This window comes from Deinococcus peraridilitoris DSM 19664, assembly GCF_000317835.1.
In the GTDB taxonomy this organism is placed as follows: Bacteria; Deinococcota; Deinococci; order Deinococcales; family Deinococcaceae; genus Deinococcus_A; species Deinococcus_A peraridilitoris.
In genome coordinates this window covers 2,788,590-3,015,123 of record NC_019793.1, presented here as the reverse complement: position 1 = coordinate 3,015,123, position 226,534 = coordinate 2,788,590, and the positions used below count along the sequence as shown (strand labels likewise).

Sequence of the window (226,534 nt, the reverse complement as noted above, 5' to 3'; positions counted from 1 at the left end):
GTGTCCCCGGCACAGCCGAAGCTTGCCCTGCTGCAATCCCGATGGTCTGTCGATCCACCTGCTCTTGAGGTGGAAGGTGCGCGAAGCTGGTCTTTTCAGGTAATTGAGTCACTCGGTCAGGAAATCGGTCAGGAAATTACGGCGGCCGGCCGCCCACCCGGCTGACCGCCCCACACGAAGCTGACCGTGCCGAATCCGTCCGGGACGCGCTGAGTGGGTTCGGTGTGCGGGCTGCTGCGCCTGACGCCCTGTGGTGGGTTTATCAATCCCCCCAGCCCAGCCGGTATGACGGCACTTCGTTCTAGACTGTTTCGCAATGAGCCTCCATGACATGCCCGGACTGACGGTGCTGGCCGAACAGGGCCGCCTGGCGTGGGCGCTCGTGCAGGACATCGTTCCTCTCTGGGGAGCGCGGCTGCTGTCCACGGTTGTGCTCGCCCTTGCGTTCAGCCTGCTTTACCGGCTGCTGAGAGCCGGCCTGCGCTCCCTCTCGAAACGTGTCCGAGCTGGTCCAGCCTGGCTGCACGCCCTCGACACGGCGCTGCGGCTGACCTGCCTCACGCTGTTTCTGATCACGGCCAGCAGCCTGTATCCCCTGCCGTCCGAGATCAGCGTGACGCTGCTGCGGGTCTACCTGATCATCCTGCTGCTGTACTTCGGCTGGGCCCTGCTGCGCAGCCTGCTGGCCCGCGCCTCGGGGCACTTCGCCCTCGACGCCAGCCTGGCCCTGCTGACCCTGAACGTCGCGCGGGCAGTCTGGATTGCCGTGGGGCTTTATCTGGTCTTTCAGCAGTTCGGCATCAATCTGCTGCCGATTCTGGGCGGTCTGGGGATCGCCGGAGTCGCCCTGGGCTTCGCGGCCCAGGACCTGCTGTCAAATCTGATTTCGGGGATCACGCTGCTGCTCGACCGTCCCTTCACCATCGGCGACTGGATTCGGGTGGGCTCGTGGGAAGGGCAGGTACAGCGCCTTACCCTGAGAACCACACGCCTGCGAACCCGCGACAACGAATACATCAGCATTCCCAACAGCAAGGTTGCCGGGAACGACGTGGTCAACTTATCGGCCGGCGGACCACTGCGCGTTCGTTCCTCTCTGGGGGTCAGTTACCGCGCCGACCTCGACCGGGGACGCGAGGTGATCATGCAGGTGCTCCAAAAAGAAGAACTGGTGCTGTCCGATCCGGCGCCTCGCGTCGCGGTCGTCGAACTGGGCGAGTCCAGTGTGCAGCTGGATCTGATCTACTGGATTGCCCAGGACAGCATCGCACGGCGCCCGCTGATTCAGCAGCGGGTGCTCGAGGCCACCAAGCGGACGCTGGACGCTGCCGGCATCGAGATTCCCTTTCCGCAGCGCGTTCTGCACCTTGAAAACGCCAGGGTACTCCAGCGGTCCTCGCCGCCGGATGGCGAGGGTGAACAGCCGGGGCGCTGAATTCTTCCGGACGCCTGGCCTGAGGCGTCCTGTCCGGAGTGGCAACTTTGCCGTCTGGTCTCCTGCTCTGCAGTCATGCCAACTTTGCGCCGCCCGGATAAATGCCAACTTGTAGGCTTTTTTCATGAAAAGGCTTTTTGTGTTGGCGCTCCTGAGCGCCGGGTTGTCCTTGGCCGGCGCCGAGTCGACCCAACCCCTGCTGTATACCGTGAACAGCGTACAGTACGTCAATCCCTTCAATTTTGCGCAGGCGTATGGCGGCAAGATCAGCGGAAAGAGCGGAGACAAGCAATGGATCATTACCCTGCGGGGCAGATCGCTCAAGCTGCTCAACAATTCGGCCACCGCGTATCTCGACGGACGCCGGGTCACGCTGAGCAAGGTCGTGGGATACGCCAAGGGCACACTGCTCGCTCCGCACACCGATCTGGCGCGCCTGCTCGGCGTGTCAGGCCATCTGGCCCAGACCGTCAACGTTCAGCCTGTCAAATCGCAGGTCACCGTACGCCCGCTGCGCCCTGCGGTCAGCAGCCCCGCCCCGGCCACACCTGAAGTTCAGCCAGTGCCCGCACCGGCGGTCACCGCGACGGCCGCGCCCGTGGTCAGTGCGCCGGCTCCGGCAACCACGGGTCCGGCGCGCTCTGCGGGTGCCTACGTCATCCAGAGCGATGTGCCTTCCCGCACCGACGCCCTGGAGCGCTCGAACTTTCAGGAGGACGTCGATCCGCAGAGCCTCAGCGTCGAGACGGTCGTGCGGGCCTGCCAGTCCGGCGTGGCCAAGCAACTGGGAAGCGGCGCCCCGACCTTTGCCGCGCGTCCATTCGTCTTCGTGCATCCCGAAAACGTCTACAGCGTGCGCAGCAGCGCTGATCTGGAGGTACAGGGACAGTCCTCACGCGCCAGCTTTACCTGTCTGTCCCAGGTTCAGGGAGCCCGGCTGGTGATGTTCATCGAGCTGTCGGGCAGTCGCTGAGCAGCCCGGGCCACCCGTCCAACGCTGCCCAATCGACCTGATTCGGGTGCTGTCCTGTGCCAGTCAGTCGCGTACAGCCCCGGAAGCCTCATTCCTCGATGAGGATGAGATAGTGCGTCTCGCCGTTCTGGTTCTTGACCTCGATGCGGTTCTCGTTCTCGACAAGGTAGCGGGTCATGCCGTGGGGCATCGCGCAGGCTTCTAGCGCCTCCCGGTAACTTTGGTGTTCGGCATCCGGAGCGAAGGTGTCGCCTGCTTTGACATAGACCTTGTACACACCGCCAGACTAGCGAGGGTGACCTTTCGATGGTGAAGGTCCACTTCATCGTTTACCCGGAGTCGTCTCCCGAGGCGGCGCGTACTGCACTCGACAGGCCACCGGACGCTTCAGGAAAATTCCAGGTAAATGGCTTTGAGGTAGTGCGCTTCCCGAAAAGTCGCCGGGTGATCCGGAGCGTGCCCGGTCGTGCGCAGCTCGGTGTACCTTCGCCCGGAGCGAGCGGCAGAGCGGCGTACGGCATCGAAAAATTCCTCTGGGGAGACATGCGCGGAGCACGACGCCGCCAGCAGCACGCCCCCCCTGTTCAAGCGGCGCAGCGCACCCTCGACCAGCCGTTCATAAGCCCGAATGGCCTGTAGACGTTCGTCCTCGCGTTTGGCCAGGGAAGGCGGGTCCAGAACGATCAGGTCGAAAGGGTCATTCGCATTTGCGTCTTGCAACCACTCGAACACGTCGGCCTGCACCGTCTGGTGATGACAGGCTGCAATCCGCGCGTCGCTCGCGTTGAGGGCGAAGTTGCGCCTGGCACTCGCGAGGGCGTGCGCGCTGATATCCAGGCTCACCACCGAGGACGCGCCGCCGCGCGCGGCGTACAGCGAGAACCCGCCGGAAAAGCTGAAGGCATTCAGGACGCGCCGACCGGCGGACAGCTCTTCCACCAGACGGCGATTGTGACGCTGGTCCAGAAAAAAGCCGGTCTTTTGACCGCGCAGCACCTCGGCTTCGAAGAGAATGCCCGATTCGCGAAAAAGCAGCGGCCCCTCCGGGACGTTGCCTTGCAGCAGCATGCCATCGTGCAGGCCGAACTGCTCGCGGGCCAGGTCCTGAATGTTACGGCTGAGCCGCAACACCAGCCGCGCCGCCGGAAAGCGCGCCCCCAGCAGCGCGCGCACGGTCGGCCAATGGGCAAACCACGCGGCCGTGTAGACCTTGAGCACCAGCGTGTCCGCATAGCGGTCAAGCACCAGGCCCGGCCAGCCGTCACTTTCACCGTTCAGCAGCCGGTAGCCGTCGGTGGCTTCGTCGAACAGACTTTCACGCCGCTGCAGGGCCGCTTCCAGGTGCCTCGACCACCACTCGGCGTCGATGGTCTGCGGCCTGCCCGCGTGCAGCACCCGCAGGCGCAGCGGTGAGGTGGGGTCGAACAGGCCGATGGCCAGAAAGCGGTCCTGACGGTCGAACACCACGCCCAATTCGCCCAGTTCGCCGGGCCGATTCTGTTCACGGATACTGTCGGAGTAAAGCCAGGGATGTCCGGCGCGCAAACGCGCCTGCGCCGGGGCCGAGACACGCAGGCGCAGGCGTGGTTGCGGCGGGTGCCCGGTGGTGCCTTGAGAAGTGTTCATCGTCATGTCCAGCATGCCAGACAGAAACCGCCTGAAGCCGGGTGGAAATGGGCAAGCACACCAGGCAACACCACAACGTGTCGCAGTCTCGGGAGCTTGCCCGTTGGCAGGTCACCGGACAAACCCAGGGGTGAAAGATTTATGACAGAAAGTCAAACATAGACTAAAGAGGTCGTGGAAACTGCTGCCTTATTAGAGCAAGCCGAACCGCTGGTTCTCAGCGATCCACGCCGTGCACGTGAGCTGCTGCACGGCGTGCGCGGCGCTGCTGAGATCAATGGCGACCAACATTCGCTGGTAACGGCCACCTGCCTGCTGGCCGGCTGTGACTTTTTCATGGCCGATTACCCGGCGGCGCGCTCCGGCTTCACCGAAGCGCTCGCGCAGGCACGCAGCATCGGTGCCCACGCCCTGGAAGCACGCTGTCTGAACGGCATGGGCCTGGCCCATCAAAAAACTGGTGATTACGGCGAGGCAATGGAGTTTTTTCTGGAGAGCCTGCGTCTCGCGCAGGAGCTCGGCGACGAGTGGGGCCGGATTCGTGCCGTTTCCAATATTGCCGCCATTCACGCCGAACTCGACGAACCCGAACAGGCCCTGACACTGCACCTTGACGCCATGACCAGCGCGCGCTCGTCAGGCCACCCGATCTATGAGGCCGCCACCATGAGCAGCGCCGTCATGGACTACTTCAAACTGGGCCGCTTTGCCGAGTCATTCGCACTGAGCCAGGAAGCCCTCGAACGGGTCCGCGAGCTTGGCCTCAGACAGTACGAGGGAGTGATTCGAACCTACCGGGCGCGTAACCTGCTGGAGCTTGGACGTGCGGGCGAGGCCCTGCAGGAATGCCAGGACGTGCTGCCACACATGCATGACATCGGCGACCGTGACTATATCTGTCAGGTGATGATGGTTCGCGGCGCGGCGCGCTTCGCACTGAACGACGTTTCAGGCGCGACCACCGAACTGGCAGACGCCCTGAAGCTGGCCCAGGAAATCGGCACCAAAACCCAGGCGGCCCAGATTCACGAGTGGCTGTCGCGGGTCCTTGAAGCGCAAGGCGACCTGGTGGGCGCGCTCGAACACGCCCGCGCCCACCATCAGCTGGAACGTATTGTGCACGCCCGCGATGCCGACCATAAAACCCGCGCACTTTCCGCACAAGTCCGCGTCGAGCTGCTCAAACGGGAAGCCGAGGTCGAGCGTCTGCGCAATGTCGAGCTCGCGCAGATGAACCTGGCCCTGCAGGAAGCACAGCGTCACCTGTCGCATCAGGCAATGCATGATCCGCTGACCGGACTGGCCAACCGTGCGTATTTTCAGCAGGAACTGCGGCGTCTGCTTCTTGGTCAGAACGGCCAGCAAGCCGTTCTGTTCGTGGACCTTGACCGTTTCAAACAGATCAACGACAGCCTGGGGCACGCGGTAGGAGACGAGTTGCTGCAGCAGGTCGCCATGAGGCTGTGCGCCAGCGTGCGCGGCGCCGACCTAGTGGCCCGCATGGGCGGTGACGAGTTCACCGTGCTGCTGCACCAGGTCCGCAATGCGGAAAACGCCGAGCGGGTGGCCCGCAAGCTGCTGACGTCACTCGCGGCACCGTTCGAACTACAGGGACGTGAGCTGCACGTCACCGCCTCGGTAGGCATCGCGCTGGCACCCGGCGACGGCCACGACGTCGAAACCTTGCAACGTCACGCCGACATTGCGATGTACCGCGCCAAGCGTGAAGGTCGAGGCGTCGTTCGCCGATTCGAGCGCACCATGGCCGAAGGGGAACTCGAACGCCTCGAACTGGAGCGCGAGCTGCGCGGCGCGCTGCGAGAAAGGCAGCTGGTCCTGCACTACCAGGGACAGTTCGACGTGCAAAGTGGCGCCCTGGTCGGCTTCGAGGCACTGGTGCGCTGGCAACACCCTGTGCGGGGCCTGGTGCCTCCTGGTGCGTTCATTCCACTGGCCGAGGATTCGGGTCTGATCGTGCCCATCGGCGAATGGGTGCTGCGCGAAGCCTGCCTGCAGGCCGCCGCCTGGAGCGGGTGTCAACTTGCCCCCGGAATTTCGGTGAACGTCTCACCGCTCCAGTTCGAGCAACCCAATTTCGTGGGCAGCGTCCGGCAGGCGCTGCATCTGAGCGGCCTGGCGCCCTCACGGCTCACGCTGGAACTCACCGAAAGTCTGGTCATGGGCAACGTGGAGCGGGCCATGACCCAGTTGAAACAGCTCCGCGCGCTCGGTGTTCGCCTGGCCATGGACGACTTCGGCACCGGCCACTCCAGCCTAAGCCTGCTGCAACGCCTGCCCTTCGACGACCTGAAAATCGACCGCTCGTTCGTGCAGACTCAACTGAGCGCCGAAGGCGGCGCAAGGCGTTCGCACCTGCTGATCGAAGCGGCCGTCAAGCTCGCTCAGGGCCTGGGACTGCAGGTGATCGCCGAAGGCGTCGAAACCCAGGCCCAGTGGGACATGCTGCAGTCACTGGAATGTAATTTTGCCCAGGGCTACTACCTGATGCGCCCCCTGCCCGCCGCGCAGGCGCAAGAGGTGCTCGGCTTGTCCGGGGGAGGCCGAGCGGCCGACTGAGCCCTCAGCTTGCCTTCCGAACACGCCTGCACTGCTGCCGGGCAGTCACAGAGTCAGGGTTTCTGTCGCAAAAAGAAACTGTTTCCGGTAGGACTGCGCCTGACCGCCAGGGTGGCCTGACCCTCGATGGTCAGCTGGCCATCGACACGCGTGACCTTTCCATCGCTGTCCGTGCCGTCCAGCCAGGTGGTGTACCCCTGCGTGCAGTCCGGATCGCTACCACCACCGGGACCGCAGATTTCCACGTTGGCCCGGAGATCCACTCGCAAGGTCTTGCTGGCACTGTCGTAATGCACCGTCACTTCGCCGCCACAGGGCTGCACCGTATTGGCAAAACAGTCGGGGCCGTGGGTGCCGCTCACCGTGGTGACGGTGCCTTGTTGAGCGCTCCCTGTCCAGGTAACGTTGCCGCCGAAGTCGTTCCTCTCGTGACTGACTCCCCATTCCCAATCTTTCTGGAACATGGCGACGTCGAAGTCCGGTGAAGTCACCTCGCCGGGAAGTTCGACGGCAATGGTCGTCTTGACCTCGGCTGCGTTCCCCTGGGTGTCCATCACCCAGGCGCGGTAGGTGTGCTCACCGTTCTGCGAGGCGTCCCGGATTTGGATGGTCGTCTCGTAGGGTTCGTCGGTCGTTTCGTACAGCAACCTCTCCTCTTCGTAGAACTGTACGCTCGCAATGCCGCTGGCATCACTGGCCGTGACTTGCAGCTTCAGCTCACCCGGGCTGGTGAATTTCAGCTGATTCACGATCATCGTGGCCTGAGGCGGAATGGTATCGTTCCCCGGCCCAGTCCCTGCACCTACGGTCACCACAACGCTGTTGTTCGCCTTGTTTCCGGCGGTGTCGACCGCCTCTGCGCGAAAAGTGTAAGCGCCGTTCCGTGAGACGTCCTGAATATCCACCGACGTTTCGTAAGGCCGGACCTGGTCCGTGTGAATCAGGGTGGTTCCCTGATAAAAGTTCACCTGCCGAATACCGCTGGGATCGCTGGCCGCTGCGGTCAGGATCAACGTTCCAGGAGCTGTGAAGACGGCGCTGCTGGCACTGAGGCTCACTTGTGGAGGAGAAGTATCGGCGGGAGGTGGCGATTGGCTGGAGCCAGGCAAGCCGGTTCCGCAGGCGGCCAGGACTCCGACAAGAAGCACAGGCGAAATTCTCTTCATGGCACTCCTTCAGCTGTCGTCAGGGCACCGCACTGTTCGGGTGCTCAAGGTTCGGGGCCCGCAGCGGAAGGGGTTCGAAAGCTTCCCGGTTCGGCTTCAGGTCACGGCTGTCCTCGCGGCAACTGATTGTAGGTGGACGTCCCCTCTGGAGCGTGCAGGTCACCTTCAGGCTTGCTTGATGATCCCAGAAGCCTGGAACGTATCCGGGCAACTGACCGTGCAGCGGCAGGTGACGCCGAACGATCGGGGTTCGCTTGCGGCCCTGTCTTCCGCGGGTTCCTGGGGATCCTAAGGAAAGAACCTCGCCTTCAGGCGAGCAGCGTGCAGGAGCCTGAACGCGAAGCGCTCCGGGTGTTGAAGGCATCGTTTCCGGAAGTGGAACAGCTGGCGGCATTGGGGAAAACGTTTCGCTCAGCCTTACTTCGCCACGACGTAGACGCACTTCAGCCTGGCGCGAAGCAGTGCAGGCCAGTGATTTGACGCACCTCAAAGCGTTTGCTGGGGGCTTGGACTGGGAGTGGGAGGCGCTGGAAGCGGCGTGCCGTCTGGACTGGTCGAATGGCCCGACCGAGGGCGCAGTGAACCGCATCAAGCTGATCAAGCGGCAGATGTACGGACGGGGGTCTACGGACGGGGGTCTTTCGACTCGCTCCGCAAACGCGTCCTGCTGGTTGCCTGAATCCTTCCCGTAAAGCGCGGGAGACCCAAACTTCTGGTCACCCTCCTCCCTGCTGATGCCGAACTCCCGTACCAGGACGGCTTTCTTTTCCCCGGTCTGCACTCGCTGGCGAAGCTGCTCAGCCTGAGCAGGCGTGAGGGCTTTCTTGCGGCCCTTGTACACGCCCTTCTTCTTGGCCGCCTCGATGCCTTCTCGCTGACGCTCGCGGATGAGTTCCCGCTTGAACTCCGCGAACGCACTCATGACCGACAGCAGCCTCGACATCGCCGAGTCCTCCCCGGTGAAGGTCAGGCCCTCCTTGACGAACTCGACGCGAACGCCGCGCCGGGTGAGAGCCGTGAAGAGTTGGCGGAGGTCATCCAGGTTCCTCGCCAGGCGGTCCATGCTGTGAACGAGGACGCTGTCTCCTTCGCGTGCTAAGTCGAGCAGTGCCTGGAGTTGGGGCCGGGCGGTGTCCTTGCCGCTTATCTTGTCCACAAAGGTCTTGTCCACCTGGACACCTTCGAGCTGGCGAGCGGTGTTCTGGTCGAGGGTGCTGACGCGGATGTACCCAATGCGTTTGCCGTGGCTCATGCTGCCTCCGAGTGTCAGGTTAAGTTCTATGACCCTCGCAGCCTGCTGTCAGGAAACTCTGAAAACAACCTTATCCTGACGCAGTTCTGCCCCACATCTGACAGTCAGATGTGGGCATACCCCAAATGGACAAATAGGTCGCGCCCGCGGCCCGGAAGAACACCGCGTCGTGCGTTGCCGCACCGAGTAGCGATACCGCGTTCGGCAGTGATGACCCGCTTACAAAGCCAATCCGCTGAAGCAAGCCTTGAAGGGTGGACGGTAGGCTTACGAGCGTGGGTCATTCGTGCTCGTTGTGTCACCGTTGTGTCATTTTTCCCCTAGAGGTCTTCTAGCCTTTCAGGTACAAAAAGAAGAATCCCGTCCAAGACGGGATTCTTTTGGAGCCAGAGGTCGGATTCGAACCGACGACCTACTGATTACGAATCAGTTGCTCTACCCCTGAGCTACACTGGCCGAGATCGAAGCAAATCTGCGTCCTGATCGGCGTTTCCGGCAAGGCGACGCGTTCGGGCGGACCACGCGACCGAACGCAGTTATAGCGTGATGAGCGCTGTCAAGTCAACGGCCTGAACAGTTCAGGCGTACTCGTAACCGCGCACTCGCGGAGCAGTGGCAGGCAGCTCTGCCAGCCTCGTCACCTTGAGACCGCGATAATGCTTATTTTGCTCCACTGTTCCTTCGACGATCAGTACGCGGGCATCGCGCAGCAACTGCCGGTGAGCTTCCCAGAGGGCCGGGCTGATCATGGCCTGCAGGCGAGCCACGCCGTCTTCCAGCACAAAAAAAGCGAAGCCCTTGGCAGTGGGTGGTTTCTGTCGGGCGATCACCAAACCGGCAGTCCGCACGAACTCGCCGTGCTGGAGGGAAGCGAGCGGTCGGCAGCCGTAGGCGCGCAGTTCGCCGCGCACGAGGTCCATGAAGTGCTGCCCGATGGGGCTGACGCCTTTGGTGAGGTGATCGAGGTACAGCAGCTCAGCAGGCAACAACTCGAAAAGGGGCGGAGTGTCGGGCGTGAGGGTGAGCAGACCCGGAGTACCACCCGGAGCAGCGCTCACAAGCTCGCGGATGCGGTAGAAAGCCCGGCGCCGCTGCGCTTCGAAGGTGGCAAATGCACCGGCCTTGGCAAGCGCTTCGAGGGCGTCCCTTTTCAAGTTCACACGCCCGTAAAAGTCCTCGATGCTCCCGAATGGGCCACCGGACAGGCGCTCCATCATCACTTCGCGGGCAAGCTCCTCACTGACGTTTTCCACGGCGCACAGCGGTAAGCGGACACTTCTGCGGTCCTCGGCGCGAAAATACACGCCCGAGCGGTTGACGTCCACATCAAGCAACCGCACGCCCCAACGCCGCGCTTCGTGGGCGATGCTGTGCAGCGGCCACATACCGGGGTGCTCGCTCAGCACGCCTGCCAGGAAGGCGGCAGGATGATGGTGGCGGACCCAGGCGCTGAGGTAGGCGTGCGTGGCAAAAGCGTGCGCGTGACTCTCGGCAAAACCGAAGCCGCGAAAGGCGGCACATTCATCAAAGACGGCCTGCGCTTCGTCGGGCGTGACACCCTGCGACCTGACCGCGCCCAGAATGAACCGCTCGCGCAGTGCACTTACCTCAGCTTCCTCTTCGGCTTCGCCGAGACGCTTGCGGAAACGGTCGGCGTCCGTCCAATTCATGCCGGCGTAGTGCACGGCAAGCCGCAGAATCTGCTCCTGAAACAGGATCACGCCGTGTGTGGTACCCAGAATGGACTGCAGCGGCCCCGACAGTTGCGGCGTGGCCTCCAGGCCGCGCGCCCGGCGGGTATAGGGGTGCACGGTGCGGCTCTGAATCGGGCCGGGGCGAAAGAGCGCCACCTGATGGGCGAGTTCCAGCATGTTGCGCGGCTTGAGCTGCACTGAGAGCCGCTGTTGACCGGGGCTCTCGATCTGGAAGAGACCCAGGGTGTCACCCTGACCGATGCGTGCCCAGACCGCCGGATCGTCGGGCAGGTTGCCAAAGTCCAGCCATTCACCCGTGAGGCGCAGCACCTCCTCGCGGGCGCGCTCCAGCGCCGCGAGCATGCGCAGCCCCAGCAGATCCACCTTGATCAGGCCCAGGGTTTCCACGTCGTCCTTGTCGAAGGTCAGCATCCGGATGCCCCCCGAGGAGCGGGCGAGCGGCGAGTAGCGCGTGAGGGGTTCGCGGCTGAGCACCACGCCCCCGCTGTGCGGCGCGAGGTGCCGTACGAAGCCGGCTTCCATACCTTCCAGCAATTTGAGGAGTTCTTCCTTGACGGGCGCGCTTCCCAGCACTTCATCGAACACCTCCTGCGCTTCACGGGCGCGGTGCGGACGCAGAGAACGGTAATCGCGCCCCAGCGCGCGGGTCAGCCTGTCACGCACTTCTGGCGGCAACCCCAGCGCGCGTCCGAGATCCTGGAGGGCACTCGACAGCCGGTACGTGATGCGGTTGGCAGTCATCGCCTCGGTGGTAGCCCCGAAGCGCTCCTCGACCCAGGCAATCACGTCGGCACGCCGTGCCGAACCGATGTCGATGTCCACATCAGGCATCTGCACGCGCCCGGTGTGCAAAAAACGCTCGAACAGCAGACCGTGTTGCAACGGATCGATCAGCGTGATGCCCAGCAGGTAACACAGCACGCTGGCGGCCGCGCTGCCGCGCCCGGCAGCCAGAATGCCATGGTCACGGCACCAGTCGGTGATTTCGGCGGCCACCAGAAAAAAGTCTTCCAGTTCCAGGTGCCTGACGACACGTAATTCCTCCTCGAGGCGCTCGTGGGCTTCGCGGCGCTGCTCGCCCGGGTACTTCTCGACAAATCCCTCGTACACCCGGCCTTGCAGGTACTCAAAGGCGCTCAGACCGTCTGGAAGGTGCGCCCTGGGTGGCGTCAGCGCTTTGGGAAGCAACTCGAAACTGCATTCGCGCACGAGGCGCTCGGCGTTGGCGTGCGCTTCCGGAAAGGGAATGCGCCGTCCCCAGTCACGGGGTGTCCAAAGGTGCTGTGCGGCGTTCAGAGGACGCTCGGTGTGCTCCTGCGTGACGGTGATGCCCAGGCGCGCACAGGTCAGGGCGTCCAGCAACGGGTAATCGTCTGCGGTCAGCAGCCGCACTTCGGGCGCCGCCACCACGGGCAGGCTGAGGTCATGCGCGAGGGCACGCAGGTACTGCGCAAGGAGCCGGTCACGCGGCGCACGGTCGAAGAACAGCTGCACGAACAGGCGGTCACGAAATACGCTCTTCAGGCACCGCAGCTGCGCCTGCGCCTCTTGCAGCTGGCGCCGCCGCAACAGTTGCGTCACGAAGCCCGCGCGCGGCCCGCTCAGGCAGAAGAGGTCCTCGCCATGCTGCAGAACGGTGTCAAGATCGACAGCGTCCTGCCCGCTGCCCAACAGGGTCAGCAGTTCATTTAAACGGGCGTATCCGGAGCGGGACGCTGCGATCAGTCCCAGCGGAAAAACCTGCCGTTCCCGACCGACCTTGAAGGCGACCGGCAGGGTGGTGCCGAACACCGGCTGGATTCCTGCTTCACGGGCACTGCCGGCGAGTTCCACGGCGCCTGCCACCGAGGCGTCATCCATCAGGCCCAGCGCCGTGAAACCCAGTTCGGCGGCGCGGCGGACCAGACGCCGTGGGCTCGCCACGCCTCGGCCGAACGAGAAGTAGGAGTGAACACACAGCAGCGAGGTGAGTTGCCGGGACGCCCTTCCTTCACTTTCGCGACGCACCGACGTTCTGGGCGTCATACGAGCTTGATTTCTCTGCGGCCCACCCTGGAACAGCGCCGGGATGAACCTCCATGACGGGCAGACCGTATTTTTTCCCACTCGCTTCGCTCGGCATTCAGGAATTCCTTTAAGAATTCCTGAATGCGAAATGGCATCAGTCCGCGCAGCGGGACAGTACCCACCGTCCCTCACCTCCCAGCTCGTGGAACACCTCGATTTCGTTGCGGCCCGTCACCAGCCACCAGTACTCACGGTTAGGCTGACCCTGCCACCACAAACCGCCCGCTTCCCATACATCACGCACCTCCAGCACCCGCAGCGTGCGGCCCTGCCAGTTCAGGCGCAGCGGAACGCCACTCGGGGAAAGCTCTACCGTGACCGGTTCGAGAAAGGCGCGCATCAGTCACCCCCGGCACCCTGCCACTCGGAAAACAGGCTGGTCTGCGAAGCGGGAGGACGAACTTTGGATTGTCCGGCGAAAGTCTTGCGGTCAAGCGGCCTCTTCACGCTGCACGTCCTCGGTTCACCCGTCACGAAATCCACCCAGCGAAAGCACTGATCGAAGGCATAGCGCCTCGCCGAGAACCACTCCGCGCGCACCAAAGCGTGCGGAAAGCGGGAAAGCACCCGCGAGGTCGCGTCCAGTTCCCGAATTCCCGGCCATAATCCAGGCTGCCGGGCTGCCCGCCCAACACCCACCAGACGCAGTTCCAACTGATCGATGCCCAACGCGAACGGTTCCGATCCCAAGTCCTGCAAGGCGAGCCGGGCGAGCCTCACCAGTCGCCTGGCATCACTCAGGGGTTCCTTGACTTCTCGCACCGCGCTGAGTTGACCACCCATCGTCAAGGCGCTCAGCACGAGTCGTCCTGCCTGACGGCCGTTCAGCTGGGGCAGCAGGCGTTCGGCCAGGGTCATCAGGGCCGCGCCCAGCTCGCCTGGCTCATGAATGGAAAACTCGAAATTCAACCCGACCATCAGTTCGGCTCGGGGCTGAAACAGGGGCACCCGGTCGTCGCGTGGGCCGTGCAGATAAGGTTTCAGGGCGGCATATTCGGCGCCGAGGAAACCGGCCTGCTGGGACTTGCTCCACTTCAGCAGGTCTTCCACACGGCGCAATCCCAGAAAGTGCAGATCGGCCAGTTTGCGGGCGCTTAGTCCGATGCCGCCCAGTACTTCCAGCGGCAGGGCCTGGAGAGCCGTCTCAAACGCCGGGGCAATAACCCTCGCTTCACCGGCGCGCGCGCTCAAGGCGGCCAGCAACGCCAGCTCCCGACTTTCGGCGAGGCCGACGCGCGCGTGGTACTGCGCCGCCAGCTCCCGGCCTGCTGCTTCGGTAAGGGTCAGCAATACCCTTCCCTGCCCCACTGCCTCGATGCGGGGGCTGTACGCGAAGAGGCCCTCGACGAGGGCCTCCCAGCCGGCGGCCAGATGCGGTTGACTGAGCGGCTGGGTCGCCAGCTCCGGCAGCCGCGAGAGGGCGCCGTGAACTGTCATGCCCACTTCCACACCTCCCTGGCGTGCAAGGGCGCAGACATGCCGGACCTTCCCGGCCTGCGTGACGATGACCGGCGCGCCAGGGTGCGCGCGCTCAGCGTGCCAGAGGGCGAAGGGTTCCAGCAGCAGGGCGGCAATCATGTCTTCAGTCCTGCCCCAGCGAACGTCGCGGACGCGACAGGGCGATGTGCCCGGCGTAACGGCCCTGTACCTGTACGTCCTCGGCCGGAAACTCCATCGGTTCGTAGTGGTCATTCTCGCTTCTCAACAGCACCCGCTCGCCCTGACGGTAGAAGCGCTTGAGGGTGCCGGTGTTCTCGCCGGGCAGGATCACGGCGGCGATCTCACCGTCGAGCACTTCGGCGCTGGCGCAGATGGCCACGAGGTCGCCATCGTGAATGCCCGCACCTGTCATGCTGTCGCCCTGCACGCGCAAAAAGAAGTCCTGGTCACCCAGGCGCAGCAGGTCGCGCACCCGGTCGATCTCGCGTTCGATGTTCTGCTCGGCCAGAATCGGCTGACCGGCGGCAACGCGGCCCACGACCGGCACACCCGAAAGCATGCCCGCCACGCGCGCACCCTGGCGGGTCAGCTGCAGCAGGCCGTAACGGCCCCGGTGGCGCGTGACGAGACCCAGCGCTTCAAAAGCGGTCAGGTGGTCGGCCAGGGCCTGCTTGGTCATGCGCAGCGCCTCGCTCAGTTCGGAAGCGCTGATCGAGCGGCCAAGCTCGCGTTCCATGCGGGCGATCAGACGCAGGATGTCTTTGCGGCGTTCGGTGATTCTGGGGGGCATAAGGTTCTCCTGAACAGGATCATGAAACACTTGTGACTTTTCCACTTGACTACCTGACTCACGACAGGTACTTATAAGATAGATGGTGCGGGGCGGGAAGCCGGCTGTCAAGCACCCCACCTCTTGCCCAGGTCTTCAGGCTTCCCCGAAAGAAGGTCTTGTGTGGAGCACAGCAGCGTTGCCCGAGTCTTGCCCGCATCTGTCATCATGCCGCAGCCCAGCGCGCGCTCCTCCGCCAAGCCCAGCGGTACAGAAGGCGCCTGAGGCCAGCAAGTCCTCAGGCTGCACAGACCTCCTTATGCTGCACAGTGCACCGGCAACCCGCATCGTTTTCGGCCCCTTCGGAAAGGAAGTCCCTTATGTTCGAGCCCGCCGCTCAGGCACTGCAGGTCGTTGCCGTCATGGCGGTGCTGCTGCTGTCCCTGGCCCTCACGCGACTCTGGATACGGATGTCACTCGTTCAGGGGCCGCGTGAAGCGTCCCGACAACGGGACCGACTCCTCAACATCCAGCCTCTGAACATCCAGACCATGGCGCTGAAACAGGACCACGCGCCCGACATGACCAACAATTCAATTTCTCCACGGGCCAGGCTCACGGGCAAGGACGACACTGGGCTCAGATGAAGCGCCCACCTTCAGGCTCTCCCCCACCCTCCGAGGTGACTCCTGAGCAGGTGTACCTGCGCCGCAGGGAGTTCCTGAAGCAGGCCGCCTATTTCACCGGCACGGTCGCGGGCGTCGGAGGAGCGCTGCAATTTCTCAGCGGGCGCCCGATTGGCAAACTCAGGGGTGACGCTCCGCCAGAGCCGCTCGCCAATGGCCCGAAGGAAACCGCCGATACCGGCGAAGCCCTCACGCCTTACTCAGCCGTCACGACCTACAACAACTTTTACGAATTCGGCCTGGACAAGGGTGACCCGGCCCGCCTGGCCGCAAGCCTCGTGCTGGAGCCCTGGACAGTCCTCATCGACGGAGAGGTCCGGCAGGCTCGGCGCGTGGACATCAGCACCCTCCAGTCCTGGTTTCCGCCTGAGGAGCGCATTTACCGCATGCGCTGCGTCGAGGCCTGGTCAATGGTCATTCCCTGGCTGGGTTTCCCGCTCGGCGAGCTGATCCGGCGCGTGGAACCGACGAGCAAGGCGAAATTCGTGGCCTTCACCACGCTGCTCGATCCGGAGCAGCTGCCCGGCCAGCGCTCCGATGTGCTCGACTGGCCTTACGTGGAAGGCCTGCGGCTCGATGAAGCGCTGCATCCCCTCACGCTGCTCGCCACCGGGCTTTACGGCCGCCCGCTGCCCAACCAGAACGGCGCGCCCTTGCGCCTCGTGGTGCCGTGGAAGTACGGCTTCAAGAACATCAAGTCCATCGTCCGTATTACGCTCACGGAGCGTCAGCCTCCCTCGACCTGGAATCTGGCCGCTCCCGGCGAGTACGGGTTTTACGCCAACGTGAATCCACAGGTGAACCATCCGCGCTGGAGTCAGGCCACCGAGCGGCGCATCGGGCAGTTCAATCGGAGGGCGACCCTTCCCTTCAACGGGTACGCTGAGGAGGTGGCGCACCTGTACGACGGCCTGGACCTGCGCCGCTTCTTTTGAAGCGCACTGGCTTAAGGGGCACAGGCTTGAAAAACACGATCTTGAAAAACACGGCGCCCCACCACCTCGCCTGGCTCGGTCCTGCTGTGCTGGTGGGCAGTCTGCTGCCCCTGGTGCTGATGGCCCACGGCGCCCTGACGGGCAACCTGGGCGCCAATCCGATCGAGCGAATCCTCAACCAGACGGGGCTGCTCGCCCTGATCCTGCTCCTTGCTTCCCTGGCGCTCACGCCACTGCGGCTGCTCAGCAGCTGGACCTGGCCCGCCCGGCTGCGCCGACTGCTGGGGCTGCTGGCTTTCACGTATGCGCTGCTGCACTTCCTGACCTACGCCGTGCTCGACCGTGGCCTGCAGCTGGGCGCGCTGGCAGAGGACATCGCCAAGCGGCCCTTCATCACGGTGGGCTTTGTGGCGCTGGTGCTGCTGATCCCGCTGGCCGTGACCAGCACCAAGGGCTCGGTGCGCCGCCTGGGCTACCAGAAGTGGCAGCGTCTGCACCAGTTGGTCTACCTCGCGGCCGCGCTGGGCATCCTTCACTTCATCTGGCGCGTGAAGCGCGACGCGACCGAGCCCTTCATCTACGCGGCGCTGCTCGTGTGTCTCTTTGCCGTCCGGATCATCTGGGCTGCGCGCAAGCGCCGCGAGACGCCCCGACTATCAGTTCCCGTCAGAAACCGTGATGACTGACGCTTATGGCCGGGAGGTGCCCACGGTGTTTCAGCCTTGGGTAACGCCGAGATTAGTGCTGGGACACTTCACATCGTAAAAATGTCCCAGTGCGTGACATTCCACGCCTCAGGGCTTGAGGGTCAATCGCCGAAAGATTCCCGTCTCGAAGGCCACGAGGATGCTGGAGTCCTGCGGTGCCCAGCGAAAGCCTGTCACGCTAGACTGATCGCGCGTTTGAGGGCCGTAACGTAGCATTTGCGCTCCGGAAGTGGCGGACCAGAAGACAACTGCCTTCTTGGCCGGGCTGTCGCCGTTGATATCCTGGCGCGCCGCCAGAAAGCGCCCGTCCGTGCTCCATCCTAGGTCTTTGCTCATGGTGAGGCCGTCCTGAAGCCAAAGCTGCTCAAAGCTGTCGGTACGCCACACACCGAGCCACCCATTGTTGTAGGGATAGTCAGTCGTGAACGCCACGGCAAGCTGCGTTCCGTCGGGACCCCAGGCGAATTGAGGCGCACTAGACACCAGGCCGGGCACTTCCGCATGAGCGCCCAGTTTGGGCTGCACCTCACCAGAACCGACGTCAATGATATCCATGCTGTGGGAAAAAGAGGAGGAGTAGACCTCGTAGCCAAGCGCCAGCTTTGTTCCATCTGGGCTGAAACTCATCGACCGAATTTCCCTACTTCCCGTACTTAAGGTTCTACTGAACAGATACGCGCCGTCATCGATGTTCCAGACTGTAAGGGTGGGGCCACTCGCTGCAGCCAGCCTGGAGCCGTCAGTGCTCAGGGCGACAGCAGTGACCTGTTCAGTGCCGTAACTGGAGGTCGGCGTGGAAAACGTGCGGAGGGTGGTGCCACTTGTCACATCCAACAAGGTCAGGTCGCTGCCATACGCGCTGCTCACGACCAGTTGCTGGTACTGGGGTCGCCAAGACAGCTGCCCGCAATTGCGCATGGACAGCTGTTGCGAGCCGACCACGCTCCCATTTGCTGTATTCACGACGTTGTACCGACAGTCATAAGCTTCCGGAGCCAGGACGGCCCGGCTTCCATCGGATGCATAAGAAATGACCGCGTTCTGATGATAGTTACTGTACCCAAGGTTCTGTGACGTCCAGTTTTCCGTTAACGTGGGGGACGCCGTGCAGTCCAGGGTGACCTTGTACGTGGCCTGCGGCTCGAACGGGTCGTTGGTGCGCACGGTGACGTGCCCGTGATAGACCTGGCCTGGCGCGGGACAGCTGGCGTTGACGCCGATGTTGGTCTTATCCCAGGGTTTGAGCGTTCCCGAGGCAGCCGTTGTTACGCGCAGCCAACTGGCATCGGAAGTGGCACTGTAGGTCAGGTCGAGCTGGCCCCGGTTCTGAAACTGTATGAGCGTGTTGCTCTTGCTCGGACCAAACAGCAGTGAGGGGGCACTGAGCGACGTGTAGTCCGCTTTCAGGAGGGGCGTGATCAGCAAGGACGAGTTCATCTGCGCGGAGGCGTTCGTTAGCGCCTGGGTAGGGTCGGCGTCGGCTGGCCAGCCGTAAGCGACCTGCAGCAGATAGTAGTTTTCCAGGTGCTTGAAGTCGATTCCGTCCGACGAGGAAATGAACAGTGTCGGTGCAAAGTGCTCACTGGTACTCGCCCCCTCCTTCAGGAAATTGCCCTGCGCATCCAGGATGGCGGCAAAGTAGGCCTTTCCTCCCATGACGGCCTGCGTACTGACGTGGGCAGCGTCCGTAAATATGGAGACAGAGGGGGACTCGGGAACGGGCAGACGCTGATTCAGATCGACGGTCGCTCTGGCATCGGCCTGCGCTTTTGCAGGGTTCAGCCGGACCGTATAGTCTCCCGCACCCTGGCTGTCATACGAATAATAATCCCAAGCCGCGCGTCCATCATAGGTGGCAGTCTTCTCGTACTGGCCTTTTGGGCCTGAGAACGCCAGTTTGATATCCTGCTTGCCGACTGGACGGGCGTTGGTCCCCAGGATGCTGACATAGAAGTTCACCCCATCAACCTCTCCCTGGTGGCTGGATAAGGGGGACAAGCCAAGTGCTTGAAGCTGTGACGAGACCTGCGTGACGGCCTGCATTGTCAACAGTTGGCCGCTCTGTGCGCCAAACATCGCCGCACTCGTACTGGGCAGAAGAGAAGTATGCGTGCCGACACGCAGTTGGATGGTCGTATCTGGAGAGAGACCACCTAGCCCTCCTCCTCCACAGGCGCTGACGAGGAAAGGCAATAGCGGGCCGATAATTACGAAAATCCCACGCACTGTGTGAGAAAAGTTAGAATTATGCACTCCAACAACCTACCACGTCATTACCCTCATCTTGACCGCATTTGACAACTGACATGCCGTGAAGTGGGCATTGAAGTTTTGTCTTGTAGGGCTTATCAACTCCGGGAGCCGATGCCGGATCGCACTGCCATCATGCTACCCGAGGATAAAATCCTCCGCGAAGAAAGTCCTGCAGATACTGCATGACCTGGCGGCCTGACAGAATTTATGAGGAAGGGTCAGTGTCGGGGGCGTAGAGCTGGGAGCGAACGAAGTTCAAATAACCCTGCTTGCCGCTGCGCTTGCTCCAGAAGCCAACCGACTTGCGGATACGTTGCAAGCATGAGACCACTTCTTCCAAGCTGATCGTGTCCATGACCTGCTCAGGGCGGCCCAACATCAACTCCGCCGTGTCCCGTACCGAATTGAACACCAGCATAGAAGGCTCCGGTAACTGAGGCGAGCCCGCCTCCCGACCCAGCGCCTCCGCTTTATAACGGGAGATCAACGCGCCCAGCGCGGTATCCACCTGCGCATCGTGCAACTGGGGATGGTCCAGGTACACATCCATGACGGCCAGTTCGATGTTCATCAGCACCGACTCGTATTGCTCTTCGAACTCCACAGCCTGATCCTACCCGCTCAGCGCTGCCTCACCTCGCCACCTGGGCACGCTTGCAGACTCGTGAGATGAAGGTCGCGAACACCACCTCGGACGCCGAAAAGCTGTGTCAGGCGGTCCTCCACCATCTCCATCCCTGTCTCTGGAATGACCGCCGGAATGCACAGACGCTGGCCTGGATGGTGACCGGCCTGCTGCAGACCGCCTCGGTGAACCTCCCGGAGTGGACGAGTTTCGTGATCTCGAAAGCGAAGTTCGCGCAAAGTACCGAGCGTCGCTTCATCCGCTGGCTGGAGAACAACGCTATTCATCCCACCACGCTGTATGGCCCATTGATCCTACAAGCCTTACGGCACTGGGGAACACAGCGCCTGGTCCTGGCGCTGGATACCAGCTTGCTGTTCTTGCGCAAAACAGGCCCCAAAACGGTTTGGGGCCTTGCGCGCTTCGAGCAGTTCTGCCTGATCCGTGTGGCTGTGCTGTATCGGGGCCGGGCGGTGCCGTTGTGCTGGAAGGTCATCGAGCACCGCAGTGCGCAGGTGGGCATGGAACAACTTCAGCCGGTGTTGGCCGAAGTCAAAGGCGTGTTGGATTATCTGGGCCAGCAGGATGTGCTGGTGCTGGCCGACCGTGGCTTTGTCGACGTGGACTTGCTGCGCTGCTTTCGTGCGTGTGGCTGGCAGTACCGCATCCGCCTGAAAGCACACCTGAGCGTGTTTTCCCCGCTCGGCGCCAAGCTTGGCAAGGTCAGCGACGTGCAACTGACGCATGGAACGGCAAAGTTCTATCACCACGTCCACCTGACCAACGAGCAGTTCGGCCCTGTTCACCTCGCCTGCGCCCACTTGAACGGCGCCAGGGAGAGCTGGCTGGTGGTCAGCAGCGAGAAGACCAATCTCGATACCTTGGAGGAGTATCAGCGCAGGTTCGAGATTGAACAGGGCTTCCTTGACGATAAAATAAAAGCGGTGGCTTCAATCTGGAGGATTCGAGGTTACGGGATGCCGCGATGCTGGACCGTTTGATGTTGGTGCTGGCCGTGTCGACCTTGCTGCTGGTCTCCGAAGGGACCTTCACTGTCGACACGGGAGAGCGGAGAAGTGTGGATTCTCACTGGCAGCGGGGACTGTCGTACTTCAAGCTGGGCTGGAGAACTGTGCAGCGTACCTTGTCCCAGGGCAAACCCTTCTTTGCCGTGTTGCGTCTGGTCGGGGGAGCTGATCCTGACCCGTCCCGGCCGCCGTCCCACGAACGTCGAAGACCTTCGCTTACAGACGCCCTCAATACCGTCTGGACGCTCGCTTTTCGGCCAGCCTCATAAATTCTCTCAGGCCGTCAGACTGCATGACACACTCTGCCTTGGGATCTTTCTCAACCTGATTTCTTGAGTACGCTGCACGACAACCAAAGCGTCGTTGTTCCTGGCTCTGGGTGAACTCCTTACTGTTCCAACAGCAGCGGAAATCAAGACGGCACGCCAGCCTGTCCATATCCGCAGTATGGGCGTGAAGTACTGTCAGGCCGTCCGCACTGAGCAGCATGAGGCCAACGAAACAACTTCTGCTCAGGGTTGATCTGGACGCTGAACAGCAAAAAATGGGCGTTTACCATCACGCCTGCATGAGCCACTCGGATTGATGCTGCCCATAACCCCTTGACAAAACAGCGCTCAGGTTTTATATGGTTGAATTGTAGGGTCAAAACCGGTTTTGCACGTCCTACACACAATTCAACTCTTGGAGGTGACTTATGGCACTTGTCCCATCCCGCAATGACCGCTGGGGGCTGGACGCGATGAGCAGCCCAGCCACCCTCGGAGGCAATCTGACCCGCCTGTTTGACGACTTGACCAGTTCGTTGCTGCAATCCACGGGCAGTCATCGCTTTCCGCTGGACATGTACGAAACCGATGACCGCGTTGCAATCGACATGGCCATCCCCGGCGTGCGCGCCGAAGACCTCGATTTACAGGTCGAAGGTATGATCCTCTACATCCGCGGGCAGTACGCCAAGCTCAGCGAGGACAAACGCTACTGGGTGAAGACCATGCCGCACGGCGAATTCCAGTACACCTTGTCGCTCCCCGTCAAAGTGGAAGCGGACGCCGTGGAAGCCAGCGTGAAAGACGGCATCCTGCACCTCGAACTGCCCAAGGTGCCCGAAGCCCGCACGCGCAAGATCGAAATCAAACGGCTGGCCTGAACTCCATCTCACCGTGCCTGGACGCTTTCCAGGCACGGGTTTTACCCTGCAACTCATTCTGAGAACAAAGGTGATCAGCATGTCCCGCCTGACCCTTCCTTTTCTGCTGGCGGCCCTCTTGTTCGGGCAGGTGACCGCGCAGCCCTCTGTCGTATTCGCACAAGCCCAGACCCAGACGCCCAGCAGAACTCCCGCACTTGCCAGCATCGACCGTGCCCTCGAAGGTCTGGTGAGCGTCTCCACCACCCAGGCGCGCGGCACCCAGCAAGGTTCACGCGGCTGGAGCCCCTTTCCCAATACCCTGCTTCCCTGGCTGGGTACTGGCACGGGCATTGTCATCAGCGACGATGAAATCCTCACCAGCTACCGCCTCGTGCAGGGCCATGACCGCGTCACCGTAAAACTGCGCGGTGGCCAATCCCATCCGGCGAACGTCGTCGGAACGCAGCCCCAGCACGACCTGGCCCTGCTGAAAGTCGAGAACCTGCCCAAAAGCCTCGTGCGGCCCGTTACACTCGGCAACAGCGACAGCCTGCGCTCCGGTCAGAAGCTTATCGCGCTCGGCCTGACTCCTGAGGGTGGCTTCAGCGCCCAGGAGGTCACGTTCAGTCGCGCCCCCGCCGGGAACAATGAACTGTCCCTCGACACGTCCCTCAATGCCCAGGCACGGGGTGGCCCACTCGTAAACGCGCAGGGTGAAGTGGTGGCACTCAGTACGGGACGTTTCGGGGTGCGCCTGAACGAACCCTTCGCCCTGGGTACGAGCGGCGCGGCGATGCCCGTGAACACCGTCAAATCGCTGCTGGCCGACCTGCGCGCCGGGAAACAGGGCCAGGCAGAGCAACGCCCGCGGCTTGGCGTGCGCTTCGTGGACTTACGCAACTTCAGCGCCTCGGACCTGCGTAACCTGAGCCTGCCCACCGAGGGGCTGCTGGTGCAGGACGTGGAAGCAGGCAGCCCCGCCGCAAAAGCAGGCCTGCGAGGCGGCAGTCAGGTGAGGCGTCTCGAGAACACCGAACTGCGCCTGGGTGGTGACGTGATCGTCGCGGTGGACGGCCAGAAAGTTCAGGATGCCCAGACCCTGCAGCGCGCCGTGCAAGACAAGGCAACCGGAGCAACCTTGAAGCTGGAAATCTGGCGTGAAGGCAAGACGCAGCAGGTGTCGGTCACGCTCGATGGTCAGTCGAGCTGAGCATGATCAATCTATCCCATCAGACCCAAAGCTCGCACAAACAGAAAAACCCCGCCTGGAACGGGGTTTTCTTCTTCTGGTGGCAACGGGCGGACTCGAACCGCCGACCCAACGATTTTCAGTCGTTTGCTCTACCAACTGAGCTACATTGCCGATGTGCCCTGATCAATTGACTTCGGGCAGGTTGTGGCGGTCCGGACGGGATTTGAACCCGCGACCTTCTGCGTGACAGGCAGATATGCTAACCGCTACACTACCGGACCACAACTGCTGCAAAAACTCCTCTGCAAAAGGGCTTTCTCTCAGCGCGTTCAAGTCTAGCGAGGGTCCTTTGTCTTGTCAACTGCAATCTGAGGCCTGAGAACCGACCTCGATCGTCAGAACGGCGCGACCCGGTAGGTCGTCACGGGCTGCTCCAGTTCCGGTCGGACGATGATCTCCAGGTATTCACGCGCCGAGAGCGCGTCGATCATCGCGAAAGTGCCACTCGCGTGCACATAGATGCCTCCCTGCATCTGGGTATGCCCGTACACGCCAAAGCGCAGGCCGCTGAGCTGCACCAGTTCAGGCTGCTCGCGCCACCAGGTCTTGTGGGTGTGATCGCCGTAAAAAAGGTCGTCGTAAAACGCCATGCTGGGCAGCGGGCCGACGTGCGCGAACTGCAGGTTGCCAATACGCACTTCCCGCGCGAAACCCAAAAACCACTCACGCAGGTGGTCGGGCAGGGCGACCCCACCACGGTTCGGGTCGAACTCGGTGTGCACGATGCCACCGCCGGTGCCGAGCAGCAGGTTGGTGTGCAATACGGCGTCGTCGTGGTTGCCCAGCAGGATGTGCACGTGACCGCAGGCAGCGTCCGCAAATGCCTTGAGGCGTTCGAGCTGCTGAATCTGCGCGCTGGCGGCCAGGGTCAGGTGGTCGGGGTTGGAGAAGTCAAAATCTCCTTTGCCGGACAGACGCGAATAATCCGAGCGGTTTTTGGGGTGCACCAGGTCGCCGATCAGGACCACCTGAAAATGTCCGGCCACCAGGGGGCCGGTGGGGGCGCCATAGGCGTCCATGGCGTAGGCGGCGCGCAGGGCGGCCCACAGGGTCGCCCAGTCCGCGTGCACGTCGCCGATCGCAATGAACTTGTGCACGTCAGCCTTTTTGCAGCGCCTTCAGTTCGGCGTAGACCCGGCGGCTCTCCTCGACCGACTGGCCGTACCCGCCGTGCCGCACCAGCACCAGGCTGGCCTGCTTGCCCAGGCCCTGCTCGCGCAGCTGGTCCATCAGGTCATCGATGTGCTTCTTGGCCTTCTCCATCTGGGGGTCACGGGGAGGCTCGCTCTGGTGAACGGGCCGGGCCGCTGGGCCTTCATCCGTGTCGGGCGCGCCCAGTTCGCTGGTGTTGGGTCCGTCTTCGGGATCGTACTCGACCCAGGCGTCCTCGGTGCCATAGGTGGCAGGGAGCAGCTGCCACGCCCGCGCCGCCTCTGTGAGCGCCACGCCGCGCGCCCCGGCAAGGTCGTGCGCCACGCCCAGCCCCTCACGGGCGTGGCCCAGGAACTCCAGGCGGCAGCGCACGATAGGCGGCGAGACGCTCTCGACGGACCAGCTGAGGCTCCAGGACTCGCGGAAGCGTTCGTTGAGCTGCGCGTAGAGCAGCTCTGCGGCCACCGTCGGCGTGACGCGGGCCTGGTCGCCGCGAAGCTCCAGAACCGCAAACTGTGCCTCCTGCCCTGTCAGCGCGCCCTGCACGGCGATGAAGTCCGAATGCATATGGCGTTCAGTATACGGGTGAGGCGCACCGGCCTTGAGGCTTTGTTCTCATTCACTCCAGAAAGTGAGCACAAGGCAGCCGAAAAACGAGAAGGCGCCGGGTCGTCATCCCGGCGCTGCGGAGAAAGACGGCGTTCAGAGCGCGAACAGCTCTTCGGGCATGGCGGTCAGGCTGGCGCTGCCCGCCTTGATGGTCGCCACCAGGCTGCGGGTTTCGGGCAGCAGTTTCTGGAAGTAGAAGCGCGCAGTGTGCAGCTTGGCCGTGTAGAAGTCGCCCTCTTTGTCCAGCGAGGCGCTCGCCATGCGCGCCCACAGGTAGGCGTAGGTGAGGTGACCCAGCAGGCGCAAATAGTCCACGGCGGCGCCGTTGGCCTCGTCGGGGTTCTGCATGGCGCGCCCGCCGACCAGCATGGTGGTGTCACGGACCTGCTGCAGGGTCGCGCCGAGCGGTTCGGTAAATTCCTTCAGGCGCCCGTTGCCCTCGTGTTCCTGCAAGAAGGCCTGAATGAGCGCGCCGAACTTCTGCAGTTTCTGGCCGCCGTCTCCCAGCACCTTGCGGCCCAGCAGGTCCAGGGCCTGAATGCCGTTGGTGCCTTCGTAGATCTGGGCGATACGGGCGTCACGAACAAATTGCTCCATACCCCACTCGCGGATATACCCGTGCCCGCCCAGCACCTGCATGCCCAGGTTGGCCGCCAGGGTGCCGTTGTCGGTCATGAAAGCCTTGGCAACCGGGGTGAGCAGCGCCACCAGATCGGCGGCGTCGGCCCGCACGCCCGCGTCAGGGTGGGCGTGTTCCACATCGAGCTGCAAGGCCAGCCAGCGCGACAGGGCGCGCGCCCCCTCGTTGTAGGCCTTCATGGTGAGCAGCATGCGGCGCACGTCGGGGTGCACGATGATCGGATCGGCACTCTCATCGGGCCTGGCGCGCACGGGAGCGCGCATCTGCAGGCGGTCACGCGCGTAGGCGAGGGCGTTCTGGTAGGAGGCCTCCGCGACCCCCAGTCCCTGCAGGGCGGTACCCAGACGCGCGCCGTTCATCATGGTGAACATGTGCGCGAGCCCCTTGCCCGGCTGCCCGACAAGGTAGCCGCGCGCATCGTCGAAGTTCAGCACGGCGGTGGCGCTGCCCTTGATGCCCATCTTGTGCTCGATGGAGCCGCACATCACCGTGTTGCGCTCACCGAGGCTGCCGTCTTCTTTGACCAGAAACTTCGGTACGATGAAAAGCGAGATGCCCTTCACGCCCTGCGGCGCGCCTTCGATCCGCGCCAGCACCAGGTGCACGATGTTCTCGGCGAAGTCGTGCTCGCCGGCCGAAATGAAGATCTTGGTGCCCGTGACCGCGTAGCTGCCGTCATCGAGTTCACGTGCCCTGGTGCGCAGCAGGCCCAGGTCGGTGCCCGCGTGCGGTTCGGTGAGGCACATGGTGCCGGTCCACTCGCCGGACAGAAGCTTTGGCAGGTAGGTCTGCTTGAGGTCCTCGGAAGCGTGCGAGTGAATCGAGCGGTACGCGCCCTGCGACAGTCCGGGGTACATCGCCCAGGCCATGTTGGCGCTGTCGAGCATCTCGCTGACGTTGTTGCCCAGCACGTAGGGCAGGCCCTGACCGCCGTACTGCGGATCGCCGCCCAGCGAGGGCCAGCCGGCCTGCACGTACTTGCGGTAAGCCTCCTTGAATCCGGTGGGGGTGCGCACCTCGCCCTCTTCCCAGCTGCAGCCTTCCTCGTCCCCTACCCGGTTGAGGGGGTGCAGTTCGTTTTCGCAGAAGCGCGCCGCTTCCTCGAGCACCTGATCGAGCAGCTCTCCCGAGGCGTCCTCATAGCCCGGCAGCTGGGCCAGCAGGTCGGGAGCATGTAAAAGTTCGTGCAGGACAAAGCGCATGTCGCGCAGCGGGGCCTTGTAGCTGGTCATGGTGGTTCTCCTTATCAGGGTGCTCAGGACGTGGAGCTGGGGGCCGTCATGGTCTGGCGGACCTGCTCCTGCAGGGCGCGCCAGTTGATCTTGCCGGTACCCGCGACGGGCAGGCCATCCACGATCTGCCAGTCGCGCGGAATCTTGTAGGCTGCCAAATGTTCGCGGGCCCACTCGGCGATCTGCTCGCCCGTAGCGCTCTGGCCCTCACGCAGCACGATCAGCGCACGGGCGCGCTCTCCGGTACGTTCGTCGGGTACGCTGATCACGCAGGCCTGCAGCACCGCCGGGTGCTTGTAGAGCACGTTCTCGACCTCGGCAGGCCAGACTTTCAGACCGGCTGCGTTGATCATGCGCTTGAGGCGGTCTACCATGAAAAAGTAGCCTTCATCGTCCACGTACCCCAGGTCGCCGCTGCGCAGGAAACGCGTGCCGCCGAGCTCCACGAAGGCCTCCGCGTTCGCTTCGGGACGCTGCCAGTAGCCCTGCATGACCTGCGGGCCGCTCACGACGATCTCGCCGGTTTCGCCCGGGCCGAGCTCCGTGAGGGTCTCGGGGTCGATGATGCGCGCCTGGGTGGAGGGAATCGGTACGCCCAGGCACTGCAGCTTGGGGGCCTGCGGCGGGTTGGTGTGGGTCTGCGCCATGGTCTCGCTCAGGCCGTAGCCTTCCAGGAAACGGAAACCGGCCAGTTCCTCGAAGCGCCGCCCGACCGCTTCGGGCAGGGGCGCTCCTCCTCCACTGACTCGCCGCAGGCTTCTGAAATCCTCCTGAGTCAGGCCGGGCTGGGCGAGCAGGTCGACGATCATGGTGGCGGTGTTGGTCCACAACGTGCACCCCTGCTCACGAATCAGCGTGATGGCCGTCACGCGGTCCCAGCGGGCCATCATCACCAGTTTCGAGCCGCCCGCGACGACCGAGAGCATGGAATTGACCAGTCCCGTCACGTGAAAGAAGGGCAGGGTGCCCAGCGAGATGTCCTCGCAGCTGGAGCGCACCCACACGCCCGCCGCATGCACGTTGGCCTGCACGTTGCCGTGGGTGTGCATACAGCCCTTGGGGCGTCCGGTGGTCCCCGAGGTGTAAGGCATCACCGCGAGGTCGTCGAAGCCGACTGGCACGACCTCGCCCTCGGCGCCCGAAAGGGCCTGCGCCCAGGTGACGTCGCCGCCTTCGGCGTGTTCGTCTGCCTGCAAGGTCTCGGGCACGGGCACTGGCGAATTTTCGGTGCCCACGCAGCAGTTCGCCACGACCGCGTGCCCCAGTCCGGCGGCCCTGGCCTTGGTATACAGTTCGGCGCCCACCACGCCCACCCGGATGCCCGCGTCCGCGAGAAAGAAGCTCAGCTCCTGCGCGGTGAGCATCGGGCTGAGCGGCACGACCACACCACCCGCGCGCCAGACCGCATGGCAGGCGGTCACGAACTGCGGGCTGTTCTGCAGCCATACCAGCACCCGGTCACCCTTACCGACACCCTGGCGTTGCAGATGACCCGACAGTCGGGCGGCGTCCCTCAGCAGTTCGGCAAAGGTCAGTTCCCGCCCGTAGAACCACAGACCCACCTTGTCCGGAAAGCGCGCGGCGGTTGTTTCCAGGTTGTGGTACAGGCTGCTGCGCGGGGTGGTGAGAAAGCGCGGAACGCCCTCGGGCCAGTAGGACGGAAGCGGCGCTGAACGTGAAGTCATGAATCCTCCAAAAAGCAGGGACAGGGCAAGAGGGAAGCGAGGGCACGGAAACGCCCGGTCAGGGCTCCGACAAGAAAGGCGCGATCGGCCTGGGCTTTCAGTTTGTCTGTCGCTTCAGGCTATCGCTATTGTGCTGTGAATGAAACCGGCTTCTGACAGTAGGGACACGGCAGGCGGCCCGGAACCCCTGCGAATCGAGGATCCTGCGCAGGTCGCGCTGCTGCTGAGCGCCAAGGCCCGGCGTTTCCTGGCTCCTTTCACGCGCACAGAGCGCCCCGCCGCCGAGGCCGCACGGTCGCTCGGGGTGCCGCTCGAAACCCTGATGTACTGGCTGCGGCGCTTTCAGCAGGCCGGACTGCTCACGGTCGTGCGCGAGGGGCGCCGTCAGGGGCGGGCCGTGAAGTACTACCGCGCCAGTGGCGGGGCTTTTTTCATTCCTTACCACGCGGCCCTGCAGGAAACGCCTGAAGCGCTGGTGCTCTACAACCGCGAGCCCCTGGAGCGGCAGCTGGTGAGCAGCCTCGTGCGGGCCGGCCTGGAAAACCTGGCCGCGCAGGGAGAGCGGGAGTGGGGCGTGCAGGTCCGACCCGACCGGCAGGGAGAGCTGGTGTTGCAGCACGCCCGCCAACGCGAGACCCGCGCCGACCTGCTGACCGGGCAGACGCCGGTGTACCTGAGTCTCTGGGCAGCCGACCTGGAACTCAACACGCCCGACGCGCTGGCTTTGCAGCAGGAGCTGGTGGAGGTCTTCCGGCGCTACCGTGGCCGCGCAGGAGCCCGCCCTTACCTGCTGCGCCTGGCGCTGGCACCCCGAGTGAACGCGGACGCGACCTGAAGTGACCGGCCTGAGCCCACAAACCAGGACTACCCGCCCCGCTGTGCACTGGTACGGGCGGAAACATCGTTCACGAAACTGACGACCTCCTCAAAACGGTCCTGGTCCGCAGCGGGCACGCTGCCTTCGTACCGCAGGCGCAGCGCCCAGTCGATCAGACCCGCCCAGCGGTGAAGCAGTGGCCGAACCCAGCGTGCCGCCTGCTTCTTGGAGACCTGCTCTCCGTGCGTCACCGAATACAGCGCCCGGCAGAGCGTCAGCACGGTGTACGCCTGACCGCCCGCGTGCTGCATCTCCAGCACCCAGCCTGGCCAGGCACCGGAGTGCTCGCGCACCACCTCGACAAACTCTGCCGGACTGATGTCCGGGAGCAGCTTCCGGGGCGGCGGTCCGAGCAAGGCGACGCCTTCACTCCGCACCATGTACCAGTTCAGCAGGTAATGTCTTGTCGCCGCGATCTGGTGCAATGCCTCACCGGGGCTGATGCGCACCATTGTTCCAGGCCGGGTCCGGAATGACGCCAGCGCTTCCCGGGAGATGTAGTCCACCTCGATGCGGTCACGCCAGGCCGGAAAGTCGGCGGCCAGCCGGTCGTGCATTTCCCCCAGCGCCGCGAATCCGGTCTCATCCACGTCACGTGTCAGGACGGCCAGCAGGTCGAGGTCACTGCGCTCGGGGTCGAAGTCGCCCGCGACAAGCGAACCATAGAGGTACAGGCCAGCCAGCGTACTTCCAAACTCACGTTCGATGTCACGCCGCAGGCGCTGAAGCAGCGAATCGACCTCGGGCGCGGCAGAACGGAACATGCAGCGGAGTGTACACGGGCATCGGCCAGCGGGCATCAGCCATTGCCCTTAAGTCACTCCCGCTTGCATTTCAATCTTATGCCGCCAGGCCAGGCTAAACCCCAACAGGTCGCGTACAGCGGCGCCCTCGACCGGCCCTCGGCTTCACTCCAGATCTCCAACTTCAGCGAGAGTTACGCGCCCCTGCTCCCTCCGGTCGGGTCAAGCTTTACTGAGATGTTTGTGTATTGAGCCGAGCCATGGGAAGCTTGGTGTGTCACATCCCCTCAAGCCCACGAGCCGATTGAGATCTTTGACCATCCAGGTCGTACTGCAAATACCGGCCGGGCTTGAGGCACTTCAATCAGGTGCAACAGTGTTCAAGGCGAACGAGCCTGCACACAAGCATCTCATCCAACGTCACCACGAGCATTGACGCAACCAAATCGGATTTGTTGTATTGTCTCAATAGGATGCGACAAACTTTGGAGACGCTCGACACGCTCATCAAAATCGACCTTCACAGCGGCGTCCCCCTATACCTCCAGCTCGCCGAAGCACTCAAAAGAGCCATCGACCTTGGGCAACTCCAGCCGGGCGACACGCTCCCGCCCGTACGAAACTTCGCTTCACGACTCCGCATCGCACCCAACACCATCGTCCGCGCCTACGCCGCACTTCAAGACGCCGGCATGATCGAGAGCCGCGCGGGCGCCGGCACCACCATCACCGCCCGCTCTCACGCGCCACCACACCAGCACGACGAGTTACTCCGGGAATTCCGGCTTGCCGCCACCCGGCTCCTCCACGCCGGAGTCTCCACCACCGCCATGCACCAGGAACTGCACGAATTGGAATCCGCATTCAAGGAGGTTTCATCATGATGCCCACTCTTCTCGAAGCGCAAGCGGTCCACCTCCGCAAACAGGGCACCGCGATCCTGAAGAACTGCTCGATGCGAGTGACGCAGGGCAGCATCTACGCGCTGCTGGGCCCGAACGGCACCGGAAAGACCACCCTACTGCGGGCCCTCATCGGGAACGAGCCACTGCAGGGCGGGCAAATCAACATTCTCGGGCTCAACCCTTCCAAACACCAGCGTCAAGTGAAGCAGCAAGTGACCCTGGTTCCCACCGGCGGCGCCCTCCTTCCCGCGCTTGACGCGGAAGCGCACTTCCGGGTCGGTGCGCGATTTCACCGGCAGTGGGACGCCAGCATCGCCCGCACGACGGTCGAACTCTTTGAGGTGCCATTCGGTCGGTCGGCCCGTCACCTGTCCACCGGCCAGCGCATCGGTCTGGCGCTCGCGTACGCGTTCGCCTGCCAGCCGCGCGTCCTGATTCTGGACGAGCCAACCAACGGCCTGGATCCCAGTCACCGTCAAGTGCTGCTGTCCCGCCTCGCGGAGTTCGCCGCGGACGGCGGGACCGTCCTGTTGACGTCTCATGTGCTCGCTGAAGTCGAAGGCATTGCCGACCACGTCGGATTCATGCAGGGTGGGCGGGTCGTGCTCGAGGACGCCATGGACACCCTGAGGGACCGGCACAAGACGATTCAGGCGGTGTACCAGGACATGATCCCGTCCACCATCACCGCGTGGCTGGCAGCGCACCGTGCGCCCCGCGACGTGCACATGAGCGGTACGGTGCTCGAGGTTCACGCGGCCGGAAACGTGGATGAGGTCGTTGAGGTGCTGATGGCCGCCCGCCCGCTCGATTTGAGGGTGCACCCAAGGCCGCTGGAACGCCTGTACGCCGACGTGATGGGAGCGTCCGCGTGATCTGGTTCGAATGGTCAATGCGACGCACCATCTGGGCGGGCGTTCTCCTGCTGACCCTGCTGTCCGCCGTGCTCTACGCGCTTTACGCCTCGCCGTTCAGTGGCATGTACGGGCTGGCTGATCGCGAGCGTGACCTCCGCGGTGCCCGCGTCCCGTTCTTCTCGGCGTTGCACTGGGGCATGCTGGAATTCGCCTTGATCATGTTCGCCGCGTGGCTTGGCGCGACGGCGCGTGAGAACGCCGCATTCCTGAATCTTCAGCCGCTGTCGAGAACCGGCGTTGTGCTTGGCCGCTTGGGGTTCGGGGTCGCGCTCCTGGGTGGCCTGGTCCTCGTCGCGATGGTCGCGCAGGGCGTGGTCATGCCGACGCCGGCGAGTTGGATGGAGCGAAGCGAGGTGTGGTGGTACCTGGGGCTGGACAGCGTGATGGTGTTCCTTGAAGCGTGCTTTGTGTTCGGCCTCGCGACCCTGCTTTCCAGCCGCCTCCCGATGGCGAGTGCGAGTCTGGTGGCGCTCACGCCCGTGCTGGCGGATTACCTGCTGCGCCCGTCAGGTGAAGGCGCGGGTGGATTCTGGGCGACCACGCACTTCTACACGTATTTGAGTGTTGACTTGGTGCGCAAGGGCGCGACTTCGTGGCTGGCGTTCATCACCGCGAACGAGCCGCAGCGCATCCTGCTCACGGCCGAGATGCCCATGAAACTGAGCGTTTCAGCGTTGCTGGCGGTGATCGTGTTGGTCGGCGCGTTCCTGATCTGGAGCAAGCGGACGCACGAGGCATGGAACACACCAACAACCAGTTAAAAGGACTTTATTCAGTGTGGGGCGTCTTGAGGCTGCCCCACACTTTTTTCGCACAACCTCAAACGCCTATACCCACCTTTAAAACATCACCGGGAGAGACTTAGATTGGCATTCCCGGCACCCTTTCCGCGCCTGCCCTGTTCGCGGGCTCTTCATCCCTGTACCTTGTCCTTCGTGAGGATCATCATCGGCGTCACGGGGGGCAGCGGCATTCCTTATGCCCAGGACCTGCTGAGGGCCCTGCAGGAGCTGAACATCGAAACACACCTGATCGTGACGGCGGGAGCGGCCCGCGTGATCAGCGCCGAACGGAGCACCCTGGAAGAGCAGCCCGGCAAGGTCACGGACCTGGAGCGTTTTGCGCAGGTGGTGCATTCCGACCGTGACCTGGGCGCGAGCGTCGCGAGCGGAAGCTTCCGCACCGACGGCATGGTGATCGTGCCGTGCAGCGCCAGCACCCTCGCCAAGGTCGCGCTGGGTCTGGGCGACAATCTGGTATCACGCGCCGCGCACGTCACGCTCAAGGAGAGACGCCGACTGGTGCTGGTGCTGCGCGAGGATCCCCTGCCCCGGCCCATGCTGGAGAACATGCTGCGCGCCTTCGACGCCGGGGCGACCATCATGACGGCCAGTCCGGGCTTTTACCACGCGCCCGAGAGCGTGGCGGACATGCTGGGCTTCGTAACTGCGCGCGTGCTCGACCAGTTCGGCCTGGACACAGGACGCATGCAGCGCTGGGGTGAAGCGTGAGCGGCGCCTGCCTGCAATCGGGCCAATCGGGCCGCCGCGCCGCGCTCATTCCGGCGGCGGGCTCGGGTGAGCGGCTGGGCCTGGGTCCCAAGGCGCTGGTGGAGGTAGGCGGCCTGACCCTGCTGGAGCGGGCGGTGCGGGCACTCTCTCCTCACGTGGACGAGGTGCTCGTCGCGCTGGCGCCTGGAATGGAGCGGGCGCTGCCTCCCCTGAACGCGCGCACGGTCCTGGGCGGGTCTTCGCGGCAGGAGAGCGTGCTGAATTTGCTGCGCGCGACGGAGGCCGAGGTGGTGCTGGTGCACGACGCCGCCAGACCCTTTCTGGGGGCCGCGCTAGTCGAGGGGCTGCTGGAGGCCGTGCACGAAACCGGCGCGGCCACGGCGGCCCTGCCCTGCGCCGACACGCTGGTGCGCGCCCACGGGGGCCGCTGGGCCGCCCTGGTGGACCGCGAAAACACCTGGGCGGTGCAGACCCCGCAGGTGTTTTCGCGCGAACTGCTGCTGGCTGCCCACGAGCGCGCCCTCCGGGAAGGCTGGAGCGCCACCGACGACGCGGGCCTGATCGTGCGCGCGGGCGGCGAGGTGCGGCTCGTGCCGGGAGACGCGCGCCTCTTCAAGGTGACCACGCCAGGTGACCTGGCGCTCGCACGCGCCTTCGCAGGCACCTGGGACGGGGAGGCACGCACGTGATCCTCTTCGCGCCTGCCAAGGTAAACTTCGGCCTCAGCGTCCTGTCGGTCCGCCCGGACGGGTATCACGAGTTGCACTCCGTGATGGTGCCCCTCTCGGTGGGCGACGAGCTGGAGATTGCTCCGGCCGGACACCTGTCGCTGGTGGTGCAGGGCGCGCAGCTACCCGAGGGCAACGGCAACCTGGTGTACCGCGCCGCCCGCGCGTACCTTGACGCCGCCGGAGTGTGGGAAGGCGCGCGTATCGTGCTCAAAAAGCTGCTGCCGGTCGCCTCCGGTCTGGGCGGGGGATCGTCGGACGCGGCGAGTACCCTGCTGGGGCTTGCCCGGCTGTATCCGTCGGAGGTGTCGCGGACACCGGGCGGTCTGGCGCGGCTGGCCCTCTCTCTTGGCGCCGACGTGCCGTTTTTCTTGCGTGAGGGCGCGGCAATCGCGCAAGGTGTCGGGGAACGGCTCTCCCCCATTCGGTTCCAACCGGTGCACCTTGTGCTGGCCAATCCCGGGGTGGCGGTCAGCGCCGCCGACGCCTACCGCTGGCTGGACGAAACGCACGGCTTTACGCCCGCGCTGGACCTGCCAGCCGTCCTCGCGGCCCTGCACGAGGAGCGTGAGGTGCCGTGGCTCAATGCGCTGCAGCCTGCCGTCATCGCGCGTCACCCCGAAATCGCGCGCGCGCTCGCGGCCCTGTCGGAAGTCGGGCTGCACAGTCCGCTGATGAGCGGCTCGGGGGCGACCTGCTTCGCGCTGGCCAGTTCACCCGAACAGGCGGCAGACGCGGCCCGGCGTCTGAGCGAAGCAAACCCGGCCTGGTGGGTCCGCCCGGCCCGCACGCTCAGCGAGTAACGAAGGAGGCAGCCCCGGAGGCCACCTCTTTGGGGCACACTTCAAGGACGGTAGGTTTTGCGCGCCTCAATTACGCCAGGAACGCCGGTGCGGTAGAACACGAAGGAGATTGGCAGGTTCGAGCCGCTCGACGGTATGAAATTGATATCGATCTTGTCGGTCGTCGCCCGCCACAGCAGCGCCGGCTGGTCCGGCTTGGTCAGCACGCCGCTACGTGGCAGCTTGATGGCCTGCTGCAGTGCGCCGTCCACGAGCTGCATTGCGCCCCGGTAAAGCCCGCCACGGGGCGAGAGCGCGACGGCGACGCCGGTGGTACCCAGCACCTCCAGATCGTACAGCACGCCATAGTTGCCCGCCAGTCGCTGCGGGGTGCCGGTCAGGGCGTCCACTCCCACCAGCACCGGATCGAAGTTGCCGTCACCGATCACCAGCCGTGCGGGCAGGGCGTCCAGCGTCACGCGCAGCTTGCGCACCGCCCCTGGGAACGTGCCCCGCTGGTGCTTGCCGTCACTTGGCAGGGTGGGCAACTGCTGGATCGCCTCGGCTGTGGGAGGCAGGCCATCTTCGATCATCAGAAAGCTCACCTCGACGCGTCCACTCGTATCGATGTCCTGCAGCAGGTTCACGCCACTCCCCGGATGAAGCACCGGCGAGACGTACAGGGCGGTGTACTGCCCATTCTGCAGTGTCAGTTGCCCGCCTCCGGTGGAGGCGAAGTACTCCATCAGCGTTACCTGGCCAAGGGTGCCTTCGATGCGGGTCGGCGCGGTTTCGCCCAGTCGCAGGGAACGCACGTCGACCGGAGTGGCTTCCAGGTTGCGGGCCATCACGTACAGGCGGGCCGGGCCGCGCAGGGCGTTGAGGTGGTATGCGAGCAGGCGTGCGCGTCCGACCACGGTGTCCTGATACAGCAGCCCGCTCTGGGTCGGCGCTTCGGGAGAGTCACTGAACAGCAGCGGGAAGTTCTGCGAAGGCACCCCGTACGGTGCCAGGGCCGGGTAACTCAGGATGCCCGAGTCGGCAAACGTGTCACCGGGTTCGCCATACTTCAGTGCAAAGCTCAGCGGGTTGTCCTGTGGTGCTCCGACGACCTGGATGGTGCGCGAAAACGGCGCACTCTGCACGCCACGACTGTTCTGCACTTGCAGGGACACGGTGTAGGTCCCTGCCTGGAAGAACGCTTCCTGCCGCCCGGTCCACTTGCGGGCAGTGATGTCGGCGCCGTCCGGGTCAAAGGCGTACTCGGTGTACACCACCCGCTCGCCGGGCGCGTACACGTTCTTGTCCGTCGAGAAGCGCGCTTGCGGTGCCAGGGGATTGTCGTTGCGGCCTCTCAGCGCCGTGAGGGTCAGCGTGCGGCCATCTTCAGAAAAGCTGATGTTGGCACCCAACGCGTCGGCGAGCAGGCGCGCACTGACGTACGTCTGGGCGTTGAGTGTGGCGACGCTGTCCGCTGCCTGCGGCGTGCCGTTCAGCCACGCTTGACCCGACCGGGTATCGATAGCAGCACGACCGAAACGCACGTGGCTGCCCTGCGCGTCCACCGGCACCTCAAGCAGGGCAGCACTTTCACGCAGTGCCAGCATGGTGCGGCCCTTCACGATCCGGGGGGGCATCTGCAGCGACGTGGCGCTGCCGTTCAGGTAAGCGGCACTCTGATCGACGGCGGCGACCAGTTGCACCGAACCCACCAGGGCGAGGGCGTTGCCCAGGGCGAGCAGCAACGCGGTCAGCAATGTCGGGGCAGCGGCACGGACATGAAGAAAAGATAGGGGAAAACGAAAGGGAAGATGCACCGGCACAGTATATCGGCGCTCTTCTGACGGGGGACTTACACAAAAACCTCTATCAGGCGAACCGCGCCGAGGTGTTCAGCTTGGCCGAGCCACGCCCGCAGTCGATTTCGCCCGGCGGCGCTCGCCTGCCAGCCGCAGTTCGTCGAGCAACAGCAGCGCCACATTGATGGCGTAGCACAGGGCGAGCGTCACACCAATGACGGTGGACGCTCCACCGACACTTAGATCCAGCAGGTACGGAAAACGCCAGCCGCCCAGCACTGCCACGCCCCCGACCACGGCCGCTCCCCAGATCAGCTGCAGCACCAGTCCCCAGGCGACGTCCAGAAACGCCACCCCCGGAAACACCACGCACAGCAGACGGAAGCGCCACGGGCGTGGCGCGGCGCGTACACCCGGCGGCCGGGGTACGAACAGCCACAGTATCGCGAGGCCCAGCGTGAACAGCAGCGCGCTCACCCACAGCCACTGCAGGGGTCGTGGCAGACCGCTGGGAAAGCGCACCAGGTAAACCCAGGGATTCTGGACGATCTGCCTGAGTTCGCCGCTCAGCGCGCCGTCAACCGCGCGGTATACGTGCCGGTCTGTGGGGTAGCACAGGCGTGGGGTGCTGCGGTAGACCCGCTGAAAGTTCGCTTCGAAGGTATTGGGGCCAAGCTGCAGGTTGTAGGCCGGGGCGCTCAGGTTGGGATTGCGGGCCAGCGCCGCACGGTAACGTTCACGGGCACCAATCTCGTCTCCACCGGCTTCCAGCAGTACCCCCAGGTTGTTGAGCACACAGGGATCGCTGCTCACGCCGTACTGCCCGCGGGCTGTGGCGTTGTCACCGTCGAGTTGTGCACCCAGACCACGGACCAGCCGGGCGTCCGGCGCGCCGACTTCCAGCCCCAGCTGCTCCAGGCCGTCATAAAACCACGCACCACCGTAAGTGCCAAAATTCAGGGCCGGAGCGTTGGCGCGGGTGTAGGTACGCGCCGACCAGGCCCAGGCACACAGCGACACCAGCAAAGCACCCAGCAGCGCCACAAAGGCGAGTTTCTCCCCAAATCCCCAGTAGGACAGCAGAATGCGCCGCAGCCGCGAAAGGGGGTGGCGCCGCCAGGCGTGCAGTCGTCCACCCAGCGGCGCCAGGTCACGGCCCTGCAGGGGCCAGGCGCGCGCTCCCAGCGCCAGGGCCGTGGCCGCCAGAACAAGCAGCAGCATGAAGGTGGCCCAGCGGGACACGTCACGCACGGCCAGCAGAGCGTCAGGCCCCAGGCCGTACAGGCTGCCGCGCGACAGTTCACGGGTGAAGGCGCGCCATTCGTACGCTTCGCCCAGCCGATTCTGCGATTCGAGCAGTCCGACGTAACGGCCGTACACATCGCGGTATCCCTCGAACCGAGGTGAAATATCACGCATGAAGCGCAGCCAGGCTTCAGCACGCAAAAGCTTGCCACTGCCGAGCAGCAATTCGAGGTAACCCAGCGGGTTACCGTAAGCTTTCAGGGCGGATCGTGACACGGGCAAGGCCGGATCGTAACCCAGGGCGGCCCAACTTTGCCGGGCATTTTGCAAGGCGCGGTCGGCTGCGTCCGGCAGACCGGCCGAGTCGAAGTACTGGGCCAGACGCACGCTCACAAAAAACGGGACGTTTTGCATCAGGGCACTTTCGGTCGCGCGCGCGGCCACATCGCCCTGGCGGGTCTTCAGGGCGGCCGTGGCCAGAAACGCCTGTGCGAACGGATTCGTCGGGTCACGCTGCACTTGCGCCTGCAAAGCCTCCAGGGCGGCGCGCGCATCCGCAGGGCTGACGTGGTCGAAACCCACTTGCCGACGGGCGGTGCGTTCCAGCCAACGGGTGGTGCTTTCCAGAGGTGGAAACACCACCCGTTCACGCAAAACGTCTCCCTCAACCGAAAAAGCTTCCAGCACCGCACCGTAGCGCACGGTGACTCGCAGCTCACCGCCGCTTTCGTCGAGAGCGGCAGCGTCGCTGGGCAAGTCGATGCGTGCTTCGACCTGCCCTTGTTCGCCATACGCATACAGTTGCGGTCCCACGGCCAGCCAGGTGCGGGCACCCACGGTCACCGGCCCGACCAGAGAACCGGCCGAAGCCTCGAAGGTGCGCGACCAGCGCAGTCTGCCGTTATCCTGGGCACTCAGGGTTCGTGCACTTTCTTCCAGGGTGACCTGGGCGCTGGCCGGACCACCCATACCAGCCCAGCCGAGGAGACAGGCGAGCGCAAAACGCAAAAGCACCGGCCTGCTCATTGCCGAAGCAACTGCACGGAACGCACGGCCATCGCGACAGCACCGGCCAGCAGTTCGGGCAGCTCTCCCGTGCGCGCCGCAAAGAGCAAACCGAGCGGTACGGCCAGCAGGGACGCGGCCGGGACGGCAGCCAGCTTCAGGCGCGTCTGCCACAGTCGCCGGTAAAGCGGAATGAACAGCAGACCCACGCCCAGCACCACCAACAGCACCACCGGGCTGCTGACGGCCAGCGCGCCGATCAGGGGCGCAATGCCCGCACCACCATTGAAACCGAAGAACACAGGGTAATTATGCCCGATGATGACCGCTCCCACGGCCAGCCAGGTCCAGTCGGGCGCCAACAGCTGAGCGGCCAGCACGGCCAGACTGCCCTTGAGAATGTCAAGCACGAACACCAGCAGTGCGGCGAAAATACCGTACTGCCGGTAAATACCGCTGGCTCCGGGCGCGTCGTGTGCCCGGACATCATGGCCACGCGCGCGAGAATAGATCACCCCGAATATCAGTGAACCGAGCAGATAGGCGATCAGGGCCACGAGAACGGGCATGCAGGCATTCTATCGGCCTTCGCGCCGGGCCGCAGGCCCGTTTCTGCGGGTACGCTTCCGCACTTGTCGGTCACCAGCAGCTTCCGGCGTGTTTGAAAAGCTCATCCCAACCACTCCACAGACGTAGGAAAGGCGCGGATGACCGTTCGGTCATCCGCGCCTTGATCCGGGAAAGTCACTGTATTTGGGGGTAGCGTCCCGTCGGCGCTGTTGTGGCTTCCCGGTCAATCATCCGTCACTGCAGGGAGACAGGCATGACGTTGCTGGGCACCTGAACATTGACGGTCGTGTTCGCCTTCACTTCAACGTTCACCTGCGCAGTGATGTTCGTCTGGATGTTCTTGAAGATCACGACGTACGTTCCGATCGGCAGGTTGTTGTAATTCTCCTTCGCGATCTCGGTGCCGGTGTTGACATTCTTGACGGTCACGTTGATGAACTTCTGCAGTTCGGCGCTGAGGTCGATCTTCAGACTGCCCGTGTTGGTCTGCTGTCCATCACCCTTGACTTTTTCGGGCACCTGCACGGTCACCGTCTTGTTGATCTGGACGTCCACGCGGACTTCCACGGTCACGTTGGTCTTGATGTTCGTGAAGACCAGCACGTAGGTGCCGGCGGGCAGCTTGGAGACATCCTGGTACATCTGACCGGTGGTGGCGTTCCTGGCCGTGACCTTGATGTCCGCCATTGCTTCGGCGTTCAGGTCGAGGCTCACGCTGCCGGTGTTGTTATTGCCGGGGTTCTGGCCAGGAGCGGTGCCGCCCTGACCAGGAGGGTTGTTGGAGGGAAGTTGAGTATCGGCCATCTGCCCACAGGCTGCGAGGGTGAGGGCACCGCTGATCAAAAGTGCAGAAAATCGCTTCATTTTATTTTCTCCTGTCGAGAGTGATTCGAGATTGGCCCGTTACGGTCTTACTACTCAAAGTACGATGTCTCTGTACATTTGACGCTATTTTCAACATTTACGCAGCGCGGAGCGCCTGTATACTGGTATTGAATATCCGCCCACCTCCTGTAATGCTTCGGTTGTACGGGAATCGCGACCATCTCAAGATAGATTGTAATAATACGCTTTTAAGTGCTTTTGCGCCAACTTCTACTTTAACCGAAACTCAGAAGTTCATCTCACCTATCAGGAAATAAAGTGACTTGAATTGTATTTGACCGATGCCATGAGCATAAATCAATCATTGCATAAGAAGAATGGGTACCTTATGAGACCAGTGGCGTGTGAAGCGCGAGGCTTCGATCAACGACCAGGACCCGCAAACTCCAAGCCTTATTGTTTACCTCAAGTTCGGCTCTCAGAAACGCGGATGATTGTTCCCATATCTGAATTCAAGTTGAAAAAACTCACTTCATCCATTCCCGTCGTTACACACGATTCAGGTGGTGAGAACGCGCACTGAAGGACCAAAGTTTAGGACGGCGCGGCCAGCCACGAAGCGTCATTATCTGCCATCTGCCCAGCAGGCCATTCAGAAGGGACAGTAGCTGATCACGGGCTTTGGGGAGCGCTTCATCACCACACCTGTTGGTGGGCAGGGCCTGGAGCGGGCAAGAAGCAGCAGGTCCTCCTTTCCTTCTCCTTTGCAATCACGCTGTAGGCTGAAGGCATGACCCTGGCCCGTGAGGACATCGAGCGCTATTCGCGCCAGCTGATGCTGCCCGGCTTCGCGGACAGTATGACCACCCTGCGCTCGGCACGGGTGCTGATGGTGGGTGTAGGGGGTCTGGGTTCGCCGCTCTCGACCTATCTGGTCGGTGCAGGCGTGGGGCAACTGACCCTCTGTGACGGCGACCGGGTCAGCCTCTCCAATCTGCAGCGCCAACCGCTCTTTACGGCGCCTGACGTGGGCCGCCTGAAGACGGAGGTGGCCGCCGCACGCCTGCAGGCGCTCAATCCGTCGGTGCAGTTGCGCACGCTCGGCGCATTGAATGCCACAAACGCTCCCGGTCTGGTGCGCGCGCACGATGTGGTCGTGGATGCCAGCGACAACTTCACGACCCGCTACCTCGTTTCAGATGCCTGCGCCGCCGCCGGCGTGCCCAGCGTCTGGGGCGCGGCAGGCGGCTTCGAAGGCATGCTCAGCGTCTTTTCGGGCGATCTGACCTTGCGCTCGGTCTTTCCCGAACCAGGAGGAGACGACTGCGATACCGTCGGGGTCCTGGGGCCCCTGCTCGGGGTGGTGGCGTCCGCAATGGCCGTCGAGGTCATCAAGCTGCTGTCCGGACAGGGCGAGGTCCTGCTCGGTAAATTGTGGACGTACGATGCCTTGACGGGGCGGGTCCGCACCATCGCCTTGCGCTGAATCCTCTGGGGTACACCGCAGCCGAGCCGGACCACGCCAACCCATACAGCTGTCATTGAACGCGCCACTAAAACTCACGGACCTCACCGTTTTTTGCCTGAAGATCGTAATTTGTCGTTTGGCACGCAAAGTTATGTTACCATTCACATGAGCAACCAACACGCTCAAAATGAATGCTTCAGAGGAGTTGTCATGACACAGAAGCGTGGAGCAAAGAAAGCCGCCAGCAGCAAAGCACCGGCCAAGCCCGTTCGTCGAGGCAGCGAGAAAATCGCCAAGACGCAACTGGTCGAGACAGTTTCGGGACAGACCAGCCTGAACAAAAAACAGGCCGGTGAAGCCGTTGCCGTGATGCTGGACGTAGTCGTGGACGCCCTCCGAAGCGGCAAGAGCGTTGGCCTGCCTGGTCTGGGCACCTTCAGCGTCACCAGCACCGCCGAACGTCAGGGCGTGCGCCCGGGGACCAGCGAGCGCATCACCATTCCTGCCGGCAAGAAAATCCGCTTCAAGGCAGCGAGTACCCTGAAGTCGTCACTTGGCGTCAGCGAATAAGGAGCATTTCCCAGGGGCGCCCTCGGTTCAGGGCGCCCTTTTCAATTTTCAGCTCATGACCTGATCTACGAGAGATCTGCGAGATTGCAGGGGCGGAGAGCGACGGACGGGCAGGGCTGGGGCCGGGTGGCTCATGAAACGACCGGCGACCCAGAGCCACCCGCCCTCACGGCAGGATTCGGTCGACGACGCCTTCGCATTCGAAGTGCACCGCACCGGAGGACACCCGGGCACTTCGGACCTGCCTGCATTTATCCTTTGTGAAGACTCTGCCTCACTGTACCGTACGGCACAAGCGCGTGTGCGTGCAGCCATTAGGTTGACAGCATCCTGATTCTGGAGGACATATGAAGAAATGGCTGATTCTCAGCGGTCTCGTGCTGATGACCACGACCCTCGCCAAGCCGATTGTCGTCGGTTCGAAACTTGACCCGGAAGCGCAGTTGCTGGGGCAGATGATCTTGCTCACCTTGCAGAACGCCGGACTTGAGGTGACCGACAAAACCACCCTAGGAGACACGGGCGTGAATCGCAAGGCCATTCTGGCCGGGGAGATCGACGTATACCCGGAGTATACCGGCAACGCCGTGTACCTCTTTCCGGACGCCAAGATCGACGCGGCCTCCGCAGGTAACCCCAGCAAGATTCACGCCCTGGCCAAACAGCTCGACGCCAAGAACGGCATCACCTGGCTGAAGTCTGCCAACGCCAACAACACCTGGGTTGTCGCGCTGCCGGAGGCCTTCGCCAAGACCAACAAGCTCACTTCACTGACCGACCTCGCCAAATACCTCAACCAGGGCGGCAGTTTCAAAATTGCCGGTTCACCCGAATTCTTCGACCGCCCGGATACCATGCCCGCCTTTGAAAAGGCCTACGGCTTCAAGCTCAAGCCCGCGCAGAAGCTGGTACTGGCAGGCGCCACTCCGCCGCAGACACAGCAGGCGGCGGCCCGCGGCACCAGCGGTGTCAACGCTGCAATGGCCTACGGCACCGACGGGACGCTGAGCGCCCTCAAGCTGGTGTCGCTGAGCGACCCCAAAGGCGCGCAGCCCGTGTACCAGCCTGCACCCATCATCCGTTCAGACATCCTGAAAGCCAATCCGAAAATCGAAGGGCTGCTCAATAAGGTCTTTGCCTCGCTGGATCAAAAGACCCTGCAGAACCTCAACGGACAGATCGCCGTCGAGGGCAAGAACGCCCGCGACGTGGCTCAGGCCTATCTGAAAAGCAAAAACCTCATCAAGTAAGAATCGGCAAAAGCCGTCGGGTGCCCCGGAAACACCGGGGCACTTTTTCGTGCCATCCAGGGCGCTTTATGGTCTGAGCGCTGCCCGTGAGGCTCAAGGTCAGTAAAGGATGCGCCAAGAGCCCTCAGAGAGGTCAAGGCTAGACTGACCCCAAGGAGGCGATCATGTCGAATGACATCCGCGAGCAGATGCCCGTGAAGAACTCTCTCAACCAGGAGATCGGCACGGTGATCAAATCAGGTGACGAGTACCTGAAAATCGTGCTGTCCGGTAATGAAAAGACCTACTGGGTCCCCAATTCCCTGATTGAACGGGTTGACAACCATGTTCACCTGACCGCGTCCGGCGACGACCTCGCGCACCGCTGGATGACCAAAGACCCCGAGGCTTTTCGCGATCAACTGGTTGATGAATCCTCGAAGGAGAGCTTTCCGGCAAGTGACCCGCCCTCGTTCAATCCGGGCAAGACCTGAGAGTTGACCGCATCACGAAAGAAGCGCAGCAGCCCGGTGAAGCTGCTGCGCTTCTTTACCAAAAAGTGGTCTGATTCTCAGTTTACTCACTGAAACGCGTCCAGCACACAAAGTTGGCAGCCTTTCAGGTGGATGCTACACTTCGGAAGTGATTCCTGAATCCTTACTCCACGGCGTTCAGGAAAATCAAGAACAGCTCGAAAACCAATTTGGCTAACCAAACGGCCCAGCACTGCTGGGCCGTTTTTGGTGGTCTGCCGTTTCGAGAGCGCCCGTGGGCGTTTTTCGAGGAAAGGGTGGAAGAGGTGAAGAAAAACGCGTACAACCCCGGTGATCGCGTGGTCCTGCCGCCATACGGAATTGGCGTGGTGTGTGGCATCTCCAAACGCCGCATCAACGAAGCGACCTTTTCGTACTACCAGGTGGAATTCCCCAACTCCACCTCGCGGGCTTATGTTCCCGTGGACGCACCTGGTGGAGTGGGCATGCGCCCAGCGCTCACCGGCGCCGACATGCCCGAACTGCTCAACCACCTGCGTGACGGCCACATGAACTTGCCCCGGCAGTGGGCCGCCCGGCACCGCAAAGTCACCGAAATCCTGGTCAGCGGCGATCCTTACGAACTTGCCTCCCTGGCCTCCGAACTGCGCCGCTGGAACGTCGCTCGCGGTCTGCCCGACCTTGACCGCCAGGCTTATCGCCGGGCCCTCAAGCTGCTGGAACAAGAAGTACGTGAACTTGCCGACGTGAATGCCGGCGACGTACGCGCCATCCTCGACAGCGCCTGGGGCGAATCGCCAAACTGAGCCAGCAACGGTCAAAGGCGCAGGGTGAAAGTCACCCTGCGCCTTGTGCGAGAACTTTTGATCAAACGGGCCTTGCCGGAAGGTCGACCGCAGTTTTCAGCAGTGCCAGCACGTCAGTCGGAACACTTGCCACGCGGTACGACCGGTCGGTCATGATGTGCTCGGTCCGGCCCGTCGCGAGCACTTCTGTCGCTCCCGGCTGAAGTTCACGCAACAAGCGGTAAGCGAACACCAGCTTGCGGCTGCGTGCTTCCTGCATCCAGGTTTCCAGCGTCAAGTCGTCGTCGTAACGCGCAGCACGCCGGTAGTGCACCTGCAAGCCCGACAGCATGAGGTAAAACCCGCGCGCTTCAATGTCACGGTAACGCAGGCCCAACAGTTGCAGCACTTCACTGCGCCCGATTTCAAACCACACCGGGTAATTCGCGTGGTGCGCCACACCCATCTGGTCGGTTTCGGCATAACGCACGCGAATCGGCGAGCGGGCAATCAAAGCGGCGCTTCTCCTGCAGGGTAAAACTCCAGCGTGGGCGTACGGCGCAGCTTCACCTGACGCGCCACCTCACGCTGCAAATGCCCACGCGCGTGCGTCACGGCGTCGAGCATCGCGGGCACGTCACCCAACGCGGACAGATACACGCGCGCAATGCCAAAGTCCGACGTGACACTCACACGTTCCACGGTCACAATCAACGGAATACGAGGGTCACGCAACTCAGCGATGGCATTTGACAGCACCCGCTGCAACTGCGACTCGATCTGCTGCGGCTTCATGCGTTCGCCACTCCGGCACGCTGCGCGATGACGTCCGCTATGCCGCGCGCCACCTCATGAATCTCGGCTTCCTCTGGTCCCTCCACCATCACCCGCACGAGCGACTCTGTACCACTCGGGCGCAAGTTGACCCGCCCACGGCCCGCCAGACGCTCCTCGGCCGCCGCCAGGGCCGCCGCGACCTGCGGATCACGCGAGACGCCCAGCTTGTCGGCCACGCGCACATTCACCAACGTCTGCGGAAACATCACCAGCTCGTCGTGCACATCATCAAGCGACACGCCCAGCTGCCGCGCCGCACGCAAAGTCTGCAACGCCGTCAGCACGCCATCACCCGTCGGACTGAGATCCAGAAACAACACGTGCCCACTCTGCTCGCCTCCCAAGTGCAAATTCCCGTGCAGCAGACGCTCATGCACGTACCGGTCACCCACCTGCGCGCGCTCCAGCCTGACACCGGCCTCAGCCAGCTTCACTTCGAGGGCCATGTTCGACATGATCGTCGCCACCACCGCCTGCTCTCCCCGCGCCCGCGCGTTCAGCAGCAGCATATGATCCCCGTGCACCACGTTGCCACGCGAATCCACGAACAACGCACGGTCGGCGTCACCATCGAAGGCCACGCCCAGATCGTAACTGCCTTCCCGCACGAGACGCTGAAGATGCTCCATGTGCGTACTGCCACACCCCCGGTTGATGTTGCGTCCATCAGGCGTGGTGTAGATCGCAAACACGTCGGCACCCGCGCCCTGAAAGACCTTCGGAGCAACCCGGTAGGCCGCGCCGTTCGCACAATCCATCGCGATGCGCAGCCCGGTCAGGTCAGGCGCCAGCGCACGCAGATAATTCACGTACAACCGCTCCGCCTCACTGTAGTTGGTCACGCTGCCCAGGCTCACCCCGGTGACCAGCGTCAATTCCGACACACGCCCGATCTCCGCTTCGATTTCCAGCTCCAGCACGTCACCCAGCTTCTCACCACCAGGACCAAAAAACTTGATTCCGTTGTCCTCGTACGGATTGTGCGAAGCGCTGATGACCACGCCCGCACTCGCCTTCAAATGGCGCGTCAGGTAACTTACGCCCGGCGTGGGCAGCACGCCCAGGTGCACCACATTCACCCCGCGCGATGTCAAACCGGCCGCCAGGGCCGCTTCCAGCATGTCGCCACTTTGACGCGTATCCTTGCCGATCACGACCGTCGGCTTGTCCGCCGAGCGCTTGAGCACCTCGGCCGCCGCACACCCCAGCTGCATCACCCACGACGCCGTGAGCGGATATTCACCGGCCACCGAACGGATCCCATCGGTGCCGAAGTATTTGCGTTCTGTCATGGCGGATATGATACCGCCGCAGGATGGGAGGCGCGGTGAATACGAGAAGGCGGCCGGACTGCAGGGTGAGCAGCAGGAATGCCTGACAGCGCACATCGACCTTGACAATACGGGCGGCTACTCCTCCTGTACCCTCCGCGTCGCCTCTTCCAGAATCTCCCGCATCGCTTCCTCACTCGTTCCCTCGGCGTACACGCGCACCACCGGCTCGGTTCCCGAGGCCCGCAGCATCACCCAGGCGTTGCCTTCCAGGAGCAGCTTTACCCCGTCCTTGGTGACGACCTCTCGCACCGTGTGCCCTGCCACCTCCTGCCAGCTTTTGGCCCGCTGCAGCGCCGCGAATTTGTCGAAGGCGGGGTCGAGGTGCAGGTCGTTGCGGTCGTAGAAGTGCCGGAAGCCGGTGAGTTCTTCGATGTCCGCAAAGAGTTCTGGCAGGCTCTTGCCGCTTTTGGCGACCGCTTCGAGCATCAGCAGGCTGTTGAGAATACCGTCGCGCTCGGGGATGTGCATGCCCATGCCGATGCCGCCGGATTCCTCACCGCCGATCAGTACTTGTTTGGCAGGGTCGGAGAGCCCTTCGAGGAAGGCGTCGGTGATGTACTTGAAACCAACCGGAGTTTCGACGACTTCCAGACCGAGTTTCTGGCACAGCAGATCGATGATGGAGCTGCCCGACACGGTCTTGATGACGCGTCCACGCAGGCCACGGTCGTAGAGGTGTTTGATGAGCACGGCAAAGATCTGGTGACTGTTGAAGTAAATCCCGCCTGCCACCACGGCGCCCACACGGTCGGCGTCACCGTCGGTGACCGTGCCGAAGGTGAGGCCTTCTTCCTGCCGGAGCAACGCGCTGAGCACGCCGAGATTCTGTGGGATGGGTTCGGGATTGACGTCGTAGAAGAGCGGATGTGGCACGCCATGCACCGGGTGCAGATCGAGTTTCAGCTTGGCGTGTTTGACGTAGCCCTCGATCCAGCCGCTGCCCGCGCCACCCATGGCGTCGTGGTACAGGGTGCCGCGGTAGGCGCGCAGGGTATCGAGGTCGAGGATGGCGTCGAGGGCCATGTAGTAGTCGCGGCGCACGTCGAGATTCTGGATGGTTCCGGTGGGGCCCTCGCTGTCGTCGCCCTCATCGATCATCTGCTCGACGCCGCTGACCATGCTGGGCGTGGCGCTGCCGCCGTACGCACCTTTGAGCTTGTAACCGCTGTATTCGGGTGGATTGTGTGAGGCGGTGATCATGACGCCGCCCGCCGCGCCGAGGTGCCGCGCGGCAAACGATAGGGCGGGTGTGGGCAGGTAGGTACCGGCGAGGTGCACATTCAGGCCGTGCTGCGCGAAGGTATTCGCAGCCACGCGCGCGAACTGCGGCCCGCCGAAACGTGGATCGAAGCCGATCACGACGCTCTGTCCGCCTTGTGAGGCGAGGTACCGGGCATGGGCCGCCGCCACGATGGCGACATTGGCATGGGTAAAGTCTTCGGCAATAATGTCGCGCCAGCCGTCCGTTCCGAATTTGATGGGCATGAGGTCCTCCAATAAGGTGTAATGGTTGCTTCCGGGGAAACAATGGCTCAAGCATAGCGAAGCTCGGCCATCACGCGTACGCAGCGCCTCGCATCCACAAGCTAACGTGAAGCTCATGTTGCCAGATGACTTGTCTGCCGTTGCCCGGCGAGCGCTGGGCGGCTTTCAGGTGATGGCCGATCACTCCTGGCCGCACGGCGAGTCGTGGGTATGGGAGCTGCGCTCGGCGGACGGCCGATTTTTTCTGAAGCAGCAGCGCCGCACCGAGGTGTACCTGCGCGAAAAGCACGCCTTGCAACGGTGGGCGACCGCGCTCGGTTCGCGTGGACCCGAGTTGCTCGCCTGCGCCGATGACGAGCGGGCCTTGCTGATGAGCGCCCTGCCCGGAACGCGTGCCGAGGGTGTGAACCTCAGCGTGTCCGAGCAGCGTGAACTTCACCGCCAGGCGGGGGAACTGCTGGCCCGCTTGATGCAGGCACGGCCGAAGTGATTCAGCTTGAAGGCTCGGGTGAAGTATGCAGTTCCCGCAGCTTCTGCCAGCGTTCCTTCACGCGCGCTTCCCAGCCTTCTCCGGACGCGGCGTAAATCTGCAGGCCGTTCAGCGCGTCCGGCAGGTAGGTCTGCGCGAAACTGCCTTCGGGGTCGTCGAAGTAGTAGGCGTATCCTTTGCCGTACCCCTGGGCCCGCATGAGCTGCGTGGGTGCGTTGCGCAGGTGCACCGGTACGGGGTGCTGCTGCTCCGCGGCGAGGTCCAGGGCGTGTTTCCAGGCAACGTACACGCTATTGCTTTTGGGGGCCAGCGCGAGGTACACCACCAGTTGAGCGAGGGCGAGGTCGCCTTCCGGGCTGCCCAGGAATTCGGCAGTCTGCTGCGCCGCGACTGCCAGACGCAGGGCCTGGGGATCGGCGAGGCCGATGTCCTCGGCGGCCATCCGGACGATGCGCCGCGCGACGTACAGGGGATCGGCGCCCCCGGCGATCATGCGCGCAAGCCAGTAGAGGGCTGCGTCGGGGTGTGAGCCACGCACGCTTTTGTGCAGCGCCGAGATCAGGTTGTAAAAGTCCTCGCCGCCTTTGTCCATGGCGGGCAGATGTTTGCCGTACGCGTCGGTGACGAGTTCCGGGGTAACGGGGTTTCCAAGCGAGGCAGCGACCTCCAGGGTGCCGAGGGCACGCCGGGCGTCCCCGTCGGAGAGGCGTGCGAGCAGGTCGAGCGCTTCGTCCGAGGCGTCCACGCCGGGCAAGCCCCGCTCGTCACGAAGGGCGCGCGAAAGCAGGTCGCGCACGTCCTCGAAGCTGAGGGGTTCGAGCACCAGGGTGCGGGCACGGGAGCGCAATGCCGGGTTCACCTCGAAAGAGGGATTTTCGGTGGTGGCGCCGATCAATGTCAGCAGGCCGCGCTCCACGTGTGGCAGCAGGGCGTCCTGTTGGGCCTTGTTGAACCGGTGGATTTCGTCGAGAAACAGGATGGTCCGCTCTCCACGCGCCACGCGGCGCTCCGCTTCGTCGACGGCGGCACGGACGTCCTTTACTCCGGCCGTGACGGCGCTGAGCGAAATGAAGTGCGCCTTGACGTACTGCGCCACCAGGCGCGCCAGGGTGGTCTTTCCCACGCCCGGTGGTCCCCACAGGATCAGGGAGTTCAGCCGTCCGCTTTCCAGCAGCCTGCGCAGGGGTTTGCCGGGCCCGAGCAGCTGGCGTTGACCGACCACTTCGTCGAGGGTTCGGGGCCGCAGCCGCTCGGCGAGCGGGGCGGGCGCTTCGAACAGGGTCATGTATTCAGAATAATGGGCGTCCGGTGGCCACCGCAGAAAGCCCAACGTCGGCTGAACCTCGCTGCAGGCTTCAGCGCCCGTGTCGTGGCGCCGCCGTTCGAGCCATTTTGTAGGATGAACCGACATGCCAGACCTCGCACAACGCTACATCCGCCTTGCCCACGCGATGGGGGCTCATGCGCCCGGACACATCGAAGGTGATTTCGGTCCGTCTTCCTGGGCCGTGAAAGAAGCGCTCCTGACAAAAGTCCTGCAGCGCGAAATCGATGAGCTCGCCGAGGCCGTGACAGATGAACGCCACGAAAGTCGGCGTCTGCTCACCGAACGCGTGACTCCCAGCGAACCGCGCAGCCGGGCTCAGGGCCGGTCAGCCTGAATGAAGGAACCCGTGCGCTCCTGGGAAACCTGGGCAGCCTGCTTCGCCACGGGTTGCGCCTGGGCCGGGCTGGCGGCTTTTCTGGGCGAAGTTCGCGCGCCGCTTGCCCTGCTGGCGGGCATCATGCTGCTTTGCCTCATCTGTGCGGTCTGGTCTGGCACACGCCGGGCGCTGCTGGTCATCAGTGTCCTGGGAGGCGCGCTGCTGCTGACCGTGCTGCTGTTTCCCGTTTTACGCCCGGCCTTGCGGCAGCTCGAACGGCGTGAGGCTCCTCAAGCGGCAGACGCCATCGTGGTGCTGGGAGGCGGCCTGTCGTGTGGCAGCGCTCAACTGGAGGCCAGTTCGGCGGCGCGCCTGACGCGCGGCCTGGAATTGTGGCGCGCCGGGTACGCGCCCGTGCTGACGCTCTCCGAGCAAGCACAAATCTACGGAAATTCGGCGTGCCCCAAGGTGTCGGCCCTGTCACGCGGCCAGATCGAGCGCCTGTACGGTCAGGACGGTCCACGTACGCTGATTTTGCGCCAAGTGACCGACACGCACGACGAGGCGGTTCGGGTGCGCGAGCTGGCTCGTCTGCACGGATGGCAGCGCGTTCTGCTGGTCACGTCGCCCTCGCATTCACGACGGGCCGCCGCGCTGTTTGACCGCGAAGGCCTGCAGGTGGTGTCGGTACCCGCAGAGGAACCGCGCTTCGATGGCACCTTGCCCTTGGCCAGCGACCGGCTGTATGCGCTGCGGGTGGTCACCTACGAAGTCCTCAGCCGCGTGAAGGCGGTCTTGTCCGGCAGCGAGCGAATGTAGGGCCCGTCCGGGGCAAGCGCCGCGCCAGGTTCTAGGCTGCCTGCATGACCGGCGCCGCCGACACCTTGCCCCTCGGATACTCCTTTTGCCCGAATGACACTTTTATTTTCTACGCGCTCACCTTTGGCCGTGTGCCCTCTCCCCTGCCCGTGCAGGAGGTGCTCGAGGACGTCGAGACCCTCAATGCCTGGGCACGCGAGGGGCGGTTGCCTATGACCAAGATCAGTTACCGCGCCTACTTCGAGGTGATGGATCGCTACGTCGCCCTGCGCGCGGGCGGCGCGCTGGGTCGGGGCGTGGGACCTTTGATCGTCACGAAAGAGGCGCTGCCCTCCCTCAGGGGCCGCTTGGTCGCTTCACCCGGTGCACTCACGACCGCGGAGATGCTGCTGCGTCTGGTGGAGCCGGGCCTGCAGGTGGTGCGCATGCGCTACGACGAGGTAATGCCGGCGGTGCAGGCCGGGCGTGTGGACGCCGGGCTGATCATTCACGAGTCGCGCTTCACTTTTCACGAGTACGGCCTGCAGAAATTCATCGACCTGGGCGCCTGGTGGGAAGGCGAGACGGGCCTGCCGCTGCCGCTCGGCGCGATTCTGGTGCGGCGCGATCTTGCGGCTTCCACGCAGTGGGCACTGAACGAAGCGGTTGGCGCCAGCCTGGAGTACGCCTGGGCACATCCACAGGAACCTCGCGGCTACATTCGCGCTCACGCTCTGGAGATGAGCGACGACGTGATGCAGGCCCACATCGACCTGTACGTCAATCCGTTCAGCCGTGACGTGGGCGAGGAAGGCGAGCGCGCCGTGCAGGAATTGCGCCGCCGCGCCGAAGTGGCCGGGCTGATTTCGCCAAGTCCACTTCCCCTGTTCGTACAGGCACCTTGAGCGCCAAAGACCCCACGAACGGGCTGACAGGCTCAGAGGGCGGCGTGCGCTTCGAGCAACAGTGCTTCGGTTTCCTCCCAACCGATGCAGGCGTCCGTAACGCTGACGCCGTACTGCAACGGCGCGTCTGGCTTGAGCAGCTGCTTCCCGGCGTGCAGGTGGCTTTCGAGCATCACACCGGCCACGCCGGGTTCGCCTCGCACGCGCTGGGCCAACGCCTCACGCAGCACGGCCGCCTGTCGGGTGTGGTCGTAGCCGCTGTTGCCGTGACTGCAGTCCACCATCACCGTTCGTGACACGCCCGCGCTTTCCAGGGCGCCGAGGGTAGCCCGGACGTGGTCGGCAGTGTGGTTCGGCGCGGCGCGGCCTCCGCGCAGGATGACGTGTCCGTCTGGATTGCCGGGTGTACGGCAGGCCACCGGTCTTCCCTGCGCGTCGAAGGTCACCAGCGGCTGGGGCGCCCGCGCTGAGATCACGGCGTCCAGCGCCACCTGGACGTTGCCGTCCGTGCCGTTCTTGAAACCCACCGGCAGCGGCATCCCGCTCACGAGGGCGCGGTGCGTCTGCGACTCCGTGGTGCGCGCACCCACGGCGGCCCAGGCCAGCAGGTCTTCCAGGTACGGCGCCAGGAACGGATCGAGCACCTCGGTGGCGACCGGCAGACCCAGACCGAGTACCCCCCCATCAGCTCGCGTGAGGCGCGCAGGCCAGACGGTAAATCGAAGCTGCCGTTCAGGTCGGGATCGAGCAGGTAACCACGCCAGCCGACCGTCGTGCGGGGTTTGTCGATGTATACGCGCATCATGATGCACAGCCGGTCCTGCAGCCGAGCGCGCAGCTCGGCCAGACGCGCGGCGTACTCCAGCGCTTGGCCGGGCTCGTGGATACTGCAGGGCCCGACGATCACCAGCAACCGGTCGTCACGGCCCTGCACGATGGCGCGCGCTTCTTCACGGGCTGAGTGCACGTCGCGCTGCGCCAGTACGCTCAGCGGCAGGTCGTGACGCAGCGCGGCCGGGCTGGGCAGCGGCTGGACCACGCCCGCGAATTCGGTCGTCGGGGAAACTGGAAGGTGAGGCAGGGAAAGTGCGGTCATGGCAGGGTCTCCTTAAAATGTCGGGACAAAAAAAACTTCGCCCGAGCTCTGTGCGGGCGAAGTCGGAAATACACGACGCGAACTCACCCGGTGGGGGTAAACCACCAGGCATAAAAGAACGCGAAGCTTGCAGTCATCTTGAATGAGGGTGTATCACAAGGCGGCGGGAAGCCGCGGCAAGCTGCCTAGATTGCCGCTATTCACGACCAAGACGCGACCGGGATCAGTTCGCCACCTTCGATGTCCGAGCCGGTGACGTTGTAGCGCGAATCGAACTGCACGGTGACCTCGCCTCGGTCGAAATGCCGGTCGGACACGAACTGCTTGCGGAACACGTACCCGCCGTCGTCCGAGACGCCGATGTGCGCGCTCTTGGTGAAGCGCAGTTCAACGGTGTCGCCGTGCAGTCTGGTCTTGATGCGAACCCGGTAGGTGTTCGCGTCGTCCTGTTTGACATAGGGATTCGCGGGGGGTTTGCGGCGAAAGAACATGCCTACAGGGTAAACGCAAAGCGGGCACCGGGACTGAGGCACGCCCTGCGCTCACCCCGAGCGCCTCACACGCCAGGATCGCGGATCAGTTCGGCGAGCAGTTGCACGTGACGCGGCCAGGCACTCAGGTCGATGTGTTCGTACTCGGCGTGCGCGCCGTCACCCGGCGCACCGAGCCCGTCGAGGGTCGGGCACAGCGGAGCGGTGAAGTTGCCGTCGCTGCCGCCGCCCACAAACGCCTCACCGACTTCGAAGCCGAGTTCACGGGCCGCCTGCTGAGCGCGGGTGTACAAAGCCGCGGTGCCCTCGGTCCGCTCGAAAGGTGGGCGGTTGAGTCCACCCTCGACCTCGAGGCGGGTGCGTTCGTCGTGGGCCCGCAGACCGCGCATGGCCGTCTCGATGCGCTCCGCTTCACCCAGTTCGGCAATGCGGGTATCGACCCAGAACTCCGCAAAGGCCGGAACGACGTTGATGGCTCCCCCACCCGCGATGCGGCCAACGCTGAGCGTGGTGCCTTTGGCCGAATCGGCGAATCCCTCGACGGCCAGCAGCGTCCGGGCCGCTTCGGCAATGGCGCTCGCGCCCCGCTCGGGAGCATTGCCAGCGTGAGACGCGACGCCGTGCAGCTTCACGTGATACATGCCCGTGCCCTTGCGTCCGGTCTTGAGGGCATTCGTGCCCGCCACCGGGGGCTCGACGACCAGAATGGCTCGGGCACGGCGCGCCGCCGTTTCGATTTGAGCTCGGGAATCATAGGAGCCGACTTCCTCGTCGGGCGTGAGGAGCAGCTCGACCCGGTGCGGCAAGGTGCCGGCGAGCGCCCGCAGGGCGTGAATGGCGCCCACGATGCCACCTTTCATGTCGTAGGTGCCGGGGCCGTAGACACGCTCTCCTTCGACCCGGAAGGGCATGGTGTTCAGGGTGCCGTGCGGCCAGACGGTGTCGGCATGCGCCAGGATAACCACACTCCGGTCATCGATCTCCGGACTGTCGCTGCGGCCATCCAGGATGAAGCGGCGCGTGTCGCCGTCCAGGCGCAGCACGGTGGCGCCCAGATCACGCATCCACCCTTCGACCGTCTCCATGACCCGCTTGACGCTTTCGCGGTCGTCAGAGGGTGACTCGGTATGAACGAGGGCGCTGAGGTCCTCCAGCAATGCTTGGGTGCTGACCGGGATAGGCATGGTTGTTATGGTACGACGAGTTCCCGCGCCAAGTTTCGCAGAAGCGTCAACTCCGGTCATGCCAAGAAAGATGAGGCAGCGCACGCTGCCTCATCTGGACGTTCACAACTCGGACCGAGACTGCTCAGGCACTCAGGCGTTGCAGGACATCTTCATTGACGGTGAGGGTCACGCGGCCCTTCAGATACAGGTCATGCAGACTGCCCCGTCCGAGAATGCGCTCGGCGCGCTCGATGGTGATTTCGATCAGATCGTGGATGCTGTTCATGCGAACGCGGTTGAAGGTCCCCGGGACCCAGCTGCACTGAAGTTGGCTCATGGTCGTGCTCCTGTAAGGCGAAGAAGGTTGGCGGCGATTGCCTTACAAGGTTAGCAATTCATAACTTTTGAACGTGGCAAAAAAATAAAGACTTACTTTAACTTCTCATCATTGGGAGCGGTTCCAGCAACCAGCTATCTCATGTAGTTCTTGAAATGAGAACCACATGTGTAATTCGAGTCGTAGTGCTGCCAATACTCATGAGGTCGGCCTGCAATCCCTTAGAAGCATGAGGCACCGCCTCACATCAGACTGAAGAGGGCGTCACCACCGCAACAGACGAACGCGCCTCGGAGAGCAGCTCGGATAAACGGGACAGGCAGCGGCTGTACTTCTTGGCATAAGCACCGTGCCGGTACGTTTCCGGAAACAGCGAGCCCAATGGCACCCCCGACAGCGCGAGCCCAACACCCAGGTCATAGACCTTGTCGATAAAATGAACGAAACGCAGCGCCACGTTCTGATCGGGCATTCCTGACGCGTCCAGCACGCCGACAGCGTCGACGCCGGAAAGCAGCTTGCGAAAACGGGCCGGATGCACTTCGAGCAGATGGCGATTGAGCGCCCGATGCTCCAGCGGCGCGAAACGTGCCTGACCTTGCATCCCACTCCACGCCCGGTACTCGGCTTCGCCCAGCGGAGCCACCACCTGCGCGCCGCGCGCCCGGAAATCCGGGCCGTCCACCCGCAATGAGCGAAACCGGCCGGCAATCGCCGCAATCTGGCGCTCGAAGTCATGGGTATTGAATCGCCCCTGCCCCAGAGCACCAGGCTCGGTGTTGCTGGTCGTCACTACAGATGTTCCGCCTGGCATCAGCTGTGACAGAAAGGTGTTCACCATGTGGGTGTTGCCCGGATCGTCGAGTTCGAACTCGTCGATCGCCAGAAACCGGAAGGGGGTGAACGCTTTCACCGCCTCGGTCATGCCCAGCGCACCGATCACGTAGAGCAGCTCCTGAAAGCTCAGAAAAGCCTTCTGTTCACTCCTCACGGTGAAAAAAGTGGCGGCCAGCAGGTGGGTCTTGCCGACCCCAAAGCCACCGTCGAGATAAATACCTTCCCCGGGCGAAGGAGCCCGGCGCAACAGGCGAAAACCGCCGCGCGTACGTCCTACGGCCTCGGCAAAATTCTGCAGCTCCTCGCGTGCTCGTGCCTGCGACTCGAAGGCGGGATTGGGCAGGTAATTGTCAAACCGCGCCTCCTCGAAGCGGCGTGACGGCACGAATCCGGCCAGCATCTCGTGCGGGGTCAGGGTGGGGAAACGCTGGGTCAGGTCAACGGTGGTCACGGCGTCATGGCCTCAGCGGTGAACGTCCAGCTCGACTTTGAAGTTGCCCCGGCGGGTCTCGTTCACCACCCGCTTGAAATCCACCCGCCCGAGGCCCTCGGCACTGAGACTGTCACCCTCGCGGACCTCGCTGCTGGCACGGGCCTGCGCGCCGTTGATGCGCACCTTCCCGCCGTCGATGCCCTGCTGAAAGTAAGCGCGCGAAACACCAAAGCCCTTGGCGCCAACGACGTCGACACGCAGGCTCGGCACGACCACCTCACGGGTCTTGGCACCCCGTCCCGCGACCTCGCCAATGTCCTCGACCTCGATTTTCGTGTTCGCGAGCGTGCCCAGAGAGAGCAGGGTGCTTTTGGCCTTGCCGGTCACGGCCAGCAAAAAGGCGCCGCGCTCCTCGCGCAGATCACCGAGCTGTTCTTCGGGCAGCGCCAGCTGCTTCAGGGCCACCGCGAAGTCCTGCACTTCGAAGTCAGGGCGGAATTCACCGATGACGCGCAGCACGCTCACGCCACTGTCGACGCTCGGAATGTGCGCCGGGTAAAGCGTCAGCAGCACCCGGCGGGCGTCGGGAAAACCTCCGGCGATCAGGGAGCGGATTTCCTCGTCCTGCAGGATGCGTCGGTCGATGCTGTCCGCATCGAGAAAGCCCGTACGTACGACACGCCCACCGCGCGCCTGCGCCACGAGTTGGGCCACTTTGGGAGAGCCGGGCGACTTGGTCATGCGCGAAGAATAGCACCGCGCAGGTGCGGCCAAAGTGGCCCTATGGCTCACGAAATCTCGTGAGTTGCCCACCCACACAGATTCGAACGGCATAAGATAGGCCATGCTGATTGCCGAACCGCTGGGCGTCGTGGGCGCTCCAAACGAAACCCTCCGTATCCTTGAACGTACTTTCGCCGACATTGACCTGACCGGTGGCGCCATCACTTTCGTGACCGAGAGCCAGGGCCAGCGCGCTAACGCCCGCTACGGTGCGGTGATCGAGGCTGCCGGGAAGACCTACGTCATCGTCGAGGCGTTCGGAGGACAGTTTGGCCCGGGCGGCGTCGAGGGCCTGCAGGCGTTGGCGCGCTGGGCACAGTCAAGCGGCATCCAGACCTACCGGGAAAGCATCCTGAGCACCTACGACTTCAACCGGGTGCTGCGCGAACCCGACGAAGGTGAAATCCAGCAACTGATCGTCTCTGCCAATCCCAGTGACGTGAACATCTACCTCGGCTGAACCTGCAGCGGCAGAAAAAAGGTCTTTCCCGGGCACTCGCCTCGTGCGCGCAAGCAGACGCCCCGCCTTGTCGGCGGGGCGTCTCGACTTGTTTCGAGCTGTTCTTTCAAACGCCGAACTTGCCCGGCAGGGCCTTTTCCACGGGCGTCCCCGTCGCGCCGTCGAAGTAATCGATCTCCTCGATGAAGCGGTTGAAGAGGTAGCGCGAGTCGTGCGGCCCGGGGCTCGCCTCGGGGTGGTACTGCACGCTGAACACCGGGTAGCGCACGTGCGCCATGCCCTCCAGGCTGTTGTCGTTCAGGTTGACGTGAGTCGCGACGAACTGCCCCTCCGGAATGCTGTCGATGTCAACCGCGTAGCCGTGGTTCTGCGAGGTGATCTCGATCTCGCCGGTCAGCAGGTTCTTCACGGGCTGGTTGCCGCCCCGATGACCGAACTTCATCTTGAAGGTGCGCCCGCCCACCGCCAGGCCCAGAATCTGGTGTCCCAGGCAGATGCCGAAGGTGGGCAAGAGGCCCAGCAGCTTCCAGGCGGTCTCGTGGGCGTACTTGGGCGCCGCCGGGTCACCCGGGCCGTTGGACAGGAACAGACCGTGTGGCTGCAAGGCCATGATCTGCGCCGGGCTGGTGTGTGCGGGCACCACGATGGGCTCGATGCCCACCTCCGCCAGGCGCTTGATGATGGTGTGCTTGATGCCAAAATCCAGCAGCACCACCCGCTTGCCTTCGCGCAGGGTCGGGTAGGCGTAGGGCAGCGAGGTGGTGACCTCGGGGGTCATGTCGCGCCCGTCGATGTTTTCGTGCTCGCGGGCGCGGCGCACGAAGTCCTGCTCTTCTTCCAGACTGAATTCGCCGTAGGGGTCTTCCGGGTGGGTGAACGAGCGGTGCGCCACGACCCCCTTCACGACGCCGCCTTCACGCAGGCGACGCACCAGGGCGCGGGTGTCGATGCCGCTGATGCTCACGATGCCGTACTCCGCCATGAATTCCTGCAAGGACTGGTTGGCGCGGTGATTGCTGTATTCCTCGGAGAATTCCCGGCCAATAAAGCCGCGCACGAAGGGCCTGTTACTCTCCATGTCGTAGATGGCCACGCCGTAGTTGCCAATGTGCGGGTAGGTCATGCACACGATCTGCCCGTTGTAACTGGGATCGGTCATGATTTCCTGATAGCCCGTCATGGAGGTGTTGAAAACGACCTCGCCGACCGTCTCACCACGGTGACCAAAAGCGTAGCCCCGGTAGACCGTCCCATCTTCGAGGGCCAGAATTGCGCGTTCTTTCCGAATCATGACTTGCCTCCATACGCGGCTCGCGGGCCGCATTTCATGGGTGTACCGGGGTGCTTCCCGGCGAACTCCAAGAAGTGTAGCAACTCCCCAAAACCCAATTGTTCAGGCGGTACGAGAAGCGCCTGGCCCTTGAAGCGTTTTGAGCATCGCGATCTCGTTGCAGTTTTCAAAAAAGGCGCAGCGCTGGCATTCACTCCAGACCTTGGGGTGCAGGTGCGTCTTGTCGATGCGCATAAAGCCGCAGTTCTCGAAGAACTTCTGCTGGTAGGTCCAGGCAAACAGGGCCGGCAGGCCCAGCTCGCGCGCCTCACGTTCGCAGGCCAAGACGAGCTCGCGGCCCAAGCCGCGACCCTGAAAACTCGGGTGGACGGCCAGGCCGCGCACCTCGGCCAGGTCGGGCGCGAGCATGTGCAGGCCGCACACGCCCGCGAGGCCGCCCGGGTGATCCCCCTCGGGTTCCGCTTCCATCACCACGAAGTCCCGAATGGTTTCGGCGAGCAGCTGCCGGCTGCGCACCAGCATCTGTCCGCGCGCCGCCCAGTAGCCGATCAGTTCATGAATGGCCTCGAGGTCACTCAGGCGGGCCTTGCGCGCACTGACGCGCGCCTGCGGGCTCAGGTCGGGAATGGCGATGGAGTCGAGGGCGAGGTAGGTCACGCCTGAGCCTCCAGGTCCTTGCGCCACGCGAGCTCCTCGTGCAGCCAGCCCTTGCACTGGCCGCTCTCGACTTGCGGGACGCCCGGCAGGGCGCGGGCGAGCTCACTCACCGGGACGGCCTGAAAGCCGTAGCGCTGCCAGAACGGCCCGGCGTCGCTGCTGAACAGGTACACGGCGCGGTCGCCGCGCAGGGTGGCGAGCGTCAGGGCGCTCTGCACAAGGGCGCGCCCGACGCCCGTCCCGCGTGCCTGCGGCAACACCGCCGTGGAGCGCAGCAGCGAGGCGCCCTCACCGTGCTCCAGGCCGATCACGCCGACGCTTTCACCGTCACGCCGGGCAATCCAGAAGGTGGCGCCCTGCATGGTGACGCTGCCGCTGTGCAGACCGACGGCCTCCAGCAGGCGCTTGACGAGGTCGAGTTCGTGATGGGCAGCCGGGCGGATCTTGGTGACGGTGTCGCGTTCCAGGGTGAGGGTCATGCGTGCTCCTTGAGGCGCTCCAGGGCGGCTTGAATTTGCTTTCCCACCTGATCGGGGGCGGTGCCGCCAAAGCTCTGCCGCGATGAGACGCTGGCTTCCACGGTCAGGCGGCTGGCAACCTCGGCGCTCAGCAGCGGGTGGACGGCGCGCAGCTCCTCGTCGCTCAGCTCCCACAACTGCCGCCCCGTGCGTGACGCCAGACCGACCAGGCCGCCCACCACCTCGTGCGCTTCACGGAAGGGCAGGCCCCCCATCGCCAGGAAATCCGCCAGGTCGGTGGCGGTGCTGTACCCACGCGAGGCGGCCTGGCGCATGGTCGTGGCGTGCCACTCTGCCTTGGGCAGCATGTCGGCGTAGAGCCGCAGCACGATGGAGAGGGTGTCATACGCGTCAAAGACACTTTCCTTGTCTTCCTGCAGGTCCTTGTTGTACGCGAGCGGCGTGCCTTTCACGACCGTGAGCAGGCCCATCAGGGCGCCGAACACCCGGCCCGCCTTGCCGCGCGCCAGCTCGGAGACGTCGGGGTTTTTCTTCTGCGGCATGATGGAACTGCCGGTGGTATGGCTGTCGGGCAGCGTCACGAAGCCGAACTCGAAGGTGCTGAACAAAATCAGCTCCTCGCTGAGGCGCGAAAGGTGCGCGATCAGGATGGCGCAGGCCGACAGGAATTCCAGCGCGAAGTCGCGGCTGGCGACCGCGTCGAGGCTGTTGCGCATTGGGCGGGCGAAACCGAGCGCGCGGGCGGTGGCCTCGCGGTCGATGGGCCAGGGCGTACCTGCCAGGGCGCCCGCACCGAGAGGGCTTTCATTCATGCGCTCGGCCGCATCGAGCAAACGCCCCTCGTCACGTTCCAGCATCTCGGCGTAGGCCAGAAACCAGTGCGACAGCGCGATGGGCTGGGCGACCTGCAGGTGGGTGTAGCCCGGCATCAGCACGGGGGGATCGAGGTGACGCTCGGCCTCGGCGACAAAGGTCGCCCGCAGGGCGCGCGTGAGCTGCGCGAGGTTCTGCGCGGCTTCCCTCACGAACAGCCGGAAGTCGGTGGCCACCTGATCGTTGCGGCTGCGTGCGGTGTGCAGCTTGCCCGCCACGCCGCCGATCCGGTCGCGCAGGTCGGCTTCGACGTTCATGTGCACGTCCTCACGGTCGAGGCGCCACTCGAAGTTGCCGGCCAGGATGGCGGTCAGGATCTCCTGCAGCCCGCCGGTGATGCGCGCGACCTCGGCGCCCTCGAGAATGCCCTGCTGGCCCAGCATCGCGACGTGCGCGAGCGAGGCGCGAATGTCCTGTTCGGCCAGACGCTGATCGAAACCCACCGAGGCATTGAAGCGCTCGACGAGCCCGTCTGTCGCCTCGGCAAAGCGTCCTCCCCAGAGTTTCTTGTCTGACGTGTTCGTGGTCATGTCCTGACTCCTGATCTGCTCAACTGCCCTGCACGGAAGTGAGAAAGCGCATTTCGTTGGTGGCCTGAAAGCCCAGCTTCGTATAAAGGGGTCGGCCCGCTTCACTGGCATGCAGGGCCAGCACGGCAATGCCTCGGGCCCGTGTTTCGTGGATGGCGGCCTGCGTGAGCGCCCGCGCGAGGCCACACCCGCGGTGCTTCGGCTCGGTATAGACGTTGAGCAGGTATGCGCGCCGGCTGCCAGGGTCCAGATGGCTGGGCGGCCAGTCCAGAAACATCAGGCCAGCTCCCGCAACCACCTGTCCGGCATGCTCGATCAGCAGGCCCAGGTAGGTGCCGCCCGACAGGCGGTCCCGAATCCAGGGCGCGAACTGCGTGGTGTGCTCCTCACTGTACGAGGTGCCCATTTCGGCAAACATCGCGGCCCGCTGGAAAGCAATGGTGTCCGCATCGGCGACGGCGGCAAGCCGGAGTACGTACCCGGCGTGAAGCACCTGTGATTTGGCGATGCAGCTCGCGGTGCCCATCGTCAAGCGCTCACTCCCATGGCGTGCAGCAGCTCCTTGCGCATCACAATGGGCGTGGGGTTCTGGGGGTTGGCGTGGCTGTAGACCAGCGCCGGGTCGATGGTATAGCCGAGGCGCTGGTAGAACTGCACGAGCTTCACGCTGGCGTCGCGGCGCACGGCGAGGCGCACTTCCGGGACGCCGCCGCTCGCCGCGAGCGCTTCGACTTCACGCATCAGGCGCTCGCCGTGACCGTGCTGGCGGTGGTGCGGCAGCACGCCCAGGCGGCACACTTCCCACAGGCGCGGCGTGGCCCGGCCCGGTCCGCTGGCCCCTGGAGGCAGGTCACGCCAGCGCAGCGAGGCCACGGCAATCACCCCGTGCTCCAGGATCAGGCCGCCGCCACTGGCCAGGTCGCTCAGCACGCGCGTTTCGTCTTCGAAGTGCGCGCTGGAGTCGCCCGGCACGCTGCCCGCCCAGCACTGACGGGTCAGCGCGGCCATCAGGCCCGCGTCCTCGCTGCCGGCACGCCGCACCCGCGCCATCAGTCACCGGCCTTAACGGGCGTTTTGCCCTCCGCCTTCTGTTCGGCACGGGTGCGCACGCGCAGGCGCAGGGCATTCAGCTTGATAAAGGCCGCGGCGTCGGCCTGGTTGTAATCGCCGCCCGCTTCGAAGGTGACGAGGTCCTTGTCGTACAGGCTCTTCGGGGCTTTGCGGCCCGCAACGATCACGTTGCCCTTGTAGAGCTTCAGACGGGCGGTGCCGGTGACGCTTCGCGCCACGAAGTCGAAGTAGGCCTGCAGCGCTTCGCGTTCGGGCGCGTACCAAAAGCCGTTGTAGATCAGCTCGGCGTACTTGGGGCCCAGGGCGTCGCGCTGGTGCAGCACCTCACGGTCGAGGGTGAGGCTCTCGACGGCGCGGCGGGCGTGGTAGAGCAGCGTGCCGCCGGGCGTCTCGTAGACGCCGCGCGACTTCATGCCGACAAAGCGGTTCTCGACCAGGTCAAGGCGCCCCACACCGTGACGACCGGCGACCGCGTTGGCCTGCGCGAGCAGGTCGGCGGGCGAGAGGCGCTCGCCGTTGATGGCGACGGGGTCTCCGTTCTCGAACTCCACCTCGACGTACTCGGCCTCGTCGGGGGCCTCTTCGGGGCCGACGGTGAGCTTGAACATGTGGGCAGGTGGTTCCATCCAGGGATCTTCCAGGATGCCGCCCTCGAAGCTGATGTGCAGCAGGTTGGCGTCGGTGCTCCAGGGGTCTTTTTTGGTGGTGGGCACCGGAATGTCGTTCTCGCGCGCGAAGTCTTCGAGGTCGGCGCGGCCCTGGAAGCTCCACTCACGCCAGGGAGCGACGGTCTTGATTTCGGGTTCGAGCGCCAGGGCGGTCAGCTCAAAGCGCACCTGGTCGTTGCCCTTGCCAGTGGCGCCGTGGCTGATGGCCTCCGCGCCTTCTTTTTTGGCGATCTCCACGAGGTGCTTGGCGATCAATGGGCGCGCGATGCTGGTCCCGAGCAGGTAATAGCCCTCGTACACCGCGGCCGAGCGCATCATGGGAAACACGAAGTCCGAAACGAATTCCTCGCGCAGATCAAGGGCGTAGGCGTTCACGGCGCCGGTGTTCAGGGCCTTGACACGCGCTTCCTCGACCTCGTCGCCCTGACCGATGTCGGCGGTGAAGGTCACGACCTCGTAACCGCGCTCGGTCTGGAGCCACTTCAGGATGATGGAGGTGTCGAGGCCACCGCTGTACGCCAGCACGATTTTTTTGGTCATGGGAATTCTCCTTGGGTGGGCTTCTGCCCAGTTCTTGAATCGTTCTTAGCGCACAACAAAGCCCCCGACATGAAACGCCGCCTCAAGTTCATGACTGAGGCGAAGGTTCAACGTCGGAGGGCAAGGTTCAGCATCTGTTTGGTTATACGCAGTTTGCGTATTTCTATGCAAAGCCTATCAGCTCGCCGCAGGAGGGTCAAGCACCGAACCGCTCGAAGCGGACCGCGAGCCGAAACAGCACATATACGCTCAGAAACGCCCTGGGGCCGGAAATTCACGTGGCAAGACCGGACCACTTAGAGCACCGAATGGGGCCAATTCATACTGAATAAACTTTCTGGCCTTGCCCTCGTGTTATTCTCTTTTTCTGGAATGCCCAAGCGCACTGACATCCAGACCATTTTGATCCTCGGCAGCGGGCCCATTCAGATCGGGCAAGCCGCCGAGTTCGACTATTCGGGCACGCAGGCCCTCAAGGCCCTGCGGCGTGAAGGCTACCGCCTGGTGCTGGTCAACAGCAACCCGGCCACCATCATGACCGACCCCGACCTCGCCGACGCCACCTACCTCGAACCGCTTACCCCAGCCTTTGTGCGGCGTGTCATCGAAAAAGAGCGCCCGGACGCCCTGCTGCCCACCCTGGGCGGACAGACGGCCCTCAACCTCGCCATGGACCTCTTCGAGAACGGCACCCTGGCCGAATTCGGCGTGGAACTGATCGGCGCGGGCGTCGAGGCCATCCGCAAAGGTGAGGACCGCGAACTCTTCCAGGCTGCCATGAAGAAGATCGGCGTGGAAACCGCGCGCGGCAAGATGGTCCACACCCTCGAAGAAGCGCGTGAGTTCCAGAAGGAACTCGGCCTGCCCGTCGTCATCCGCCCCAGCTTCACGCTCGGCGGTACCGGGGGCGGCATCGCCTTCACCTACGAGGAATTCGAGCAGATCACCGCGCAGGGCCTGCACGACTCGCCGGTTACGAGCGTGCTGCTCGAGGAAAGCATCCTGGGCTGGAAGGAATACGAGCTCGAGGTCATGCGCGACACCGCCGACACGGTCGTGATCATCACCGGCATCGAGAACTTCGATCCAATGGGCGTGCACACCGGTGACAGCATCACCGTGGCGCCCGCGCAGACCCTCAGCGACGTCGAGTACCAGCGCCTGCGAGACTATAGCATCGCCATCATCCGCGAGATCGGCGTCGAGACGGGCGGCAGCAACATCCAGTTCGCCGTGAATCCTGACAACGGGCGCGTGATCGTAATCGAGATGAATCCGCGTGTCTCGCGCTCCAGCGCGCTGGCGAGCAAGGCGACGGGCTTCCCCATCGCCAAGATCGCCGCGCTGCTCGCCGTGGGCTACCGCCTGGAAGAACTGCCCAACGACATTACCCGCGTCACCCCGGCAGCATTTGAGCCCACCATCGATTACGTGGTCACCAAGATTCCGCGTTTCGCCTTTGAGAAGTTTCCCGGCACGCCTGACATGCTGGGCACCCAGATGCGCAGCGTGGGCGAGGTCATGGCGATTGGCCGCACTTTCAAGGAGTCGCTGCAAAAAGCCCTGCGCAGCGTGGAGGCCGACGTACGCGGCGCCTACGCCGACATGGGAGTGCAGGAACTGCGCGCGCTGCTCTACCCCAATCCGCACCGCCTGGAAGCCGTGCTGGAACTCTTGCGGCGTGGTGAGAGCGTCGAGTCGCTGTTTGAAACCACCAAAATCGACCACTGGTTCTTGTGCCAGCTCAAGGAGATCATCGACGCTGAAAGCGAAATCATCCAGCTCGGCTCCATCGAGGACTGGAAGTACGAGTACTGGCGCGAAGTCAAGCGCCTGGGCTTCTCCGACGCGCGCATCGGCGAAATTACCGGCAAGAGCGAGCTGGAGGTGCGCGCCATCCGCAAGGCCCGCCGCGCCACCCCGGTGTACAAGACCGTCGATACCTGCGCCGCCGAGTTCGAGGCCTACACGCCCTACCACTACAGCACCTTTGAATGGGAAGACGAGGTCAGCCACACCGACAAGCCCAAGGTGGTCATTCTGGGCAGCGGCCCCAACCGCATCGGACAGGGCGTCGAGTTCGACTACGCCACCGTGCACGCCGTGTGGGCGCTGCAGGAAGCCGGCTACGAGACCATCATGGTGAACTCGAACCCCGAGACGGTCAGCACGGATTACGACACTGCCGACCGGCTCTACTTCGAGCCACTTACCTTCGAGGACGTCATGAACATCGTCGATCACGAGAAACCCGTCGGGGTGATCGTGCAGCTCGGCGGACAGACGCCCCTCAAGCTGGCCCGCCGTCTGGAGGAAGCCGGCGCCCCCATCATCGGCACCAGCCCGGCGGCCATTCACGAGGCCGAGGACCGCGCCAGCTTCAACGCGCTGTGCGAGCGCCTGGGCATTGCGCAGCCCAAAGGGAAGGTGGCCGCGAACGCCAGCGAGGCCCTGCAACTCGCGCGTGAGCTGGGCTTTCCCCTGATGGCCCGTCCCAGCTACGTGCTGGGCGGACGCGCCATGCGCACCGTGCGCAGCATGGAAGAACTCGACGCCTACCTGCGCGAGGTGTACGCCGCCGTCGAGGGGCAGCCCAGCATCCTGCTTGACCAGTTTCTCGAAGGCGCCCTGGAACTCGACGTGGATACCCTCTGCGACGGCCAGCAGGCGGTCGTGGCGGGCATCATGGAGCACATCGAGGCCGCAGGAGTGCACTCGGGTGACTCGGCATGCATCCTCCCTCCGGTGCACCTGAGCGAAGAGCTCATCAAAACGGTCAAGTCCACCACCGAGCGCCTGGCGCTCGAACTCGGCGTGCGTGGCCTGATGAACGTGCAGTACGCGGTCAAGGACGGCGTCGCGTACATCCTGGAGGCCAATCCGCGCGCCAGCCGCACGGTGCCCTTCGTCAGCAAGGCCGTGGACCACGCCCTGGCCAAATCTGCCGCCCTGATCGCGGTCGGCAGGACCCTCGCGGAAATCGGCCTGACCGAGACGCCCACGCCCGGCATGTACAGCGTCAAGGAAGTGCACCTGCCCTTCCTGAAGTTCCGCGGCGTGCAGCCCATCCTGGGTCCCGAAATGAAATCCACCGGGGAAAGCATGGGCATCGACCGCGACCCTTACCTGGCCTTTTACCGCGCGCAGCTGGGCGTCAAGACCATGCTGCCGACCAGCGGCCGCGCGCTCCTGATCGGCGAGGGGCTTTCGGAAGCGGCCGGACTGCTGGCTCAGGCGGGCCTAGACGTCGAGAGCGTGTCGCAGCCTCCCGCGGAGGGAGCTGAGCTGCCCGCGCTGCTGATCGACGTGACGCACTCTCCCCTGCTGCGCCGGGCGCTGGAGCACGGCACGCCCATCGTGACGACGCGTGAAGCGGCCCTCTGGACGGCGCGCGCCATTCTGGCAGCGAGCCGCGCCAGCCTGGGCGTGACCAGCCTGCAGGAATGGCAGGCCCGCGAGATCCAGTTGACCGCGTAAGCGTATGAATACGAAAGAGGCCGCCGGGAGCGGCCTCTTTCGTATTCACGCAAGCCGCTTCAGGATTGGCCGTGGTCAGGACGGCGCGAGTTGCCCACCGCATCCTCGACGCGATTGGTGACGTTCTTGAGGGCACCCGAGAGGCCGCCCGTCATCTGCTCGGTCTGCGCGTGTCCCTGCGGAATGGGCGGGGCGAGCTTGGGCTCCTGGCCCATCGGTTTGAGCGCGCGGGTGGTGAACACGCCCTTGCCGTCCAGGCTCGGGCCGCTCGACCAGCGCCCGGTCGGAGGCTCGACGCCCTCGACACTGGTCGAGAAGAAGGTGTAGCTGACCTCCTGGAGTTCCTGGTTCTGCGGAAAGCTGTTGGGAATCGGCAGACCCTGGGTGCCCCCGAGTTCCTCGATCACCGCCAGCCACTGCTGCTGGTGCATGGTGTCGCGGGCGATCAGGAAGCGCAGCATGTCCTTCATGCCGGGATCGTCGGTCATTTCGTAAAGCCGGGTGGCGAGCACGCGTCCGGTCGCCTCGGCCGTGACGTTGGCGTACATATCGGCCATGATGTTGCCGCTGGCGTACACGTGTGAAGCGTCAAAGGGCGTGCCGTTGGCGTCTTCGGGGGTGGCGGCCATACCCGTTGAAAGGAAATGCCGGGGATTCATGCCCCCCAGCACTGCGGCGATCATCGGGTTGGCTTTGGCCGCTTCTTCCTGCACGCTCGCCGGAGAGCCTTCCAGGTTCATGGCGACGGCAGTGGCGAGCATCTCGATGTGCCCGATTTCCTCGGTGCCGGTTTCCATCAGCAGGTCGCGGTACTTGGTGGGTCCACGGCTGCCCCAGGCCTGAAACAGGTACTGCATCATCACACGAATCTCGCCCTCGACACCGCCGATGGCCTGCTGCAGCATTTTGGCAAAAAGTGGGCTGGGGGTATCGACGCGGACGGTGTACTGCAGCTGCTTGTCATGGTAGAACACGCTCTCACCTCGCTTGGAAATCACTGCACCGGGTGATCCACTCCTTCTTTGCGGGCCAGGAAGCACCAGGGCAGCCGTTTCCATTTGAAGTGGCGAAGTTTCTGATCGTGTGACATTGGGCTTAAGTCTCTCCGGACACGGTCTTGAGACAGCGGGGTTTGTGCTGTGGGTTACAGAAACGGTGTCTCTTACTTTCCGGCACTCTTCTCATAGTCGCGGGCATTTTTAGCGTGGGAATGTGGCGAAGGCGTTACACTGTGCATGAGTCACGCATGACGATCACGTCCCCCGACGTTTCCACCAACCGAGCCGCACTGCCCGATCCGTGGGTCTCCTCACGGCGCTCGCTGCTGCTCGGCCAGTTCTCGGTGGGTGTGATCGCTTGCCTGCTCGCGTTGGCCGTGCAATGGCCCAACCCCGACGCACTCGATGGAATCGCACTTCCAGTGCTGGCGCTGGTTCTCGCCAGCCTGTTCACCGGCCTGTGGACCCGCCGCCTCAGTGACCAGGCGGCGGGCCGGCTGGCGTTCATCAGCCTCGCGGTGTACTTTCTGTTGTCGCTCAATTACCAGCTGCTGGCCTACGTCCCAGAGCGTCTGCACCTGAGCGAATCGACATACTGGTTCACGGTGGTGTACTGCACAGCTTTCATCGTCTGGCGGAGGCGCGCGGCGATGGCCTGGGCGACCGTCACCTTCGCGCTCGCCGGGTTCTCCACCGTGACACACCTGCCGGACATCCTGCGCACCAGCGGTTTCGATCCGGACCTGCTCGGCTTCGTCGCGCAGTTTTTCGCGGCCGGTCTGGCCGCCATTTTGCTGCTCTATCACATCACGCTGCTTCAGGAGCGCTACAGCGAAGCGCGCATGCTCGCCTACGCTGACTTTCTGACCGGGCTGCCCAACCGGCGCTGCGGTGAAATTCTGCTTGAGAACGAGCTGCGAAATTCAGGGCCGCTCACGGTGGTGCTGTTCGACCTCGACCACTTCAAGAGCGTGAATGACACCTACGGGCACGACATCGGCGATCTGGTGCTGCGTGAAGCGGCCCGGCTCACGGCCCTGCGGGTGCGCGGTGAGCATCTGGTGGTCCGCTGGGGCGGCGAGGAGTTTCTGCTGATCATGCCCCGCACCGACGCCCGCGTCGCCGAGCACCTCGCAGAGCGCATTCGCGCCGACATCGCTCACCACCGCTTCGAGGGTGCCGGTCCGCTCACCGCCAGCTTCGGCATGGCAGTGCAGCGCGCCGGCGACACTTCTGAGCGCCTGGTCAAACGCGCTGACGCGGCGCTCTACCGGGCCAAACAGCTCGGACGCAACCGCGTCAAGCTGCCGACGATGTTCTGAACTCCTTGTAAGACCAGGTCGGGACACGAGGTGGCAGCCGAGCGCTCCCACCCGCACAACCACGACCTTGACTGCCTCGAGCAGGAAAGGAAACCACACCCAGCGCGGGAATTATCGATAGCCAGACGGTCAAGACCACCGAGGCTGGCGGGCCCAGAGGCAATGACGATCCGGCGGGTGGCCCGGTCCTTCGCCAACCAAGTTCAGAGGTTCCGGGAACGCCAACCAACGAAAGTTCTCACCCGCCGCACTCGTGTGCCGCTCACTTCGCGTGCTGCGCCTCGGTGGCTCATAGAGCGTTTGTCCATTCCACCCTTGGAGGAAAGCACTCCATCAATTCCATTGTCTTGGGCAGAACGGACGCCCTTAAGGACGCCTGCCCGCTTCCAAACGCTCCTGGTCAAGGTCACTCGCTCCCCGCGCTGACAGCGTGCCCAAAAGCGGTTTCGGGCACTGCGCGCTCTCCGCTCGGTCAAAAACATTGATCAAAAACCGATCCATGTCTTTGACAACCGCTTTAGGGTGCGACGAACACTTGAGGGTCACTTCCTTCCAAGGTCTTCAGGTTGGGGAGTGGTCAGCCTCGGCGCCGATCCCCGCAGGAAGCCTCGGGGTGAGCCTGGCAGCGATGGGCCAGGCGGTCAGCATGCCGAGCAGCATGCCTATTTGCATCTGAGCGGTGAATACGACGTCGGTGATCGGCCGCATGAGACCGTTGGTGTGCAGGTAGAGCATCCAGCCGACCATGCCGACATCAAAAGCCAACACCGTGACCAAGGCGCCAAAGAACAGTGCGGCGGGTCGCGCCGCACGATGTCTGGACGTAGTCGCAGATTCATACATGAACAGCAGCAGGGTGGCCAGGACCAGGATAAACAGCGCTACAGCCCAGAGTGCCTGACCGGCGATGGTCCAGCCGGCACTGAACACCACGGGCACGCCGATCAGGTGAGCCATCGTGGAGGCGGCGGCCCCAGGGAGAAGGGTAAGGATGACGGCAACCCACCGGGGATGTTGAATAGCGCCAGGAGCCTGACCCTCTGGGTGGCCCCAGCGGGCATACATCAGCAGGGCCACCGGGCCTAAGAAGAGTGCACTGACAATCCACATCAATTCGATCATGCGCAGTGGCTGGCGAAGCCCGCGTCGATAAATGCCAGCTGCGAGAACGCCGGCCGAGATCAAGCAAGCAATCAGGTAAGTCCATGCTGCTGGCGTCCACCAGGCCGGGATCATATTGGCCATATCCATATCCATACTTGCTCCTCATCTCTTCGGTTTTCAGAAGATTTTGCTGCTCCCGACCTGCTTGATGCGTCTGCTGCGCTCCTTTTGAAGGTACGACGTTCACTGTCATACAGGTGAAGCTCACCTTGCAGGAAACTGTAGCCTGCTGGAATTCAGCGTTGATCAAAGCTCTCAAGCCGCTGGAGTCGGGCCAAATGCCAATCTTGGAGCGTGAGCGCCTCTGCCGGGCAGCACTGGCCCGGCTGCCAGACTGCCACCTGTCCTGTAATCCTCTGGGCTGCTTCCGTCACGCAGGTGCCACCGACCTGGGCTTTTTCGATCAGCGTGACGCGTCGAGCACTTCTGGCAAGCACCCCAGCAAGCGGACCGCCGGCCTGTCCGGCGCCGATCACAGTTTCATCGCGCTAGCGCACGGCCCGTCACAGGAGGATCGGCATGATGGCCAGCTGGACCATGCCGAGGAAACCGCGTTTGGTCTTGCCGATGCCATCTCCTCCTCTTCGCGCTGGTACGAACGTGCCGTCGATAAACGCTTCTTCCGGCGCGATTTCCCCTACTTCCTGCAGCAGTTCGTGGAGGGTTGGGAGTACCCGGTCGAGTACGCCTGCCTTCACCCACTGCCAGAAGCGGTCGAAGCAGGTGGATTTGGGGGCTGAGTGTACCGGAACTGCATCAGCGTGCCGGGCTCGTACAGGCGGTACCCGTTTTCTGCCCTGGGAGGTTCGGGCACCAGGCCCAGGGCGTGGCAGTGACGAATCGTCTTGGTCGTCACACCAAGCCTCGAGGCGACCTCACCGATGCGAAGTTGAGCGGGCACACTTGATGCTGTCTTGATTCGGCAAGCCTGTCAACGCCGCCGAACGTCATACTGAGAAGGCATGCTGAAGCTCAAATTCAGGCGCCCGCTGGGCCGCTCCCTTCTGCTCTCGCTTTTGGCCGGCAACGTTTTCGCGCAGACTGCTCTTCCTGACCTCGGCCCTGTTCCCCCTGGCGCGGCCCGCCCTGGCTGGGAACTCACATGGCACGACGAGTTCAGTGCGCCCTACGGTTCGCCAGTGGACACCAGCAAATGGAATTTTGAGACGGGCGGCTGGGGCTGGGGCAACGGCGAGCGGCAGTACTACACCGACACCAAGCGCAACGCCATCATGGATGGCTCCGGGCGGCTGGTGATCACCGCCCGCGCGGAAAATGAAAACACCCCACTGATCTGCGGAGCCGGACTGCGATGCCAGTACTCCTCTGCCCGCCTCAACACCAAAGGCAAATTCGAGCAGCAGTACGGTCGCATCGAAGCGCGCATCAAGGTTGCGGCCGGGCAGGGCCTTTGGTCGGCGTTCTGGATGCTGGGCGCGCGCTTCCCGGAAGTCCGCTGGCCGAACTCCGGCGAGATTGACATCGTGGAGCAGATCGGGCGCGAGCCGAACAAAGTGCACGGCACCATACACGGTCCCTTCCACAGCGCGGCCGAAGGCATCACGGGCAGTACCACCCTGCCACGCCCGCTGGCCGAGGACTTCCACGTGTACGCGGTGGAATGGTCCGAAAACGAAATCCGCTGGTTCGTGGATGACGTGCTGTTCCAGACCCTCACCCCTGCCAACCTGCCCGAGGGCGCGCAGTGGGTCTATAACCAGCCGTTCTTCGTGATCCTGAACCTGGCAGTGGGCGGAGGCTTCTCGGGCTACCCGAATGCCAGCACGAAGTTCCCACAGCAGATGCTGGTGGATTACGTACGGGCATACCGCAGAAGCGCACCATAAATTGGGCAATGTGGCGAGGTGGCTCGCGCCCAGCGGCTTTGCCTACGTGGATGTTTATACGCCTGGTTCTGGGCATTTTATGCGGGCTTTCAGCGCAACAACGAGACGTACACCCGGACCTACGGCTTCGATGCCGAGGAGTGCCGGATGCTGGATACGTATGTGCCACCGGGCGAGGAAGCCTTTACTCAGTCGCTGCGCTGGTACAGTCCTGCCGATCTGCGGCTGTTGCTGTCCGGAACGGGGCTTGGCCTGGCAGAAGTGTGGCCGGGTGGGTCCTATGATCCAGAGGCTGGTGTCTATCGCGCGGAGGCACCTCTGCACGAATGCATGAGCTACGTGGCGGTGCTGCACCCGGCGAAATAGGGATTACCTCGACTCTGCCAATTTTCCCGCAGTGTTTCACCTCAGCTTCTCTTGTTTTGGTAAATTCTGTCAGGCTGTCAGGAGAGCGGAAACTGAACCGGAAATCTTCGACGAACATCTTCTCAAGCACTTCAGCGCTCATCTCGGTATTCCTGTATGAGGGTCCATCGAGGTGGTACCGGGAGGTCATTCAGCAATTGGTCACGGCGCCGGGAAAGTGAGGGTGGCGGCCTGAAGGGATTCGACTGAGCGTTCGGGAAGAGATCACCTGACGATACAAGTGCCACCCACATCGGCTACCACCTCACACCGCCAAGCCACACTTCCTCGAAGTTCCTGAGCTTGACGCTCAAGACAGCGACGCAAAACTCGCGCCCGGGCGTGACCGGCGCTCAGGCGAACGGGCGGCTGCGCTGCAGGGCACGCGCGTACCCCCGCACCGCGTGGTCCACCTCGAGCTCGGTCGTGAATCGGCCCAAACTGAAGCGCACCGACGCCCGCGCGGCGGCCTCTTCCAGCCCCAGGGCCGTCAGGACGTGGCTTGGCTGCATGGTCCCAGCCGAGCAGGCGCTGCCCGCGCTGGCGTAGACGCCCTCCAGATCGAGGTTCATCAGGAGCGCTTCTCCGTCGGCGCCGTGGGCCGTGACGCTGACGATCTTGGGGCTGCCGCCTGCCAGGTGGTTGAGGGTCACGTCCGGCAAGGACCGCAGACCGGCTTCCAGCAAGGCGCGCAGACGGCGCAGGTGCGCGTGTGTCTGCGGCTGTGCGCTCGCCGCGTCCTGCGCCGCCACCCCGGCGGCGTACACGCCCGCGACGTTGTGGGTTCCGGCCCGCAAGCCCTGTTCCTGGCCACCGCCCAGCAGCAATGGGGGCAACTCCAGGCCACGGCGTACGTACAGCAGGCCCACCCCTTTCGGTCCACCCCACTTGTGAGCGCTGAACGTCGCAAAATCGACGTTCCAGGCCTGCACGTCCACGGGCAGCACGCCCAGGCTCTGCACCGCGTCGGTGTGGAAGAGCGCGCCCGCCTCGTGCGCGACCTTCGCCAGGGCGGCCACGTCCTGTACCACGCCGATTTCGTTGTTGACGTGGTGAATGCTCACCAGAAAGGTGTCGGGGCGAAGGGCGTCGCGCAATTGCGCGCCGGTGATTCGTCCCTGCGCGTCCGGCGCCAGAAAGGTCACCTCGAAACCGCGGGCCGCGAGCGTTCGGGCCGGCGCGAGCACAGCACTGTGCTCGATCTGGGTCGTGATGATATGGCCCGAAGACCGCAGTGCACTCAGTCCGAGCACCACATGATTATCTCCCTCGGTGCCACCCGCGTTTAAGGTCACTTCCAGCGGACGCGCACCAATCGACGCGGCCAGCAGGCTGCGACCCTCCTCCAGCACCTCGCGGGCCCGCTGACCGGCGCGGTGCACGCTCGCGGCGTTGCCGGCCAGTTCGGCTGCGCGCGCGTATGCGGCCAGCGCGGCAGGGGTCATGGGGGTCGTCGCGGCGTGGTCCAGGTAAGCTTCGGTCACGCGCTTCAGCCTAAAGCTCCCCTGTGGGCGCGTGTGTGCACTGGCAGCGTTTTGCGCCCGGACTCAACGAATGAACGAGTCGATCTCCTGCCCGTCCACCCGAACGCTGAATCGCGCTTCGCCGCGCACTTCCACGGGCCCTTCCGCACGGTTTCCTGCCACGGTCGCGGTGGGCTGGGCGCCCAGTACTACCCGCTCTCCGTCGGCATCACGCACGAAGATTTCCACGTTGCCTGAGGGCAGGTCTGCCGGAAAGGTATAGCTGATCTGCACCGTTCGTTTCGCCGCAGTCTCCGCCGCACTCCCCTCCCCCGGCGCGTTGACCGGGGGCGGGGGCGACGCCTGCGCGGGAGGCGTCTGCTCGGCAGGGCTGGGTTCTGGACTGGGCTGGGGCAAGGCCGGTTCGTCGGGCAACGCGGCCGGTGGTTCCGGCGCGGGAGGCTCGGGCTGCACTGGTTCCGGCTGCGCGGGCGCGGGCGCGAGCGGCAGGCTTGGCACGGCCTCGACAGGGTTGGCGACGGGCGCACGCGCGATGGTCAGCACCACTGCCGTGCCCACGCCGACTTTCTGATATGGGGCGGGAGATTGCGCCAGCACGCTGTTTTCTGGTGCGCCGGACGTCTGCGTCTCGAACTTTGTGACCACCAGACCAGCCTTGCGTACCAGGTCACGGGCATCCTCGGCAGACAGGCCGCGCAGATCGGGCAGCCAGGTCTGCTGCGGTGTCACTCCGCCCGAGACCAGCAACCGGACCTGCTGTCCGCGGGCAATGGTGGCTCCAGCTTCCGGAACCTGCGCGATGACCCGCCCCTTGGGTGTGTCCGTAGCGCCCCCGTCCACCGTGAGCACGGCACCGACGCGGAGACGGACTTCATTGAGCGCTGCCCTGGCCTGCGCCAGCGTCAGCTCCTCGACTTTCGGGACGGTCAGGGGAGGTGGATTGTTGACAGTCAGGGTAACCAGGCGTCCCGCGTTGAGTGAGCTGCCCTGCTTGGGCGACTGACCGATGACGCTACCGAGTTTCTCGCTGTCACTCTCGCCATCGGCAAACGCGACCCGGTAGCCCTGTTCGACCAGCGTCTTCGCCGCACTTTGAGGCTCCTGCCCCATCACGTCCGGCACACTGTGGACCGGTGGATTGAGATAGATTTGCGCGGCGCGTGGCGCAAGGTAGGCGGCGCCTGCAAGACAGAGCAGACCGGGCAAAATTCCCAGAATGGTCAGACGCCGCCGCGCCTTGGGGCGGGAACGCCGGCGCAGCCGTCCACCGGCCAGGGTCTGCAGGGTCTGTGCGTTGAGGGCGGCGGCTTCTTCGGGCGTACGGTTGACGGGCGCAAGCCGGGCGATGTGCGGCTTCCCTTCCCGCACGACGATCTCGGCGTCGCTGAGGGCATATCCCTGTTCACTCAGTGCCGCGGCCAGTTCCCGTACAGCATCCACCGTGTCGGGATCGCGTGACGGCGCCTGCAGGAGGTCGCCGAGGGGTGTGCCTTCGAGGGGACGCCACAGGGAGTAATACGCGCCGGGACGCGCGACCACGTCGATCAGCCCGAGGGGGGCGAGCACTTTGAGGGCAGAACGGTAGCGGTGAAAATCGGCGCGTGCACTGGGCGTCGAGACGTCGAACCAGCCGAGACGCAGCAGTTCACCCTGGGTCGTGCCGGGCTCCGCAGCCGTGGGCACCGTCGTGACTTCCAGCAGCGTTTCCGCGCCGGACCGCTCCAGTTCTCGCAGCTCTTCGTATTTGCCATCGATGCGCGCCATGCGGGATCAGTATAGCGGCGCACCGGAAAAAGAAGCTGACCCCACACGGAGGAGCGCAGCGGTACCATCCGCGTTACCAGACACTGGTCAGAGGCTTTACCCCGCTGGCGTCGAGGCGACCCAGCGCAACCCGCACGGACGTTCCCAGCAGCGGGTGGCTCCAGCTGGGCGCAATTTCGGCCAGCGGCGCCAGCACAAAGGCCCGCTCCATCAGGCGGGGGTGGGGCAGCGTCAGTTCCGGCGTCCGCAGCACCATACCATTCACCGCGAGCAAATCGAGGTCGAGGACCCGTGGTCCCCAGCGCTCACGGCGCTCTCTCCCGGCGGCCTGCTCCAAGTTCAGCAGGGCCCGCAGCAGGTCGGCGGGGGACAGCGCCGTGCGCAAACTCACGGCGGCGTTCAGGTAATCCGGCTGCCCGTCCGGGCCACCGACGGGCGCGGTGCGGTACACGCGAGAGGCGGCGATCACCTCTCCCACCTGCTGCAGCTGCTCTTTGGCCCACGACAGCGTGGCCAGCGGGTCGCCCAGGTTGGCACCCAGCGCCACGAGCGCGGTCTGCCGGGCAATGTCTGAGGGCACCGTCAGCTTCCTTCAGCCGGCACGCGATTCCTGCGCCGCGTCTTGCCCTGGTGTGCCGACCTGCTCACGGATCACTTCAGCGTAGACGTCCCGGAAAATCCCGGGAATGGGCGCGTGCGGCTTGTGAACCCGCACGGTCACGCGGGCCAGTCGGGAATGTTCCTGCAGAATGCGCGCCGCGATGCGCTCGGCCAGCATCTCGATCAGCTTGAAGTGTTTTTCGGTGACCTCGTGCCGCACGCTTTCATAGACGAGCGCGTAATTCACCGTGGCGTCGATGTGATCGCTCAGGTGCGTGAAGTCCCATTCGAGGTCGAGGTCCACCACGAAACGCGCCCCAAACCGCAACTCTTCTTCGTATACCCCATGGCGGGCGTGAAACTCCAGACCCGCCAGCACCACTTTCCCCGGCCTTGACGTCATGCCCCGAACATAGCCCAAGGAACCCGATACCGGCGACACGTCACCACCGCGGCTTTTCAAGGGCCCACCGGAAGCGCCGGGCACGAATGAACGTCCTCCACACGCCTGGTCGCTTCATCTCGGGTCCCCTTCACGGTGCCTGACAGCCCGTATCACGGGATTTATCAGAAACAAGTGCAGCTGAAGTTCTTACCATGAGAATTTTTTTCCAAAGTCATCTGCCTTCTGATGGAAATGAAATGTGAAAAATTCGGCTTGCTTTCACCGAACGCAAATCCTACGCTCATATTGTTCCAGACGAAAAACCTCTGACGGACAGATGCGACGACCCTCGCTCCGCGAAACCGGGCACCTGGCGCGAGGAAAGCAAGTGGTGCGACCGACTATTCGTTCGACCGACGGGTCATTCATACCCTTGAGCGCCCCTCGAGTGAGGTTTGTCATGTTTAAAAAACCGGTACAGTCAAGCAAGCGATCAAAACCGTATTGGAGCCTGCTCGGCACAGCACTCCTTCTCTCCGGCTGTGGCAGCACGCCCAACAACGTCCACACGTCTTCGCCAGCCGCCCTTCAGAGTATGGCCACCTCAAGCAGTTTCACGGTCAGCGCCATCACCGCCAGCGCCTTCAACACCGGTTTTCCACCCGAATACAGCGCCGATGGCAAGCTGGACAGCTGGTGGAGTGTCAACGGCGTCGGACAGTGGATCCGCTACGATCTTGGGGAAGCGCACACCCTGCAGGGCGTCCAGCTGGCCTTTTACCGAGGAGATCTCCGCAAGGCGAGCTTTGATGTGGAAGTCTCACAGGACGGCACCAGCTGGACGAAAGTGCTCAGCAACATTCAAACAAGCGGTACAACCCTCGACCTCGAAACCTACGCGTTCCCGCTTACCAGCGGCCGCTATGTGCGCGTCACCAATCTCGGGAACACCGAGAACATTGCCATTGGACTGACCGAAGCGCGCTTCGTGGCCGCACAAGCTGCCAGCATTACCGGCGTCGCGGCGAGCGCTTCCTTGAAAAACCGCACCCCCCAACACAGCTTTGACCGTGACCTGAGCAGCTACTGGGCCGCAAAAGGTAAGGGCGCCTGGATTCAATACGACGCCGGAGCCCTGCTGAACCTCGACAACATCAGCCTGGCGTTTTACCGTGGCAACCTGCGCACCGCGACCTTCGATGTCGATGTCAGCCCTGACGGCTCAAACTGGATCAAGGTCCTTTCCAGTGCCCGGTCATCCGGCAATTCCCTCGCCGAACAACGTTTCGCCTTCAAGACTGTGAACGCCCGCTACCTGCGCGTCACCAACCTCGGCAACAGCGAGGACAATCACGCTGCGTACACCGAGGCAAGCTTCACCACCCCCCTGGTCAGCACTGTGACGGTGCTGGCGCCCGCCGAGCCCACTGCGACGTCCAGCAGTCCGTACAGCAAGGCGTACTACGTCGATTGCGTAAAGGGCAGCGACAGCAACAGCGGCAGCAGCGAAACCAGCGCCTGGCAGAGCCTCGGCAAAGCCAACGCCGCCAGTCTGAACCCGGGAGAAGCCTTGCTGTTCAAGAGAGGCTGCAGCTGGGACGGCCAGCTCACCGCTCAGTGGCAGGGCACTGCCGCCGCGCCCGTCACCATCGGGTCTTACGGCAGCGGTGAACTTCCACGCGTGCGCACAACTGGCACCCAGGAAGTCGCGATTGCGGTCACGGGCACCTACCAGGTGCTCGAATACCTCGAACCGGTCGTCGGGAACCGCCCCAGCTCATGGATCGCCAAGAACTCCTGGTACACCGGTACCGTGAAATGCCCGACCCAGTCGCAAGGCTGGCGAATCGGGTTCTCACTGCGCAACAGCAACAACGTCGTGCGGTATGTCAAAGGCAGCGGTTTCACGGCCGCCATTCACTTCAGTGCCGGGACGAACAACAAAGCACTGCACAACACCCTCACCAACAATGACATCGTCAGCACCAACACCCCACCGGACGTGAAGTACGACGATGACTCCGGCGCCTGGGGCGTACTGCTCAACGCGAGCGGCAACGAGGTCGCTCATAACACCTTTGGCGGCAACCTCGGCTGCAGTGAGGACTACGGTACTGAAGGCGCCAGCGTGGAGATCTACAAGGGCAGTGACAACTACGTTCACCACAACATCAGCGTCAACGACGGCACCTTCACCGAACTGGGTGGTACCAGCACCGCACGTGCCGAGCGCAACACATTCGCTTATAACCTCTTTGCACCCATGGACGCCTTGTCGCAAGACGCAGGCGAGTTTCTGGTCGTGCGTGGCTGGAACAGCAGCTGGGGAGCGAACCCAGGCACGAAGGCGTACAACAACACGGCTTACAACGTACAGGTCGGCGTGGCCTGCTTCGACGGCTGCGGGAGCGATATCCTCGATTTTCGCAACAACATCGTCATCGGCGCCCAAAATCCCCGAAAAAGCGAGTACTGGACGGATTCTTACAACGGCACCAGTGCGACGGAAAGCAACAACCGCATCGGACGCATCGGCGGTTCCCCAAGCTTCAGCACTCCTGCAGGCCGCTCCAGCACAACCCGCCTCCTGACGTCGGGCGAAACGAACGCCTTGTTCGTCTCTCCACAGAATCACGATTTCGCGTTGAGTTCGACCAGCCTCGCCGTGAACGCCGGCCTCCTCTGGCCCCTCACGAACCTCGCCATCGCCACCGACCTCGCGGGAAAGATGACACCTGTCAGTACTGAACCGGACGCTGGTGCCTACGAGCGCCAGTACTGAGACGATTGCTCAGCAAAAATTCAGTTCCCGGCAACTTCTCCGGATCTGGCAGAACGCCCAGCGCACTTTATTCGCTGGGCGTTCTGCTGGTCGCTTTCGGCGGGCAGGCGCACGGAACCACGCCAAATCACAGCTGGAGTTTCCGCTCTTGGTCGCTGTCGTCGCTGGCTTCGACCGTCGGCACCGCACCTGACGATCTTCCAAACGGGCACCGGACAGCCTACTGGTCAATACTGGGTGAGCCGTTCAAAACCTCCCAGACTTTGAGGCCCTGCACGTGCGCGGCGACGTCGTGTACCCGCACCAGGGCCGCGCCCGTGCTCGCCGCATGCAGGTGCAGGGCCAGCGAACCTGGGTCACGGTCCCGGGGGTGCGGCACACCCGCCAGAAAGTCGATCAGGCGCTTGCGCGAAGCGCCCACCAGCACCGGATGCCCTGAAACCGTCAGACGTCGTAATTCGCGCAGCAAGGTCAGGTTGTGCTCCAGGGTCTTGCCAAAACCGATTCCCGGATCGAGGATTACGGAGGGCACCCCGGCGGCGAGGGCTTCTTCGGCCCGGTGCTGCAAAAACCCAAAGACCTCCCGCGCGACATCGCCGTAGTGCGGTTGATGCTGCATGGTGCGCGGCTCACCCTGCATGTGCATGATCACGGCAGGCGCACTGGCCTGCGCGCACACGCCCAGCATGGCCGGGTCACGCAGACCGGACACATCGTTGACCAGGTGCGCACCGGCAGCAAGGGCTTCGCGCGCCACGCTGCTTTTCATGGTATCCACGCTGATGACCGCACTGCCGACCTCACGCAGGGCGGCGATCACCGGCAAAATCCGCGCGAGCTCCTCACGCGCTGAAACGGCCTGTGCGCCGGGCCGGGTGGATTCGCCACCGACGTCGAGCATCAGGGCCCCCGCTGCCTGCAACTCGTGTGCGCGCGCCAGCACTGCCGGCAGGTCGCGGTAGGCTCCGCCGTCACTGAACGAATCCGGCGTGACGTTCAGAATGCCCATCACCCCCACACCCGACCACGACAGCTGCCACAGGCCGTCCTCGTACCGGGCACCCGGCACGGACGAACCGAAGCGCAAGGTATGGGTCTTCACCCGGCCTCTCCGGCCAGAACCCTGCCTCGTTGCAGATGCGCCTGCAGCGCACGAACGTCTTGCACATCCTTCTCGCGCGGTGGCACACCATAAAATTCAGCGACGACCGTTTTCATCTGCAGGTGCATGCGCGGGCTGAGCGTCGGGAACTGTTCTCCCCCGTGTGTTGCCAGGTATGGGGTCAGAAATCCGGCAGGGAAACAGAGGCCACTCAGGGCGCCCAGCATTCGGGGTGGGTCGGTCTCGGCGCAAACCGGGACCAGATCGACGAGCAGCGCTCCACGCCGGTAAAACACGTCCCCGTCGTCCAGGCTGCCGTGCGCATGCTCGAAACCGAGCGCCTGCAGGATCTGCACCGCCCGCAGCGCGTCCTGGTGCGCCACCATGAAGTCGATGTCGTCGTGATCGCGCACGTCGTGGTCGACCACCAGTTCGATGGCGTTTCCGCCGATCAGCCAGTACTCAAGCGGTTCATTCCTAAAACGCCGCGCGAGGTCAAAGGTTTCAGGCAGAATCAAAGTTGTCCCTACCCACGCTCTTCAAACGCGCACAGTACCCGCCCACGCTGCGGAAAAGCGCTCACGATAGCGGGCATGCGTTTCCCGCTGCGAAACGGAAAAAAGCTGACTTCGTCGATGGGCAGGCCGGTGCGGAAGGCCGTGTCCACGGTGTGACCCTCGGGAATGGGCGTCCCGGGCGACAGGCTGTAGCGCATCGAGGCAGTCGAGGCACTGTGCTGCACCACCACCCCACGCCCGGGCGAAAAGCGGGCGTGACCGCGAAGCGCGCTGTCGGGCGCACATACCACGAACATCGCGGGGGTGCGTACGAAGTCCGCCAGCGCGTAGAGCGCGACGGGCGCGGACACGTCCGCGCGGCGGGCGACCTCCGCGATGGTCTGGCCCGAGGTCCCGAAGCGCTCCAGCGCGCTGCGCAGATCGTCGTCGGAAATCAGGATGGTGGCGGCCCCGACGTTGCACAGCGTCTCGATGGCGTTTTCCAGCGCCTCGCCGTCGAAGGTGTCGTGCAAGTCGGAGAGCAGGTCCTCGTCGGCAAGCAGCAGCGCATGGCTGACTTCGTGCGCCAGCGTGAAACGCTGGCGCTCGCGCGAGTGGCTGCCATTCACGAGGATCACGCCGTGCTCGGGGTCGTACGCACCGTCGCGTTCTCCCAGGTCCATGTAGGCCAGCCGGGCACCCAGACCTTCGGCCAGCGCGTGCGGGTCCTTGGACGCATGAGCCCGCCCGAACTCGCGCGCCAGCGCGCGCATACGCGCCTTGTGAGCCTCGAAGCTGTGCGTCTGGGTCTCGTTCGCGGTCACCAGGACTCCCAAAACGTTTGTTCCGGCGCTCCCGCATACGAGATCTGCGCGTACACCGGAACCAGAACGTCAGGCCACGGTCCGTGGATGGCGCACCTCAAGGGGTCACACTCGGCGCCCGGCACCTCGCTCAGCCTTTCAGCCGCTCGACCAGTGCGATGTACTGGCGCTCGGCGTCGTCCTGACTGCTTCCGCGCAAGGCCGCCCAGGCATCGAACTTCGCCGCACCTATGAAGTCGAAGCCACCCGGCCGCTCCCCTTTCACGTCACCCTCGGTCGCCTGCTTGTACAGCGCGTACAACTGCAGCAACGTGGTGTTGTCCGGACGTGCGGGCAGCGCCTGTGCGTCCCGCGCGGCTTGATCGAAGGCCTCGGTCATACTGGCATGTTATACCTTCGCACCTGCAGGTGCCTCGAAAATGCCCACCTGCGCTCAGCACACAGGTGGCCGATCGCATTGGTCGAGCATAAAACTGGCGGACCAAAAACATCAGAAGGCCCATCAGCCAAGACGCTTTGTGAGAATCAAGCCCATTTCTCATGTATGCAGGGTTCAACTCACACGGCGTCAGCGTCGATTCCCTAGCCTGAAGCATGCTCCGACCTCTGCTGATCGGCCTGGTGGCGACCCTGCTGGCCGTGGCCGGATTTGGCCCGGGAGCCCTCGACATGCTCGCCCTGGACGCGCCGGTACAGCAGGCCCGTTCTGAAAGCAGCACCCAGACGTCACCACTTTCTTGGCCACAACCGCCCGCCCAGGGAACACCCGCCCTGCCGGGCACGACCGATCATCCCCTGCCGCCGGCCACCACCGGAGCGCCCCAAGTACCGGCGCTGCTGCCTGCCAACGCACGCTCGGGCATCCAGGGTGCCTGGCTGCGACCTGACCGGCGGCCTGCCGCCGAAGTCCTGACCCCCCTCAAAGAAGCCGGCTACACCGATATCTTCGTCGAGAGCTTCTACCACGGCATGACCATTTACCCCAGCAAGGTGGCGCCGCAGCGTCCCGAATTCAGCGGCACCGACAAACTCAACGAGTACCGCGAGGCCGCCGCGAGCCTGGGGCTGCGCCTGCATGCCTGGATCGAGGTGCTGTACTGGGCGCCGCCTGTGCGCTACCGCTCGGACTCAGGGCTGCTCGCCCTGCACCCCGAGTGGGAAACCCGCGACGCGTCCGGAGCCGACTCCACCTGGGGCAAACTCGGAATGGGGTTCGTCGATCCCAGCATCTATGGGGTCCGGCAGACCGTATACGCCCTGTCACGGGAACTGGCGCAAAATTACTCGCGGCTGGGCCTGCACCTCGACTATCTGCGCTATCCGGCCGGAGGCGAGTACGGCTACCATCCAGCCGCCGCACGCGCCTTCTCGCAACTGACCGGGCGCCTGCCGTCACGGCTGGATCCGCGCTGGTACGCCTACCGTCAGGACCTGCTGACCCAGGTGGCCAACGGCATGAGCAAGGCCTACCGCGAAGCAGGCGGCGAGGGACTGGTCACCGCCGCCGTGAATCCCAACTACCCCTTCTACAAAGTCGAAACACTGCAGATCTGGCCGCGCTGGACCGGGGTGGACGTCTTTGTTCCCATGGCCTACTCGCAGAGCACAACCTACCTGCACGTGCTCTCGCGCTACGTGCGGGCGCGCTCACCCCGACCCGTCTGGATGGGGCTGCTGGTCGGTGAAGGCTATCCCAGCCTGCAAACCCAGGTGGCCGCCCTGAAGCGCGAAGGTTACAGCAACTTCGTGGTGTTCGGGCTGCGCTGATGCAAAGCGGCGCGACCGCCCCGCGTACACGCCCTGATGACGTACCCATGGACGTTCGAAACCGCAACGCCGAAGCACACTCTCTTCAGCGTTGAGTCAGAACCGGCATTACCCGCGCGACCTGGTGTTTGCGGTGGGCAACAAAACGGGCCCGGGCCTTTCCCGGTTCGGTTGCCACCGGATCGGAAAGCCGCAAACACCGTTGGGCGACGCAAAAGGGGCAGAATCCATTTGACTCAGACGGCGCGCGCCGTCTGAGTCAGGTTTTCGGTTTCCCACGCCAGGTCGCGCAAGACCCAGCCCGCGCCAGGAAAGCGCAAACCCTCGCGGAGTTCGTGCAACAGAAACTCGCGCAACTCCTGCTCGGAGTATCCCTGCGCGATCAATTCTCCCAGATTGTGCTGTCCGTCCAGCACGTGTTCCAGCGAAGATCCCACCAGCAACTCCGACCCTGACGAACGTGGATGACGAATGCGCAGCACGTGCCAGGCGTACCGGTCAGTCAGGCTGAGCTTCCCACTGGCCACCGCGTCCGCCGCCCGCTGCGCAACGGTGAACAGTTTCTCGCCGCCCTGGCGCGCCACCGCTCGCACGCTGCGACCTTCCTCGTAGCCGCTCAGGTTGCCGCGCAGCACCCGGCTGGGACTGCCGATCAGGCCACAGACCCGGCTCCACTCGTCGACCAGGTGGGCCCAGTCGCCCATCAGACGCGCGAAGGGTTTGATGGGCTGACCGGCAATTTCGCGGCTGTGAAAGTGAAAGCGGCCGGCTTCGGGCGACAGGGGCAGCGCATTGATGGCGTCCAGGCCCAGCCAGTCGAGAATCCCGCCCTCGACAATCTCGCCCTGCACAAAGGTGAAGTTGAAGGGCACCTTGCTGTTGACTTCCAATACACCGGTCTTGCGACTGAAGTGCACCAGTTCGAGCACGCCGAGAAGAGGAAGGTCCGCCAGATCGCCTTGCATTGCCCATCAGTCTAGAGGATTTCCGAGGACGCTTGATGTAGGACGTGCCACGCGGGCGCCACTTCATGAGCGATGTCCGAGGCGATCAGGCCATACCCGAGTCGCGCGTAGGCCCGGTCTCCGGCCGCCGCGTGCAGGTAGACTCCGGCTATGGCTGCCTCGGGCGCGCTGAGTCCGGCACCCAGCAGGGCGGCGATCACCCCGGAGAGCACATCGCCGCTGCCGCCGGTGGCCATGCCAGGATTTCCGGCCAGGCAGACGCGCAGCGCCCCCGGGGTGGCAATCACGCTGGGACCGCCCTTGAGGACCACCGTGCCACCGTATGCCAGTTGCAGGGCGCGTGCCGCCGCGAAAGGGTCACGGGTGATGTCTCCCGTGCCGATCCCGAGCAGGCGGGCCGCCTCGCCGGGGTGCGGCGTCCAGACGACCGCGTCATGTCCGGCACCTCGCAGCTCGCTTTGCAGCGCGTCGGCGTCGAGGACCACCGGCACTTTCCAGGACAGCACGCGGCGCGCGACGGGCACGCTGTCCTCACCCAGTCCCATTCCGAGCGCCACGGCGTCGGGGCGGGGCAGCGCGGTAAGCGCGTTCCAGTCTTCGATGCGGTGGGCCATCGACTCGACCGGATGACGCGGCAGTTCGGCGCGCGAGTACAGCGCCACCAGACCGGACCCGGCCCGCAGCGCCCCATAGGCCGTCAGGCTGGGCGCGCCAGTATAACCGGGCCGTCCGCCCAGCACATACACCCGACCGGCAGTGCCCTTGTGGGCACCGCGCACTCGGCGGGGCAGCAGGGCGCGCACTTCCTCTGGCGTGATGCATGACGCGTGCGCGTGTCGCTCGAGCAGGGCCGGCGGCACGCCCAGATCGAGCACCTGCACCTCACCCACCTCCGAGAACAGCAGCCCAGGTTTGAAGCCCACCAGGGCCAGCGTCAGATCGGCGCGGACGCGCTCGGCGTCCGACCCGTCTCCGGCGGTGTCCGAAGGCAGCCCGGTGGGCAGATCCAGGCTGACGACCGTTTTGCCCGCCTCGTTGATCCGGCGGATCCATTGGGTCAGCTCCTCACGCAAAGGGGGCACGAACCCGGTGCCCAGCAGTCCGTCGAGCACCACCCGCGTTTTTGACAGGCCCGCACACAGACGCTCTTCGGTGAGAAGCTCGATCGGGCACAGCCCTTCCAGCCGCCGCCGCATGCGCCCGGCGAGTTCGTGACGGGTGCCCTGGGCCAGCACGTACACCTCGCGTCCCAGGGCGTGCAGATGACGCGCCGCGACAAAGGTGTCTCCTCCGTTGGCGCCGCCGCCCGCCAGGGCAAGCACCGGTCCAGTGGGAAAGCGGGCGTGGATCACTTCGGCCACGCGCGCACCGGCATGTTCCATCGTGAGTTCAAGCAGGTCCCGGCGTGCAAGGTCGGCGTCAAGCTCACGAATTTCTTGGGCAGTGAACACGAAGGCGCCGGACCCAGGCGCCGGCAGCTGGGATGTCTCGCGCATCTCAGGCTCCTCCGCGCAACAGGTAAAACACGATCAATACGGCCATCGCGATCAGCACCCAGCGCACCAGCTTTCGGGTGCTCTCGGGCGCACCCAGCCGACCGAAACGCTCGCGGGCTTCCTCACGTCCATCGCGGTTGCTCTGACGGGCCATCAAGCGTTGTCCGGTCTTGAGCGAGCGCACCGACGCGGCGATCTTGCGCTGGCGACGCAGCGCCACGGCCAGGTTGTGGTGAGCTCCCGCATACTCGGCGTTCAGCTCCAGCGCCCGGCGGTAATAGCCCTCGGCCGCGACCGGATCACCCTCCTCGAGCAACAGGTTTCCGATGTTGGTCAGGGCTCGGTAATGTCTCGGATCGGCCTCGAGCGCATCGTCAAAAGCCGCGCGAGCCGCCTGGGCGTCATTCTGCAGGGCCTGCAGTACCCCCAGGGCGTTGTGCGCTTCGGCCCGCGTGACAGGATGGGCGAGCGCCGGGGCAAGCCGTTCGCGCAACACCGCACTTTCATGCAGACGGGCGCGCTCGGTTTCCTCCAGGGCCACCACCCCGTGCTCCAGGGCGTCGACGTTCACCAGGGCGCGCAAGGACAGGTCGCTGACCCCGTCCAGGTTATCCTGATAACGCTTGAGTGCCCGCCGGGCCGGGCCGTAGCGCTTGGCCTTGACCATTCGCTCGACTTCGGCCAGGTCCTCCAGGGCAGCCATCGCGTCAGGGGCCGCTCCGGCCAGCCGCGCCCGCGCCGCCGCCTCGGTGAAGCGCGCTTCGCGCAGGCTCATTTGCCAGTTCACGTCGTTTTCCATGAATTCAGGATAGGGTGCGGCAACCCAGGACACCCAAATGGCAGAGCGCGCCGAGTCGGCTGCCGGGTTTTCCCGCGATGGCAGGCTCACCGAAATCGCCGACGGCAAACAGGACACGGCGCCGCCCGCCGGGACGCTAAAGTGAGCAAGCCCGATGTTCACGAAGCTTAGAGCGTTTGTCCATTCCACCCTTGGAGGAAGACACTCCATCAATTCCATTTCCATCCGCTCCTGGTCAAGGTCACTCGCTCCCCGCGCTGACAGCGTGCCCAAAAGCGGTTTCGGGCACTGCGCGCTCTCCGCTCGGTCAAAGACATGGATCAAAAACCTATCCATGTCTTTGACAACCGCTTTAGGTCCGTGAGTTCAGCCTCGTCGTGTTCTCGGCGATCCTGCGGACATCCTGCTATCCTCGATCATCCGCAACCTTGCGGCCCCGCCCTGGAGATGACATGACTCAACTGCTCACCCTCGCCCCAGGCGATCAGGTGGTGTATCCCAAGCACGGCCCCGGCGTCGTGCGCGCCATCACTCAGCGCTCGGTCGGAGGCGAGGTGAGGCCGTATTACGACATCGAGCTGCGCACCGGCGGCATGCAGGTGCTGGTTCCGGTCGAGAAGGCCTCGGCGCTGGGCCTGCGGCGTGTCCTGACCAAAGACGAGGTGCCACGGCTGCTCAGCGTGCTGCAAGGTCCGGATACGCAACTGCCCAGCGCTTTTCCACCACGCCACCGCCTGCAGCAAGCCATTCTGGAGGGAGGGCAGCTCTATGAAGTGGCCCAGCTGGCCGGCACGCTGGCCCGTCGGCAGCTGCACCGCGGGCTCGCGTCCAGTGAGCTGAGCGCCTTCCAGCAAGCCAAAAAGGCCGTGGTGCTCGAACTGGCGGTGGCGCTGGACCTTTCGGAAGCTGAAGCAGCCCGGCTCTTCGACGACCGGTGTGCCTGACACCGGTGTGCCTGACGAGGTGACCGCCGAGACAGAAGGCCGGGAGCGGGGTATCTTAAGGCAGCGCGAAAGCGGGCCCCCAGGCTTGGCTTTCCCCTGTTCCTCCTCACTCTCCTGCTGAGGCCGCCCGTGGCCGCTGCTTTCAAGGATTCATGACTGACCCTGTACCGCTGTACTCGCCAAAAACCGTGCGTGATCTGCTTGCCCGCCATGGCCTGAGGCCCACCAAAAGCCTCGGGCAGAATTTTTTGGTCGACGGCAACGTGTTGCGCGCCATTGCCGAAGCCGGTGGAGCGAAACCGGGAGAAAGCGTGGTTGAGGTAGGGCCCGGTCTGGGCGTGCTCACCCGCGAAATGGCGCTGCGTGGAGCACACGTCACCGCGCTCGAAAAAGACGAGCGTCTGCGGCCTGTGCTGCAAGAAACCCTGAGCGGACTGGACGTGCGTGTGGTGTGGGGGGACGCACTCAAGTTCGATTATCAGAGCGTCCCCGAAGGCAGCCGCGTCATCGCCAACCTGCCTTACTACATCTCGACGGCGCTGCTGACCCGCTTCATGGAAAGCGGACGTTTTGCGAGCGCGACCGTGCTGGTGCAGCGCGAAGTGGGCGAGCGTCTGGCTGCACGTCCCGGCAGTGACGGCTACGGTTTTCTGAGCGCCATCGCCTCGCTGTACGGCTCTGTCCGGCTGCTGCGCGACGTACCGAAAGGTGCCTTCTTTCCCGCGCCAGACGTTACCTCAAGCGTGGTCCGGCTGGATTTTTCGGGACAAAAGCCTGACGTACGCCTTGTACGGTTGCTGGAAGCGGCCCTTCATCATCGTCGCAAAACCTTGCGAAACAACCTGCGCATGGCAGGCTATGAGGGAGGCGCGATCGAGCAGGCCCTCAACGCGAGTGGCCTGCGTCCGGATGTACGCGCCGAGGACGTGCCGCTCGATGTGTTTTTCAACTTCGCTCAGGAACTGGGCGTGTTAGGATAAAATGTCTACTTCAAGAGAAATATCGGGCCGTCTCGTTTCTGAAGTCCAGTCTTACGCCGGACGGAACGCAGAGGCCGGGAGGTTGCAGTGAAATTCTTCGTCATCGGTGATGTGACCGTCGACCACCTCTACCACCTCGAGCGCATTCCCGCGCCCGGTGAGGAGGTTTCGCCGCTGCGCGCGTCCATGCAGCCGGGCGGGGCGGGCGGCACCATCAGCGTGACGCTCGCGCGGCTCGGCCACAGCGTGACGCTGGGTGCCCGCGTCGGCGACGATCCGTTTGCGGCTTACGCGCTCCGGCTGGTGCGCGAGAGTGGTGTCTCCGAAAGCGCAGTGCAGACCGACCCTGACCACCTGACCTCGACCATCACGGTGATGCAGACGCTGGACGGCCGGCGCGCCATGATTTCCTCGGGCGCGGCCAACCGGCAGCTTGACGCGGCGCGGCTCAAGAAAAAGGACATCGAGTCCTGCGACGCCCTGATCATCAGTGCCTACAGCCTGATCGGTGGGCCACAGCGTGAATACGCCGTCAAGGCGATGGGATACGCACAAAAGGCACAGGTGCCAGTGCTGATCGACCTCGGTACGGGCGCCGTCAATGCAGCAGGACAACGCCTGATGGACAGCGTCATGGGGGCCGATTACATCCTGCTCAATCAGCACGAGCTGCTGTCCCTCACGGGCACGCAGTCGATCAGCGCGGCCCTGGCAACCCTGGCGCAGCGCGGCGCGGGCAAGGTCATCGTGAAGGTCGGCGCGATGGGTTCGATCGTGTGGACACCCGAAGAGACCGAGCTGGTGGAATCGATTCCGGTCGAGGACGTGGTGGACACCACCGGCGCCGGTGATACTTTTGTCGCGGTGTTCGCGCACGCGGTGCTGAGCGGCAAGAGCCTCGCGGAGGCTGCCCGCTCTGCCAACGCGGCTGGCGCCCTTGCAGCCACCAAGGTCGGCGCGCAGAGCCGGTCCATCACTGAAGCCGACCTCAGCACCGTCCTCGCCAAGTAACCCTCAGGCGCCTGACAGGCGTCCTACGGGCGGCTTTGGCTTTGTCGGGTCCGGTGGCATGATTTGGCTGAAGAGAGCATGTGGAAACGCTCATGCGCGTTTCGGAGGCAAAGACGTTAAATTGACGCATTCACCGCTGACGCGCTGAAGCGCTGAAGCGCCATGGAGGTCATTGTGTCCGTAGTTGAATTGAAAGCTGTTCCGCGTGCAGGAAAATCCAAAATCCGTGACGGCTACATTCCCGCCGTTGCCTACAACAAAGACAGGAACGTTTCCTTTTCCGTCGAAGAGCGCAGCTTCGATCGTGTCTTTCGCGAGCAGAGCACCCACGGCCTGATCGAGATCGCGCTGGAGGGCGGCGAGACCTTGCCCGCGCTCGTCCGCAGCGTGCAGATGGATCCCCGCAAACGCACCATCGTGCACGCCGACTTCTACCTCGTCACCTACGGTCAGGAGATCGAGGTGCCGGTGCCGGTGCACACCACCGGCAGAGCCCGTGGTGTCATCGAAGGTGGCATTCTCGACGTGGTGATGCACAACCTGCAGGTGATCGCTCCCGGACCGCGCCGCATTCCCAGCGAAGTCGTGGTGGACGTTTCGCACCTTGCCGTCGGCGATTCGGTCAAGGCGGGCGAAATCTCGCTGCCCGAAGGCTGCAGGCTCGCGGTCGACGCCGACCTGCCGGTGATCGCCGTGCTGCCTCCCCAGAAGATCGTGGAAGCCGAGCCCACCGAAGCCGAGATCGAAGCTCAGGACCATGTCCCGGCCATCAACCAGGAAGCCGACGACAACGACCGGTAATTCCCGCAACAACAAGGCGCCGCACATGCGGCGCCTTGTTGTTGCAACCAACCCCACTTCAGGCTGATTGTTCAGCCGTCGTACACCACGCGGTTTCGTCCCTGATGTTTGGCACAGTACAGTGCGCGGTCTGCGCGCGCAATGGTCGTTTCAATCGACTCACCAGGCCGGTACGCGGTTACGCCGAGTGATGCCGAAATGCGTTCGTGCGTGGCCTGACCAGGAATTTGCAACGCCGCAACGGTCACGCGCACCCGCTCGGCCACCAGCAGAGCGGCTTCCGGTGTGCCCTCTGTCAGCACCAGCAGAAATTCCTCTCCACCAAAACGACCCACGAAATCTGATCGGCGCACCGCATGCTGCAACGCCCCGGCCACAAGACACAAGGTCTCGTCCCCCGTCTGATGCCCGAAGGTGTCATTCACGCGCTTGAAAAAGTCAATGTCGAGCAGGCAGACACAAAACACGCCCGCGCTGCTCTTTTGACGCTCCATGCGCGCGATCTCTTGCAACAGGCGTTCCAGCAGAGCGCGCCGGTTGGGCAGCCGGGTCAGCGAATCCCGCGTGGCCAACTCCTCAAGCTCACTGAGGGCTGTCTCGAGTTTCCGGTTGCGCTCCTTGAGTGTCCGGCGTAACGCCGTCATCTGGTTGCCCAGCGAAGCAACCAGAATCAGCACGACTGCATAAGCGAAGACGATGACCACCTCCACCCGCAGGTCGATGCGCGCCGGCTCACGCGCAACGAAGACGGCGAGCAGCGCCAGATACGCCAGAAGCAGCGAAACCCCCAACAAAAACAAGCCCCGGAAATTGAGGGCAAAGACCCCAAAAAGCATGCCAACCGTTCCCATCAACAAAAACGCCATGCGGGCCTGAGGTTCACCCAGGTAATACATGACGTAAATCGACGGCCACAGGGAAATAAAGACCTGCGCGGCGGTCATGCTGGGATCCCGAAAACGAAGGTTCAACCCGGACGCGATCAGGGCTACGAAAATCAGGTTGATCAGCACGATCAGCACGCCGTAATGCACAGCGCGGGAGCCTTCCAGCATTCCCATCAGATAGCAGCCCAGAACGATGGTCGCCGTACACAGATGCGTGACACTTCCATACAGCGTTCGTCGCAGGCGCACGCTTTGTGAGGACGACGTCCTGATAGGTGGGCTGATCAACGAGCTCGACATGTCGTTTCTTACCTCGGTGCGAATCAAGCAGATCGTGCCCTGAAACCACGTCGCTTTCATTTCGGAGCACTCACGGTCTTGGGCAGAACGTACGCACATGAGGACGCCTGCCCGCTCCATTCGGCGCCCACTTCTCCCCTTCGCTCAGTCGTGGGCGCCACTTGGTTTCACCCGCCAGAGAAAAAATGCTGGAAACCTACCCCACAAAGTAGCAACTGGTTTATGACAGTCTCCTTTCAAAACCCGGCCACTGAGAGCAGCAAGCCTCAGAAAGACGAAAGAACATGTAAAAGAGTCCTCAGTGCGGGGCCTGGCCGACACCCGCTACCCTGTAAATGAGGAATATTCATGACCACACTTCGTTATCACAGCTCGCTCAATCACGAATCATTGGACGTCGGCATCGGAAAACGCGACAACGAACTCACCAGCCTCGCCATCATGTGCAAAGGGGAGCGCACCACGGTCTACCTCGACCGGCAGGACGCGCTCGACCTCGCGCGCTCGATTCTGAATGCCTTCGAAGGACGCCCGGCGACACGCTGAAACGAGCGTTTATCAAAAAAGAAGGCGCCGAAAGCGCCTTCTTTTTTCTCCGATACCGAATCTGGTGCGGCGCTCGATCAGTACTGACGGCCAAAAATAGCGCGCTTGCCATACGCACTCGGTTTGCCGGTGTGGACGCACACACCCTCCTCGCGCTCACCGAAGAGTTCCCCATCCAGGGGAATGTTGCGTACCGTCGCCTTGGTGTCCTCTTTGATCTGCGCTTCGCTCTCGGCGTCACCGCAGTGAAAGGCCCGCACCCACTTGCCCGCCTCGATGGCCGTCTTGAACTCCTCGTAGGAATCGACCGTGACGGTATTTTCCTGCAGAAAGGACAGCGCCCGGTCGTAGAGCGCCTGCTGAATCTCGTCGAGCCGCAGGCCCATGTACGCCACGACATCCATGCGGGCCACCGTCTCCTTGGCGTCGGCATTGCGGTTCTTGACGACCACCACGCCCGCTTCCAGGTCTCGCGGCCCGAGTTCGATGCGCACCGGCACACCCTTGAGTTCCCAGTCGTTGTACTTGAAGCCGTTCGAGACGCCCTCACGCTTGTCCACCTTCACGCGAAAGCCGTTGGTGCGCAATTCCGCTGCCAGCTTGTCGGCTTCCTGGTACATGGTTTCGGCATTGTCCTTGCGGACCACCGGCACGACCACCACCTGGATGGGCGCGATGTTCGGCGGAAGCTGCAGGCCCTTGTCATCCCCGTGGGTCATGATCAGCGCGCCGATGATGCGGCTCGAGATCGCCCAGCTGGTCGTGTGAACGAAGTGCTCCTTCTGGTCACTGCCCTGAAACTTCACGTCGAAGGCTTTGGCGAAGTTCTGCCCGAGATAATGGCTGGTGCCGCTCTGCAACGCCTTGCCGTCGCGCATCATGCCCTCGATGCTGAAAGTCTCCACCGCGCCCGCAAAGCGCTCTGAGGCCGACTTCGGCCCACGAATGACTGGCAGGGCCAGCACGTCACGGCAGAACTCGTGGTAAAGGTCGAGCTGCTGCATGGTTTCCGCCATCGCTTCTTCCTGCGTGGCGTGCGCGGTGTGGCCCTCGTGCCAGTAGAACTCGGCGGTGCGCAAGAAGAGCTTGGTGCGCAACTCGGCGCGAAACACCGCGCCCCACTGGTAGTGCAAAAAAGGCAGATCCCGGTAGGAATTCAGCCACTGCGACCACATGTGCCCGATGATCGTCTCCGAGGTCGGGCGCAAAACGTAAGGCTCCTCGAGGGCTTCCGTGCCGATCTTGGTGACCGTGAAGAGTTCCGGCGCAAAACCCTCGACATGCTGCGCTTCCTTTTGCAGGAAATTCATGGGAATCAGCGTCGGGAACAGCAGACTTTCATGACCGGTCTCCTTGAAGCGGTCGTCCAGCCAGCGCTGGATGCGCTCCCAGATGGCGCTGCCATAAGGCTTGACCACCATGCTGCCGCGCACCGGGCTGTAGTCGGCCAGGTCGGCCTTGACGACCACTTCGTTGTACCACTCGTTGAAATCCACACTCTGCGGCGTCACGCCGAACTGGGAGGCTTTTGCATCGGTCATACGGGCCAGGATAGCAAGGAGCCTCCAGGCCTGGAGGCCCGTTCGCCGCCGCGCTTCAAGTGAACTTCGTGCGTGCCGGCTATTCTTCTTCCTCTGCTTTCACCTCGACGATCGCCTCGATCTCGACGGCGAATCCACGTGGCAACGACCCCATTCCCACGGCAGAGCGCGCGTGCTTTCCGGCTTCACCGAACACCTCCACGAACACGTCCGAACATCCATTGATCACCAGAGGATGCTGCGTGAACTCCGGCGTGGCGTTCACCATGCCCAGCACCTTCACCACCCGCCGCACCCGGTTCAGGCTCCCCAGGGCCACACGCATCTCGGCGAGCAGCTGCAACCCCACTTCACGTGCGAATCCGTAAGCCTCCTCCACGCCGATCTCGCGTCCCACCTTGCGGTGCGATACGGCTTCCGCACTGACCGGCCAGCCCTTGCCCGACAAAAACAGCAGGTGTCCTGTCTGCACGCTGCCCACGAAGTTCCCCGACGGCGCAAGGGGCGTGGGCAGCGTAATGCCCAGCAGGTGCAAGCGCTGTTCTGCGTTCTGTTTCCCGTTCATTCCCGACCTCCCCGGACGCCCACTGGCGTCAGCGTCCTTCATTTGACCATGACCACCACCCGTCATCGGCAACTCCGAACGGCCCTTCAGACACGCGCCCTGCTGCCCGGCCAGGAGGGTGTGTAGCATCAGGCATGACGCCCCCTTCCCCACGCCACGGGAGTTGCCCGTGAGTGCCCGCTATCACGTCTTCATTGTCTCCGACGCCACCGGCCTCAGCGCCGAAACCGCCGCGCGCGCCGCACTCGCCCAGTTCGACCTCGACCGGCGTGACACGCAGCTGCACCGTCACGTCGGCTTGACCAGCACTGCCGACCTGCCCGGCATCGTCCGCGAAGCCAAAGCGAAAGGCGGCGTCATCCTGCATACTCTCGCCACCGCCGACTGGAGCAAACGCCTCAGCACACTGGCACAAGAACACCATGTCCGGACCCTCGACCTGCTCGGCCTCACCGTCCAGGTGTTTTCCGAGGCTTTCGGCGTGACCCCACGCGAAACACCCAGCCCACACCACCGACTCGACGCCGCGTACTTCCAGCGCATCGAAGCGATGGAATGGACCGTCCGGCACGACGACGGACGCGCCCAGGACCACCTGATTGAAGCCGACATCGTCCTGATCGGCGTCTCCCGAGTCAGCAAGACGCCCCTGTGCATTTACCTCGCCAACCGGGGCTGCAAAGCCGCCAACGTCCCCCTGGTGCCCGGCGTACCCGTCGGTGAGCAGATCTTCACCTTGCCGCGCGGCCGGGTGTTTGGCCTGACCATCGACGCGCAGGTACTGCTGGAAATCCGGCGCAACCGCGTCAAGCAGCTTGGCGGATCGGGTGGTGAGTACGCCAGTCCGGCGGCCGTGCAGGCTGAGCTGGCCTATGCTGAAGACATATTCAGGCGGGGGCGGTTTCCGGTCATCGACGTCACCGGCAGGGCGGTGGAGGAAACGGCGGCGGAGATCGAGAGGGTTCTGGAGAGAAGGGCGGGGCGGGCAAGAAGGTGAGGGATGGTTTATTTCGTTTTCCTGCCTTGCCCCTTTGGGGTGGGAGCAAGGCAGGAAAACGAAATAAATACCAGTCGCCCAGCAACAACCTCACATTCACCAATCTCCAGGCTCTCTCACCAAAACAAAAGAGGGACCACGGCATTTCCATGGCCCCTCCCCCATTTCTTCTCCTCAGCGTGTTGTGTGCTGCAACTCTCCCGCATTGGCCTGCGCGGCCGCCAGCCTCGCTATTGGCACCCGGAACGGACTGCACGACACGTAATCAAGCCCCACCTCATGGAAGAACGTCACCGAAGCCGGGTCACCCCCGTGCTCCCCACAGATGCCGAGTTTGAGATTCGGGTTGGCGGCGCGTCCTGCCTGGACGGCCATGCGGACCAGGGCGCCGACGCCTTCCTGATCGAGCGTGGCAAACGGGTCGGCCTTGAGGATGCCGTGCTCGAGGTAGTGAGGAATGAATTTACCTTGCGCGTCGTCGCGCGAGTAGCCGAAGGTCATCTGGGTGAGGTCGTTGGTGCCAAAGGAGAAGAAGTCGGCGTGCCGGGCGATGTCTCCGGCGACCACGCAGGCGCGCGGAATCTCGATCATGGTGCCGATCAGGATGTCGAGCCTGGCCCCAGTTTCACCGCGCACCTCTTCCAGCACGACCTCGACTTGCGCGCGGGCCTGCGCGAGCTCCTCGGGGGTACCGACGAGCGGGATCATGATCTCGGGTCTGGGCGACTTGCCTTCACGTTCGAGTTCGGCGGCGGCCTCGGCAATGGCGCGCGCCTGCATGCGGGTGATATTGGGACGGGTAAGGCCCAAACGGATGCCACGCAGGCCCATCATGGGGTTGGATTCGTGCATGGCGCGCACGCGGGAGAGCAGGGCGCGGCTTTCGTCGTCGGTCTCGCTGCGCGCTTCGCTCACCGCAACTTTCACGGCGAGCTCTTCGAGGGAGGGTAAAAACTCGTGGAGGGGTGGGTCAAGCAGGCGCACGGTGACGGGCAGACCGTCCATCGCCTCGAAGATTCCTTTGAAGTCTTCGCGTTGGGCGGCGCGCAGGTGGGTGAGGGCTTCGCTTTCCTCGTCTTCGTTTTTCGCGAGGATCATCTGGCGGACCCACTTGAGGCGGTCTTCTCCGAAGAACATGTGTTCGGTGCGGCACAGGCCAATGCCGACCGCGCCGAATTCGCGGGCGCGCCGGGCGTCTTCGGGGGTATCGGCGTTGGCACGCACGCCGAGCTTGGCCATGTCAGCAGCCCAGACGAGCAGTTCCATCAGGCCACCGCTGACGTCGGGCGCTTCGGTGGGCACGGCGCCGGGGAACACCTCACCGCTCGCGCCGTCGAGGGTGATGATGTCGCCGCGCTGCACGGTCCGGTCGCCAATCGTCATGGAACCTTCGCGGCGATCGATGCGTATGCTTTCGGCGCCCACCACGGCGGGTTTGCCCATGCCGCGCGCGACGACGGCGGCGTGGCTGGTCATCCCGCCGCGTGCGGTGAGAATGCCCCTCGCGGCGGCGAGGCCGTGGATGTCCTCGGGACTCGTTTCGGTGGTGACCAGAATCACGTCGCGGGAAGCGCCCAGCTCGGCAGCTTCGTCGGCGGTGAAGACAACCTCGCCGGTGGCCGCTCCGGGGCTTGCCGGCAGGCCTTTGGTGAGGGCCGTGATGCCGTGCCCGGTGCTGAGGCGCGGGTGCAGCAGCTGGTCGAGCGCAGCGGGCTCCACGCGTCCCACGGCTTCCTGCGGGGTGATCAGACCTTCGCGCGCGAACTCCACGGCAATACGTACGGCGGCAGGGGCAGTGCGTTTGCCGTTGCGGGTCTGCAGCATGAAGAGCTTGCCGCGCTCGACGGTGAATTCGAAGTCCTGCATGTCACGCAGGTGGGTTTCCAGGCCTTGTGCGGTGTCAATCAGCTGGCGGTGCACGTCGGGAAGCTGCTCGGCCAGCGCCGCGAGGGGCTGCGGGGTGCGGATGCCCGCGACGACGTCTTCACCTTGCGCGTTGAGCAGAAATTCTCCGAAGGGTTCACGTTCGCCGGTGGAGGGGTTTCGGGTGAATCCCACGCCGGTGCCGCTGTCGCTGCCGAGGTTGCCGAAAACCATGGCTTGCACGTTCACGGCGGTACCGAGGTCGTCGGGGATGTTGTTGAGGCGGCGGTAGGTGACGGCGCGGCGGTTGCCCCAGGATTTGAAGACCGCGACGACGGCGCCCTGCAACTGCACCCAGGGGTCTTGCGGAAAGTCTTCGCCGGTGCTGTCGCGGTACAGGCTTTTGTAGGTCGTGACGAGTTCCTGCAGGTCGTGCTCGCCGAGGTCCACGTCGCTCTGGGCGCCGCGTTCGTCCTTGAGGTCCTCCAGGGCTTCTTCGAAGTCGTGCTTGGGGACGTTCATGACGACGTCACCGTACATCTGGATCAGGCGACGGTAGGCGTCCCAGGCGAAGCGGGCATTGCCGCTCTGCTGCGCGAGCCCTTGCACGGCCTGATCGTTGAGACCGAGGTTGAGGATGGTGTCCATCATCCCGGGCATGCTGAATTTGGCCCCGGAGCGGACGCTGACAAGAAGGGGATCGTGGCTGTCTCCCAGTCGCTTGCCGCTTTCGCGCTCCAGCCGGGCGAGTTGGTCTTTGACCTCGTCCCACAATGTGGCCGGGACTTCTCCGAAAGCGCTGTAAGCGCGGCAGCCGTCGGTGGTGATGGTGAAGCCGGGGGGAACTGGCAGGCCGAGGCGGGTCATTTCGCAGAGGTTGGCGCCCTTACCGCCGAGCAGGTCTTTCCATTCGGCTTTGCCTTCGTCGAAAAAATATACGTATTTCAATGAACACCGTCCTGGTTCTGGCCTTGGTTGGCCGGGTGGTGCGAATGTGGTCGAGCCTTGCCAGTCTACTTTGACCCAGACCCATTCTGGCAATTATCAGCCCTTAAATGTTGAGCTTCCGAGCCCCCAAGCGCAAAAAATGAGGTGTACTGAATACACGAACGGGGTGTACTGAATACACAAATGAGCAGGATTGCCGAAGCAGCGCGCACGGCGTTCGTGGTCAATCCCGGAGTGTGCCCGCTCAGGACACGCGGCGATCAAAGCCCGCGGAACCCCTGACACCCTGCCCAGGCCGAGCCGCAGGGTTCCTCATCGCTTGGGGAACAGGCGCTCCGTATCATGGAGCACGTGCCGACCCCTGACCTCCTGTCGCTGATTCACGCGGCGTACGATGACGACCGCGACCTGGAAACGTTTCAGCTTCGTTTCGAACGCTACGGGTCCGAGTTGCGCGACGGCCTCTCGGCGGTCTACCCTGACGCGCCCGACCTGATGCAACGGCTGCTTGAGGTGATGATTCACGCTGACCACGAACGCAGCGGTGACCTCAAACGGCTCGATGCGCAGCGCCTCTTGTCACCCGACTGGTTTCAAAAAGAGGACATGATCGGGTACGTCTGTTACGCCGACCGGTTCGCCGGAACCCTCACAGGCGTGCAGGAACACGTTCCGTACCTGGAGGAACTGGGTGTGAAGTACCTGCACCTGATGCCGCTCCTGAAACCTCGCGAAGGCGAGAACGACGGCGGGTACGCAGTGGCCGATTACCGCGAAGTGAGGCCCGACCTCGGCGACATGCGTGATCTCGCACGCCTGGCGAAACGTCTGCGTGCCAGCGGCGTCAGCTTATGCCTGGACCTGGTGCTCAACCACGTGGCGCGCGAGCACGAGTGGGCCGAAAAAGCCCGTGCGGGAAACGCGAAATACCGCGATTACTTCCATCTCTTTCCCGACCGTACCCTGCCCGACTCGTACGAGCAGACCCTGCCGGAAGTCTTTCCAGACTTCGCGCCCGGAAACTTCAGCTGGGACGAGCAGGCGCAGTCGTGGGTCTGGACCACCTTCAACCATTACCAGTGGGACCTGAACTGGGCCAACCCCGACGTGTTCCTGGAGTTTGCCGAGCTGATTTTGTACCTCGCCAACCGGGGTGTGGAAATCTTCCGCCTTGACGCGATTGCCTTCATGTGGAAACGGCTCGGAACGAATTGCCAGAATCAAAGCGAAGTGCACGCCATCACCCAGGCCCTGCGGGCAGTCGCGCGTATTGTCGCGCCCGCCGTGGTCTTTAAGGCCGAAGCCATCGTGGCGCCCGAAGAACTGCTGTTTTACCTGGGGCGTGGCGCCCACCACGGCAAGGTCTCCGACCTTGCCTACCACAACAGCCTGATGGTGCAGATCTGGTCGAGTCTCGCTTCGCGCGATATTCGTCTGATGGAGCGCGCGCTCAGCGTCTTTCCGCCCAAACCCACCAGCACGGCGTGGGGCATGTACGTGCGCTGCCACGACGACATCGGCTGGGCCATCAGCGACGCCGACGCGGACGCGGTGGGCCTGAGCGGCGAAGGACACCGGCGTTTCCTGAGCGACTTCTATTCGGGCGTGTTTCCGGGCAGCTTCGCGCGCGGGCTGGTCTTTCAGCACAATCCGCGCACGGGCGACCGCCGCATCAGTGGTTCGGGGGCCAGCCTCGCCGGACTGGAGCGGGCATTGGAGCAGCGCGACGCCCGCGAACTTCACCTCAGCCTGGAGCGGCTGCTGCTCGGGCACGCGGTCGTGCTGGGCTTCGGGGGCATTCCGCTGCTGTACATGGGCGACGAACTGGCCCTGCTCAACCATAACCACTTTGCCGAGCATCCCGAGCACGCGGGCGACAACCGCTGGGTTCACCGACCGCGCATGAATTGGGACAAAGCCGCCCGGCGCTTCGATGCAAGCAGCACCGAGGGCCGCATGTACCTGGGACTGCAGCAGCTGATTGCGGCCCGCAAGGCCACAGCGCACTTTCACGCGGCCGTCGAGAGCCGGGTGGTGCCTTCGCCCAATCCCCACGTCCTGCTGCTCGAACGGCCGCATCCGCTGGGCACGCTGCTCGCGGTGTACAACTTCAGCGAAGCCGAGCAACACCTCTACGCCGCACCCCTGCACGAACGTGGCCTGACGCGCGCGCGAGACCGCATCAGTGGGGCGCACGTCGCTCCTGGCGAAATGCTGGCCTTACCTCCTTACGCGCGTTTCTGGCTGACGCCAAGCGAGGACGCGCAGACACGCTGGTAATTTCGATTTCCGCCTGGCGCTCGGGCCACCCGGTTGAGGCTGCGGGCTCATCAGCAAACGACAGCACTCCAGTACCGTGAAGAAATGCAAAAGGTCACCGAACGAATCACCCCGCTCCTTTGGGCGGCCGTAGCCCTCCTGGCGCTGCTGGCAGGCGTGAAAACCACTCAGCACCGGACTGCTGCGCTGACGGTTCCGACAGGCATCGCGGCGTACTGTCTTCCGCTGCTGCATTTGAACGAGACGGCTGCGCCGTGCGGAATTCGCGCGCCCAACTGATCGCCCGGAGGCTGGTGGGCTTTGACACCCTGCCGGGTCGGGATCTTGCAGTACGCTATGATCCTTGAGCACCGACCGTCCCGCTGAGCTGTCCCAGCGCAAACTGCGCCACATCGACGCCTGTCTGTCAGACGAAGTGCTCTACCACACCAAGACCGCCGGGTTTGAAGGTGTCGGCTGGCCTTACCACGCGCTGCCCGAAGTCAATCTGGACGAGATCGACTTGTCGGTGACCTTTCTCGGCAAGCGCCTGCGGGCGCCGCTGTTGATCGGTGCCATGACCGGGGGCGCAGCGCGCTCCGGTCTGATCAACCGCAACCTTGCCCTTGCTGCGCAGGAACTGGGCATCGGCATGATGCTCGGCTCGCAGCGCGTCATGCTCGAACAGCCCGAGGTGCAACCCAGCTTTCAGGTCCGCACCCACGCTCCGGACATCCTCTTGATTGGCAATCTGGGCGCCGTGCAGCTGCTTTTGGGGTACGGCGAACGTGAAATCACGCGCGCCATCGACACCGTGAACGCCGACGCGCTGGCGCTGCACGTCAATCCGCTGCAGGAAGCCTTTCAGGCAGGCGGGGACACGAACTGGCGCGGGATTCGCAAGCGCCTGGGCGAGGTGGTGCCGCGCGTGGGGTATCCACTGCTGCTCAAGGAAGTAGGACACGGGCTGGGAGCCGGGACGGCGCGGCAACTCACGGGCATTCCGTTCGCGGCGCTCGACGTTGCCGGTGCGGGCGGCACGAACTGGGCCAAAGTCGAGGATCTGGTGCGGCATGGCCGCGTCACCCGCCCGGAGTTGGCCGAAGTCGGAATTCCGACTGTACAGTCCCTGCGTGAAGTGCGCCGGGCGCTGCCGGAAATGCCGCTCGTCGCCTCGGGTGGGGTGCGCAGCGGACTCGATGTGGCCAAATCGCTGGCTCTCGGCGCGAGCGTGGCCGCACTTGCCCGGCCGCTGCTCGCGCCCGCTCTGGAAGGACCCGAAGCCGTGGTGGCCCACCTGCGCGGCGTCATCGAGGAACTGCGCGTGGCGCTGTTCGTGGCGGGTCTGGACAGCGTGCGGGGGTTGTCAGCGTCTTCTCCCGACCATCCGGGCGTCAAAGGCGCCAGCCCAGGGGCATAGACAGCCGGGCACCTTCTGGTTCCTTCTGGTTGGCCTGCCGTGCACCATCAGGCGGGCTGCTGACCACTCCGGAAACCCCAGACCCCAGGCGGCTCGAAGTGGCCCAGGCGTCGCCTGTGGAGCGGCAGGTGAGCGCCTTCGTGAAGCTCGAACCACAGGCGGGAACACGAGTGCACACAATGCCAAGCGGGCCGGTTTTCGGCTGGCGTACAACGTTGTGACGCTCGTTCGCCCCTTAGGCCGGAGCGGCCGACAGGCTTCCTTCGTCATCCAGGCCCAGAAAAGCACGGTAGCGGTCCAGTTCGGAATTCAGCGCCCGCTGAAAGGCTTTTGATTTCGGCTGGCCTGCCACGAAGCCGACGTCATGGCGCAGCTCTGCGGGGCCTTTCCCGGGTTTCACTACCCGCAGGTTGGCCCAGCCGATGGCCTGGTCTTCCCACAGCAGTGGCAGCGCGTAGTAACCCAGCACCCGCTTGGGCGCGGGAACGTACGCCTCGAATTTGTAGCTCCAGCCGTGCAGGTGGGCGAAACGGCGCCGGTCCCACACGAGGGGGTCGAAGGGGGCCAGCAACCGTACCCGCCGAGATGAGGCGCCGTCCGGAAGTTCCCCCACGGGCCACAGGTAAGTCACTCCGTCAACGGTGGCGCGGCTCGCCTCCAGGCCTTTCAGGGCCGCGCGCAGCTCTGTTTTCAGGTGCGGGGCGCCGTACCCCAGCAGGCTCACCACGTACCCCAGGCTGGTCGTCGAGACGGGCGCGAGTTGCCGCAGCAGCAAGCCGAGCAGACCGCGCGCCTGCTCCTCGCGCGGCAGCGGGCGCTCGCGCAAGGCGTGCAGGTGATGCGCGGCCTCGTACACCCGCACGCCCTTGTCGCGCCGCACCACCCGCAATTCACCACGGTAGTGCAACCCGTCGAGCACCCGGGTGGCAGCGTTGCTGGTCCCGCCCCAGTAATTTCCGACCTGTACGCGTCCGAAGTGCTCATCGAGGTCGCGTGGATGCACTGCACCCCGTTCACGCACGAAATCGAGCACCCGCGCGCTGAGGCCCGGCGCGGCGCTCTCGATCTTGAGGGTTCCGATCTCACGCGGATGAACGAGGACCTGCACGTCACGGGGCACGAATCCGTAGTTCTGCAGCATGTCCTCTTCGATATCCAGGCTCGGGTAGTGCCGCTCCAGGTCGCCCGCGCGGTAACCGGGCAGGCGCTGCATCAGGATCAGGTCCTGGGCACGCGCCGGGGCGCGAATGGGATCAGCCTGCACAAAGCCGAGTGACCTGATCACGCTGGCCAGATCACTTCCGCAGTCGAGCGAACGCGACAACGCGAACGCACGAAGCTGCTGTACGGTAACCGACATCAGACCTGTTGTACGTTGTCTGCCCTTCGTTCGTCAATGGACGTAACCAAAAGACCACCTGCTGTCAGGAGCAAAACCTCACGAAAATCCCCTGGGCAGACATCCGCCGAAGGTATACAACGTCAGTATGCGTCCGGTTGCTCGCGGAAGCGGTCGTGACAATGTTCCAAGGAGGCATATCGAATGAAACGGTCCCTGATGGTCACACTCCTGACATGCCTGCTCTGCGAAGCCGGAGCCCAGAGCCTGAACAGCACTCAGGGCGTCACGCGCACCGTGCTGGAAAACGGCCTGACCGTACTCACCAAAGAGGTCACCAGTGCACCGGTGGTCACCGTGCAGATCTACTACAAGATCGGTTCACGCAACGAAGCGCCCGGAGTCAACGGAATTGCGCACCAGCTGGAACACATGCTCTTCAAAGGCACCCAGACGCGCCCGGTACAGTTCGGACGGCTGTTCAACGCTCTGGGCGCGCAGTCCAACGCCTTTACCAGCTACGACCAGACCGGGTACTACAACACGGTCGAGCGGGAAAAAGCCTTCGCCCTGCTCGAATTGGAAGCCGACCGCATGAAAAACGCGGTCATCAACGCCGGGCAGCTCGACAGCGAAAAACGCGTGGTCCTCTCTGAAATCGAGGGCAACGAGAACAGTGCCGCTTACCGCCTGAGCCGCGCCGTACAGTCCGCGGCCTTTCCAAAGTCGCCTTACGGCCTGACGGTGGGGGGCACCAGACGGGATATCGAAAGCTTCGACGCCGAAAAAGTCAGCGCTTACTACCAGAAGTACTACTCACCCGAGTACGCCACCCTGGTGATCGTCGGCGACTTCAAGACGGCCGAGATGCTGCAGCAGGTCCGCGCGAAGTTCGGACCGCTGGGCAAAGCCGGCACCGCACCCGTGAACATTTCGGAGCCTCTGGTCCCGGGCAGCAGCGAAGCAACGCTGGGCAACGCGCCTGCCCGCGCCCCGATCGTACTGCGCGAACCGGGCGCCACACCCATCATGAACGCGGTGTATCCGTTGCCGGACATCAATCACCCGGACGTTCCCGCCCTGAAGGTGATGGACTTCGTGCTGCTGTCAGGCCGTACCTCACGCCTGTATCGTTCGATGTTCCAGTCAGGTCTCGCGGCAGGCGGTGGCACGTCGCCGAACCATTTTCTGCGGGGTGGCTGGTTTTCGGTCAGCTTCACGCCCACGCCCGGCAAGACCACCCAGCAGCTCGACGCGGCGTACCTCTCGACCATCAGGGAGTTGCGAGACCGGGGCGTCAGCGCCGAGGAACTGACACGCGCCAAAACCCTCATTCGGGCCTACGAGGTGCTGGGCAACCGCTCGATCACCGCACAGGCGCAGCAGCTCGGTTACGACGCCACGACCGCCAACGACTACCAGTACACCGATAAATTTCTGGAGGCCATCACCAAAGTCACCGCCGCCGACGTGCAGCGGGTCGCGCAGCGTTACCTGCAGGACAACGCGCGGACCGTGGGATTTTTCGAACCGAGTCAGGTGACCGGACAGCCGGAGCAGGGAGCGGGCAGCACCACCACCACGCAGACGAACGAAAGTTACAGCGCCGGACCGGCAGTCGACCCCGCCGAACTCGCGCGCTATCTGCCGAAGTTCGAGGCCCCCACCAGCCCGCAGGTGAATTTGCCCCAGGAAATCAAGCTGCCAAACGGCGTGCAGCTCTTTTTGCTGCGGGATACCAGTACCCCGACCGTGACCCTCAGCGGCGCGGTGCGCGCCGGACGTGAGTTCGACACGAGCGCCAAGGCGGGCCTGGCCGACCTGGTCGCCGCAAACCTGCTTTCGGGCACCCGGTCACGCAGCGCGGACCAGCTTGGCAACCTGCTCGACGACAACGGCGTAAGTCTCGGCGCCAGCGCCAGCCGCTATCAGGTCAGCCTGAACGGGGCCAGCACCAGCACGACCTTGCCGGTGCTGATCGACGCCCTGACCGACGTGCTGCAGAACGCCATCTTTCCCGCCGATGAATTTCAGCTCAGCCGTGAACGGACACTGCAGGGTATTCGTGTCCGCGAGGACAACCCCAGCAGCGTCGCGCAGCGGGTGTTTCAGCAGACGCTGTACCCGGAAGGCAATCCCTTTCACCCGTTCAGCAGCACCGAAAGCGTTGGTCAGCTGACGCGCACCGACCTCGAAGCGTTCTACAAAACGCACTACCGTCCGGACAACACCATCATTTCGATTGTGGGTGACTTCGATCCGGCGCGGGTGCGCGCGCTGCTCACCGAGAAACTCGGAAACTGGCAGGCCAGCGGTCCCGTTCCCAGCGTGACGTATCCTGCTGCCCGCAAACCGCAGGGCGTCGTCCGCCAAAATCCGGCGCTGCCGGGCAAGACGCAGGCAGTCACCTTTCTCGGGTATCCTTCGATCGACCGCAAAGACCCGAACTACTACTCATCATTGATTCTCAATCAGGTGCTGGGCGGCGACACGCTTTCCAGCCGTCTGGGCAGCGAAATCCGCGACCGGCTGGGGCTGACGTACGGAGTGCAGAGCGCTTTCCAGGCCAGCGTGCAGCCCGGTCCCTTCACGGTGGTGCTGCAGACCAACCCGGCTGACGCGAACCGCGCCGTGGACGCCACGCTCGCCTTGATTCGTGATGTGCGCGAACGGGGACTCAGCGTCAGCGAGGTCGAAACCGCCAAAAAGTCCATTTTGAGCAGTTACGCCATCGCCCTGGCCGATCCGGGAAATCTGGCCGGTACGTTCACGGGAAACGCCATTCTGGGCCTGCCTCAACGCGAGTTGCGTGATTTCCAGGCGAAGATCAGCGCCATCACGCCCCAGAACGTCAACGCCGCCGCTCGCGTATTGCTCGATCCGCAAAACATCCTGATCGTGACCGCTGGACCTCCGCAGAACCGTTGAGTTTCACGGCTGGCGAGGTGGGTTGGACCGGGGTCCAACCCACCTCTTCTGTGTTCTTCCATCATCTTGTGTGTTCTCGCAACGATCGTCCGGGCGAAGTCGTACCGTAGAGCATGCTCCGCTCCGCTCGTCGGCCCTCCACGTTCCTGCCTGCCATGCAGGCAGCATTGCTGCTGATGGCGGTCCTGTGGGGGCAGGAAATCGCAGACCAGCTTTTGTTCGGTGAGCGCCTCGACAACCTGGGCATCGTACCCCGCACGACCGAAGGACTGAGAGGCCTGATCTTCGCGCCCTTCCTGCACGTGGGTTTTGCTCACCTGATGGCCAATTCGCTGCCGTGCGCGGTGATGGGCTTTTTGATCGCGCTGCGTTCGGTGGCCCGTCTGGTGCTGGTAACGCTCGCCGTGTCCCTGCTGGGAGGCCTGGGCGTCTGGCTGACCGCACCTGCCTACACCGTCCACCTGGGCGCCAGCCTGCTGGTCTTCGGTTATCTGGGCTACCTGCTGGGCAACGGCGTGTACGAACGCCATTTCCGCAACGTGCTGGTCGCGCTGCTGGTGCTGGTGCTCTATGGAAGCGCACTGTGGGGCGTGCTGCCGCTCACGCCCGGAGTATCGTGGCAGTCGCACCTGTTCGGTTTCCTGGCGGGTGTGCTTGCCGCCCGTTCGCTTGCCCGCCGCGGCGCGCGCCGCTGACCACCGGGCTTCCCGGAATCACTCGGGCAGCGGCCCGATCTCCAACTGTGGCGGATCCTGGCGAACGACATCGAGCGTGCTGAGTATTCCGGTGCGCAGATTGCGCAGTTGCGTGTAGGCGTCCATCACCGCCAGGTACGAGTCGTCGAAAATTGCCGAGCCTTCCATCTGAACACTCAACGCTTCGAGCGCCTGCGTTTCGTAACGGATGGCTTCGAGAAACACGTTCAGGTCATGGAGTCGTTGGGTCATTGTTTTGTCACTAAGCCAGATCAGAAGTCAATTCAGCGGCGTCGTCTGTCTGACCGAGCATAGGCAGCACAGCTGAGGTGAAGTTGTCCGAAAGCTGAGGTTGAGCTGAGGCGCCTGGCATATGAAGGAATCTGGAGGTAAGCGGCCCCAAATGCACAACCCAAATGCATAACGCGGAATGCCAAACGCCCGTTTGCGCTCGCGCGGTACACTACCGCCATCATGGCCGACACGAACGTACAACTGCAGGAACTGGTCGCTGAAATGGAAAGCCGCCGCGCCAAGATTCTCGCGGGCGGAGGAACGGAGCGCCAGAAGAAACAAAAAGAAGGCGGCAAACTGACCGCGCGTGAGCGCATTGACGCCCTGCTCGATCCTGGCAGCTTTCTGGAGTTCGGCACCTTCACCGAACACGGTCACAACCGCCTGATGCAGGGCATCGAGGCGCCCGGCGAAGGGGTCGTGACGGGGCGCGGCACCGTCAACGGGCGTCAGGTGTTCGTATTCAGCCAGGACTTCACGGTGCTGGGCGGCAGCCTCGGCAAGATGAACGCCCAGAAGGTCAGCAAGGTAATGGACCTGGCCGCCAAGACCGGCTGCCCGATCATCGGCCTGAATGACAGCGCGGGCGCCCGCATCCAGGAAGGTGTGGACAGCTTGAGCGGATACGGCGAGATCTTTTACCGCAACGCCATCTACAGCGGCGCGGTACCGCAGATCAGCGCCATTCTCGGGCCCTGCGCGGGTGGCGCGGTGTACAGCCCGGCCCTGACCGACTTCATCGTGATGAGCCGTGGCAGCAGCTACATGTTCATCACCGGCCCGGAAGTCATCAAGAGCGTCACGCGCGAGGAAGTCAGCTTCGACGAGCTGGGCGGCGCGGATGTACACAACAAGAAAAGCGGCGTTGCGCACCTGGAAGGCGAAGGCGATGAGGACGTGCTGCGCCTGGTGCGCGAGCTCTTGTCCTACCTGCCACAGAACGCCCGCGAGAAACCACCGGTCGTGCCCACGAACGACCCCCGGGAGCGCACCACACCCGAACTGCTGGAGATCGTCACGACCGACCAGCGCAAGCCGTACGCCATGCATGACGTCATCAGCACCCTCGTGGACGACGCGCACTTCTTCGAAATCCAGCCGCTGTGGGCCAAAAACATCATCGTGGGCTTCGCGCGCCTGAACGGCAAGGTCGTGGGTATCGTCGCCAACAACCCCAAGGTCATGGCGGGCACCCTCAACATCGACGCGAGCGACAAGGCGGCGCGCTTTATCCGCACCTGCGACTGCTACAACATTCCCATCCTGACGCTGGTGGACGTGACGGGCTTTTTGCCCGGCGTAGCGCAGGAGCACGCCGGAATCATCCGCCACGGCGCCAAGATGCTGTACGCCTACGCCGAGGCGTCGGTGCCCAAGATCACCCTGATCACCCGCAAGAGTTACGGGGGCGCGTACCTCGCCATGAACTCACGTGACATGGGCGCCGACGCCGTGTACGCCTGGCCCACCGCGGCGGTCGCCGTGATGGGCGCGGAAGGCGCGGCCAACATCGTATACCGCCGCGAAATTCAGGCCAGCGCCAACCCCGAGGCCACCCGCGCCGAGAAGATCAAGCAGTACAAGGACACCTTCGACAATCCGTATGTCGCGGCGGCCAAAGGGTACATCGACGACGTGATTCCCATGGAGGACACCCGACGCATCCTGATTCAGACCTTTGAGATGCTGGAACATAAGGAGGAAGCGCGCCCCTACAAGAAGCACGGCAACATTCCGCTGTAGCCCTCCCTTACCCGTGTGCCATCTCCGCTTTCCTGGCCTGAATGATGGCCTCGGTGAGGTGCGCGGGAACTTCGGCATACCCGCTGGGCTTGAGGCTGTAAGCGCCCCGGTCACCCGTCATGGAGCGCAGCGCGGCGCTGTACTGCTGAATCTCCGCCAGGGGCACCAGGGCGCTGATGGTGATGACCGTGCCTTCAGGGTCCATGCCCTGCACCCGGGCGCGGCGTGTCTGTAAATCACCGATCACGTCGCCGGTGTATTGGCTGGGCACCCGCACGCGCAGCAACATCACGGGTTCAAGCAGACACGGTCGGGCTTTTTCCATGGCCGCCCGAAAAGCGATTCCGGCCGCCGTCTTGAAGGCGATGTCGCTGGAGTCCACCTCGTGGTAGCTGCCGCCGTACACCACCACCCGCACGTTCTGCACCGGGTAGCCGGCCACCACCCCTTTCTGGCGGGCTTCCAGCACGCCTTTCTCGATGCTGGGAATGTACTTGCCGGGCACCACCCCGCCCACCACCTCGGAGGCGAACTCGAAGTCCTCACCGGTAGGCGAGAGACGCAGCCAGCAGTCGCCGTACTGGCCATGACCACCGCTCTGCTTTTTGTGCTTGCCCTGCGCTTCGCCCACGGCACGTACCGTTTCGCGGTAAGGAATCTTGGGAACCGTCGCGCGCACGTTCACGCCCAGCTGCGCGAGTTTCTCGACGGCGATTTCCAGGTGGGTGTCGCCCATGCCCGAAAGCAGGGTCTCACCGGTTTCCACGCTGCGCTCGAAACGCCAGGTGGGGTCTTCTTCCAGCAATTTGGTGATGGCGTTGCCCAGCTTGTCCTCGTCGCTGCGGGTGAGGGCGTGAATGGCGGCGCTCACGACCGGATCGGGCAGCTGCAAGGCACCGTAATCAATTGGTTGGGCCGGGTCAGCCAGGCTGTCACCGGTGTGCAGGTCACTCATTTTGGTGATGGCGCCGATGGTGCCGGCTTCCAGCTCGCTGACTTCGACGAGTTCCTTGCCGTTCAGAGTGTACAGGTGGGCCGGGCGCACATCAACGCCGTGCGTGGTGTTGCGCAGAGTCTCGCCGGGACGCAGCACGCCGCTCCAGACCCGCACGAAGGCGATTTTTCCCACGAAAGGATCGATACTGGTGCGCCACACCCGCGCGCTGGCGGGCGCCTCACGCCTGGGTTCGCGTTTCTCGCCGTTTATGCCTGTCAGCGCTCCACGCTCCTCGGGAGAGCGCAGACCGCGCGCCATCAGCTTCAGCAGACACTCGACGCCGATCAGTTTCGTGGCGCTCAGGGGTAACACCGGATAGAGCAGCCCCCCGTGCACGGCGCGCAGAAACACGTCATGAAGGGTCTCGTCGTCGATGGTTTCGTCCGAAAGGTAGCGTTCGGTCAGTTCATCGTCGGTTTCGATGATGGCTTCGACCAGCTGAGCGCGGTACTCCTCGACCACGTCGGTCAACCCGGAAGGAACGTCCATCTCGCTGCTCTGCCCGTCCGTGAAGACGTACGCCCGGCGTCCCAGCAGATCCACCACTCCACGGAAATCGTGCTCTTGTCCGATGGGAAGGTAGGCGGCGGCGCTGGGGCCCTTGAGGCTGCTCCGCACGTCCGCCAGGGCCGTGAAGAAATCGGCGCGCTCGCGGTCCATCTTGTTCACCACCACGATGCGCGGCATGTTGAAGTTGTCCAGAGTCGCCCACACACGCTCGGTACCGACCTCGACGCCACTGACCGCGCTGAGCAGCACCAGAGAAGAATCCGCGGCGCGAATGGCGCCGCGGATTTCACGCACGAAGTCGGCGTAGCCGGGCGCGTCGAGCAGGTTGATGGTGGTCTGGTCAAACTCCACTCGCTCCACGCTGGTGCTGATGCTGATCCCCCGCCGCCGCTCGGCTTCCGTGTGGTCCGAGGCGGTCGTGCCGTCCTCGACGTGACCGAGGCGCTTGATGGCCCCCGTCCGAAAAAGCAGTGCCTCGGTCAGGCTGGTCTTCCCCACGCCACTATGACCGACGACTGAAACGTTTCGCACCCTCATACGCCACCTCGCTTTACACCAGAACAATGCGTTCGCTGTATCGGGTTTGGAGTTGCTGCGCCAACTGAGGATTGTGGTTGGTTCGAGTGTACACCGCCCGGCAGACGGCGATCACCTTCATCTCCCCTTCAGGCTCCAGAATCTGTGCGCAGCGGGGAAGCTGTTTGTCCCAGAATTCAATGCCGCCAGGCCCGCAGGCGGTCGTCGAGTGCCCGCAGCACGCTTTCGTGGGGCTCCACCGGATAGGTGAGCTGCAGGACGCTGAGCAGCTCCTGTCCCCACGTCCATGCCTCAACGTAGCTCCGTTCGAGGGTGCCGAGGCCTCCCGTACACGCGGCGTAGCGGTTAAGCGCCTGAGAGCTGATTTCCCGTTCCAGCTGGCGCTTCCCGCTCAGCCAGTGCTGCAGTGCGTGCTCATGAAGACGCGCCAGGCGCACCAGGATGTCCTGTACGAACCACAGCAGCTCGTGCGCGCGGGCCCGTTCGCCGCGCAGCAGCACGCCCGACCCGAACACCATCCAGTTCAGAAAGCGGTCCCAGAGCTGCTGAAGTTCCGAACCCCGGTGAGGGGCAGCCTCCCCGCGGGCCCGCAGCTCGGTGAGGGCGCGGTGCAGCTCGCCCTGCACATCCTTGATCAGCATCCGGTCGGGGTCGATCCGGCGCTCGGGCCAGGACGCGACCAAAGCGATGGCGCTGGTGGGCTCGACGTGGAACTCACCTCGCACCAGCCTGTCAAACAGGACGTTGACCGTCCCGAACTCGTTGCGCAGCAGCAGGCTCACCGGCGCAACCGTACCAAGAAACGCGGGGAGGTCGAAATCCTGCGGTCGCTCGCAGAACAGGTAGAACTCGATGTCACTGAATTCGTCGGCTTCTCCCTGCGTCCACGAACCGTAGGTCAGGGCCGCCGAAATTCGGGTTTCCCGAAGAATGGCCGCGCGAAAATCGTGCAGCAGAACATGTTGAAGCATATTGACCTCGTGCTGGCCCACCCCGACACCAGCATAGGGTGGATACGGTGTTCGGCTCCGAATTCCAGGGCACGGACGTGTTCCCGAATTCGCACTGCCAATGGGCAGGCTGCCCCGCTTCCGGGCACCATGCTTCCGGACACCATGCAGCAAAATGGGCTGTCAATATTCTCCTGTAGACATCTCGCCTTGTCTCGCCTCGCGCTGATCGGGCCTATCTTACCTCGAGCGTATGGCGCCCCTACCCTGGAGCTGACGCCCTTCTGAAGCCTGGCCACCCACACCTCAGCGGAATCGGAGACGACCCTCATGCAAGCTGAGTAATATGAGCGTCATGTTGGCAAAGTCTGTTCGTCTCGCCTGCGGGCTCGCCCTTGCGGCAGTTTGCTCTTCTGCTTTCGCGCAAGTCCCGACCAGTGCCGCCGCCGGTGCGGCCGTTGAAGTCAACTCCACCCTGAGCGGGCGCGTCATCAACTGCCCGGAAGGTCTGCGCATCTCTGCCCAGGCAGTGTGCCTATTCGCCAATGGCACCGTGGACGCGCTCAAGCCACGCGTCAAGGCCAAGTTCGGCGACCGGGTCATCGAGGACTGGAAAACCCGCACCGGCAGCCGCAACGCCAGCCTGCTCGTGCGCAGTGGCAACGACATCACCTACATCCTGCTGGCCCAGGCCAACGCCAACAGTGTGCTCGCCATTGTCGACGCACCTGCCGGCGCCGCACCTGCCCAGGGGCAGGCCCAGGGTGGAGCGGCGGCCAGCGCGCCCGCCACGACCGGCGCTCCACGCGTCGCCTTCGCCTCAGCCCGCGACCTCAGCGCCCTGGTGTCCGTACAAGCCGCTGACACCGTCGGCACCTTCACCCGCCTCGGGCAAAGCGTGGTGGTGACGGCCAACAACCGCAGCGCGCGCTTCGGAACGGGTTCGCTGCAATTGGAAAGCACCCCCTACAGCTCGGGCGGCCAGCTCTTCGTGCCGGTCACCATGCTGCGCAACCTCGGATGCACGGTGGCCGCGCCGCAAGGCACCACCGTGAGCGTAACCTGTGGTGGCAAGACCCAGAGCGTCAACGTCGCGCTGCGCTGATTCACGGGATTCAGGCGCTCACCTCGCGAGGTGAGCGCCTTTTCCTCGGCCCCCTCCGCTATCCTGAAGCCTCATGACCTTGCCGCCCGAAACCGGCACCTGCCGCACTTTGCACGACCTCGACCACGCGGTGACCGAATGCGTGGCGTGTCCCCGGCTGGTCGCGTGGCGCGAACAGGTGGCCCTCGAAAAACGCGCGTCCTTTCGGCATCAAGACTACTGGGGTCGCCCGTTGCCCGGCTTTGGGGACGAACTGGCCCGCATCGTGATCGTGGGCCTCGCCCCCAGTGCCCACGGCGGCAACCGAACGGGCCGCATGTTCACCGGAGACCGCAGCGGCGACTTTCTGTACGCCGCGCTGCACCGCGCCGGACTCGCCAGCCAGCCGCACAGCGAGGCGCGCGGTGACGGGTTGCAGCTGCACGGCGTGCGCATCACGGCGCCCGTGCGCTGCGCACCTCCTGCTAACAAGCCCCTGCCAGAGGAGCTGTCGCGCTGCTCGGCCTGGTTCGCCGCAGAGTTGCGCCTGCTCACCGAGCGCCGGGTTACATTGGCGCTGGGGCGCATCGGGCACGAGGCGTTTCTGCGCTTCGTGGGGTTGCGGCCACGGGATTTTCCCTTTGCGCACGGCGCGGTGCACACGCTGCCAGACAGCACGACCCTGATCAGCAGCTACCACGTCTCGCAGCAGAACACCCAGACTGGCCGGCTGACCCCACTGATGTTCGACGCTGTCATCGAACAGGCCAAAGAACTCGCAGGACTTTGACGCTTACGCCCGCCGCTACACTGGCTACATGCGTGTTCCTGCCCTCAGGATGCTGGCCTTGCCGCTGCTGCTGTCGTCCTGCGCCTTTCTGCCTCCCGCTCCCGGCGAGAACGGCACGTTCATGTTCGGTACCCGGGTGCTGTACATCCTGAAAGACCGGCGTGAATTCGGCTTCTGCTCGGCCGAACTGGTGGGCTGCACCGTGCCCCTCGGCAGCATCTGCGTGGTGCAGCTCGACCAGGAATTTTTCGAGAAGGCGACACGCTGGCAGCGCGTGAACCTGGTCGCCCATGAGCTCGGGCACTGCCTGGATTTGCGCAAACTGGGCCTGTCACACGGCGGCTTCACCGACCAGGGAAAGCGCTGGGGCGCCTATTACCGCGCGCCCTCGGAAGGTTTTGCGGAAGCCTACGCCCGCGCCTACATTGCCAGGTGCGGCCTGGACCTCGACTCGCTCGGCTGGATGAATGCCCAGGGTTCGTGCACTCCCCCGCACCCGCGCGAAGTGACACCCGAACTGATCGAGACGCAAAAGCTGTAAGAGCGTGTCTACGATTGTTCACGGGCGGATTCGAGGTGCCTGAGCATCGCATTACACGCCAGAGCATGCCAGCCAACTAAACATCGCTGAAATCGAGTTCGCTGCGCTTGCAACGCAGTGTTTGGATCAGCCGATCGCCAGCGAGGACGACCTGGAACGCCAGGTGGCCGCCTGGGAGTGCGCGCAACCGGAGGAAGGTGAGGGTGGGTAGTGGGACAGTGCAGGACTGAGCACGCCCGCATCAAGCTCAGGCGCCTCTACCCATAATATTCAGCTGGTTAAAAATACAGGGCACTTGCAATTGGCCAGGTTCCCCAATGTGCTGACATTGCGCAAGCACGTCGGGGAACATGTGACCAAGTACCACCACACCAACCTGTGCCCTTTCAGCAAACTGCTGACCATGGTTCTCTTTACGGCGTGAACCGCGAAATAATGGCCCGGTCCTGCCTACCCACTACGAACACTTTCCCAAGCGGGCTGAGCGCTATACCGTTTCCAAAAGAGTTCTTTCCCGCTGCGCCGTACTGCTTTACAATAATTTTCTTGCCATTGATGTCGTATTGACCCAAGAAATAATCAACATCGCCGATGTTGCTTCCATTGACGTTCGAGCCGAATGGTACATAGGTATAGCCAGTGACCAGCACACTTCCCGACGGGCTGACTGCCACGTCCTGCACTCGGGTGTCGTTTCCGGCGAGCTGTTGATACCATTTCCAGTTTCCGACGGCGTCATATTTCGTCAATCCAAACGTTGTTTGGACGTTCCCGGCTCCCAGGGACGTTTCCCGCAACACGTGTACGCTGTCATCAGCGGACGTCACCAATCGCACCACGGTGTTGACTGCCCCTCCGGTCGTCCCGAAGGTCTTGGTGAAGACCCGCCAACCATTCACGTCCAATTTGGTGAGCGAGATCTGCCTATTCGTACCCTCGGTGCACGCCATGAAAACGTTCCCTCCACCCGTTACGGCAATCTTCGGCAAACTGCAGCCAGAGGGGAAAAACGAGCCCTCACCATAGGTACTGAGGAGGCGCAGCCACACCAGCTGACCCGCCGGGCTGTACTTCGCAATTCGCATGCCCTGGTCTGCGTAACCGACCGTGTAGACGTTGCGCTGATTGTCCACGGCAGCATCGAGATAGAGATAGGGATTGCTGCTGTCAGCCTTTTTTATCCAGAGGAGGGTGCCGTTCGGGTCATACTTGACCAGGAAGCTGATGTTGTCTGGCGTGGGGCAGCAGATGTCCTGAGCACCGTAAGCACCGACGGCATAGACATTGCTCGCGCTGTCGGTGGTAAGACGAGAGAAGCTCGCTCCATACTGGTTGGTAAATGCCTTACTCCACAGGAGCTGACCGTCCTTGTCATGTTTTGCGATCAATGACGCTCCGCTTGCGATGACATTCCCTGCGACGTCTGACGCTGCATGAATGTATGAGGAACCGAGACCGGATTTCGTCCAGTCAAGGTACGGAAGTGCTTGTGCGTGCAGAAGTGCGGGCCCTGCGGACTGCGCGGGTGAAGCGGTCTGCTGTCCGCAGGCGGCAAGTGAAAGGGCGAGTGTACTGAGCACGACAGGCCGAGCGAGCGCGACGTGATGCATGAAACCTCCGGGAGTGAGGCGAGCGAAAGAACGACTGCCGACTCGTACTGTGGACGATGTAAACGTTTCCATCATGCGCCTGGGGTGTACCTCCGCTCACCTTTTCTTTGGGCAGTATTTTTCCCCCGCTTAAATTGTCCTCAGAAAAGCCTATGAATAACGCTATAAGAGCAGGTAAATCTGCTTCCTTCGATCGGAAGCGGAACCCTACAAAAATTAGTCAGCTGCCAATAGGATACTGGCGAGCCTTCACCTTCTGAGAAACAACAACCTTTCCTGTAACTGTCAACCAAATCCTATGTACTACTACCCCGGGTCGTACTCCACATGGATTCCATCTACTGGAGCGTGCTCAGATCTAAAGAGTTTCCATCATCCTATATACAGAAAATGCTGAGATCGACAACCAAAGAACGCCCCAAATGCGATTCAAGAGCAAAGACCGACCGTTTACCCTCCAGTGGCGCCACAGACTTCAGTACGGACACCTTTAACTGGCTGCTGTTCTGGACACCGTTTTCCCGTTGATCGTTGCTGAGGGCCGTGGGTCTCATGAAAGAGCGGCATCAAGGGGTTGTGACAACCCAAGACACCGCTCTGCTCGATCTACTGGCCTGGCCGAACTCCTCAAACGCCACTCGCCCTTTCTGCGCATCGACACCCTCAGAAGAGTAACCAATGTCGTCTGTGCCCCTGATCCTGGCGCAATCCACCCGACACGCTTGTCTTGCTCCCCACCTACCCGGCGTGGCTTCCTTCGAAGCGAAGAATCGCCGAGCGGAACGCTGTCTGCGAGACGAGCAACTGGATGGGGCAGCGTTTTTGTGCTTCCTGATCCCCTGCTGCCACCCGGCAAGCTCGTCCTGGCCATTGACCGGGCCTTCTTGGGCAGAACGGACGCGCGCAAGCCCTCAAAGCGGTTTGAGGGCTGTTCTGCGCAAGACGCCCATGAGGACGCCTGCCCGCAACTGGGAGCACGGCGAAGCGGACCTCAAGCTGCTTGGTCCTCGAAGGCTTCACGTTGTTCCCGGTCAGGAGCGCTCCCACGCAGCGGCAACAGCAACACGACTGCACGCGAAAGCCTGGTGGCAGACTGCTCAAGCACCTCCGGAAGGTCCTGGTGGCCGACAGAAAATTTCTGGAGGTGGACCGGTTCTCGTTCCTGCATAGACGCAAGATCAGGCGTTGTATCCGCATCCGGCTCGATTCCAAAGTGGATCACCTGCGCGTAGACGAAGCCTACAGCCATGTGCAGCCGGGCGAGGTGGTGGGCCTGCTGGAGAAAGCCAACGTGTACGGCGACGTGATGCAGGTCGTGGTAACGCGAGGCCAGGATGGAGAACTGTTCGCGCTGGCCACCGACCTCGAGATCTGGCAAGCGAGAGACATCTACACGCTCCGCTTCTTGGTGGAATGCACCTTCTCTGCCTTGAAGTCTGCGGGTGGGTGTCTGGAGGAATGCGACGAAGCCCATTTGGGGAAACAAGCATGGCCGCAGGGTCGTGAGTGTTCTGCGTTACGGCGGGGAACTGCTGGCGATGGCTCTCCGATGGCTTCGCGCTGGACCTTACCCGAGTTTTATACCCCTGGCCCTCCTCAGCCAGCCTGTTGCCGCTCCAGGAGCACTCGGAGAAGAAGGCACCCAGGACTGGACCTGACCAGTTTCTTAAAAGATTCGGAAGCGCAGGTTCAGCCCAACGCAAGCGCCGGTGAACAAGCAGCTCAGCGTAAAGCACGTGTAAAGGTTCAACCTTCGTTCTGAGGAAGGAAGCAGGTTTCGTTTCCTGACAGTCAACCAAACACGCCATTTCACACGATCTGACAAAAGTCAGCATCCCTCATCTGGAGGTTCCATGCAATTATCAAGTTCTTTCCCCCGTTCTGCCCTGATTGTTTCGCTCGCGCTGGGACTCGCCGCTTGTGGCCGTCAATCACCGTCCATTCCCGTTGGCACTGAAGCCAGCAACGCGACCATGCACGTCCAAAGCAGCAGCTACCAGCTCTACAAGCCCATACCGAACCTCGCCCTCGGCTTTGCGGCGACCGACGGAGCAGGGAATCTGTACGCCAGCGGAAGAATCCTCAAGGACATCAACGGCAATGCCTGCAGCGTGAACTGCGGCGTTCTCGTCAAGTTCGACCCCGACGGCCTGCGTCTCTGGCAGCATGCCAACGGCGACATCGAAATTCGCAAACTTGCCGTAGACGCCAAGGGCACGGTCTCGGCAATTGGCTTCAATTATCCCGACAGTTACCTGCTGCAATTTGACACCTCAGGCAACAAAATCCGGAGTGAGCGCGCAGGCGTGTATGATTTCATGGACCTTGCCGTTGATTTCCAGGGGAACGTGTACACGGTTTCAGGTCAGGCTGGACAGTATCCCGTCTCGATCACGAAACGGACGACGGCCTACCAGAAAGTGTGGACGCAGCAGGTGTCGGGTAAAGCGGACTGCGGCAACCCGAGCCTCGGTGTCAACAAATTCGGTACCACCGCTTACCCTTACGTGGTCTGCAGTGGTGACAGCGCCAGTCAAACGGTCACGCTGATCGGATTTGGTGCTGACGGACAGCGGCGCATCACCAAGAGTTTTCCCGGGGGACTCTTCACGGACGTGGCCGTTTCACCGTACGGCAGCTCCTACACGCTTAGGAACAGCGATGTGGAACCCCAGTACGACATGCTCACCAAGTACACTGCCGGGGGCAGCTGGCAGTGGGCGAAGAACGTGGCCAGTGCTTCACCCACCCAATACGAAACCAAGTCCGCGTCTGTCGTGGATGTCGACATGTCTTCGGATGTGTATGTCGGTGGATACACGCGTGACAACCAGGCCAAGCTGATCAAACTCGACGCGGATACCGGCAACGTCATCTGGAACGGAAGAATTGATTGTAGTCCCTGCTCTACCCGGGACGTCGCGGTCAGTCCGCTTGGGTCGGTCTGGGCGGTGGGCTCGAAGGCAGACGGTGGCTTCATCGCTCGCTTTGCTCAGAAGTAACGCCTGAAGCATCGGTCAGCGGAGCAGAGCAGGGAGTGGGGATAGCGGGAGATCCCGTCGCCTCCGCTGATTGATGTTTATCTTCCGCAAATGGGCGGGACGACCCTTACTGTCTGGAAATCGAGTAAGTGCGTTCTGGACAGCGGCGAATCAAAAGTGTCCTGTGCTGAACTCTGCCAGGGCCATTTGCCACCGACTGTCCGAGCGTGCGAATTTAAAACAGCACCTTGCCCAAGGCAGAAAACGATTTGTCCTTCAACCGCATCCCAGAATAGTGACAATACGGCTCATTCTCCACCACGTAATTGCCGTTCTGGATCTGCTCAATGAGCACGGTGAGGCACTCGGTGATTGAAGTGCAGGGGATGTCCACCTCTTCATAGTCCGCGCCGAACACCACAATCTGTCCGGCCCTCCCAAGCGGGCCGGGGTTCACGTCGTACCCGATCTGGTTTCCGGTCGTGTCGTCGAGGAATGGAACGAGCGTGACGCTCGGAAATCCGATTCGCAACCGCCGGTCGTCTGGAACGTCTCCCTCTTCGCAGATTCCAGACTCGCGTAGCTCCTGGAATCCATGAATGAGACGTAGAACTTCACGGATTGGCAGGAACTTGAGGTTGAAGATGACTCCTGGAACCAAGTCGTCGGCTTCACCGTTATTAACTTTGTAGATCGCGCGGACGTCAGCAGGCAGGGGAAAGCCAATCCTCTCTTCAAGCTGGACCAGGTCGTGTTCGGAAGCGGGGCCGTTCAGGCGGAGGTGCGTTCCCGGCACAATCCGTTCAATGGCTTCGATCAAGACGTGCCAGAGCTGCACGGTAGTGGGCGTCATGACTGTTTCACAATGCCGGTGTGTCAAGTGAAAAGGCAAGCAACTGAGGAGGGCGGGAACGCACCCCTTCGTAGCCCCGCATAAACACGATCTGAGCGCGGTAAGCAGCGTGAAGAGCCCTGTCTATGTTCGCCGTCGCCTTCGCGCACAGGGAAGGGCATCATGAACCCCATGACCGAAGCGTTCGACGTGACCGTGATGCCAGCGCGCGAACTGCGCGGCGAGATCACAGCCCAGCCCAGCAAGAACTACACCACCCGCTTTCTGCTGGCTGCTGCCCTGTCCTCCAGGGACACCCTGGTCCGCCGCCCGGCCACCAGCGAGGACAGCCTCGCCTTGCAGCGCTGCCTGCAGCAGTGGGGCGCGCTCCTCACGCCGGAAGACGACGGTCTGCGGGTTCGCGGCTTTGGTGCCTCGCCCAAAAGCGGTGAGCTGCTCGATCCGGGCAACGCGGGCGCAGTGGTACGTTTTCTGATTGCCATCTCGGCCCTCGCGCGCGAGACGCGTTTCGAAACGGCTTTCACCGACAGCCTGGGCAAGCGCCCTCAAGGCGACCTGCTGGATGCGCTACGGCAATTGGGCGCGGACCTGAAGAGTGAAGGCGGCAGGCTGCCCGTGACCGTCCGTGGAGGCCAGCTGCGCGGCGGTCAGGCTGAGGTGTCAGCCGAGCGTTCCTCGCAGTTCGCGTCGGCCCTGCTGTTTCTGGGGCCGCTGTTGCCCGAGGGGCTCGATCTGCACCTCACGGGCCACCTGAAAAGTCACGCGGCGCTGCGCCAGACCCTGGCGACCTTGCGGACTTTCGGCATCGAGTTCGAGGCCAGCGAGGACCTGCGCCGCGTGCAGCTGCCGGGAGGCCAGCGCTATGAGTCATCCGAAGTGACCGTGCCCGGCGACTACCCGGGCTCCTCGGCCATTCTGGTGGCGGGCACCATTGTGCCGGGAGAGATTCGCCTGCGTGGCCTGCAAGCGGACGACCTGCAGGGCGAACGCGAAACGGTGGACGTGCTGCGTGAGATGGGCGCGACACTGAGCTTCTCGGGTGATGTGGTGACCGTGCACGGTGGCTCTCCCCTGAGTGCCGTCACGCGCGACGGAGACCGCTTTACCGACGCGGTGCAGGCGCTGTGCGGCGCGGCTGCCTTCGCTCGCGGCACCAGCACCTGGGAAAACGTCTACACCCTGCGCCTCAAGGAATGTGACCGCATCAGCGACACCCGGCGCGAACTGCAGAAACTCGGACTGGAGGTCAGCGAGACCCAGGACAGCCTGAGCGTCACGGGACGTGAAAGCCTGCCCGGTGGCGTCACGGTGGACGGCCACGGCGACCACCGCATGATCATGCTGCTGACCCTGATCGGTCTGCACGCACAGGCTCCGATTACGATCATTGGCGCGCACCACATCCGTAAGAGTTATCCGGACTTTTTCAGACACCTGGAGGCCCTCGGAGCGCGCTTCGAGTATCACGCGCTCAGCCCCGCGTGACCAACTGGAAAACCTGACCATCCAGCGGCCAGCCTCTATCCTACGAAACGGCCCTGTTCCTGAAAGACCTCACCGTCGAGCAGAATCTGGCCGCCGCCCCGCAGATCGGCGATCATGTCCCAATGCAGGGCGCTCTCGTTTTTGCCGCCCGTTTCGGGGTAGCTGTTGCCCAAAGCCAAGTGAACGGTTCCACCGATTTTCTCGTCGAACAGAATGTTCTGGCTGGCCTGTTGAATGCCGTAGTTGCTGCCGATGCCCAGCTCACCCAGGAAACGCGAACCGGCGTCGGTTTCCAGCGCAGCCCGCAGCACTGCGTCGCCTTCTTCCGCGCTGGCGGCCACCACCTGACCGCCCTGAAAGGTCAGGCGGATGCCGCGCACCACCTGGGCGTTGTAGATCGTGGGCAGGCCGTAGTAGATGTGCCCGTTGGCGCTCGTTTCGAGCGGCCCGGTGAAGACCTCGCCGGAGGGCATGTTGCGCTTGCCGTCGCTGTTGGCCCAGGTGCGGCCCTTCACGCTGAGGCGCAAGTCCGTCTCGGGGCCCAGGATACGCACCTCGTCTGCACGCGCGAGACGTGCGATCAACTGGGCCTGCAACGCGCGAACCTCAGCCCATTTCTCCACCGGATCGGGCGTGTCGAGAAACATTGCCGAGGCCACGAAGGCTTCGTATTGCTCGGAGGTCATGTTCGCCGCGTGGGCACCCCAGGCCGTGGGGTAGAGCGTCAGGTTCCATTTGCGCCGGGCGCGTTCACGGGCGACGGGCGCCAAAGTTTTGCGGTGCCGGGCGCTGCGGACAGGGTCGAGGTCGGCGGCGGGCTCACTGGGCGTCAGAATGCGGATCGAGCCGTCCAAACTCTCGATTTCCTGCAGTTGCAGTGGATGCAGGGTGTCCAGAAACGCGTCCGGGGCGAAGCGGTAAAAGTCGTCGCTCTGGGAGGGATACTCCAGGCGCACCACCGGAAAGGCGCCGCGCTGCAGCAAGGTATTGTGCAGGGCCTCCACCAGCGGGAGTGCCAGCGTACTGCCCTGCACCAGAATGCGCTCGCCCGGCTGGGCGCTGACGCAGTAATCGACAAGAAGACGAGCGTGTTTGAGGTGGTCGTAGGACATGGAGATAAGCTATCAGCCCTCAGCGATTGGCGGTCAGTAAACGAGGGCGCCCCGTGGCGCCCCTCCTCATCTCCTGCTGTGTTCGCGGACGGCCGACGGCGTATCGCTCAGTCCATCACCACGCTGGCCAGACGCCGCACGCCTTCTTCGATCTGCTCGGGCGTCGAGTTCGAGAACGACAGGCGCAGGTGGTGGGCGTGGCCTTCGGGATTTGCGAAGAACGGCGCGCCCGGCACGTAGATCACGCCCGCGTCGACGGCGCGCGGTACGAGTTGCATGGTGTCGACCCCGCTGGCCATGCTGGCCCACAGGAACATTCCGCCCTCGGGCGCCCTGAATTGCAGCACGCGGGGCAGGAGGCGCTCCAGGGTGGCCATCATGTGCTGCGCGCGCTGGCCGTAGGCTTCACGAATCTTGGGCACGTGCTGCTCCATGCGGCCCGACTGCAGGTAGCGGTAGCCGACGTGCTGCGCGAAGGTGCTGGCGTGCAGATCCGAGGCCTGCTTGATGATGACGAGCTTCTGCTGCAGCCAGGCCGGCAGCACCATCCAGCCCACCCGCAATCCAGGCGCAACCACTTTCGAGAGGGTCGAGAGGTACACGCTGAGGTTCTCGGCACCCTCGACTTCCTGCGCAAGGCCCACCATGGGCGCCACGCTCTCACCGTGAAAGCGCAGTTCGGAGTAGGGATCGTCCTCGATGACCACGATGCCGTGCTGAGCAGCGAGTTCCAGCACGCGCACGCGGCGTTCGCGTGACAGCGTGGCGCCGGAAGGATTGGCAAAGGTCGCCACCAGGTAGATCAGTTTCGGCGCGCGCCCTTCGGCCTTGAGGGCCAGAATCTGACGTTCGAGGTCGTCGGGCAGCACTCCCTCGCCGTCGGACCCGATGCCGCGCATTTCGGCCTGGGCCAGCTCGAAGACCTGAATGGCCGCGAGGTATGAGGGCTGCTCCAAGAGCACCACGTCGCCCGGATCAAGCAGGGTGCGCGCGATCAGATCGATGCCCTGCTGAGAGCCGGTCGTGATGACCAGCTGGTCGGGGCTGATGTGGGCGCCACGCTCGGCCATCAGCTTGGCGATTTCGCCGCGCAAACCGGCGTGCCCTTCAGTGGCGCCGTACTGCAACGCCCCGACGGGGTCCTTTTCGAGGGCCTCCAGGGTGGCCTGGCGCATGCCCTCGACGTCGAACAGTTCCGGGGCGGGCAGGCCACCCGCAAAGGAGATCAGGTCTTTGCGTCCGGCCGCCTTGAGCACCTCGCGTACGAATGAGGGTTTGACGGTGCGCACACGCGCCGCGATGAGTTCTTCCATGGGTCCTCCTGAAGCGCGCCACGGGGGCCGCGCCGAACGAGCGTTCGCTCTCTATCCTACGCGTTTGGTTGCCGCTCACTACCCGATCAGACTTCTTTTTGGCCTGACCGCCGCGCGTCTCCTCTGTCTACTCAGTGCGCGGGGTCTGCGCCCCTGCGCTTCCTTATCCTGTCAGGGATGTCCGACGCTTCGAGCCAACCCCACACCGCCCGGCTGCTGATCGCCTGTCCGGACAAACGCGGCATCGTGGCCGCCGTTTCGCAGTTTCTGTTCTCGCACGGGGCCAATACCCTTTCCAGCGACCAGCACAGCACCGACCCCGAAAACGGGCGCTTTTTCATGCGCATGGAGTTTCACCTCGACGGACTCGACCTCAGCCGGGGTCAGTTCGAGCGGGCGTTTCAGGATGTGGTCGCGGCTCCTTTCGAAATGGACTGGCGGTTGTGGTACACCGCCGAGCCCAAACGCATGGCCGTGCTGGTCAGCCGGTACGACCATTGTCTTCTCGATCTGCTGTGGCGCAGAAGGCGCGGCGAACTGCAGGTCGAGATTCCGCTGATTGTCAGCAACCACGGCGACCTGCGCGGTGACGCCGACGCTTTTGGGGTGCCCTTCGAGATCATCGCGGTCGAAAAAGGCAAAAAGGACGAAGCCGAAGCGGCCCTGCTCGCCCGGCTGAGGGGCCAGTGTGACTTCGTGGTGCTGGCGCGCTACATGCAGATTCTCTCCGGCGATTTTCTGCGCGAGGTCGGCGTGCCGGTCATCAACATTCACCATTCGTTTCTGCCGGCCTTCGTGGGGGCCAATCCCTACCGCAGCGCCCTGACGCGCGGCGTGAAGATCATCGGGGCCACCGCGCACTACGTCACCGAGGAACTCGACGCGGGCCCGATCATCGAGCAGGATGTGGCGCGCGTCTCGCACCGCGATGACCTGGGCGCCCTGGTGCGCATCGGGCGCGACATCGAGCGCACGGTGCTCGCACGCGCCGTGAAAGCCCACGTGGAGGACCGCGTGCTGATCGACGGCAATAAGACCCTGGTGTTCTGACCCTTCTTATGCGTCTGTCTCGGGGTCTGGGCGGGTCAGGCGTTTCGCCTGACCGCTCGCTTGCCCGGCCTTGCGGTGGTGCCCGTCCGGCAGATGGGTGCCGCGCCGCACCGCCTGCAGATTCTCGCGGCGAAAGTCGCTGGCGTCGCCGCTCTTGTGGTGCCACAGCATGCCGGGCGGGGCAGCTCCCCCCATCACGAACTGCGCCAGCGTCTGGGTTTTCACGCCCGTACCGACACGGACCTTGCGCACGACCGCGCCGGATGTGGGATCGCGCCGAAAAGCCATGCCCGCTACCTGCGCGGCGGTGTCGGGATCGAGCAGCACCACGGTGCCGTCGCGCAGGGTCACAGCTTGAGGCGGGGCGTCGTGGGTGCTCATGTAGCCTTCAGTGTAGCGATCAAAGCGCGAGGCCCGCGGGTGCGGGCCTCGTGGATGTGTGCTTTTGTGTCCCTTTAGCGCTTGATGCTGAAGGTGGGGGACTTCCAGGTTTCCCAGTGCGCGGGATTGTTTTCGTCGCCCAGTGCCTTGAGGACCTTCAGCTCGACGTAGTAGCTGCCGTCGGCCACGGTGCGCTCCTGCTTGCCCTGCGTGGTCGTGCCGTCGAAGGTGAAGGCGCGGAAGCCGGTGGCCGTGCCGCTGCGGCCCAGGTACTCCTCGTTGAAGGCACGCCCTTGCAGCTTGCCGCTCTTGGCGTCATACACCTCGGCGCGTACCAGGCGGGCCTGGTGCTCGAAGTGGGCCAGGAAGAAGGGCTGGTCGCCATCCTTGAGGGTGTAGCTGGCCCCGTCGGCTTGTCTGGTGTAGCTGCCACCGCCAAGCTTGGCCAGCCAGGGGAAGTTGTTGGCGGTGGGGGTCAGCACCCGGATGCTCTGGTAATCGCCCTTGATGCCTGCGTAGGGTACACGCAGGACCGAGCCGCCTTCGCCTTGCGGGGTGAGCACCACGTAACCGCCGTACTGGCTGCGGTCGGCCAGGCTCGGGTTGGCGGTGATGGTGACGTCGATCGTGGCGGTGCCGCCCGCCGGAACGGTGACGCTCGGAGCGCTGAAGCTCGCGGAGGCAAAGCCGGTGGTGGGGCTGGGCGCGTTGGTCAGACCGCCGGTCGAAAGGGCAGGCGCATGAGACAGCGTGTAGGTCACCGCGCTGTTGCCCTTGTTCTCCAGTGTGAGGGTGCGGGTGGCCGGGCCATTTTCGCTTTCGCCGAGCGACAGCTTGCCCGGTTCCACGCGGGTGGTGGCACCCACAGCATTGACGATGTTCACCATGCCCGCGCCCTGCCGGTGCACGAAGTCCAGGAAGCCCGCGTTCCGATTGCCCGACCACGGCTTGGGTTCGGCGCTGTTTTGCAAGATGCTGCGCACCGCCTGCGAGGGCGTGTTGGGCTTGGCCTGCAGCAGCAGCGCCACGGTTCCCGCCACGTGCGGCGAGGACATGCTGGTGCCGCTGATGGTGTTGTACCCACCCCCCGGCAGCGTGAGCGGCCACGCCGAGCGAATCAGGCCGCCGGGACCACCGATGTCGGGTTTGAGGCTCAGGTCGGCGGCGAGACCGTAGGAGCTGAAGCTGGAGAGCAGGTCGCCGCTGGCATTCAGGAAGGTGCCGCGCTCGGCGGTCCAGGTGAGTTCCACCGGGCCGGCGTTCAGGCGCTCGTTGATGATGGCGCCTTCTTCGGCCGAGATCGCCACGACCGGAATCGTGATCGCCGGGGTGCCGGCCACGCTGGCGCCAAAGGGACCGGGCGCGTTGTTGAACAGCACGACCGCCGCCGCGCCCGCGTTCTGGGCATTCATGGCCTTGGTGTGGAAAGTGCAGCCACCGCGGCGAATCAGGGCCACCTTGCCGCTCAGGCTGTTGGCAGGCAGCGCGGCGCAGGCGTCGGCGGCGACCAGGGTCGGGCTGGTGCGCGCGAAGGTCAGGCTGCCCGAGGTGGGCGCGACCGGCGCGGGCGAGGCGTTCTGGTAGCCGATGCCCTTGCCGTCCGGCGAGATGCTGAAAGTGTTCAGCAGCACGTGGGTGTTGTCAAACGACGCCACGCCGATGACTTTTTCGCCCACGCCCGGCGCGCCCGCCGAGAAGGCGCCGCTGGCTCCGCTGTTGCCGATCGAGGCAACCACGGCCACACCCTTGTTGACGAGGCGGGTGGCGGCTTTGGCGGTGGGGTACTCGGGCCAGGTGTTGAAGGCCGCACCGATGGACATGTTCAGCACCTGCATGCCGTCGTCGAGGGCTTTTTCCATTGCGGCGATCATGATGTCGGACTGGGTGGAGCCTTCGCAGCCGAACACGCGGTACGCGCCGAACGAGACTTCGGGCGCCACACCTTTGAAACCGGTGGCGGGGTCATTGCCGCCTACGATGCCCGCCACGTGCGTGCCGTGGCCGTTGCAGTCGTCCTGCGGGCCGCCGGGCACCGGGGTGTTGCCGCCGGTAAAGGCGTCGCCGACGAAGTCATAACTGGCCACGATGCGTCCTGCAAAGGCCGGGTGGTCTCCATCGATGCCAGTGTCCATGACGGCCACCTTGACGCCCTTACCAGTCAGATTCAGCTCTTTTTGTGCCGTGTCCGCGCCGGTCATGGCGAGGGCAGTGGTCATGTCAGGCTCGGCCACCTGCTCGGTTTCGGGAATCTGGATCGTCTCGACCGGGTAAATCGCCTTTACGCTGGCAAGGCGCGACAGCTTGGCCAGTTCACCGGGCGCGACCTGCACGGACATCCCGTTGAACAGCTTGCCGAACGCTCGGCGCTCGGTGAACTTTACGCCTTTTTGCTTGGCTTCGGCACGAAAGTTGCGCTTGTCGGCCTCGGTGGCACTCAGGCTACCCCCGTCAGCAGTCGGCGCGTTGTGAAATTCCACGAACCAGGCTTGCGGCGACTCGTCGGCGACGCTGACCGAGTTCGCCGACTGGGATTGGGCGGTGACGGCGTTGGTCGAGGTGCTGGCCGGCTGCTGGCTTCCGCAGGCCGCCAGGGCAAGCGACAGCAGAAGCAGGGCCGAGGGGCGCAGTGCAGTGTTCCGAGGCACGAAGTTCAGGGACATAGGCTCCTTGTGCGACCCCTGAAAGCTGAAAAGAGGTCACATGAGTGCGAAGTGCCGCCCGCAACATCACGAGCAGGTCACGATGAGAGAATCTTTGGAAAAGACTTTGCGTTGTTTCTATCCTTGGAAAGGATAGTGACTTGAGCACGCCAGGACGTGTGCATTTTATTCAGATCGCTTTAACCGGTTCTTGGTATTCACTCATTGTGGCATCATAAGCATGCCGTGCAGGACGACGAATTTTTCACATTCCCGTTGCCCACTCGGCAACGGTCCTGACCAAGTCGACATTTCCTTCGCCTGGTGGATGAGTTTTCGCGGTTCCAGATCGCGCAGAAACCGCAGCAAGGTTTCTCCGCACAACAACGATAAGACGATCAGTGCACCATTTACGCTCCGCGCGGACGGCTCAGACTCTGGACGTCGTTCAGCACAATGGCCGCCGCCTTCTCACCGCTTTCCATCGCACCCTGAATGGAACTGCTACTGGTGGCCTCCGACGCGATCACCACGTGAGGCCAGGAAGTCGCGTGACCCGCGAGGGACGCCTCGAATCCTGGCGGCTGCGCGAACTGAGCGAAGGGAAGGTGGTCCAGTGTCAGCAGACGCAATTTCTCGACTTCGTCCGGACCGTACCAGCGTGACAGCTCGGCACGCACCGCATGGTCAAGCTGCGTGTCGTCCTGACGGGGGCGCCCCAGCACGGTCACACTCAAGAGGTGTTTTCCAGGCGGGGCCAGTTCCGGCACGGTGTTGCTGAGCCAGATCGCGTTGTTGACCACACCGTCGTGCGCATTGAGCAAGAGGCGCTTTTCCGAATCGAGGTTCACGTCCGCCGCGTAATGCAGGTAACTGCTGGAGACGGGAGTATGCGGCACCGCGACACCAGCCAGACGCTGAATCTCGGGTGGGCTGGTGGCCACGATGACTTCCCGGGCATCGATTTCACCAACGCTCGTCAGCAGGGTCACATGATCTGTTCGAGGGCGCAGCTCGTGCACGAACACGTTGGGGGTCACGTTGACCTCCTGGACCAGCTGCCGGGCGATTTCGCCCATGCCGCCGCGCGGAATGGCCGTAGGTCCGTCGATCAGCATGCGCAGGTAGTAACGAAAGAGCCCGGCGCTGGTACTGAGATCGCGCCTGAGAAAGATTCCACCAAAAAAGGGGGCGAAGAAGTGATCGATGGCGCGGTAGGAAAATCCACTGCGGCGCAGATAGTCGAGCGTGGTTTCGGCAGTGCCCGTCAGCAGCGAGTGAGGTGCCGGTGATTTGAGGCGCAGAACCAGCCGGGCGAGCAGCAGTTTGTCACGTGCGCTGAGCGAAGCGGCGCGCAACGTCGACAACGCCGAGGCCGGATCGCGCAGCGGGTCGCCCACCGTGTCGCTGCGCCCGACCTCCCGAATGACCGCTCCGGCAGGCAACGAGGTCAGGTTCAGCGCTTCCAGGTCGAGGTTACGCTGCACGGCTGGGTAAGCGGTGAACAGGACTTGAAATCCCAGGTCCACCCGAAAGCCGTCGACATGACGCGTCTGTACCCGGCCGCCCAGCTCACGGCCCGCCTCGAGCACGCGCACACGCCGACCTGCCCGCCCGAGCAGACGCGCCGCCGTGAGCCCTGCCAGTCCAGCTCCGATTACCACCGTGGTCATTCTTCGAGCCTAAGTTCCGCCCGGCAGCCTGTGAAGGGTGAAATCCTTCAAACTGCACCGAACGCGCGCTGCCGTGCCTGGTCCCGGATCGCCGTATGCTGGTGTATGCCCGCCGACGGCACGCCCAAGCAGCAACGTGACAACCAGGCCGCGCCGCGCCGCACAAAGCCAACCGAACGCACACGGCTCCTGCAGCAGGCGCGGCCACATGACGCGTTTGCCACGCTGCTCGGCACGCACGCGCAAAGCACCACCCTCGAACAGGCCGTGCTGCTGGCCTTCGCGTTGCTGCAAGACGGCTTGCCGGACACCACGGCCGTGTACGCGGAAGCACAAGGGGCGGCGGGGTGGTACGTCCACCATGCCAGCCGCACCCTGACTGCGGAACACGAACACCAGCTGCTGCTCGGCCGTCCTCCCAGCACGCTGCGCGAAGTGACACTCGCGCGCGAGGCCTATTTTTTTCCTGAAGGTGACCGGACTGCGCCGACCACCGCACCAGACAATGCAGCGCTCTCGAGTGGACACTACCCGCTGTCCTTTGGCAGTCAGCTCGCCCTGTTGAGCGTGGTCCAGTGGAACCGGAATACCTGGGACCCGGCGGACCAGGGGTTGTTTCTCGCCGTGGGGCGCGCCCTCAACTGGGCGCTGGCACGCTTGAGGGCGCCGGAGCATGTGCGCACACCAGACCGCCCCACGGACACGGTGCATTCCGATGCTCAGCTCGCGCCGGACGTACTGAGAGAATTTTCAGGCCTGCTGCGGGACCTCTCGCTGCACGCCGCGCCTCACGCGCTGGTTCAACGGGCCCAGCAGGTCGCATTGTCGCTGTTTCCCCGGGGTTATGCACTGTATTACGAACTACACGCCGGACAGTGGCGCTGTCAGGTGCAGCTCGGTGCTCCGCCCCCGGAACTGCAGGCGCTGATCGATGCCGGGCTGGCCTATAATGACGCGCCCATGCTGGTCTGTGCCTGGACACGGCGTGAAGCGTGTTACACGACGCAGCATCCTGAAGTCGCGCCGCCGATGTCCGCGCTCGTCGGGTCGGTCGGCAGTATGGCCAGCCTGCCGGTGCTGATCGAAGGCCAGCCCGTCGGGGTTTTGCTGGTCGCGCTGTTTCAGCGAAATGTCTGGTCCGCTGCGCAGCGGACGGTGCTCGAGGCCCTGGTGCGTACCCTGGGGCTGGCCATGGAACGCGCCGCGCAGCTCGAACACCTGGAAACGCAACGCTTCGCGCTGCAACGACGCAATCAGGAGCTCGAAGAGGAGCGCGCCGCCCTGAATGCCTTTGCCCGCTTCACCGAAGCCTCGACCCAGCCTGCAGATGTGACAACCCTCGCGCGGCTCGCAGTCGAGATCCTGCGAATCTCGCTGCGCGACGTCAGCGTGGGTTACTACACGCTTTCCGACGGGCGCTGGAAAGCCCTGGTGCTGTCAGAAGACATCGACGGGGCGGCAGCGAGCCGGGCACGCGAGGGTTTCTTGCCAGATACCCCGAGCTTCGCGAGCCCGTTTCTGGTTCGCGGACCGTCGTTTGTGGACGGCTGGAACGCCGACCGCGAAGGTGTCGAGCATACTGAGGATTATGGCGCGGGCGCCCAGTATCCTTACCTCGACGGCGGCGAGCCCGGTGGCCTGCTTACCATGGGAACCAGGCACGCCCACGCCTGGACCGAGCGCGAACGGCTGGTGTTCCGCGCGGTAGGCCGGAGTCTGGAGCTCGCCCTGGAGCGCGCCGCCACCACGGTGGCCCTGCAGCGCCAGGCGGTAGAACTTGAAGCGCGCGCGCAGATTCTGGAAGCTTTTGCCGCCCTTTCCCGCGACCTCGCCTTCGAGACCGACCGCTACGCCCTGATCCGCAGCGCCCAGGAGATCGTGTGTCGCCTGCTGCCGTCCGGCTACGCTGTGTATTACGAACTGCACGAGGACCTGTGGTACCCGAAGGCCCAGACGGGCAACCTGCGCTCCGGGCCGCTGCAGGCGATGGTGAACGCCGGGCTGCCGCGCGAGGCACTCGGCCTGGGGACCTCGTGGGCCGCCCGACGCCCCTGGTATCAGGACTCCTTCCCGGAAACGGCCGAGGCTCCACGCGACTTGATGGGGCACGTGCAGGCCCGCGCGATCCTGCCGCTCGAGATCGGCGGTAACATGGTCGGCCTGTTCTGCGTGGGTCTGTTCCAAGAGCGCCACTGGACGCCGACCGACCGGACAGTGCTGGAAACCGCCGTGCGCAACCTCGGTCTGGCCCTGGAGCGTGCCGAGGCAGTCCGCGAGCTTCAGACCCAGCAAGCCCAGCTGCAGGCCGCCAACGAGGAACTGGAGGCCTTTGCCTACTCGGTGTCGCACGACCTGCGCACCCCCGTGCGGCACATCACGGGCTTTAGCAGCCTGCTTCGCCAGGCGCTGGGCGCCGGACTCGACCGCAAAACCGAGAAGTACCTCTCGGTGGTGGAGGGCGCAGCGGGACGCATGAACAGCCTGATCGACGCAATGCTGGAATTATCGCGCACCTCACGCCTGCCGTTGCGCCTGGAAACGGTGAATCTGGCAGAACTGATGGAACACGTGCGCCAGGAGTGCGAGGCAGATTTGGCCGGACGGCAGGTGAACTGGAAAGTCAGCGGTCTTCCCGAGGTGCAAGGCGACCGTCAGACCCTGCACCAGGTGCTGGTCAACCTGATCTCGAACGCGCTCAAGTACAGCCGAACACGCGAGGTGTCGCGAATCGACGTGTGGGCCGAGGAGCACGAACACGGCTGGGCCATCTTCGTGCGCGACAACGGGGTGGGCTTCGACCCTGCACACGGCAGCAAGCTCTTTGGAGTGTTTCAGCGCCTGCACCGCCAGGAAGAATTCGAGGGCACCGGGGTGGGCCTCGCCAACGTCCGGCGCATCGTTCACCGGCACGGCGGGCAGGTCTGGGCCGAAGGACGCCCGGAAGAAGGAGCGACCTTTGGTTTTTCGCTCCCCAAGCCGGGCTGAGCGTCGGTCACGCGCCCGCTCAGTCCGTGGAGGCCGCCTCGGTCAGGCGGGCTTTACGGGTCCGGCGAGGACTTCCCTGCAGCCGCACCTCGGGCAGGCCCAGCACGACCAGCAGGCTGATCAGGCTCAGCGCGGCGGACAGCAGGAAAATTTCGGAAAGGGCCAGCGACAGCACTTCGCGCAGTCCGCGCAGGACGCCCTCGACCAGTTGATGACCGCCAACGGCCTCGATTTGCCCCTGCAGACGCGAAAGCTGATCAGGGCTGGTCAACAGCTGCGGACTGGCCACTTCGTCTTGCAGCTGTGCGGGCAGACGGCTCGCCGCGGACGGCAGATGGTCTTTCAGGTCGTGGGTGAGGTGGGCGGTCATCAGGGTGCCGAACACCGCCACGGCCAGCGTACCGCCGATCTGCCGGAAGAACTGGTTGGCGCTCGTGACCATGCCGAGTTGCTCTGCGGGGGTGGCGTTCTGCACGGCTAGGGTCAGCAGCGAATTGACCGGACCCATACCCAGGCCCAGCAGCACCATCACAAGGGTGGCCTGCCACGTGGGCGTGTCCACGCCCAGGCGGCTGGTGAGATACAGCGCCACGGTGGTGCAGGCCACCCCAATGACCACCAGCGTCTTGTAGCGGCCTGAGCGCGATACCAGCTGACCGGCGATGGTGCTGGTCAGCACCAGTCCCAGCATCAGGGGCGCCAGCACCGCTCCTGATCCGCTGGCAGAGCTGCCACGCACGCCTTGCATGTAGAGGGGCAGGTAGAGGATGGCCGCGTTGAGTCCGGCGGTGGTGAGAAAGCCGGTGACGTTGGCCACCGCGAAGGTGCGGTTGCGCAGCAGTTGCAGGTCGATGATGGGATGGGTTGCGCGCAACTGGCGCCACGCGAAGGCCACCCCGAAGGTCAGCGCGGAGGCCAGCAGGCCCAGCATGACCGCAGAAGTCCAGGGGTACGCGCTTCCGCCCCAGCTCAGGGCGAGCAGCAGCGGCGTGACACACAGCACCAGCAGGGCGGAGCCCGGCAGGTCGAGCGCGCGTGGGGTGCTGGCGCGCCGGGCCTGAATGAAGCGCGCAATGATCACAAAGGCCAGCACCGCGAAGGGCAGATTGACGAAAAACACCCACCGCCAGCCCAGGTGGTCGGTCAGGAATCCGCCGACCAGCGGTCCGACGATGCTCGAAATGCCCCACACGGCGCCGGTGTAGCCCTGGTACCGGCCTCGCTCGATCGGGGTGAAGATGTCGCCGATGGTCACAAAGGCCATGCTCATCAGGGCGCCGCTGCCCAGCCCCTGCAAGGCGCGAAAGGCAATAAGCTGCTCCATGCTCTGCGAAACGCCGATCAGCACCGAGCCCAGCGAGAAGATCACGATGCCGCTCAGCAGCACCGGGCGGCGGCCGATGTTGTCGCTCAGCGTGCCGACGAGGGGAATGATCAGGGTGGAGGTGAGCGCGTACGCGGTGAATGCCCAGGCGTACAGATCAAAACCCCCGAGATCGGAAATTACGCGCGGCATGGCCGTACCGACGACCGTCAGGTTGAGCGAGGCCAGAAACAGCACGGTCAGCACGCCAAAGAAAGCCAGTCGCTTGTCGCGGGGTGACAGGTCAGACACGGGCGACCTCGCCTTGCAGGTGCCCTTCCAGCGCGCGCAGCGCCTCCACGGCTTGCGCGACCACCTCGGGTGGCAGGTGAGCGTAGCGGGCAGCCAGGACACGCCGGGTTTCGTCACGGCGGCGCTGCAGCGCCGCCGTTCCCCGCCCGGTGAGCACCAGCCGGAAACGCCGCAGATCGTCGGGATCGCTTTGGCGCTCCAGAAAACCGTGCTCCTGCAATCGGGTGATCAGGCGCGTGACAGTCGCTGCCGGAAGATACTGGCGCGCGGCGATGACCCCGGGGCTGGTTTGGCCTTCGCTGATGCTGATCAGCACCAGCAGTTCCTTGATGCCGAGGCCGAGCGATTCTTGCAGCGGTTCGTCGATTTCATTGTGCAGCAGTCGACCGAGGCGGATCAGCAGGCGGGTCATGTCGAGCAGTTCGGGAGCGGTAGATGACATACTTCCATTTGAAAATATTTCACTTGGTAAAGATAGGACCCAGGCACCTTGTGCGGCGGGTGGCCGCCGCACACTGCACCGACCGCAGCTGAGCTATACTCCTGGGGCGTCACCGGGGGTGTCCCGCGCTCATGCGGGACTGAGAAATACCCCAGGAACCTGATCCAGTTCATGCTGGCGGAGGGAGCGTGACCGCGCCGTGAACCCATCGGCGGACGCACGTTGCTCTACCCTTCCCCGAGCGGACGCAAGGGGGCTTTCTTATGCTGCGAATTTTGGTTTCCACCTTTCTGCTGAGCGGTCTGGCTTCTCAGGCCCTCGCCGCCGAACTGAGTGTCATCACACACGACTCCTTCAGCGTCGACAAGAAGCTTCTCGCCCAGTTCGAAGCGGCCCACAACACCAAGGTCCGCCTGATCAAGGGCGGAGACACGGGCGCAATGGTCAACAAGCTGATCCTGACCAAGGAGGCGCCCATTGCCGATGTCGTGTACGGCATCGACAACACCCTGCTCGGCAAGGCGCGGGCGGCGGGCATCCTGGAACCGTACAAGAGCCCGCAGGCCAAGAACGTTCCCGCGCGCCTCACGCTGACCTCCGACGGGCTGCTCAACACCGTCGACTACGGTTACGTCGCCCTCAATTACGACAAGGCTTACTTCGAAAAAAACAAGCTGGCCTTGCCGAAAAGCCTCGATGACCTCACGAAGCCCGAGTACCAGGGCATGCTGGCCGTGCAGAATCCTGCCACGTCGAGCCCTGGTCTGGCCTTTTTGCTTGCCACGGTCAAGCACTTCGGTCCCGAAAAAGCCTGGACCTGGTGGAAGGCCATGAAAGACAACGGCCTGAAAGTCACCCGCGGCTGGAACGACGCGTACTACACCGAGTTCACCCGAGCGGGCGGCAAATATCCCATCGTCGTGAGTTACGCCTCCAGCCCCGCCGCCGAGGTGTTTTACAGCGAGAAGAAAATCACCGAGAGCCCCACCGCCAACCTGTTCCTGCCGGGCAGCACCTTTTTGCAGCTCGAAGGTGTGGGCATCCTGAAGGGCACCAAGCAGCGCGAACTGGCACGCCGGTTCGTGGACTTCATGCTCTCCCCGGAGGTGCAGGCCGATTTTCCGACGCGCATGTGGGTCTACCCGGCGCGTGAAGGGGTCAAGCTCGACCCGGTGTACCAGCACGCCCAGACGCCTCAGGGTGTGACAGCCCTGGGAGCAGCCGAGATTCGCATGAACGCACAAATCTGGACGGATACCTGGACGCGCCTCGTCGTGCGGGGGCGCTAAAGTCCGGTGAACCCCAGGGCGCCGCGCCGGGCCACCCTGCTGGGATGGGGGCTGGCGACGCCGGCCCTTGTCCTGCTGGCGGCCTTTCTGGTGCTGCCGCTGGGACGCCTGCTGCAGGAGGGCGGCGTGGCCTGGCACGCCTGGAGCGAACCGTATTACCAGGAGCGGCTGGCCTGGACGCTGCGCCAGGCAGTGGGCACTTCGGCGCTCGCGGCCCTGCTGGGTGTGCCGCTGGCGTACCTGCTCTCGCGTTTTGACGTGCCCTTCAAGGCGTCCATTCTGCGTGCGCTGCTGCTGCCGTTCGTCACACCCACCCTCGTGGCCGCCATGGGGCTGCTCGCGCTGTTCGGGCCGCGCGGCTACAGCGGGCTCGACCTGACCGAAAGCGCCGCCATCGTGATTCTCGGCAACCTGTTTTTCAACTTGCCCTTGATGGTGCGGCTGTCATACGCCGGCTTCGCGCGTGTTCCCCCCAACCTGATCGCCGCCGCCCGCACCCTGGGCCAGTCGCCCCTGCGCGCGGCCCTGTCAGTCGCGCTGCCGCTCGCGCTTCCCGGACTGCTGGCCGGGGCCACCCTGGTGTTTTTGTACAGCGCCCTCAGTTTCGGTTTGCCGTTTCTGCTGGGGGGCAGCAAGTACGCCACGCTCGAAGTCGAAATCTACACCCTCACCGCCTATGAGCTGCGTCTCGCCGACGCGGGAGCGCTGGTCGGCGTGCAGCTGCTGGTGACCATTCTCGCCACGAGCGCGTACCTGTGGCTGGCCGCCCGCAGCGTGGCCCTGCAGCCAGGCCGTCAGACGTTGCCGAGGGCGCGCGGAAGCGTCGCGTTGCTGCTCGCCGCGTTGCTGCTCGTGACGCTCGCGGTGTGCTTCGGCCCGCTGCTGGCCGTGGCCGTGCGCTCCTTCGTGGGCATGGACGGCTTCACCTCGGTTTTCTGGCGCGGACTGTTTCGTGAGCACGAACCCAGCCTGAGCCTGATGCTGCGCAACACCCTGACCTTTGCCTTCGTGGCCCTGGCGGGCGCGCTGTTTTTCGGCGGTCTGCACGCGCTGGGAACCTGGCGCGCCCGTTCACGCCTGCTCGATCTGTTGTCGCTGCTGCCCCTGATGGTCTCCCCGATCAGCCTGGCCGTCGGGTATCTGCTCCTGTACCCACGGCTGCGCGCCGAATTGCCACTGCTGCTGGCCGCCTACGTCCTGCTGGCCGCGCCGCTCGTCACGCGCAGCCTGCTGCCCGCGTTGCGTGCGCTGCCCGTGCAGCTGCTTGAGGCGGCACGGAGTCTGGGCAGCTCTTCGCCACGCGCCTGGCGAACGGTGGCGCTTCCGCTGGTGGCACCAGCCCTGCGCGGCGGGGCCGCCCTGGCGCTGGCAACGGTACTGGGAGAGTTTGCCGCGACACTGGTCCTTTCGCGGCCCGAATGGGCGACCCTCAGCATTGGCATTGCCGAACGCCTCGCGCGCCCGGGAGCGCTCAACCTCGGCGAAGCGTGCGCGCTCGCGACGCTGCTGATGGGGCTATCGCTGGCGAGCTTCACGCTGCTGGGCGGCAAAGGGGAAGTGGCGTGAGCGCGCTCGCCCTGGACGTGCGAGAAGTCCACAAGCACTACGGCGGTGTGCGGGCCCTGCAGGGCGTCTCACTGTCGCTTCCAGGGGGTGAAACCCTCGCACTGCTCGGGCCGAGCGGCTGCGGGAAAAGCACCCTGCTGCGACTGGTGGCCGGACTCGAACACCCGGACGCCGGACACATCGTGATGGACGGCCGTGACGTCACCAACGCGCCTCCCGAGCGGCGCGACCTTTCGCTGGTGTTTCAGGAGTATGCACTGTTTCCGCACCTCAGCGTGCTGGGAAACGCCGCCTACGGTCCGCGGGCGCGCGGTCTCCCGCGTCATGAAGCACACACGCGCGCCCGTGCGGCCCTCGCCCTGGTGAGCCTGGCACAGCTGGAGAGGCGGCGCGTCTCGGAGCTGTCCGGCGGCCAGCAGCAACGGGTGGCCCTGGCACGGGCCCTGGCGCCCCGGCCCCGCCTGCTGTTGCTCGACGAGCCTCTTTCCAACCTCGACGAGCGCCTGCGCGGCGAACTGCAACTGGAGCTGCGCGCGCTGTTCGCGCGGCTGGACGCCAGCGTGCTGCTGGTCACCCACGATCAGCGCGAAGCGCTCGCGCTTTCGAACCACATGGCCCTGATGCGCGCCGGGCGCATCGTGCAGTCGGGAAGGACCGCCGACGTCCATGCCCGGCCACATAGCGCCTGGGCGGCAGCATTTCTGGGGCACCGCAACCTGCTGCCTCGTGGCCGCGAGGTGCTGCTGGTTCCCGAGGAAGCCATCGAACTCGACGCGGGTGAGCCCTATCCCGTGTCCGAAGCGCGCCCAGGCGACAGTGGCGTGCGCCTGCGGGTATCCCATGACTGGGGCGAGCTGCAGCTGCACCTCAGTGCCCGCGAGGCGCAGCGAAGCCTGACGTTCGACCGGGCCTTTGTGCGCCTGCGGGTGCGCCAGGAAGCCTGTCGTCTGCTGCCCGACGACCTCGCCGACCCCCCGGGCGGTCAGGCGTGATACAACGGTCCACGATGTCCGGTCTGTCCCCGCTTGCCTTCGACGAAGCGTTTCTCTACGAAGAGCTGCCTTCCCTTCGAGAAGCGCACGAACCGAAAGCGCACGAACCGGCGTGAAGGTCTGGATTCTGGCGGGAGGCCGCCTGGTCGCCACGCCCGAACTCATGCGGCTGCGCGCCGTGCCGCCCGCCCTGGTCGTGGCTGCCGATGGAGGCATCGAGCACGCCCAGATGCTGCAGGTCACGCCCCACCTCTGGGTGGGTGATTTCGACTCCAGCCTCCCCACCGACCCTCGCTTCACGCACATTCCCCGTCAACCGGTGGCACGCGACAAGGATTTCACCGACACCGAACTGGCACTGCACGTCGCCCGGGAGCGTGGCGCTTCGGAGGTGACCGTGTGGGGTGCATTCGGTGGACGCTTCGACCACACGCTGGCTTTGGCCCTGCTGAGTGTGCGGACGTCGCAGGCGGGCCTCGCCGTGCGGCTTCACAGCGGCGACGAATCGGCCCGTCCGCTGCTGCCCGGTCCGCCTTGCACGCTGGCGACCTATCCCGGTCAGCTGCTGAGTGTCCTGGCCCTCGACGACTTGCGCGGCTTGCGAATTCAGGGCGTGCGCTGGCCTCTTGCGGGCGTTGACGTTCCGGCAGGCTCCGGCTGGACGGTCTCCAACGAGGCCGCCGGGAACACGGCGCTGCTGAGTGTCGGTGTGGGCCGGGCGCTGATCGTGCAGCGCTGGCCGCACGCCTGAGGAACGCTCCCACATCCTGGGCTCAGCGCCACGCTCCTGTTTCCCTTCACAATGAAGGCATGATCCGAAATGCGATGGCCGGTTGTCTGGGAGGCGCCCTGCTGATGGCGCTGGTGCTGGGACTCGCCGGGTATTTTCTGGTATGGCGTCCGGCGCAGGCGTTCTTGCAGAACTTCAACGCCTTCACCGTTCCATTCACCGGGCAACCCAACCAGAACGCAAGCAGCAACCAGAATCCTCCCCCCCAGAGCAGCGTTCCTCCGGCGCGCGACGAGGTACGGCTGACAAGCGCGCAGGTTCAGCAGTTCGTGCGGGTGCGCCGCAGCGTCCGCGAAGCGCTCGGTCAGGACTTCGAGCGCCTGCAGAACACCTATCAGGAGTTTGCCGCCGGGCAGCCCCCCGGCACCCTGGAAATCCTGGGCGTCCTGCGTGACGCTGGCGGCTTTATCGGCCGCGCCCGCCGTGCCCAGCAAGACGCGCTGACTCGTGAAGAGCTGAGCGAAGGTCAGTACGCCACCATCCGCCGTGAAGTCAACGGCGCGCTGGGCGTTCCCGAGCTTGACCTGGGCGCCGCCGCACGCGCGCTGCAAAGCGGCCAGCTGCCCAGCTTCAATCAGGTGGTACGCCCACCCAACGCGCGCAATGCCAGCGTGCTGCAGCCTTATCTGCCCGAGCTACGCTCTACGGCGGCGCTCGGCCTGATAGGCTTATAACAGTTCACTTCGCACTGAAGCTAGCTCGACTTTCACCGCGTTTCGTCACGCTTTCAAGGAGTGCATCATGAAACAGGGTCTTCGCCGGAATTTCGCACTCGTGCTGCTGGCCATCACCACCAACGCCTTCGCTCAGGAGCTTCCTGCCGGTCCCGGGCGTGACCTGGTGCAGGGCAAGTGCCAGGCCTGCCACGACCTGGCACGCGTCACCAGCAAACAGTACGACCTTGCCCGGTGGACTGCGACCGTGAAGCGCATGCAGGGATACGGTGCCCAGGTCAGCGACGCCGAGGTGCAGCAGATTGCCACGTACCTCGCCACCCACTACGGACCGCAGGCACAGGCCGGAGCGACTTCGCAAACCCCGGCCACGGCAACTCCTGCCGCCCCGGCTGCGTCCACTGCTCCTGCCACCGCTCCGGCTGCCCCCGCTGCCCCCGCCGCGCCACAAGTTGTCGTGAACGACGCGGTGCGCAAGACCGCCGTGCTGACCGTCGTGGCCGGTCAGGGAGACGCCAACGGCGGGCTCAACTTCAACGGTGCCGCCAAGGGCGAAAAAACCTTCACCGTCCCGCTCGGCTGGCGCGTCGAGCTGAAATACAGCAACGCGGGCGCCATGCCACACAGTGTCATTCTCGTCGCGGGCGACAAGCTGCCCGCACGACTGACCCCTGCCTTCCCGGGCGCTTCGAGCAAGGTGTCCAGCGCGGGTGACGCAGTACAGACCGTGCGTTTCCGGGCCAGCAAAGCGGGCGAGTACCTGCTGGTCTGTGGCGTCGGCCAGCACGCCTCGCGCGGTCAGTTCCTGCGCTTCGTGGTGTCGCCGGACGCCAAAGAAGCCAGCTTCAAGTAAATCTCACCCGAGGCGGGGAGTGTGTAGAGAATCCTCCACATTCCCCGCCTCAGGCTCTACCCTCACATCATGATCACCGTCGCAAACCGCATCTACGTCAACCCTGACTTCGCTGAAGCCTTCGAAGCGCGTTTCCGGGAACGCGCGGGTCTGGTCGACCAGATGCCAGGCTTTCTCAGCAACTTCGTTCTGCGACCCACCAAAAGTGGTGAACCTTATATCGTGCTGACCTTGTGGGAAAGCCGCGAGGCCTTCGAGGGCTGGACGCAGTCCGACGCCTTTCACCAGGGTCATGCCCGCTCGGGAAGCCTGCCGCGTGAGGCCTTCAGCAGTCCGAACATCCTTGAAATCCACGAGGTGATTTCCCACGCACAGACGCAGAAACTGTGACAACGAGCCCTCAGTAAAGCTCTCAGGTTGGCTGTCTTCAGCCGCGCTACCCTGAGGTATCCACATGTATTCCGACGGAGGTCTGTCATGAATCGCCTGCTGTTACTGTCCCTGGGGCTTGTTTCGCTTGCCGCCTGCGCACCCAATCAGGTCAACCCCAACAAAGTCGGGAAGATTGTCAACGTCACCAGCGGCGAAGAAGGCCGCCTTCTGCTCGGCGGCTACGGTACGGTCGCCGGCAGGAACACCGCGCGCATCGAGTTCGCTCAGAACGCGTATCAGGGCGAATACAACGTTTTGGCCTCTTCGGACGCGCCACCGCGTGTCGGCGTCAGCGCGGGTGTCTCCTTTTCAAACGTGGCGCCCCCCGGGTACTTCTTCTCGGTGGGCACGCGCGCCTCGAACCTGCGCGACGGCAGCCTCGTGGTGCGCAACGGAAGTCAGGTCATCACCTGCCGTTTCGTGGTTGATCACAACAACAATGGCAACGGTGAATGCACGGACGGGGCCAACGCGCGCTATACTATCCAGTTCTAGCAGTAAAGAAAACAGGAAGGCATAAAGCCTTCCTGTTTTCTCTGCTCGACCCGGTCGTTCGAAGATCAGCCGATTTTCGTGCTTACACTTGCTGGTGACCTTTGCAGGCAGTGCGGCCTGCCCGTCCGGGAATCGGCCAGTTAATCGTACTTACACTTGCTGGTACATTACCGCGCGTTTGACTTCCTCGATCAGCTGGGTGACGGGAATTTCACGCGGGCACGCCTCGGTGCAGTTGTAGGCCGTGCGGCAACGCCACACGCCGGTGTTCTGGTTGAGGATGTTCAGCCGCTCAGAGGTGCCCTTGTCACGGCTGTCGAAGATGAAGCGGTGGGCCTGCACGATGCTGGCCGGACCCAGGTAACGGCCGTTGACCCAGAAGATCGGGCAGGAAGTCGTGCACGCCGCGCACAGGATGCACTTGGTGCCCTGGTCGAAACGCTCGCGGTCTTCCTGGGTCTGCAGGCGCTCACCCGCCGGAACCGGATCGTCGTTGATAAAGAACGGCAGCACGGCGCGGTAGCTCTCAAAAAAAGGCTCCATGTCGACCAGCAGGTCCTTCTCGACTTTCAGGCCACGGATGGGCTCAACGGTGATGGTACCGCCGTCCTTGGCGAGGTCCTTGATGAGGATCTTGCAGGCAAGACGGTTGCGCCCGTTGATCAGCATCGCGTCGCTGCCACAGATGCCGTGCGCGCAAGAGCGGCGGTAAGTCAGGGTCGGGTCGACGTACCACTTGATGTGGTTGAGCAGGTCCAGCACCCGGTCGCCCGGTTCGCACTCGACCTTGTAGGTTTCCCAGTGGGCCTTTTTGTCCTGTTCGGGATGGAAACGGTGAATTTTCAGGTTGACGTGCATTCAAACTCCTCGCGGAGAACACTTCGAGGTGAGGATGGAGGGTGTGGGTGTTCCCACCATCATGCTAGAGCGTTCAGGCGCAGCGCAGCGCTGCCAGCGTAACAAACTCCGGTAAAGCCGCTCAGTACACGCGCGGCTTGGGCTCGAAGCGGCCGAGCACCACGTCCTTGTACCCGATGTTCACTTTGCCGGGCACGTTCATGTTGCGGTAGGCCATGGTGTGCTTGAGCCAGTTGTCGTCGTCACGGTCCGGGTAATCCTCACGGGCGTGGGCACCACGGGATTCCCTGCGGTTCAGGGCGCTGGCCGTCATGGCTTCGGACACGTCGAGCAGGTAACCAACTTCCAGCGCCTCGGTCAGCTCGGTGTTGTACCTCAAGCCGGTGTCGGTCACGCTCACGTTCTTGTAGCGCGCCTGCAGCTCGCGCAGGATTTCCATCTGGGTGCTCATCGTCTCGTCGGTGCGGAACACCGAGACGTTGTCCATCATGGTTTCCTGCAGTTCCTTGCGGATACGCGCTGCATTTTCGGTGCCACTGCCACTGCGCAGACGCTCGATCTCGGCGGTCGCGAAGTTGTCGGCGCGAGCAGGCAGTTCCTCGTAGCCCACCTCGGCGGCGTACTTTGCGGCGGCCACACCTGCCCGCCGTCCGAACACAATCAGGTCACCCAGGCTGTTGGTCCCAAGGCGGTTGGCACCGTGCAGGCTCACGCAGGCGACCTCGCCGGCGGCGTAGAGGCCGCGCACGATGTCGGTGCTGCTGGCGAGGCACTCACCGTCGATGGTGGTGGGGATACCGCCCATGGCGTAGTGCGCGGTGGGCTGAATTGGCACGGGGGCCAGCACGGGGTCCACGCCCAGGTAGGTGCGCGCGAAGTCGGTGATGTCCGGCAGGCGTCCTTCGATGATTTCCCTCGGCAGGTGGGTCAAATCCAGGTGGACGTAGTCCTTGTCCTTGCCAAGACCGCGCCCCTCGCGAATTTCCATGTAGATCGCGCGGCTGACCATGTCACGCGGCGCGAGGTCCTTGATGGTCGGCGCGTAGCGCTCCATGAAACGCTCGCCGCTGTCATTGCGCAGAATGCCACCCTCACCGCGCGCGCCCTCGGTGATCAGGATGCCCATCTTGGCAATGCCAGTGGGATGGAACTGATAGAACTCCAGATCCTCCAGGGGCAGCCCCTTGCGGTAGTAGATGCTCATCAGGTCGCCCGTAAGGGTCTGGGCATTGCTGGTGACCTTGAAGGCGCGGCCATAGCCACCTGCCGCGAGCACCACGGCCTTGGCATGGAAGGTATGCACCTCGCCCGTGGCGATGTCGTAGGCGACCACACCACGGCAGATGCCTTCCTCGATGATCAAATCGAGCACCTGGTACTCGTTGAAAAAGGTCACGCCGCTCTTGACGCTCTGCTGGTAGAGCGTCTGCAGGATCATGTGACCGGTGCGGTCCACGGCGTAGCAGGCACGCTCGACGGGGGCCTTGCCGAATTCCTTGGTGTGACCGCCGAACTTGCGCTGGGCGATCTTGCCGTTGGGCAGGCGTGAGAAAGGCAGTCCCATGTGCTCGAGTTCGTAGACGGCCTCGATCACGTCCTTGGAAAACACCTCGGCCGCGTCCTGGTCGGTCAGGTAGTCGCCACCCTTGACGGTGTCGAACATGTGCCATTCCCAGTGATCCTCACTGACGTTGCCAAGGGCGGCGCCCACCCCACCCTGCGCCGCGCCGGTGTGGCTGCGGGTCGGGTAGAGCTTGCTGATCACGGCGACAGAGACATTTTTGTTCTTGCTGGCGTACAGGGCCGACATCAGGCCCGAGCCGCCCGCGCCCACCACGAGGACATCGTAGCGATGGTGCATGCGCGCTCCTTTACTGAGGTCCCGCGAACTCGGGCGAGATGGTGAACAGGCCGATCGAACCGATCACGAAGATGATCGCCACGACCGTGTAGAAGATGGTCTTGACCCAAAAGCGGTTGGGCCGGTTGCGCACGTAATCCTCGATCGAGTAGCGCGCACCGTTGACGCCGTGCAACAGCGCCAGGCTCAGCAGCAGCCAGTCATAGAGCTTCCAGACCGGTTGCGAAAGCTTGTACACCACCGCGTCGAAGGTCGCGTCGGCCTCGCTGACCTGCAGGAAGGTCATGTAGATGTGACCCAGCACCAGGAACACCAGGATCAGGCCACTGACCCGCATGAAGATCCACCAGTTCAGCTCGGCGTTGGTGTGCGCCTGGTTCTTGGCATCCTGGAAGGTTTTGGCGCGTGTCATCCATGTCCTCCCAGCAGGCGCAACCCGACGACGTAGGCCGCGTAGGCGCTGCCCAGCAACGTCAGGAACAGCGTGACGTACCACAGCTGACGCTGGTAGGCGAGCCCGCGCCCCGTGAAATCCATGATGACGATGCGCAGTCCGTTGATCGAGTGGTACAGCACGCCTGCTGTCACGAAAATCAGGCCGATCGAGAAAATCGGGATTTCGTACACGGTGTGGAGCGCCATGTAGGCGTCTTCACCGAGCATGAACAGTGAAATGCTGAGCACGTGAATAAGTAGATAGGCCAGGATGGCCAGTCCGGACAGGCGGTGGAGATAAAAGGCCCACTGCCCCTCTCTGCCTCGGTACATCCAATTCCTCCTTATCGCCCGGATCCCTTAAAACTCGGCATTCGCGCGTTTTATCCGCTCCACAGAATAGCATCAGAGAATGCCCGACACACTGCCCCAGGCCCCGGAGGAAAAGAGCGACTGTAGCGCAGGCCGATGATGAATTCCGGCATAGCCTGCAATCACCCGACCGCCGTGGGGCAGCGATCTTGTTGACGCCAAAAGCGCCTGACGCTAGCATTCGCTCTTGTACCCGCCGGGGCGCGGCAGGTGTTGCGCGATGATGGCGTGAGCACCCGGACGAGCGGAATCGGAAACTGGATACTCGGATGGCTCGGGAGGTCACTGAACGTGGAACTGTTTGGTTTTGGACCGCACTTGATGATCGACGGCTACCATGCCAGCACGGACGCGCTGCGCGACGAAACGCTGATCCGCACGGTGCTCTCGGAGCTCAGCGCACAGCTCGGCCTGGGTCAGCTGTCCGAGCCCGTGGTGCAGCAGCATGAGGGCTCAGGTCCGGAGGACAGCGGTGTCAGTGGCGTGGTGGTGATCGCCGGATCGCACATCTCGCTCCACACCTTTCCCGAACACGCGTTTCTCCGGGTCGACGTCTTCTCCGGCAAGGAGTTCGACGTTCAGAAAGCCCTGAATTATCTGATCGAACACTTCGAGGTGGGCCGCTACACCACGCACTTCATCAATCGCGGCAAGGAATTCCCGCGAGATGCCGCAGCGCTGCAGCGCATGCTGAGCGGCGAGCGCGAGTATGTCGGGGCGCGCATCGCGTAAAAGCGCTCAGCCACGGGACAAGAAACCGAAAGCCGGCCGCCAAGGAGCGCTACGCCAGTACCTTGCCCCGTTCGAGCAACGTCATGGCCAGTACCGGCGAATACGTATCGATGGTCGCGAGCAGTTTTCCCTCGGGCGAAAAGCGGCGCAACGTCTGCGCGCCCTGACGAATGCAAAACAGCGTGCCCTGATCATCGATTCCGATCAGCCAGGGCGCCTCTGTCGCTTCACCCTGCGAGGCGTCAATGGGAAAAACCGCACCGGTCTTGCCATCCTGCTCGATCCGCCGGATCTTGGAGGCCTGGGCGTCGGCAATGTAGACCGCACCCTGGGAATCGAGGGCCAGACCGTCGAGCGGTCGCAGCACGTCGCTGGTGCGGTCGAGCTTGAACGCCAGTCGGGAGAGATAACGGCCATCACCGGACAGGCGCTGGACTTCACGGCTGCCGACGTCCAGAACAAAAATGTCACCGTTCCGGCTGGCCGCGATGGTCAGCGGCTTCTCGAAACGGCCACGGCCCGAGCCTCGCCCGCCAAAGCGGCCGTGATACTGGCCGCTGTGGCTGTAGACCGAGACGAAGCAGGTCTCGGCGTCCAGCACGTACAGCTTCTCAGCGGTGCTGCACATCGAAATTGGCTGCAGCAGTTCGCCTTCACCCATACCGTACCGACCGAAGTGGGCCACACGCCGGCCGCCCTGATCGAGTTGGTAGATCATGCTGGGGACCTGCGCGCCGGCCCGGTACGCCAGCACGCTGGCATACAGGTGACCGCGTGCGTCGCTGGTCAGGGCGAGCGGCGCCGCCGGCAGACCACCCTCGCTTCCCAGGTCCGCCAGATTCTGGCGCAGACGGCCCATCACGTCCAGCAGGCGCAGCGTTCCCTGTTTTTCCTGGACGCTGAGGGCCAGCGCCCACGGATCGGTGAAGTCGTCTTCCTGCAGCAGGTTCGCGTCGATGGCGGTGAGAATGTCCTCGACTGAGGGGCGCGCAGCCGGGTCCTTGTCGATCATGCGCAGAATCAGCTCGCTCAGCTTGCCCGGCACGTCCATGCGCACCTGTTTGGGAGGACGTGGCATCTCGAAGACCTGCTGGTGCACCACCGCTTCGTAACTGCCCTTGAAGGCCGTCTCCCCGGTGACCATCTCGTAAAACAGCAGACCCAGGCTGTACACGTCGCTGCGGGCATCGACCTTGTTGCCTTTGGCCTGCTCAGGGGCCATGTAAATCGGCGTACCGACCCGCGCGCCGGTCATGGTGAGGCGGGTCAGCACCTTGCCGACCGCGATGCCGAAATCCATCAGCTTGATGCCGCCCTCACGCAACTCGCCAGCGCGAAAGGCGCCGCGCAGCACCATCACGTTGGACGGTTTGAGGTCGCGGTGCACGATGTTCTGGGCGTGAATATGGCCGAGCGCACCCGCGAGGGCCCGCACGACCTGCACGCTTTCGGCGAAGGTAAGCGAGCGGGTCTCCAGAACCTGCTCGAGCGTCTCGCCGTCGAGGTACTCCATGGCGATGTAGTGCTCGCCTTCCTCGGCCTTGTAATCAAAGACCCGCACGATATTGGGATGCGCCAGGCGGCGCAGGACTTCAGCTTCGCGGTAAAAGCGTTTCACGAACTTGGCGTCGGCCAGGTACTTTTCCTGGGGAACCTTCAGGGCGACGGTCCGTGCATCGCTGAGCCGGCGTGCGCGGTAAACATTGCCCATGCCCCCGATCCCGATGCGTTCAAGCACCTCGTAGTCGCTGAGGCGGATTTCGGTGGTCGTCGGGCCGGTCAGCACAGGAACGGCCCGCTGCGTCTTGATTGGGCGCGGGCGCTTCCCTGGACGGGGCAGACGCGTCAAGGTCAGGCCGCTGCCGACGAAGCCCGTTCCCAGCAGGACCCCGCCCGCCACCAGCGCCGCCTGAGCACGCGAAAGGTCACCCAGAACGGCGAGCAGGACTGCGCACAACAGCACGGAAAGCGCGCAGAACGCACCCAGTGCACGCTCGGGCAGACGCACCCAGAACAGCGCGCTCACCAGAAACAGGGCGACCAGCAACACCATGCTCACCGATGTCCCTCCGGGCGTTGAGCGATTCCGCCGACCGGTGGTGTGGTAAGCAAACAGGACATGGAGGTGAACACTACAGCGTCTGGCAAGAAGCGCTCCTTCGAGTTGCGTTCATGGTAGCATCACAAATTTTTCATCTATGAGACTTCAGACGAGGTGCACACGCCACCTTCCCGCAAGCAGACTCACCAGAGCGCTTCCCATGTCCCCGGTCGTTCCCACCCGTATACTGGCGAAGGTGGAGTTCTGGGTCGAAATGGTCGAGCTGTACGAGTACAAGGTCGCCGACGTGGTGGCCGGCCGGGACCCTCGCGGCGGCCGCCGCTCGCTGGTTGCCCTGCGCGACGCCCTGCTCTACGGATCACTGGACTCGGCCTTGCAGCGGCGCTTTCGGCATGCCGACCGGCTGTGGCGTGACTACACCGTCGTCGCTCCTCCCGACGCCGCGCTGCTGCCCGGCGCGTCCCCGGGGACGCTGGAAGACTGGAACATGACACCCGGCAATCCACCTGATGTGGAAGGCGAGCAGCTCGAGCGGCTGGCGCAAGGACTGTGGCGCCTGCGGCTTGACGATCACCTGACCCGCCTGACGGCCCACTGGCGTCGTGAGAACGGTCTGGTCACCCTGCGCTCGCTCTACGCTCTCAGCCTCAACCTGGAAGCCGGTCAGTTGAGGCACAACGTTCCCGAGGAAAACGATCCGCTGGTTTCGCTCGGCAATCCACAGATCGCGCTGGGCGTGCTGGGCGCCCTGATCGACCTGTTGCTGGAATACCGCTCTGACACGCTGACTCCGGTGGCCTGGGCCCGTTCGGTCATGCTGGAGCTGGCCAACAATCCCTTCCCGAAACCAAAGGCCGGACACGACGCATTCACCCCGCCCGCCCGTCGGCCGGCCGAGCGTGCACAGATTCGTGAAGCGCTCGGCCGGGGTTTTGAGACCCTGAGCGGATTGCTGCCGTCGTCGCTGGGCGGCAGCGGCGACCACCCACCCGTGCTGCAGCACTTGCTCTTCGCACACAACCCGGCACGTCGCCAGAGCGAGCCGGACGCCACGACCACGCTGGCCCTGCGCCTGGCCGGGTCAGGAGAGATCCGCTGGCATTCGCAGGTCATCAGCTGGCAAAAAATCGCTCAAGGCTGGCAGTTGCAGGTGGGCGGCGCGGTGTATCCGCTGCGGCGCGAGGAGCACGGCGTCGGCCTCACCCGCATTCCGCTGGAGGGCGCCGAACTGCGCGCACTGCTCAGGGGAGAGTACCTCGTGCTGGACCTGCGGCAGGTACACGGTGCCAGCCTCACTGCCCTGGTGGCCGTGGGTCACGCAGTCGCCGCCCTGCTCGAGGACAGCGACCAGTACCTGCACCTGCGTCTGGCCCGCGGCGTCGCGCAGTGGCTGCGCGACGGGCACCTCGACGCAGGGGCCCTGGGCCCGCAAAGCGCCGCGAAGTATGCCGGTGCGACACACGAGTCACTGCTGGCGTTTGCCCGCAAGGGCGTCGAGAATCTGCTGGCCCGACTCGCCAAACGCGGAGAAGCTGAGGCCACCCGCGCCTTTCGCGAAGTCGCCCGCTTGCTGGGCTGCCCGGAAGACCGCGCCATACGGCTGCTCGATCGGCTCCGTGAGGCCCGCGAGCGCCCGCAGCTGTCCGAAGCCAGTGAGGTGCGCCGCGAAGGCGAGGTGGTGCTGCTGGCCTATCAGGGAACACCCCTGACGGTCAGCGTCATGGGGCGGATGCTCACCCTGCGGGCCGATTATCAGGGCGAGGTAACCGCCGTGCTGCCCGGCTCGCCCGCACTGCCGGTGCAGGAGCTGCAGGTGTTCGTCTCTCCTCAGGGAGGCGTGATCGTGGCCCGTCAGGGAATGCGCCTCGCAGTGACGTACCAGCGGGCCCTTGCGCCCGCTTGAGACCGTGCGGGCCGCGCCGATGACCTGCGGAGACTGATTGCGGCGCTGAGGGGCGTTCGTGCCTTCCCTCGCTCAGGAGAATTCTTCAAGGCCCACCTCGACCGTCCGGGCGTGCGCGTTGACGGTCAGGGCGAAATCGCGGTTGTAACCGCCTGCCATGGTCGTCACTGCGGGAACGCCTGCCGCCTTGCACCACCGGTATACCCGGCGCGAGCGCTCGTCGGCGCCCTCCAAGGTCAGGGCGAAACGCCCGAAGCGGTCTCCTCCCAGCACGTCCACACCCGCCAGGTACACCAGCAGGTCGGGGCGAAAGGCATCGAGCGCGGGGAAAACCTGCGTGTCCAACACGTGCAGGTATTGCAGGTCGCTCACGCCGTCACCCAGAGCGATATCAAGGCTGCTGCGCTCTTTGCGAAACGGGTAGTTGCGCTCGCCGTGCACGCTCAGGGTGTACGCCCGCGCCTCACGCGCCAGCAGGCTGGCCGTACCGTTGCCCTGATGAACGTCGAGGTCGACAATCGCTACGCGCGACACCCAGCCTTCACGCAAGGCCAGCGTCACGGCGATCACCACGTCGTTGAGCAACGAAAACCCTTCGGCCCGGTCGAAAAAGGCGTGGTGGGTCCCGCCGGACAGATTGACGCCCCAGCCACTGCGCAAGGCGTCCCGCAGCGCCACGACGGTCGCGCCCGAAGCGCGGCGCGCGCGCTCCACCACTTCAGGGCTCCAGGGCAAGCCGAACACCCTGACCTCGTCACGCGACACCTCGCCGGCACGCCAGCGGTCAAGGTACCCACGATCATGCACGGCCTCGGCCAGCTCCCACTCCAGCGCCGGTGCCGGCAGAATCGGCAGCTGACCCTGCAGTTGCAGCGCCACCCCGGCGTACTTGTACAGCGGGAAACGGTGTCCTTCGGGCAGGGGGAACGTGTACTCGGCGGGCGTGTAAGCGCGAAAGCGCGTCATGCGCCCGAGTATAGAGGTGGGACCTGCCGTCTCACCGGGCGGACGTTTGCAAAAATGCCTGCGCGCTGACCTGACCTGTCGCCGCTCCGCTTTGCTTCTTCCTGCTTTACTGGCGCGCAATGCGCAACAGGTAGAACCCCACGAGATCCAACACTCCGACCGCGATCAGGTCGGTGACCCAGCGAGGATTGCCCTGCCCCAGATTGACGATCACGGTGATGATGCCACCGACGTTCAGCAGCACCAGCAGCGCAATAAGGAGGCCTGGCAAGGTGCCCTTACCGTAGCATGCCCAAAAGTTCCTCGTGCAGCACTTTGTTGGAAGCGACGATCATCGGTCCGTAGGGAGTGGGGCGACCCTGACCGTCACTCACACGCCCACCAGCTTCCTCGACGATCAAACTGCCCGCCGCCGCGTCCCAGGGCTTCAAACCGAACTCCCAGTACCCGTCAAACCGGCCACAGGCCACGTAACACAGGTCCAAAGCCGCTGCTCCCGCACGGCGCACCGGCAGACCGAGGGCCAGCGCCCGCCGCAGGAGATCCAGGTTGCGCGCGTCCTGAGCCACGTTGTAGGGAAAGCCGGTGGCAAGCAGGGCCGGAGTGGCCAGGGGCTCGGTAGTGGAGACCTGAATCTGCTGGCCGTTCAGAAAGGCGCCTTCTCCTTTCACGGCCGTAAACAGCTCGTCGCGCGTCGGGTCGTACACTACGCCGACCATCCGCTCGCCGTGCTGCTCGAAGCCGATCGAGACGCAGTACACCGGAAAGCCGTGGGCGTAATTCACGGTGCCGTCCAGTGGATCGACCACCCAGCGGGCTTCCCGGATTTCACCGACCAGGCCTTCCTCTTCGCCGAGAATGGCATGCTCGGGAAAGTCTGCCAGCAACAGGCGGCGGATTTCCGCTTCGGCGAGCGTATCCACCTCGGTCACGAGGTCGCCCAGCGTCGTCTTGCTGCGCACTCCAAAGGCGCGGCCAGCATAGGCAAGGTGAATGGCGCCGGCCGCACGCGCGGCCCTGATGGCTGTATGAAGATGGTCGGCGAACAGGGTCACCATTGCATGGTAAAGCCGACTCATAGACTGAGGTGTGAACGCCCGAGAATCCGGCAGACGGATCTTGATGGCGCCCCTGGGTGCCGCACTGATGCTGTCCCTGGGCGCCTGCATGATGCGGCCCACCCAGAACGTGTGGGCGCTGGACTTTCAGCGCACCGACAACCACGTTGAGCTCGATCCCACACGGCTGCTCACCGAGCAGCGCGTCCCGGGTGCCCGGCTGGTCAGCGTGCCGACGGCGCTCAAGCTTGCGCCGCCCGGCAGCCTGATTCTGGCGTGCTGGCGTGGTACGGAGCTCAGCAACTTCTATGGACCCTGCTCGCATGTCGCCCGCAAGATCGACGACACGCAGCTGGCCGAGACCTTTCTGGCCGGCGCGGCGGGCACCTATCCCCTGTCGCGCCTGTATGACCGCTACGCGGTGATCGTGCTCGACGTGGGCGCGCGCGAGGAACACCTGAGCGTGATGCGCAAGGAAGTCGAGCGGCTCAAGGGACTGCCGTACGATCTCACCCACCGTCCGGGCACCTACTACTGTTCGAATTATCAAAACCAGCTGCAGAAAGTCGCCGGGCTTCCCGAGGTGATCGCCCTGAACAAGGACTGGCAGATGTACGTTCCCTCCGACGTGCTGCTCACTCCGGGCGTCAAGGTGCTGTGGGTCGGCGTGAACGAGCGACTCTTCACGGTCGGCGCCGGATTCCGCTGAGCGGACCGCGAGCGCCGGCTCCCTGGTACAGTTTGGGGCGTGATTGACCGCTACCAGACCAAGGAAATGAAAGCGCTGTGGAGTGAGGCCAACCGCTACCGCGCCTGGCTGAAAGTCGAGCTCGCCGCCATGGACGCCCAGGCAGAATTCGGCGAGGTGCCACGCGAAGCGCACGACGACCTCACCCGGCGCACGGGCGCCGATCCGCTGGACGAGGCCTTTGCGCTGCGGGTAGCCGAGATCGAGTCGGTCACCCGGCATGACATCGTGGCCTTCACGACGGCCCTGACCGAACGCTACGGCGAGAACGCCCGCTTCGTGCATCACGGCCTCACCAGCACCGACGTGGTGGACACCGCCCAGAACCTGCTGCTCGACGAAGCGCTGGCCCTGATCGAGACGGACGTGAGGGCCCTGCGCGCCGTGTGCCAGGAGCAGGCCGTGCGCTACAAGCACACGCCCACCATCGGGCGCACACACGGTATTCACGCCGAGCCGATGACCTTCGGGCTGAAGTTCCTGAACTGGATGGCGACCCTGGACCGCGACCTCGAGCGCCTGGCCGCGGCCCGCAGGCGCGTGCAGGTCGTGATGCTGTCGGGCTCGGTCGGCACCTATGCCCACGTCAGCCCCGAAGTCGAGGAGCGGGTGGCGGAAAAGTGGAACTGGACGGCCGCTCCCGTGACCAACCAGACCCTGGCGCGTGACCGGCACGCCGAGGTGCTCTCGGCACTGGCGATTTTCGGCACGACCCTGGAGAAGATCGCCACCGAGGTGCGTCACCTGCAGCGTTCCGAGGTTCGCGAGGCCATGGAGCCCTTCAGCGTGGGCCAGAAGGGTTCAAGCTCCATGCCGCACAAGAAAAACCCGATCCTGACCGAGAACGTGACTGGCATGGCCCGGCTGCTGCGCGGCTTTCTGGTGACGGCCCTGGAAAACGTGACCCTGTGGCACGAGCGCGACATCAGTCACTCCAGCGCGGAGCGGGTGATTCTGCCCGACGCGACCACGGTGGCGAGCTACGCCACCCGGCGCCTGACCGGAGTGCTACGGGACCTGGTGGTCTTTCCCGAGCGCATGCTGGCGAATTTGAACAGCCTGGGCGGGCTGGTGTTCAGCCAGCGGGTGCTGCACCAGCTGATCGACGGCGGGCTGTCGCGCGAAGGCGCCTACGCCATCGTTCAGCGCGCCAGCCTACGCTCCTGGGAAAGCGGCGAGGGACTGCGCGAGCTGCTCGAAGCCGACCCTGAAATGCCGCTCAGTGCCTCAGAACTCGACGCGGCGTTCGATCTGGGCTGGTATCTGCGCGAAGTCGACCACATCTACGCCCGCTTCGGACTGTAATACGATCTCGCCTTCATTTCGTTCCACTTTGGAAGAACACCAAAATGGAACTCCATTGCGGCCAGCTCGTACTTTTTTCCACTCGCGCCGCTCGGCATTGAGGAGTTCCTCTGGAAACTCCTCAATGCGAAATGGTATAAGACTGCTTTCCAGAAACAGCGCGGGGAGACTTCAGCGGGTTTCCTCGCGCTGTTTCCATTCAGGCCGTGCACGGAAATTTTCGCGCCGCACGGCCGGCGCCTTGTTCTAGGCTGAAACCATGCGTTCCTTTGTCATCAAAATCGGCGTCAACGCCCTGGCCCTGTGGCTGACGAGCCGCCTGTATCCGCAGGGCGTGTCTTTCGAGGGGGGAGCGCAGCCCCGTGAGGTGCTGGTGGCCGCGCTGGTGCTGGGCCTGGTGAACGCGCTGATCCGGCCGGTGCTGCTCTTTCTGTCCCTGCCGGTCACCCTGCTGACCCTGGGCCTGTTCGCACTGGTGGTCAACGCGGTGGTGCTGTGGCTGGTGGCCAGCGTGACCAGCCTGAATATCGGTGGCCCACTTGAGGCGCTCTGGGGCGCTTTGGTGCTGGCCATCGTGAGCTGGCTGCTGGACGCCTTGCTGAACAGCAGGACAAAGCGTGCGGGCAGGTAAAGCGCCCGGCGTGCTTTCTTAAGTTTTCACGAAGAAGCCTGGGAGGTCGCGCTAGACTCCTTTCACATGGAACTCATTCAATCTCCGGTGGAGTTGCGCGCGCGCCTTGTGGGCGCAGCCTCTGTCGGCTTCGTTCCCACCATGGGCTTTTTGCACGACGGTCATGCCCGGCTGATCGAGCGAGCCAGCCAAGAAAACGAGCGGGTCGTGGTCAGTGTCTTCGTCAATCCGCTGCAGTTCGGCGCCGGCGAGGACCTGTCACGCTACCCGCGCGACCTGGCGCGCGATCAGGAAATCGCCGAGCAGCACGGCGCGCACCTGCTCTTTCATCCGCAGGCGTCGGTGATGTATCCCGAGGGCTTCACTTCACGCATCGAGCTGGGCGGCCCCGGCGAAGGCTGGGAAGGAGCGTCACGACCCGGACACTTTTCGGGCGTGGCGACGGTCGTGCTGAAGCTGCTGAACCTGGTCTCCCCTACCCGCGCCTATTTTGGTGAAAAAGACTGGCAGCAGCTTGCCGTCATCCGGCGTGTGGTGCGCGATTTCAATCTGAGCGTCGAGATCGTCGGCTGCCCCACCGTACGCGAGCCAAGCGGCCTAGCCCTGAGCAGCCGTAACAGCTACTTCACGGCCGAGCAGCGCGAGCGGGCCGCCATCCTGTCGCGTGCCTTGCGCGCCGCACAAAACGCCTATGCCAAAGGCGAGCGCCTGTCCAAGCGACTGCTGGACACCGCGCGCATGGTCCTGATGAGCGAACGCGAGCTGACGCTCGACTACCTCGCACTGGTGGATGAGAACCTCAGGCCCATCGAGGTCATCTCGCGTCCCGAGGGGGCCCGGCTGCTGATTGCCGCGTGCCTGTTCGGGGTGCGCCTGATCGATAACATGCCCCTTTCCGAGAACGCCCATGCCTGATCCCTGCCCCTTTCCCACACCAACGCTTCACACGCGAACGCGCCCGGCGTTCCAGGAGGTTGTATGACACTCGACGAACTGCTGCGCACCATGGTCGCCCGGCGCGCCTCGGACGTTCACCTGCAGGCGGGCAGCGCGCCCACCGCCCGAATTGATGGGGTGCTGGTGCCCTTTGGCGACTCGGTACTGATGCCCTCGGACACCGCTACCCTGGCGCGCAGCCTGCTCAGCAGCGACCAGTGGGAAGATTTCGAGTACCGCAACGAGCTTGACTCGGCCTACTCGCTCCCCGGCGTGGGGCGCTTTCGCTGCAACGTGTTCCGGCAGCGCGGCGCGGTCGGGATCGTCATGCGCGTGGTGGGCGACGTCATTCCCTCGTTCGAGGCGCTCGGCCTGCCCGCTCAGGCCATGCGCGACTTCGCCTCGCACGGGCGTGGGCTGATCCTGGTCACCGGGCCCACGGGCAGCGGCAAGACCACCACCCTCGCCAGCCTGCTCGACCACATCAACCACAGTTACCCCTCGAACATCATCACCATCGAGGACCCGATCGAGATTCTGCACAAGAACAAGCGCGCCATCGTGGTACAGCGCGAGATCGGCAACGACACCCGCGACTTTCGCACGGCGCTCAAGTACGCCATGCGCCAGGACCCCGACGTCATCATGATCGGCGAGATGCGCGACAAGGAAACGGTCGAGGCGGCCCTCAGCGCCGCGCAGACCGGTCACCTGGTGCTCTCGACGCTGCACACCAACGACGCCGTGCGCAGCGTCAACCGCATCATCGATTTCTTTCAGCCGCACGAGCGCGACCAGATCCGCATTCTGCTGGCCGATTCGCTGATCGGCATTCTCAGCCAGCGGCTGCTGCGCCGCTCGGACGGTGTCGGGCGGGTGCTGGGCCTCGAATTGCTGATCAATACCCCTCTCATCAAGGACTACATCAAGGACGAGGAAAAAACGCCCCTCATCAAGGACGCCCTGATCGAGGACAACATCCGGGGCATGCACACCTTCGACCAGCACCTGGTCGAGCTGTACACCAACAAGTTCATCACGCTCGACGAGGCGCTGGAAAATGCCACCAGCCCGCACGAGGTGCGCCTGATGATCACACGCCAGGGCGTCACCCGCTAGAACTTGCAAGTGAAACGTCCGCGGTGCGCTCTGCAGGTCGGCAGCCCTTCCAAAGCGCCCTGCGGGCGTTTTAGCATCCTGCTGTGAAACCGCTTGATTCTGCCCTCGAAGCGCTGGATGGCCTGAGTGACGGCATGAGCGTCATGGTAGGCGGCTTTGGGCTCGTGGGCGCTCCCCTGACCTTGATCGACGCGCTGTGCGAACACGGCGCACGCGACCTCACCATCATCAGCAACAACCTGGGCGAGCCGGGCGGCAAGGGGCTCAGCCGCCTGCTCTCGCTGGGGCGCATTCGCAAGGCCATTGGCAGCTACTTCACCAGCAACCCCGAGGTGGTCGCGGCGGTGGAGCGCGGAGAGCTCGAAGTAGAGCTGCTTCCCCAGGGCACCCTGGCCGAAGCGATTCGTGCGGGCGGTGCGGGGCTGGGCGGATTCTTCACGCCGGTCGGGGCGGGCACGTTGCTCGCGGAAGGCAAGGAGCAGCGCGAGATCGACGGGCGGCTGCACGTGCTGGAGCGCCCGCTGAAAGCAGACTTTGCCCTGGTCCGGGCCGAGCGGGCCGACGCGCTGGGCAACCTGGTGTACGACAAGACCCAGCAGAACTTCAACGTGGCCATGGCGACCGCCGCCCGAGTGACGGTGGCTGAAGTCGACCAGACCGTCTCGGCCGGGTCACTGCCGCCGGGCGCCATTCATACCCCTCACCTGTTCGTGTCCCGTCTGGTCCGCGCACAGGTGCACATCTTGGACGTCAAGAGTGTCGAGGAGATGCTGAGGTGAAATACAGCTGCGGAGGGAAGGTCAGGCTCACCCGCGCACCCTATACTGGAATTTGGCTATGACGACCGAACGCATTCAGATGACCCGCAAAGGGTACGAGAAACTCAAGACCGACCTGGAATACCTCAAGACCGTGCGCCGCGAGCAGATCAGCGAATACATGGGCAGCGCCCTTGCCGACGGCGATTTGCGCGAAAGCGCGGCGTATGACGAAGCGCGCATGCAGCAAAGCGAGAACGAAGCGCGCATTCAGGAAATGGAAGACCGCCTGTCGCGCGCCGTGATCGTGGAACTCAACGAGAACGAGAGCCGCGTGGGCCTGGGCGCACGCGTCACGGTGCAGGATCAGAATGGCAAGCAGCACCACTTCGAAGTGGTCGGCACCTACGAAGTGGACGTGCTGAAGGGCAAAATCAGCGACCAGAGCCCCATTGGCAAGGCGCTTGACGGGCACACTGCGGGCGAGACCGTGAAGGTGAGCCTGCCCAAGGGAAACCAGCAGTTTCAGATTCTCGACGTGAAGTACGAGTGATTTGGAGCAGCAGAGGTGGCTCTGCCGCTCTTTTTCCGGTGCCCAGGTTCAAGCCAAGGGGCAACAGGGGGAACATCATGTCTGTTCGTGACATCATTGCCCGGCGGGCCGCGCGTGAACTGCGCGCCGGAGACATCGTCAACCTCGGCATCGGCATTCCGGCCCTGGTGCCTAGATACCTTGGCGAGCGCGAAGTTCACCTGCACTCGGAAAACGGCGTGCTGGGTTTCGGCGACACGCCCAGCCCCGAAGAGGTCGACGCCAACCTCGTGAACGCGGGCAAGCAGCCCGTGACCGAGAAACCCGGCACTGCCTATTTTGACAGCAGCCTGTCCTTTGCCATGATTCGTGGTGGGCACGTGAATGTCGCGGTGATCGGCGCGCTGCAGGTGAGCGCGGCGGGCGACATTGCCAACTGGGCGGTGCCCGGCAAGGCGGTGCTGGGCGTGGGCGGGGCCATGGACCTCTGCGCGGGCGCGCGGCGCCTGATCGTCACCATGACCCACACGGAAAAGGACGGCACACCCAAGATCGTGCCGCAGCTGACCCTGCCCGCGACGGCGTTTGGCGTGGTGGACACCATCGTGACCGAGCTGGCCATGTTCCGTGTCGTGAACGGCGCGCTCGTTCTGGTCGAGTTGCAGGAAGGGGCCACCCTGGACGAGGTGCGCGCCAAAACCACGGCCCCCTTTGAGGAGCGGCTTTCAGCGCACGCTGCCGATTGAGGGAAAGTCTCAGCGTTGCAAAACCCCTGCCCCTCGGCAGGGGTTTTGCAGATTTACCGCGACAGTGTCAATGGGGCACGCTTTTTCGGCCAGCGCAGGGCAGGCAGCATCCTGGAGTGGTCCTCGATCAGGCCGCCGCCCAGCAGGCGTGGCCCGTCATACAGCACGACGCTCTGACCGGGCGCGACCGCGAACTGAGGCTCATAAAACTCCAGCTCGAAGCCCGCCTCGTCCGCCTGCACGACGCGCGCCCGCACGGGGGTGGCCCGGTAGCGGACCTGCACGTCGAGTTCGCGGGGCAGGCTTGCCAGGTCGAGCAGGTAGTTGGCGCTCCTGGCTTTCAGGCCGTGCCACTGACAGTCCTCGTAATCCCCGACCCAGACAGTGTTGGTGTCCGGGTCGAGGTGCACGACGAAACGCACCTCGTGGGTCTTGAAGAGGCCGAGGCCCTTTTTCTGCCCCAGGGTGTAAAACTGCGTGCCCAGGTGCTCGCCGACCACCTCACCCGTACGGATCTCGGCAATGGGGCCGCCCTTTTGCGGAATGAACTCGCTCACGAACTCCTTGACGGTGCCGGGCACGAAGCAGATGTTCTGCGATTCGGGCTTTTGCGCCGTGATCAGGCCATGCTGCTCGGCGAGCTCGCGGACCCGGGGCTTTTCCATTTCTCCCACCGGAAAGATGATGTGCGCCAGCGCGTCGCGTGGCGTGCCCCACAGAAAGTAGGTCTGGTCCTTGCGCGGATCGTCGCCACGGTGAAACTCGACCCTCTTTTCGCCGTTCGGGCCGTCCTCGCGGTCCACCCGCTTGACGTAGTGGCCGGTCGCGACGTACTCGCAGCCCAGCATGCGCGCCTTCTTGACCAGGGCGTCGAACTTCACTTTGGTGTTGCAGTTCACGCAGGGATTGGGCGTGCGTCCCGCCGCGTAATCCGCGATAAAGGGGTCCATGATGTTGCGCTTGAACTCGTCGCGGTAATCGAGCAGGTAAAACGGCACGCCCACCTGATCGGCCACGCGCCGCGCCTCGTAGGCGGCGTCCGGCGAGCAGCACGAGTCGAAGGTGTCCGTGCGCTTGTTGTCGGGCCAGAAGCGCATCATGGCGCCGATCACCTCGTAGCCCTGCTCCTTGAGCAGCGCCGCCGAGACGCTGGAATCGACCCCACCGGACATGGCACACAATACGCGACCCTTCGACATAACCGGTCAAGTCTAGCAAGGCACCGATGGGGCGCGAGTGACGCAGGTCACCCGGCAACGGTTCCGCAATTGACCGGCCAGCCGCTTTCAACCTTACGAGCCCAAGGCACCGACCGACCCGACCCACAGGCGCTTCAGGTCGATGCGACCATAGGCGTCAGGCCACACGTCACGGATCAATGGATGCAGGCGACGGCGTTTGACACGGTGATAGGTCAATGTCATCCAATAACGGGAGAGCAACAGCTCCTCGACCTGGTCCAGAATCACGTCACGTTCCTCGAAGGTGTAGGCCATCCGAAAGCCGTCCAGAGCAGCGTCAATCCTGGCCAGCACATCAGCAGGCAACAACTGACGAAAAAGCAGCTCCGGTTGCTGCATCGCAGTCAGGAAAGCCAGATGTTCGTTCGCACCGGCCACCTCGCCGAGCATCACCAGGTCGGCGTCCTGAATCAGGAGGGAGTCGTCCAGTTCAAAAGAGCAGACCTCCATGCGCAGCCCGAGACACTCCGCGCGCGCGGCCAGCCAGCGCGCCTCCTCTTGTGGTTGCGCCCAGCTCAACGCGTACAGTTTCAAGGGTGGGCCGTCGTGGTCGGCCTGCCGAATCAATTCTGCGGCGCGCGCAAGACAGTGTGCCCGGACCGGGCGCTCCTCGGTCCGGCGCGGATAGAAGGACGACGCAGGCCGTAGGGGCTCTTGGCGCTTCGTGTCCTGCCACAGGGCCTGCACGTCGTACAGTTCGTTTACTGCAGCCCGCAGCATCGCGTTCTGGCTCGCAAGCCGCCAGGCATTCCAGATCAGAAACTGCACGCCCACCTCGGCCTGCCAGGCATCACTGGCACGGCTGTCGGCTCCCTCGACAAAGTAACCGGGGCTGTCCTCACCACGCGGCACGCGGTAGAACTCGACCTCGTCAATCAGGGGTGGGCCCCCGAAGTGTGCGTCGAAGGCGCGCAGCCGGATGTTTCCTTCTGCTACGGTCAGGCGAAAGGCGCCGGTACCGGTGGGGGCTGCCTCGTCGTACGGCACGTCACGCGGCGTAATCAAGGCCTGAGTACCCGTGAGCCGCCAGGGCAGAAAGCAGTCGGGGCGGTTCAGGTGCACGGTCACGGTCAGCGGGTCGGGCGTCTCGACCCCGGTCAGATGAGGCAGCAGCCATCCGGCCGAAGCCTGCAGGCGCGACATGGTGTGGGCCACGTCGGCAGAATCAAGCGTTCGCCCGTGATGAAATTGCACGGCCCGACGCAGGAAGAAAGTCCAGCGAAGCCCGCCGGACGCTTCTTCCCAGTGGTGAGCGAGGTGTGGCTTGAGCTGCCGGCCGCTCACACGTAACAGTGGGTCGAGCGTCTGAAACAGCAGGTGCGCTTCGAGGGTGTTCGAGGCGTGCAGCGGGTTCAGGCTGCTCAGATCACGCATCACCACGCTGCGCAGCCGGTGGACGCCGGGCGCCGGACGCGTCAGGCCAAACAGGGCGCCCACCTCGGAAGTCATGACCCAGGCGGCGGGAATGGGCAGCCTGGCCAGCCGGGCCAGGGCCGAGACATTCTGCTCCTGCGTAAGCGAGCACACCAGCGCGGAAATTTCGCCGTACAAGGAAACCGGGAAGCGCAGGCAGGAGCGGTGGCCGCGTCCACGGCCCGGCACGTAATGGACATGGTGTTCGGTGACCAGCCGACGCAGCTGACGTTTGGCGGTCTTGTCGCTGCAGCGCCACAGCCTCATCAGTTCCGGCAACGTCACGAGGTACGCCTGGGCTTCCCCCGAACGTCTGTACAGTTCGGCCCGCAAAGTCAGGTAAAGCCAGTCAGGGGTGGTGAGAAAAGGGGACAAGATGCGTCTATTTTGCCCCTTTTTCCCCTTTTTCAGATGTCCGACACTGAGGCTCATGTGGCAGCGTCTGCACCCCAATATCCGAATGCGCATTGTTACCTCCTTTCTAAGCCGCATGGTGGGAGGGGCAGTCTTTCCATTCTTGGCGATCTACTTCACCACACAGCTGGGTGCCGCGCTGGCTGGCTTGCTGCTGGCCCTGCTGGTGGGCGTGCAGTTTCTTGCAGGTCTGTACGGCGGCGCGCTCGCAGATGCCTGGGGTAGGCGGCGCACCCTGCTCGCGGGAGAGGCACTCAAGGTCGCGGCGTTCACGGGGATGCTGCTGGCCAACCTGGACGGGCCACACCCCTGGTGGACTTTTGCTGCGGTGTGCCTTGTGAACGTCGCTTCGGGGCTGATCAACCCAGCCGCCGAAGCGATGCTGATGGACGTCTCAACGCCCGAGAGCCGCACCTTCATGTATGCCGTCAACTACTGGGCAGTGAACGCCAGCCTGTTGATCGGTACGCTGCTGGGCGGCTGGCTGTACGGCGATCACTTCACGCTGCTGCTGGCCCTCTTGGTGGGCATGTCCCTCGTGACCTTCGCGCTGGTCTGGAAGGGCATGAGCGAAACCAGAGCTGGGAAAAGTAGCAAGGCCGTTCGGCAGGAACTGGGCTGGCGTCCCCTGGCACGCAGCTACGCGCGAGTCTTTCGAGACCGTGCCTTTGCGCTGTTCACACTGGCAGGCATCGCCGTCCTGAGCATCGAGTTCGGTCGCAGCAATTTCGTGGCCGTTCACCTTGCCCAGGATTTTCCTGCTCAACTGCTGGCCGGGGTATCACTCGACGGCGTGCGGGTCCTGAGCCTGCTCACCGGCCTCAACACGCTGATGATCGTGCTGCTGACAGCGCCTGTCACTGCCTGGGTTGACCGGTGGAATAAGCGGCCTTACAGCACCCACCGTTTGATGTTTCTTGGCTTCGCCTTGTTCGCCACCGGTTTCGCGCTGCTGGCTGCGGGCAACTCCCTTTCCGTGCTGCTGATCGGAACGCTGGTGCTGAGCCTGGGCGAGTTGCTGTACGTCCCGACCCGTCAGGCGTTGCTGGCCGACCTTATTCCCGAAAACCAGCGCGGCGCGTACCTCGCGGTGAACGGGCAGATCTTCACACTGGCCAAGTGGGTCGCCGCGCTCGGTGTCCCACTGGGAGCGCTAATCGGCGGAGTGGGTATGGCAGCCTTAACCGTGCTGCTGGGCCTTTTGGGCATCTGGCTCAGCCGCCTGGCACTGTCCACTGGACGCCCATCTGGAGTGCCGCAAGTGGGCACCGTATGATCACACCTGGGCACGGTTCCCGCCGGCATACAGGGATCGGGCTCGCTAGAGTGGACACGATGCTTTCCCCTGACCAGCTCCTTCAGGCTGCCGACCGTTTCGGTACCCCCCTGTACGTCTACGACGCCAGCGAAATCGACACAGCCCTGAAACGTGTACGTGACGCCTTTCCGGGCGCCCGGATTTTCTACGCCATGAAGGCCAACTCCAATTTCGCGGTGCTGCGGCGCCTGCGTGCCCAGGGCGTCGGCTTTGAAGCGGTCTCCCCCGGCGAGCTCGCCCGCACGCGCTTTCTGGGTTGCGCCGGAGACGAGGTCATCGTGAACGGCCCCGCCAAAAGCGCCCAGGAGTACCAGCACGGCGCCGAGATGGGCGCGACCTTTGTGATCGACCGCGAGGAGGAAGTGTCGCTCCTGCCGCCCGGCGCGCGGGTGCTGGTGCGGGTCAATCCCGGCCTGCCCGTAAGCACCCACGACCACCTCGCGACGGGCGCCGCCCACGCCAAGTTCGGTGTGCCCCTGCAGGGCGTGGTGCAGGTCTTCTCCGCAGCCCGAGAAGCAGGGTTGCAGATCCGGGGACTGCACCTGCATATCGGCAGCTCCATTCGCGACTCGGCCGACTTTGGCGTGGCCTTCGGTCAGCTCACGACGCTGGCGCCGCAACTGCGCGAGCTGGGTTTTGGCCAGCTGGAGGTGCTCGACGTCGGCGGGGGCTGGGGGCTGAGGGCCGACCTACCGGGCATCGCGGCAGCGGCCCGTGAAGCGCAGAGCGCTTTTGGTGCGCGCGAACTGTGGGTCGAGCCGGGCCGTTATCTGGTCGCGCTGGCGGGCGTGCTGCTCACGCGGGTGGTCGGCACCAAGCGCACCGCGCGCTCGTTTGTGCTGTGCGACGCCGGCATGACCGAACTGCTGCGGCCCATGCTCTACGACGCCAAGCACCCCGTCACACCCCTGTGGGACGCGCCCGAGCGCCACGTGTACGATCTGGCCGGTCCGGCCTGTGAAAGCGGCGATGTCCTGCGGCGTGACGTGGAACTGCCCACCCCCTCCCCCGGCGCGCTGCTGGCGGTGGGCGAGGCAGGAGCCTACGGCGCGGTCATGAGCAGCAGCTACCTGTCGCGCTCCCGCCCGGCGGAGGTGCTGTGGGACGGAGGGTGGCAGCTGATCCGCCGGCGCGAGCGGCCCGAGGACGTGTGGGCAGCCGAGGTAGAACCGGAGTCGGGCGCGGTTTCGTACTGACGGCACCCTGACCTTGTTCCTCGCTGCTCCTCAGTCACCGATCGTATCCTTCGCCAGCCTCAAGTCGCGGTAGCGCTCGCCCAGCATCAGCCAGGGCTCTTCGCGGAAGTGGTTGTCACCCAGCGGACTGGTGGAGGGCAGCACCCAGAGTTCTGTTCCCTCCAGGGTCCGCTCCTGGCGCCCATAGGGCAGCTTGCCTGTCGGCGTGCTCAGGGCTTCGCTCGCGGCGCGCTTGCTGGTAAAAGCCAGCAGGCGCGGCGCGTAGCGCACCAGCTTTTCTCGCAGTTCCAGCGGCGCCCAGGCTTCTTTGGGCAGTTTCGAGTCGATGCCGAAGTGCCGCTTGGCCATGTCGGTCAGGCCAATATCCCAGGAGAGCAACTCTGGGTATTCGGTGGGGCGCAGCTGCCTGGGGGTGAAACCAGCGCGGTGCAGCAACGGCCAGAACTTGTTGTGCGGGTGCGCGTAGTACGCCCGCGCCCGCGCCGAGGCCGGACTGGGCGCGGTGCCGCAGAACACCAGCACCAGACCTTCGCGCAGCAGGTCGGGCACGATGTAGTCGCTCGTGGCAGGAGCAGTCATGGGCAGCTGAGTGGCCGTCCGTCGAGCCGTGTCCTCACTCGTTATACCGCTCGTCCTTGAACGGGTCTCCACGCATGTGATAGCCGTTGCGCTCCCAGAAGCCGGGCTGGTCGTGGTCGATGAATTCCAGGCCCGAGATCCACTTGGCGCTTTTCCAGAAATACAGGTGCGGCACCACCAGGCGCATCGGGCCACCGTGCTCGGTTTCGAGGGGCGCGCCGTCGTACTGCCACGCCAGCAAATTGAGGTCGCGCACGAAGTCCTGCAAACTGAGGTTGGTGGTGTAGCCGCCGTAGCTGTGAATCATCACGTGTGTGGCGCCGCCCTTCAGCTTGATCAGCGGCATCAGGTCGGTGACGCGCACCCCGGTCCAGCTGGTATCGAGCTTGCTCCAGTGGGTGACACAGTGAATGTCATAGGTGTGGGTGGTCTGGGGCAGACTCATCAGTTCACCCCAGGTGAAGGTGGCCTCCTCGGCAAGCCCCCAGATGCGCAGTTCCACGTTATGGGCTTCGATGCGCGGGGTGGGACCGTAGGTGAGCACCGGGAAGCGGGTGGTGAGGGTCTGGCCGGGGGGGATACGGCCGCCCTGGTCGTCTTCGGGCTTCTTGAAGAATTTGCCCAGCATGATTCCTCCTGACGTTCGGCCGCCCAGGCGGCACTTCCGCCACGCTAACACCCGCTTTCTCAGGAATTGGCGCGAGGGTCATGATCGTGGCTTGAGTCATGCGCCGGTCGCCTGATTGTGTATATGCGACACAAATTCCGTTTGAACGGAGTACCATAAGAGCAGGGGTCAACCATGACCCGGCCTTGACAGCAAACCGTTGCAATGCCTGAAGAGAAGCACCACACGTGACACCGCCGGGAGCAGCATGATCGACAACCACAGCCAGGCCAAACAAGATGTCGAACGCGCGCGTCTCGCTGCGACCGTCGAGGACTTTCTGAGCGTGGTTCGCGGCGTTCCCAACGAGCTGATTCCCTTTGACTGGGTCAAGCACCTCGCACCGCACGGCGAGCACCAGCTGGGCGTCCAGTCGATTCCGGTAGATTCGGTGATCGGCAGCGTCGACCGTTACCGCGATTTCTCGCGCCACTTTCTCCCCAAAGAACACTTTCTGGATGAGCGCTGGATTTCCGTTCGCAAGGCGCAGCTCGGTGGGCGCGAACTTCCTCCCATTCAGGTCTACAAGGTCGGCGAGCTGTACTTTGTCAAGGACGGCAATCACCGGGTCTCGGTCGCACGCCGCAACGGCCAGAAGTACATCGACGCGAGCATCATCGAACTGGACGTGCGCGTCAAACCCGAGCCCGATGACACCCTCAGGGACCTGATCATCAAGGGCGAGTACGCGCGTTTTCTGAGCCTCACCCGACTCGACGAGCTCGCGCCCCACCACCGCCTAATCCGCTTCACCACGCCCGGACGCTACGACATCGTGCTCGACCACATCCGTACCCGGCAGTACTACCTGAGCCTCAAACACGAACGCGAGGTCGGCTGGGAAGAGGCCGTCGAGAGCTGGCACCGCCGGCTGTACGCCCGCGTGACCGAGCACATCGAGCAGCATCACGTCATGCGCTTTTTTCCCGGACGCACCGAGGCCGATCTGTACCTCTGGATCATGGACCACCGCTATTTCCTGAAGCAGCGCTACGGCTTTGACGTGGGCAGCGAACTGGCGACCCTCGACTTTGTGCGGCATTTTCGGCCACGCGCCTGGAAACGGGTCGGAACCCGCTTGCAACTGTTGCTGCACGGACAGAAACTACACCCGACCACCTGAATCCAGCATGCATCCGGACGCCCGTAACGCTCAAGCCGCTTTACGGGCGTCCGTCGCGACCAGCCACACTCCCAGCACCACCACCAGCATGCCAAACAGTGCGGCGAGGCCCAGCGTTTCGTTGAACAGCAGATAAGCCTCCAGGGCAGTGGCCGGGGGCACCAGGTAGAACAGGCTGGTCACGCGCGCGGTCGTGCGTGACCGCAGCAGATAAAGCAGCAGGAACATCGCCCCCAGTGACAGGGCCAGAATCAGCCAGCCCAGTGCGAACAGAAACTCCGGTGTCCAGTCGACCTGCCGCGTCTCGAACAAGAGGGCCGCGGGCCCGACCAGCAGCAGGGTGACGGTGTACTGGATGATCGTGCCGCTCACCAGTGGCATGGTCGAGGAGAAGCGCTTCTGATGCAGCGTACCGACCGTCGTGCCGATCAGTGCGACCCCGGCAGCCAGCAGGGCCATGGGCTGCACGGCCTGATGATGTCCGACCAGCAGTTTGTCGAGCACCACCAGGGCCACGCCCACGAATCCCAGGCCCAGACCGGTCCACGCGCGCACGCTCACCCGCTCGCCCAGCAAGGGCGCCAAAGCGGCCGTGAGAACAGGCTGCAACCCCACGATCAAAGCGGCCAGACCGGCGGGCAGACCAAGGTAAATGGCGTACCAGGTCCCACTGAGGTAGACGGCATGCAAAAACACCCCACTGAGCGCGATATGCCCCGCCTGCCGCCAGGAGCGCGGCCAGGCCGGGCGTGTAAACACGACCACGGCCAGCAGCAACAGCAGTGTCAGCAGAAAACGCAGCGACAGAAACGTGAACGGCTCGGCGTACGGAAAACCCAGTTTGGAGCCGACAAAGCCGGTACTCCACAGCAGCACGAAGGCCAGTGGCACCAGTGTTTCTACAACGCTGAACGGCACCTTACCTGGCGCAGGAACATGACTCACCCGCGCCACACGCAACATTCGCAGCAAGGCAGGGCACCTGCGCGGACTGGAAGAAGAAAGGAAAACGTCATAAATGCTGGTCTCGGCCGATGGCGCCCGACTGTCTCCGCAAATGGTAACAGCTTGCCATCACACCGGCAGCACAGCTTGCCTCTAGGGCAAGCGGGCACCATACCCAGGGGACGCCAGACACAGGGACACTGGGGACACCGGCGCTTACACTGGGGCATGATCGATACTGCCTTCCTGTCCCGCTACGGCAGCACCCCTGCGGAAACAGCCGAGCACCTCCGGACTGCCCTGGCCGACTTCGAAACAGCGCTCACGCAGTGTGAGTCCCGCTGGTTCGTTCCGATCCGCGAACACCTGGGCGCGGGCGAACCGTCGCGCTACCAGGGTCTGTGGAGTCCGGCCCAGCAGGCCGAGCACGTCCTGAAGGCCAACATCGCCTTCAGCAAGGTCATGCACCTGCTCAACGGCACGCGGGAGCTGCCCGAGATCCCGCGTGAATTTGGTCCAATGCACGAGGGCCGCCGCATCGCGCCCGAGAACCTCGAACCCGGCGAGGGCCTGCCGTGGGCGCAGCTGGAGCCCCAGTGGCGTGAAACCAACGCCCGTCTGCTCACCGTGGTGGAGGCCATCGATCCGGCGTCCTCGCGGACCTTCTGGCACCGTTATCTGGGTGAACTGAACGCCTTCGGCTGGGCCCGCATGGCCTGCGGGCACGTGCGCGACCACCGCCGGCAGCTCGGGGTGAGCTGAGTGGCGCAACCCACGCCGGGCCCTTCGCGCGGCTTCGAACTCGACGCGCACCTGACCTTCTCGCGGCCCCTGGCACGGGTGGACGCCGAGCGTGTCGCGGCGTTCTGGGGCCTGCGCCCGACCTACTACGGCGAGGACGAGGTCCGCGCACTGCGCCTTACCGGGGAGCTGCCGCGCGAGGAGGTGCTGCGTTTGCTCCAGGTGGGCCTGGAAGGCGGCACGCTGCGCGCGGCAGAGGTCGGCCTGCGCGGTTTTCTGCGCTCACCGGACGGCAAAACAGATTACGTTCCCTGGACGCGCAACAAAGTGCTGCGACGCGACGCCTGGAATGAAGTCGGGCTGGAGGAAGGTCTCAAGTACACCCTGGAATGAGCGCCCGACCAGACAGGAAAGCAGAAGGGAAAGCGCAGCGCAAAAATTGCCTGCTTTCCCTTTTGAGTTAAGGTCGGGCAACGACATGGTAGACCGTCATTCCATGGGTGCTCCAGATCGGTCAAAAGCGAGTATCGCCAAGTCGACCCGTCTTGGCCTATAAGTTCGAACAGCTGCCTGAACCACAAGTTCGATTCTGAAAGGCTGGGCTTGGCTGGACATCCCTTGCGAGGAGGCCAAGCATCATGAACAGCCAGCATTTCGTTGGCATCGATGTCTCCCTCACGGCTCTCGACGTCGGCAGCTACGCAGCCGGCACCACTGCCACGCACCGCAATACTGACGAAGGTATTCGGGCTCTCCTTCGGCGTCTACAGCCGCAGACGCCCACCCCGATCGACTGCGAAGCGACCAGCGGGATCGAGCGTCCATTCGTGATTGCCTGTGTCGAAGCGGGCCTTCCCCGCACGAAGCAGCCCTGGTGCAAAGCCTTGGCAACCGAGGTACCCACCACCAATTGACAGCTTGGAACAGCGCAGCTGGGCGAAGTCCTGCTGCTTTGTCGGGATGGCGTGTTACCCTGAACGCATGCGCTGGGGTGCTGTCCTGATTCTTGACCCGATCTTCCGGGTCCCCCAGCCCGTCAAGCCCCTCGGGGGTAATCCACCCATGCGTCCTTGACGCCGACACAATAACCTGTTTCGTTTTCGACGGCCCACACCCCGTCGAGTCGCTCTGCATTCCGATCAGGAGCCATTATGCGCCTCTCGAACGCCTTGTTCGTTACTCAACGCGAGACCCCCAGCGAAGCTGAACTCACCAGTCACCAGTTGCTCCTCCGCGCCGGATTCATCCGCCGGGTCGGCAGCGGCACCTACGCTTACCTGCCCCTCTTGCAGCGCGTCCTGCACAAACTGCACGACATCATCCGCCAGGAACTTGCTGCCATTGGCGCCCAGGAATGCCTGCTGCCTCAACTGCAAAGCGCCGACCTCTGGCGCGAGTCAGGCCGTTGGGACTCCTACACCCAGGCGGAAGGCATCATGTTCGCTCTCACGGACCGGCAAGGCCGCGAGCAGGCCCTGGGCCCCACGCACGAAGAAGTCGTGACCTTCCTTGCACGCGACCTGATCCGTAGCTACCGACAGCTGCCTGTCCACCTTTATCAGATCCAGACGAAATTCCGTGACGAAATCCGCCCACGATTCGGGTTGCTGCGTGCCCGCGAGTTCACCATGAAGGACGGGTATTCCTTCCACGCTACCCCCGATGATCTACACATCACCTTCGAGCAGGTTGGAGAAGCATACGCACGCATTTTGGACCGAGCCGGGGTTCGGTGGCGGGCGGTGCAGGCAGATTCTGGCGCGATCGGCGGGTCGAACAGCCGGGAATTCATGGTTCTCGCTCAGGCAGGCGAGGATGAAGTGCTCTACACCGATGACGGGGTGTACGCGGCAAATAGCGAGAAGGCAGAGTCCAGGCTGAGTAAAGCGTGGCCTTCACCCTTCCAGGCATTTGAGAAGCGCGCGACACCGAACGCCGCGACCATCGAATCAATCTGCCGCCTGCTGTCGTGTCACGCGTCAAACGTAGTGAAGAACGTGCTATACGAAGCGCATCTCAATGGCGTCATGGTGCCAGTGCTGGTCAGCGTCCGTGGAGACCAGACGGTGAATGAAACGAAGCTCGCGAATGTCATCACGCAAATTGCCCCGACCTTCGGTGCGGACACCCTCCTGCGTCTTGTCGTGCCGAGTGCAGAGCAGCAACGCGCCTGGCTCAGGCGTAACCTCCCACTGGGGTACCTCTCGCCGGATCTGGGTGATGAATTCATCGCGGACGTTCCGAGTGTTGCAGCGCAGTTTCTGCGGCTGGTGGATCGCAGCGCGGCAGAGCTGACGAACTTCGTGACGGGCGCCAATGAATCTGAGGTTCATGTCGTCGGGGCCAACTGGACTGAGCAGTTTACGCTCCCGCCGTCTGTGGTGGATGTCCGCCTTGCGAGAGAAGGCGACACATCACTTCATGACGCATCCCAGCGCCTGCGGTCAGCACGTGGGATTGAGGTGGGCATATTTTCGAGCTCGGCACGAAGTACGCCTCAGCCATGCAGGCAACCTTCGCGGACACCGACGGGCACGAGCGTTCCTTGTGGATGGGCTGTTACGGTATGGGGGTCACTCGCCTGGTGCAGGCCGTAGTGGAGCAGCATCATGACGAGCGAGGCCTGGTGTGGCCCTTGAGCCTCGCGCCGTTTCAGGTGCATCTGCTGGTGGTGCCGAACATGCGTGAGGCGCTTCAGGTGCAGGTTGCGGAGCGCTTGTACGGGGAGCTTGTCGCGGCTGGGGTGGAAGTGCTGCTGGATGACCGGCATGACCGGGCAGGCGTGAAGTTGAAAGACGCGGATCTGCTCGGAATACCCCTTCGGGTGGTGACGGGCCGGTCGGTGACGAGCGGGGAGGTTGAGTGGGTCGAGCGCGCCTCGGGCCATTCCACCGTTGTTCGCGTCGAGGACCTCGTGACATGTGTACTGGAATTCACGAGCGGAATGTCAGCAGTGGGGTATCCGCTGCGAGCAGGGCGTCATCTATAGCGGGGATGGCGTGCTGGTAACGGGTTACCAGCACGCCATCCCCGAAGCTTCTCACCTGACAGTTAATACAGCTGCTTCTGCCTGTACCCGTTCAGAGCAACTGCGTTAAGGAGTCGCGATGTCGCGAATGCGTCCTTCGACGGTGGGTGTGATGGTGCCCTTTTGCTGGATGTACTCCAGCACCACCTGGGCGTCCTGTTCCCGTGACACGCCCTGCCCGTCGGCGAGCATGGTGTAGGCGTCTCCACCGTTGTTGATGAAGTCGCTGAGCGCCAGCGTGTAGGTGGTGGCGTCCTTCTGGATGGCCGCGCCACTGTTGAGGGTGACACTCACGATGCGCGAGCCGGCAGGCTTCGTGGAGTCATAGGTGAACTTGAAGCCCGCGATCTGCAGGAAGCGGCCGTTGGCGGCGGGCAGGGCGCCCACGCTGTGCTCCAGAATGGCGTGCAGCTGCGCTCCGGTGACCGTGCGGGTCACGACGGAGTTTCCGAACGGCAAGACGCTGTACACGTCGCCCGCGACCACGTCGAACGGCGGTCCCGCCTGGTAACCGGGGGTGGGGCGGCGCAGCGCCTTGTCGACCGGCTCGTAACTGTTGGAGGGCAGTGAGCTGCGGATGCTGCCGCCGTTCGAGAAGGCGAGTTGGGTCTTGTAGCGGTCGAGCATGGCGTCGGCGACCAGGTTGCCGAGCGCCACCTCACGCAGCCGCTCGACGTTGTTTCCGCGTGGGAAGAGGTCCGTGGCGGCCCCGATCTTCCGGTCAAGCTGCTGGGCGAGCTGGGTGCGGTACTTCGCGATCAGCTGCTCGACGGCCGGATCGGGCGTGACGGCGCTCACCCGTGGCTCGACAAAGGTCACGCTACGGTCGAGCAGCCTTCCGTTTCTGGCGTCGACCTTGACCTGCACCTTGGCATACGAAGCGCCCTTGCTGAGGTTCTCGACCACCAGGGCGTCGCCCACGACCCCGCTGTACTGCACGTTGGTGTGATCGCCGAAGATCACGTGAAAGCCGTTGACACGCTTGGCGAAATCGATCAATGGTCCCGAACCCGCTTTGGTGGCCGGGTCGACGCTGTTCACCCCGAGGTGCGTGATGGCCACAAAGACCTGGGCCCCTTCGACTCTCGCGGCGGCGCGCGCGCGGTTCGCGGCGGCCACGGGGTCGGTGACCTCGATGGTTCCCAGCGCACCCGGCGCGACCAGCGAGGCCGCCTCGGGGTTGGTGATGCCGATCACCGCCACCTTCACGCCGTCCAGGGTAAAGATCTTGTAGGGCTTGACGTTCTTGACGTTGGCGTCGACGTTCTTGAGGTTGGCCGAGACGTACTGGAATTTGGCCTTGTCGATCAGGTTCTGCAGGAACGGGATTCCGCGGTCGAAGTTGTGGTTTCCAAGGGTATCGGCGTCGAAGCCCATCAGGTTCATGGCTTCGATGGCGGGTTCTTCGTTGAAAAAGCCTGACAGGGGCGGCGAACCACCGTAGGCGTCCCCACCGGTGAGCGTCAGGGTGTTGGGATTCTGCGCGCGATCCTGCTTGAAGTAAGCACTGAGCGCCGCCGCGCCGCCGATCTTGTACGCCGCGTCACCGCTTCCCACCGTCAGCGGTTCGAGCTGCGCGTGCCAGTCGGAGATGTCGAGCAACTGAATCGTCACCGGACGTGACTGTACGGCCTGACTGGCATAAGCGGACAAGCCCAGCGTCAGGGCCGCGAGCCACAAAGTACGTGCCTTCATATGACCTCCTGTTTTCCTGCTGTGGTGATACCGGACGACCCGCCGTTCCGGTGACCGGATCACGGCGAGAACGTCGCCTCCTGCTGTAGGAGCGCTCTCAGTTTACCTGCTTGCTGGCCATACTGCTTCCCGCTGCACGGTATCAGCTCACCTGGAGCGGCGGTGGCGCAGCGCGTACCAGCGCTGCGCCCCCCAGTGCAGCACGGCCGCCAGAAGGACGCCCAACGGCCAGCCCAGCCACCAGGGCCAGCCAAAGCCCATCACCAGCGCCAGCGCCACGAAAATACCCAGCTGCACGCTGAGCGCGATGGAGACGCGCCGGTACACGTCGCTTGGTTTCCATGAATCCAGGTCCACGCTGCCTCCAGCCCGCTCGGGCGATGAGCGACAGTGTAGGGTCAGGGCAGCGGGCCAATGTCCCACACGCGAAGCACACGTGGGAGGGGCGCCGCTTACGCCAGCACGGGCTCTCGCCACTCCAGCACGATCCCCTGCGCGCGGAGCCACTCCTGCGGCCGGTAGGCGTGCTGAGCCAGCTGATTGAGGATCACGTGCGCACGCTCGACGGCGTAAAGTGCCTCTTCCTCGGAAACGAATTGCGCCCGGCGCGCTTCGAGCAGTTCGTCGGTGTCGAGAATCTCCGCGCGAACTCCTTCCCAGAGCACCACGTCGAGGTACAGGTCACGCATCTCCCAGAGGCCGTCTTCCTGGCGAATACGCGCGATGTCCAGGTAGTAGTCGAAGTCACGCCGGCCACCGTGCAGGGTGTAGCGGCACAGCTGCACCCCCAGGGCGGGCAGCAGGTGGGCCTGCCAGTAGGCGATGCGTGGATGACCGTAAAACGGGCGGGCGACATACAGCCCGTGGTCGTGTTCGCGGTAGAAGTCGACCTCGCGAATGCCGGTGTTGGTGTGATGCTGCCGCCTGAGCGTGTCGTGACGCTCCACCTTGACCGAATGCATGGTCCAGTGTAATGACCCCTCGCGGCTTCGGACGTGAAGTTGTCGAAATTACGCCCTCCATCGATGGTTTAGCTTCGCCTCAGAGAAGGTGACGCGATGGCCCTGTGCGCCACATCACCCGAGTGCTACATCAGTTGCAACTGGGGCAGTTCCTCGAAGCTGCCCGGCACGAACAGGCTGCCTTCGGTGACGCCCTGTGCGCTGAGGGCCGCCAGGCGCGCCTCGAGTTCGCGCTCGCCGATCTCGCCCGTGAAAAAGGCCGAGAAGGCGCGCGAAACGGCCAGCACGTCCTCGGCACTTTCGTGCACGAATTCCAGGCGGAAATCACTCAGGCCCACCGCGCGCCAGGATTGCAGATGACGTGCGGCGGTCTGCGCCTGCGCGCCGAAAACGGTGTTGCGGCAGCCTACGTCGGCCATGACCGGGTGCATCAGGCCCTTCTCGTCACGCAGCGCCACCCGATGCGACTCGCAGGGATGGCCGCAGTTGGTGTAGTCCGTCCCTTCCGACAGAAAACGGCTGAACACGCAGTGCTCTGTGTGAAAGACCGGCAGGTGCTGGTAGGCAATGACTTCCAGCCGACCCGGGCCGACGAGCTGCGCGAGTTCCGTCACCTGCCGGGCGTTCAGGTCGTGGGTGGGGGTCACGCGCGACAGACCCAGCGAGAGCAGCTCGCGCGCCGTCAGGACGTTGGCGGCGTTGAGGCTGAAGTCTCCCACGAGCGCCGGTTTCCGCGACGCGTCCTGCAGGCCTTCGAGCAGCCCTCCCGAGCGGACCAGGATCTCGGCGTCCAGGCTCAGCAGAAACTTCTCGATGTTCTGCTCGGTGGGCTTGAGCACCCGCGGACTCGCCACGCGCACGGTGAGGCCCGCTTCACGCACGCGCGTGACGGCAGGCTTCAGGCCGTACAGCTCCAGATAATCGAGCGTGATGGACGCCGGGCGCAGCGCGATGGCCGCGTCGAGCTGCTCGGGCGTGCGGACCAACAGGTGCAGGCGCGCGCCTTCCCCTTCCACTGTCTCTGGCGTGACGCTTGCCAGAACCTCACGCAGCCTGAGCTGAATGTCGCGCTGCGGTGCCTTGCCGCGCAGTTCGGTCAGCTGCTCCACAGCCTGACGCCTCAGGGCGTTGAGCTCACTGACCGGCATGAAAACCGCGCCGGGCAATTCTGCCTGCAGGCCTTCCAGGTGGAAGGGCGTGCCGCCGAGCTTGCCGAGCTGCTCGCGCAGGGTGTCCTCGCCGAGGGCGCGGTTGCGCGCACCTTGCAGCGGGGTCTCCCCTGCGACCTCGACCGCGCGTCCGGTTTCGTCGCGCAGGGTCAGGCGCGGCACCTCGCCCTCCACGCCCACAAAGGTCGCGAAGACCGGACGGGTATACAGGGGATCGGCCGGATCGATATAAGGCCGCACGCGCGCCGCCAGGGTCGGGTCGTGGGTGCGCCACACCCAGTCGCCTGCACGGACGCGTGACAGGTCGACCGCGCCACGTCCGAAACGCAGTTCAACCTGGCCGCTTTCGACCTCTTCGAGCTTTTCCTGACCGCGCCACAGACCGTAGAGGTGGCCCCCTTCCTCGCGCTCGCCCGGACTGCGCCAGTCGGCGGCGTCAAAGACCACACCGTCTCCCAGGCGCACGCGCTCGAGCAGCTTCACCCGCACGCCCGCGTCGGAGACGCCCACGACTTCCCCGATTTTCACGCCACGGTGACGCGGCGCGCGCCCACGCACGACCTGCTGATGGTTGGTGCCCGAAATAAAGTGCGCGCCCAGACCACGCGAATACACCTGCTCCAGATCACGTTCCTCGTCGGGCGTGACGCTCAGGGGCAAGCCTTTCCAGGCCTCGTCGATGGCCTTGCGGTAGGCGGCGGTGGTGAGGGCCACATACTCGCTGTCCTTGTAGCGCCCCTCGATCTTGAGGCAGTTCACGCCCATGCGCACGAGGTCCGGCACCTGATGCAGCGCGTAAAGGTCCCCCGGCGACAGCAGGTAGCGCGCGTCGTGCAGGTCACGCACGGAACCGTCCACGATCAGGTCGTAGGGCAGGCGGCAGGCCTGTGCGCACTGGCCACGGTTGGCGCTGCGCCCACCCCAGGCCTCGCTGGAAAAGCACTGCCCGCTGTAGCTGACGCACAGCGCGCCGTGTACGAAGGTCTCCAGCTCGATGTCGGTCGCCTGGGCAATGCGCTCGATGTCGAGCAGCGACAGTTCACGCCCCAGCACCACCCGGCTCGCGCCGAAGCGCCGCGCGAGTTCGGCGCCCTCGGCGCTCGTGATGCTCATCTGGGTGCTGCCGTGAATGGGCAAGTCCGGGCAGAGCTGATGGGCCAGCCGCGCCACGCCCAGGTCCTGCACGATGATGGCGTCCACACCACTGCGCGCCAGGTGGGTGAGTTTCTCCTCGGCCTTGTAGAGTTCCCGGTCGAACACCAGCACGTTGAAGGTCACGAAGCCCAGCACGCCGCGCTCGTGCAGATAGCGCATGATCTCGGGCAGTTCTTCGTCGGTGAAGCCGACCTTGGCGCGGGCATGAAAGCTGTCAAGGCCGAAGTACACGGCGTCCGCGCCCGCCTCGACGGCGGCGCGCAGTTGCGGCCAGCCGCCGGCCGGGCTCATCAGTTCGGGTTTCACGCGGGGACGGACAAGAGAGGACGCCATAAACACTCGATTCTAGAGCGCTCAGCCCAGCCGAAACAGGAAGAGCGTCACGTCAGCGAGTCCCGCCGGAGGGCGCGCGCCCCGCCGGGCAAATGCTCGGCGTCCAGCCCATCGGCGCGCAGATACATCGCCGCGACGTTGCTGCGCAGGCCCACCTCACACACGACCACCACGCGGCCCGAGAGGCCATGGTTCTTTTTCTCGATGCGCTCCAGGCTCATCGGCACCACCGGATTGGCAAGCAGTTTCTCCAGCGGCTCACGAAAGCGCAACTCCTGCGCGCGGATGTCCACGATCGTCACGTCGGGCCCGAACGGCCACGCGGCAGGTGAGGAGGCTGGATCGGTCATGCGCCCAGTCTAGGGCGAAGCCTGCGCGCTGGCCGCACCCAGACACAATCCGACCCGACCGCTCGGGTATGCTGAAGGTCATGGAAGAAGTCACCCCACAAGAAGGCCAGCGCCGCCTGCAACAGGGCGCCCTGCTGCTCGACGTGCGCGAAAGCGAGGAGTTTCGCGACGTACACGCCCAGGGCGCACAGCTGATGCCGCTCTCGACCTTTCAGGAAAACTACGCCACCCTCGATCAGGACCGCGAGATCGTCGTGATCTGCCGCTCCGGTGCGCGCAGCGCGCGGGCCGCGCAGTTTCTGCTCGACAACGGCTACAAGGCCGTCAACCTCGAAGGTGGCACGGTGGCCTGGGAAGCGCAGGGGCTGCCGGTGGAAAAGGAGAACGCATGACGAGCGAAGAGCGTCTTGACAGTGCCATCGACGAAGAGCTGAACACCGAGCCAGTGCCCGCCACCCCCGCTCCGGCTGTAGCAGGCGAAGTGCCCACCCGCGAGCAGGTGCTCGAAGCCCTCAAGATCGTCAAGGACCCCGAGATTCCCGTGAACGTCGTGGACCTCGGTCTGATCTACGACGCGGAGATCTCCCCCGCCGGAAACGTCGAGATCACCATGACCCTCACCTCGGTGGGCTGCCCGGTGCAGGACATGATTCGCGCGGACGCGGAGCTCGCCGTCATGCGTCTGGACGGCGTGAACGCCGTGAACGTGGAGTTCGTGTGGTCGCCACCCTGGAGCCCCGAAAAGATGTCCGAGGACGGCAAGCGCCAGATGCGGATGTTCGGCTTCAACGTCTGAGAGATCTCGAAAAGACAAAAGGCAGAACCGCTGTAACCACCGGTTCTGCCTTTTGTCTTTTATACACCTCTAGCTTCGGGCCGCCACCGTATGCGCCGAGCCCTTCTGTGCCAGCACCAGCACCAGCAGGGTCAGCAGCAGGATCCCGGAAAAGAGGTAGGGGCCTTGAAGGGATACGTACTGGTACAGACCGGTGCCGACCAGTGGGCCCAGCAGCCGACCCAGCGCCAGCGCGCCGGCGTTCAGCCCGGCAATGTGTCCCTGCTCACGTGAATTCGCGCCGAGCGACAGTGCCGCCGAGAGACTGGGGCCCAGCAGGGCCGAGCCGACGCCCACCACGCCGAGCGCGGCGGTGATGGTCCAGAAGGCCCCGGCCTGCGCGAGCAGCAACATTCCAGCGCCCATCACGGCGAGCCCCGCCACAATGAGCTGCGCGGTCTTGAAACGCTTGAACAGAAAGCGCGAGCCCTGCACCGCGGCGGCGAGCAGGCCGAAAACCGTGAGCATCACCCCAATGGCGCGGGTGGCCTCGGCGCCCGAGACGCTCAGGGTGTCCTGCACGTAAAAGCCTATCGACTGCTCCATCCCGACGCTGGCCAGGGTGTACAGGCCTGACACGGCCAGCAGCAGCAGTACGCCGGGCCGGGAAAGCAGTTCGCGGCGCCGGACCGGCGTGCCGTCCTCGTCGCCCGCTGTCCGGTGGCTTTCGGACAGCGCCCGCGCGGCGAACAGCGCGGTCACAAGCGCGAGCACCGCCGAGAAAAATACCGGAACGAGCAGCCCGAAGACGGAAAGCAGCGCGCCCAGCGCCGGACCGAAGACGATGCCCAGCCCCAGCGCCGCGCCGATCATGCCCATGGCCGCGGCGCGGTTGTCACGGTCGGTGATGTCGGCCATGTAGGCCTGCGCGGTTGGCAGCGTGGCGCTGCTGAGGGCGCCGCCGATGAGCCGGGTGACCAGCAGCAGCGCGAACAGAGCGGCGCCACCGAGCATGCCCTGCAAACCGAGGGCCGCGACCACGCCGAAGAGCGCAAAGGAAAGCGCGAAGCCCAGCAGTCCCAGCTGCAAGACCGGCTTGCGGCCCACCCGCTCGGAGCGCGCGCCCCACAGCGGCGCGCAGAGAAACTGCATCAGGCTGTAAGCGGCACTGAAGGCGCCGACCTGCAACGGGCTGAGGCCCAGTTCGCGCGCCAGCGGGGCGAGCACCGGAAACAGCACCGACAGGCCCAGCATCGCCACGAAGATGGTCACAAACAGCACGAGGCGGGCGCTCAGCACCTCGGAATACTAGCACCGGAGGGCGCGCTGGACGAGGTGGATTGTCCCACTTCACGCCCGGCGCGGCGGCCTGGCCCCGGCTTCAAAGCGCCGACTGGCACAGTTTTTGGGCCACCCCGCATCCCACAGACGCCGCTGCCGGGTGGCAGCCTTCACGCGTGGCCGGTTGACAAAGACACGTCCGGCGGATAAACCTGAAGTCAGGCACGAACCATCTCATAACCCAAAGGCAACGCTTGTCCGGCGTTCTGATGAACACTGCGGGCACGACCTCCACTGAGAGCGTCGTGCCTGTTTTTATTTTTTGCAAGGAGCCTTATGACGACACTCGACGAACGGCCCACCTCCATTCCGGCGCCAACCATGAACGTGGTGTTTGCCGACCTGCCTGCCTGGCACGACCACACGCCGGCTTTCACGAGCGCGCTCGGCGCGCAGTACGGCGAGCGCGTCACCTTGCGCCTCAAGACGACGCTGCCGGTCAGGCGGGTGTACCTGAAACTGCTGGTGCACGGCGAGATCGAGGAGCGCGAGGCGCAGGAAATCGAGGCGCTCGACGGCGAGGGCCGCTGGTTCGCGCTGGAAACGCCGCTGTTTGCGCGCAAGGTCCATTACGCCTGGCAGCTGGAGCTCGAGGACGACAACGTGCACCTGACCATGGCGGGCCTGCACCGCTCGCGCCGTGCCTACCGCGACTGGTTTCACTACGTGGCGGGCTACGAAGCCCCGAAATGGGTCTGGAAGAGCGTGTTCTATCAGATCTTTCCAGACCGCTTTCGCAACGGCAATCCACAGGATGACGTGCAGACCGGCGAGTACGAGTACGCGGGCCGACCAGTGGTCAAGGTGCCCTGGGGCGAGGCGCCGACCCGCGACCTCGACATCCACGCGCATTACGGAGGCGACCTCGAAGGCATTGTGGAAGCGCTTCCATACCTGGAGGATCTCGGTGTGAACGCCATGTGGCTTACCCCGATCTTTCAGAGCCCTTCGGCGCACCGCTACGACATCACCGATTACCGCGCGGTCGATCCACACCTCGGCGGCGAACGCGCCTTCGACCAGTTGATGAAAAACGCCAGCGAGCGCAATTTTCATGTCGTGCTGGACGGTGTCTTCAATCACACCGGCAGCGAGAACGCCCTGTTCCAGAAAGCCCTGCACGATCCAGCCTCGCCGGAACGCTCCATGTTCACCTTTCGCGAAGCGCGCGAGGGGCAGCTTCACTACGCGGCCTTCTACGATGTCGCCACCCTGCCCAAAATCGATTACGGCTCACCGAACGCCGTCAACGAATTCTTCGAGGGCGACTCCTCGATCGTGCGTCACTGGCTGCGCCGGGGTGTTCACGGCTGGCGCCTCGACGTGGCCCAGCAGATCGGGGTGGGCGGCACGGACGAGGGCAACCTGGAACTGCACCGCCGCCTGAAACGTGCGGCGCGTGAGGAAAATCCGCAGGCTTACGTGCTCGGCGAGCGATTTTTTGACTCCGAAGCGGTCCTGTCCGGCGACGGTGAAGACGGCGTCATGAATTACCACGGATTCGGCCTGCCGCTGATGGAATGGTTCACCGGCGAGCACTACAAGGGTTTCCCTTCCCGGATGACCACTGCCGAGATGCTTGACGTCATGTGGGACGCCTACCACGTGCTGGCACCCGAAATCGCGCTCAACCAGTTCAACCTGCTCGACTCGCACGACGTGCCACGCGCCCTGAGCCGCTTCGAGGACAACAAAACCAAACTGCGCGCGGCCCTGACGGTGTTGTTCGCTTACCCGGGCGTGCCGTGCATCTACTACGGCACCGAGATCGGGTTGTCGCAACACGAGAAAGGCAGCATGCCCTTCAACCGTGCCACGATGCCCTGGGACCGAAACGAATGGGATCACGATCTGCGCGCCTTCGTGCAGCACCTCATCCGCACCCGCCGGACTTCGCTCGCCTTGCAGGAAGGCGCGCTGCGCTTTTTGCTGCAAGACCGCGACGCTTTCGGCTTTCTGCGAACGTACACGCACGAGGGCGGTCGGCGTGAACAGGTTGCCGTGCTCACCAGCCGCACGGGAAAGCACCACGAGATCACGGTGGAGCTTCCAGCGGCCGCGTGGCGTGACGCTCATAGTGGGCAGGTCGTTTCGCACGGAGGCCGCGTTACCCTGGACGTCTCGCAGGGTGTGATCCTGCTGGCCTGAGGCAGTAACCGAAGTTCGTCGGCCTACAGCGCGATGAGTGAACCGCGCCCACCTCCCCTTCCACTCGTCAAGGAGAACGTTTCATGTCCCAACCACGCATCACCGTCTGGCACGAATACCGCCATGAACACGAAAACCCCGCCGTGCACGCCATCTACCCGCAGGGAATGCATCGTGCGCTGGCCGAGGGCCTCGGCGTACACGGCTTCGAGCAGGTCCGCACCGCCACGCTCGACGAACCCGAACATGGTCTCAGCGACGAGGTGCTGGAAACCACCGACGTGCTGCTGTGGTGGGGTCACAAGGCCCACGACGAGGTCGGTGACGCCATCGCCCGAAAAGTCGTGCAGCGCGTCCTGAACGGCATGGGACTGATCGTGCTGCACTCCGGGCACTTCAGCAAGCCCTTCAAGGCCTTGATGGGCACGAGCTGCGACCTCAAGTGGCGCGAAGCGAACGACAGGGAGCGCCTGTGGGTGGTGAACCCCGCGCACCCGATTGCCGAGGGCATCGGAGAATACCTGGAGATTTCCTCTGAAGAGATGTACGGAGAATTCTTCGACATTCCCGCGCCCGATGAACTGGTCTTCGTGAGCTGGTTCTCGGGAGGCGAGATCTTTCGCAGCGGCTGTACCTTTACCCGCGGGCACGGCAAGATCTTCTACTTCCGTCCTGGCCACGAGACGTATCCCACTTACTACCACGACGGGGTCCGTCAGGTCATCGCCAACGCGGTCCGCTGGGCGGTCCCCCGTTCGAGTGCACCGCGGGCGTTCGGTCACCGCCAGCCTCTTGAAAGTCTGCCCGCGAACGCAGGCGAGAGCGAAGTCCAGTGAGAGCGCCCATCAACGTCGCCATCATTGGCGCAGGCGGCATTGCCCAGGCCCACTTCGAAGGCTACCGTCAGGCCGGTGCGAACGTCGTCGCTTTTGCCGACCTCAGTGAAGTCACCCGGCAGTTGCGTCGGGAGCAGTGGCAAGCCCGAGGCTACGCCACCTTCGAGGAACTGCTCGACCACGAGTCCGTCCAGGCGATCAGCATCTGCACACCGAACGCCTTTCACGCTCCGGTGGCCCTCATGGCCCTGGAGCGTGGGATTCACGTGCTGTGCGAGAAACCCTTGTCGCTCAGCCTGGAGGACTGCGACCGGATGATCGAGGCGGCTCACCGCCATGGTCTGGTGCTGCAGACCGGGCACCATCTGCGCTCCAACCTTTTCGTCGAGACGGCAAAACGCCTGATCGACGAAGGGCGCATCGGACGCCTGACGTTTCTGCGGCTCCGGCAGGCGCACGACTGGGGCGGCGCCGAGGAAGTCCGCGGCGCCTTTGGCAGCCTGGCGGCCAGCGGTGGCGGCACCCTGCTCGACAACGGCTGCCACATGATGGACCTCGCCCGGCACTTCGCGGGTGAGGTCGTGAGCGTGGCCGCCCGCATGAAAACGCTCAAGTTCGACGTGGAAGTGGAAGACACCAGCGTGGTGACCCTGGAGTTCGAAAACGGCGCCCTCGCCAGCATCGAAAATGCCTGGACCGCGACCGGCTGGGAAGAGAGCTTTTCGGTGTACGGCACCAAAGGCGCGCTGGAGTGCAGCAACCGCCTGGGTGAACCAAAACTTCGCTTTCTGCACCGTGAATCGGGTCCTGGGCATCAGGACACCACCTGGTACGAGTTCGGGCACCAGGGTGCACACCAGCGTGGCGTCGGCCGCTTCGTCCGTTCGATCACCGAGGGTGCGCCGGTCGTGTGCAGCGGAGAGGACGGCCGGGAAAGCGTCCGCCTGATTCTCGGCGCCTACGAAAGCGCCAGGACAGGCCGCTTCATTCCACTCTCCACACCGTCGCTGTCCTGGCAGGCCACCACGCCGCAATGAAAATCGCCGGCATGGCGCGCTGAGCCCAGGGATGGCCAGCAATGCCCAGTGAAATTCTTGACTTTTAGTCCTGTTAATTTTAGATTGGTAACGTCACCAAAAGGTCTGCCGGGAACCGCGTTGTTCTCCGGAGCAGCCTGCCCATTGCGGCGTCAGAACACTTGCCGTGCCGGAGCAGGAATCGCTTCTCTGGCAGCTGCGCACCGCTGGTGACGTGGCCACTGCGAGGCCCTGCGAAGTAGGACACGTACTTTTCGAGTGACTGTGCGGCCCAAGCCCACCAGAACGGAGAAACGATGACCAAGCCCAGTTTGCAGGACGTCGCGCGCACTGCGGGCGTGGGCACCAGCACCGTTTCGCGGGTTCTCAACAATCACCCGAACATTTCTGAACGCGCTCGCCAGAACGTGCTCGCGGCGGTGGAAGCGCTCGGTTATACCCCCGACCTGAACGCACGCAGCTTTCGACTGGGCCAGACGCATGCGGTCTCGGTGCTGCTGCCCGTCACCGGAACGCCGTTCTATGAGCGTCTCATGACGGCAATTTACGTGCGGCTGGCAGAGGTAGACCTCGACATCGCCATGTTTCCGTTGCTGGGTGCACAGCGAATCCGCCGCTTTCGGGATCCCGGTGCGCTGGTATACCGCTCCGACGCCCTCTTGATCGCGTCCCAGAACCCCGACCAACTGTACGGAGGACGTCCGCCGTTCAGCAAACCCGTCGTACTGGTCGACGCCCACCATCCGGCGTATCACAGCGTGTACTTCGACAACCTCGCCGCCGGACGGCTGGCAGCCGAAATCGCCCTGAGCCGGGGTCTGCCGATCGTGCTCGTCGATCACGTGTTTGCGCCGGGCGATCTGGGCTCACCGGTCTTCGTCGACCGTCGTGCGGGTGTCATGCAGGCCCTGGCCCGTCACGGGGTCACGCCCATCCTGACCCTGCACACGTCCATCAAACCGCAGGCCATGCGCGAAGCGACCGAGCAACTGCTCGCCCGGCGGCCAGCGTCCCCTTTTTTCGTGCTGGCCTTCAGCGACGAACTCGCCCTTTCTTTGCAGCAGCACCTCAGGGTGGCGGGTCTGCACACGGGTCGGGATTACCTGATGCTGGGCTTTGACGGCAGCGCCGACGCGGCCGAAGCAGAAATCAGCAGTGTCGCACAGCCGGTGGAGGACGTCGGAACGACCGCCGCCGACGTGCTGATTCAGGCCATGCAGGGCACGCTCAAGACCATGGTGCGCCGGGTGTTTCCGCCGGCGCTGCACGAATCGCTCAGCACCACACTCTGCCGACGCACCGGAAACTGAAGATTCTGGGGAGTCTCCCCTCACCCCACGAAAGGAGGAATGGCCCATGAAAACGACACTGCTCAGACCGCACGTTCAGCAGGCCCTGGTGGCCCGCGCACCTCCCGCGGCACAACCAGGTGTGTAGCCTGGCTGCACACTGATCGATTCGGAGGCCCGCGAAAAGTCACCTCGCGTCACCCTTTACTCAGGCCCGGTGCCACTTGAAACCAGTGACCACCCGGTCACCGCTCGCCCAGGAGAATTCATGAAAAAAGCCCTCACCATCCTGTCCCTCGCCCTGCTCGGCAACGCCGGCGCCGCGACCCTCACCGTCTGGACCCACTTCGGCACGACCGAACTGGCGTGGCTGAAAAGCGAAGCAGAAGCGCACGCCAAGAAGACCGGTGACAAGATCAACATCGTCAGCGTGCCCTTCGATCAGATTCCCGACAAGTTGATCCAGAGTGCGCCCAAAGGCCAGGGGCCAGACGTGATCGTCACGCTGCCTCAGGACCGCCTCGGGCAGCTGGCCTCGGCAGGCGTGATCGAGCCGCTCGACCGCTACGTCACCAGCAAGACCGACCTTGACAAGACTGCTGTCAGCGCCATGACCTACAATGGCAAGCTGTTCGCCATTCCCATGTTCGCCGAGGCCGTCGCGCTGGTGTACAACAAGAAACTGGTGCCCACCGCGCCCACCACCTGGGACGCCTTCCTCAGCACCGCGCAGAAGAACACCGGCAACGGCAAGTTCGGCTTCCTCGCTGATCTGGGCAACGCCTACATGAACTACGGGGTCATCAGCGCCTACGGTGGGTACGTCTTCAAGAATCAGGGCGGCACCATGAACGTCAAGGATGTCGGCCTCGCCAACGAAGGCGCCGACAAGGCCGCTGCGTTCCTGAACGACCTGCGCTACAAGTACAACCTGGTGCCCGAAGGCGTGGACGGCAGCGCCGCTCGCAGCGCCTTTATCGATGGACGCCTGGCGATGTTCCTGACCGGCCCCTGGGACATGGGCGACATCAAGAAAGCCGGCGTCGATTACGGCATCGCCGCTTTCCCGACCCCGCCGGGCGCCAGCGGCAAGTGGAGCCCTTTCGTGGGCGTGCAGGGCACCATGATCAACGCCTACAGCAAGAACAAGGCCGCCGCCGCCGCATTCGCCAAGGTAATCAGCTCCGCCAACGCGCAGGTCGCCTTCAACAAGGCTGGTGGGCGCATTCCCGTCAGCCTGGCTGCCCGCAACCAGCTCAAGAGTGACCCGGTCGTGAGCGGCTTCGGACGCTCGATCAGCGCCGGCACCCCAATGCCCAACGTTCCCCAGATGGGCGCCGTGTGGGGTCCCTGGAGCAACGCGGTCGCGCAGAGCGTTCAGAAGGCCAACCCGAACTACACGGAAATCAACGACAAAGCCGTGCAGGAAATCAACAGCAACATCAAATAACGGGTCAAGAGGCAAGCGAATGGGGCGTGTCCCCATTCGCTTGCCTGCCACTGCCCCTTTCTGAAAAGGAGACAGCACTGTGGCCGTAACAATGCGCTCGACCCCCAGGCGCTCCACCCAGCCTCCCGAGGGTGCGGGAGGCGTGCTTTTGGCGGTACTCGTGCTGGTTCTGCTGCTGGGCGGTGCGGTTCTGATCGGCTGGCTGCTTTCCGGCCTGATCGCCCAGGCCGTGCCCGGCGCGCCCCCTTACCTGATCCTGGTCTTCAGCTTCCTGGGCCTGCTGCTGGGCATGCCGCTCGTCGCGCGGCTCCTTCCCTGGATCACCAACTGGTATTACCTGTTTCCCGCACTGGTCTTTCTGTCGGCCTTTACCGTGCTGCCCGTGGTGCTGACGGTCAATTACGCCTTCACCAACTACACCGGGCAGAACAGCGGCAACCCGGACGCTGCCGTCCGGGCCGAAGCCACGCTCGGCAATGATCGGCGCACCGTGACGCTGTCAGAGCTGCCCGAAGGCAACAGCCTCGGTGAGTACCTGCGCTGCCGCTCGGTCACCTGCGCCGGTGACACCCTGGTGCTGTTCGACGAGGAAGCCTCGGTGGCCGTACGGGCCGCCATCGCGGGCGTCGCGGGACGTCAGGTCACGCTCGCAGCGCCCGTCGCCGAGGGATTCGAGGTTGTCAACGTCACCCGCATCAACCGCTATGGCTATGTGGGACTGGCGAATTTCCGTGAGATCTTTGGCCGGGCGACCCGCGCGTTGTGGCCGGTGTTTGCCTGGACCGTGATCTTCGCCTTCAGTACCGTCATCATCAACGCCGTTGCGGGTCTGGTTCTGGGCATCCTGCTCTACAACAAGCGTCTCAAGGGACGAAACGTCTACCGCACCCTGCTGTTCTTACCGTGGGCCATTCCGGCGGTGATCAGCGTGCAGATGTGGGTGGCGTTGCTCAATCAACAGTTCGGCATCGTCAACAAAAGCCTGGGCCTGCTGGGCCTTGCCGCCGTGCCGTGGCTCGGCGATCCGCTGTGGGCCAAGATCAGCATTCTGCTGGTGAATCTGTGGCTGGGTTTCCCTTACATGATGACCGCCACCATCAGCGCGCTGGCCACCATCAACGAGGACCTGTACGAAGCCGCCAGCATCGATGGTGCGAGCCGCTGGCAACAGATTCAGAACATCACCCTGCCGCTGCTGAAAAACGCCTTTACCCCCATTCTGCTGTCGGGTTTCGCCTTTAACTTCAACAACTTCGGCATCATCTACCTGCTCACGCGCGGCGGCCCGGCGCAGGAAGGCCGCGAAGCGACCGCGCAGAGCACGGACATTCTGCTCTCCTGGGGCTACAACACCGCGTTCTCGGCGAACGGTGGGCAGAACTACGCGCTGGCGAGCGCCATCGCGCTGATCGTCTTCTTTCTCACGCTGGCCATCAGCCTGGTGAACTTCCGGGCGGCCGGGGTCTTCCGGGAGGCCCAACGATGACGCGCGCGCCTCTGAATGCCTCCGATCTTCCACCGGGAGGTTACGTTCACCGTGAACCCGGTCTGCTGCGCCGGGCGCTGCCGTGGCTGATCCTGGTTGCCTGCGTCGCTGGGGTGGTCGTTCTGGGTTACCTGCTGGCCCAGAACATGGCCGGCCGGCCCAAGAGCTTCACCATTTATTTTGTGGAAGGCGGCTGGAAGCGTTTCTTGCTGTTCCTGCTCGCCGCGAGCGGTGTGCTGGCGCTGACCAGCCTGATCGGGCAGAAAATCGGGCAGCGCGTCACCCGGCGCAAGGTCAGCTACGTGGCGGTGCTGGGTGACCAGCTGACCCACCTGTTTCTGATCCTGGTGGTGCTGGTCGCCGTGTATCCGCTGGTGTACGTGCTCGTGGCCGCTTTTGACCCACGCAACAGCCTGTTCGCGTTTCCGGACTTTGATAACCCGAACATCCTGTACCGCACCGGGTTGCTGCCGAACCTGAGTGTGCTGAGCCTGGAGAACTTCAGGCGTCTCTTTGACGGCGTGGTTGTGCCCTGGTGGCAGCTGCTGCTGGCCGGGCTGGGAGGAGCGGCATTGAGCGCGCTGCTGCTGTTTGCCCTGATAGGTCGTGTCAGCGGAAAGGCGGCGTCAGCGACGAGTACGGCCTTCGAACGCAACCGTGCCTGGGCCATGCGGCTGCTGATTGCCGCACTGGTGCTGCTGGTGGTCTTCATGACACCCGCGCAGTTCACCGGACAGGGCAACGAAAGCCGCTTCTTGCTGTCGGTGCGCAATACGCTGCTGGTGTCGGGCATCACGGGCGTGCTGGCGATTCTGCTGTCGACCACCGCGGGCTACGCCATGGCAAGGCTGCGTTTTCCGGGACGCTTTCAGACGCTGCTGTTCTTCATTTTCATTCAGATGTTCCCGGTCTTTCTGGCCCTGGTGGCGGTCTATACGCTGATGGTCATCCTGGGACTCACCAACACCTTCACCGGCCTGATCCTGGCTTACTCGGGCGGCGCGATCGCCTTCAACACCTGGATTTTCAAAGGGTATGTCGAGAGCCTGCCCGAATCGCTCGAAGAAGCCGCGATGGTGGACGGCGCCACCCGCTGGCAAGCGTTGTTGCGGGTGGTGCTGCCCCTGTCCGGCGGGATGCTGGCGTTCATCTTCCTGAATCAGTTCATTGGCACCTACGCCGAATTCATTCTGGCGAACGTACTGCTCACGGGCGTGGAAAAGTGGACCGTCGGCGTGATGCTGCTGAGTTTCACCGCCGGGCAGTTCTCGACCCAGTGGGGCATCTTTGCCGCCGCGGCGGCACTGGGCGCCCTGCCGATCGTGGCACTCTTCTACGGCTTTCAGCAATACTTCGTGGGCGGCACGGTTGCGGGTGGCGTCAAGGAATAAGCCGTTCTGGTCCGCCCGTCAGGCGTCATGCCAGGCTGCCCCGGACAGCCCAAGCAGGTCATCCCCTCAGGAAAATTCCTGAGGGGATTTTGCTGTCGCGACATCTGCTCCACGCTTTTGTCGCATACCCTGACCACCGGACACCTACCGCCCTCGTCCAGTACTCCAAACGCGTAAATTTTTATATTATCTCTGGCCGACCACAAAAATGCCACAAACGAGACATAGCGCGCATCAGTTAAGGTTTCATAAATAGTATACGATGTATTGCAACGTGTTACACTTCGCCAGAACCTAACAGATGTTTTTGGAGGACGTGCATGCGTAGACACGGTCTGGTCGGCATCCTTTCGCTTTCTTTGGTCCTCGCGGCGTGCGGACAGAGCAATCTGTCCAGCAGCCCCGAACAAACGACAAGCGCACAAGGCTCTCACGAATTTGTCGAGGGCGAACTGCTCCTGCAACTCAACGCAGGCTTGACCGCGCAGTCTCTCAGCGCCCTCGAAACCAGGCTCGGTGTGCAGGCCGTCGAGAGGCTGGCCGTGACCGACGGGGCGCCGCTCTATCTCGCGCGCATCACCAACGGCCGCAGCGTTCAGCAGGCACTGGCCGACATCAACGCCAGCGGCAGCGTGCGCTTTGCCGAACCGAACTGGATCTACACCCACGCCGCCACCAGCAACGATCCGTATTACGTCGACGGCACGCTGTGGGGCATGTACGGTGACACCACCAGCCCGAAAAACGAGTTCGGTAGCCAGGCCGGTGAAGCCTGGGCAAACAACCGCACCGGCAGCAAGAGCGTCTACATCGGCGTGATCGACGAAGGCATCGACTTCAATCACCCTGACCTCAGCGCCAACATCTGGGTCAACCCGCATGACCCTGCCGACGGCGTCGACAACGACGGCAACGGTTACGTCGACGACGTGCGTGGCTGGGACTTTGCCAACGGCAACAACACCATTTACGACGGCAACCGGAAAGAAGGCACCGACGAGCACGGCACGCACGTCGCAGGCACCATCGGCGGCGTCGGCGGCAACGGCGTCGGCGTGGCGGGCGTCAACTGGAACGTCACCATGATCAGCGGCAAGTTCCTCGGCTCGCGCGGCGGCACCACCGCGAACGCCATCAAGGCGGTCGATTACTTCACCGACCTCAAGAAACGCCACGGGCTGAACATTGTGGCGACCAGCAACTCGTGGGGCGGCGGCGGCTTCTCGCAGGCGCTGCTCGACGCCATCAACCGGGGCGGCAATGCGGGCATCCTGTTCATCGCGGCGGCCGGCAACGGTGGCAGTGACGGGGTGGGCGACAACAACGACACCACGGCCAATTACCCCAGCAACTACGAGTGCACCGCCAACGGCAGCTACGACTGCGTCGTGGCCGTCGCGGCCATCGCCAAAGACGGCTCGCTCGCGCGTTTCTCGAACTACGGCGCCAAGACCGTAGACCTCGGCGCGCCCGGCGTGGCCGTGATGTCCACCCTGCCCGGCAACACCTACGGCTCCTACAACGGCACCAGCATGGCCACCCCGCACGTGTCGGGCGGAGCGGCGCTGTACGCCAGCACCCACGCAGGAGCGAGTGCCACGCAGATCCGGCAGGCCATCATGGACGCCGCACAGGCCACGCCTACGGCGTCGTTGCAAAACAAGACGGTCACGAACGGTCGCCTGAACGTCGGCGCCTTCTAGGCCACCGGCATCTTCCGAGTCACCATCACCGGGCAGCCCGTTCATAGACGGGAACGGGCTGCCTGTCCCTTCCAGCCAATTTTCCTGCACAGGAGCACATCATGAAAAACACCAAACTCGTTCTCGGCCTCGGTCTCGCCCTCTCTCTCGCCGCCTGCGGTGGTACCAGCACGGACACCAACGCCACCGTGGACCCAATGGTCGCGCCGCTGAAAGCGCCCGTCAGCGCCAGCCAGACCATTCCGGGCTCGTACATCGTGGTGCTCAAGGAAGGCGTCGAGCCGCGCGGTCTCGCGCAGGCTGCCGGGGTGGTGCCGACCTTCGTGTACAGCATCGTCAATGGTTTCGCAGGACAGCTCAATGAAGGCCAATTGAACGCCCTGCGCCGCAACCCCAACGTGGAGTACATCGAGCAGGACCAGGTCTACAAGGCAGACGCGACCCAGTACATGGACGGCGCGGGCGACCCCTGGGGTCTTGACCGCATCAACCAGCGCGACCTGCCGCTCGACGGCGCCTACACCTACACCTACACCGGCGACGGCGTGCGCGCCTACATCATCGACACCGGGCTTGACGCCGGCCACGCCGATTTCGAGGGCCGCGCTCAGAACGTCTACGACGCTTTCGGTGGCAACGGCAACGATTGCAACGGCCACGGCACGCACGTGGGGGGCACGGTGGGCGGCAAGACCTACGGCGTGGCCAAAAAATCCCTGCTGCGCGGTGTGAAAGTGCTCGACTGCGCCGGCTCGGGCTCGACTTCCGGCATCATCGCCGCCGTGGACTGGGTGCGCACCAACCACATCAAACCCGCCGTGGCGAACATGAGCCTGGGCGGCGGTAAATCCTCCACCCTCAACACCGCCGTCGTGAACCTTTCGAACGCCGGGGTGTACGTCGCCGTCGCCGCCGGCAACGAAAACCAGGACGCCTGCAACGTGTCGCCTGCCAGTGCCGGGCTCAACACGGCTGTCACGACGGTCGCCGCGTCGGACAAAACAGACACCAAAGCCTCCTTCTCGAACTTCGGTGGCTGCGTGGACATCTACGCGCCCGGCGTGGGCATCAAGTCGGCCTGGATCGGCAGTGGCACCACCGAAACCAACACCATCAGCGGCACTTCCATGGCCTCTCCGCACGTGGCGGGCGTGGGCGCCCTGGTCAAGCACCGTTATGGTGATATCTCCTCGGCGTCGGTGTGGAATTACATCTACAACGCCGCGACACCCTCGAAGATCAAGAGCAACCCCAGCGGCACCCCCAACCTGCTGCTGTACAAGTACGTCACCGCCTGGTAACCTCGAAAACTTACGCGAAGGCCGTGGGCAACTGCCCACGGCCTTCTTATCCTGTGTCAGGAAGGTTGTACCTGACGCAGCCACGCCCGCGCCTGACCGGGCGAGCGAAAGCGCAGCACGTGCAGGTGCGCAAAGCGGGCAAGTTCCCCGGGAGTCTCCCGGCGCCGGCGCCAGTGGGTACGAAAGAACCAGGCCAGAATACCGTCACGTGACACAAGGTTCATGCCCAGGCGCTCGCGGTTGCCGTTCCAGAGTTCCTCGCCGGTCAGGCCGCGCCGCAGGGTGCGCCGCAGCAGGCGCCAGAACACCAGCGGGGCCGGGTAGTCGAGCCAGACCACCGTGTCCGCGCGCGGCCAGCCGATGTCGCGCGCCTTGCGGTAATTTCCGTCCATCACCCAGCAGGGCTGCGCGGTGAAGGCCTCGACGTGTGCCCGGAAGCGTTCCAGCGGTGCTTCCTGCCAGTCAGGCTCGTGGTTCCAGGCGTCCTGCTCGGCATGCGGCACCTGCAAGCGAAGCGCGAGCTCCCGCGCGAAGGTGGTCTTGCCGCTGCCGGTCGTTCCGATCACGATGATGCGCTGCACACTGCCCATTCCAGCACGTGCGCAGGCAGCGCGCCTCGGCAAGATGGCGGGTGCGTTACGCTGCGGTCATGCAAGTCGGCGTGATTTCGGATACGCATGGACTGCTGCGCCCTGAAGCGCTGGCAGCGCTCGCCGGCAGCGACCTGATTCTGCACGCGGGCGATGTGGGCAAGCCGGAAATTCTGGCGCGCCTCGCTGACCTCGCGCCCACCCTGGCCGTGCGCGGCAACGTGGACCGGAGCGAGTGGGCCCGCGACCTCCCCGAGACCCTGGTCCACGTTGCCGCGGGTGTCTGGTTCTACCTGCTGCACGACGTGCGGGCGCTTGACCTCTCCCCTGGCCCGGCCGGGTTTCGGGTGGTGGTCAGCGGACACTCGCACCGGGCAAGTCTCGAAGAGCGCGCCGGGGTGCTGTACCTCAATCCGGGCGCAGCCGGGCCGCGCCGCTTTCGTCTGCCCCTCTGCGTGGCCCTGCTGCACCTTGAGGGGGGCGAGGTCCGCACCGAGCTGCGCGAACTCAGTGTCCGGCCGTGACCCGAATGTCGCGTGCCTCGCTCATCTCGTGGATGATCGCCAGGGTATGAATCGGCACGCCCAGCGACGCCAGGTTCTCACGGCCATGCTCGAAGGCTTTCTCGATGACGCAGCCCAGCCCCAGCAGCGTGGCGCCGCTTTCGTGGATGATGTCGGCCAGCGCCAGCAGGGTCTTGCCGCTCGCCAGAAAGTCGTCGATGACCACCACACGGTCCTCTTGGCCAAGGTACTCGCTGCTGACAAACAGGTCCACCACGCCGCCCTTGGTACGGCTGACGCTCTGGGCCGTGAAAGTGCGCTCGTGCATGGTGACGGGCTTCTTCTTGCGGGCGTACACCATGGGCACGCCCAGCTGCAGAGAGGTCACCAGGGCGGGCGCGATGCCACTCACCTCGATGGTCAGGATTTTGTTGGGCGCGAGTTCACGAAAATGAGCAGCGAACGTCTCACCCATCATCGCGGTGAGCTGCGGCTGCAGCTGGTGATTGACCAGTCCGTCCACTTTGAGCAGGCCACCCGGCAGAACGGTTCCTTGTTGCGCAATGGCCTGAACGAGAGCGTGCATGCAGAGCATTCTAGGGACTGCCCGACAGCCATGGAGCTTTCAGCGTGTACATTCAGTCGTCGCCCAAAACAAAGATGGAGGAATACGCAAGCCACACGCAGAAAACACTGCTCGGCTGTGAGTGTTATGTAAGAGGCGCCGTTGTAAGGTGAGCATTGATGTTTCTTGCCTGGCGGAATTTACGCTCGCTTGCCGATCAGGCACTCTCCGCGAATACGGAAGCCGAGATAGAGTTTCGTCGGCACGCCCTGCTGGCTGTGCTGGCAATCGCCACCGTGACCTCTTTGATCACCCTGGCGCTGGCAATTGCCCTCGACTTTCAGAACAGCGACAAGATCGGGCTTGCAATCGTCACCGCGAAGAATCTGGGCTTCTTCCTGCTGCTGCGGCAGCGTCCCCAGTTGCTCATGCCGCTCGGTGCCCTGCACTTCGCGATTCTCGCGGTGACCACTGTCGTGAAATTTTCGGATGCGGTGCTGGACGAACAAGTGACGTATGGCCTGGGGGCTTACTCGTACTGGCTGCCCATGGTATACGTGACAGCTTTTCTGGTGTTCCGAGGACGGACGGCGCTGATAGCGGCCCTGGTGCCGTTCACGGCGGTACTGGCCGTTGGGGTGGCCTTTTGGGCTTCGTCGTCCATTCCTGTGGGCACCAAAACCGCTTATGCCTACCTGTTCGTGCAGGTCTACCTGACGCACGCGGCGTTCATCACGACCTTCGTCTTCCTGGCAATCTTGCTCGACCGGTACATGCGCGCCATCCGCACTGCGGAAAACGAAGCGAAGTTTGCTTACGCTGACGATCTCACCGGCCTTGCCAACCGGCGGCAGTTGACCCACTGGCTCAAAAGTCATCTGGCACGCGCCGCAAGCAGGAATGAAGCGCTGAGCGTGATTCTCTTTGACCTGGACCACTTCAAGCGCGTGAACGACACGCTGGGGCACGATACCGGAGACGCCGTGCTCCAGGCCACGGCACACTCGCTCATGACCGCCCTGCGCCGCACCACGCTGTTCGGGCGCTGGGGAGGCGAGGAGTTTCTGGTCATTCTTCCCGCGACCACTGCCGAGCAGGCAGAAGTGATTGCACAACGCATCCGAATGGCCGTGGCCAGCGTGGAACACGCCGGGCTGGGGCGCATCACCGCCAGCTGCGGCGTTGCCGAGCTGCTTCCAGGCGAAACGCTGGCCTCGCTCCTCAGACGTGCCGACCAGGCTTCCTATCAGGCCAAATACGACGGACGCGACTGCGTGCGCATCGCCGCCTGATCAGGCCGCTTCGGAGTGCAGCTCTTCGACCTCCAGGGTCCCCGGACGTCATGGTGTCAAAGAGCGTGCGCATCGCCTTTTTGGCTGGCAGGACACCTTTGCTCTAGACTCGCGCCATGACCGAGGCCCAGGAACAATTTATGCGGGAAGCGGCCCAGCTGGCGCTCGAGAACGTGCACAGCGCTCAGGGCGGTCCCTTTGGCGCCGTTATCGTGCGCGACGGCGAGGTGATCGCCCGGGGCATGAACCGCGTGACCAGCACGAGTGACCCGACCGCTCACGCCGAGGTCGTGGCGATTCGTGAAGCAGCCCACCGGCTTGGAACCTTCGACTTGTCGGGCTGCGAAATCTACACCAGCTGTGAGCCCTGTCCCATGTGCCTGGGTGCCATCTACTGGGCCCGGCTGAACCGGGTCTACTACGGCTGCACCCAGGCCGATGCGGACGCCATCGGATTCAGTGACCAGTTCATCTACGAGGAACTTGCCCGTCCGCAAGACCAGCGTCGTTTGGAAATGCGGCAGCTCGGACGTGAAGTGTCGCTGCAGGCCTTCGAGGCCTGGACCGTCAGCCAGAGCAAGGTTCCATACTGAGCTTCCGTTCCACACCCAGTCAGTACCCACCCGCCGCGTCCGGGGCCGTCTCACTGCACTTTTCGCCGCAGGGCGTGAGGGGGCGCCTGCGTCACCTGCTGCTGGGGCGGACGCTGCTGTGGCAGACCGCACACTGTCTGAAGCGGCTCCCGGAGACCCTTTCGCCCGCCGAGCGTGACGCCGCCCAGAAACAGGCCAGCGCCCGGCTGCTGCGCCACCTGCGGGTCCAACTGGACACGACCGGGCTGGAGCACATCATGGACGGCCCGTATCTGGTGGTACCCCTGCATGAAGGCATCGCGGACGTGCTTTGCCTGGCGCAGCTTCCCTTACCACTGCGGTTCGTCGCGCGTGACGAGATCTTCAACTGGCCGCACGTGGGGCCGGCCATCCGGCGCCTGGGGCACGTCAGCATCAATCCGGAAAGCGGGGCGCGCGGTTACCGGGAACTGTTACGCCGCGCGGAGGGCATTCTGAAAGGTGGAGAAAGCCTGGCAATGTTTCCGCAAGGTTCACTGCTGGGCATCGAGACGGACTTTCAGCGTGGTGCATTTGTGCTGGCGCGGCAGCTGAACGTACCCCTTCTGCCAGTGGTCATGACGGGCGCCCACCGCGTCTGGGAGCATCCTTTCACGCCGCGCCTGCGCTACGGCGTGCGGGTCGGTATGCGTGTGCTGCCGCCAACACCTGCTCCGGATGGGCACCGTTACACACCGGATGAGCTGCGTCTTACGCTGCGCCAACTGATGAAGCGTCACGCCCTGGACGGGAGCATGCCCGCGCCGCGCCGTTACCGGCCCGAACGCGACGGTTTCTGGGACGGCTTTCGCTTCGACATCGATCCGGACTTTCCCGAGCTTCATCACCAGATTGCCGAGCGCCGACGCTCGCACGGACCTGCAGCTTAGAGCGTTTGTCCACTCCACCCTTGGCGGAAGACACGCCATCAATTCCGTTGTCTTGGGCAGAACGGACGCCCTACAGGACGCCTGCCCGCGTCTTGGGCAGAACGGACGCCCTACAGGACGCCTGCCCGCTTCCAAACGCTCCTGGTCAAGGTCACTTGTTCTGCTCGGTCAAAGACATGGATCAAAAACTCATCAATGTCTTTGACAACCGCCTTAAGACGCATTGAGACGCGCAGAGCCTGGGGTTCAGGCCAGGTTCTGCGCGGGATCCGTTTCAATAACCGCGGTTCGGCGGCGATCGTCAGGGTTTGGACTGCAGTGCGCCGATGTCCAGCGCTCGGGAATTGACGATGGGCGTGCCGTCCAGGTCGGCACTGATGCTCAGGGCGCTCAGCGGCTCACGCGCTCCGGCACCACGACCCGGGCTGCCGGGCAGCAACCGGAAATCAAGGCCGGAAGGATTGGCAAACCGGGGGTCGGCCACTCGGGAACTGGGGTGCAGATCGCCTCCCCGGATGGTGATTTTGGGCGGGGGACCGTCACGCCACAGCAGGTTGTTGCCCTCGTCAAAGGACGCGTCAGCAAACAGCAGATCGCGGTCACTGCTGGCACGGGCGACCAGGATATTGTTGCGGGCGCTCAGGATGTCGGGGCCACAGCCGTCTCCGCAGGAAATGCCCAACGTGACCTGATAGCCGGTATTGTTGTAAAACCGTGTGCCGGGATTGGCACCCCACTTGCTGCGCGATCCACGCAGCACCAGCATTTCTCCGCCGGTGTCGACGGGCGCATACAGGTTGTAAGCAAAAGTGTTGTTCGCCGAGTTCATGCCGCTGTGCCCACCCAGCTCGGCGAAGGTGGAATCGTTGACGCTGACGTTGTGGTGAATGAAATTGCGGCTGGCCTTGAACAGCTCGACTGAGGCGCCCTCGACCCCATAGTCCTCGCTGCAGGCGATGTTGCCCTCGAAATAGTTGTACGCCACCTCGTTGTCGTTGGCGTTGAGCAGCACGCCCCAGGCGCCCGAGTCGTCGTCAGGAGTTGCGGGGGTGTTCTGCGACATGACGGTGTTGTGTACCAGCATGTTGTAGAGGGCCTTGTTCTGGCTCCCGCCCTCGAAGTGAATTCCGGCCGTCAGACCGCTGGCCCTGGAAGAGCGCACGGTGTTGCCCTGTGAGCCGTCCCGGAACGAAAAGCCGATGCGCCAGCCTGTCGGCTGTGAGCGGCAACGCCAGGCGTCAGCGCGGGGAGCCGGAGTGTCAGAAGCGATATCGAGAAATTCTAGCACCTGATGGCGGCCACGAACATTGACGACCGCGCCTTCGCCGCGACCACGCAGTTGCGGCAAGGCACCTTCACCGTAGGCGCCGATGGTGACGGGCGCTTCGGGCGTGCCACTCCATTTGGCGTCGAGTGTTCCGTCCCAGCGGCAGCCACGCTTGAAGAGCAGCGCTTCGCCGGGTCCCAGGGAAGCGCTTGCGGCTCTGCCCAGACTTTTCCACGCTTGGGCAGCGCTGCGTCCGCTGGCCGCGTCGCTTCCCGAATTGCAGTCGACGTAATAGGTGGTGGTTGGCGGCCGCTGGGTTTGAGCGTTCTGAGCCGACGCGCCCTGCCCTTGCGCGGACGTCTGCATGGCGCTGATCTGGGTGCGCCAGGGATTGCTGGTGATGCCCACACTCGCCGAGTTGCGCACCCCGACGCACCCGGACAGCACCAGGGGTAAAACCAGCATTCCGCTCAGGTACACAGTAAACGGGCGCAGGATTGGAGTAAGACCTCGGCGGGCAGTTGAACGTTGTGGTGGCACGGTGATGGCTTTCCTTTGCATGATGTCAGGCGAAAACAAACTAAAAATGGGCGACGTCTCCGGTGGCGCCAAGTTGAAAGCGTTGGCAGTGACGTGACAACGTCTCAGGCTAGCGGCGTTCGATGACCGCTGCATGACCAGAAATCTTCATGACGTGTCCGTGAAGCGGGCAGTTGATGCCAAGCTGATGACGAGAACAGGGCTATTCAAATAAAATCGGTGGTTTCTCTCATAAAGAGGACTTTTCCTCATGAGCATACTTCCGATTTCGGGCAATTTCACTCACCCGAGCTCAGAAACGCATTTACTTCGCTTCAAGTGGTATTGAAGTCCTTGTACACGAATAAAACAGCATTTTTGATCAAATTCTGACGCAGGATCTGACGCAACATGAAAAAACTACAGGAAGCAGGTGAAGCCCGACGATACTCATGAATACCGTTTAAATATGTTGCACTTGTTCTGGTGGATCGATGCCGATCCAGACAGCAAATTTAGTGTATTTCCGGTAGGCGTCCAGAACAAAGGTAAACCCGGAGAAGTCGTTGATCTCACAAAAAGGTCGATTTCTGAGCGAAAAACTTACGTTCATGGAAAAGGACCTAAACCACGCACTCACTCATGAAGTGCGCTCACACCCTACAACTGATTCATCCGCGGGCCCGACCTGCTCGCGAACGACGAACGCAATTCACCGCTCGTCCGGTCACCGCACCACCGGTCCACCTCATTCTCGAAGACTTATTGCAAGGAGCTGTGATGAATCAATTCGTATCGGTCATTTTGGCGGGCGGCAGTGGAGAGCGGTTCTGGCCGCTTTCCCGCAAGCACAAGCCCAAACAGTTTTTGTCACTCGATCACACGGGCAGCACGCTGCTGCAGGCCACCGCCGAGCGGCTGCTCGCCATTCACCCCAACACCGACAACCTGTATGTCATCACGAGCGCCGAGTACCGTGGGCTGGTGCTCGAGCAGCTTCCCGAATTGCCGGTCGAGAACCTGATCGTCGAACCGTTTGCCCGTGATACTGCGCCTGCGGTGCTGTACGCCACGCTGTGCCTGCAAAAGCGCTACGACAATCCGATCATCGGCTTTTTTCCGGCTGACCACCGGGTCACCAGTGATGAACGCTTCGAGCGTTGCATGCTGCGCGCCGCCGACGCTGCCGAGCGTCACGGCTCGCTGGTCGTGCTGGGCATCGAACCCAATTTTCCGGCCACCGGCTACGGCTACATCCGGCGCGGCGAAAGCGTACCGGGCCGTGGCGTCTACCACGTGTCGCACTTTGCCGAGAAACCCGATGTGGAGACGGCTCAGGCTTACCTTGACACCGGTGTCTACTGCTGGAACAGCGGCATGCTGGTTGCCAGCATGAACACGCTGCTCGAGGAATTTCGTACCCATCAGAACGAGCTGCTGACCGTGCTGAGCGCAGCCAAGAACCGCCTGAGCACCCGCGAAGCCTACGCCAGCACCGAGAAGATCAGCTTCGACTACGCCATTCTGGAAAAATCCAAGCGTGTGCATGTCGTGCCCGGCGACTTCGACTGGGACGATCTGGGTGACTGGAACGCCCTGGAACGGCTGCTCAAGAACAACCACGGTGCGCCCAGCTCGGGACGCCATGTCGGACTCGACACCGAGGGCGTACTGCTGTACAACACCAACAGCAACGAGCTGATTGTCACCATCGGACTCGAGGACGTCACCATCGTCAGCGACAAGGAAGTCACGCTGGTCGTTCGCAAAGAGCGCACTCAGGACATTAAAAAAGTGGTTCAGCAACTCAAGAACACACCCGGACTCGAACGCTTCGCCTGAAGCCGGCCACCTTCCCAAAACGCACGCAACACGAAAGGAATACTTATGACTCACCATACTTACAACGACACTGACAACCTGAACAACCGCGCGCCCCTCACCTCCCTTGCCGCCCAGACCGCGCGTCAGAACCCCACCGTGACGGTGGTGGTGCCCACCAAGAACGAAGCGAAGAACCTGCCGCACGTGCTGCCCCTGATTCCGTCCTGGGTCGACGAGGTGATTCTGGTCGACGCCAACTCTACCGACGGCACCGTCGAAGTGGCCCAGAAGCTGATGCCGAACATCCGCGTGGTGCAGCAGGACCGCAAGGGCAAAGGCAACGCGCTGCGCTGCGGTTTTGCGGCCGCCAAGGGCGACATCATCGTGATGATCGACGCCGACGGCTCCACCGACCCGCGTGAAATGGGACGCTTCGTGCGTGCCCTGCGCGAAGGTGCCGACTTCGTCAAGGGCTCGCGCTTCTTGCAGGGTGGCGGCACCTCGGACATGGAGTACATCCGCATGTTCGGCAACTGGGGACTCAACATGGCAGTGCGTACCCTGATCGGTGGACGCTTCACCGACCTGTGCTATGGCTACAATGCCTTCTGGAAGCGCGTGCTGCCCATTCTGGAACTCGAGAGCGACGGCTTTGAAATCGAAACCGAGATGAACGTGCGGGCGCTGAAGGCCGGCCTCAAGATCGTCGAGGTGCACAGCTTCGAAGCCGAGCGTATCCACGGCACCAGCAACCTGCGCACCTGGCCCGACGGCTGGCGCGTCCTGAAGACCATCTTCCGCGAACGCTTCCGCCATCAGCGCAAGGCCAACGAGGTCGTCGAAGTCGAGATGGAGCTGCCCGAAGTCAGTCGCGCTCAAGCGTGACGACCGAGCCATCCGTCAGCGAGACTGAAATGAGCCCTGCCGTGACCGACACCCTTGATTTTTCCGTTGTCATCTGTGCTTACACCGAGCGCCGCTGGGAGGCGTTGATCGAGGCGGTCGAGTCACTCGAACGCCAGACCGTGCCTCCCCGTGAGGTGATCGTGGTGATCGACCACAACGAGGCCTTGCTGCAACGTGCCCTGGAGCGCTTTCGGGACCTGAGCGTACCCGTTGCGGTCATCGAGAATCACCAGGAACGTGGCCTGTCCGGTGCGCGCAACAGCGGGGTCGCCGCCGCCAGTGCAGCGATTATCGCCTTTCTGGATGATGACGCCGCTGCTGACGAGCGCTGGCTGGAGTTCACCCGTGACGCGTTTCTTGACGAGCGCGTCATGGGAGTAGGAGCCACCATCGACCTCGACTGGCAGGGACCGGCCCCCCAGTGGTTTCCCGCCGAGTTCAACTGGACGGTTGGCGGAACCTACCGTGGCATGCCCACTTCACGTGCCCCCGTGCGCAACCTGATCGGCGCCGCCATGGCCATCCGCGGCAGTCTGCTGAAAGGCAGCGAGGGCTTTCGCAGCGTCCTCGGGCGCACCGACGCCGTCAAGCTGCCCCTGGGCGGCGAGGAAACTGAACTGTGCATCCGCCTGAAGCAGCGCCACCCTGCAAACCACTTCGTGTACGAACCGCGCGCAAACGTCAAGCACAAAGTCACGCTTGACCGTGCCACCTGGCGCTATTTCACCCGACGCTGTTATGCCGAAGGACTTTCCAAAGCGCACATGTCCCGCCTGGTCGGCAAGCAGGACGGCCTGTCAAGCGAGCGCGCTTATGTCCTGCAGGCGCTGCCCAGCGGAGTTCTGCGCGGCGTGCGCGACACGGTGTTCAAGCGTGACCTGCACGGTCTGGGTCGCAGCGCCGCAATCGTATTGGGGCTCCTGGCCACTGCCACCGGTTTTCTGGTGGGCTCCAAGGCTCCCAAAAACACCACGACCACCACGACGACTGCTGCGACAACCGTTCCCTGAGCGTGGTGCGCAGCCAAAAGCTGCACACCACACCCGAAAGCCAGTTCGTGCGCTTCCTCTTTTCGTTGCCACGCTCCGCACGCGCCCGCCCGAAACGGCGGGCGCCGCGACGAAGCCTGACCAAGCCTGATTCGCCCAGTTATTCGAAACGTCCTGACCACTGCGCATATCACGCCTCTGGCCCCTCCCCCACCGTTCGAGGCCCTCTGTGAGACCAAGCCACCCACCCACCAGACCATGCCGGCCGCCCTGCAGGCGATCCTGCCGCTCCCGTGAGCCCGGTGAAGCTTCCAGCTTCATCCCACGCACGTCCCAGCTTCCTTGGGATTCCCGCTTTTCCGGATTGAGAGGAGCGACATGTCCGTGAGTTCATCATGGCTGACCCGTGTCCTCGGGGTACCCAGAACTGACCGTTCAGCCGGCTTGCGGGCCGCGCAGGCCCTGGTACTGATCGCCGGCGCCCTGGCGGTATGGGCAATGTCGCTGCCCGGCATCAATCTGGAGAACATCGGTGAGTTCGGTCTGATCGGAGCCCTGCCCTGGACCTTTTTCGTGGCACTGGGCGTGCTGGTGATCGGCTTCTGCGCGACCATCAACGAACGCTCGCCGTCGGTGCCGCTGCTGGCGCTTTACACGGTGGGACTCAACGTGATCTTGCGCGGCACCATTCCGCTCATCTACGAAGAACCACGCTATTCGTGGGTTTACAAGCACTTCGGCGTGACCAACTACATCCGCGAGAATGCCGCCGTCAACCCCTTTGTCGATGCGTACCACAACTGGCCGGGATTCTTCGCACTGGGCGCGCTTTTCACCGACGCGGCCGGCTTCAGTGGCCCCATCGTGTTCGCACCGTGGGCGCAACTCTTCTGGGGCGTGCTTTTCATCGGTCCGCTGCTGCTGATCTTTCGCTCGTTCACGAGCGATGTGCGTGTGATCTGGAGCGGGGTGTTCTTCTTCTCGCTTGCCAATTGGGTCGGTCAGGAGTACTACGCGCCGCAGGCTTTCGCCTTTTTCATGTTCCTGGTCATCATGGCAGTGATTCTGACGGCCCTGAAACGCGTCCGTTCGGACGCCCGCGTGGCGCATCAGCCGAGCGACACCCTGAACGCGCCGACGGGTCCCTCTTCTGCGTGGCGGACCGTGGGCGTCAGTCTGTTGGTACTGGTGCTGTTCGGCGCGATCGTTCCCAGTCACCAGCTCACTCCGTTCATGCTGCTGACCGGCCTGGTGGCGCTGATCGTGTTTCGTCAGGTCAAGATCTTCACGCTGCCGATCTGGCTGCTGGGAGCGACGCTGCTGTGGAACTTCACGATGGCCACTGCCTTTATGAGCGGTCACAACGACTGGTACGAGGGGCTGGGAAAATTCGCGCAGAACTTCAACTCCAGTCTGCGCACCACCTCGCCGGGCAGCGAAACACCTCGCAATACCGCCTTGCTGATCAACCAGGCCTTTACCTTGAGCTTGTGGGGTCTGGCGTTCCTGGGTTGCCTGCGCCGCCTGCGCTGGGGACACCGGGACTGGTCGGCAGCCCTGCTGGCCGTCGCTCCGTTTCCGCTGATCGTCGCACAATCCTACGGCGGCGAGATGCTGCTCCGGGTATTTCTGTTTTCCTCGCCGTTCATGGCGTTCTTTGTGGCGGCACTGATTTTCCCCGACGAGCGGGCGCGTTCCGGACGCACCACCACCCTGCTGAGCGTGGCCATCGGGGGGGTGTTCGCGGCAGGATTCATGTTCGCGCACTTCGCCAACGAACTGTACAACCACCTCAGCCCGCAGGAAGTGCGCGCCGCGCGCTATCTGTACGGCTCGCTGCCACCCAAGTCCCTGCTGGTGTTCGCAAGCTACTCCAACTTCCCTGAAAAGATTTCAGGCAATTACGATCAGTTCAATTCGATCACCATCACCGGCGAGTACCGATTGCAGGGCAGCGACAAGACCGCAGGCGACTTCGATGTGAATGACTTCGCCTCGTTCGTACGCGAACAGATGGAGGCGGGCAACAATCCACGGGCGTACGTGGTCTTCACCAGCGGTCAGCGCAATTTTGTGGAATTTCAGGGCCTGCTGCCTCAAGGCACCCTCGACGGCGTCGAAGCCAAGGTGCGCAGCTCGAGCCTGTTCAACGCCGTGTACGCCAACGGTGACGCGCGAGTCTACCAGCTGCGTTCCGTACCCACTTCAGGAGCAACCCGATGAACAGCGTCCGGTGGTTTCAACCTCTTCTGGTGCTGCTGCTCGCCGTGAGCACCAACATCGCCGTCGCCCTGGGCGGCGAAGGTCCGCTGCGGCACCTGGCAGTCTTCGCCTTCCTGCTCGTCGGCCCTGGACTGGCACTGACCCAGTGGTTCAACATTCGCGACCTGCTTTACGAGGGTGTGGTCGCCGTCGGGCTGAGCCTGGCGCTGGCCACCGCCGTGGCGTTGGTGATGACCTACACACACGTGTGGGTTCCCGCCAGTGCCCTCAGTGCCCTCTTGATCTTCTGCGTGGTCGCCTCGGTCATGCGCCTGATGTCGCTGCTGGAGCAGGATGGACGGATTTCGCTGTGAAGGACCTCGCCGTGAAGGGAGCGTCGTGAAGGGCGTGGCCGCACAAAACTCGCCCCGGCGCCTGCAGGTGGACCGCACCATCCTGTCCAACGCGGTGTCGTTCTTCGGCGCGACAGCCGCCACGGCCACCCTGGGCTTTGCCTACTCCTTTTTCGCTGACCGCCTGTTCGGCAAGGATGCCTTCGGGCTCGCACAGGCAGGTGTATCGGCCATGATGCTGCTCGGAGGACTGGGCCTGCTGGGACTGACCACCCTGCTGGTCGGCGAACTGCCCCGTGCCCGCACGCAGCCGGGACGCCTGATCACCGCGGCGCTGGCAGTCTCGGGCCTGGCCGGGGCCCTGCTGGGCTGGCTGTTCTGCTTTCTCGCGCCGCTGGTGTCTCCCGAGCTGGGCTCGCTCGTGGCGAGCCCGCTGGGCAAGCTGCTCTTCACGCTCGGCGTGATCCTCACGACCGTCACGCAGGTCTTCGATTACGCGATGGTCGGCTTGCTGCGCAGCAACCTGCAACTGTGGCGCAACATCCTGGCCTCAAGCGTGCGGGTGGGCGCCTTGTGGCTGGCCGTGTTCTACCAGGGGCCGCTGCAGATCGTGGCATTGCTGGTGGTTTCGACCTGGACGCTGGGGCACATCGTGTCGCTGGTGCTGCTGGGTGCGGCGTTGCGTGCCCGTGGAGAGCGGGTCTGGTGGCGTCCTGACTGGAGCGCCATGCGGGACCTCAAGGCGGCGGCACTGTCGCACCACGCGCTCAACATTTCCTGGCAGGCGCCCAGCTGGGTGTTTCCGCTGCTGGTCACCGCCTTTCTGGGCGCCAGCTTCAATGCCAGCTTCTACGTGGCCTGGATGATGTTCTTTCTGGTCTTCAAGGTGACCGAGTCGCTGACCACGGTGCTGTACGCCGTGAATGCCGCCGATACCAGCCTGCTCGCACAGAAGATGCGTTTCACGCTGAAAACCTCGCTGGCGCTGACCGTGCTCGCCAGTCTGGTGGTTCTGCCCGTTGCGCCGTTCGCACTGGGCCTGTTCGGTGAAACCTACGCCCAGGAAGCCACGGGCGCACTGCGCCTGCTGGTGCTCGGGGTACTGGCGTTGATCGTCAAAATGCACTTCCTGGCCGTTTCTCAGGTCCAGCGCCGCATTGCGCGCGCCACGCGCTATATGGCCGCCGGTGCGGTACTCGAAATTGTCCTGGCCGCCCTGGGCGTGACCTGGGGTGGCATGACCGGTCTCGCCCTGGGCATTGTCATCGCGCAGGTGATCGAGGCGGCCGTCATGGCGCCCACAGTGCTGGGTGCCCTGCGCGGCCAGCCGCGACTGGCGACCGCGTCATGATGCCCCCTTGCCCTCTTGGCCATCTTATTTTCATCCAAGGAGCTTCAGCGTGAATTCCTCTTCTCAAGCCCCTTCCAGAATTGCCTTTTTCGTCGACTCGCTGCCCATGGGCGGGGCCGAGGTCGTGAGCCTGGCGCTCGTACAGGGCTTTGTCGAGCGTGGCCTCGCCGTTGACCTCGTTCTCGGCGTGCGCAGTGGTGATCTGCAAGACCGCATTCCCCCCGGCGTGCGCGTCGTCGAGCTGGCCGGTCCGCTCACCCCCCGTGAAGTCACTTTCCGGGAAGAAACGCTGCGGATGGTGACCAGCGTTCCCGCGCTCGCGCGTTATCTGCGGCGTGAGCGTCCGGCGGTGTTGATCGCTGCCAAATCGCACGCCAACGTCACCGCCATTGCCGCGAAACGTCTGTCGCGCAGCCCAACACCGGTTTTTATCACCGAGCACACCTACCTGACGGGCGAGCTGCCCTCGCAGGAAGTGGCCCGCGGCACGCCCAAGAACCGCATTCTGCGCCGCACCTATCCTCTGGCCAACCGGATCGTGACGGTATCACGCGGCGCGGCCGACGATCTCAGCGCCGTGGCTGGGATACCGCGTGAACGCATCGACGTGGTGTACAACCCGGTGATCTTGCCAGGGCTCCCCGAGAAGGCGGACGCTCCCATCGACCATCCGTGGTTTCGCGCCGGGGAGCCACCCGTCATTCTGGGCAGCGGGCGATTCACGACCCAAAAGGACTTTCCCACGCTGGTGCGTGCCTTTGCGCACCTTCGCGCGCAGCGGGAAGCGCGGCTGATGATCCTCGGGGACGGTCCCGAGCGGGCCAAAGTCGAAGCCCTGATTGCACAGCTGGGCCTGCAAGACAGTGCGGCCTGCATCGGGTTTGTGAGCAACCCGTATCCGTACCTGAAAAACGCGGCCGTGTTCGCCTACTCGTCGGTGTGGGAAAGCTTTGGCCTGGTGCTGATCGAGGCGCTGGCGTTGGGCACGCCCGTGGCATCCACCGCCTGCGGCGCGCCGCAGGAAATTTTGCAGGAGGGCCGGCTGGGCCGACTGGCGCCCGTGGGAAATCCCGAGGCGCTCGCGCAGGCGCTGCTGGTCACCCTGCAGGAACCCTCGCCCACGGTGACCGAACAGGACCTGCGTCCCTTCACGTTGGACGCAGTGGTGCAGGACTACCTCGATCTGATGGGGGTTGCTTCTCCCGTAACCGGCGAACTTCGCTCCGGACGCGCGCCCAAAGTGGTCGGCATGTAGCAGAAAACCTCGCGGGTGACCCTACCTGCGGCCACCGGGCCTTCTACGCTCTTGCCTTACCTCCCTCACCTGTCGTCAAATTCATTTCACTTTTTTGGAGGTTTCCATGCCACGCTCAATTGCTCTTTCACTGCTTACAGGTCTGCTGCTGTCGGCTTGTGGCAGCCTGGCACCGAATCCGGGGACACCGGGCAGCCCCGGTAATCCCGGCAGCCCAAGCAAGCCAGGTAATCCAGGCAACCCAAGTAACCCTGGCAGCCCAACACCCGGGTCGACGGATCCAGAACTGCTGCCAGCCCAGGATTACGAAGCGGGCAAGAACGCGTTCGGCACGCCACCAGGCGACGCGAGCAGCAAAGGCCAATGGTCACGGATCATTCAGAACTGGCCGACGCTGACGATTCACACCACCCTGCTGCCCGACGGCAAGGTTCTCACCTTCGGCGGCAACGACTACAGCGACTGGCAAAAGTACGCCGATCAGCCGTCGGTGCGTTACAACAACAAAATCGATTTGTGGGACCCCAGCCATCCCGATCCGGCCTCGCCCGCGGCCCACACGGACATCTCCTTTGTCGGTGACGCCCTGTTCTGTGGTGGTCACACCCTACTGCCCGACGGACGCCTGCTGATCACCGGCGGAGACGATTTGTCCAAGCTCGAAGAACCCTACTCCTATGAGGCCGGCATCGCGGCGGTCAACATTTACGACTACCGCACCAAGACCTGGACCAAAGGCAAGGACATGAAGGAAAAGCGCTGGTACCCGACCAACCTGGTGTTGCCCGACGGGGACGTGCTGGTGATGGGGGGCAACCGCGAGAACAACGGTGACCTGAGCGACCTGCCCGAAGTGTTCGATCCGGAGAGCGGCAAGTGGCGCGCTCTGAGCGGGGCCGTTCAGAAAACCGAGTTTTACCCCTGGCTCTTCAACCTCTCCGACGGTCGCGTCATCAACGTCGGGGGGGGTATTCCTTCGCAGGTCGCTTCTCAGACCTCGACGGGAATCTATGACACTGCCGGTGCCGGCAAGTTCACAGTGTACGACCGTGGCGACAACCGCTTTCGCGATTACGGCACGGCGGTGATGTTCGACACCGACAAGATACTGGTGCTGGGTGGTGGAGGCGACGCCAACAAGCGCTTCAACCCCAAGGTGGAGCCCCCCACCAACAGCGCGCTGGTCGTTACCTACGACCCGAACACCAAACAGGCCAGCAAAGGCGTACCCACCGGCTCGATGAGCGTCGGTCGCCGCCACGCGGTCGCCACGCTGCTGCCTGACGGCACCGTGCTGGTCACCGGCGGCACCAGCGGTCTGGGCTTCTCCGATTACAAAACGGCCGTGCTGACCACCGAACTTTGGAACCCGTCCACGGGCACCTTCTCGCAGCTGGCCCCCATGAACGTCGCGCGGGTGTACCACTCTACCGCGCTGCTGCTGCCCGACGCCTCGGTGCTCGTGTCCGGCGGTGGGGCCTACAGTCAGCAGCCCTCCACGGGGTACAACACCTACAAAAACGCACAGATCTTCAGGCCGCCGTACTTCTTCAAGGGCGCGCGTCCCCGCATTCAAAGCGTCTCCAGCGCCGTGCTGGGGTACGATCAGACCTTCGAGGTAAGCACCCCCGATGCCGGTCAGATCGACAAGGCCACCCTGATTCGTCTGGGCTCGGTCACCCACGCCTTCAACATGAACCAACACAGCAGTTCCCTCAATCTGGTCGCTCAGGCCGACGGCAAGTTGACCCTGCGCTCCCCCGCCAATGCCAACCTCGCTCCTCCGGGTCAGTACATGCTCTTTATCCTCAAAAACGGCGTTCCCTCCGTTTCCCGCATCGTGACCCTCAAGTAGACCGGCCGCCTATTTTTCCTGTCATACCCAGTTGCGCCCACTTCTTCGCTTTGCTCAGTCGTAGGCGCCGAACGGGGAGAGTGTGGTTCTCAGGTCCTCTGAGATCAACACGAGCCGGGCAGCTGACTTGTCCGGGCGCGGCGCGAGCACCAGGACTGGCTGTCGGGTGGCGGGTCCTGAAATCCGTCCGTCATCACTGGACGCTTTCCGCCTGGCAACTACACTGAAACCTGACCGGTCATTCCACCGAATTGATTTTTTATCTGACCGTACCGACGTTTTCAAGGAGCTCAGCATGAACGGCGAATCCATCTCCAAGGCCGCCTCACCGTGGCCGAAAAGACTCACCCTGGCGCTGCTGGCCCTGGCGCTCGTGCTTGCGGGCATCTGGCTGTACCAGCGGCAGACTGCACCGGGCACCACTCCGGCCGTTTACACTCCCAGCACCGGCGATGATGGTCCCCCCGCTGCGACCCGCTTCACCGCGGTGGATCAGGAGGGCCGACCCTACACCTTTGCCGCCGAAACAGGCAACGTCAACGTACTGTTCTTTGGCTTTACACACTGCCCGGATGTCTGCCCCCTCACCCTCTCCTACCTGGCCAAGGCCCGCGCGGAACTGCCTGAAGCCCTGCAAAAGCGGGTGAACCTGGTCTTTCTGTCCGTCGACCCGGCCCGTGACACGCCCTCGCGCCTGAAAGAGTACGTGGAGTTCTTCAGTCCTGACATCGTCGGCCTGCACCTCAACGAGCCGACGCTGGGCGAGGTTGCCAAGGCGTATGACATTCAGTACAGCAAGGGCGAGGTGCAGGCCGCCGGCAAATACCAGATCCTGCATAACTCGTCGACCTTCCTGATCGACAAGGAAAACCGCATGCGGCTGATGTACGCCGAAGTGCCGTCGGTACAACGACTGGCGCAGGACATGCGCGACGCCCTCGACGAATAGCCGAGCTGTCCAGTGGCATCGCAGCGAAAAAAAGAGCCTCCGCGCTATGCCGGAGGCTCTTTTTCAGGCCCGCAGTCCGTAGGATACCGGTTCCGGATGATTCGTTTCAGCCCCTCCGCTTCGCTCCGGTGCTGCCACCGACTGGCCGGACCACGCCCGGCCTGCGGCTCCTCACCGGAAGGGGTACTTTTTCCTTCTCCTCCCAGTCCGGTTGAATGCTTACGAATGTAAGCATTCAACCGGACTGGGAGGAGGGGAGTCTGGATCGCGTCTACTTGCTGATCCAGGTCGTGTCGTAGGGTTGTTGCAGATAATCGCCGCCCGAAACGATGATCTGTCCGTTCACGATTGCCGCAACGGGTGACTGGCGAGGCGCAGGCAGCGGGGATAGTTCGCGCCACTTGTCGTCGATAGGGTCGTACTCGATAACGTTCGCCACGTCCGTTCCGCCCTTGGAGCCGTCACCCGTACCCACGTTGGTCACGCCGGCCACCACGACAAGCCGTCCACCACGTGTAAAGGTACTGGCCGCCACGTGCGCCAGCGCACGCGGCATGGAGCTCACCGGCGTCCACGCGCCCGTCTTGGGATCGTAGACATTGACGCTTGCGGTGTTTCCGCCCGTTTCCTGGCTGTCCTTCTGCCCGCCGACACCGTAGATCTTGCCATTCAGCGCCGCGCCCGCCATGTGGTTCACGTTGTTCGGGTACGGCTGAACGTTTTCTTTCCAGCCCGCACCCTGGTTATCGAGGTTAAGCACCCAGTGGGTCGGAAAGTCACGGTACTCCTTTTGCGTGCGAATGGCCCCGCCGAAGAAGTGCAATTCGCGATCCAGCCGAACAAGGGCGCCGCCGCCACGAGGTGCCGGAAGCTTCGGACCAGCCGTCCAGGTGTCGCTGGCAATATCATATTTCCAGACGTTAGCCGTGGTGGAAACACCACCACCGATGCCCGTACTGCCCACAAATCCTCCGGCGATCCACACGGTGCGGCCGTCCAGCGCCTGACCGGCGTGGTGGACCAGTTCGGGCATGTCCTTCAGACGGCTCCAGGAATTGCTTCTGGGATCAAAAGCATAGGTTTCCGCGGTCGCCTCGACGGGCACCACACCGTTCTTGTCTCCTCCAAAGACGAAGAGTTTGCCTTCTGCCCCAAGGCCCTGCGACTCCCAGCGTGCGATGGGCGCTTTCTCCATAATTCCCCAACTGACCGCGCCAGGCTGCCCGCCCGTGGCCGCCCACTTGATGCCGCCCAGCAGGTGCTTGCGAAAGCTCGCGTCGGCGTAACTCTCGGACGTGTGTCCAAGCCCGGTGTAGAAGCTGCGGCCATTGTCGTAAAACTGGTACCACGACACGGGATGGTGCGCTCCCATGCGCGGAATCTCGGCCACACTGCTTTCGTCGAGGTTAAGCAGCGGCACGACGTTGCCCTGCAGTTCCCGGAAGCTGTGCCACCCCTCGTTCAGGCTGAGCGAGTCGGGCAAACCCTGCGTAGAAGCGTGCGTTCTGTTGACCACCTGCACGTTGCCCGTCTGAACTTTGGGCTTGCCGCTGAAGTAGGCACCGACCAGCGCGCCATACCAGGGCCAATTGAGTTCGGTTTCCGCGGCCGCATGCACGCCGACAAATCCCTTCCCGCTGCGAATGAACTTCTCGAACACCCGTTGCTGGTCGGGGTTCAGCACGTCACCACTGGTATTGAGGAACACGACGGCTTCGTAGGCGGCCAGACCTTGCTCCGTGAAGATGCCCGCGTCATCGGTCGCATTGACCGTGAAGCTGTTTTCGGCGCCAAGTTGCTCTATGGCCTTGACGCCCGCTTTCACAGCGTCGAGGCGACAGCCAGAGTTCTTTACGAAGACCAGCACATCGAAGTTGGACCCGGGCGTTCCCGTGGCTGCACTGACGCGGGGCAAGTCACCACTGGGCGTGCAGATCACCGGCTCGTCCACCACGGGAGGCCGACTCCCACTGGTGGGTGGATTGGCCACCGCCGAATTTCCTTGTGGTCCACAACCGGCCAGCAGCAGGCTCAGCATCAACAGGCCGCTTGCTTTCTGTGTGGTACCAGGTGTCTTGCCCGTTGATCTGGGATGCAATGAGTCAAACATGGATTCTCCTTGACGAGCGAGCGTGGCAGCGGCCTGACCGGACTTGAAGTGTCCGACGAATCCAACCGCCCCGCCTGATATGAGCCTTCTCAAAAAATGACGTGGAAACTGGTCAGGTCACACATGAGGTGATCGTCAGAATATTCGGTTCATCTTCTACTTCACCAAATACAAGCTGACTTTGCGCTGAAGAGTTATTCAGCCATTCTTGTTGAAGCGCAAAGGTGGTTCATAAATAGTTCTTAGTTAAACAGATTGTTGTTTGGTTCTGGCCGATCTGATGGGCGCATGACATGCACTTCGCATAAGACGAAGTGATTTGGGATGTCAGACATCCAGGGAGCAAGGTATCACCCGGCGCCTTCGTCATTTCCCAAGAATTTGTTTGCATCACTTTCATATAATACTCATACGCATGAAACAGCAGAATCCGGCGCGGGGTTCGTCACCGGATTCTCCACCGCTCTTGAATTTCCAAGCGGCTGAAATTGCCGAGACGCGTAAGGCATTTCATGTGACAGTAATGGTGATTTCTGACGCGAGGTTAGAACTTTCTTCGCCTTTGAGCTATTTAAAGTTCTGTCGGCGGCCCCTAGGCTTTTTGAGTAGATCCAGAACGCCGACTTGCACTTCATCATTTCCTCCGGCTATTGAAATATCTCAGGAATTCAGGAGCCCCATGCACATTCAATACCCATTCAAACTGCTGCTCACCGCGTCCCTGACGACTGCGCTCATCGCCTGCGGTTCTGCCGGGCCTACGGCAGGCAATCCCGCGACCCCAAACCCGGGTGCGGCGGGCAACATCGTGATCGAAAACGCCGACCTGTTGCCGTACGGTGACCGCCTGGTCTTCAGCCAGATCGGCCGGCCTACCTACAGCCTGAACGACGGATCGGGTACCGTCCTGAAACTCGGTGTACACGACCGGATCACTGTGCGGGTCAAAAATTCGGGAACGGCCGTCATGGACATCACCGGCCTGAACATCAGCGGACCCTGGCAGCTGGAAAACGCTCCCGCCCTGCCCGTGCGCCTGAGCGGTGGTGAGAGCCGCGAACTGCAGCTTCGCTTCACGGCCAGCGGGCCGACGACGGGCGCAAACTGCGTGAGCTACACCAGCAAGGAGCCGACCGGCGCGGAAGCGTCTTACCAGAAGTGCACGTTCAGCGGTACGCTGTCCGTCGCGGCCGGTGGAGCCAACAAGACCGTCCAGCTGGCGGGTTTCTGGCAGCCTTTTCCCGAAGGTGACCACGAACCCACCCTGCAGCAGATCGTGGACCTGTTCGGTTACAAAACCATTCTCGGCACGACCACCAGCCGCTTCCGGCCCTACGGCGAGGGGGACCCCGCCAAACCCTACGGTGAAGAAGTGATCTCGGCCTACTGGCAACGCGCTGACGCCACCAAACCGGTGAGCGTCCAGACGCTGGCCATGTTCCACGGCCGCAACAGCAACGGCACGCTGCAGGCCCAGAAGCTGTACTGGTTCAATGAAGGTGACGCGGTGGCCGGAGAACAGCAGCCCGACGCTTCTGGTAACCCCAAGCCGCAAGTGGCCCGGCAGATCATGGAACAGACCGCCGAGGGCGCACAGATGTTCCGTCCCCGGCAACGCTCGCTCGACGGCAAATACACGCTGGCCGGGCTCGCTGACGTCACCTTCCAGCCGGCAGGCGCCTTCGGCCTGCGCGTTCAGGACGAATACAGCGTCGCTGCCCTCAACACCCAGTCCAACCGCCCGGGCGCGACGCTCTGCAATAAATTCGCCACCGGCTCCCTGCAGGTCCGCTTCTGGCCCCTGCGCGACCGCGACAACAAAGTTGTTCCTGACACGTATCTGGTGGGTATGGACGCGTACTGCGACAACTACGACTACAACGACAACGTCTACCTGATTACCAACATTAAGCCCAAGTGAGAGCAGTAGCGGAAACAGCGCACTAGAATTCGGGTGACTATGAAAAATCTTATGTTCAAACACACTTGTCTGGGCGTCGGCCTGGCGCTGTCGCTGGCTGCCTGTAGCGGCGGCGTCGGTTCACCCAACGCTTCCGGCCCACGCATCACCGACGTTTCAGAGCCCAAAACCACCACGAACGTGTTGCGCGATACCTCCATCACCGCCAACCCATCATTTCCAGACAAGAACAACGGTGTCGACCCAGCATCCCTTAAAGGCAACAGCGTGCGCCTGTACAATACGGCAACCGGTCAGGAAGTTCCTGGTACAGCCAACACAGATGGCGCAGACAGTAATATCACCTTTTCCCCTGACCAATCTGTCTTGCCAGAAGGATTGCTTGCGGCAAACACCAAATATACCTTTGAAGTAACCAATGGCGTCAAGGATCTCAAAGGCAATTCGTTTCAAAATTTCAAGTTTACCTTCACAACGGGTACGGAATCTAAAACTGGGCCCCGCGTCGCTCTTTTTTCGCAAGAGGTCGTTCTTGATGATCCGCGTTCATCTGCTGTGGTGGGTCTACTCGTCAGCCCCGACGGCACAAAACTTTACGGCTCCACGCTCGACGGCCAGCTTTACCGCTGGTCTATTGGCACAGACGGGAAATTGACCAACCGCGTGAACATCAATATCACCACCGGTGGGACCAGCGGAAGCGGTCTGTCAAATCGTCCCATCATCGGTATGGCCTTCGATCCAAGTAATTCAGGCGTGTTATGGGTCAGCAACAACGATCCCCTGTTCAATGCCGACAGGTCGCCGCCAAAAAACTTTTCGGGACGCATCTCAAAAATTACGCTTAACGAGAGCGACCTGAATCTCAGCCGACTGGATGATTACGTGGTGGGGCTGCCACGCTCGCGCCGCGATCACCTGACGTCCAGTTTGGCGTTCAAGGATGGCTTTCTCTACGTCACTCAGGGCAGCAACAGCTCGACCGGTGCGCTCGATCCGGAATGGCAACGTGAAGAAACGCTCCTAAGCGCCACCGTGCTCAAGATCAATCCAAGGTATGTGGGCGCGCTCAATGCCAACGGAACCGCACCGATTGACGTACAGACCCAGGCCTCGCCGGACCAGCCTACCAAGACAGGTCCTTTTTATGCGCCGGCAAACATCTATGACGCCAGTGATCCCGAGGCACCTGTTACGATTTTCGCCGATGGTGTACGCAACTCCTTCGACCTGGTGTGGCATAGCAACAAGCACCTTTACATGCCGACCAACGGGGGAGCGGCTGGCGGCAGCACCCCGGCCGGCGGTGGGGCCCCAGCCCTGAATGAGGTGCCCAACCAGAACGATTACCTGTTCAAGACCCTCACCGGTGGTGCCAACGAGTACTTCGGTCACCCGGTAGCCCTGAGAGGTCACTACATTCTGAACGGCGGCAATCCTACAGCGAACGTTGATCCAGCAGAGGTCGTGGCGGACAAGGACGGTCGACAAGGTTACCCGGTTGGTGTCAAGCCAGACCCGAAATGGCAAAAACCCGCCTACGACTTCGGACCGAACCGCTCGCCGAACGGCGCCATCGAATATACCAGCACCGCGCTCAACAGTGCGCTCAAAGGTCGCCTGATGGTGGTCGAGTATTCCAGTGGCAACGATATCTTGGTCCTCAGGCTCGACAGCAGTGGCAACGTCATATCGAGTGGCAAAATCGGTGACGCCGCCAAGCCGAACCTCGGCGCCATCACCTTCGACGACCCGATCGACATTGTGCAGACCCCAAACGGCAATTTGTATGTGAGCGAACTGTTCCCCAAAGTGAACGGGGCACCCACCGCACGAATTACCTTGCTGAAGCCCGCGAGCTACCTGGGCAACTGACTTTTGATAACGCAATAACTCTTTAACGAGCGCCTGTGTCTCTGCGGAACATAGACCGTGTCCGGCTGAACATCTTTCCACTCGCCCTTCGCCCATGTATGGAAGCTTCGGCGGCAAGCACACGTGCTGACCTCAAAGTACCAAGCCAACGGCAAGGAGAAAGGCTCGGGCCAATAGACCCGAGCCTTTCTCCAGTCGTCGCTCAGAAACGCTCGGCGACCGTCTTGAGCTGCAAAAAGTAATCCAGGTAGTTGGGGCCGCCGGCCTTGCTGTCGGTGCCGCTCATGTTGAAGCCGCCGAAAGGCTGCACCCCCACGAGTGCTCCGGTGATCTTGCGGTTGATGTAGAGGTTGCCGACCTGAAACTCCATGCGCGCTTTCTCGATGCGCTCGCGCTTTTTGGTGAAGACGCCGCCGGTCAGGCCGTACTCGGTGTCGTTGGCGAGTTCGAGGGCGTGGTCGAAGTCGCGGGCGCACAGTACGGCCACGACCGGACCGAAGATTTCTTCCTCGGCGATTTTGGCGCCGCTCTGCACGTCGTCGAAAATGGTCGGCTCGATAAAGTGCCCCACCGAGCCGTCAACACCGCCGCCAGTGAGCAGCTTGCCTTCGCTCTTGCCCATTTCGATGTAGCGGCTGACCTTCTCGAAACTCTCCTCGTTCACCACCGGGGTGACGTGGGCATTTTCCTCGCCGCTGCCGACCTTGAGCGCCTTGGTCTTCTCGACCACGCGACGGACCAGTTCGTCATGCACGCTGTCCACGACGATCAGGCGGCTCATGGCGCTGCACTTCTGACCCGAGAAACCAAAGGCGCTCGCCACTGCCGCCGAAGCGGCTTCTTCGAGGTCGGCGGTTTCGTCGACGATCAGGGCGTCCTTGCCGCCCATTTCCAGCACCACGCGCTTGATCCACTTCTGACCGCGCGGCACCTTGGCGGCGTTCTCGTTGATCATCAGGCCCACCTGACGCGACCCCGTGAAGGTCACGAAACGCGTCTTGGGGTGCTTGACGAGGTAATCACCGACTTCTTCACCGAGGCCCGGCAAAAAGGTCAGCACGCCCGCAGGCAGGCCCGCTTCGTGCAGCAGATCCACGATCCAGGCGGCGATCAGGCCAGTGTCCTCGGCGGGCTTGGCGATCACGCAGTTGCCCACCACGATCGGAGCGGCCAGCATGCCCGCGAAGATCGCCAGCGGGAAATTCCATGGCGAGATGCTGACCCCCACGCCGAGGGGAATGTGCTGCAGACGGTTTTCCTCGTTGGGAAAATCGTAGGTTTCCCCGGCGGTGGCGTATTTCATGCTCTGGCGGGCGTAGTACTCCAGGAAGTCGATGGCCTCGGCAGTGTCACCGTCAGCTTCGGCCCAGTTCTTGCCGGCCTCCAGGGTCAGCAGCGCGGAGAACTGGTGCTTGCGGCGGCGCAGCAACGCGGCAGCCTTGACCAATACGCGTGCGCGGGCGTCCATGCTCCAGTTCTTCCATTCCTGCCAGGCGTCCCAGCCGACCTGCAGGGCCTTTTCGGCGTCTTCGATGCGCGCCTTGGCGGTGTAGCCGATGACCTCGCTCGTCTTCGAGGGATTGACGCTGGCGATCTTCTCCGGGGTTTCGATGCGCTCGCTGCCGATCACCAGGGGGTAGGTGCGTCCGAAGGTGCTGCGAACGTAGGCGAGCGCTTCGCGGTACGCACTCTGGTTTTCGGGCAGGCTGAAGTCGGTGAAAGGTTCGTTCTTGTAGGGGGGCAGTTTCAACATAAGGTCTCCTTGATTTGAAATATTTGTCTTTGCTCGACTCATCGATCGTAGCCATACTTCAATTCAGGCTTATCTAAGGAATCGTTATAATCATCTTTTCTATAATAATCGACGATCCAATCCAACTCATGCGGCTCTCCTCCAAACATTATCATCCATATATTCTCGAGAAACTCATGAGGTTTTCTTTGCAAATCAGGTACCTGCATACCAATAAAATGCTCGATCTCCTCTGCCGTAAAACAGTTTATAGCATAACGGAGCGTTTCCTTTACGGCATACCTTTGTGCAGGGCTGTAGTCATCAAGCGCAGGCTGGAGGTAATCATTGACTAGCTTCAAGCGAGATACAAAGTTTTCCATATTGAACTTGTTCAACGGATGATCATCAGCATTAATATGCCAGCCAGTCATGCCGAAAAACTCGGCGAGCCAGTAGCCATTCACTTGGATTGGACTGTCTTGCATTATACCTCCACACATTGGTTCTTAAACTCGTCCAACTCCACAATCCGCCTGCTCCGGCGCGCTTTCTCTGCGGCAAAAGCGAGCAGATGACTGTCGACTTCCAGATCGAGCGGCGCGATCTCACCGCCACGCACGGCCGCGACAAAGGCCTGCATCAGTCCGCTGTCTCCTCCACCGTGACCGCCACCCGCCATGCCACCCGGGGCCTTCAGGGAAATGGTTTCGGGAAGCGACTCGCCGTAAAAACTCGCGGCGTCGTGGTCCTGCACGTTCAGTTCCTGGCGTGCGCCCGTGAAGCTGCCGCGCAGCGTGGCGCGTGTCCCGTCGAAGCGCAGCGTGCGGCCCTCCACGCCCGAGTGTCCGTGCACGGTCAGCGAACCGCTCGCTCCACCTTCGAACTCCAGGCTGATGACCTGATGATCGACCACGTCGTTGCCTGCCTGAAAGACGCAGCGCCCGTAAGGACCGGTGCGCAGGGCGTCTTCACGCGCTTCGAGGCCGAGGTCGGGGCTGATGACGCTGGTCGGCCAACCGACGTGCCCGGTCAGGTAGGTCTTGGGCGCGTAAAAGGGACACGCCTGGGCGGCCGGGCAGCCATCGAGGCAATACCGTGGAGCACCGGGCGGCGCGTATTCGGGCCGGAAGAACTTGAGATTACCAAAGCTGGCGAGCCGCGCCACCCGCAGGCCGGTGCTCCAGCCCAGCAGGTCGAGGTCGTGGCTGGCCTTGGCGAGCAGCATCGGGCTGGCGATCTCTTCCCTGGCCCAGTTGCCGCGCACGTAGGAATGCGCGAAGTGCAGGGCGTGCACGTTCTCACGCCACTCGACGTTCACGATTTCGCCCAGCCGTCCCGAGCGGACCACCTCTCGCACCGCGCGAAAGAAGGGCGTGTGGCGCAGCACGTAGCCCAGCATCAGGAGCGTGCCCGCTTCTCGCGCCGCCTGCACGACCCGCAGGGTGCCCGCCAGGGTGGACGCGATGGGCTTTTCGAGCAGCAAATGGTATCCGGCGCCCAGGGCCGCGAGGGCGCTTTCCTCGTGCTGCAGGTCGGGGAGGGCGATGATGGCGGCCGGTGCGGGCCGGTCACGCGAAAGCAGCTCGCGCCAGTCCGCGAACTGCCACTCGGGCGCGATGCCGTGCGCGGCGGCAAAGCGGGCACGCTTGACAGGGTCCCTTTCAGCGACGGCCACCACCCGCATCTGCTGCGGATGCGCGAGCGCCCACGTGCCGTAAGCGTGGTGTCCGCGGTTTCCCGCACCGAGCATCACGATCTCCACGGGCGCTGCCATTCAGACCTCGACCTGGATTTCTTCCAGAACTTCCAGAAAAATTTCATCGAGCGCGTCTTCGGCCAGCAGCGCCGCCACAGCGTCCACCAGACCCTGGGCCGTGAGGTCACGCACGATCAGCGAGTCCGTTACGGGCACGAAAGCCTGGGCGGTCAGTTCGCTGTCCAGGCTGCCCAGCGTGCGCACGGTTCCCGCAAAACGCTCGCCTCCCTGCAGTTCCACGAGCACGTCGACACTGCCGGCGCCCGCGAGTTCCGGTTCGTCGGCGACTCCCAGCGCGTAGAGAGTGAAGTGTTGCGTGCGAAGTTCGAGCATGGTGCCTTCCTTTCTGTCGTTCAGCCTTTCAGCATGCCGCGCAGCACGAACATGACGTTCGCCGGGCGCTCGGCAATACGGCGGCTGAAGTAGGCGTACCAGTCGCGTCCGTAGGGAATATAGGCCCGCACCGTGTAGCCTTCACGGGCGAGTTGCCGCTGCAGGTCGCGCCGGATGCCGTAGAGCATCTGGAATTCGAACTGGCTGCGGGCTATACCGTGGGCCAGCACGAAACGCTTCACGTCGTCGATGATGTGCTCGTCGTGGGTGGCGATGGCGGTGGGGTGGCCGGCCTTCAGGTGCGCGTAGACCAGCCGGCGGTATGCGGCGTCCACATCGACCTTGTTCGTCATGGCGACGCTTTCGGGTTCCAGGTAGGCCCCCTTGACAATGCGCAGGTTGGGCGCCAGGTCCGCCAGGCTCGCCAGATCACCCTCTGTGCGGTACAGGTAGGATTGCAGCACGGTGCCGACTGTCTGCGCGCCAAATTCCCCCACCAGCGTGCGGAACTCGGCGAGGGTCTGGTCGGTGCGGGGATGGTCTTCCATGTCCAGCCGCACAAAGGCGCCAATCTGCCGGGCGCGCGCCAGAATGCGGCGGGCATTGACCATCCCGAGGTTCTCACCCTGCGGCGAAGGCAGGTCCTGCCCGATCTGTGAAAGCTTGATCGAGACGTACTTGGGGTAAGGTTTGCCTTCCAGCGCATCGAGGATGGCCAGGATCTTCTCGGCGAAGGTGTTGGCTTCCTCTTCCGAAGTCACCATTTCGCCCAGCAGATCCAGGATGCCATACACGCCTTCGCGCTCCAGTTCCTCGACGGCGCGCACGGCGTCGGCCAGTTCGTCGCCGGCCACAAAGCGCTGCGCGATGCTCCAGCCCCGCGTACGGACGAGTTCTTCGACGGTCTTGTTGCCTGCCACGCTCAGCACGGCAGTTCGGTAAATGCGGTCGATCACGGAGACTCCTTGGAGGGGTGAGGTTCGGTGGATGGCAGATCACGCAGGGCGAGTTCGGCAAAGGTGCGGACGTGCAGGCGCGCAGCGGCCTGCGCGCCTGCGGCGTCACGCGCGAGCACGGCGTTCAGGATGGCGTGGTGCTGCTGCGAAGTCTGGGGATGGGCGTTGTAGGTTCGGGTGAGGTGCTTGATCAAGGCCACGCGCTGTTCGAGCGAGCGGGCCAGATCGGCCAGCGCGACGTTGTGGCTGGCGCGCACCACCTCGCGGTGAAAGGCGAGGTCGAGCCGGGTCTGCTCGCGGTAATCGCCGCCGGCGTCGTCGAGCAGCTCCAGAGCCTCCCGCAGGCGCTGCGCGTCGTCCTCACGGTGTTCGAGCGCCGCGAGCTCGGCAGCCAGCCCGTCGAGCGTCTCGCGCACCGCATAGGTGTCCCGCGCTTCGCGGGCACCGATCTGCCGGACCCACACCCCACGGTTGGCGCTGGCTTCGAGCAGGCCTTCTTGCACTAGGCGCTGCACCGCCTCACGAATCGGGGTGCGCGACACGCCCAGGCGCGCGACCAGCTCGGCTTCACCGAGCTTCTCGCCCGGTGAGAATTCGCCTTGCAGAATGGCGCTTCGGAGGTGCTGGTATACCTCGTCACGCACCAGGGTCGGACGCTCGAACATCATGGATATTGTATACAAAATCCTGAGTTTCACAACCGGCCCTTGTCTCGCGGCCCATTCACCCTTCTCCCCGGTGCGGGCTGCCACACTACTTCCCTGATACGGGCAGTTCGGTAAATTCCGCCCTCATCTGGAGTGATACGGTGTGAGCATGACAAACCAAGTCAAGGCCACCGTGTATTCCTGGAACGACGTCGCGCGCGAGCAGGTCAACGAGCAGTTCGCACGCCAGCTGATCTCGGGTGAAAAGGTCATGCTCGCCCAGCTCGAACTCAAGGCCGGCTGCATCGTACCCAGGCACGTACACGACAACGAGCAGCTTTCCATGGCCTTTTCGGGCGCCATCAAACTGGTGCTGGGCGAAAACGAGGAACAGGAGTTCATCCTGCGCGCCGGCGACGTGCTGGTCATTCCCGGCGGTCTTCCCCACCGCGCCGAGGTGCTGGAGGACTTCAGCGGGCTCGACGTGTTCAGCCCGCCCCGGCAGGACTGGCTGAACGGCAGCGACAGCTACCTGCGGCGCTGATTCTCAGCGTCTGTTCGGCGCCAACTCCCCGATGCCCAGGATGTAGCCGATACGGATCTCGTCGCGTTCGCCGTCGTCGGGGTCCTCGACTTCGACGTACGGCGTGCTGCCCAGACGGTAGACCCGCAGTGGGCGCACCACCGCCTTGTGCTGGCGACCCATGGTCCGGGTGTAGCTCCAGCTGTCCAGGCGCTCCTCGCGGTAGACCAGGCTGAGCAGCTTTCCGCGCTCGATGGCGCTTTCGATCAGCACGCGGGTCCGGCGGGTATCCAGGCCGTGCTGCAACTCTCCGCCGGCCGCCGTGAGCGTCTGGGTGGCCTGTTCGGCGCCAAGCTGCAACTCGGCGCTGACGGTGACCTCCATGGCCTGCAGGGCTGCGCGCAGATCGGCTTGCCGGCCCGCCTTCACGAGCAAAAGGTTCGCGCCCAACGCTCCCTCCACCAGGGGGCGCACCTGGGGATGTTCCGCGAGCGCCGCTGCGTCGGAATGCTGCAGTACGCTCACCTCGGCCAGGGCGGGTGGCGCACTGGCGCCCGTCCACAAGGACAACATCGCGCGAGCGCCACGCGGAATGGCATTCTGAGCGCGGCGTTCCAGCGTTTCCAGCAGACCGGGCCCGGTGCCCGCCAGGCGGGCTGGAACAAAGGCGCGCTTGCCATCCTTTCCGGTGACACTGATTGTTGCCAGCAGTGCCCGCAGGGCCAGGTCGGCGTCCAGCACCTGAAAACGCCCGTCCGCAAAAAAACGCAGCGACCGGGCGGGCGCCTCGTCGTAGGAAACGCGGACAGCGCCCTTAGGGCCTCGCGCACCCGGCGCGAGCAGCATGAAGCGCTCGCCCAGCGCTCTTGCACGCCCGGCACTGCCGCGCTGCAAGGCGGCGTCACGTTCGGCGGAAGTCGGGTATTCGACCAGCGTCGCACTCAGGGTAACGCTCAGACGCTCACGGCGCGCGGCCCAATCGAGCAGCGTCGCCCGCAGGGCCGCCCCCAGCGGCACCGCCGAAAAGCGCTCCAGGTCATCCAGCAGCTCCTGCACGTCCTGACCGGCTTCCAGCGCCCGGTACACGCTGTCACGTGTCAGGCGGTAAAGCGCCGTCTGTGCGTCGAAACGCACCGCCTCAGCCGCGCCGAGTGTGCGCAGCGCCGGAGGCGACAGGTGATCCAGGTACACCAGCAGTTCGAAATTCGGCTGCGCCAGCCAGACTGGGCCAGCAATGCTCCCCTCCTCCTGACCACGAAGCGTGCTGAGCATGGGACCGGGCGCCACGAAAGCCTTTTTGCCGTCGTCACGCACGCGGGCCAGCCCCAGGCGCACGAACGGACCGTTCGGCGCGAGCGCCAGCCGAAACCAGTCGGGCATGGGCACGTCGGGCAGGGGCTTGCCGGTGCGCGCCGCGAGGCCGTATACCGTCCAGCGGTCGAAGTTCACCAGCCGTCCCAGACGGTCGTACATGGCTGCCAGGAAGGTTTCGCGCTCGGTGGTTCCCGGCAGCAGCGCCAGACCCTGCAGCAGGGCCCGCCGGGCAGCGGGCGCACTCGTCAGATGCCCGGCGCCGCTTTCGGCGTCACCGGGCATCGCCAGATACGCCTCGGTCAGGGCACGCCGTTTTTGGGACATCGACAGTTCGTTCCAGGCTGCCCACGCCCGGGGATCGGGCGTGATGGCCGAACTGCTGGTCCGGACGAGGCCCAGCAGCGCGAGCAGCATCACCAGCAGTTCGAAGTCGTCCTCGTGCAGCGGCGTGCCTTTCAGCAGGCGCCGAACTGCCGTACGGTTCGCGGTCCCCTGCTGGGTGAGCGGCAAACTGCCCGCCGAAAACAGTCGGCCGTACAGCTCAGCCAGTTCCAGCAGCAAAATCACCGGAGAGTGCATGCCCGGTTCAATCGGGGCGGTCGGAACACGCAGCGGCTCAGGAACGCCGGGTTGCTCGTCCGGCAAGGCGTTCAGCAGGCGTGCGTCCGCGTACACCATGTCGTGCGCGGCGCTCGTTTCCGCGTAAGCGCTTTCCAGCACCCAGGAATTCACGTCACTTGCGGGAAGCAGCAGCCCGTCACGAATCAGGGGCCACAGGTAACGCGGTCCGGGCCGGTCGCGCACCGTGCGGTTGTATACGCGTGTGACCTCATCGTCCCCGGGAGCGAAACCCTGCGCTGCCGCCGCCAAAATCAGGTCCCAGCCGCTCGCGGCGCCCCCCGCGCGCCGGAGTTCTCCCAGCAGGAAGCGCTCGCAGGGCGACAAGCGGGACATCAGCTCACCGAGACGGTCAGGATCGCTGACCACATCCCGCACGGCCTGCTTCATCTCGGCGGTCCTGATCAGCCTGGACTGCGGCGCAAAGCGCTTCAGTGCGGCCCGCAGCTGTTCATGCGGCATGCGTTCCAGCGCAAAGTCCAGTGTCAGGCGCTCGCCGCTGGAAGTCGTCATTCCCCGCTCACCTTGGGCGTGTGACCGGCCTTGCGCAGGGCGTCCAGCAACGCGCGCGCCTTGTCGGGAAGCGCCACGGCCACCGTGGCCGAGACGCGCGCCACGATCAGCGGCGCGAGCCGCGCGTCACCCTGCAGCGCGTCGAGGTCTGCAGCGTCGGTCACCTCGATCAGCGTGAGCGGCGCGTGCACCGTGACGGTCGTGGGCGGCAGTATTTCCGGCGAAGCAGCCTGGGCGTGCTGCTCACCCGACGCCACACCCGGGCTGCCCTCGGCAAAAGTTGCGGTGGGCTGAGCCGTGTTTTTCTTGCGGGGCATCAGTTGAGCTCCCGCGCGGCGGCGCCCGTGGATGAGGCGTCCCATTCGGCTTCGTCGCTCACGTGGTAGGCGTAGCCCTGCTCGGCCAGAAACAGCTGGCGGTGATGGGCGAAGTCTTCCTCGCGGGTTTCACGCGTGACCAGGCTGTAGAACTGAGCACTTTCACCGTGCCGCTTGGGGCGCAGCAGCCGACCGAGGCGCTGGGCTTCCTCCTGGCGCGAACCGAAGGTGCCCGAAACCTGCACCATCACCTGCGCTTCGGGCAGGTCGAGCGCAAAGTTCCCGACCTTGGACAGCACCAGCGTGCTCAGGCGGCCCTCGCGAAAGGCGTCGAACATCCGCTCGCGTTCGCGCTGGGGCGTCTGGCCGGTGATGAGGGGCGCTTCCAGATCCTGCGCGATCAGCTCGAGCTGCCCCAGGTACTGACCGATCACCAGGGTGGGTTGTCCGGCGTGCAGCGCCAGAATGGCGCGCGTCAGGTCGCGCTTGCGGGGATTTTCGGCGGCCAGCCGGAATTTCTCGCGCTCCTCGGCGAGCGCGTAGGCGAGGCGTTCGTGCTCGGGCAGGCGCACGCGCACCTCGCAGCATTCGGCGGTGGCAATCCAGCCGCGTCCTTCCAGGTCCTTCCAGGGCAGGTCGTAACGCTTGGGGCCGATCAGGCTGAACACGTCACCCTCGCGGCCATCCTCGCGGATCAAGGTGGCCGTGAGGCCCAGGCGGCGGCGGGCCTGCACCTCGGCGGTCAGGCGAAAGATGGGGGCGGGCAGCAGGTGCACCTCGTCGTACACGATCAGCCCCCAGTCCTGCGCACGGAAGAGTTCCATGTGCGGGTACTCCGCGCTGTTCTTGCTGCGCGCGGTGAGCATCTGATAGGTCGCCAGCGTCACCGGAGCCAG

At 63.7% G+C, this 226,534-nt stretch carries 209 protein-coding genes, 3 tRNA genes, 1 pseudogene and 1 riboswitch (2 of these 214 only partly in view); of the genes and pseudogenes, 108 read left to right on the top strand and 105 right to left on the bottom strand.

Annotated features, from left to right (window positions below; all coding sequences use genetic code 11):
• From DEIPE_RS14615 to DEIPE_RS14605, 3 genes are all read left to right on the top strand, one after another.
• On the top strand, positions 1–165 hold the 3' portion of the coding sequence (locus tag DEIPE_RS14615) for a hypothetical protein (RefSeq protein ID WP_015236745.1). It extends 111 nt beyond the left edge of the window; only the last 165 of its 276 coding nucleotides appear in the window; the start codon falls outside the window, past its left edge; it ends in the stop codon at positions 163–165.
• Positions 166–316: 151 nt separating this feature from the next.
• Positions 317–1,435, top strand: a complete 1,119-nt coding sequence (locus DEIPE_RS14610) for a mechanosensitive ion channel family protein (RefSeq protein WP_083865828.1) — start codon at positions 317–319, stop codon at positions 1,433–1,435.
• Positions 1,436–1,559: 124 nt separating this feature from the next.
• Entirely contained in the window at positions 1,560–2,408 is an 849-nt protein-coding gene (locus DEIPE_RS14605) for a stalk domain-containing protein (protein ID WP_015236743.1), read from the top strand.
• 88 nt (positions 2,409–2,496) lie between these two features.
• Here the strand turns inward: DEIPE_RS14605 and DEIPE_RS14600 are convergent, their stop codons facing one another.
• Positions 2,497–2,685, bottom strand: coding sequence for a hypothetical protein (locus DEIPE_RS14600; protein ID WP_015236742.1), 189 nt, complete (start codon positions 2,683–2,685; stop codon positions 2,497–2,499).
• A 110-nt stretch (positions 2,686–2,795) separates the two neighbouring features.
• A complete protein-coding gene (locus DEIPE_RS14595) occupies positions 2,796–4,034 on the bottom strand; it encodes a 23S rRNA (cytosine(2499)-C(5))-methyltransferase (protein ID WP_015236741.1) in 1,239 nt (412 codons plus the stop codon).
• Between the two features lie 174 nt (positions 4,035–4,208).
• Between DEIPE_RS14595 and DEIPE_RS14590 the strand changes: the two genes are divergently transcribed.
• Positions 4,209–6,611 carry an EAL domain-containing protein gene (locus DEIPE_RS14590; RefSeq protein ID WP_015236740.1) on the top strand — a complete coding sequence of 801 codons (2,403 nt, stop codon included), beginning with the start codon at positions 4,209–4,211 and terminating at the stop codon, positions 6,609–6,611.
• 53 nt (positions 6,612–6,664) lie between these two features.
• Here the strand turns inward: DEIPE_RS14590 and DEIPE_RS14585 are convergent, their stop codons facing one another.
• From DEIPE_RS14585 to lexA, 7 genes are all read right to left on the bottom strand, one after another.
• The gene (locus DEIPE_RS14585) at positions 6,665–7,669 is read right to left on the bottom strand and encodes an Ig-like domain-containing protein (protein ID WP_157448887.1); all 1,005 of its coding nucleotides are present in this window, start codon (positions 7,667–7,669) and stop codon (positions 6,665–6,667) included.
• Between the two features lie 127 nt (positions 7,670–7,796).
• Positions 7,797–9,029 carry a recombinase family protein gene (locus DEIPE_RS25545; RefSeq protein ID WP_015236738.1) on the bottom strand — a complete coding sequence of 411 codons (1,233 nt, stop codon included), beginning with the start codon at positions 9,027–9,029 and terminating at the stop codon, positions 7,797–7,799.
• Between the two features lie 381 nt (positions 9,030–9,410).
• Positions 9,411–9,485: transfer RNA gene (locus DEIPE_RS14575), tRNA-Thr, on the bottom strand.
• Between the two features lie 122 nt (positions 9,486–9,607).
• Positions 9,608–12,769 (bottom strand): DNA polymerase III subunit alpha, encoded by a 3,162-nt coding sequence (gene dnaE, locus DEIPE_RS14570; protein WP_015236737.1) that lies wholly within the window; start codon positions 12,767–12,769, stop codon positions 9,608–9,610.
• 136 nt (positions 12,770–12,905) lie between these two features.
• Entirely contained in the window at positions 12,906–13,151 is a 246-nt protein-coding gene (locus DEIPE_RS14565) for a DUF6504 family protein (protein WP_015236736.1), read from the bottom strand.
• Positions 13,151–14,389, bottom strand: coding sequence for a Y-family DNA polymerase (locus DEIPE_RS14560; protein WP_015236735.1), 1,239 nt, complete (start codon positions 14,387–14,389; stop codon positions 13,151–13,153). Before DEIPE_RS14560 ends, DEIPE_RS14565 begins: the two co-directional genes overlap by 1 nt.
• A gap of 4 nt (positions 14,390–14,393) precedes the next feature.
• Positions 14,394–15,041: a transcriptional repressor LexA gene (gene lexA, locus DEIPE_RS14555; RefSeq protein WP_015236734.1), complete on the bottom strand. Its 648-nt coding sequence runs from the start codon at positions 15,039–15,041 to the stop codon at positions 14,394–14,396.
• 359 nt (positions 15,042–15,400) lie between these two features.
• On the opposite strand from lexA, the gene DEIPE_RS14550 reads away from it, so the two are divergent.
• Genes DEIPE_RS14550 through DEIPE_RS14540 form a run of 3 tightly spaced genes read left to right on the top strand, consistent with a single transcriptional unit; the run spans position 15,401 to position 17,327 of the window.
• Positions 15,401–15,667, top strand: a complete 267-nt coding sequence (locus DEIPE_RS14550; RefSeq protein ID WP_015236733.1) for a hypothetical protein — start codon at positions 15,401–15,403, stop codon at positions 15,665–15,667.
• Entirely contained in the window at positions 15,664–16,641 is a 978-nt protein-coding gene (msrP, locus tag DEIPE_RS14545) for a protein-methionine-sulfoxide reductase catalytic subunit MsrP (protein WP_015236732.1), read from the top strand. The genes DEIPE_RS14550 and msrP overlap by 4 nt, the downstream gene beginning before the upstream one ends.
• A gap of 26 nt (positions 16,642–16,667) precedes the next feature.
• Positions 16,668–17,327 (top strand): protein-methionine-sulfoxide reductase heme-binding subunit MsrQ, encoded by a 660-nt coding sequence (locus DEIPE_RS14540; RefSeq protein ID WP_015236731.1) that lies wholly within the window; start codon positions 16,668–16,670, stop codon positions 17,325–17,327.
• A 108-nt stretch (positions 17,328–17,435) separates the two neighbouring features.
• Here the strand turns inward: DEIPE_RS14540 and DEIPE_RS14535 are convergent, their stop codons facing one another.
• Both DEIPE_RS14535 and DEIPE_RS14530 read right to left on the bottom strand, forming a co-directional pair.
• Complete coding sequence (locus DEIPE_RS14535) at positions 17,436–19,424, bottom strand: WD40 repeat domain-containing protein (RefSeq protein ID WP_015236730.1); 1,989 nt, start codon at positions 19,422–19,424, stop codon at positions 17,436–17,438.
• A gap of 382 nt (positions 19,425–19,806) precedes the next feature.
• Positions 19,807–20,205 carry a hypothetical protein gene (locus DEIPE_RS14530; RefSeq protein WP_015236729.1) on the bottom strand — a complete coding sequence of 133 codons (399 nt, stop codon included), beginning with the start codon at positions 20,203–20,205 and terminating at the stop codon, positions 19,807–19,809.
• Positions 20,206–20,381: 176 nt separating this feature from the next.
• Here DEIPE_RS14530 and DEIPE_RS14525 point away from each other — a divergent pair, with 176 nt between their 5' ends.
• From DEIPE_RS14525 to DEIPE_RS14515, 4 genes are all read left to right on the top strand, one after another.
• Positions 20,382–21,227, top strand: coding sequence for a hypothetical protein (locus DEIPE_RS14525; protein WP_157448886.1), 846 nt, complete (start codon positions 20,382–20,384; stop codon positions 21,225–21,227).
• Positions 21,212–21,523 (top strand): hypothetical protein, encoded by a 312-nt coding sequence (locus DEIPE_RS23625; protein WP_052326712.1) that lies wholly within the window; start codon positions 21,212–21,214, stop codon positions 21,521–21,523. Before DEIPE_RS14525 ends, DEIPE_RS23625 begins: the two co-directional genes overlap by 16 nt.
• A 428-nt stretch (positions 21,524–21,951) precedes the next feature.
• Positions 21,952–22,404 (top strand): Hsp20/alpha crystallin family protein, encoded by a 453-nt coding sequence (locus DEIPE_RS14520; RefSeq protein ID WP_015236728.1) that lies wholly within the window; start codon positions 21,952–21,954, stop codon positions 22,402–22,404.
• A gap of 79 nt (positions 22,405–22,483) precedes the next feature.
• Positions 22,484–23,596: a S1C family serine protease gene (locus DEIPE_RS14515; protein ID WP_015236727.1), complete on the top strand. Its 1,113-nt coding sequence runs from the start codon at positions 22,484–22,486 to the stop codon at positions 23,594–23,596.
• 77 nt (positions 23,597–23,673) lie between these two features.
• Here DEIPE_RS14515 and DEIPE_RS14510 read toward each other — a convergent pair.
• From DEIPE_RS14510 to DEIPE_RS14485, 6 genes are all read right to left on the bottom strand, one after another.
• Positions 23,674–23,749, bottom strand: a tRNA-Phe gene (locus tag DEIPE_RS14510).
• A gap of 34 nt (positions 23,750–23,783) precedes the next feature.
• Positions 23,784–23,859, bottom strand: a tRNA-Asp gene (locus tag DEIPE_RS14505).
• 114 nt (positions 23,860–23,973) lie between these two features.
• The gene (locus tag DEIPE_RS14500) at positions 23,974–24,735 is read right to left on the bottom strand and encodes a metallophosphoesterase (RefSeq protein ID WP_015236726.1); all 762 of its coding nucleotides are present in this window, start codon (positions 24,733–24,735) and stop codon (positions 23,974–23,976) included.
• A 1-nt stretch (position 24,736) separates the two neighbouring features.
• Positions 24,737–25,357: a hypothetical protein gene (locus DEIPE_RS14495; protein ID WP_015236725.1), complete on the bottom strand. Its 621-nt coding sequence runs from the start codon at positions 25,355–25,357 to the stop codon at positions 24,737–24,739.
• Positions 25,358–25,492: 135 nt separating this feature from the next.
• Positions 25,493–27,271 (bottom strand): acyl-CoA dehydrogenase C-terminal domain-containing protein, encoded by a 1,779-nt coding sequence (locus DEIPE_RS14490; protein ID WP_015236724.1) that lies wholly within the window; start codon positions 27,269–27,271, stop codon positions 25,493–25,495.
• Between the two features lie 23 nt (positions 27,272–27,294).
• On the bottom strand, positions 27,295–28,956 hold the full coding sequence (locus tag DEIPE_RS14485) for a long-chain-fatty-acid--CoA ligase (RefSeq protein ID WP_015236723.1): 1,662 nt from the start codon (positions 28,954–28,956) through the stop codon (positions 27,295–27,297).
• Between the two features lie 139 nt (positions 28,957–29,095).
• On the opposite strand from DEIPE_RS14485, the gene DEIPE_RS22405 reads away from it, so the two are divergent.
• A complete protein-coding gene (locus DEIPE_RS22405) occupies positions 29,096–29,791 on the top strand; it encodes an ArsR/SmtB family transcription factor (protein WP_015236722.1) in 696 nt (231 codons plus the stop codon).
• 29 nt (positions 29,792–29,820) lie between these two features.
• Here DEIPE_RS22405 and DEIPE_RS14475 read toward each other — a convergent pair whose 3' ends face one another.
• Complete coding sequence (locus tag DEIPE_RS14475; protein ID WP_015236721.1) at positions 29,821–30,597, bottom strand: aminoglycoside adenylyltransferase domain-containing protein; 777 nt, start codon at positions 30,595–30,597, stop codon at positions 29,821–29,823.
• Between the two features lie 452 nt (positions 30,598–31,049).
• Between DEIPE_RS14475 and DEIPE_RS14470 the strand changes: the two genes are divergently transcribed.
• The 6 genes from DEIPE_RS14470 (at position 31,050) to DEIPE_RS14445 (ending at position 35,440) form a co-directional block, all read left to right on the top strand.
• Positions 31,050–31,460: a GntR family transcriptional regulator gene (locus tag DEIPE_RS14470; protein WP_015236720.1), complete on the top strand. Its 411-nt coding sequence runs from the start codon at positions 31,050–31,052 to the stop codon at positions 31,458–31,460.
• On the top strand, positions 31,457–32,356 hold the full coding sequence (locus DEIPE_RS14465) for an ABC transporter ATP-binding protein (protein WP_015236719.1): 900 nt from the start codon (positions 31,457–31,459) through the stop codon (positions 32,354–32,356). Before DEIPE_RS14470 ends, DEIPE_RS14465 begins: the two co-directional genes overlap by 4 nt.
• 17 nt (positions 32,357–32,373) lie before the next feature.
• Complete coding sequence (locus DEIPE_RS14460) at positions 32,374–33,159, top strand: hypothetical protein (protein WP_245557540.1); 786 nt, start codon at positions 32,374–32,376, stop codon at positions 33,157–33,159.
• Between the two features lie 174 nt (positions 33,160–33,333).
• On the top strand, positions 33,334–33,909 hold the full coding sequence (locus DEIPE_RS14455) for a UbiX family flavin prenyltransferase (protein WP_041231588.1): 576 nt from the start codon (positions 33,334–33,336) through the stop codon (positions 33,907–33,909).
• Positions 33,906–34,598, top strand: coding sequence for a 2-C-methyl-D-erythritol 4-phosphate cytidylyltransferase (gene ispD, locus DEIPE_RS14450; protein WP_015236716.1), 693 nt, complete (start codon positions 33,906–33,908; stop codon positions 34,596–34,598). Before DEIPE_RS14455 ends, ispD begins: the two co-directional genes overlap by 4 nt.
• Entirely contained in the window at positions 34,595–35,440 is an 846-nt protein-coding gene (locus tag DEIPE_RS14445; protein ID WP_015236715.1) for a 4-(cytidine 5'-diphospho)-2-C-methyl-D-erythritol kinase, read from the top strand. The genes ispD and DEIPE_RS14445 overlap by 4 nt, the downstream gene beginning before the upstream one ends.
• Positions 35,441–35,481: 41 nt before the next feature.
• Here DEIPE_RS14445 and DEIPE_RS14440 read toward each other — a convergent pair whose 3' ends face one another.
• The 4 genes from DEIPE_RS14440 to DEIPE_RS14425 form a co-directional block, all read right to left on the bottom strand.
• Positions 35,482–37,242 (bottom strand): stalk domain-containing protein, encoded by a 1,761-nt coding sequence (locus DEIPE_RS14440; protein WP_015236714.1) that lies wholly within the window; start codon positions 37,240–37,242, stop codon positions 35,482–35,484.
• A 69-nt stretch (positions 37,243–37,311) separates the two neighbouring features.
• Entirely contained in the window at positions 37,312–39,477 is a 2,166-nt protein-coding gene (locus tag DEIPE_RS14435) for a hypothetical protein (RefSeq protein ID WP_052326711.1), read from the bottom strand.
• Positions 39,478–39,485: 8 nt separating this feature from the next.
• Entirely contained in the window at positions 39,486–40,037 is a 552-nt protein-coding gene (locus DEIPE_RS14430; RefSeq protein ID WP_015236712.1) for a glycerol-3-phosphate acyltransferase, read from the bottom strand.
• A 235-nt stretch (positions 40,038–40,272) separates the two neighbouring features.
• On the bottom strand, positions 40,273–40,902 hold the full coding sequence (locus tag DEIPE_RS14425) for a hypothetical protein (RefSeq protein WP_015236711.1): 630 nt from the start codon (positions 40,900–40,902) through the stop codon (positions 40,273–40,275).
• A 751-nt stretch (positions 40,903–41,653) separates the two neighbouring features.
• Between DEIPE_RS14425 and DEIPE_RS14420 the strand changes: the two genes are divergently transcribed.
• The 5 genes from DEIPE_RS14420 to DEIPE_RS14400 all read left to right on the top strand — a co-directional run bounded on the left by DEIPE_RS14420 (position 41,654) and on the right by DEIPE_RS14400 (position 45,430).
• Entirely contained in the window at positions 41,654–42,349 is a 696-nt protein-coding gene (locus DEIPE_RS14420) for a HesA/MoeB/ThiF family protein (RefSeq protein ID WP_015236710.1), read from the top strand.
• 192 nt (positions 42,350–42,541) lie between these two features.
• Complete coding sequence (locus tag DEIPE_RS14415) at positions 42,542–42,901, top strand: HU family DNA-binding protein (RefSeq protein WP_015236709.1); 360 nt, start codon at positions 42,542–42,544, stop codon at positions 42,899–42,901.
• A 347-nt stretch (positions 42,902–43,248) separates the two neighbouring features.
• Positions 43,249–44,151 carry an ABC transporter substrate-binding protein gene (locus DEIPE_RS14410; RefSeq protein WP_015236708.1) on the top strand — a complete coding sequence of 301 codons (903 nt, stop codon included), beginning with the start codon at positions 43,249–43,251 and terminating at the stop codon, positions 44,149–44,151.
• A 164-nt stretch (positions 44,152–44,315) separates the two neighbouring features.
• Positions 44,316–44,624: a DUF2171 domain-containing protein gene (locus tag DEIPE_RS14405; protein ID WP_015236707.1), complete on the top strand. Its 309-nt coding sequence runs from the start codon at positions 44,316–44,318 to the stop codon at positions 44,622–44,624.
• A 296-nt stretch (positions 44,625–44,920) separates the two neighbouring features.
• Complete coding sequence (locus tag DEIPE_RS14400) at positions 44,921–45,430, top strand: CarD family transcriptional regulator (protein ID WP_015236706.1); 510 nt, start codon at positions 44,921–44,923, stop codon at positions 45,428–45,430.
• A gap of 61 nt (positions 45,431–45,491) precedes the next feature.
• Here the strand turns inward: DEIPE_RS14400 and DEIPE_RS14395 are convergent, their stop codons facing one another.
• The 4 genes from DEIPE_RS14395 to DEIPE_RS14380 all read right to left on the bottom strand — a co-directional run bounded on the left by DEIPE_RS14395 (position 45,492) and on the right by DEIPE_RS14380 (position 49,065).
• On the bottom strand, positions 45,492–45,923 hold the full coding sequence (locus DEIPE_RS14395; protein WP_015236705.1) for an acyl-CoA thioesterase: 432 nt from the start codon (positions 45,921–45,923) through the stop codon (positions 45,492–45,494).
• Positions 45,920–46,204: a 30S ribosome-binding factor RbfA gene (rbfA, locus tag DEIPE_RS14390; RefSeq protein WP_015236704.1), complete on the bottom strand. Its 285-nt coding sequence runs from the start codon at positions 46,202–46,204 to the stop codon at positions 45,920–45,922. Before rbfA ends, DEIPE_RS14395 begins: the two co-directional genes overlap by 4 nt.
• Entirely contained in the window at positions 46,201–47,538 is a 1,338-nt protein-coding gene (gene glmM / locus DEIPE_RS14385; RefSeq protein ID WP_015236703.1) for a phosphoglucosamine mutase, read from the bottom strand. The genes rbfA and glmM overlap by 4 nt, the downstream gene beginning before the upstream one ends.
• 117 nt (positions 47,539–47,655) lie before the next feature.
• Positions 47,656–49,065 (bottom strand): phosphohexomutase domain-containing protein, encoded by a 1,410-nt coding sequence (locus DEIPE_RS14380; protein ID WP_015236702.1) that lies wholly within the window; start codon positions 49,063–49,065, stop codon positions 47,656–47,658.
• Positions 49,066–49,180: 115 nt separating this feature from the next.
• Here DEIPE_RS14380 and DEIPE_RS14375 point away from each other — a divergent pair, with 115 nt between their 5' ends.
• Entirely contained in the window at positions 49,181–49,555 is a 375-nt protein-coding gene (locus DEIPE_RS14375; RefSeq protein ID WP_015236701.1) for a phosphotransferase, read from the top strand.
• 1 nt (position 49,556) lies between these two features.
• Here DEIPE_RS14375 and DEIPE_RS14370 read toward each other — a convergent pair whose 3' ends face one another.
• The gene (locus DEIPE_RS14370) at positions 49,557–50,840 is read right to left on the bottom strand and encodes a replication-associated recombination protein A (RefSeq protein WP_015236700.1); all 1,284 of its coding nucleotides are present in this window, start codon (positions 50,838–50,840) and stop codon (positions 49,557–49,559) included.
• 124 nt (positions 50,841–50,964) lie between these two features.
• On the opposite strand from DEIPE_RS14370, the gene DEIPE_RS14365 reads away from it, so the two are divergent.
• From DEIPE_RS14365 to DEIPE_RS14355, 3 genes are read left to right on the top strand one after another with little or no spacing between them, the layout of a single operon-like run.
• Positions 50,965–51,216 (top strand): hypothetical protein, encoded by a 252-nt coding sequence (locus DEIPE_RS14365; RefSeq protein WP_015236699.1) that lies wholly within the window; start codon positions 50,965–50,967, stop codon positions 51,214–51,216.
• Positions 51,217–52,017, top strand: a complete 801-nt coding sequence (locus tag DEIPE_RS14360) for a YdcF family protein (protein WP_015236698.1) — start codon at positions 51,217–51,219, stop codon at positions 52,015–52,017.
• A 44-nt stretch (positions 52,018–52,061) separates the two neighbouring features.
• The gene (locus tag DEIPE_RS14355; RefSeq protein WP_015236697.1) at positions 52,062–52,901 is read left to right on the top strand and encodes a menaquinone biosynthesis family protein; all 840 of its coding nucleotides are present in this window, start codon (positions 52,062–52,064) and stop codon (positions 52,899–52,901) included.
• A 32-nt stretch (positions 52,902–52,933) separates the two neighbouring features.
• Here the strand turns inward: DEIPE_RS14355 and DEIPE_RS25405 are convergent, their stop codons facing one another.
• The 7 genes from DEIPE_RS25405 to DEIPE_RS14325 form a co-directional block, all read right to left on the bottom strand.
• Complete coding sequence (locus DEIPE_RS25405; protein ID WP_342663270.1) at positions 52,934–53,545, bottom strand: 3-deoxy-7-phosphoheptulonate synthase; 612 nt, start codon at positions 53,543–53,545, stop codon at positions 52,934–52,936.
• The gene (locus DEIPE_RS25400) at positions 53,446–53,997 is read right to left on the bottom strand and encodes a hypothetical protein (protein WP_342663269.1); all 552 of its coding nucleotides are present in this window, start codon (positions 53,995–53,997) and stop codon (positions 53,446–53,448) included. The genes DEIPE_RS25405 and DEIPE_RS25400 overlap by 100 nt, the downstream gene beginning before the upstream one ends.
• Positions 53,998–54,197: 200 nt before the next feature.
• Positions 54,198–54,488 (bottom strand): hypothetical protein, encoded by a 291-nt coding sequence (locus DEIPE_RS14345; protein WP_015236696.1) that lies wholly within the window; start codon positions 54,486–54,488, stop codon positions 54,198–54,200.
• A 65-nt stretch (positions 54,489–54,553) separates the two neighbouring features.
• Positions 54,554–55,672, bottom strand: a complete 1,119-nt coding sequence (locus DEIPE_RS14340) for a M20 family metallopeptidase (RefSeq protein ID WP_015236695.1) — start codon at positions 55,670–55,672, stop codon at positions 54,554–54,556.
• Positions 55,673–55,796: 124 nt separating this feature from the next.
• Complete coding sequence (locus DEIPE_RS14335) at positions 55,797–55,991, bottom strand: hypothetical protein (protein ID WP_015236694.1); 195 nt, start codon at positions 55,989–55,991, stop codon at positions 55,797–55,799.
• Between the two features lie 247 nt (positions 55,992–56,238).
• The gene (zapE, locus tag DEIPE_RS14330) at positions 56,239–57,279 is read right to left on the bottom strand and encodes a cell division protein ZapE (protein WP_015236693.1); all 1,041 of its coding nucleotides are present in this window, start codon (positions 57,277–57,279) and stop codon (positions 56,239–56,241) included.
• A 12-nt stretch (positions 57,280–57,291) separates the two neighbouring features.
• A complete protein-coding gene (locus DEIPE_RS14325) occupies positions 57,292–58,002 on the bottom strand; it encodes a S4 domain-containing protein (RefSeq protein ID WP_015236692.1) in 711 nt (236 codons plus the stop codon).
• 103 nt (positions 58,003–58,105) lie between these two features.
• On the opposite strand from DEIPE_RS14325, the gene DEIPE_RS14320 reads away from it, so the two are divergent.
• The gene (locus DEIPE_RS14320) at positions 58,106–58,504 is read left to right on the top strand and encodes a DUF3197 domain-containing protein (RefSeq protein WP_015236691.1); all 399 of its coding nucleotides are present in this window, start codon (positions 58,106–58,108) and stop codon (positions 58,502–58,504) included.
• A gap of 106 nt (positions 58,505–58,610) precedes the next feature.
• Here the strand turns inward: DEIPE_RS14320 and carA are convergent, their stop codons facing one another.
• From carA to DEIPE_RS14285, 7 genes are all read right to left on the bottom strand, one after another.
• On the bottom strand, positions 58,611–59,795 hold the full coding sequence (carA, locus tag DEIPE_RS14315; RefSeq protein WP_015236690.1) for a glutamine-hydrolyzing carbamoyl-phosphate synthase small subunit: 1,185 nt from the start codon (positions 59,793–59,795) through the stop codon (positions 58,611–58,613).
• Between the two features lie 102 nt (positions 59,796–59,897).
• A complete protein-coding gene (locus DEIPE_RS14310; RefSeq protein ID WP_015236689.1) occupies positions 59,898–60,452 on the bottom strand; it encodes an N-acetyltransferase in 555 nt (184 codons plus the stop codon).
• Positions 60,449–60,931, bottom strand: a complete 483-nt coding sequence (locus DEIPE_RS14305; RefSeq protein WP_015236688.1) for a GNAT family N-acetyltransferase — start codon at positions 60,929–60,931, stop codon at positions 60,449–60,451. Before DEIPE_RS14305 ends, DEIPE_RS14310 begins: the two co-directional genes overlap by 4 nt.
• The gene (argH, locus tag DEIPE_RS14300) at positions 60,928–62,334 is read right to left on the bottom strand and encodes an argininosuccinate lyase (RefSeq protein WP_015236687.1); all 1,407 of its coding nucleotides are present in this window, start codon (positions 62,332–62,334) and stop codon (positions 60,928–60,930) included. Before argH ends, DEIPE_RS14305 begins: the two co-directional genes overlap by 4 nt.
• Positions 62,335–62,353: 19 nt before the next feature.
• Positions 62,354–62,860 (bottom strand): GNAT family N-acetyltransferase, encoded by a 507-nt coding sequence (locus DEIPE_RS14295; RefSeq protein ID WP_015236686.1) that lies wholly within the window; start codon positions 62,858–62,860, stop codon positions 62,354–62,356.
• 2 nt (positions 62,861–62,862) lie between these two features.
• Entirely contained in the window at positions 62,863–63,384 is a 522-nt protein-coding gene (locus DEIPE_RS14290) for a GNAT family N-acetyltransferase (RefSeq protein ID WP_015236685.1), read from the bottom strand.
• Complete coding sequence (locus DEIPE_RS14285) at positions 63,384–64,613, bottom strand: argininosuccinate synthase (RefSeq protein ID WP_015236684.1); 1,230 nt, start codon at positions 64,611–64,613, stop codon at positions 63,384–63,386. The genes DEIPE_RS14290 and DEIPE_RS14285 overlap by 1 nt, the downstream gene beginning before the upstream one ends.
• 372 nt (positions 64,614–64,985) lie before the next feature.
• Here DEIPE_RS14285 and carB point away from each other — a divergent pair, with 372 nt between their 5' ends.
• Positions 64,986–68,090: a carbamoyl-phosphate synthase large subunit gene (gene carB / locus DEIPE_RS14280; protein WP_015236683.1), complete on the top strand. Its 3,105-nt coding sequence runs from the start codon at positions 64,986–64,988 to the stop codon at positions 68,088–68,090.
• A gap of 59 nt (positions 68,091–68,149) precedes the next feature.
• Here carB and DEIPE_RS14275 read toward each other — a convergent pair whose 3' ends face one another.
• A complete protein-coding gene (locus tag DEIPE_RS14275) occupies positions 68,150–69,064 on the bottom strand; it encodes a manganese catalase (protein WP_015236682.1) in 915 nt (304 codons plus the stop codon).
• Between the two features lie 272 nt (positions 69,065–69,336).
• Here DEIPE_RS14275 and DEIPE_RS14270 point away from each other — a divergent pair, with 272 nt between their 5' ends.
• Together DEIPE_RS14270 and DEIPE_RS24100 are read left to right on the top strand one after the other, a co-directional pair.
• A complete protein-coding gene (locus DEIPE_RS14270; protein WP_015236681.1) occupies positions 69,337–70,410 on the top strand; it encodes a GGDEF domain-containing protein in 1,074 nt (357 codons plus the stop codon).
• An 83-nt stretch (positions 70,411–70,493) separates the two neighbouring features.
• Positions 70,494–70,577, top strand: a pseudogene (locus DEIPE_RS24100) (IS5/IS1182 family transposase); the annotation flags it as partial.
• 394 nt (positions 70,578–70,971) lie between these two features.
• On the opposite strand, the gene DEIPE_RS14265 reads toward DEIPE_RS24100, so the two are convergent.
• Positions 70,972–71,667: a DUF4396 domain-containing protein gene (locus tag DEIPE_RS14265; protein ID WP_015236680.1), complete on the bottom strand. Its 696-nt coding sequence runs from the start codon at positions 71,665–71,667 to the stop codon at positions 70,972–70,974.
• Positions 71,668–71,852: 185 nt separating this feature from the next.
• Between DEIPE_RS14265 and DEIPE_RS25540 the strand changes: the two genes are divergently transcribed.
• Positions 71,853–72,314 (top strand): hypothetical protein, encoded by a 462-nt coding sequence (locus DEIPE_RS25540; protein WP_157448884.1) that lies wholly within the window; start codon positions 71,853–71,855, stop codon positions 72,312–72,314.
• Here DEIPE_RS25540 and DEIPE_RS25535 read toward each other — a convergent pair.
• The gene (locus DEIPE_RS25535) at positions 72,269–72,430 is read right to left on the bottom strand and encodes a MerR family DNA-binding transcriptional regulator (protein WP_425387734.1); all 162 of its coding nucleotides are present in this window, start codon (positions 72,428–72,430) and stop codon (positions 72,269–72,271) included. The two genes, DEIPE_RS25540 and DEIPE_RS25535, sit on opposite strands and share 46 nt — an antisense overlap.
• 106 nt (positions 72,431–72,536) lie before the next feature.
• On the opposite strand from DEIPE_RS25535, the gene DEIPE_RS14255 reads away from it, so the two are divergent.
• The gene (locus tag DEIPE_RS14255; protein ID WP_015236679.1) at positions 72,537–73,421 is read left to right on the top strand and encodes a glycoside hydrolase family 16 protein; all 885 of its coding nucleotides are present in this window, start codon (positions 72,537–72,539) and stop codon (positions 73,419–73,421) included.
• A gap of 18 nt (positions 73,422–73,439) precedes the next feature.
• Positions 73,440–73,787, top strand: a complete 348-nt coding sequence (locus tag DEIPE_RS24090) for a hypothetical protein (RefSeq protein ID WP_157448883.1) — start codon at positions 73,440–73,442, stop codon at positions 73,785–73,787.
• 392 nt (positions 73,788–74,179) lie between these two features.
• Here DEIPE_RS24090 and DEIPE_RS14245 read toward each other — a convergent pair whose 3' ends face one another.
• The 4 genes from DEIPE_RS14245 to folB all read right to left on the bottom strand — a co-directional run bounded on the left by DEIPE_RS14245 (position 74,180) and on the right by folB (position 78,077).
• Complete coding sequence (locus DEIPE_RS14245; protein WP_015236678.1) at positions 74,180–75,310, bottom strand: cysteine desulfurase family protein; 1,131 nt, start codon at positions 75,308–75,310, stop codon at positions 74,180–74,182.
• A gap of 63 nt (positions 75,311–75,373) precedes the next feature.
• Positions 75,374–77,074 (bottom strand): PASTA domain-containing protein, encoded by a 1,701-nt coding sequence (locus DEIPE_RS14240; protein WP_015236677.1) that lies wholly within the window; start codon positions 77,072–77,074, stop codon positions 75,374–75,376.
• Positions 77,075–77,147: 73 nt separating this feature from the next.
• A complete protein-coding gene (folK, locus tag DEIPE_RS14235) occupies positions 77,148–77,654 on the bottom strand; it encodes a 2-amino-4-hydroxy-6-hydroxymethyldihydropteridine diphosphokinase (protein ID WP_015236676.1) in 507 nt (168 codons plus the stop codon).
• 12 nt (positions 77,655–77,666) lie between these two features.
• A complete protein-coding gene (gene folB / locus DEIPE_RS14230) occupies positions 77,667–78,077 on the bottom strand; it encodes a dihydroneopterin aldolase (protein WP_041230922.1) in 411 nt (136 codons plus the stop codon).
• Between the two features lie 577 nt (positions 78,078–78,654).
• Here folB and DEIPE_RS14225 point away from each other — a divergent pair.
• Entirely contained in the window at positions 78,655–80,841 is a 2,187-nt protein-coding gene (locus DEIPE_RS14225; RefSeq protein ID WP_041230921.1) for a discoidin domain-containing protein, read from the top strand.
• A gap of 220 nt (positions 80,842–81,061) precedes the next feature.
• Here the strand turns inward: DEIPE_RS14225 and folP are convergent, their stop codons facing one another.
• The 4 genes from folP to DEIPE_RS14205 all read right to left on the bottom strand — a co-directional run bounded on the left by folP (position 81,062) and on the right by DEIPE_RS14205 (position 83,643).
• On the bottom strand, positions 81,062–81,943 hold the full coding sequence (folP, locus tag DEIPE_RS14220) for a dihydropteroate synthase (protein WP_015236673.1): 882 nt from the start codon (positions 81,941–81,943) through the stop codon (positions 81,062–81,064).
• On the bottom strand, positions 81,940–82,461 hold the full coding sequence (locus DEIPE_RS14215; RefSeq protein WP_015236672.1) for a nucleotidyltransferase domain-containing protein: 522 nt from the start codon (positions 82,459–82,461) through the stop codon (positions 81,940–81,942). Before DEIPE_RS14215 ends, folP begins: the two co-directional genes overlap by 4 nt.
• Before the next feature lie 8 nt (positions 82,462–82,469).
• Positions 82,470–83,264: an ImmA/IrrE family metallo-endopeptidase gene (locus tag DEIPE_RS14210; protein WP_015236671.1), complete on the bottom strand. Its 795-nt coding sequence runs from the start codon at positions 83,262–83,264 to the stop codon at positions 82,470–82,472.
• A gap of 130 nt (positions 83,265–83,394) precedes the next feature.
• On the bottom strand, positions 83,395–83,643 hold the full coding sequence (locus DEIPE_RS14205) for an acyl-CoA-binding protein (RefSeq protein WP_015236670.1): 249 nt from the start codon (positions 83,641–83,643) through the stop codon (positions 83,395–83,397).
• 215 nt (positions 83,644–83,858) lie between these two features.
• Between DEIPE_RS14205 and DEIPE_RS14200 the strand changes: the two genes are divergently transcribed.
• Complete coding sequence (locus tag DEIPE_RS14200) at positions 83,859–85,031, top strand: family 10 glycosylhydrolase (RefSeq protein ID WP_015236669.1); 1,173 nt, start codon at positions 83,859–83,861, stop codon at positions 85,029–85,031.
• Between the two features lie 236 nt (positions 85,032–85,267).
• On the opposite strand, the gene DEIPE_RS14195 is transcribed toward DEIPE_RS14200, so the two are convergent.
• The 3 genes from DEIPE_RS14195 to DEIPE_RS22395 are packed head-to-tail and all read right to left on the bottom strand — an operon-like array spanning position 85,268 to position 88,291.
• The gene (locus DEIPE_RS14195; RefSeq protein WP_015236668.1) at positions 85,268–85,996 is read right to left on the bottom strand and encodes a DUF4388 domain-containing protein; all 729 of its coding nucleotides are present in this window, start codon (positions 85,994–85,996) and stop codon (positions 85,268–85,270) included.
• A gap of 11 nt (positions 85,997–86,007) precedes the next feature.
• Complete coding sequence (locus tag DEIPE_RS14190; protein WP_015236667.1) at positions 86,008–87,492, bottom strand: bifunctional ADP-dependent NAD(P)H-hydrate dehydratase/NAD(P)H-hydrate epimerase; 1,485 nt, start codon at positions 87,490–87,492, stop codon at positions 86,008–86,010.
• A 1-nt stretch (position 87,493) separates the two neighbouring features.
• The gene (locus DEIPE_RS22395) at positions 87,494–88,291 is read right to left on the bottom strand and encodes a tetratricopeptide repeat protein (protein WP_052326709.1); all 798 of its coding nucleotides are present in this window, start codon (positions 88,289–88,291) and stop codon (positions 87,494–87,496) included.
• A 452-nt stretch (positions 88,292–88,743) separates the two neighbouring features.
• Here DEIPE_RS22395 and DEIPE_RS14180 point away from each other — a divergent pair, with 452 nt between their 5' ends.
• From DEIPE_RS14180 to DEIPE_RS14165, 4 genes are all read left to right on the top strand, one after another.
• Positions 88,744–89,235 (top strand): CarD family transcriptional regulator, encoded by a 492-nt coding sequence (locus DEIPE_RS14180; RefSeq protein ID WP_015236665.1) that lies wholly within the window; start codon positions 88,744–88,746, stop codon positions 89,233–89,235.
• Positions 89,236–89,387: 152 nt separating this feature from the next.
• Entirely contained in the window at positions 89,388–90,215 is an 828-nt protein-coding gene (gene rsmA / locus DEIPE_RS14175; protein WP_015236664.1) for a 16S rRNA (adenine(1518)-N(6)/adenine(1519)-N(6))-dimethyltransferase RsmA, read from the top strand.
• Between the two features lie 87 nt (positions 90,216–90,302).
• Positions 90,303–91,226: a carbohydrate kinase family protein gene (locus tag DEIPE_RS14170; RefSeq protein ID WP_015236663.1), complete on the top strand. Its 924-nt coding sequence runs from the start codon at positions 90,303–90,305 to the stop codon at positions 91,224–91,226.
• A 174-nt stretch (positions 91,227–91,400) separates the two neighbouring features.
• The gene (locus DEIPE_RS14165) at positions 91,401–92,027 is read left to right on the top strand and encodes a 50S ribosomal protein L25 (RefSeq protein ID WP_015236662.1); all 627 of its coding nucleotides are present in this window, start codon (positions 91,401–91,403) and stop codon (positions 92,025–92,027) included.
• A 71-nt stretch (positions 92,028–92,098) separates the two neighbouring features.
• Here the strand turns inward: DEIPE_RS14165 and DEIPE_RS14160 are convergent, their stop codons facing one another.
• Entirely contained in the window at positions 92,099–93,214 is a 1,116-nt protein-coding gene (locus DEIPE_RS14160; protein WP_157448882.1) for a GGDEF domain-containing protein, read from the bottom strand.
• Positions 93,215–93,562: 348 nt separating this feature from the next.
• Between DEIPE_RS14160 and DEIPE_RS14155 the strand changes: the two genes are divergently transcribed.
• Entirely contained in the window at positions 93,563–93,760 is a 198-nt protein-coding gene (locus DEIPE_RS14155; RefSeq protein ID WP_015236660.1) for a hypothetical protein, read from the top strand.
• Positions 93,761–93,837: 77 nt separating this feature from the next.
• Here the strand turns inward: DEIPE_RS14155 and proS (DEIPE_RS14150) are convergent, their stop codons facing one another.
• Both proS (DEIPE_RS14150) and DEIPE_RS14145 read right to left on the bottom strand, forming a co-directional pair.
• Positions 93,838–95,301, bottom strand: coding sequence for a proline--tRNA ligase (proS, locus tag DEIPE_RS14150; RefSeq protein WP_015236659.1), 1,464 nt, complete (start codon positions 95,299–95,301; stop codon positions 93,838–93,840).
• Between the two features lie 79 nt (positions 95,302–95,380).
• A complete protein-coding gene (locus tag DEIPE_RS14145) occupies positions 95,381–95,866 on the bottom strand; it encodes a RidA family protein (protein WP_015236658.1) in 486 nt (161 codons plus the stop codon).
• A gap of 169 nt (positions 95,867–96,035) precedes the next feature.
• On the opposite strand from DEIPE_RS14145, the gene DEIPE_RS14140 reads away from it, so the two are divergent.
• On the top strand, positions 96,036–96,863 hold the full coding sequence (locus tag DEIPE_RS14140; RefSeq protein ID WP_015236657.1) for a pyruvate, water dikinase regulatory protein: 828 nt from the start codon (positions 96,036–96,038) through the stop codon (positions 96,861–96,863).
• A gap of 174 nt (positions 96,864–97,037) precedes the next feature.
• On the opposite strand, the gene ppdK is transcribed toward DEIPE_RS14140, so the two are convergent.
• Positions 97,038–99,674 (bottom strand): pyruvate, phosphate dikinase, encoded by a 2,637-nt coding sequence (ppdK, locus tag DEIPE_RS14135; protein WP_015236656.1) that lies wholly within the window; start codon positions 99,672–99,674, stop codon positions 97,038–97,040.
• A 342-nt stretch (positions 99,675–100,016) separates the two neighbouring features.
• Between ppdK and DEIPE_RS14130 the strand changes: the two genes are divergently transcribed.
• The 3 genes from DEIPE_RS14130 (at position 100,017) to fni (ending at position 103,353) form a co-directional block, all read left to right on the top strand.
• On the top strand, positions 100,017–101,954 hold the full coding sequence (locus tag DEIPE_RS14130) for an amylosucrase (RefSeq protein ID WP_015236655.1): 1,938 nt from the start codon (positions 100,017–100,019) through the stop codon (positions 101,952–101,954).
• An 84-nt stretch (positions 101,955–102,038) separates the two neighbouring features.
• Positions 102,039–102,233, top strand: a complete 195-nt coding sequence (locus DEIPE_RS14125; RefSeq protein ID WP_015236654.1) for a hypothetical protein — start codon at positions 102,039–102,041, stop codon at positions 102,231–102,233.
• Between the two features lie 64 nt (positions 102,234–102,297).
• The gene (gene fni, locus DEIPE_RS14120; RefSeq protein ID WP_015236653.1) at positions 102,298–103,353 is read left to right on the top strand and encodes a type 2 isopentenyl-diphosphate Delta-isomerase; all 1,056 of its coding nucleotides are present in this window, start codon (positions 102,298–102,300) and stop codon (positions 103,351–103,353) included.
• Positions 103,354–103,588: 235 nt separating this feature from the next.
• On the opposite strand, the gene DEIPE_RS14115 is transcribed toward fni, so the two are convergent.
• A complete protein-coding gene (locus DEIPE_RS14115; RefSeq protein WP_015236652.1) occupies positions 103,589–104,713 on the bottom strand; it encodes a DNA glycosylase AlkZ-like family protein in 1,125 nt (374 codons plus the stop codon).
• Between the two features lie 183 nt (positions 104,714–104,896).
• Here DEIPE_RS14115 and DEIPE_RS14110 point away from each other — a divergent pair, with 183 nt between their 5' ends.
• The gene (locus tag DEIPE_RS14110; RefSeq protein WP_015236651.1) at positions 104,897–107,620 is read left to right on the top strand and encodes a M16 family metallopeptidase; all 2,724 of its coding nucleotides are present in this window, start codon (positions 104,897–104,899) and stop codon (positions 107,618–107,620) included.
• A 113-nt stretch (positions 107,621–107,733) separates the two neighbouring features.
• Positions 107,734–108,315 (top strand): rhomboid family intramembrane serine protease, encoded by a 582-nt coding sequence (locus DEIPE_RS14105; RefSeq protein ID WP_015236650.1) that lies wholly within the window; start codon positions 107,734–107,736, stop codon positions 108,313–108,315.
• Positions 108,316–108,333: 18 nt separating this feature from the next.
• On the opposite strand, the gene DEIPE_RS14100 is transcribed toward DEIPE_RS14105, so the two are convergent.
• Entirely contained in the window at positions 108,334–108,567 is a 234-nt protein-coding gene (locus tag DEIPE_RS14100) for a hypothetical protein (RefSeq protein ID WP_015236649.1), read from the bottom strand.
• 222 nt (positions 108,568–108,789) lie between these two features.
• On the opposite strand from DEIPE_RS14100, the gene DEIPE_RS14095 reads away from it, so the two are divergent.
• Positions 108,790–110,352 (top strand): acyl-CoA carboxylase subunit beta, encoded by a 1,563-nt coding sequence (locus tag DEIPE_RS14095; protein ID WP_015236648.1) that lies wholly within the window; start codon positions 108,790–108,792, stop codon positions 110,350–110,352.
• Between the two features lie 7 nt (positions 110,353–110,359).
• Here the strand turns inward: DEIPE_RS14095 and DEIPE_RS14090 are convergent, their stop codons facing one another.
• Both DEIPE_RS14090 and DEIPE_RS22390 read right to left on the bottom strand, forming a co-directional pair.
• Positions 110,360–112,396, bottom strand: a complete 2,037-nt coding sequence (locus tag DEIPE_RS14090) for an elongation factor G (RefSeq protein WP_015236647.1) — start codon at positions 112,394–112,396, stop codon at positions 110,360–110,362.
• A 176-nt stretch (positions 112,397–112,572) separates the two neighbouring features.
• Positions 112,573–113,367, bottom strand: coding sequence for a hypothetical protein (locus tag DEIPE_RS22390; protein ID WP_015236646.1), 795 nt, complete (start codon positions 113,365–113,367; stop codon positions 112,573–112,575).
• A 334-nt stretch (positions 113,368–113,701) separates the two neighbouring features.
• Here DEIPE_RS22390 and DEIPE_RS14080 point away from each other — a divergent pair, with 334 nt between their 5' ends.
• The 3 genes from DEIPE_RS14080 to DEIPE_RS14070 all read left to right on the top strand — a co-directional run bounded on the left by DEIPE_RS14080 (position 113,702) and on the right by DEIPE_RS14070 (position 115,761).
• Positions 113,702–114,451, top strand: a complete 750-nt coding sequence (locus DEIPE_RS14080; RefSeq protein ID WP_157448880.1) for a hypothetical protein — start codon at positions 113,702–113,704, stop codon at positions 114,449–114,451.
• A gap of 73 nt (positions 114,452–114,524) precedes the next feature.
• The gene (locus DEIPE_RS14075; RefSeq protein WP_015236644.1) at positions 114,525–115,220 is read left to right on the top strand and encodes a uracil-DNA glycosylase; all 696 of its coding nucleotides are present in this window, start codon (positions 114,525–114,527) and stop codon (positions 115,218–115,220) included.
• 28 nt (positions 115,221–115,248) lie between these two features.
• A complete protein-coding gene (locus DEIPE_RS14070; RefSeq protein WP_015236643.1) occupies positions 115,249–115,761 on the top strand; it encodes a hypothetical protein in 513 nt (170 codons plus the stop codon).
• A 413-nt stretch (positions 115,762–116,174) separates the two neighbouring features.
• Here the strand turns inward: DEIPE_RS14070 and DEIPE_RS14065 are convergent, their stop codons facing one another.
• Both DEIPE_RS14065 and DEIPE_RS23620 read right to left on the bottom strand, forming a co-directional pair.
• Complete coding sequence (locus DEIPE_RS14065) at positions 116,175–117,371, bottom strand: NHL repeat-containing protein (RefSeq protein WP_015236642.1); 1,197 nt, start codon at positions 117,369–117,371, stop codon at positions 116,175–116,177.
• Between the two features lie 991 nt (positions 117,372–118,362).
• Entirely contained in the window at positions 118,363–118,845 is a 483-nt protein-coding gene (locus DEIPE_RS23620; RefSeq protein WP_041230917.1) for a hypothetical protein, read from the bottom strand.
• A 379-nt stretch (positions 118,846–119,224) separates the two neighbouring features.
• On the opposite strand from DEIPE_RS23620, the gene DEIPE_RS14055 reads away from it, so the two are divergent.
• Positions 119,225–120,373 carry a hypothetical protein gene (locus tag DEIPE_RS14055; RefSeq protein WP_015236641.1) on the top strand — a complete coding sequence of 383 codons (1,149 nt, stop codon included), beginning with the start codon at positions 119,225–119,227 and terminating at the stop codon, positions 120,371–120,373.
• Between the two features lie 214 nt (positions 120,374–120,587).
• Here DEIPE_RS14055 and DEIPE_RS14050 read toward each other — a convergent pair whose 3' ends face one another.
• Entirely contained in the window at positions 120,588–121,205 is a 618-nt protein-coding gene (locus tag DEIPE_RS14050) for an SMI1/KNR4 family protein (RefSeq protein WP_015236640.1), read from the bottom strand.
• A 162-nt stretch (positions 121,206–121,367) separates the two neighbouring features.
• On the opposite strand from DEIPE_RS14050, the gene aroA reads away from it, so the two are divergent.
• Positions 121,368–122,690 carry a 3-phosphoshikimate 1-carboxyvinyltransferase gene (gene aroA / locus DEIPE_RS14045; RefSeq protein ID WP_015236639.1) on the top strand — a complete coding sequence of 441 codons (1,323 nt, stop codon included), beginning with the start codon at positions 121,368–121,370 and terminating at the stop codon, positions 122,688–122,690.
• A 35-nt stretch (positions 122,691–122,725) separates the two neighbouring features.
• Here the strand turns inward: aroA and DEIPE_RS14040 are convergent, their stop codons facing one another.
• Both DEIPE_RS14040 and DEIPE_RS14035 read right to left on the bottom strand, forming a co-directional pair.
• Positions 122,726–123,802 (bottom strand): aminopeptidase, encoded by a 1,077-nt coding sequence (locus DEIPE_RS14040; protein WP_015236638.1) that lies wholly within the window; start codon positions 123,800–123,802, stop codon positions 122,726–122,728.
• Positions 123,803–123,909: 107 nt separating this feature from the next.
• On the bottom strand, positions 123,910–125,115 hold the full coding sequence (locus DEIPE_RS14035) for an aminotransferase-like domain-containing protein (RefSeq protein ID WP_015236637.1): 1,206 nt from the start codon (positions 125,113–125,115) through the stop codon (positions 123,910–123,912).
• Between the two features lie 177 nt (positions 125,116–125,292).
• Here DEIPE_RS14035 and purU point away from each other — a divergent pair, with 177 nt between their 5' ends.
• Complete coding sequence (gene purU, locus DEIPE_RS14030; protein ID WP_015236636.1) at positions 125,293–126,165, top strand: formyltetrahydrofolate deformylase; 873 nt, start codon at positions 125,293–125,295, stop codon at positions 126,163–126,165.
• Positions 126,166–126,171: 6 nt separating this feature from the next.
• On the opposite strand, the gene DEIPE_RS14025 is transcribed toward purU, so the two are convergent.
• The 3 genes from DEIPE_RS14025 to DEIPE_RS14015 all read right to left on the bottom strand — a co-directional run bounded on the left by DEIPE_RS14025 (position 126,172) and on the right by DEIPE_RS14015 (position 130,858).
• Positions 126,172–126,546 (bottom strand): hypothetical protein, encoded by a 375-nt coding sequence (locus DEIPE_RS14025; RefSeq protein ID WP_015236635.1) that lies wholly within the window; start codon positions 126,544–126,546, stop codon positions 126,172–126,174.
• 74 nt (positions 126,547–126,620) lie between these two features.
• Entirely contained in the window at positions 126,621–129,206 is a 2,586-nt protein-coding gene (locus DEIPE_RS14020; RefSeq protein WP_015236634.1) for a S8 family serine peptidase, read from the bottom strand.
• Between the two features lie 389 nt (positions 129,207–129,595).
• Entirely contained in the window at positions 129,596–130,858 is a 1,263-nt protein-coding gene (locus DEIPE_RS14015) for an NAD(P)/FAD-dependent oxidoreductase (RefSeq protein ID WP_015236633.1), read from the bottom strand.
• 105 nt (positions 130,859–130,963) lie between these two features.
• On the opposite strand from DEIPE_RS14015, the gene DEIPE_RS14010 reads away from it, so the two are divergent.
• Entirely contained in the window at positions 130,964–133,843 is a 2,880-nt protein-coding gene (locus tag DEIPE_RS14010; RefSeq protein ID WP_015236632.1) for a GAF domain-containing sensor histidine kinase, read from the top strand.
• A gap of 19 nt (positions 133,844–133,862) precedes the next feature.
• On the opposite strand, the gene DEIPE_RS14005 is transcribed toward DEIPE_RS14010, so the two are convergent.
• Together DEIPE_RS14005 and DEIPE_RS14000 are read right to left on the bottom strand one after the other, a co-directional pair.
• Positions 133,863–135,458 carry an MDR family MFS transporter gene (locus DEIPE_RS14005; protein ID WP_015236631.1) on the bottom strand — a complete coding sequence of 532 codons (1,596 nt, stop codon included), beginning with the start codon at positions 135,456–135,458 and terminating at the stop codon, positions 133,863–133,865.
• On the bottom strand, positions 135,451–135,900 hold the full coding sequence (locus DEIPE_RS14000; protein ID WP_015236630.1) for a MarR family winged helix-turn-helix transcriptional regulator: 450 nt from the start codon (positions 135,898–135,900) through the stop codon (positions 135,451–135,453). The genes DEIPE_RS14005 and DEIPE_RS14000 overlap by 8 nt, the downstream gene beginning before the upstream one ends.
• A 104-nt stretch (positions 135,901–136,004) precedes the next feature.
• Positions 136,005–136,104: riboswitch (TPP riboswitch) on the top strand.
• Between the two features lie 59 nt (positions 136,105–136,163).
• Here DEIPE_RS14000 and DEIPE_RS13995 point away from each other — a divergent pair.
• From DEIPE_RS13995 to DEIPE_RS13955, 8 genes are all read left to right on the top strand, one after another.
• Complete coding sequence (locus DEIPE_RS13995; RefSeq protein WP_015236629.1) at positions 136,164–137,189, top strand: thiamine ABC transporter substrate-binding protein; 1,026 nt, start codon at positions 136,164–136,166, stop codon at positions 137,187–137,189.
• A 6-nt stretch (positions 137,190–137,195) separates the two neighbouring features.
• On the top strand, positions 137,196–138,755 hold the full coding sequence (locus DEIPE_RS13990) for an ABC transporter permease (protein ID WP_015236628.1): 1,560 nt from the start codon (positions 137,196–137,198) through the stop codon (positions 138,753–138,755).
• Positions 138,752–139,747 carry an ABC transporter ATP-binding protein gene (locus DEIPE_RS13985; protein WP_015236627.1) on the top strand — a complete coding sequence of 332 codons (996 nt, stop codon included), beginning with the start codon at positions 138,752–138,754 and terminating at the stop codon, positions 139,745–139,747. Before DEIPE_RS13990 ends, DEIPE_RS13985 begins: the two co-directional genes overlap by 4 nt.
• A gap of 112 nt (positions 139,748–139,859) precedes the next feature.
• Positions 139,860–140,498: a thiamine diphosphokinase gene (locus tag DEIPE_RS13980; RefSeq protein WP_015236626.1), complete on the top strand. Its 639-nt coding sequence runs from the start codon at positions 139,860–139,862 to the stop codon at positions 140,496–140,498.
• 59 nt (positions 140,499–140,557) lie between these two features.
• Positions 140,558–141,211 carry a hypothetical protein gene (locus tag DEIPE_RS13975; protein ID WP_041230915.1) on the top strand — a complete coding sequence of 218 codons (654 nt, stop codon included), beginning with the start codon at positions 140,558–140,560 and terminating at the stop codon, positions 141,209–141,211.
• A 67-nt stretch (positions 141,212–141,278) separates the two neighbouring features.
• Positions 141,279–142,064: a sulfocyanin-like copper-binding protein gene (locus DEIPE_RS22385; protein ID WP_015236624.1), complete on the top strand. Its 786-nt coding sequence runs from the start codon at positions 141,279–141,281 to the stop codon at positions 142,062–142,064.
• Positions 142,065–142,133: 69 nt separating this feature from the next.
• Positions 142,134–142,454 carry an antibiotic biosynthesis monooxygenase family protein gene (locus DEIPE_RS13960; protein ID WP_015236623.1) on the top strand — a complete coding sequence of 107 codons (321 nt, stop codon included), beginning with the start codon at positions 142,134–142,136 and terminating at the stop codon, positions 142,452–142,454.
• 87 nt (positions 142,455–142,541) lie between these two features.
• Complete coding sequence (locus DEIPE_RS13955) at positions 142,542–142,991, top strand: hypothetical protein (RefSeq protein ID WP_015236622.1); 450 nt, start codon at positions 142,542–142,544, stop codon at positions 142,989–142,991.
• A gap of 150 nt (positions 142,992–143,141) precedes the next feature.
• Here DEIPE_RS13955 and DEIPE_RS13950 read toward each other — a convergent pair whose 3' ends face one another.
• From DEIPE_RS13950 to sdhC, 4 genes are all read right to left on the bottom strand, one after another.
• On the bottom strand, positions 143,142–143,849 hold the full coding sequence (locus tag DEIPE_RS13950) for a succinate dehydrogenase iron-sulfur subunit (protein WP_015236621.1): 708 nt from the start codon (positions 143,847–143,849) through the stop codon (positions 143,142–143,144).
• 121 nt (positions 143,850–143,970) lie between these two features.
• Positions 143,971–145,710 carry a succinate dehydrogenase flavoprotein subunit gene (sdhA, locus tag DEIPE_RS13945; RefSeq protein ID WP_015236620.1) on the bottom strand — a complete coding sequence of 580 codons (1,740 nt, stop codon included), beginning with the start codon at positions 145,708–145,710 and terminating at the stop codon, positions 143,971–143,973.
• Between the two features lie 10 nt (positions 145,711–145,720).
• Entirely contained in the window at positions 145,721–146,122 is a 402-nt protein-coding gene (locus DEIPE_RS13940; RefSeq protein ID WP_015236619.1) for a succinate dehydrogenase hydrophobic membrane anchor subunit, read from the bottom strand.
• On the bottom strand, positions 146,119–146,478 hold the full coding sequence (gene sdhC / locus DEIPE_RS13935; protein WP_015236618.1) for a succinate dehydrogenase, cytochrome b556 subunit: 360 nt from the start codon (positions 146,476–146,478) through the stop codon (positions 146,119–146,121). Before sdhC ends, DEIPE_RS13940 begins: the two co-directional genes overlap by 4 nt.
• 330 nt (positions 146,479–146,808) lie before the next feature.
• Here sdhC and speD point away from each other — a divergent pair, with 330 nt between their 5' ends.
• On the top strand, positions 146,809–147,249 hold the full coding sequence (speD, locus tag DEIPE_RS13930; RefSeq protein WP_015236617.1) for an adenosylmethionine decarboxylase: 441 nt from the start codon (positions 146,809–146,811) through the stop codon (positions 147,247–147,249).
• Between the two features lie 49 nt (positions 147,250–147,298).
• Here the strand turns inward: speD and DEIPE_RS13925 are convergent, their stop codons facing one another.
• Entirely contained in the window at positions 147,299–149,302 is a 2,004-nt protein-coding gene (locus DEIPE_RS13925) for a serine/threonine-protein kinase (protein WP_157449031.1), read from the bottom strand.
• Positions 149,303–149,546: 244 nt separating this feature from the next.
• Here DEIPE_RS13925 and DEIPE_RS13920 point away from each other — a divergent pair, with 244 nt between their 5' ends.
• Entirely contained in the window at positions 149,547–151,214 is a 1,668-nt protein-coding gene (locus tag DEIPE_RS13920) for a hypothetical protein (RefSeq protein WP_157448879.1), read from the top strand.
• 72 nt (positions 151,215–151,286) lie between these two features.
• Here the strand turns inward: DEIPE_RS13920 and DEIPE_RS13915 are convergent, their stop codons facing one another.
• From DEIPE_RS13915 to DEIPE_RS13910, 3 genes are all read right to left on the bottom strand, one after another.
• The gene (locus DEIPE_RS13915) at positions 151,287–152,180 is read right to left on the bottom strand and encodes a histone deacetylase family protein (RefSeq protein WP_015236614.1); all 894 of its coding nucleotides are present in this window, start codon (positions 152,178–152,180) and stop codon (positions 151,287–151,289) included.
• Between the two features lie 106 nt (positions 152,181–152,286).
• Positions 152,287–152,451, bottom strand: coding sequence for a hypothetical protein (locus tag DEIPE_RS24515; RefSeq protein ID WP_015236613.1), 165 nt, complete (start codon positions 152,449–152,451; stop codon positions 152,287–152,289).
• A gap of 7 nt (positions 152,452–152,458) precedes the next feature.
• Positions 152,459–153,238 carry an inositol monophosphatase family protein gene (locus tag DEIPE_RS13910; protein ID WP_015236612.1) on the bottom strand — a complete coding sequence of 260 codons (780 nt, stop codon included), beginning with the start codon at positions 153,236–153,238 and terminating at the stop codon, positions 152,459–152,461.
• A gap of 31 nt (positions 153,239–153,269) precedes the next feature.
• Between DEIPE_RS13910 and DEIPE_RS13905 the strand changes: the two genes are divergently transcribed.
• From DEIPE_RS13905 to DEIPE_RS13870, 8 genes are all read left to right on the top strand, one after another.
• Positions 153,270–153,947 carry a C40 family peptidase gene (locus tag DEIPE_RS13905; RefSeq protein WP_157448877.1) on the top strand — a complete coding sequence of 226 codons (678 nt, stop codon included), beginning with the start codon at positions 153,270–153,272 and terminating at the stop codon, positions 153,945–153,947.
• Between the two features lie 39 nt (positions 153,948–153,986).
• Positions 153,987–155,291, top strand: coding sequence for an adenylosuccinate lyase (gene purB, locus DEIPE_RS13900; RefSeq protein WP_015236610.1), 1,305 nt, complete (start codon positions 153,987–153,989; stop codon positions 155,289–155,291).
• A gap of 259 nt (positions 155,292–155,550) precedes the next feature.
• Positions 155,551–155,922, top strand: coding sequence for a phage holin family protein (locus DEIPE_RS13895; protein ID WP_015236609.1), 372 nt, complete (start codon positions 155,551–155,553; stop codon positions 155,920–155,922).
• 66 nt (positions 155,923–155,988) lie between these two features.
• Positions 155,989–156,837: a pantoate--beta-alanine ligase gene (gene panC / locus DEIPE_RS13890; RefSeq protein ID WP_015236608.1), complete on the top strand. Its 849-nt coding sequence runs from the start codon at positions 155,989–155,991 to the stop codon at positions 156,835–156,837.
• A 63-nt stretch (positions 156,838–156,900) separates the two neighbouring features.
• On the top strand, positions 156,901–157,977 hold the full coding sequence (locus DEIPE_RS13885) for a type IV pilus twitching motility protein PilT (RefSeq protein ID WP_015236607.1): 1,077 nt from the start codon (positions 156,901–156,903) through the stop codon (positions 157,975–157,977).
• An 83-nt stretch (positions 157,978–158,060) separates the two neighbouring features.
• Positions 158,061–158,756: a CoA transferase subunit A gene (locus DEIPE_RS13880; protein ID WP_015236606.1), complete on the top strand. Its 696-nt coding sequence runs from the start codon at positions 158,061–158,063 to the stop codon at positions 158,754–158,756.
• A 58-nt stretch (positions 158,757–158,814) separates the two neighbouring features.
• A complete protein-coding gene (gene greA / locus DEIPE_RS13875) occupies positions 158,815–159,288 on the top strand; it encodes a transcription elongation factor GreA (protein ID WP_015236605.1) in 474 nt (157 codons plus the stop codon).
• 77 nt (positions 159,289–159,365) lie between these two features.
• Positions 159,366–160,013 carry a 3-oxoacid CoA-transferase subunit B gene (locus DEIPE_RS13870; RefSeq protein WP_041230914.1) on the top strand — a complete coding sequence of 216 codons (648 nt, stop codon included), beginning with the start codon at positions 159,366–159,368 and terminating at the stop codon, positions 160,011–160,013.
• A gap of 53 nt (positions 160,014–160,066) precedes the next feature.
• Here the strand turns inward: DEIPE_RS13870 and mnmA are convergent, their stop codons facing one another.
• Together mnmA and DEIPE_RS13860 are read right to left on the bottom strand one after the other, a co-directional pair.
• Positions 160,067–161,212 (bottom strand): tRNA 2-thiouridine(34) synthase MnmA, encoded by a 1,146-nt coding sequence (mnmA, locus tag DEIPE_RS13865; RefSeq protein WP_015236603.1) that lies wholly within the window; start codon positions 161,210–161,212, stop codon positions 160,067–160,069.
• Between the two features lie 93 nt (positions 161,213–161,305).
• Positions 161,306–163,042 (bottom strand): ABC transporter substrate-binding protein, encoded by a 1,737-nt coding sequence (locus DEIPE_RS13860; protein ID WP_015236602.1) that lies wholly within the window; start codon positions 163,040–163,042, stop codon positions 161,306–161,308.
• 55 nt (positions 163,043–163,097) lie between these two features.
• Here DEIPE_RS13860 and DEIPE_RS13855 point away from each other — a divergent pair, with 55 nt between their 5' ends.
• Together DEIPE_RS13855 and lysA are read left to right on the top strand one after the other, a co-directional pair.
• Positions 163,098–164,357 (top strand): MDR family MFS transporter, encoded by a 1,260-nt coding sequence (locus DEIPE_RS13855; protein WP_041230912.1) that lies wholly within the window; start codon positions 163,098–163,100, stop codon positions 164,355–164,357.
• A gap of 59 nt (positions 164,358–164,416) precedes the next feature.
• Positions 164,417–165,595: a diaminopimelate decarboxylase gene (gene lysA, locus DEIPE_RS13850; protein WP_041230911.1), complete on the top strand. Its 1,179-nt coding sequence runs from the start codon at positions 164,417–164,419 to the stop codon at positions 165,593–165,595.
• 30 nt (positions 165,596–165,625) lie between these two features.
• On the opposite strand, the gene DEIPE_RS13845 is transcribed toward lysA, so the two are convergent.
• Both DEIPE_RS13845 and DEIPE_RS13840 read right to left on the bottom strand, forming a co-directional pair.
• Positions 165,626–166,174, bottom strand: coding sequence for a mismatch-specific DNA-glycosylase (locus DEIPE_RS13845; RefSeq protein ID WP_015236599.1), 549 nt, complete (start codon positions 166,172–166,174; stop codon positions 165,626–165,628).
• Between the two features lie 34 nt (positions 166,175–166,208).
• Positions 166,209–166,802 carry a sulfite oxidase-like oxidoreductase gene (locus DEIPE_RS13840; protein ID WP_015236598.1) on the bottom strand — a complete coding sequence of 198 codons (594 nt, stop codon included), beginning with the start codon at positions 166,800–166,802 and terminating at the stop codon, positions 166,209–166,211.
• Between the two features lie 247 nt (positions 166,803–167,049).
• On the opposite strand from DEIPE_RS13840, the gene DEIPE_RS13835 reads away from it, so the two are divergent.
• Positions 167,050–167,964 (top strand): chromosome partitioning protein ParB, encoded by a 915-nt coding sequence (locus DEIPE_RS13835; RefSeq protein WP_015236597.1) that lies wholly within the window; start codon positions 167,050–167,052, stop codon positions 167,962–167,964.
• A gap of 30 nt (positions 167,965–167,994) precedes the next feature.
• On the opposite strand, the gene DEIPE_RS13830 is transcribed toward DEIPE_RS13835, so the two are convergent.
• Positions 167,995–168,927, bottom strand: coding sequence for a DMT family transporter (locus DEIPE_RS13830; RefSeq protein WP_015236596.1), 933 nt, complete (start codon positions 168,925–168,927; stop codon positions 167,995–167,997).
• Positions 168,928–169,137: 210 nt separating this feature from the next.
• Between DEIPE_RS13830 and DEIPE_RS13825 the strand changes: the two genes are divergently transcribed.
• From DEIPE_RS13825 to DEIPE_RS24710, 5 genes are all read left to right on the top strand, one after another.
• Positions 169,138–169,671 carry a DinB family protein gene (locus DEIPE_RS13825; protein ID WP_015236595.1) on the top strand — a complete coding sequence of 178 codons (534 nt, stop codon included), beginning with the start codon at positions 169,138–169,140 and terminating at the stop codon, positions 169,669–169,671.
• Positions 169,672–170,043, top strand: a complete 372-nt coding sequence (locus DEIPE_RS13820) for a hypothetical protein (protein WP_015236594.1) — start codon at positions 169,672–169,674, stop codon at positions 170,041–170,043.
• Positions 170,044–170,288: 245 nt separating this feature from the next.
• The gene (locus tag DEIPE_RS13815) at positions 170,289–170,564 is read left to right on the top strand and encodes a hypothetical protein (protein WP_015236593.1); all 276 of its coding nucleotides are present in this window, start codon (positions 170,289–170,291) and stop codon (positions 170,562–170,564) included.
• A gap of 237 nt (positions 170,565–170,801) precedes the next feature.
• Positions 170,802–172,247, top strand: coding sequence for a proline--tRNA ligase (gene proS / locus DEIPE_RS13810; protein ID WP_217218448.1), 1,446 nt, complete (start codon positions 170,802–170,804; stop codon positions 172,245–172,247).
• A complete protein-coding gene (locus DEIPE_RS24710) occupies positions 172,154–172,639 on the top strand; it encodes a His/Gly/Thr/Pro-type tRNA ligase C-terminal domain-containing protein (protein WP_342663268.1) in 486 nt (161 codons plus the stop codon). The genes proS (DEIPE_RS13810) and DEIPE_RS24710 overlap by 94 nt, the downstream gene beginning before the upstream one ends.
• Before the next feature lie 105 nt (positions 172,640–172,744).
• Here DEIPE_RS24710 and DEIPE_RS13805 read toward each other — a convergent pair whose 3' ends face one another.
• The 5 genes from DEIPE_RS13805 to DEIPE_RS13785 form a co-directional block, all read right to left on the bottom strand.
• Entirely contained in the window at positions 172,745–174,373 is a 1,629-nt protein-coding gene (locus DEIPE_RS13805; RefSeq protein ID WP_015236592.1) for a bifunctional metallophosphatase/5'-nucleotidase, read from the bottom strand.
• Between the two features lie 147 nt (positions 174,374–174,520).
• A complete protein-coding gene (locus DEIPE_RS13800; protein WP_041230910.1) occupies positions 174,521–174,730 on the bottom strand; it encodes a hypothetical protein in 210 nt (69 codons plus the stop codon).
• A gap of 95 nt (positions 174,731–174,825) precedes the next feature.
• Positions 174,826–175,335 carry a DUF402 domain-containing protein gene (locus DEIPE_RS13795; RefSeq protein ID WP_015236590.1) on the bottom strand — a complete coding sequence of 170 codons (510 nt, stop codon included), beginning with the start codon at positions 175,333–175,335 and terminating at the stop codon, positions 174,826–174,828.
• 125 nt (positions 175,336–175,460) lie between these two features.
• On the bottom strand, positions 175,461–177,992 hold the full coding sequence (locus DEIPE_RS13790) for a U32 family peptidase (RefSeq protein ID WP_015236589.1): 2,532 nt from the start codon (positions 177,990–177,992) through the stop codon (positions 175,461–175,463).
• Positions 177,993–178,039: 47 nt separating this feature from the next.
• Positions 178,040–178,342 (bottom strand): rhodanese-like domain-containing protein, encoded by a 303-nt coding sequence (locus tag DEIPE_RS13785; protein ID WP_015236588.1) that lies wholly within the window; start codon positions 178,340–178,342, stop codon positions 178,040–178,042.
• Between the two features lie 80 nt (positions 178,343–178,422).
• On the opposite strand from DEIPE_RS13785, the gene DEIPE_RS13780 reads away from it, so the two are divergent.
• Complete coding sequence (locus DEIPE_RS13780) at positions 178,423–178,734, top strand: rhodanese-like domain-containing protein (RefSeq protein ID WP_245557539.1); 312 nt, start codon at positions 178,423–178,425, stop codon at positions 178,732–178,734.
• The gene (locus DEIPE_RS13775) at positions 178,731–179,138 is read left to right on the top strand and encodes a metal-sulfur cluster assembly factor (RefSeq protein WP_015236586.1); all 408 of its coding nucleotides are present in this window, start codon (positions 178,731–178,733) and stop codon (positions 179,136–179,138) included. The genes DEIPE_RS13780 and DEIPE_RS13775 overlap by 4 nt, the downstream gene beginning before the upstream one ends.
• Before the next feature lie 69 nt (positions 179,139–179,207).
• On the opposite strand, the gene DEIPE_RS13770 is transcribed toward DEIPE_RS13775, so the two are convergent.
• A complete protein-coding gene (locus tag DEIPE_RS13770; RefSeq protein ID WP_015236585.1) occupies positions 179,208–180,416 on the bottom strand; it encodes an MFS transporter in 1,209 nt (402 codons plus the stop codon).
• A 318-nt stretch (positions 180,417–180,734) separates the two neighbouring features.
• On the opposite strand from DEIPE_RS13770, the gene DEIPE_RS13765 reads away from it, so the two are divergent.
• From DEIPE_RS13765 to DEIPE_RS13725, 9 genes are all read left to right on the top strand, one after another.
• A complete protein-coding gene (locus tag DEIPE_RS13765; RefSeq protein WP_015236584.1) occupies positions 180,735–182,606 on the top strand; it encodes an alpha-amylase family glycosyl hydrolase in 1,872 nt (623 codons plus the stop codon).
• 83 nt (positions 182,607–182,689) lie between these two features.
• The gene (locus DEIPE_RS13760) at positions 182,690–183,442 is read left to right on the top strand and encodes a ThuA domain-containing protein (RefSeq protein ID WP_015236583.1); all 753 of its coding nucleotides are present in this window, start codon (positions 182,690–182,692) and stop codon (positions 183,440–183,442) included.
• On the top strand, positions 183,439–184,479 hold the full coding sequence (locus tag DEIPE_RS13755) for a Gfo/Idh/MocA family protein (protein WP_015236582.1): 1,041 nt from the start codon (positions 183,439–183,441) through the stop codon (positions 184,477–184,479). Before DEIPE_RS13760 ends, DEIPE_RS13755 begins: the two co-directional genes overlap by 4 nt.
• Before the next feature lie 296 nt (positions 184,480–184,775).
• The gene (locus DEIPE_RS13750; protein WP_015236581.1) at positions 184,776–185,789 is read left to right on the top strand and encodes a LacI family DNA-binding transcriptional regulator; all 1,014 of its coding nucleotides are present in this window, start codon (positions 184,776–184,778) and stop codon (positions 185,787–185,789) included.
• A 247-nt stretch (positions 185,790–186,036) separates the two neighbouring features.
• Positions 186,037–187,218, top strand: coding sequence for a sugar ABC transporter substrate-binding protein (locus DEIPE_RS13745; RefSeq protein WP_015236580.1), 1,182 nt, complete (start codon positions 186,037–186,039; stop codon positions 187,216–187,218).
• A 91-nt stretch (positions 187,219–187,309) separates the two neighbouring features.
• A complete protein-coding gene (locus DEIPE_RS13740; protein WP_041230908.1) occupies positions 187,310–188,704 on the top strand; it encodes an ABC transporter permease subunit in 1,395 nt (464 codons plus the stop codon).
• Positions 188,701–190,095 carry a sugar ABC transporter permease gene (locus DEIPE_RS13735; RefSeq protein ID WP_015236578.1) on the top strand — a complete coding sequence of 465 codons (1,395 nt, stop codon included), beginning with the start codon at positions 188,701–188,703 and terminating at the stop codon, positions 190,093–190,095. The genes DEIPE_RS13740 and DEIPE_RS13735 overlap by 4 nt, the downstream gene beginning before the upstream one ends.
• A 320-nt stretch (positions 190,096–190,415) precedes the next feature.
• On the top strand, positions 190,416–191,798 hold the full coding sequence (locus DEIPE_RS13730; RefSeq protein ID WP_015236577.1) for a S8 family peptidase: 1,383 nt from the start codon (positions 190,416–190,418) through the stop codon (positions 191,796–191,798).
• A gap of 101 nt (positions 191,799–191,899) precedes the next feature.
• Positions 191,900–193,099, top strand: coding sequence for a S8 family peptidase (locus DEIPE_RS13725; RefSeq protein ID WP_015236576.1), 1,200 nt, complete (start codon positions 191,900–191,902; stop codon positions 193,097–193,099).
• 56 nt (positions 193,100–193,155) lie between these two features.
• Here the strand turns inward: DEIPE_RS13725 and DEIPE_RS13720 are convergent, their stop codons facing one another.
• Entirely contained in the window at positions 193,156–193,689 is a 534-nt protein-coding gene (locus DEIPE_RS13720; RefSeq protein ID WP_015236575.1) for a P-loop NTPase family protein, read from the bottom strand.
• A 59-nt stretch (positions 193,690–193,748) separates the two neighbouring features.
• On the opposite strand from DEIPE_RS13720, the gene DEIPE_RS13715 reads away from it, so the two are divergent.
• Positions 193,749–194,213 (top strand): metallophosphoesterase family protein, encoded by a 465-nt coding sequence (locus tag DEIPE_RS13715; RefSeq protein WP_015236574.1) that lies wholly within the window; start codon positions 193,749–193,751, stop codon positions 194,211–194,213.
• On the opposite strand, the gene xpt is transcribed toward DEIPE_RS13715, so the two are convergent.
• Entirely contained in the window at positions 194,197–194,778 is a 582-nt protein-coding gene (gene xpt, locus DEIPE_RS13710) for a xanthine phosphoribosyltransferase (RefSeq protein ID WP_041231567.1), read from the bottom strand. The two genes, DEIPE_RS13715 and xpt, sit on opposite strands and share 17 nt — an antisense overlap.
• A 158-nt stretch (positions 194,779–194,936) precedes the next feature.
• Here xpt and DEIPE_RS22380 point away from each other — a divergent pair, with 158 nt between their 5' ends.
• From DEIPE_RS22380 to DEIPE_RS13695, 3 genes are all read left to right on the top strand, one after another.
• The gene (locus DEIPE_RS22380) at positions 194,937–196,049 is read left to right on the top strand and encodes a GGDEF domain-containing protein (RefSeq protein WP_015236572.1); all 1,113 of its coding nucleotides are present in this window, start codon (positions 194,937–194,939) and stop codon (positions 196,047–196,049) included.
• A gap of 116 nt (positions 196,050–196,165) precedes the next feature.
• Positions 196,166–196,642, top strand: coding sequence for a nucleoside deaminase (locus DEIPE_RS13700; RefSeq protein WP_015236571.1), 477 nt, complete (start codon positions 196,166–196,168; stop codon positions 196,640–196,642).
• A gap of 74 nt (positions 196,643–196,716) precedes the next feature.
• A complete protein-coding gene (locus tag DEIPE_RS13695) occupies positions 196,717–197,550 on the top strand; it encodes a lysophospholipid acyltransferase family protein (RefSeq protein ID WP_015236570.1) in 834 nt (277 codons plus the stop codon).
• A 301-nt stretch (positions 197,551–197,851) separates the two neighbouring features.
• On the opposite strand, the gene DEIPE_RS13690 is transcribed toward DEIPE_RS13695, so the two are convergent.
• Positions 197,852–199,282: a right-handed parallel beta-helix repeat-containing protein gene (locus tag DEIPE_RS13690; RefSeq protein ID WP_015236569.1), complete on the bottom strand. Its 1,431-nt coding sequence runs from the start codon at positions 199,280–199,282 to the stop codon at positions 197,852–197,854.
• An 834-nt stretch (positions 199,283–200,116) separates the two neighbouring features.
• Between DEIPE_RS13690 and DEIPE_RS13685 the strand changes: the two genes are divergently transcribed.
• From DEIPE_RS13685 to DEIPE_RS13645, 9 genes are all read left to right on the top strand, one after another.
• Positions 200,117–201,178 carry a mannose-1-phosphate guanylyltransferase gene (locus DEIPE_RS13685; protein ID WP_015236567.1) on the top strand — a complete coding sequence of 354 codons (1,062 nt, stop codon included), beginning with the start codon at positions 200,117–200,119 and terminating at the stop codon, positions 201,176–201,178.
• 45 nt (positions 201,179–201,223) lie between these two features.
• Positions 201,224–202,045 (top strand): glycosyltransferase family 2 protein, encoded by an 822-nt coding sequence (locus DEIPE_RS13680; RefSeq protein WP_015236566.1) that lies wholly within the window; start codon positions 201,224–201,226, stop codon positions 202,043–202,045.
• Between the two features lie 41 nt (positions 202,046–202,086).
• Positions 202,087–203,076, top strand: coding sequence for a glycosyltransferase family 2 protein (locus tag DEIPE_RS13675; RefSeq protein ID WP_217218446.1), 990 nt, complete (start codon positions 202,087–202,089; stop codon positions 203,074–203,076).
• Positions 203,077–203,439: 363 nt separating this feature from the next.
• Positions 203,440–205,278, top strand: coding sequence for a hypothetical protein (locus DEIPE_RS13670; protein WP_157448875.1), 1,839 nt, complete (start codon positions 203,440–203,442; stop codon positions 205,276–205,278).
• The gene (locus DEIPE_RS13665) at positions 205,275–205,631 is read left to right on the top strand and encodes a hypothetical protein (protein WP_015236563.1); all 357 of its coding nucleotides are present in this window, start codon (positions 205,275–205,277) and stop codon (positions 205,629–205,631) included. The genes DEIPE_RS13670 and DEIPE_RS13665 overlap by 4 nt, the downstream gene beginning before the upstream one ends.
• Positions 205,612–206,961 carry a lipopolysaccharide biosynthesis protein gene (locus DEIPE_RS13660; protein WP_015236562.1) on the top strand — a complete coding sequence of 450 codons (1,350 nt, stop codon included), beginning with the start codon at positions 205,612–205,614 and terminating at the stop codon, positions 206,959–206,961. The genes DEIPE_RS13665 and DEIPE_RS13660 overlap by 20 nt, the downstream gene beginning before the upstream one ends.
• A 49-nt stretch (positions 206,962–207,010) precedes the next feature.
• Positions 207,011–208,216: a glycosyltransferase gene (locus DEIPE_RS13655; RefSeq protein WP_015236561.1), complete on the top strand. Its 1,206-nt coding sequence runs from the start codon at positions 207,011–207,013 to the stop codon at positions 208,214–208,216.
• A gap of 106 nt (positions 208,217–208,322) precedes the next feature.
• A complete protein-coding gene (locus tag DEIPE_RS13650) occupies positions 208,323–210,071 on the top strand; it encodes a galactose oxidase-like domain-containing protein (protein ID WP_015236560.1) in 1,749 nt (582 codons plus the stop codon).
• 295 nt (positions 210,072–210,366) lie between these two features.
• Entirely contained in the window at positions 210,367–211,020 is a 654-nt protein-coding gene (locus tag DEIPE_RS13645) for an SCO family protein (RefSeq protein WP_015236559.1), read from the top strand.
• 271 nt (positions 211,021–211,291) lie between these two features.
• Here DEIPE_RS13645 and DEIPE_RS23190 read toward each other — a convergent pair whose 3' ends face one another.
• A complete protein-coding gene (locus DEIPE_RS23190; protein ID WP_015236558.1) occupies positions 211,292–213,130 on the bottom strand; it encodes a ThuA domain-containing protein in 1,839 nt (612 codons plus the stop codon).
• Positions 213,131–213,809: 679 nt separating this feature from the next.
• Here DEIPE_RS23190 and DEIPE_RS13630 point away from each other — a divergent pair.
• Complete coding sequence (locus DEIPE_RS13630; RefSeq protein WP_015236557.1) at positions 213,810–215,051, top strand: hypothetical protein; 1,242 nt, start codon at positions 213,810–213,812, stop codon at positions 215,049–215,051.
• Between the two features lie 180 nt (positions 215,052–215,231).
• On the top strand, positions 215,232–216,926 hold the full coding sequence (locus DEIPE_RS13625) for a PQQ-dependent sugar dehydrogenase (RefSeq protein WP_425387634.1): 1,695 nt from the start codon (positions 215,232–215,234) through the stop codon (positions 216,924–216,926).
• A 202-nt stretch (positions 216,927–217,128) separates the two neighbouring features.
• Here the strand turns inward: DEIPE_RS13625 and pruA are convergent, their stop codons facing one another.
• The 6 genes from pruA to DEIPE_RS13595 are packed head-to-tail and all read right to left on the bottom strand — an operon-like array spanning position 217,129 to position 222,374.
• Complete coding sequence (pruA, locus tag DEIPE_RS13620) at positions 217,129–218,679, bottom strand: L-glutamate gamma-semialdehyde dehydrogenase (RefSeq protein WP_015236555.1); 1,551 nt, start codon at positions 218,677–218,679, stop codon at positions 217,129–217,131.
• Between the two features lie 38 nt (positions 218,680–218,717).
• The gene (locus DEIPE_RS13615; RefSeq protein ID WP_015236554.1) at positions 218,718–219,146 is read right to left on the bottom strand and encodes a hypothetical protein; all 429 of its coding nucleotides are present in this window, start codon (positions 219,144–219,146) and stop codon (positions 218,718–218,720) included.
• Positions 219,146–220,435: a Gfo/Idh/MocA family protein gene (locus DEIPE_RS13610; protein WP_015236553.1), complete on the bottom strand. Its 1,290-nt coding sequence runs from the start codon at positions 220,433–220,435 to the stop codon at positions 219,146–219,148. The genes DEIPE_RS13615 and DEIPE_RS13610 overlap by 1 nt, the downstream gene beginning before the upstream one ends.
• Positions 220,436–220,750, bottom strand: a complete 315-nt coding sequence (locus tag DEIPE_RS13605; RefSeq protein ID WP_015236552.1) for a hypothetical protein — start codon at positions 220,748–220,750, stop codon at positions 220,436–220,438.
• A 20-nt stretch (positions 220,751–220,770) separates the two neighbouring features.
• A complete protein-coding gene (locus DEIPE_RS13600; protein WP_015236551.1) occupies positions 220,771–221,706 on the bottom strand; it encodes a proline dehydrogenase family protein in 936 nt (311 codons plus the stop codon).
• Entirely contained in the window at positions 221,703–222,374 is a 672-nt protein-coding gene (locus tag DEIPE_RS13595; protein WP_015236550.1) for a GntR family transcriptional regulator, read from the bottom strand. Before DEIPE_RS13595 ends, DEIPE_RS13600 begins: the two co-directional genes overlap by 4 nt.
• Before the next feature lie 148 nt (positions 222,375–222,522).
• Between DEIPE_RS13595 and DEIPE_RS13590 the strand changes: the two genes are divergently transcribed.
• Positions 222,523–222,897: a cupin domain-containing protein gene (locus DEIPE_RS13590; RefSeq protein ID WP_157448874.1), complete on the top strand. Its 375-nt coding sequence runs from the start codon at positions 222,523–222,525 to the stop codon at positions 222,895–222,897.
• Between the two features lie 3 nt (positions 222,898–222,900).
• On the opposite strand, the gene DEIPE_RS13585 is transcribed toward DEIPE_RS13590, so the two are convergent.
• The 3 genes in view from DEIPE_RS13585 to DEIPE_RS13575 are tightly spaced (each overlapping or abutting the next) and all read right to left on the bottom strand, a layout consistent with a single transcriptional unit that may run on beyond the window.
• Positions 222,901–225,321 (bottom strand): helicase-associated domain-containing protein, encoded by a 2,421-nt coding sequence (locus DEIPE_RS13585; RefSeq protein ID WP_015236548.1) that lies wholly within the window; start codon positions 225,319–225,321, stop codon positions 222,901–222,903.
• Positions 225,318–225,638, bottom strand: a complete 321-nt coding sequence (locus tag DEIPE_RS22375; RefSeq protein ID WP_015236547.1) for a hypothetical protein — start codon at positions 225,636–225,638, stop codon at positions 225,318–225,320. The genes DEIPE_RS13585 and DEIPE_RS22375 overlap by 4 nt, the downstream gene beginning before the upstream one ends.
• A protein-coding gene (locus tag DEIPE_RS13575) for a DNA repair helicase XPB (RefSeq protein ID WP_015236546.1) crosses the window boundary here: on the bottom strand, positions 225,638–226,534 show its 3' portion. Its footprint extends 810 nt past the window's final position; 897 of the gene's 1,707 nt are visible here — the last part of the coding sequence; its start codon lies off the right edge, out of view; it ends in the stop codon at positions 225,638–225,640. The genes DEIPE_RS22375 and DEIPE_RS13575 overlap by 1 nt, the downstream gene beginning before the upstream one ends.

What these genes read in the sequence shown, in the direction of transcription:
- DEIPE_RS14610 (WP_083865828.1), top strand. Translation starts at nt 317, where the DNA reads ATGAGCCTCCATGACATGCCCGGACTGACGGTGCTGGCCGAACAGGGC.
- DEIPE_RS14605 (WP_015236743.1), top strand. Translation starts at nt 1,560, where the DNA reads ATGAAAAGGCTTTTTGTGTTGGCGCTCCTGAGCGCCGGGTTGTCCTTG.
- DEIPE_RS14595 (WP_015236741.1), bottom strand. Translation starts at nt 4,034, where the DNA reads ATGAACACTTCTCAAGGCACCACCGGGCACCCGCCGCAACCACGCCTG.
- DEIPE_RS25545 (WP_015236738.1), bottom strand. Translation starts at nt 9,029, where the DNA reads ATGAGCCACGGCAAACGCATTGGGTACATCCGCGTCAGCACCCTCGAC.
- dnaE (WP_015236737.1), bottom strand. Translation starts at nt 12,769, where the DNA reads ATGACGCCCAGAACGTCGGTGCGTCGCGAAAGTGAAGGAAGGGCGTCC.
- DEIPE_RS14565 (WP_015236736.1), bottom strand. Translation starts at nt 13,151, where the DNA reads ATGCGCGCCTTTCTCGAACCGGTCACGGTAGAGCTTTCCCCGAGTGGC.
- DEIPE_RS14560 (WP_015236735.1), bottom strand. Translation starts at nt 14,389, where the DNA reads ATGATTGCCGCCCTGCTGCTGGAACCCTTCGCCCTCTGGCACGCTGAG.
- lexA (WP_015236734.1), bottom strand. Translation starts at nt 15,041, where the DNA reads ATGCCCCCCAGAATCACCGAACGCCGCAAAGACATCCTGCGTCTGATC.
- DEIPE_RS14550 (WP_015236733.1), top strand. Translation starts at nt 15,401, where the DNA reads ATGTTCGAGCCCGCCGCTCAGGCACTGCAGGTCGTTGCCGTCATGGCG.
- msrP (WP_015236732.1), top strand. Translation starts at nt 15,664, where the DNA reads ATGAAGCGCCCACCTTCAGGCTCTCCCCCACCCTCCGAGGTGACTCCT.
- DEIPE_RS14535 (WP_015236730.1), bottom strand. Translation starts at nt 19,424, where the DNA reads ATGTTTGGCGCACAGAGCGGCCAACTGTTGACAATGCAGGCCGTCACG.
- DEIPE_RS14525 (WP_157448886.1), top strand. Translation starts at nt 20,382, where the DNA reads ATGGTGACCGGCCTGCTGCAGACCGCCTCGGTGAACCTCCCGGAGTGG.
- DEIPE_RS23625 (WP_052326712.1), top strand. Translation starts at nt 21,212, where the DNA reads ATGCTGGACCGTTTGATGTTGGTGCTGGCCGTGTCGACCTTGCTGCTG.
- DEIPE_RS14520 (WP_015236728.1), top strand. Translation starts at nt 21,952, where the DNA reads ATGGCACTTGTCCCATCCCGCAATGACCGCTGGGGGCTGGACGCGATG.
- DEIPE_RS14515 (WP_015236727.1), top strand. Translation starts at nt 22,484, where the DNA reads ATGTCCCGCCTGACCCTTCCTTTTCTGCTGGCGGCCCTCTTGTTCGGG.
- DEIPE_RS14495 (WP_015236725.1), bottom strand. Translation starts at nt 25,357, where the DNA reads ATGCATTCGGACTTCATCGCCGTGCAGGGCGCGCTGACAGGGCAGGAG.
- DEIPE_RS14490 (WP_015236724.1), bottom strand. Translation starts at nt 27,271, where the DNA reads ATGACCAGCTACAAGGCCCCGCTGCGCGACATGCGCTTTGTCCTGCAC.
- DEIPE_RS14485 (WP_015236723.1), bottom strand. Translation starts at nt 28,956, where the DNA reads ATGACTTCACGTTCAGCGCCGCTTCCGTCCTACTGGCCCGAGGGCGTT.
- DEIPE_RS22405 (WP_015236722.1), top strand. Translation starts at nt 29,096, where the DNA reads ATGAAACCGGCTTCTGACAGTAGGGACACGGCAGGCGGCCCGGAACCC.
- DEIPE_RS14475 (WP_015236721.1), bottom strand. Translation starts at nt 30,597, where the DNA reads ATGTTCCGTTCTGCCGCGCCCGAGGTCGATTCGCTGCTTCAGCGCCTG.
- DEIPE_RS14470 (WP_015236720.1), top strand. Translation starts at nt 31,050, where the DNA reads ATGCGACAAACTTTGGAGACGCTCGACACGCTCATCAAAATCGACCTT.
- DEIPE_RS14465 (WP_015236719.1), top strand. Translation starts at nt 31,457, where the DNA reads ATGATGCCCACTCTTCTCGAAGCGCAAGCGGTCCACCTCCGCAAACAG.
- DEIPE_RS14460 (WP_245557540.1), top strand. Translation starts at nt 32,374, where the DNA reads ATGCGACGCACCATCTGGGCGGGCGTTCTCCTGCTGACCCTGCTGTCC.
- DEIPE_RS14430 (WP_015236712.1), bottom strand. Translation starts at nt 40,037, where the DNA reads ATGCCCGTTCTCGTGGCCCTGATCGCCTATCTGCTCGGTTCACTGATA.
- DEIPE_RS14425 (WP_015236711.1), bottom strand. Translation starts at nt 40,902, where the DNA reads ATGAAGCGATTTTCTGCACTTTTGATCAGCGGTGCCCTCACCCTCGCA.
- DEIPE_RS14420 (WP_015236710.1), top strand. Translation starts at nt 41,654, where the DNA reads ATGACCCTGGCCCGTGAGGACATCGAGCGCTATTCGCGCCAGCTGATG.
- DEIPE_RS14415 (WP_015236709.1), top strand. Translation starts at nt 42,542, where the DNA reads ATGACACAGAAGCGTGGAGCAAAGAAAGCCGCCAGCAGCAAAGCACCG.
- DEIPE_RS14410 (WP_015236708.1), top strand. Translation starts at nt 43,249, where the DNA reads ATGAAGAAATGGCTGATTCTCAGCGGTCTCGTGCTGATGACCACGACC.
- DEIPE_RS14405 (WP_015236707.1), top strand. Translation starts at nt 44,316, where the DNA reads ATGTCGAATGACATCCGCGAGCAGATGCCCGTGAAGAACTCTCTCAAC.
- rbfA (WP_015236704.1), bottom strand. Translation starts at nt 46,204, where the DNA reads ATGAAGCCGCAGCAGATCGAGTCGCAGTTGCAGCGGGTGCTGTCAAAT.
- glmM (WP_015236703.1), bottom strand. Translation starts at nt 47,538, where the DNA reads ATGACAGAACGCAAATACTTCGGCACCGATGGGATCCGTTCGGTGGCC.
- DEIPE_RS14380 (WP_015236702.1), bottom strand. Translation starts at nt 49,065, where the DNA reads ATGCCCATCAAATTCGGAACGGACGGCTGGCGCGACATTATTGCCGAA.
- DEIPE_RS14375 (WP_015236701.1), top strand. Translation starts at nt 49,181, where the DNA reads ATGTTGCCAGATGACTTGTCTGCCGTTGCCCGGCGAGCGCTGGGCGGC.
- DEIPE_RS14370 (WP_015236700.1), bottom strand. Translation starts at nt 50,840, where the DNA reads ATGACCCTGTTCGAAGCGCCCGCCCCGCTCGCCGAGCGGCTGCGGCCC.
- DEIPE_RS14365 (WP_015236699.1), top strand. Translation starts at nt 50,965, where the DNA reads ATGCCAGACCTCGCACAACGCTACATCCGCCTTGCCCACGCGATGGGG.
- DEIPE_RS14360 (WP_015236698.1), top strand. Translation starts at nt 51,217, where the DNA reads ATGAAGGAACCCGTGCGCTCCTGGGAAACCTGGGCAGCCTGCTTCGCC.
- DEIPE_RS14355 (WP_015236697.1), top strand. Translation starts at nt 52,062, where the DNA reads ATGACCGGCGCCGCCGACACCTTGCCCCTCGGATACTCCTTTTGCCCG.
- DEIPE_RS25400 (WP_342663269.1), bottom strand. Translation starts at nt 53,997, where the DNA reads ATGACCGCACTTTCCCTGCCTCACCTTCCAGTTTCCCCGACGACCGAA.
- DEIPE_RS14345 (WP_015236696.1), bottom strand. Translation starts at nt 54,488, where the DNA reads ATGTTCTTTCGCCGCAAACCCCCCGCGAATCCCTATGTCAAACAGGAC.
- DEIPE_RS14340 (WP_015236695.1), bottom strand. Translation starts at nt 55,672, where the DNA reads ATGCCTATCCCGGTCAGCACCCAAGCATTGCTGGAGGACCTCAGCGCC.
- DEIPE_RS14335 (WP_015236694.1), bottom strand. Translation starts at nt 55,991, where the DNA reads ATGAGCCAACTTCAGTGCAGCTGGGTCCCGGGGACCTTCAACCGCGTT.
- DEIPE_RS14325 (WP_015236692.1), bottom strand. Translation starts at nt 58,002, where the DNA reads ATGACCAAGTCGCCCGGCTCTCCCAAAGTGGCCCAACTCGTGGCGCAG.
- DEIPE_RS14320 (WP_015236691.1), top strand. Translation starts at nt 58,106, where the DNA reads ATGCTGATTGCCGAACCGCTGGGCGTCGTGGGCGCTCCAAACGAAACC.
- carA (WP_015236690.1), bottom strand. Translation starts at nt 59,795, where the DNA reads ATGATTCGGAAAGAACGCGCAATTCTGGCCCTCGAAGATGGGACGGTC.
- DEIPE_RS14305 (WP_015236688.1), bottom strand. Translation starts at nt 60,931, where the DNA reads ATGACCCTCACCCTGGAACGCGACACCGTCACCAAGATCCGCCCGGCT.
- argH (WP_015236687.1), bottom strand. Translation starts at nt 62,334, where the DNA reads ATGACCACGAACACGTCAGACAAGAAACTCTGGGGAGGACGCTTTGCC.
- DEIPE_RS14295 (WP_015236686.1), bottom strand. Translation starts at nt 62,860, where the DNA reads ATGGGCACCGCGAGCTGCATCGCCAAATCACAGGTGCTTCACGCCGGG.
- DEIPE_RS14290 (WP_015236685.1), bottom strand. Translation starts at nt 63,384, where the DNA reads ATGGCGCGGGTGCGGCGTGCCGGCAGCGAGGACGCGGGCCTGATGGCC.
- DEIPE_RS14285 (WP_015236684.1), bottom strand. Translation starts at nt 64,613, where the DNA reads ATGACCAAAAAAATCGTGCTGGCGTACAGCGGTGGCCTCGACACCTCC.
- carB (WP_015236683.1), top strand. Translation starts at nt 64,986, where the DNA reads ATGCCCAAGCGCACTGACATCCAGACCATTTTGATCCTCGGCAGCGGG.
- DEIPE_RS14270 (WP_015236681.1), top strand. Translation starts at nt 69,337, where the DNA reads ATGACGATCACGTCCCCCGACGTTTCCACCAACCGAGCCGCACTGCCC.
- DEIPE_RS14265 (WP_015236680.1), bottom strand. Translation starts at nt 71,667, where the DNA reads ATGGATATGGATATGGCCAATATGATCCCGGCCTGGTGGACGCCAGCA.
- DEIPE_RS25540 (WP_157448884.1), top strand. Translation starts at nt 71,853, where the DNA reads ATGCCAATCTTGGAGCGTGAGCGCCTCTGCCGGGCAGCACTGGCCCGG.
- DEIPE_RS14255 (WP_015236679.1), top strand. Translation starts at nt 72,537, where the DNA reads ATGCTGAAGCTCAAATTCAGGCGCCCGCTGGGCCGCTCCCTTCTGCTC.
- DEIPE_RS14240 (WP_015236677.1), bottom strand. Translation starts at nt 77,074, where the DNA reads ATGGCGCGCATCGATGGCAAATACGAAGAGCTGCGAGAACTGGAGCGG.
- folB (WP_041230922.1), bottom strand. Translation starts at nt 78,077, where the DNA reads ATGACGTCAAGGCCGGGGAAAGTGGTGCTGGCGGGTCTGGAGTTTCAC.
- DEIPE_RS14225 (WP_041230921.1), top strand. Translation starts at nt 78,655, where the DNA reads ATGGCCACCTCAAGCAGTTTCACGGTCAGCGCCATCACCGCCAGCGCC.
- DEIPE_RS14205 (WP_015236670.1), bottom strand. Translation starts at nt 83,643, where the DNA reads ATGACCGAGGCCTTCGATCAAGCCGCGCGGGACGCACAGGCGCTGCCC.
- DEIPE_RS14200 (WP_015236669.1), top strand. Translation starts at nt 83,859, where the DNA reads ATGCTCCGACCTCTGCTGATCGGCCTGGTGGCGACCCTGCTGGCCGTG.
- DEIPE_RS14195 (WP_015236668.1), bottom strand. Translation starts at nt 85,996, where the DNA reads ATGCAAGGCGATCTGGCGGACCTTCCTCTTCTCGGCGTGCTCGAACTG.
- DEIPE_RS14190 (WP_015236667.1), bottom strand. Translation starts at nt 87,492, where the DNA reads ATGCGCGAGACATCCCAGCTGCCGGCGCCTGGGTCCGGCGCCTTCGTG.
- DEIPE_RS22395 (WP_052326709.1), bottom strand. Translation starts at nt 88,291, where the DNA reads ATGGAAAACGACGTGAACTGGCAAATGAGCCTGCGCGAAGCGCGCTTC.
- DEIPE_RS14180 (WP_015236665.1), top strand. Translation starts at nt 88,744, where the DNA reads ATGACTCAACTGCTCACCCTCGCCCCAGGCGATCAGGTGGTGTATCCC.
- rsmA (WP_015236664.1), top strand. Translation starts at nt 89,388, where the DNA reads ATGACTGACCCTGTACCGCTGTACTCGCCAAAAACCGTGCGTGATCTG.
- DEIPE_RS14160 (WP_157448882.1), bottom strand. Translation starts at nt 93,214, where the DNA reads ATGTCGAGCTCGTTGATCAGCCCACCTATCAGGACGTCGTCCTCACAA.
- DEIPE_RS14155 (WP_015236660.1), top strand. Translation starts at nt 93,563, where the DNA reads ATGACCACACTTCGTTATCACAGCTCGCTCAATCACGAATCATTGGAC.
- proS (WP_015236659.1), bottom strand. Translation starts at nt 95,301, where the DNA reads ATGACCGATGCAAAAGCCTCCCAGTTCGGCGTGACGCCGCAGAGTGTG.
- DEIPE_RS14145 (WP_015236658.1), bottom strand. Translation starts at nt 95,866, where the DNA reads ATGAACGGGAAACAGAACGCAGAACAGCGCTTGCACCTGCTGGGCATT.
- DEIPE_RS14130 (WP_015236655.1), top strand. Translation starts at nt 100,017, where the DNA reads ATGGAGCACGTGCCGACCCCTGACCTCCTGTCGCTGATTCACGCGGCG.
- DEIPE_RS14125 (WP_015236654.1), top strand. Translation starts at nt 102,039, where the DNA reads ATGCAAAAGGTCACCGAACGAATCACCCCGCTCCTTTGGGCGGCCGTA.
- DEIPE_RS14115 (WP_015236652.1), bottom strand. Translation starts at nt 104,713, where the DNA reads ATGTCGGTTACCGTACAGCAGCTTCGTGCGTTCGCGTTGTCGCGTTCG.
- DEIPE_RS14110 (WP_015236651.1), top strand. Translation starts at nt 104,897, where the DNA reads ATGAAACGGTCCCTGATGGTCACACTCCTGACATGCCTGCTCTGCGAA.
- DEIPE_RS14105 (WP_015236650.1), top strand. Translation starts at nt 107,734, where the DNA reads ATGCTCCGCTCCGCTCGTCGGCCCTCCACGTTCCTGCCTGCCATGCAG.
- DEIPE_RS14100 (WP_015236649.1), bottom strand. Translation starts at nt 108,567, where the DNA reads ATGACCCAACGACTCCATGACCTGAACGTGTTTCTCGAAGCCATCCGT.
- DEIPE_RS14095 (WP_015236648.1), top strand. Translation starts at nt 108,790, where the DNA reads ATGGCCGACACGAACGTACAACTGCAGGAACTGGTCGCTGAAATGGAA.
- DEIPE_RS14090 (WP_015236647.1), bottom strand. Translation starts at nt 112,396, where the DNA reads ATGAGGGTGCGAAACGTTTCAGTCGTCGGTCATAGTGGCGTGGGGAAG.
- DEIPE_RS22390 (WP_015236646.1), bottom strand. Translation starts at nt 113,367, where the DNA reads ATGCTTCAACATGTTCTGCTGCACGATTTTCGCGCGGCCATTCTTCGG.
- DEIPE_RS14080 (WP_157448880.1), top strand. Translation starts at nt 113,702, where the DNA reads ATGTTGGCAAAGTCTGTTCGTCTCGCCTGCGGGCTCGCCCTTGCGGCA.
- DEIPE_RS14075 (WP_015236644.1), top strand. Translation starts at nt 114,525, where the DNA reads ATGACCTTGCCGCCCGAAACCGGCACCTGCCGCACTTTGCACGACCTC.
- DEIPE_RS14070 (WP_015236643.1), top strand. Translation starts at nt 115,249, where the DNA reads ATGCGTGTTCCTGCCCTCAGGATGCTGGCCTTGCCGCTGCTGCTGTCG.
- DEIPE_RS14065 (WP_015236642.1), bottom strand. Translation starts at nt 117,371, where the DNA reads ATGCATCACGTCGCGCTCGCTCGGCCTGTCGTGCTCAGTACACTCGCC.
- DEIPE_RS23620 (WP_041230917.1), bottom strand. Translation starts at nt 118,845, where the DNA reads ATGGGCTTCGTCGCATTCCTCCAGACACCCACCCGCAGACTTCAAGGC.
- DEIPE_RS14055 (WP_015236641.1), top strand. Translation starts at nt 119,225, where the DNA reads ATGCAATTATCAAGTTCTTTCCCCCGTTCTGCCCTGATTGTTTCGCTC.
- DEIPE_RS14050 (WP_015236640.1), bottom strand. Translation starts at nt 121,205, where the DNA reads ATGACGCCCACTACCGTGCAGCTCTGGCACGTCTTGATCGAAGCCATT.
- aroA (WP_015236639.1), top strand. Translation starts at nt 121,368, where the DNA reads ATGAACCCCATGACCGAAGCGTTCGACGTGACCGTGATGCCAGCGCGC.
- DEIPE_RS14040 (WP_015236638.1), bottom strand. Translation starts at nt 123,802, where the DNA reads ATGTCCTACGACCACCTCAAACACGCTCGTCTTCTTGTCGATTACTGC.
- DEIPE_RS14035 (WP_015236637.1), bottom strand. Translation starts at nt 125,115, where the DNA reads ATGGAAGAACTCATCGCGGCGCGTGTGCGCACCGTCAAACCCTCATTC.
- purU (WP_015236636.1), top strand. Translation starts at nt 125,293, where the DNA reads ATGTCCGACGCTTCGAGCCAACCCCACACCGCCCGGCTGCTGATCGCC.
- DEIPE_RS14025 (WP_015236635.1), bottom strand. Translation starts at nt 126,546, where the DNA reads ATGAGCACCCACGACGCCCCGCCTCAAGCTGTGACCCTGCGCGACGGC.
- DEIPE_RS14020 (WP_015236634.1), bottom strand. Translation starts at nt 129,206, where the DNA reads ATGTCCCTGAACTTCGTGCCTCGGAACACTGCACTGCGCCCCTCGGCC.
- DEIPE_RS14015 (WP_015236633.1), bottom strand. Translation starts at nt 130,858, where the DNA reads ATGACCACGGTGGTAATCGGAGCTGGACTGGCAGGGCTCACGGCGGCG.
- DEIPE_RS14010 (WP_015236632.1), top strand. Translation starts at nt 130,964, where the DNA reads ATGCCCGCCGACGGCACGCCCAAGCAGCAACGTGACAACCAGGCCGCG.
- DEIPE_RS14000 (WP_015236630.1), bottom strand. Translation starts at nt 135,900, where the DNA reads ATGTCATCTACCGCTCCCGAACTGCTCGACATGACCCGCCTGCTGATC.
- DEIPE_RS13995 (WP_015236629.1), top strand. Translation starts at nt 136,164, where the DNA reads ATGCTGCGAATTTTGGTTTCCACCTTTCTGCTGAGCGGTCTGGCTTCT.
- DEIPE_RS13975 (WP_041230915.1), top strand. Translation starts at nt 140,558, where the DNA reads ATGATCCGAAATGCGATGGCCGGTTGTCTGGGAGGCGCCCTGCTGATG.
- DEIPE_RS22385 (WP_015236624.1), top strand. Translation starts at nt 141,279, where the DNA reads ATGAAACAGGGTCTTCGCCGGAATTTCGCACTCGTGCTGCTGGCCATC.
- DEIPE_RS13960 (WP_015236623.1), top strand. Translation starts at nt 142,134, where the DNA reads ATGATCACCGTCGCAAACCGCATCTACGTCAACCCTGACTTCGCTGAA.
- DEIPE_RS13955 (WP_015236622.1), top strand. Translation starts at nt 142,542, where the DNA reads ATGAATCGCCTGCTGTTACTGTCCCTGGGGCTTGTTTCGCTTGCCGCC.
- DEIPE_RS13950 (WP_015236621.1), bottom strand. Translation starts at nt 143,849, where the DNA reads ATGCACGTCAACCTGAAAATTCACCGTTTCCATCCCGAACAGGACAAA.
- sdhA (WP_015236620.1), bottom strand. Translation starts at nt 145,710, where the DNA reads ATGCACCATCGCTACGATGTCCTCGTGGTGGGCGCGGGCGGCTCGGGC.
- DEIPE_RS13940 (WP_015236619.1), bottom strand. Translation starts at nt 146,122, where the DNA reads ATGACACGCGCCAAAACCTTCCAGGATGCCAAGAACCAGGCGCACACC.
- sdhC (WP_015236618.1), bottom strand. Translation starts at nt 146,478, where the DNA reads ATGTACCGAGGCAGAGAGGGGCAGTGGGCCTTTTATCTCCACCGCCTG.
- DEIPE_RS13925 (WP_157449031.1), bottom strand. Translation starts at nt 149,302, where the DNA reads ATGGTGTTGCTGGTCGCCCTGTTTCTGGTGAGCGCGCTGTTCTGGGTG.
- DEIPE_RS13915 (WP_015236614.1), bottom strand. Translation starts at nt 152,180, where the DNA reads ATGACGCGCTTTCGCGCTTACACGCCCGCCGAGTACACGTTCCCCCTG.
- DEIPE_RS13910 (WP_015236612.1), bottom strand. Translation starts at nt 153,238, where the DNA reads ATGGTGACCCTGTTCGCCGACCATCTTCATACAGCCATCAGGGCCGCG.
- DEIPE_RS13895 (WP_015236609.1), top strand. Translation starts at nt 155,551, where the DNA reads ATGCGTTCCTTTGTCATCAAAATCGGCGTCAACGCCCTGGCCCTGTGG.
- panC (WP_015236608.1), top strand. Translation starts at nt 155,989, where the DNA reads ATGGAACTCATTCAATCTCCGGTGGAGTTGCGCGCGCGCCTTGTGGGC.
- DEIPE_RS13885 (WP_015236607.1), top strand. Translation starts at nt 156,901, where the DNA reads ATGACACTCGACGAACTGCTGCGCACCATGGTCGCCCGGCGCGCCTCG.
- greA (WP_015236605.1), top strand. Translation starts at nt 158,815, where the DNA reads ATGACGACCGAACGCATTCAGATGACCCGCAAAGGGTACGAGAAACTC.
- DEIPE_RS13870 (WP_041230914.1), top strand. Translation starts at nt 159,366, where the DNA reads ATGTCTGTTCGTGACATCATTGCCCGGCGGGCCGCGCGTGAACTGCGC.
- mnmA (WP_015236603.1), bottom strand. Translation starts at nt 161,212, where the DNA reads ATGTCGAAGGGTCGCGTATTGTGTGCCATGTCCGGTGGGGTCGATTCC.
- DEIPE_RS13855 (WP_041230912.1), top strand. Translation starts at nt 163,098, where the DNA reads ATGTGGCAGCGTCTGCACCCCAATATCCGAATGCGCATTGTTACCTCC.
- lysA (WP_041230911.1), top strand. Translation starts at nt 164,417, where the DNA reads ATGCTTTCCCCTGACCAGCTCCTTCAGGCTGCCGACCGTTTCGGTACC.
- DEIPE_RS13845 (WP_015236599.1), bottom strand. Translation starts at nt 166,174, where the DNA reads ATGACTGCTCCTGCCACGAGCGACTACATCGTGCCCGACCTGCTGCGC.
- DEIPE_RS13840 (WP_015236598.1), bottom strand. Translation starts at nt 166,802, where the DNA reads ATGCTGGGCAAATTCTTCAAGAAGCCCGAAGACGACCAGGGCGGCCGT.
- DEIPE_RS13835 (WP_015236597.1), top strand. Translation starts at nt 167,050, where the DNA reads ATGATCGACAACCACAGCCAGGCCAAACAAGATGTCGAACGCGCGCGT.
- DEIPE_RS13830 (WP_015236596.1), bottom strand. Translation starts at nt 168,927, where the DNA reads ATGTTGCGTGTGGCGCGGGTGAGTCATGTTCCTGCGCCAGGTAAGGTG.
- DEIPE_RS13825 (WP_015236595.1), top strand. Translation starts at nt 169,138, where the DNA reads ATGATCGATACTGCCTTCCTGTCCCGCTACGGCAGCACCCCTGCGGAA.
- DEIPE_RS13815 (WP_015236593.1), top strand. Translation starts at nt 170,289, where the DNA reads ATGAACAGCCAGCATTTCGTTGGCATCGATGTCTCCCTCACGGCTCTC.
- proS (WP_217218448.1), top strand. Translation starts at nt 170,802, where the DNA reads ATGCGCCTCTCGAACGCCTTGTTCGTTACTCAACGCGAGACCCCCAGC.
- DEIPE_RS24710 (WP_342663268.1), top strand. Translation starts at nt 172,154, where the DNA reads ATGCAGGCAACCTTCGCGGACACCGACGGGCACGAGCGTTCCTTGTGG.
- DEIPE_RS13805 (WP_015236592.1), bottom strand. Translation starts at nt 174,373, where the DNA reads ATGAAGGCACGTACTTTGTGGCTCGCGGCCCTGACGCTGGGCTTGTCC.
- DEIPE_RS13795 (WP_015236590.1), bottom strand. Translation starts at nt 175,335, where the DNA reads ATGCATTCGGTCAAGGTGGAGCGTCACGACACGCTCAGGCGGCAGCAT.
- DEIPE_RS13790 (WP_015236589.1), bottom strand. Translation starts at nt 177,992, where the DNA reads ATGGCGTCCTCTCTTGTCCGTCCCCGCGTGAAACCCGAACTGATGAGC.
- DEIPE_RS13785 (WP_015236588.1), bottom strand. Translation starts at nt 178,342, where the DNA reads ATGACCGATCCAGCCTCCTCACCTGCCGCGTGGCCGTTCGGGCCCGAC.
- DEIPE_RS13780 (WP_245557539.1), top strand. Translation starts at nt 178,423, where the DNA reads ATGGAAGAAGTCACCCCACAAGAAGGCCAGCGCCGCCTGCAACAGGGC.
- DEIPE_RS13775 (WP_015236586.1), top strand. Translation starts at nt 178,731, where the DNA reads ATGACGAGCGAAGAGCGTCTTGACAGTGCCATCGACGAAGAGCTGAAC.
- DEIPE_RS13765 (WP_015236584.1), top strand. Translation starts at nt 180,735, where the DNA reads ATGACGACACTCGACGAACGGCCCACCTCCATTCCGGCGCCAACCATG.
- DEIPE_RS13760 (WP_015236583.1), top strand. Translation starts at nt 182,690, where the DNA reads ATGTCCCAACCACGCATCACCGTCTGGCACGAATACCGCCATGAACAC.
- DEIPE_RS13750 (WP_015236581.1), top strand. Translation starts at nt 184,776, where the DNA reads ATGACCAAGCCCAGTTTGCAGGACGTCGCGCGCACTGCGGGCGTGGGC.
- DEIPE_RS13745 (WP_015236580.1), top strand. Translation starts at nt 186,037, where the DNA reads ATGAAAAAAGCCCTCACCATCCTGTCCCTCGCCCTGCTCGGCAACGCC.
- DEIPE_RS13740 (WP_041230908.1), top strand. Translation starts at nt 187,310, where the DNA reads ATGCGCTCGACCCCCAGGCGCTCCACCCAGCCTCCCGAGGGTGCGGGA.
- DEIPE_RS13735 (WP_015236578.1), top strand. Translation starts at nt 188,701, where the DNA reads ATGACGCGCGCGCCTCTGAATGCCTCCGATCTTCCACCGGGAGGTTAC.
- DEIPE_RS13730 (WP_015236577.1), top strand. Translation starts at nt 190,416, where the DNA reads ATGCGTAGACACGGTCTGGTCGGCATCCTTTCGCTTTCTTTGGTCCTC.
- DEIPE_RS13725 (WP_015236576.1), top strand. Translation starts at nt 191,900, where the DNA reads ATGAAAAACACCAAACTCGTTCTCGGCCTCGGTCTCGCCCTCTCTCTC.
- DEIPE_RS13720 (WP_015236575.1), bottom strand. Translation starts at nt 193,689, where the DNA reads ATGGGCAGTGTGCAGCGCATCATCGTGATCGGAACGACCGGCAGCGGC.
- DEIPE_RS13715 (WP_015236574.1), top strand. Translation starts at nt 193,749, where the DNA reads ATGCAAGTCGGCGTGATTTCGGATACGCATGGACTGCTGCGCCCTGAA.
- xpt (WP_041231567.1), bottom strand. Translation starts at nt 194,778, where the DNA reads ATGCACGCTCTCGTTCAGGCCATTGCGCAACAAGGAACCGTTCTGCCG.
- DEIPE_RS22380 (WP_015236572.1), top strand. Translation starts at nt 194,937, where the DNA reads ATGTTTCTTGCCTGGCGGAATTTACGCTCGCTTGCCGATCAGGCACTC.
- DEIPE_RS13700 (WP_015236571.1), top strand. Translation starts at nt 196,166, where the DNA reads ATGACCGAGGCCCAGGAACAATTTATGCGGGAAGCGGCCCAGCTGGCG.
- DEIPE_RS13690 (WP_015236569.1), bottom strand. Translation starts at nt 199,282, where the DNA reads ATGCTGGTTTTACCCCTGGTGCTGTCCGGGTGCGTCGGGGTGCGCAAC.
- DEIPE_RS13685 (WP_015236567.1), top strand. Translation starts at nt 200,117, where the DNA reads ATGAATCAATTCGTATCGGTCATTTTGGCGGGCGGCAGTGGAGAGCGG.
- DEIPE_RS13680 (WP_015236566.1), top strand. Translation starts at nt 201,224, where the DNA reads ATGACTCACCATACTTACAACGACACTGACAACCTGAACAACCGCGCG.
- DEIPE_RS13665 (WP_015236563.1), top strand. Translation starts at nt 205,275, where the DNA reads ATGAACAGCGTCCGGTGGTTTCAACCTCTTCTGGTGCTGCTGCTCGCC.
- DEIPE_RS13660 (WP_015236562.1), top strand. Translation starts at nt 205,612, where the DNA reads ATGGACGGATTTCGCTGTGAAGGACCTCGCCGTGAAGGGAGCGTCGTG.
- DEIPE_RS13650 (WP_015236560.1), top strand. Translation starts at nt 208,323, where the DNA reads ATGCCACGCTCAATTGCTCTTTCACTGCTTACAGGTCTGCTGCTGTCG.
- DEIPE_RS13645 (WP_015236559.1), top strand. Translation starts at nt 210,367, where the DNA reads ATGAACGGCGAATCCATCTCCAAGGCCGCCTCACCGTGGCCGAAAAGA.
- DEIPE_RS23190 (WP_015236558.1), bottom strand. Translation starts at nt 213,130, where the DNA reads ATGTTTGACTCATTGCATCCCAGATCAACGGGCAAGACACCTGGTACC.
- DEIPE_RS13630 (WP_015236557.1), top strand. Translation starts at nt 213,810, where the DNA reads ATGCACATTCAATACCCATTCAAACTGCTGCTCACCGCGTCCCTGACG.
- pruA (WP_015236555.1), bottom strand. Translation starts at nt 218,679, where the DNA reads ATGTTGAAACTGCCCCCCTACAAGAACGAACCTTTCACCGACTTCAGC.
- DEIPE_RS13615 (WP_015236554.1), bottom strand. Translation starts at nt 219,146, where the DNA reads ATGCAAGACAGTCCAATCCAAGTGAATGGCTACTGGCTCGCCGAGTTT.
- DEIPE_RS13610 (WP_015236553.1), bottom strand. Translation starts at nt 220,435, where the DNA reads ATGGCAGCGCCCGTGGAGATCGTGATGCTCGGTGCGGGAAACCGCGGA.
- DEIPE_RS13605 (WP_015236552.1), bottom strand. Translation starts at nt 220,750, where the DNA reads ATGCTCGAACTTCGCACGCAACACTTCACTCTCTACGCGCTGGGAGTC.
- DEIPE_RS13595 (WP_015236550.1), bottom strand. Translation starts at nt 222,374, where the DNA reads ATGATGTTCGAGCGTCCGACCCTGGTGCGTGACGAGGTATACCAGCAC.
- DEIPE_RS13590 (WP_157448874.1), top strand. Translation starts at nt 222,523, where the DNA reads ATGACAAACCAAGTCAAGGCCACCGTGTATTCCTGGAACGACGTCGCG.
- DEIPE_RS13585 (WP_015236548.1), bottom strand. Translation starts at nt 225,321, where the DNA reads ATGACGACTTCCAGCGGCGAGCGCCTGACACTGGACTTTGCGCTGGAA.
- DEIPE_RS22375 (WP_015236547.1), bottom strand. Translation starts at nt 225,638, where the DNA reads ATGCCCCGCAAGAAAAACACGGCTCAGCCCACCGCAACTTTTGCCGAG.